This is a genomic window from Desulforegulaceae bacterium (assembly GCA_034006035.1).
GTDB lineage: Bacteria > Desulfobacterota > Desulfobacteria > Desulfobacterales > JACKCP01 > JACKCP01.
Genome location: JAVETN010000001.1, coordinates 1 through 230686 on the forward strand (window position 1 = coordinate 1; position 230686 = coordinate 230686).

General features: G+C 35.1%; 211 protein-coding genes, 8 tRNA genes and 1 CRISPR repeat array (1 of these 220 cut by a window edge). Of the genes, 133 read left to right on the forward strand and 86 right to left on the reverse strand.

The window, feature by feature from the left end; genetic code table 11:
- Window positions 1-182, forward strand: a 182-nt coding sequence (locus RBR53_00005) for a hypothetical protein (protein ID MDY0131030.1), incomplete at its 5' end; no start/stop codon positions are given.
- Between the two features lie 172 nt (window positions 183-354).
- Window positions 355-1173, forward strand: a complete 819-nt coding sequence (locus tag RBR53_00010; protein MDY0131031.1) for an arylamine N-acetyltransferase — start codon at window positions 355-357, stop codon at window positions 1171-1173.
- Between the two features lie 21 nt (window positions 1174-1194).
- Here RBR53_00010 and tesB read toward each other — a convergent pair whose 3' ends face one another.
- From tesB to RBR53_00035, 5 genes are all read right to left on the reverse strand, one after another.
- On the reverse strand, window positions 1195-2088 hold the full coding sequence (gene tesB / locus RBR53_00015; GenBank protein MDY0131032.1) for an acyl-CoA thioesterase II: 894 nt from the start codon (window positions 2086-2088) through the stop codon (window positions 1195-1197).
- Window positions 2089-2236: 148 nt separating this feature from the next.
- Window positions 2237-2830 (reverse strand): superoxide dismutase, encoded by a 594-nt coding sequence (locus tag RBR53_00020; protein MDY0131033.1) that lies wholly within the window; start codon window positions 2828-2830, stop codon window positions 2237-2239.
- A gap of 30 nt (window positions 2831-2860) precedes the next feature.
- A complete protein-coding gene (locus RBR53_00025; protein ID MDY0131034.1) occupies window positions 2861-3772 on the reverse strand; it encodes a radical SAM protein in 912 nt (303 codons plus the stop codon).
- A gap of 506 nt (window positions 3773-4278) precedes the next feature.
- A complete protein-coding gene (locus RBR53_00030; GenBank protein ID MDY0131035.1) occupies window positions 4279-5289 on the reverse strand; it encodes a metal-dependent hydrolase in 1011 nt (336 codons plus the stop codon).
- A gap of 162 nt (window positions 5290-5451) precedes the next feature.
- A complete protein-coding gene (locus tag RBR53_00035; GenBank protein ID MDY0131036.1) occupies window positions 5452-6588 on the reverse strand; it encodes a mechanosensitive ion channel family protein in 1137 nt (378 codons plus the stop codon).
- A gap of 303 nt (window positions 6589-6891) precedes the next feature.
- Here RBR53_00035 and RBR53_00040 point away from each other — a divergent pair, with 303 nt between their 5' ends.
- Entirely contained in the window at window positions 6892-8298 is a 1407-nt protein-coding gene (locus tag RBR53_00040) for an amidophosphoribosyltransferase (GenBank protein ID MDY0131037.1), read from the forward strand.
- Between the two features lie 65 nt (window positions 8299-8363).
- Here RBR53_00040 and RBR53_00045 read toward each other — a convergent pair whose 3' ends face one another.
- Together RBR53_00045 and RBR53_00050 are read right to left on the reverse strand one after the other, a co-directional pair.
- Window positions 8364-8813: a hypothetical protein gene (locus RBR53_00045; GenBank protein MDY0131038.1), complete on the reverse strand. Its 450-nt coding sequence runs from the start codon at window positions 8811-8813 to the stop codon at window positions 8364-8366.
- Window positions 8814-8816: 3 nt separating this feature from the next.
- The gene (locus RBR53_00050) at window positions 8817-8966 is read right to left on the reverse strand and encodes a hypothetical protein (GenBank protein ID MDY0131039.1); all 150 of its coding nucleotides are present in this window, start codon (window positions 8964-8966) and stop codon (window positions 8817-8819) included.
- Window positions 8967-9176: 210 nt separating this feature from the next.
- Here RBR53_00050 and RBR53_00055 point away from each other — a divergent pair, with 210 nt between their 5' ends.
- From RBR53_00055 to RBR53_00070, 4 genes are all read left to right on the forward strand, one after another.
- Window positions 9177-11555, forward strand: a complete 2379-nt coding sequence (locus tag RBR53_00055) for a TolC family protein (protein MDY0131040.1) — start codon at window positions 9177-9179, stop codon at window positions 11553-11555.
- A complete protein-coding gene (locus tag RBR53_00060) occupies window positions 11552-12658 on the forward strand; it encodes an efflux RND transporter periplasmic adaptor subunit (protein MDY0131041.1) in 1107 nt (368 codons plus the stop codon). The genes RBR53_00055 and RBR53_00060 overlap by 4 nt, the downstream gene beginning before the upstream one ends.
- Before the next feature lie 89 nt (window positions 12659-12747).
- Complete coding sequence (locus RBR53_00065) at window positions 12748-15930, forward strand: efflux RND transporter permease subunit (protein MDY0131042.1); 3183 nt, start codon at window positions 12748-12750, stop codon at window positions 15928-15930.
- Between the two features lie 245 nt (window positions 15931-16175).
- A complete protein-coding gene (locus tag RBR53_00070) occupies window positions 16176-18374 on the forward strand; it encodes an acetyl-CoA hydrolase/transferase C-terminal domain-containing protein (GenBank protein MDY0131043.1) in 2199 nt (732 codons plus the stop codon).
- Window positions 18375-18522: 148 nt separating this feature from the next.
- On the opposite strand, the gene lysA is transcribed toward RBR53_00070, so the two are convergent.
- The 3 genes from lysA to RBR53_00085 form a co-directional block, all read right to left on the reverse strand.
- A complete protein-coding gene (gene lysA, locus RBR53_00075) occupies window positions 18523-19782 on the reverse strand; it encodes a diaminopimelate decarboxylase (protein MDY0131044.1) in 1260 nt (419 codons plus the stop codon).
- Between the two features lie 82 nt (window positions 19783-19864).
- Window positions 19865-20863 carry an adenosine kinase gene (locus RBR53_00080; protein MDY0131045.1) on the reverse strand — a complete coding sequence of 333 codons (999 nt, stop codon included), beginning with the start codon at window positions 20861-20863 and terminating at the stop codon, window positions 19865-19867.
- A 200-nt stretch (window positions 20864-21063) separates the two neighbouring features.
- Window positions 21064-22473 (reverse strand): DEAD/DEAH box helicase, encoded by a 1410-nt coding sequence (locus RBR53_00085; protein MDY0131046.1) that lies wholly within the window; start codon window positions 22471-22473, stop codon window positions 21064-21066.
- 388 nt (window positions 22474-22861) lie between these two features.
- Here RBR53_00085 and RBR53_00090 point away from each other — a divergent pair, with 388 nt between their 5' ends.
- Both RBR53_00090 and RBR53_00095 read left to right on the forward strand, forming a co-directional pair.
- Window positions 22862-23860, forward strand: a complete 999-nt coding sequence (locus RBR53_00090) for a nitronate monooxygenase family protein (GenBank protein ID MDY0131047.1) — start codon at window positions 22862-22864, stop codon at window positions 23858-23860.
- Between the two features lie 171 nt (window positions 23861-24031).
- Window positions 24032-24910, forward strand: coding sequence for an EamA family transporter (locus tag RBR53_00095; protein MDY0131048.1), 879 nt, complete (start codon window positions 24032-24034; stop codon window positions 24908-24910).
- Window positions 24911-24930: 20 nt separating this feature from the next.
- On the opposite strand, the gene RBR53_00100 is transcribed toward RBR53_00095, so the two are convergent.
- The 21 genes from RBR53_00100 to RBR53_00200 all read right to left on the reverse strand — a co-directional run bounded on the left by RBR53_00100 (window position 24931) and on the right by RBR53_00200 (window position 46588).
- A complete protein-coding gene (locus RBR53_00100; protein MDY0131049.1) occupies window positions 24931-25590 on the reverse strand; it encodes a metal-dependent hydrolase in 660 nt (219 codons plus the stop codon).
- A gap of 4 nt (window positions 25591-25594) precedes the next feature.
- Complete coding sequence (locus RBR53_00105) at window positions 25595-26008, reverse strand: MerR family transcriptional regulator (protein ID MDY0131050.1); 414 nt, start codon at window positions 26006-26008, stop codon at window positions 25595-25597.
- A 183-nt stretch (window positions 26009-26191) separates the two neighbouring features.
- Window positions 26192-27517, reverse strand: coding sequence for an acetyl-CoA hydrolase/transferase C-terminal domain-containing protein (locus tag RBR53_00110; protein ID MDY0131051.1), 1326 nt, complete (start codon window positions 27515-27517; stop codon window positions 26192-26194).
- A 244-nt stretch (window positions 27518-27761) separates the two neighbouring features.
- Window positions 27762-28589 (reverse strand): MBL fold metallo-hydrolase, encoded by an 828-nt coding sequence (locus RBR53_00115; protein MDY0131052.1) that lies wholly within the window; start codon window positions 28587-28589, stop codon window positions 27762-27764.
- Complete coding sequence (gene dut / locus RBR53_00120; GenBank protein ID MDY0131053.1) at window positions 28537-28986, reverse strand: dUTP diphosphatase; 450 nt, start codon at window positions 28984-28986, stop codon at window positions 28537-28539. Before dut ends, RBR53_00115 begins: the two co-directional genes overlap by 53 nt.
- Before the next feature lie 13 nt (window positions 28987-28999).
- Window positions 29000-30337 (reverse strand): pitrilysin family protein, encoded by a 1338-nt coding sequence (locus RBR53_00125; GenBank protein ID MDY0131054.1) that lies wholly within the window; start codon window positions 30335-30337, stop codon window positions 29000-29002.
- A gap of 52 nt (window positions 30338-30389) precedes the next feature.
- Window positions 30390-32570, reverse strand: coding sequence for a polyribonucleotide nucleotidyltransferase (locus tag RBR53_00130; GenBank protein MDY0131055.1), 2181 nt, complete (start codon window positions 32568-32570; stop codon window positions 30390-30392).
- A 178-nt stretch (window positions 32571-32748) separates the two neighbouring features.
- Entirely contained in the window at window positions 32749-33018 is a 270-nt protein-coding gene (rpsO, locus tag RBR53_00135; GenBank protein ID MDY0131056.1) for a 30S ribosomal protein S15, read from the reverse strand.
- Between the two features lie 135 nt (window positions 33019-33153).
- Window positions 33154-34059, reverse strand: coding sequence for a tRNA pseudouridine(55) synthase TruB (truB, locus tag RBR53_00140; GenBank protein ID MDY0131057.1), 906 nt, complete (start codon window positions 34057-34059; stop codon window positions 33154-33156).
- Window positions 34060-34067: 8 nt separating this feature from the next.
- Complete coding sequence (locus RBR53_00145) at window positions 34068-35024, reverse strand: bifunctional oligoribonuclease/PAP phosphatase NrnA (GenBank protein MDY0131058.1); 957 nt, start codon at window positions 35022-35024, stop codon at window positions 34068-34070.
- Window positions 35005-35391: a 30S ribosome-binding factor RbfA gene (gene rbfA / locus RBR53_00150; GenBank protein ID MDY0131059.1), complete on the reverse strand. Its 387-nt coding sequence runs from the start codon at window positions 35389-35391 to the stop codon at window positions 35005-35007. The genes RBR53_00145 and rbfA overlap by 20 nt, the downstream gene beginning before the upstream one ends.
- A gap of 10 nt (window positions 35392-35401) precedes the next feature.
- Entirely contained in the window at window positions 35402-38176 is a 2775-nt protein-coding gene (infB, locus tag RBR53_00155; GenBank protein MDY0131060.1) for a translation initiation factor IF-2, read from the reverse strand.
- 319 nt (window positions 38177-38495) lie between these two features.
- Window positions 38496-40004 carry a transcription termination factor NusA gene (gene nusA, locus RBR53_00160; GenBank protein ID MDY0131061.1) on the reverse strand — a complete coding sequence of 503 codons (1509 nt, stop codon included), beginning with the start codon at window positions 40002-40004 and terminating at the stop codon, window positions 38496-38498.
- A 17-nt stretch (window positions 40005-40021) separates the two neighbouring features.
- Entirely contained in the window at window positions 40022-40510 is a 489-nt protein-coding gene (gene rimP / locus RBR53_00165; GenBank protein ID MDY0131062.1) for a ribosome maturation factor RimP, read from the reverse strand.
- 132 nt (window positions 40511-40642) lie between these two features.
- A complete protein-coding gene (gene pheT / locus RBR53_00170) occupies window positions 40643-43072 on the reverse strand; it encodes a phenylalanine--tRNA ligase subunit beta (protein MDY0131063.1) in 2430 nt (809 codons plus the stop codon).
- Window positions 43073-43074: 2 nt separating this feature from the next.
- Complete coding sequence (gene pheS / locus RBR53_00175) at window positions 43075-44085, reverse strand: phenylalanine--tRNA ligase subunit alpha (protein MDY0131064.1); 1011 nt, start codon at window positions 44083-44085, stop codon at window positions 43075-43077.
- A gap of 54 nt (window positions 44086-44139) precedes the next feature.
- Window positions 44140-44490, reverse strand: a complete 351-nt coding sequence (gene rplT, locus RBR53_00180) for a 50S ribosomal protein L20 (GenBank protein ID MDY0131065.1) — start codon at window positions 44488-44490, stop codon at window positions 44140-44142.
- A 28-nt stretch (window positions 44491-44518) separates the two neighbouring features.
- The gene (gene rpmI, locus RBR53_00185) at window positions 44519-44716 is read right to left on the reverse strand and encodes a 50S ribosomal protein L35 (GenBank protein ID MDY0131066.1); all 198 of its coding nucleotides are present in this window, start codon (window positions 44714-44716) and stop codon (window positions 44519-44521) included.
- 194 nt (window positions 44717-44910) lie between these two features.
- Window positions 44911-45450, reverse strand: coding sequence for a translation initiation factor IF-3 (infC, locus tag RBR53_00190; GenBank protein ID MDY0131067.1), 540 nt, complete (start codon window positions 45448-45450; stop codon window positions 44911-44913).
- Window positions 45451-45533: 83 nt separating this feature from the next.
- Window positions 45534-46031, reverse strand: a complete 498-nt coding sequence (locus tag RBR53_00195) for a nucleoside deaminase (protein ID MDY0131068.1) — start codon at window positions 46029-46031, stop codon at window positions 45534-45536.
- Between the two features lie 2 nt (window positions 46032-46033).
- Window positions 46034-46588 carry a type I restriction enzyme HsdR N-terminal domain-containing protein gene (locus RBR53_00200; GenBank protein ID MDY0131069.1) on the reverse strand — a complete coding sequence of 185 codons (555 nt, stop codon included), beginning with the start codon at window positions 46586-46588 and terminating at the stop codon, window positions 46034-46036.
- 146 nt (window positions 46589-46734) lie between these two features.
- Between RBR53_00200 and RBR53_00205 the strand changes: the two genes are divergently transcribed.
- The 3 genes from RBR53_00205 to RBR53_00215 are packed head-to-tail and all read left to right on the forward strand — an operon-like array spanning window position 46735 to window position 49187.
- Entirely contained in the window at window positions 46735-47787 is a 1053-nt protein-coding gene (locus RBR53_00205; GenBank protein ID MDY0131070.1) for a deoxyguanosinetriphosphate triphosphohydrolase, read from the forward strand.
- Between the two features lie 9 nt (window positions 47788-47796).
- On the forward strand, window positions 47797-48399 hold the full coding sequence (locus tag RBR53_00210; protein ID MDY0131071.1) for a hypothetical protein: 603 nt from the start codon (window positions 47797-47799) through the stop codon (window positions 48397-48399).
- 2 nt (window positions 48400-48401) lie between these two features.
- A complete protein-coding gene (locus RBR53_00215) occupies window positions 48402-49187 on the forward strand; it encodes a YkgJ family cysteine cluster protein (GenBank protein ID MDY0131072.1) in 786 nt (261 codons plus the stop codon).
- A gap of 33 nt (window positions 49188-49220) precedes the next feature.
- Here the strand turns inward: RBR53_00215 and RBR53_00220 are convergent, their stop codons facing one another.
- A complete protein-coding gene (locus RBR53_00220; GenBank protein ID MDY0131073.1) occupies window positions 49221-50057 on the reverse strand; it encodes an SDR family oxidoreductase in 837 nt (278 codons plus the stop codon).
- Complete coding sequence (locus RBR53_00225) at window positions 50027-50734, reverse strand: YkgJ family cysteine cluster protein (GenBank protein MDY0131074.1); 708 nt, start codon at window positions 50732-50734, stop codon at window positions 50027-50029. The genes RBR53_00220 and RBR53_00225 overlap by 31 nt, the downstream gene beginning before the upstream one ends.
- Before the next feature lie 479 nt (window positions 50735-51213).
- On the opposite strand from RBR53_00225, the gene aprB reads away from it, so the two are divergent.
- The 16 genes from aprB (at window position 51214) to RBR53_00305 (ending at window position 67826) form a co-directional block, all read left to right on the forward strand.
- Complete coding sequence (aprB, locus tag RBR53_00230) at window positions 51214-51657, forward strand: adenylyl-sulfate reductase subunit beta (GenBank protein ID MDY0131075.1); 444 nt, start codon at window positions 51214-51216, stop codon at window positions 51655-51657.
- Window positions 51658-51735: 78 nt separating this feature from the next.
- Window positions 51736-53712: an adenylyl-sulfate reductase subunit alpha gene (aprA, locus tag RBR53_00235; GenBank protein MDY0131076.1), complete on the forward strand. Its 1977-nt coding sequence runs from the start codon at window positions 51736-51738 to the stop codon at window positions 53710-53712.
- Window positions 53713-53922: 210 nt separating this feature from the next.
- Entirely contained in the window at window positions 53923-55197 is a 1275-nt protein-coding gene (locus RBR53_00240; GenBank protein MDY0131077.1) for a CoB--CoM heterodisulfide reductase iron-sulfur subunit A family protein, read from the forward strand.
- A 15-nt stretch (window positions 55198-55212) separates the two neighbouring features.
- A complete protein-coding gene (locus tag RBR53_00245; protein ID MDY0131078.1) occupies window positions 55213-57546 on the forward strand; it encodes an FAD-dependent oxidoreductase in 2334 nt (777 codons plus the stop codon).
- A gap of 48 nt (window positions 57547-57594) precedes the next feature.
- Window positions 57595-58779, forward strand: coding sequence for a quinone-interacting membrane-bound oxidoreductase complex subunit QmoC (gene qmoC / locus RBR53_00250; GenBank protein ID MDY0131079.1), 1185 nt, complete (start codon window positions 57595-57597; stop codon window positions 58777-58779).
- A 68-nt stretch (window positions 58780-58847) separates the two neighbouring features.
- Complete coding sequence (locus tag RBR53_00255; protein ID MDY0131080.1) at window positions 58848-59822, forward strand: SUMF1/EgtB/PvdO family nonheme iron enzyme; 975 nt, start codon at window positions 58848-58850, stop codon at window positions 59820-59822.
- A 6-nt stretch (window positions 59823-59828) separates the two neighbouring features.
- A complete protein-coding gene (locus RBR53_00260; protein ID MDY0131081.1) occupies window positions 59829-60578 on the forward strand; it encodes a hypothetical protein in 750 nt (249 codons plus the stop codon).
- Window positions 60579-60658: 80 nt separating this feature from the next.
- Window positions 60659-60970 (forward strand): 50S ribosomal protein L21, encoded by a 312-nt coding sequence (rplU, locus tag RBR53_00265; GenBank protein MDY0131082.1) that lies wholly within the window; start codon window positions 60659-60661, stop codon window positions 60968-60970.
- Window positions 60971-60995: 25 nt separating this feature from the next.
- Window positions 60996-61250: a 50S ribosomal protein L27 gene (gene rpmA, locus RBR53_00270; GenBank protein MDY0131083.1), complete on the forward strand. Its 255-nt coding sequence runs from the start codon at window positions 60996-60998 to the stop codon at window positions 61248-61250.
- A complete protein-coding gene (gene obgE / locus RBR53_00275) occupies window positions 61247-62248 on the forward strand; it encodes a GTPase ObgE (GenBank protein ID MDY0131084.1) in 1002 nt (333 codons plus the stop codon). The genes rpmA and obgE overlap by 4 nt, the downstream gene beginning before the upstream one ends.
- Window positions 62238-63371: a glutamate 5-kinase gene (proB, locus tag RBR53_00280; protein MDY0131085.1), complete on the forward strand. Its 1134-nt coding sequence runs from the start codon at window positions 62238-62240 to the stop codon at window positions 63369-63371. The genes obgE and proB overlap by 11 nt, the downstream gene beginning before the upstream one ends.
- Before the next feature lie 115 nt (window positions 63372-63486).
- Entirely contained in the window at window positions 63487-64737 is a 1251-nt protein-coding gene (locus tag RBR53_00285) for a glutamate-5-semialdehyde dehydrogenase (GenBank protein MDY0131086.1), read from the forward strand.
- On the forward strand, window positions 64718-65368 hold the full coding sequence (gene nadD, locus RBR53_00290) for a nicotinate-nucleotide adenylyltransferase (protein ID MDY0131087.1): 651 nt from the start codon (window positions 64718-64720) through the stop codon (window positions 65366-65368). Before RBR53_00285 ends, nadD begins: the two co-directional genes overlap by 20 nt.
- Complete coding sequence (gene rsfS / locus RBR53_00295) at window positions 65358-65798, forward strand: ribosome silencing factor (protein MDY0131088.1); 441 nt, start codon at window positions 65358-65360, stop codon at window positions 65796-65798. The genes nadD and rsfS overlap by 11 nt, the downstream gene beginning before the upstream one ends.
- Complete coding sequence (gene gpmI / locus RBR53_00300; protein MDY0131089.1) at window positions 65785-67314, forward strand: 2,3-bisphosphoglycerate-independent phosphoglycerate mutase; 1530 nt, start codon at window positions 65785-65787, stop codon at window positions 67312-67314. The genes rsfS and gpmI overlap by 14 nt, the downstream gene beginning before the upstream one ends.
- A 2-nt stretch (window positions 67315-67316) precedes the next feature.
- A complete protein-coding gene (locus RBR53_00305; GenBank protein ID MDY0131090.1) occupies window positions 67317-67826 on the forward strand; it encodes a type I restriction enzyme HsdR N-terminal domain-containing protein in 510 nt (169 codons plus the stop codon).
- 148 nt (window positions 67827-67974) lie between these two features.
- On the opposite strand, the gene RBR53_00310 is transcribed toward RBR53_00305, so the two are convergent.
- Window positions 67975-68643: a zinc ribbon domain-containing protein gene (locus RBR53_00310; protein ID MDY0131091.1), complete on the reverse strand. Its 669-nt coding sequence runs from the start codon at window positions 68641-68643 to the stop codon at window positions 67975-67977.
- 287 nt (window positions 68644-68930) lie between these two features.
- Here RBR53_00310 and RBR53_00315 point away from each other — a divergent pair, with 287 nt between their 5' ends.
- Complete coding sequence (locus tag RBR53_00315) at window positions 68931-69971, forward strand: GGDEF domain-containing protein (protein MDY0131092.1); 1041 nt, start codon at window positions 68931-68933, stop codon at window positions 69969-69971.
- A gap of 207 nt (window positions 69972-70178) precedes the next feature.
- Here RBR53_00315 and RBR53_00320 read toward each other — a convergent pair whose 3' ends face one another.
- Together RBR53_00320 and RBR53_00325 are read right to left on the reverse strand one after the other, a co-directional pair.
- Window positions 70179-70811, reverse strand: a complete 633-nt coding sequence (locus tag RBR53_00320) for a YkgJ family cysteine cluster protein (GenBank protein ID MDY0131093.1) — start codon at window positions 70809-70811, stop codon at window positions 70179-70181.
- Between the two features lie 240 nt (window positions 70812-71051).
- Window positions 71052-72101: a response regulator gene (locus RBR53_00325; GenBank protein ID MDY0131094.1), complete on the reverse strand. Its 1050-nt coding sequence runs from the start codon at window positions 72099-72101 to the stop codon at window positions 71052-71054.
- 433 nt (window positions 72102-72534) lie between these two features.
- Between RBR53_00325 and RBR53_00330 the strand changes: the two genes are divergently transcribed.
- On the forward strand, window positions 72535-74853 hold the full coding sequence (locus RBR53_00330) for an NAD-binding protein (protein MDY0131095.1): 2319 nt from the start codon (window positions 72535-72537) through the stop codon (window positions 74851-74853).
- A 76-nt stretch (window positions 74854-74929) separates the two neighbouring features.
- On the opposite strand, the gene ald is transcribed toward RBR53_00330, so the two are convergent.
- From ald to RBR53_00385, 11 genes are all read right to left on the reverse strand, one after another.
- Window positions 74930-76042, reverse strand: coding sequence for an alanine dehydrogenase (ald, locus tag RBR53_00335; protein ID MDY0131096.1), 1113 nt, complete (start codon window positions 76040-76042; stop codon window positions 74930-74932).
- A gap of 387 nt (window positions 76043-76429) precedes the next feature.
- A complete protein-coding gene (locus RBR53_00340) occupies window positions 76430-76708 on the reverse strand; it encodes a hypothetical protein (GenBank protein ID MDY0131097.1) in 279 nt (92 codons plus the stop codon).
- Window positions 76709-76859: 151 nt separating this feature from the next.
- Window positions 76860-77288 (reverse strand): hypothetical protein, encoded by a 429-nt coding sequence (locus tag RBR53_00345; GenBank protein MDY0131098.1) that lies wholly within the window; start codon window positions 77286-77288, stop codon window positions 76860-76862.
- Between the two features lie 74 nt (window positions 77289-77362).
- Entirely contained in the window at window positions 77363-79534 is a 2172-nt protein-coding gene (locus RBR53_00350) for an ATP-dependent RecD-like DNA helicase (protein ID MDY0131099.1), read from the reverse strand.
- On the reverse strand, window positions 79534-80097 hold the full coding sequence (gene gmhB / locus RBR53_00355) for a D-glycero-beta-D-manno-heptose 1,7-bisphosphate 7-phosphatase (GenBank protein ID MDY0131100.1): 564 nt from the start codon (window positions 80095-80097) through the stop codon (window positions 79534-79536). Before gmhB ends, RBR53_00350 begins: the two co-directional genes overlap by 1 nt.
- 15 nt (window positions 80098-80112) lie before the next feature.
- Entirely contained in the window at window positions 80113-80793 is a 681-nt protein-coding gene (locus RBR53_00360) for a septal ring lytic transglycosylase RlpA family protein (protein ID MDY0131101.1), read from the reverse strand.
- Window positions 80794-80863: 70 nt separating this feature from the next.
- A complete protein-coding gene (lon, locus tag RBR53_00365; GenBank protein ID MDY0131102.1) occupies window positions 80864-83212 on the reverse strand; it encodes an endopeptidase La in 2349 nt (782 codons plus the stop codon).
- Between the two features lie 68 nt (window positions 83213-83280).
- Window positions 83281-83715, reverse strand: coding sequence for an Hsp20/alpha crystallin family protein (locus RBR53_00370; protein MDY0131103.1), 435 nt, complete (start codon window positions 83713-83715; stop codon window positions 83281-83283).
- Window positions 83716-83857: 142 nt separating this feature from the next.
- On the reverse strand, window positions 83858-84586 hold the full coding sequence (gene pepE, locus RBR53_00375) for a dipeptidase PepE (GenBank protein MDY0131104.1): 729 nt from the start codon (window positions 84584-84586) through the stop codon (window positions 83858-83860).
- Window positions 84587-84597: 11 nt separating this feature from the next.
- Window positions 84598-86022 (reverse strand): DEAD/DEAH box helicase, encoded by a 1425-nt coding sequence (locus RBR53_00380; protein ID MDY0131105.1) that lies wholly within the window; start codon window positions 86020-86022, stop codon window positions 84598-84600.
- Between the two features lies 1 nt (window position 86023).
- The gene (locus RBR53_00385; protein MDY0131106.1) at window positions 86024-86575 is read right to left on the reverse strand and encodes an isochorismatase family protein; all 552 of its coding nucleotides are present in this window, start codon (window positions 86573-86575) and stop codon (window positions 86024-86026) included.
- A gap of 572 nt (window positions 86576-87147) precedes the next feature.
- Here RBR53_00385 and RBR53_00390 point away from each other — a divergent pair.
- The 21 genes from RBR53_00390 to RBR53_00490 all read left to right on the forward strand — a co-directional run bounded on the left by RBR53_00390 (window position 87148) and on the right by RBR53_00490 (window position 114545).
- A complete protein-coding gene (locus tag RBR53_00390; GenBank protein ID MDY0131107.1) occupies window positions 87148-87600 on the forward strand; it encodes an Hsp20/alpha crystallin family protein in 453 nt (150 codons plus the stop codon).
- A 158-nt stretch (window positions 87601-87758) separates the two neighbouring features.
- Window positions 87759-88799, forward strand: a complete 1041-nt coding sequence (locus RBR53_00395; protein ID MDY0131108.1) for a KamA family radical SAM protein — start codon at window positions 87759-87761, stop codon at window positions 88797-88799.
- A gap of 114 nt (window positions 88800-88913) precedes the next feature.
- Entirely contained in the window at window positions 88914-89789 is an 876-nt protein-coding gene (gene dapF / locus RBR53_00400) for a diaminopimelate epimerase (GenBank protein MDY0131109.1), read from the forward strand.
- Window positions 89779-90591 (forward strand): purine-nucleoside phosphorylase, encoded by an 813-nt coding sequence (locus RBR53_00405; GenBank protein MDY0131110.1) that lies wholly within the window; start codon window positions 89779-89781, stop codon window positions 90589-90591. Before dapF ends, RBR53_00405 begins: the two co-directional genes overlap by 11 nt.
- 3 nt (window positions 90592-90594) lie before the next feature.
- Window positions 90595-91896: an amidohydrolase gene (locus RBR53_00410; GenBank protein MDY0131111.1), complete on the forward strand. Its 1302-nt coding sequence runs from the start codon at window positions 90595-90597 to the stop codon at window positions 91894-91896.
- A 78-nt stretch (window positions 91897-91974) separates the two neighbouring features.
- Complete coding sequence (gene ade / locus RBR53_00415) at window positions 91975-93654, forward strand: adenine deaminase (GenBank protein ID MDY0131112.1); 1680 nt, start codon at window positions 91975-91977, stop codon at window positions 93652-93654.
- Window positions 93655-93666: 12 nt separating this feature from the next.
- A complete protein-coding gene (locus RBR53_00420) occupies window positions 93667-94410 on the forward strand; it encodes a glycerophosphodiester phosphodiesterase family protein (GenBank protein MDY0131113.1) in 744 nt (247 codons plus the stop codon).
- A gap of 190 nt (window positions 94411-94600) precedes the next feature.
- The gene (locus tag RBR53_00425; GenBank protein ID MDY0131114.1) at window positions 94601-95761 is read left to right on the forward strand and encodes a diguanylate cyclase; all 1161 of its coding nucleotides are present in this window, start codon (window positions 94601-94603) and stop codon (window positions 95759-95761) included.
- A 109-nt stretch (window positions 95762-95870) separates the two neighbouring features.
- Window positions 95871-96842, forward strand: a complete 972-nt coding sequence (locus RBR53_00430) for a WYL domain-containing protein (GenBank protein MDY0131115.1) — start codon at window positions 95871-95873, stop codon at window positions 96840-96842.
- Between the two features lie 8 nt (window positions 96843-96850).
- Window positions 96851-97903 (forward strand): CRISPR-associated endonuclease Cas1, encoded by a 1053-nt coding sequence (cas1, locus tag RBR53_00435; protein MDY0131116.1) that lies wholly within the window; start codon window positions 96851-96853, stop codon window positions 97901-97903.
- Between the two features lie 11 nt (window positions 97904-97914).
- Window positions 97915-98214: a CRISPR-associated endonuclease Cas2 gene (cas2, locus tag RBR53_00440; protein MDY0131117.1), complete on the forward strand. Its 300-nt coding sequence runs from the start codon at window positions 97915-97917 to the stop codon at window positions 98212-98214.
- Between the two features lie 18 nt (window positions 98215-98232).
- Window positions 98233-98895: a CRISPR-associated endonuclease Cas6 gene (locus tag RBR53_00445; GenBank protein MDY0131118.1), complete on the forward strand. Its 663-nt coding sequence runs from the start codon at window positions 98233-98235 to the stop codon at window positions 98893-98895.
- A 23-nt stretch (window positions 98896-98918) separates the two neighbouring features.
- Window positions 98919-100718, forward strand: coding sequence for a TIGR02556 family CRISPR-associated protein (locus tag RBR53_00450; protein MDY0131119.1), 1800 nt, complete (start codon window positions 98919-98921; stop codon window positions 100716-100718).
- 20 nt (window positions 100719-100738) lie between these two features.
- Entirely contained in the window at window positions 100739-101644 is a 906-nt protein-coding gene (cas7b, locus tag RBR53_00455; GenBank protein MDY0131120.1) for a type I-B CRISPR-associated protein Cas7/Csh2, read from the forward strand.
- A gap of 5 nt (window positions 101645-101649) precedes the next feature.
- Complete coding sequence (gene cas5b, locus RBR53_00460; GenBank protein MDY0131121.1) at window positions 101650-102360, forward strand: type I-B CRISPR-associated protein Cas5b; 711 nt, start codon at window positions 101650-101652, stop codon at window positions 102358-102360.
- Entirely contained in the window at window positions 102350-104686 is a 2337-nt protein-coding gene (cas3, locus tag RBR53_00465; protein MDY0131122.1) for a CRISPR-associated helicase Cas3', read from the forward strand. The genes cas5b and cas3 overlap by 11 nt, the downstream gene beginning before the upstream one ends.
- 14 nt (window positions 104687-104700) lie before the next feature.
- The gene (gene cas4, locus RBR53_00470; protein ID MDY0131123.1) at window positions 104701-105297 is read left to right on the forward strand and encodes a CRISPR-associated protein Cas4; all 597 of its coding nucleotides are present in this window, start codon (window positions 104701-104703) and stop codon (window positions 105295-105297) included.
- A gap of 152 nt (window positions 105298-105449) precedes the next feature.
- A CRISPR array of direct repeats spans window positions 105450-110418; the repeat unit is 37 nt; unit sequence CTTTTAGAATTACTTCCAAGACAACAAGGATTGAAAC.
- An 82-nt stretch (window positions 110419-110500) separates the two neighbouring features.
- The gene (locus RBR53_00475; GenBank protein ID MDY0131124.1) at window positions 110501-110863 is read left to right on the forward strand and encodes a hypothetical protein; all 363 of its coding nucleotides are present in this window, start codon (window positions 110501-110503) and stop codon (window positions 110861-110863) included.
- A 1369-nt stretch (window positions 110864-112232) separates the two neighbouring features.
- Window positions 112233-112637: a helix-turn-helix domain-containing protein gene (locus RBR53_00480; protein ID MDY0131125.1), complete on the forward strand. Its 405-nt coding sequence runs from the start codon at window positions 112233-112235 to the stop codon at window positions 112635-112637.
- A gap of 22 nt (window positions 112638-112659) precedes the next feature.
- The gene (locus RBR53_00485; GenBank protein ID MDY0131126.1) at window positions 112660-112956 is read left to right on the forward strand and encodes a transposase; all 297 of its coding nucleotides are present in this window, start codon (window positions 112660-112662) and stop codon (window positions 112954-112956) included.
- A 158-nt stretch (window positions 112957-113114) separates the two neighbouring features.
- Window positions 113115-114545, forward strand: a complete 1431-nt coding sequence (locus RBR53_00490; GenBank protein ID MDY0131127.1) for a hypothetical protein — start codon at window positions 113115-113117, stop codon at window positions 114543-114545.
- Window positions 114546-114721: 176 nt separating this feature from the next.
- Here RBR53_00490 and RBR53_00495 read toward each other — a convergent pair whose 3' ends face one another.
- Window positions 114722-115108, reverse strand: a complete 387-nt coding sequence (locus tag RBR53_00495) for a hypothetical protein (protein ID MDY0131128.1) — start codon at window positions 115106-115108, stop codon at window positions 114722-114724.
- A 360-nt stretch (window positions 115109-115468) separates the two neighbouring features.
- Between RBR53_00495 and RBR53_00500 the strand changes: the two genes are divergently transcribed.
- From RBR53_00500 to RBR53_00510, 3 genes are all read left to right on the forward strand, one after another.
- Window positions 115469-115642 carry a hypothetical protein gene (locus RBR53_00500; GenBank protein ID MDY0131129.1) on the forward strand — a complete coding sequence of 58 codons (174 nt, stop codon included), beginning with the start codon at window positions 115469-115471 and terminating at the stop codon, window positions 115640-115642.
- 229 nt (window positions 115643-115871) lie between these two features.
- On the forward strand, window positions 115872-116126 hold the full coding sequence (locus RBR53_00505) for a hypothetical protein (GenBank protein MDY0131130.1): 255 nt from the start codon (window positions 115872-115874) through the stop codon (window positions 116124-116126).
- Between the two features lie 10 nt (window positions 116127-116136).
- Window positions 116137-116325: a hypothetical protein gene (locus tag RBR53_00510; GenBank protein MDY0131131.1), complete on the forward strand. Its 189-nt coding sequence runs from the start codon at window positions 116137-116139 to the stop codon at window positions 116323-116325.
- A gap of 993 nt (window positions 116326-117318) precedes the next feature.
- Here RBR53_00510 and RBR53_00515 read toward each other — a convergent pair.
- Window positions 117319-117876 (reverse strand): NAD(P)H-dependent oxidoreductase, encoded by a 558-nt coding sequence (locus RBR53_00515; GenBank protein ID MDY0131132.1) that lies wholly within the window; start codon window positions 117874-117876, stop codon window positions 117319-117321.
- A 160-nt stretch (window positions 117877-118036) separates the two neighbouring features.
- Between RBR53_00515 and RBR53_00520 the strand changes: the two genes are divergently transcribed.
- Window positions 118037-118225, forward strand: a complete 189-nt coding sequence (locus tag RBR53_00520; protein ID MDY0131133.1) for a hypothetical protein — start codon at window positions 118037-118039, stop codon at window positions 118223-118225.
- Window positions 118226-118303: 78 nt separating this feature from the next.
- Here RBR53_00520 and RBR53_00525 read toward each other — a convergent pair whose 3' ends face one another.
- Both RBR53_00525 and RBR53_00530 read right to left on the reverse strand, forming a co-directional pair.
- Window positions 118304-120325: a methyl-accepting chemotaxis protein gene (locus RBR53_00525; protein MDY0131134.1), complete on the reverse strand. Its 2022-nt coding sequence runs from the start codon at window positions 120323-120325 to the stop codon at window positions 118304-118306.
- 295 nt (window positions 120326-120620) lie between these two features.
- On the reverse strand, window positions 120621-122789 hold the full coding sequence (locus RBR53_00530) for an FAD-dependent oxidoreductase (GenBank protein ID MDY0131135.1): 2169 nt from the start codon (window positions 122787-122789) through the stop codon (window positions 120621-120623).
- Window positions 122790-123160: 371 nt separating this feature from the next.
- Here RBR53_00530 and RBR53_00535 point away from each other — a divergent pair, with 371 nt between their 5' ends.
- The 3 genes from RBR53_00535 to RBR53_00545 all read left to right on the forward strand — a co-directional run bounded on the left by RBR53_00535 (window position 123161) and on the right by RBR53_00545 (window position 127221).
- Window positions 123161-124084: an ABC transporter substrate-binding protein gene (locus tag RBR53_00535; protein MDY0131136.1), complete on the forward strand. Its 924-nt coding sequence runs from the start codon at window positions 123161-123163 to the stop codon at window positions 124082-124084.
- 405 nt (window positions 124085-124489) lie between these two features.
- Window positions 124490-125893, forward strand: a complete 1404-nt coding sequence (gene der, locus RBR53_00540; GenBank protein ID MDY0131137.1) for a ribosome biogenesis GTPase Der — start codon at window positions 124490-124492, stop codon at window positions 125891-125893.
- A 2-nt stretch (window positions 125894-125895) separates the two neighbouring features.
- A complete protein-coding gene (locus RBR53_00545; GenBank protein ID MDY0131138.1) occupies window positions 125896-127221 on the forward strand; it encodes a replication-associated recombination protein A in 1326 nt (441 codons plus the stop codon).
- Between the two features lie 20 nt (window positions 127222-127241).
- On the opposite strand, the gene RBR53_00550 is transcribed toward RBR53_00545, so the two are convergent.
- Window positions 127242-127997, reverse strand: coding sequence for an NRDE family protein (locus RBR53_00550; GenBank protein MDY0131139.1), 756 nt, complete (start codon window positions 127995-127997; stop codon window positions 127242-127244).
- A gap of 160 nt (window positions 127998-128157) precedes the next feature.
- Between RBR53_00550 and RBR53_00555 the strand changes: the two genes are divergently transcribed.
- The 8 genes from RBR53_00555 to RBR53_00590 all read left to right on the forward strand — a co-directional run bounded on the left by RBR53_00555 (window position 128158) and on the right by RBR53_00590 (window position 137822).
- Complete coding sequence (locus RBR53_00555) at window positions 128158-129444, forward strand: acetyl-CoA C-acetyltransferase (GenBank protein MDY0131140.1); 1287 nt, start codon at window positions 128158-128160, stop codon at window positions 129442-129444.
- 248 nt (window positions 129445-129692) lie between these two features.
- Window positions 129693-130739: an AI-2E family transporter gene (locus tag RBR53_00560; protein ID MDY0131141.1), complete on the forward strand. Its 1047-nt coding sequence runs from the start codon at window positions 129693-129695 to the stop codon at window positions 130737-130739.
- 91 nt (window positions 130740-130830) lie between these two features.
- Window positions 130831-133479, forward strand: a complete 2649-nt coding sequence (gene gyrA, locus RBR53_00565) for a DNA gyrase subunit A (GenBank protein ID MDY0131142.1) — start codon at window positions 130831-130833, stop codon at window positions 133477-133479.
- 157 nt (window positions 133480-133636) lie between these two features.
- Window positions 133637-134680 (forward strand): NAD(P)H-dependent glycerol-3-phosphate dehydrogenase, encoded by a 1044-nt coding sequence (locus RBR53_00570; protein ID MDY0131143.1) that lies wholly within the window; start codon window positions 133637-133639, stop codon window positions 134678-134680.
- A gap of 11 nt (window positions 134681-134691) precedes the next feature.
- On the forward strand, window positions 134692-135435 hold the full coding sequence (gene radC, locus RBR53_00575; GenBank protein ID MDY0131144.1) for a DNA repair protein RadC: 744 nt from the start codon (window positions 134692-134694) through the stop codon (window positions 135433-135435).
- Complete coding sequence (locus RBR53_00580) at window positions 135428-135718, forward strand: hypothetical protein (GenBank protein ID MDY0131145.1); 291 nt, start codon at window positions 135428-135430, stop codon at window positions 135716-135718. Before radC ends, RBR53_00580 begins: the two co-directional genes overlap by 8 nt.
- Before the next feature lie 105 nt (window positions 135719-135823).
- Window positions 135824-136519, forward strand: a complete 696-nt coding sequence (locus RBR53_00585) for a VTT domain-containing protein (GenBank protein ID MDY0131146.1) — start codon at window positions 135824-135826, stop codon at window positions 136517-136519.
- A 274-nt stretch (window positions 136520-136793) separates the two neighbouring features.
- The gene (locus tag RBR53_00590) at window positions 136794-137822 is read left to right on the forward strand and encodes a hypothetical protein (protein ID MDY0131147.1); all 1029 of its coding nucleotides are present in this window, start codon (window positions 136794-136796) and stop codon (window positions 137820-137822) included.
- Here RBR53_00590 and RBR53_00595 read toward each other — a convergent pair.
- The 10 genes from RBR53_00595 to RBR53_00640 form a co-directional block, all read right to left on the reverse strand.
- Entirely contained in the window at window positions 137803-138300 is a 498-nt protein-coding gene (locus RBR53_00595; GenBank protein MDY0131148.1) for an N-acetyltransferase, read from the reverse strand. The genes RBR53_00590 and RBR53_00595 overlap by 20 nt on opposite strands.
- A 92-nt stretch (window positions 138301-138392) precedes the next feature.
- Window positions 138393-140330, reverse strand: coding sequence for a PBP1A family penicillin-binding protein (locus RBR53_00600; GenBank protein ID MDY0131149.1), 1938 nt, complete (start codon window positions 140328-140330; stop codon window positions 138393-138395).
- Window positions 140330-141985, reverse strand: coding sequence for a HEAT repeat domain-containing protein (locus tag RBR53_00605; protein ID MDY0131150.1), 1656 nt, complete (start codon window positions 141983-141985; stop codon window positions 140330-140332). Before RBR53_00605 ends, RBR53_00600 begins: the two co-directional genes overlap by 1 nt.
- Before the next feature lie 104 nt (window positions 141986-142089).
- The gene (locus tag RBR53_00610; protein MDY0131151.1) at window positions 142090-142935 is read right to left on the reverse strand and encodes a protein-glutamate O-methyltransferase CheR; all 846 of its coding nucleotides are present in this window, start codon (window positions 142933-142935) and stop codon (window positions 142090-142092) included.
- A 6-nt stretch (window positions 142936-142941) separates the two neighbouring features.
- Window positions 142942-144060, reverse strand: coding sequence for a chemotaxis response regulator protein-glutamate methylesterase (locus RBR53_00615; protein ID MDY0131152.1), 1119 nt, complete (start codon window positions 144058-144060; stop codon window positions 142942-142944).
- Window positions 144061-144073: 13 nt separating this feature from the next.
- Window positions 144074-144520 (reverse strand): chemotaxis protein CheW, encoded by a 447-nt coding sequence (locus RBR53_00620; protein MDY0131153.1) that lies wholly within the window; start codon window positions 144518-144520, stop codon window positions 144074-144076.
- Between the two features lie 12 nt (window positions 144521-144532).
- Complete coding sequence (locus RBR53_00625) at window positions 144533-147754, reverse strand: chemotaxis protein CheW (protein ID MDY0131154.1); 3222 nt, start codon at window positions 147752-147754, stop codon at window positions 144533-144535.
- A 224-nt stretch (window positions 147755-147978) separates the two neighbouring features.
- Window positions 147979-149190 (reverse strand): peptidase U32 family protein, encoded by a 1212-nt coding sequence (locus tag RBR53_00630; protein ID MDY0131155.1) that lies wholly within the window; start codon window positions 149188-149190, stop codon window positions 147979-147981.
- A gap of 111 nt (window positions 149191-149301) precedes the next feature.
- Window positions 149302-149376, reverse strand: a tRNA-Arg gene (locus RBR53_00635).
- An 89-nt stretch (window positions 149377-149465) separates the two neighbouring features.
- Window positions 149466-151214, reverse strand: a complete 1749-nt coding sequence (locus tag RBR53_00640) for a LysM peptidoglycan-binding domain-containing protein (GenBank protein MDY0131156.1) — start codon at window positions 151212-151214, stop codon at window positions 149466-149468.
- Window positions 151215-151618: 404 nt separating this feature from the next.
- Here RBR53_00640 and RBR53_00645 point away from each other — a divergent pair.
- The 51 genes from RBR53_00645 to RBR53_00895 all read left to right on the forward strand — a co-directional run bounded on the left by RBR53_00645 (window position 151619) and on the right by RBR53_00895 (window position 183951).
- Window positions 151619-151694, forward strand: a tRNA-Thr gene (locus RBR53_00645).
- Between the two features lie 17 nt (window positions 151695-151711).
- Window positions 151712-151787: transfer RNA gene (locus tag RBR53_00650), tRNA-Gly, on the forward strand.
- 18 nt (window positions 151788-151805) lie between these two features.
- Window positions 151806-151882: transfer RNA gene (locus tag RBR53_00655), tRNA-Thr, on the forward strand.
- A gap of 51 nt (window positions 151883-151933) precedes the next feature.
- A complete protein-coding gene (gene tuf, locus RBR53_00660; protein ID MDY0131157.1) occupies window positions 151934-153127 on the forward strand; it encodes an elongation factor Tu in 1194 nt (397 codons plus the stop codon).
- Window positions 153128-153146: 19 nt separating this feature from the next.
- Entirely contained in the window at window positions 153147-153296 is a 150-nt protein-coding gene (rpmG, locus tag RBR53_00665) for a 50S ribosomal protein L33 (protein ID MDY0131158.1), read from the forward strand.
- 34 nt (window positions 153297-153330) lie between these two features.
- Window positions 153331-153406, forward strand: a tRNA-Trp gene (locus RBR53_00670).
- 32 nt (window positions 153407-153438) lie between these two features.
- A complete protein-coding gene (secE, locus tag RBR53_00675; protein ID MDY0131159.1) occupies window positions 153439-153777 on the forward strand; it encodes a preprotein translocase subunit SecE in 339 nt (112 codons plus the stop codon).
- Between the two features lie 18 nt (window positions 153778-153795).
- Window positions 153796-154329: a transcription termination/antitermination protein NusG gene (gene nusG / locus RBR53_00680; GenBank protein ID MDY0131160.1), complete on the forward strand. Its 534-nt coding sequence runs from the start codon at window positions 153796-153798 to the stop codon at window positions 154327-154329.
- 28 nt (window positions 154330-154357) lie between these two features.
- Complete coding sequence (rplK, locus tag RBR53_00685; GenBank protein ID MDY0131161.1) at window positions 154358-154783, forward strand: 50S ribosomal protein L11; 426 nt, start codon at window positions 154358-154360, stop codon at window positions 154781-154783.
- Between the two features lie 18 nt (window positions 154784-154801).
- Window positions 154802-155509 (forward strand): 50S ribosomal protein L1, encoded by a 708-nt coding sequence (rplA, locus tag RBR53_00690; GenBank protein MDY0131162.1) that lies wholly within the window; start codon window positions 154802-154804, stop codon window positions 155507-155509.
- Between the two features lie 133 nt (window positions 155510-155642).
- A complete protein-coding gene (gene rplJ / locus RBR53_00695; protein MDY0131163.1) occupies window positions 155643-156164 on the forward strand; it encodes a 50S ribosomal protein L10 in 522 nt (173 codons plus the stop codon).
- A gap of 40 nt (window positions 156165-156204) precedes the next feature.
- Complete coding sequence (rplL, locus tag RBR53_00700) at window positions 156205-156588, forward strand: 50S ribosomal protein L7/L12 (protein ID MDY0131164.1); 384 nt, start codon at window positions 156205-156207, stop codon at window positions 156586-156588.
- A 272-nt stretch (window positions 156589-156860) separates the two neighbouring features.
- Window positions 156861-160961, forward strand: coding sequence for a DNA-directed RNA polymerase subunit beta (rpoB, locus tag RBR53_00705; GenBank protein MDY0131165.1), 4101 nt, complete (start codon window positions 156861-156863; stop codon window positions 160959-160961).
- 12 nt (window positions 160962-160973) lie between these two features.
- Entirely contained in the window at window positions 160974-165353 is a 4380-nt protein-coding gene (rpoC, locus tag RBR53_00710) for a DNA-directed RNA polymerase subunit beta' (protein MDY0131166.1), read from the forward strand.
- Between the two features lie 177 nt (window positions 165354-165530).
- A complete protein-coding gene (rpsL, locus tag RBR53_00715) occupies window positions 165531-165902 on the forward strand; it encodes a 30S ribosomal protein S12 (protein ID MDY0131167.1) in 372 nt (123 codons plus the stop codon).
- A 38-nt stretch (window positions 165903-165940) separates the two neighbouring features.
- Window positions 165941-166411, forward strand: coding sequence for a 30S ribosomal protein S7 (gene rpsG, locus RBR53_00720; protein ID MDY0131168.1), 471 nt, complete (start codon window positions 165941-165943; stop codon window positions 166409-166411).
- A 52-nt stretch (window positions 166412-166463) separates the two neighbouring features.
- Window positions 166464-166772 (forward strand): 30S ribosomal protein S10, encoded by a 309-nt coding sequence (rpsJ, locus tag RBR53_00725; protein ID MDY0131169.1) that lies wholly within the window; start codon window positions 166464-166466, stop codon window positions 166770-166772.
- A gap of 16 nt (window positions 166773-166788) precedes the next feature.
- The gene (gene rplC, locus RBR53_00730) at window positions 166789-167412 is read left to right on the forward strand and encodes a 50S ribosomal protein L3 (GenBank protein ID MDY0131170.1); all 624 of its coding nucleotides are present in this window, start codon (window positions 166789-166791) and stop codon (window positions 167410-167412) included.
- A gap of 38 nt (window positions 167413-167450) precedes the next feature.
- Window positions 167451-168071: a 50S ribosomal protein L4 gene (gene rplD, locus RBR53_00735; protein ID MDY0131171.1), complete on the forward strand. Its 621-nt coding sequence runs from the start codon at window positions 167451-167453 to the stop codon at window positions 168069-168071.
- Window positions 168071-168361, forward strand: a complete 291-nt coding sequence (rplW, locus tag RBR53_00740; protein MDY0131172.1) for a 50S ribosomal protein L23 — start codon at window positions 168071-168073, stop codon at window positions 168359-168361. The genes rplD and rplW overlap by 1 nt, the downstream gene beginning before the upstream one ends.
- Window positions 168362-168370: 9 nt before the next feature.
- Entirely contained in the window at window positions 168371-169198 is an 828-nt protein-coding gene (rplB, locus tag RBR53_00745) for a 50S ribosomal protein L2 (protein MDY0131173.1), read from the forward strand.
- Between the two features lie 13 nt (window positions 169199-169211).
- Window positions 169212-169490: a 30S ribosomal protein S19 gene (rpsS, locus tag RBR53_00750; protein MDY0131174.1), complete on the forward strand. Its 279-nt coding sequence runs from the start codon at window positions 169212-169214 to the stop codon at window positions 169488-169490.
- 20 nt (window positions 169491-169510) lie between these two features.
- Entirely contained in the window at window positions 169511-169846 is a 336-nt protein-coding gene (rplV, locus tag RBR53_00755; GenBank protein ID MDY0131175.1) for a 50S ribosomal protein L22, read from the forward strand.
- Window positions 169847-169858: 12 nt separating this feature from the next.
- Entirely contained in the window at window positions 169859-170521 is a 663-nt protein-coding gene (gene rpsC, locus RBR53_00760) for a 30S ribosomal protein S3 (protein MDY0131176.1), read from the forward strand.
- A gap of 15 nt (window positions 170522-170536) precedes the next feature.
- Complete coding sequence (gene rplP / locus RBR53_00765; protein ID MDY0131177.1) at window positions 170537-170950, forward strand: 50S ribosomal protein L16; 414 nt, start codon at window positions 170537-170539, stop codon at window positions 170948-170950.
- Between the two features lie 2 nt (window positions 170951-170952).
- The gene (gene rpmC, locus RBR53_00770) at window positions 170953-171144 is read left to right on the forward strand and encodes a 50S ribosomal protein L29 (protein ID MDY0131178.1); all 192 of its coding nucleotides are present in this window, start codon (window positions 170953-170955) and stop codon (window positions 171142-171144) included.
- Between the two features lie 11 nt (window positions 171145-171155).
- Window positions 171156-171413 (forward strand): 30S ribosomal protein S17, encoded by a 258-nt coding sequence (gene rpsQ, locus RBR53_00775; GenBank protein MDY0131179.1) that lies wholly within the window; start codon window positions 171156-171158, stop codon window positions 171411-171413.
- Between the two features lie 28 nt (window positions 171414-171441).
- Complete coding sequence (gene rplN / locus RBR53_00780) at window positions 171442-171810, forward strand: 50S ribosomal protein L14 (GenBank protein ID MDY0131180.1); 369 nt, start codon at window positions 171442-171444, stop codon at window positions 171808-171810.
- A gap of 19 nt (window positions 171811-171829) precedes the next feature.
- Entirely contained in the window at window positions 171830-172153 is a 324-nt protein-coding gene (gene rplX, locus RBR53_00785) for a 50S ribosomal protein L24 (protein ID MDY0131181.1), read from the forward strand.
- Window positions 172154-172185: 32 nt separating this feature from the next.
- A complete protein-coding gene (gene rplE, locus RBR53_00790; GenBank protein MDY0131182.1) occupies window positions 172186-172725 on the forward strand; it encodes a 50S ribosomal protein L5 in 540 nt (179 codons plus the stop codon).
- Between the two features lie 16 nt (window positions 172726-172741).
- Entirely contained in the window at window positions 172742-172927 is a 186-nt protein-coding gene (locus RBR53_00795) for a type Z 30S ribosomal protein S14 (GenBank protein MDY0131183.1), read from the forward strand.
- Between the two features lie 29 nt (window positions 172928-172956).
- Window positions 172957-173358 (forward strand): 30S ribosomal protein S8, encoded by a 402-nt coding sequence (gene rpsH, locus RBR53_00800; protein MDY0131184.1) that lies wholly within the window; start codon window positions 172957-172959, stop codon window positions 173356-173358.
- 14 nt (window positions 173359-173372) lie between these two features.
- Window positions 173373-173909 (forward strand): 50S ribosomal protein L6, encoded by a 537-nt coding sequence (gene rplF / locus RBR53_00805; GenBank protein ID MDY0131185.1) that lies wholly within the window; start codon window positions 173373-173375, stop codon window positions 173907-173909.
- Window positions 173910-173927: 18 nt separating this feature from the next.
- Window positions 173928-174296: a 50S ribosomal protein L18 gene (gene rplR, locus RBR53_00810; protein MDY0131186.1), complete on the forward strand. Its 369-nt coding sequence runs from the start codon at window positions 173928-173930 to the stop codon at window positions 174294-174296.
- Window positions 174297-174314: 18 nt separating this feature from the next.
- Complete coding sequence (rpsE, locus tag RBR53_00815; GenBank protein MDY0131187.1) at window positions 174315-174812, forward strand: 30S ribosomal protein S5; 498 nt, start codon at window positions 174315-174317, stop codon at window positions 174810-174812.
- 57 nt (window positions 174813-174869) lie between these two features.
- Entirely contained in the window at window positions 174870-175052 is a 183-nt protein-coding gene (gene rpmD / locus RBR53_00820) for a 50S ribosomal protein L30 (GenBank protein MDY0131188.1), read from the forward strand.
- Between the two features lie 3 nt (window positions 175053-175055).
- Complete coding sequence (rplO, locus tag RBR53_00825; protein MDY0131189.1) at window positions 175056-175502, forward strand: 50S ribosomal protein L15; 447 nt, start codon at window positions 175056-175058, stop codon at window positions 175500-175502.
- Window positions 175499-176836, forward strand: a complete 1338-nt coding sequence (gene secY, locus RBR53_00830) for a preprotein translocase subunit SecY (protein MDY0131190.1) — start codon at window positions 175499-175501, stop codon at window positions 176834-176836. The genes rplO and secY overlap by 4 nt, the downstream gene beginning before the upstream one ends.
- Before the next feature lie 55 nt (window positions 176837-176891).
- Window positions 176892-177113: a translation initiation factor IF-1 gene (gene infA / locus RBR53_00835; GenBank protein ID MDY0131191.1), complete on the forward strand. Its 222-nt coding sequence runs from the start codon at window positions 176892-176894 to the stop codon at window positions 177111-177113.
- A gap of 19 nt (window positions 177114-177132) precedes the next feature.
- Window positions 177133-177246: a 50S ribosomal protein L36 gene (gene rpmJ, locus RBR53_00840; GenBank protein MDY0131192.1), complete on the forward strand. Its 114-nt coding sequence runs from the start codon at window positions 177133-177135 to the stop codon at window positions 177244-177246.
- Between the two features lie 11 nt (window positions 177247-177257).
- A complete protein-coding gene (gene rpsM, locus RBR53_00845; GenBank protein ID MDY0131193.1) occupies window positions 177258-177626 on the forward strand; it encodes a 30S ribosomal protein S13 in 369 nt (122 codons plus the stop codon).
- A 21-nt stretch (window positions 177627-177647) separates the two neighbouring features.
- Window positions 177648-178037, forward strand: a complete 390-nt coding sequence (rpsK, locus tag RBR53_00850; GenBank protein MDY0131194.1) for a 30S ribosomal protein S11 — start codon at window positions 177648-177650, stop codon at window positions 178035-178037.
- Window positions 178038-178083: 46 nt separating this feature from the next.
- A complete protein-coding gene (gene rpsD / locus RBR53_00855; GenBank protein ID MDY0131195.1) occupies window positions 178084-178710 on the forward strand; it encodes a 30S ribosomal protein S4 in 627 nt (208 codons plus the stop codon).
- 71 nt (window positions 178711-178781) lie between these two features.
- Window positions 178782-179816, forward strand: coding sequence for a DNA-directed RNA polymerase subunit alpha (locus RBR53_00860; protein MDY0131196.1), 1035 nt, complete (start codon window positions 178782-178784; stop codon window positions 179814-179816).
- Window positions 179817-179825: 9 nt separating this feature from the next.
- A complete protein-coding gene (gene rplQ, locus RBR53_00865) occupies window positions 179826-180203 on the forward strand; it encodes a 50S ribosomal protein L17 (protein MDY0131197.1) in 378 nt (125 codons plus the stop codon).
- 576 nt (window positions 180204-180779) lie between these two features.
- Window positions 180780-181379 carry a hypothetical protein gene (locus RBR53_00870; GenBank protein ID MDY0131198.1) on the forward strand — a complete coding sequence of 200 codons (600 nt, stop codon included), beginning with the start codon at window positions 180780-180782 and terminating at the stop codon, window positions 181377-181379.
- A 5-nt stretch (window positions 181380-181384) separates the two neighbouring features.
- Window positions 181385-182365: a biotin synthase BioB gene (gene bioB / locus RBR53_00875; protein ID MDY0131199.1), complete on the forward strand. Its 981-nt coding sequence runs from the start codon at window positions 181385-181387 to the stop codon at window positions 182363-182365.
- Window positions 182366-182539: 174 nt separating this feature from the next.
- Window positions 182540-182803 (forward strand): hypothetical protein, encoded by a 264-nt coding sequence (locus tag RBR53_00880; GenBank protein MDY0131200.1) that lies wholly within the window; start codon window positions 182540-182542, stop codon window positions 182801-182803.
- A gap of 89 nt (window positions 182804-182892) precedes the next feature.
- Window positions 182893-183099 (forward strand): DUF2892 domain-containing protein, encoded by a 207-nt coding sequence (locus tag RBR53_00885; protein MDY0131201.1) that lies wholly within the window; start codon window positions 182893-182895, stop codon window positions 183097-183099.
- Window positions 183100-183344: 245 nt separating this feature from the next.
- Entirely contained in the window at window positions 183345-183494 is a 150-nt protein-coding gene (locus RBR53_00890; GenBank protein ID MDY0131202.1) for a hypothetical protein, read from the forward strand.
- Between the two features lie 55 nt (window positions 183495-183549).
- Window positions 183550-183951: a hypothetical protein gene (locus RBR53_00895; GenBank protein MDY0131203.1), complete on the forward strand. Its 402-nt coding sequence runs from the start codon at window positions 183550-183552 to the stop codon at window positions 183949-183951.
- Window positions 183952-184121: 170 nt separating this feature from the next.
- Here the strand turns inward: RBR53_00895 and cobA are convergent, their stop codons facing one another.
- The 5 genes from cobA to RBR53_00920 are packed head-to-tail and all read right to left on the reverse strand — an operon-like array spanning window position 184122 to window position 190009.
- Window positions 184122-185654, reverse strand: a complete 1533-nt coding sequence (gene cobA, locus RBR53_00900) for a uroporphyrinogen-III C-methyltransferase (protein MDY0131204.1) — start codon at window positions 185652-185654, stop codon at window positions 184122-184124.
- A gap of 33 nt (window positions 185655-185687) precedes the next feature.
- Entirely contained in the window at window positions 185688-185930 is a 243-nt protein-coding gene (locus tag RBR53_00905; GenBank protein ID MDY0131205.1) for a zinc ribbon domain-containing protein, read from the reverse strand.
- A 19-nt stretch (window positions 185931-185949) separates the two neighbouring features.
- The gene (locus tag RBR53_00910) at window positions 185950-187188 is read right to left on the reverse strand and encodes a tetratricopeptide repeat protein (protein MDY0131206.1); all 1239 of its coding nucleotides are present in this window, start codon (window positions 187186-187188) and stop codon (window positions 185950-185952) included.
- Between the two features lie 2 nt (window positions 187189-187190).
- On the reverse strand, window positions 187191-188612 hold the full coding sequence (gene selA / locus RBR53_00915; protein ID MDY0131207.1) for an L-seryl-tRNA(Sec) selenium transferase: 1422 nt from the start codon (window positions 188610-188612) through the stop codon (window positions 187191-187193).
- Window positions 188603-190009, reverse strand: coding sequence for an HDOD domain-containing protein (locus RBR53_00920; protein MDY0131208.1), 1407 nt, complete (start codon window positions 190007-190009; stop codon window positions 188603-188605). The genes selA and RBR53_00920 overlap by 10 nt, the downstream gene beginning before the upstream one ends.
- A 266-nt stretch (window positions 190010-190275) precedes the next feature.
- Between RBR53_00920 and RBR53_00925 the strand changes: the two genes are divergently transcribed.
- Both RBR53_00925 and RBR53_00930 read left to right on the forward strand, forming a co-directional pair.
- Window positions 190276-190947 carry an amino acid ABC transporter permease gene (locus RBR53_00925; protein MDY0131209.1) on the forward strand — a complete coding sequence of 224 codons (672 nt, stop codon included), beginning with the start codon at window positions 190276-190278 and terminating at the stop codon, window positions 190945-190947.
- A 16-nt stretch (window positions 190948-190963) separates the two neighbouring features.
- Entirely contained in the window at window positions 190964-191686 is a 723-nt protein-coding gene (locus tag RBR53_00930) for an amino acid ABC transporter ATP-binding protein (GenBank protein ID MDY0131210.1), read from the forward strand.
- A gap of 6 nt (window positions 191687-191692) precedes the next feature.
- Here RBR53_00930 and RBR53_00935 read toward each other — a convergent pair whose 3' ends face one another.
- Window positions 191693-192727: a lipid A deacylase LpxR family protein gene (locus tag RBR53_00935; protein MDY0131211.1), complete on the reverse strand. Its 1035-nt coding sequence runs from the start codon at window positions 192725-192727 to the stop codon at window positions 191693-191695.
- 98 nt (window positions 192728-192825) lie between these two features.
- On the opposite strand from RBR53_00935, the gene RBR53_00940 reads away from it, so the two are divergent.
- Window positions 192826-194070, forward strand: coding sequence for a hemolysin family protein (locus RBR53_00940; protein MDY0131212.1), 1245 nt, complete (start codon window positions 192826-192828; stop codon window positions 194068-194070).
- Between the two features lie 30 nt (window positions 194071-194100).
- Here the strand turns inward: RBR53_00940 and RBR53_00945 are convergent, their stop codons facing one another.
- Complete coding sequence (locus tag RBR53_00945) at window positions 194101-195300, reverse strand: hypothetical protein (GenBank protein ID MDY0131213.1); 1200 nt, start codon at window positions 195298-195300, stop codon at window positions 194101-194103.
- 386 nt (window positions 195301-195686) lie between these two features.
- Between RBR53_00945 and RBR53_00950 the strand changes: the two genes are divergently transcribed.
- The 5 genes from RBR53_00950 to RBR53_00970 all read left to right on the forward strand — a co-directional run bounded on the left by RBR53_00950 (window position 195687) and on the right by RBR53_00970 (window position 202521).
- Entirely contained in the window at window positions 195687-196175 is a 489-nt protein-coding gene (locus RBR53_00950; protein MDY0131214.1) for a single-stranded DNA-binding protein, read from the forward strand.
- 127 nt (window positions 196176-196302) lie between these two features.
- Window positions 196303-196713 carry a hypothetical protein gene (locus RBR53_00955; protein ID MDY0131215.1) on the forward strand — a complete coding sequence of 137 codons (411 nt, stop codon included), beginning with the start codon at window positions 196303-196305 and terminating at the stop codon, window positions 196711-196713.
- A 222-nt stretch (window positions 196714-196935) separates the two neighbouring features.
- Complete coding sequence (locus RBR53_00960; protein ID MDY0131216.1) at window positions 196936-199347, forward strand: 3-hydroxyacyl-CoA dehydrogenase NAD-binding domain-containing protein; 2412 nt, start codon at window positions 196936-196938, stop codon at window positions 199345-199347.
- Window positions 199348-199400: 53 nt separating this feature from the next.
- Complete coding sequence (locus tag RBR53_00965; protein MDY0131217.1) at window positions 199401-200582, forward strand: thiolase family protein; 1182 nt, start codon at window positions 199401-199403, stop codon at window positions 200580-200582.
- A 682-nt stretch (window positions 200583-201264) separates the two neighbouring features.
- Window positions 201265-202521 carry an OFA family MFS transporter gene (locus RBR53_00970; protein MDY0131218.1) on the forward strand — a complete coding sequence of 419 codons (1257 nt, stop codon included), beginning with the start codon at window positions 201265-201267 and terminating at the stop codon, window positions 202519-202521.
- 706 nt (window positions 202522-203227) lie between these two features.
- On the opposite strand, the gene hisA is transcribed toward RBR53_00970, so the two are convergent.
- The 6 genes from hisA to lnt form a co-directional block, all read right to left on the reverse strand.
- Window positions 203228-203986, reverse strand: coding sequence for a phosphoribosylformimino-5-aminoimidazole carboxamide ribotide isomerase (gene hisA / locus RBR53_00975; GenBank protein ID MDY0131219.1), 759 nt, complete (start codon window positions 203984-203986; stop codon window positions 203228-203230).
- A gap of 40 nt (window positions 203987-204026) precedes the next feature.
- Window positions 204027-205184 (reverse strand): CNNM domain-containing protein, encoded by a 1158-nt coding sequence (locus RBR53_00980; protein ID MDY0131220.1) that lies wholly within the window; start codon window positions 205182-205184, stop codon window positions 204027-204029.
- A gap of 337 nt (window positions 205185-205521) precedes the next feature.
- Window positions 205522-207114 carry a thiamine-phosphate kinase gene (gene thiL / locus RBR53_00985; protein ID MDY0131221.1) on the reverse strand — a complete coding sequence of 531 codons (1593 nt, stop codon included), beginning with the start codon at window positions 207112-207114 and terminating at the stop codon, window positions 205522-205524.
- Window positions 207107-207649 carry an HD domain-containing protein gene (locus RBR53_00990; protein MDY0131222.1) on the reverse strand — a complete coding sequence of 181 codons (543 nt, stop codon included), beginning with the start codon at window positions 207647-207649 and terminating at the stop codon, window positions 207107-207109. Before RBR53_00990 ends, thiL begins: the two co-directional genes overlap by 8 nt.
- A gap of 18 nt (window positions 207650-207667) precedes the next feature.
- Window positions 207668-208763, reverse strand: a protein-coding gene (gene prfB / locus RBR53_00995) for a peptide chain release factor 2 (protein ID MDY0131223.1) whose coding sequence is annotated in 2 segments (ribosomal slippage) — window positions 207668-208693 and window positions 208695-208763 — 1095 coding nt in all. Because the reading frame shifts where the segments join, the coding sequence is not laid out codon by codon here.
- Between the two features lies 1 nt (window position 208764).
- Window positions 208765-210291, reverse strand: coding sequence for an apolipoprotein N-acyltransferase (lnt, locus tag RBR53_01000; GenBank protein MDY0131224.1), 1527 nt, complete (start codon window positions 210289-210291; stop codon window positions 208765-208767).
- A gap of 148 nt (window positions 210292-210439) precedes the next feature.
- On the opposite strand from lnt, the gene RBR53_01005 reads away from it, so the two are divergent.
- Entirely contained in the window at window positions 210440-210745 is a 306-nt protein-coding gene (locus tag RBR53_01005) for an STAS domain-containing protein (protein ID MDY0131225.1), read from the forward strand.
- 60 nt (window positions 210746-210805) lie between these two features.
- Here RBR53_01005 and RBR53_01010 read toward each other — a convergent pair.
- Both RBR53_01010 and RBR53_01015 read right to left on the reverse strand, forming a co-directional pair.
- Window positions 210806-210882, reverse strand: a tRNA-Pro gene (locus RBR53_01010).
- A gap of 158 nt (window positions 210883-211040) precedes the next feature.
- Complete coding sequence (locus RBR53_01015) at window positions 211041-211718, reverse strand: N-acetylmuramoyl-L-alanine amidase (protein ID MDY0131226.1); 678 nt, start codon at window positions 211716-211718, stop codon at window positions 211041-211043.
- A gap of 233 nt (window positions 211719-211951) precedes the next feature.
- Between RBR53_01015 and tig the strand changes: the two genes are divergently transcribed.
- From tig to RBR53_01045, 6 genes are all read left to right on the forward strand, one after another.
- Entirely contained in the window at window positions 211952-213304 is a 1353-nt protein-coding gene (gene tig / locus RBR53_01020; GenBank protein MDY0131227.1) for a trigger factor, read from the forward strand.
- 20 nt (window positions 213305-213324) lie between these two features.
- Window positions 213325-213939, forward strand: a complete 615-nt coding sequence (clpP, locus tag RBR53_01025) for an ATP-dependent Clp endopeptidase proteolytic subunit ClpP (protein ID MDY0131228.1) — start codon at window positions 213325-213327, stop codon at window positions 213937-213939.
- Window positions 213940-213941: 2 nt separating this feature from the next.
- Window positions 213942-215198, forward strand: coding sequence for an ATP-dependent Clp protease ATP-binding subunit ClpX (clpX, locus tag RBR53_01030; protein MDY0131229.1), 1257 nt, complete (start codon window positions 213942-213944; stop codon window positions 215196-215198).
- 121 nt (window positions 215199-215319) lie between these two features.
- A complete protein-coding gene (gene lon, locus RBR53_01035; protein MDY0131230.1) occupies window positions 215320-217683 on the forward strand; it encodes an endopeptidase La in 2364 nt (787 codons plus the stop codon).
- A 139-nt stretch (window positions 217684-217822) separates the two neighbouring features.
- Window positions 217823-217898, forward strand: a tRNA-Val gene (locus RBR53_01040).
- Between the two features lie 22 nt (window positions 217899-217920).
- Window positions 217921-217997: transfer RNA gene (locus tag RBR53_01045), tRNA-Asp, on the forward strand.
- 258 nt (window positions 217998-218255) lie between these two features.
- On the opposite strand, the gene RBR53_01050 is transcribed toward RBR53_01045, so the two are convergent.
- The 6 genes from RBR53_01050 to RBR53_01075 all read right to left on the reverse strand — a co-directional run bounded on the left by RBR53_01050 (window position 218256) and on the right by RBR53_01075 (window position 225182).
- Window positions 218256-219761, reverse strand: coding sequence for an amidohydrolase family protein (locus RBR53_01050; protein ID MDY0131231.1), 1506 nt, complete (start codon window positions 219759-219761; stop codon window positions 218256-218258).
- Window positions 219762-219763: 2 nt separating this feature from the next.
- On the reverse strand, window positions 219764-220486 hold the full coding sequence (locus RBR53_01055; protein ID MDY0131232.1) for an enoyl-CoA hydratase/isomerase family protein: 723 nt from the start codon (window positions 220484-220486) through the stop codon (window positions 219764-219766).
- A 17-nt stretch (window positions 220487-220503) separates the two neighbouring features.
- A complete protein-coding gene (locus RBR53_01060) occupies window positions 220504-221190 on the reverse strand; it encodes a hypothetical protein (GenBank protein ID MDY0131233.1) in 687 nt (228 codons plus the stop codon).
- A gap of 2 nt (window positions 221191-221192) precedes the next feature.
- Window positions 221193-222581 carry a hypothetical protein gene (locus tag RBR53_01065; GenBank protein ID MDY0131234.1) on the reverse strand — a complete coding sequence of 463 codons (1389 nt, stop codon included), beginning with the start codon at window positions 222579-222581 and terminating at the stop codon, window positions 221193-221195.
- Between the two features lie 3 nt (window positions 222582-222584).
- Window positions 222585-223748 (reverse strand): hypothetical protein, encoded by a 1164-nt coding sequence (locus RBR53_01070; protein MDY0131235.1) that lies wholly within the window; start codon window positions 223746-223748, stop codon window positions 222585-222587.
- 210 nt (window positions 223749-223958) lie between these two features.
- Window positions 223959-225182, reverse strand: a complete 1224-nt coding sequence (locus tag RBR53_01075) for an LL-diaminopimelate aminotransferase (GenBank protein ID MDY0131236.1) — start codon at window positions 225180-225182, stop codon at window positions 223959-223961.
- A 464-nt stretch (window positions 225183-225646) separates the two neighbouring features.
- On the opposite strand from RBR53_01075, the gene RBR53_01080 reads away from it, so the two are divergent.
- The gene (locus RBR53_01080) at window positions 225647-226957 is read left to right on the forward strand and encodes a heterodisulfide reductase-related iron-sulfur binding cluster (protein MDY0131237.1); all 1311 of its coding nucleotides are present in this window, start codon (window positions 225647-225649) and stop codon (window positions 226955-226957) included.
- A gap of 106 nt (window positions 226958-227063) precedes the next feature.
- Here the strand turns inward: RBR53_01080 and RBR53_01085 are convergent, their stop codons facing one another.
- The 3 genes from RBR53_01085 to RBR53_01095 form a co-directional block, all read right to left on the reverse strand.
- Complete coding sequence (locus tag RBR53_01085; GenBank protein ID MDY0131238.1) at window positions 227064-227684, reverse strand: TetR/AcrR family transcriptional regulator; 621 nt, start codon at window positions 227682-227684, stop codon at window positions 227064-227066.
- 199 nt (window positions 227685-227883) lie between these two features.
- Window positions 227884-228495: a TetR/AcrR family transcriptional regulator gene (locus tag RBR53_01090; GenBank protein ID MDY0131239.1), complete on the reverse strand. Its 612-nt coding sequence runs from the start codon at window positions 228493-228495 to the stop codon at window positions 227884-227886.
- 16 nt (window positions 228496-228511) lie between these two features.
- A protein-coding gene (locus RBR53_01095) for a hypothetical protein (protein MDY0131240.1) crosses the window boundary here: on the reverse strand, window positions 228512-230686 show its 3' portion. The gene runs 81 nt beyond the window's last position; only the last 2175 of its 2256 coding nucleotides appear in the window; the start codon falls outside the window, past its right edge — the gene reads right to left on this strand; it ends in the stop codon at window positions 228512-228514.

Genomic DNA, 230686 nt, shown 5'->3' on the forward strand with positions numbered 1-230686 from the left:
GCTGTCCATCCCTTGTAACAGAATCAATGAAAACTTTAATTGAAGAAAAAACTTCTATTCCTGTTGTTACAATTACTTATGATGGAACAGGTGGAGTTAAAAACCAAAGCATTGTTCCCTATCTTAAATTTTCAAGGCCTAATCCTTGTTTTAGTGGAAATGAAAAAATTAAGGTGAGCTGATTTTTTAATTAATATGGTATTTAACAGCTTTATTTTTTATGATGGAGCTGTTAAATGCCTTTAGGTAGTGGCTGAAGAAAAACTGTTTTTTTGTCTATTTTGGCATTTTATTCAAATTTTAATTCAGTTGGCAAAGATTTAAAACAGTCTTGATTTTTTATGGAGAGTATCAATGCATCGAACCGAAATGGTTAACAAATATTTAAAAATCCTCAACCTTGATAATCGGGAGTTGGACTTTGATTTTCTTTGTCAGCTGGTGAGCCGTCATTTGGCAACTTTTGCTTTTAGCAGTGTAGGGTGCCTTCTTGGCCATGATCTGCCATTGGACTTTGATTCTTTGTTCAGCCGAATTTTAGTTAACCGTCGTGGTGGATATTGTTTTGAGCACAATGGTTTTTTTTATGAGATCCTTGAAGAGCTGGGTTTTTCGCCAGAACTTTATCTGGCACGGGTGATTTATGGTCAGGACACTCACCCGGGTTTAACTCACCGATTGTCAATAGTTAAGTGTCAAGGGCAATCCTATGTTTTGGATGTAGGATTTGGCCCCTATTGTCCCAGGGTACCGGTTCCCATGTCAGGGGCTGAAACAAATGACGGTCATAAAGTTTTTCGTATTCATGAAAAACGTCAGGGCGAGTATCATATTCAGGTTTTAAAGGATAATGATTTTTTTTCATTGTACAGGTTTGAGCTTGCACGCTATGGTCAATCCGATTGCGAGATAGGGCATTTTTATTCCCATCGTCATCCTGACGCGCCCTTGGTTAACCTGCTTGTTGCCTCCCGAGTTCTGGGTAATGAAACTCGATTATTAAATAATCTTGAGTATTCCGTAAGCCGGGGAAATAAAAAAGAAACCATTCAAGTTTCCAGCTCTCAGCAGCTTATCCAAATACTTACTAAAGAGCTTGATATTCAAATAACAGATGAAGAAGGTCGTCAATTGTATCAAGGGTTGTCAGCTAAGAAAACCAAACTTTTTTAAACTTTGAAAGGGGTAGGTAAACTAATCTTTTTTACTTTTGCTTCCCTTGTATCTGATTAACCCCTCCTGGGCAGTTGAGGCAACAAGAACTCCGTCTTTATTAAAAATCTGCCCTCTGTTAAATCCCCTTGAGCCTGATGCACTTGGGCTTTCCATGGAATAAAGAAGCCATTGGTCCATTTTGAATTTTCTATGAAACCAGATTGAATGATCAAGGCTTGCCACAGCCATTTCAGGCCCCCAAAAAGTTTGTCCATGGGGATATAATGAAGTGGGCAGAAATCCAAAATCAGAAGCATAGGCAAGGATGAGTTTATGAATTAGAGGATCTTTAGGAAGAATACCTGAAGCTTTAAGCCAGGCATATTTAAAAGGTTCTTTTTTTTCAGGTTTAAAAGGATCAACAGGATTTACCTGTCTTATTTCAACGGGTTTGTCCCGGATAAGTTTCTTTCTTATAGGTTCAGGTAATTTATCTTTTATTTTTCTTAGATATTCAAGATCCGAGACTAAATTTTCAGGGACTGGAAGATCAGGCATGGAAGATTGATGTTCAAATCCGTTTTCTTCTATATGAAACGAAGCTGTCATGGAAAAAATTATTTTTCCTTTTTGAATTGCTTTTACCTGTCTTGTGCTGAAGCTGCGTCCGTCTCTTAGGTTTTTAACTTTGTAAATAACAGGAAGTTCAGGGTTGCCGGGCCTGAGAAAATATCCGTGAACACTGTGGGCCTGTTTTTCTTTACCAATGGTTTTTGCGGCAGCAGATAAAGACTGCCCAAACACCTGTCCTCCGAAAATACTTCCAAAACCTAAATCCTCACTTTTGCCCCTGAAAATGTTTTCTTCAATTTTTTCAAGTTTTAAAAGCAAAATAAGTTTTTCTAAAGCACTGTTTTTTGAATCTTTATCCATATTCTTTCCTGGTTTTTATAAATATTAAAGATGACATAAGTCTTTTGAGAAAAGTTAAACAATTAGCATCTTAATTGTTTTAATTCAAAAAACAAAAAGCATTAAATAAACTCAAAGCTAATTAATAGCCTTTTTGCTGTTTTTTTAGTTAAACAAGGTTGGAGTTGGCAAACTCCCAATTAACAAGATTAGCTAAAAAGTTATCAAGGTATTCACCTCGTTTGTTTTGATAATCAAGGTAATATGCATGCTCCCATACATCTATTGTGAGTAAAGGTTTCAAGCCATGAGCTATGGGTGTATCAGCATTTGAAGTTTTCATAATCTCTAACTTATTGTTTTTGATGATCAACCATACCCAGCCGCTGCCGAATTGAGTAAGTCCGGCATTTTTCAATTGCTCAACAAAGTTATTGTATTCTCCAAAATCGGCTTTGATTTTCTCTGCAATTTCGCCTGTGGGTAATCCCCCTCCATTAGGTTTCATTGAGTGCCAGTAAAATGTGTGATTCCAAACTTGCGCCCCATTGTTGAATATTCCAACTTTGTCAGTATCATTTACTGTTTTTTTGATAATATCTTCTAATTTTTCATTGGCCAGGTCTGTTCCTTTGATTAGCTTATTCAGGTTAGTAACATAAGCGTTATGGTGTTTCCCATGATGAAAGTCCAATGTCTTTGCACTGATATGAGGTTCCAGCCTATCTTTTTCGTAAGGAAGATCTTGTAAAATAATAGTCATTTTTTTCTCCTTTTTAGGTGTTTTTTGTTTCTAACTGTTGTTAAGACGAGTCAATCCATACTTTTTTGCTTTTTGTATGGCCTGCTGATACTCTTCAGCATAAATTACGGCATTAAGTTCAGGAAATTGGCGAGCTGTGCCTGCCACCCTGTATTGATCCATGATATTTACAAAGCAGTTAACTGAAATTTCTTTAGCAAGGAATTTCAAAATAGCATCAGTTTCTTCAGCACCCCCAGGCATTAGGAGATGGCGGACTATTAGTCCTTGCTTGGCTTCTCCTTTTTTATTTATCTTGAGATCTCCCACTTGTCGATGCATTTCTTTCAGGGCCTTTTGAGCTGTTTCCGGATAATTTTTGGCATTGGCATATCGCTTGGCTGAATGGGCAGACCAGAACTTAAAATCGGGCATATAGATATCAATTATGCCGTCCAGAAGTTTCAGAGTGGATACCTTATCATATCCACTGCTATTATAAACAATTGGCACTTTAAGACCATTTTTCACTGCATGGGGAAGTGCCCCAAGGATTTGCGGTACCAGATGACCTGGCGTAACCAGATTGATATTATTGCATCCCTGCTCCTGCAAACTTACCATCAGCCTTGCAAGTTGCAGCTCATCCATGGGAAGACAGCTTGAGTTTTTAGCATGGCTGATATCATAATTTTGGCAAAAAACGCAGAGCAGACTGCAGCCACAAAAAAAGATAGTCCCCGAACCCCGCTTTCCAACCAGCACAGCCTCTTCTCCGAAATGGGCACCATAGCTGGAAACCTTTGCAACAGCTCCAGTATTGCAGAGACCAGATTCGCCAGCCAGACGATCCACATTGCAATTGCGTGGGCATAAATTACAGTTTTTCAATAATTGCTGACTCTGGCTAATCCTTTGAGCCAAAAGACCTGATTTTGCAGCTGTCAGATAAGAACTTACCATTATACCTTCCATGAGTTTTTTACTATTATACTCGGGTTTAGCTATTTTATCTGGGAACTTTTAGGTCCTAATTTTTAACAAAACTTTTTTATAAATTATGACTTGTTTAAGTTGATTTATTTTACCCTGTTTTTTTGATAATTTCCAGCTTAACTGGCTTAAATCTTTTTTGGATTTTTATGCAAAACTATTATTATTAATTGCAATTTTTTCTAGCCAGTAAGTTTTTTTTATTGGAAAACACTAATATATATCCTCAAAGGGAAGCAAGATTAAAATGTTTTTACACAAGAATCTTTAGTCTGTTTATTGATTTTCCCATGTGTATTGGCCCAAAAAACCAAGTATACTCTGACTGCCAATGAAAGCTCAAGTATTAGCCCTCCTTTAAAGCCAAAAGGATTTGTTTTAAAGTGTGGCTGGAAAAATTATCTGGAATATCCAGGTAAAAACCTGTATTGGTTTTGATTTAATTGCTGACAATGTGTTGTTATTAGTTTTTTGTATCAACCCCTAAGCCTCTCCCACAAAACCCCCAAGGCAGTTTTATAGCTTATTTCTCTATCTCTTTTATGTTTTAACCCGTTTGGATTTTTTCCCATTTTCCAGGTAAATAAATATTCCCATTCATCTGGAGAAGAGTTTTTAAAAGGTCTTAATTCCCCGAATCTTAAGTCTGAAACAGTTAAAACATCGTCTTTTAATTCTGCAACCCAAAAACCCTTTGAAAACCATTTTATGGCTTTTATATTTGGCTGATTTTCAAATGGTTTTATAAGTTCTTCATTTCTTTTTATCAGGTCAAATTTTATTTCATCTTTTGAGTTTTTTGAAATCAGGGAGAAATATCCAACAAGAATTCCTTTGTCTGTCAGTGAAAGATGTCTCCATAAAAGAGTGTTCATTGGAGTGGCAGAGGTTATAGATTTAGAAGGTTTTATATTTTTTGAGGCAAGCTGTTTTTTAAATAAATGATCTGCATAAAAATGGGAGCCAAGAGAAAATAAAAGATAGACACTGCTTATAAGAATACCTGTCAGGCTTGCCTTGAACCGAGCTTTTTCATTAATCAACAAGGCTGTAAGCATTCCTAAAAGCAGGGGAATTGTATACATTGGATCAATTATAAAAAGGTTTCCCCTGGCAAATCCGTATCTGCTTACAGGTGATAAAATCTGGGTTCCGTAAACAGTGAAATAATCAATGGCAATATGGGTAAAAAATATGAAAAAAAGTCCTGCAAAAAGTCTTTTTTCGGATAAATTATAAGTTGCTGATTTTTTAGCAAAAATTTTTGTTATTAAAAAACTTGCCAGAAAAATAAAAAAAATAGAGTGGAATTCTCCCCTGTGCCAATAAAGTTTTTGGGTCTGGTTAAGAAATGGATAAAAAATTATATCAAGATCTGGAAGTGTTCCAAGAATAGCCCCAAAAGCAAAAGATTTTCTGCCTAAACTTTTGTGCCAAAAAAGATGAGCTACTGATCCGCCTAGCACTACGTGAGTTAATGAATCCATATTATTTACTTTTCGTCTTTTTTATATTTTTTATCAGTTTTGTGTTTTTCAATGAATGATTTTTATAGAAAGGTCTTTCAATTGAAATAAAAAAATAAATCAAATTGTATCAGGTGATTTTTGTTTTGATACAATTTGATTATATAAACATTTGCAGTTAATTTAAGCTTCAAAACCGATGTCTGATTCAGATGGTTGTTCCACATAAATAGACTGGGATGGGAAAGCAAAATCAGTTCCAGATTCTGCTACTATCTTTTTTATTTCAAGAGCAAAAGCCTCTTTTATTTCCAGCCATTCTCTCCAAACTGTTGTTTTTGTAAAACAATAAATCATAAAATCAATTGAACAATCATTGAATTTGTCAATTCTTACAAATAAAGATCCTTGTGGAGGATGGACAAAGTCTTCTGAATTTAAAAGGTATTCTTCAATTTTATCTCTTACTGTTCTGAGCTGATCAATTGTGCTGTCATACCTTAAGCCTATTGTCCATGAAATTCTTCTGAATGTCATCTGGCTGAAATTTATAACTGTGTTGTCGGATAATTTTACATTGGGAACAAATACAGGTGATGCGTCAAACCTTCTTATTTTGGTAGATCTAAAGCCTATATGTTCAACTGTTCCTTCCACCTCTCCTTCAACCTTGATCCAGTCTCCTATGGAAAAACGGTTTTCAGCAAGAATAAGAATTCCTGAAATCAGGTTTTTAAATAAATCCTGAGCTCCAAGTGCAACAGCAACACCAAAAAGACCAAGACCGGCAATTATTGGGCCTATTCTTATTCCCCAGATTTCAAGGATGGTTGCACAGCCGATGAAAACAAAAGTTCCTTTTACAATTTTTTTCAGCCAGTCAATCAATGGCTTTTCAAAAATTCTTTCAAGCTTTTCAAGAACCCAGGTAAATGATTCAACAAGATTGAAAAGTACCCAGAACAAAATAAATACTATAGATGATTGAACCAGTTTTTTTGCAACTATTCCTGTTGTGCTTTCCAGGGCCAGATATTCTATGGCAACATAAAAACCAAAAATAACAGGAACATAACTTATGGGCTTTTGAAGAGCATCTACTAAGTTGTCATCTATTTTATTAGTGGTTTTTGCTGCAAAGTTTTCAACTCTTTTAAGGAAAAAGTTTACAAAAAGTTTTCTAAAAAGGACAAAGAAAACAACGATTCCTATTGCAACTAAAATAGAGCCTATATCTATTCCTAATACGCCTTCATTCCAGATTTCTTTTACTGCTTGTGCAAAGCCTTTAAAGTTTTTAAAAAAATCATAGTTTTCCATATTAAATATCCATAAAATGTTTTAGGTGTAAATTAAACAATCAACTTGGTTTTTTACTATAACCGCAGCTAAAAATGAGGTCAAGATAACTTGTTATAATAGCATAGAGGGTTTGTAATGCAAATTTAAGCTTGACGTAGTTTTAGAAAATGCAATAACTCCCCTGAGAAACCAACAGCAGCATAGATTTACTTTGTAATTATAAAAGCTTTTAGGAATTTTTATCTGACTTTAGATTTATCACAAATAAAATCGGTTCTATTTAATATAGAAATCCAGGTTGTTTTTCAAGAAGGAGAGTAAATGGGCGGTATATTCGGGTGTGCTTTAAAACATGATTGCATAATAGATCTTTTTTATGGAACTGATTATCTTTCCCATCTTGGAACAAGAAAAGGCGGGCTTGCTGTAAAAGGAGCAAAAGGATTTAGAAGGAAAATTCATTCTTTGGAAAGTTCTTACTTTAGAACCAAATTTGAGTCAGGTCTTCATGAGTTTGAAGGAAATACAGGGATTGGAGTTATAAGCGATTATGAAAATCAGCCTATAATGCTTAGCTCCAGTTTAGGGGTTTTTGCTATTGTTTCTGTATCCAGAATTAAAAATATTGATGAGCTTGCCAAAAGAGCCTACCAAAAAAACAGATCTTTTTCTGAAATAAGTTCAATAGGGATCAATCCTTCAGAAATTATTGCAATGATGATTTCTGAAAAAGGTTCATTTGAAGAGGGAATCGCCCATGCCCTAGAATCTGTTGAAGGCTCTTCAACTATTATTGTTCTTACAGATAATTGCCTTTATGCAGCAAGGGACAGGCTTGGGAGAACTCCTTTGATAATTGGGAAAAAAGATAATGGATTGGCAGTTTCTTCTGAAACCTCTGCTTTTCCAAACCTTGATTATAAAGTTGAAAAAGAACTTGGGCCAGGAGAAATTGTTAAGATAACTTCTGAAGGTTATGAGCAAGTGAAGCCTCCCGGTGATAAAATGCAGATTTGTTCGTTTTTATGGGTTTATTATGGTTATCCTGCTTCATCCTATGAAGGGATTAATGTTGAGTCTGTCCGTTATGAATGTGGAAAAGCACTTGCAAGAAGAGAAACCACTGATATTGACTGTGTATCAGGGATTCCTGACTCGGGAATAGGACATGGTCTTGGATATGCCAATGAAAAAGGAATCAGCTATATTAGATCTTTTGTTAAATACACCCCAACCTGGCCAAGAAGTTTTATTCCTCAAAATCAAAATTTAAGGGAGCTTGTTGCCAAAATGAAGCTTATCCCTGTAAAAGAGCTTATAAATGGGAAAAGACTTTTGTTTTGTGAAGATTCAGTTGTAAGGGGAACCCAGCTTAAAGGCAATGTCCAGATGCTTTATGATTATGGTGCTTTAGAAGTTCATATGAGGGTTGCCTGCCCAACTATTATTTATCCCTGTGAATTTTTAAATTTTTCCCAGTCAAGATCAACCCTTGATCTTGCAGGAAGAAAAGCAATTCAGGCAATTGAAGGAAAAGAGGATGCAAATCTTGAGCAATATTCAGTTTCAGGATCTGAAAAAAACCTTGCCATGATAGAGGTCATAAGGCAAAAACTTGGGCTTACAACCTTAAAATATCAATCTTTAGATGATTTGGTAAGCTCAATAGGTCTTCCCAAAGAAAAATTGTGCACCCATTGTTTTGATGGAACTGGTTGTTTTAGGTAAGCTTTTTTTATTAATTTAAAAAAAGATTATGGGCAGTCTTTGAGTTTTTAAATTAAACTGTTCAGCTAAAACCACCAGGTTATTTCAATTCCACCTTCTGTGGAGTTTTCATCGGTCTTTCCAAGTCGTTCATCCAGTTCGTTTTGGACGGAACTATTATACAATCCAACATTGTCATTAATGCTTTCCACCATTTCTTTAAAATATGAAACAGAAGCTTTTGCTTTGATATAAACATCTTTAAAAAGCTGATAACCAGAGGGTTTGTTTTTGGGTAAGTATTTAAATTCTCTTATCTGGCTTTTTTTTAGATTTATTTCACTGGAACAATAAAAATTAATTTTTTTTCCTTGATAGGGTGGAAGAGATTCAAGGGTTTTTTTATCAAACCCTCTTGGCTCTGTCTTTTCTATCAATACTTTTGATTTGTTTTTTTCAGAATAGGCCTCTGATTTATATGGAGCCTGAAAAAAAAGAATAAAAGCAAATAACAATAAATAAAAAGAATATTTCATTTTTCACCGTAAATCAGATAAATTAGGGCTTAAAAGTCTTAAAGCATCCTTATCTTTGCTTTTTATTTTTTCAGCCTTTACTTTAATTTCAGGCTTATACCCATAAAGAAAATCATTGAAGGTATCAGCATTGTTTTTGTGAAATAAAATCAATGTCTTCCTTTTTATCGTTGTTAAATTTGTAAAATTGTTGTTTGTTTTCATTTGTAATTTTGTCTTTAAAGAATTTGAAAGTTTGATATTTTACAACTTAAAATAATTTTATAACAGATGATTGCAAAGTCAATTAAACAGGGTTATTCTAAGAAAATTTTTGTTTATAAAATTTTTTTAATTATCCAGCCATTTTTTTGGAGATATTCAATGAGAAAAGTGTTTTTTCTTTTGTTTGTACTTGCCTTTGTATTTTACCTTCCATGTTTAGCTTACTCCAAAACAACTAAAGGTCAAATTGTTTTTGCTGTGGTTTTAGACGGAAAAGATTCAAGATTTGATTTTGATCTTAATGGAGTCAAAAAAAAGATAAAAGAAGCTGCAGGATTTAGTAGAGAGATCGTTTTTCCTGATAAATATATTATAAATTCTGAGTTTGATTTAAAAAAAACTGAAGCTTGTGCAAAAGATCTTCTTCAAAATAAAGATATTGATATAATTCTTGCTTTAGGGCCCTATGGCTCATCAGTTTTTAAAAAAATTTCAAATTTACAAAAACCTGTAATTGCAGTTTATTTTATAGGACCGGAAAATTTTTCTCCTGATTTTAAAGGAAATTTGCCACAAAAACCCAATCTTTATTATATAAAACCATATCCTTTTGTTTTTTCAGCCGCAGAAACTTTTCATGAGCTAGTGGAATTTTCAAAAATAGAAGTGATTTTAGATCCTTGGGTTTTTGATTTGTCCGGGAAGAAAAATAAAATTTTGTCCTCAGATTTAAGCTATACTCTTTCATTGCTTAAGGCTGAAAACAGTCCTCTTGAAACCATTGAAAAAATTGATGAAAAAACTGACTCAGTGCTTATTGCCCCTCTTTTTTCATATTCCCTGGAAGAGTTTGAAGTTCTTGTAAAAGAGCTTAATAAAAGAAAAATTTACACTTTTTCCCTTAGTGGAAATGAAGAGGTGAAAAAAGGCTGCCTTTCAGGAATACAAAACAATTTTTTTGATGATTCAATAAAAAGAAAGATTGGTATTCTGGCTGAAAAAATAATTTCAGGGAAAAATATAGAAAATTCTTCCAAAGTTTTTTTAAAAAAACCAGAGCTTGAAATCAATATGGATACAGCAGACATTCTTGGGGTTTCTCCAAACTTCAATATTTTCCTTGAGGCGTTTTTGTATTATGGAGATTCAAAAGAAGGAAAAGAGCTGATAAACCTTGTGGATATAATTGATTTTTCCATTGAAAATAATTCCCTTATGCGTGCTTTTAAACAGGATACAATAAAGGCCAACTTAGATAAAAAAATAGCAAAAAGTTATATTTTACCCCAGGCTGGAGTAATGGCTGAAGGAATTGTAAGGGATGAAGATTCAGCATATTCAAGTTTAGGACAATATCCTGAAAATGAAATAAACCTTAAATTTTATATAAGACAAACTCTTTTTGATGATGAGGTTTTTACAAGTCTTGATCAGTCAAAAAAACTTTTTCTTGCCGCAATGGAAAAAGAAAAGGCAAAAAAGCTTGAAACTGCAGCAAAAACAGCTTCTGGATATTTCAAATATTTAAGTGCGGTAAAGCTTAAAGAAATAAGAAGAAATGATCTTGAACTTTCCAAAACAAATCTTTTAAAGGCTCAGACAAACTATGAAATCGGTACAAAAGGGCCAGGGGATGTTTTTAGATGGGAAAGCATGACTGCTGATGCAAAAAAAGAACTTTTAAGGGCTGTAAAAGCAGAAAATCAGGCACTTATCAAACTTGAAAAAATCACAGGAAGAAAGTTTGATAAAAAAAGTTTGTTTGTTTTTCCCAGGCTTGACTCCAAAATTTTCTGGGTTGATGAAAAAACATTTGAAAAACTATCAAAAAACAGGGCTTCTATTGAGCAAACTAAGAAAATTCTTGGTAAATTCGCCATTGAAAACTCACCTGAATTAAGTGCCTACACAAAACTTGTTCAAGCTCAAGAAGCAAACTATAAATATTTGAAAAGAAAACATTTTGTTCCAAAGGTTTATTTAAAGGGAGAATATCTTCAAAGGGTTGGCAGATCAGGAGCAGGTTCAGATGGGGTTTCCTTTGATCTTCCTCCTCCAATGCCTGCTTTTGTTATTGATGAGCCTAAAGATAATTCCTGGCAAATAGGGTTGGAAGCTGTTCTTCCTATTTTTACAGGGTTAAGAGATAAAAACCTGGCATTAAAATCCGATGAAGAATTAACAAGACTTCAAGTAATAAGAAAAGATATTTTGGAAAACATTGAAGAAGATATAAGTCTTCTTGTTGAGGAGGCAGCCTCTTCATATCTTGGGATTTACTTTGCCAAAGAATCTAAAAATTCTGCTACAAAAAATTTGAAGCTTGTATCAGATGCCTATGAGCTTGGGCTTGCAGATTCTGTTGATTTAATTGATGCTCAACATTCATATACAGGAGCAGATGTAATGCTTTCAGCTTCCCTCTACGATTTTATGGAAAAAATTTATCTTATTCAGGCAAGGCTTGGATTTGAAGATTTTTCAGATATCCCCGACAAAAAAGAAAAACTCATTGAGCTTATCAGGAGAAAGCCATGAAAAAAAATATTTTAATTTTTGCCTTGGTATGTTTTTTTTCAGTGTTTTATTCATGCGGTGAAAAAAAAGAAGCTGAAAACAAAGATGAAACAAAAAGATTAAGACCTGTAAGAGCGGTAAAAGCAGAAATCCCTCAAAACGGAAAAGTAAAGATATTTTCCGGGGTAATTAGTTCTTCTCTTAGCTCAAAGCTAAGTTTCAAGGTCCCTGGCACAATTTGTAAAATCAATGTGGATAAAGGGGACAATGTTAAAAAAGGAGAAGTTATTGCAAGCCTTGATTCCATAGATTATGAGCTAAAGGTTCAGGAAGTTTTAGGATCCCTTGCAAGAGCAAAAGCCCAATGGAAAAATGCAGAAGCAGTCTATTCAAGAGTGACATCTCTTTATGAAAGAGGAAATGCATCCATTAGTGAAGTTGATCAGACAAGAGCTGCTTTTGATTCTGCCCGGGCAGTTGTTGAATCTGTTGAAAAGCAGGTCGAACTTGTAAAAAGAAATCTTGAATATACTAAGCTTTTTGCACCTATGGATTGCAATATTGCTTCAGTTCACTCAGAAGAAAATGAAAATATCCAGCCGGGTCAGCCCATTGCAGTAGTAAATTGCGGAAATTCAATGGAAGTAAACATTCAGGTCCCATCGTCTTTTTTAAGCGAGGTCAAAAAAGGAAAGCCTGCTTTGGTAAAAATTGATCCGTTTAAAGACAAAAAATTTAAGGGAATAATCAAGGAAGTCGGCACTTCACCCAATGCTTTAAATACTTCCTATCCTGTTACAATTTCCCTTGGAAAAAATTTGGAAGGAATAAGGCCTGGGATGTCTGCAATTGTGGAAATAGAACCAAAGTCTTTGGAATCAAACTCCTATCCTGTTTTACCTCCTGTATGCGTGGGAGAGGATTCAAGAGGAAATTTTGTCTGGAAACTGGATTTTGAAAACAAAACAATAGGGATAATTCAAAAGGTATATGTTGAACTTGGTGATTTTTCCGGCTCAAAAATAATAGTCACTAAAGGAATTGAACCCGGTGAATTTTTTGTTTCAGCAGGAGTAAGTCAGGTACGCCAGGGTTTAAAGGTAAGGGTTGAAACTCAAAATTGAAATTTCCAGTAAATCGGCAATTTGTTTTTTTAATTTAAAAATATGAAAATCTTAATTCAGGTTTAAATTATAATTATTGGAGTCAGGCTTTGTATTTAACAAGAAAAGCAATTTCAAAAAGCAGGGTAACTTTTATTTTTCTTTTAATAATTATTGCCGGAGGAATTTATTCCTATTTCAGTCTTCCAAGAAGTTATGATCCTGGTTTTATTTTAAGAGTTGCAAGGGTGGTTACTTATTTTCCGGGAGCTTCTCCTGAAAGAGTTGAACAGCTGGTAACAGATCAGCTTGAAAAAGTTATAATGGAAATGCCTGAACTAAACTATGTGGAAAGCAGCTCAATGGCAGGTGTTTCTCTTATTAATGTATGGGTGAAAGGCGAATACACAGATCTCAGGCCCATCTGGGACAAGCTTAGAAGAAAGGTTGAAAAGGCTGAAAGAAACCTTCCAGATGAGGCAGCAGCTCCAATTGTAAACGATGAATACGGTGATATTTTTGGAGTAACCATTGCTGTTATAGGAGATGATTTTTCCTTTAAAGAACTTAAGGATGCAGGTGAAAAGTTAAGGGACGAGCTCCTTGACATGGAAAATGTTGCAAAAGTTGAGCTTTATGGAGATCAGGATGAAAAAATTTATATAAACTATTCCAACTCAAGACTTTCCCAGTTGGGCATTACCCCCTATTATTTGATGAATCTTCTTGGAACAAGAAATATTCTTATTCCAGGGGGATCGATTAATGTGGGAACTGAGCGGGTGGTTCTTGAGCCCAGTGGAAATTTTATTCAAATAGAAGACCTTAAAAAAACTGTAATTCCCATTCCAAAATCAGGGGAAACAATTTTTCTTGAAGACATTGCTGAAATCAAAAGAGGCTATATTGATCCCCCCATGAATCTGATGAGGGCAAATGGTAAAAGAGCTGTTGGGGTTTCCCTGTCAATGAAAGAGGGGGGAAATATAATTCAGCTTGGGGAAAGTGTGAAAAATCTTTTAAAAGAAGTGGAATCTGAATTTCCCTATGGAATTTCCTTTGAACTTGTAAATTTTTCTCCCAAGGAAGTTCAGGACAAAGTCCTTCTTTTTCAGGAAAATCTTCTTCAGTCTGTTTTGATTGTTCTTTGTGCAACCCTTGTTATGCTTGGTTTTAAAACAGGATTTGTGGTTGCTTCTCTTATTCCTTCAGCAATACTTATGACTTTTTTTGGGATGAAGTTTTTCAATATAGGAATAGATCAAATGTCCCTTGCCTCCCTTGTTATTGCCCTGGGGATTCTTGTGGATAATGCAATTGTTGTTACAGAATCGGTGCAAGTGGATATTTATAAGGGTAAACGGCCTATTCAGGCAGCAGTAAATTCTGCAAAGGAATTGTCAGTTCCGCTTTTAACTTCTTCTGCAACAACAGCAGCAGCTTTTCTTCCCATTTATTTAGCAGAGTCGGAAACAGGGGAATACACAGCCCCTCTTTTTAAGGTTGTGAGTATTGCACTTTTTTCTTCATGGATATTGTCTCTTACAATGATTCCTCTTTTATGTATAATTTTCATAAAAAAAGGGAAAAGCAAAAAAAACTCAAAGTTTAAATCCCTGGTAATTATTTTCAGGGTTTTGTACAGAAAAATGCTTTTTATATCTTTAAGATATAGGTATGTTTTTATAGTTATTGTCTTTGTTATGTTTTTTTTATCAATGAAACTTTTTTCAAGGCTTCCTGTTCTTTTTTTTCCTCCTTCGGACAGACTTATTTTCAAGGTTGAAATGAGGCTTGCTCCTGGTACTTCAATTTCTACTACAGAAAATATGGTTAAGTTGGTTGAAGGTTATATTTTAGAAAATCTTATGTATGAAAATAAAAAAGATAGAGAAATAATTTCTGAAAAGCTTGAAAGCCCTGCTGATTCTTCTGTTTTTGGAGAAAAAAAATTCAAGGGAATTATAAATTTTGTAACTCATTTAGGCAATGGAGGACCAAGATTTCTTATAACGCATAAAACAGAGGTGGGTCAGCCCCATTATTCTCTAATGGTCATCAATGTTGCACAATTATCAGATATTTCTCTTATTTCAGAAAAACTTGAAGAATTTATTTTGTCAAACTTTCCTGATGTTGATCTTAAAATAAAAAGAATCCAAAATGGCCCTCCAATTTCAGATCCTGTTCAAATAAGGCTTTCAGGTAAAGACAGCGAGCGTTTGTTTGAAATGGTGAATTCTGTAAAGAAAAAGCTTGGTGAAATTAAAGCTGTGAGAAATATTACTGACGACTGGGGGGAAAGAACAAAAAAAATTATTGTAGAAGTTGATTATCTCAAGGCAAGGCGTGCAGGGGTATCCAGCAAAGATGTGGCTGTTTCCCTTTATACTGCTGTAAGCGGTTTTCAGATGACTGATTTTAGAGAAGATGACAAAATAATTCCTATTCTTCTCAAATCAGATGAAAACAAAGAAAAACTCATAGACAGGCTGGAATCCCTTGCAGTCTATTCAAGTGCTACAGGCCAAAATGTTTTGCTTGGGCAGGTCTGCGATCTTAGATATGCCTGGGAAGCCTCTGAGATAAAACGAAGAGATAGAAAAAAAACTGTTACAGTAAGTTCTGGTCTTGAAAAGGGATATACAGCAAATGAAGTAATGAAGTTAATGGAACCCTGGCTTCAATTAAAAGATATTGAATGGGGACTTGGTTATAAGTATGTTTTTGGAGGAGAAGTTGAGGAGTCTATTGATGCAAACAAGTCAATTATGGATAAGCTTCCTGTCTGTGGTTTTATAATTTTAATGATTTTAATTATCCAGTTCAACTCGGTGAGGAAAACAATTATAATTTTAAGTACAATTCCAATGGCCACCATGGGGGTTGCAGCAGGTCTTTATATAATGAACTCTTACTTTGGATTCATGACTCTTCTTGGAATAGTGGCTCTTGCAGGTATAGTAATAAATAATGCAATTGTTCTGCTTGAAAGAATCAAGGTTGAAATTGACAATGGTCATTCTTCTCAATTAGCTGTAATTTATGCTTGTGAGCGAAGAATGAGGCCAATCCTTCTTACCACCATAACAACAATAATGGGGGTTTTACCTCTTTATTTTGGTGGAGGGGCAATTTGGGAGCCAATGGTTGTTTCAATTATTGCAGGACTTGGTTTTTCCACAATATTAACCCTTGGAGTTGTTCCTATGCTTTACTGTGCTTTGTTTCGTGTCAGGTTCAGGGGAGATGAACTTGAGCAAATGAAAGATCTTGAACAAGAATTTGATTAGGTGAAAAACTTAAGCTTTCAGGGGAAAATGCTTTTTTGATTTAAGAATTTTTGTTTAGGTTTTGCCTGGGATTAATATACTATTCTTGACTTTTAGCCTTATGCACCATATAAATATTTTTGATTCTTTAAGTAAATCTTGTTTTTCTAATAATACAGGCTGTTTATTCTGGCTTGAAAAAATAAAATGAAGACAAAAAAACTATAATTGGTAGCAAACCTTTAAATCTGGGGGAGATCTAATTTATGAGTAATAAAGATCCTGTTGTTTTTAACGATCCTGATAAAATTGCTGATTTTATCATTGAAAAAGTAGGAAAGAATGTGACATTGGCTATGCAGCTGGGGCTGGGTAAACCTAACAACATAGCAAATGCATTATACCGAAAAGCAAAAAGTGATCCTAGTGTCAAACTTAAAATTGTTACTGCTTTATCACTTGAACCCCCTGTATGGTCAAGTGATCTTGAAAGAAGATTTTTAGAACCCCTTTCCAAAAGACTTTGGGGCGGCTATGTTGAGTTTGATTACGCTAGAGATGTCAGGCTTAAAAAACTTCCACCAAACATTGAAGTTGGTGAGTTTTTCTATAAAGCCGGTGCTTTTATGAACAACAACCATATGCAGCAAAACTATATAAGCACAAACTATACCCATGCAGCAAGAGACGTTGTTGCCGCAGGGATGAACGTTGCTGGAGCACTTCTTTCCGCAAGAGAAATAGACGGCAAGATGCAGTATTCTGTTTCATGTAATGGAGATACTGCAATGGATGCTCTTAAAAACATGAGAGAAAAAGAAAAAAAGGATCCTTCTTACAAAGGTCTTGCAGTTGGTGAAATAAACAAACACCTTCCTTTTATGTATGGAGATGCAGTTACTGATCCTTCTAATTTTGATGCAGTTCTTGTTGGTCCTCAATCTGATTTTACTCTTTTTGGAGTGCCTAAAGAGGCAATTAACGCAGCAGATTATACCATAGGTATCCTCTCAAGTACTCTTATTCCTGATGGAGGAACCCTTCAGATTGGAATTGGATCTCTTGGAGATGCCATAGCTTATGGACTTATTACCAGACACAAAGAAAATGATAAATATAAGAATTTTCTTGAAAATTCTGGAATACTTGAAAAGTACGGAGATTTGATTGAACAAGTGGGAGGTTTTCACTCCTTTGATAAAGGTCTTTACGGAAGTACTGAAATGATGGTTGATTCCTTTGTTGACCTTTATAAAAATGATGTGATGAGAAGAAGATGTTATGATGATGAGTATATCCAGGAGCTGGTCAGTGAGGAAGTTTTTAAGGACTATAAACCTAGTTCTGAGGGTTTGGTAAGGCTTGTAAAAGATGGTGCAGTTCAGCCTAAGCTAAATGAAGCTGATCTTGAATATTTAAAATATTTTGGAGTTTTTAAAGAAGATGTTGTTCTTGAAGGTGATACTCTTAAGTGTGGCGGTAAAGAATTTTCATCGGATTTAAGAGATTCTGCAAATCTTAAAGAGGTGGTGGAAAACTGCCTTGGTACTGATCTTAAAAACGGATACTGGATTCATGCAGGTTTTTTCCTTGGGCCAACCAGTCTTTACAATACACTTAATGAAATGAGTGAAGAAGAGCGTGCTCTTATAAACATGACAAGTGTTTTAAATGTCAACCAGCTTTATGCAAACAATAGATATGGTTCTGAAAAACTCAAAATTCTTCAAAGACCTAAAGGCAGATTCATTAATGCAGGTCTTATGGTTTCTCTTAATGGAGCCATTTGTTCAGACGGACTTGATAATGGTAAGGTTGTAAGCGGTATTGGCGGGCAGTACAACTTTGTAGCTCTTGCACATGCACTAGAGGATGCAAGGGGTGCAATAATGATAAGAAGCACAAGAACTTCAGGCGGGCAAGTTAATTCAAACATTGTTTATAATTACGGGTATTGCAGTGTCCCAAGACATTTAAGGGATATTGTAGTTACTGAGTATGGAATTGCGGACTTAAGAAGCAAGTCTGACAAAGAAGTAATGAAAAAATTGCTGAATGTCGCTGATTCAAGATTCCAGGGCGGCCTGCTAGAACAGGCACAAAAATATGGGAAAATTGAAGCTGACTATCAAATTCCTCTACAATACACTCAAAACTATCCTGAAAAAATTGAAAAAATTATTGCTGATCACAGGGCAGATGGATTGTTCCCTATGTTTCCTTTTGGAACCGATTTCACTGACGATGAAGTGCAAATTGGTAAAGCTTTGAAGATGTTTAAAGCAAAAGCTGACAAGAGCAAGCTTTCTATTGTTCCAGGTATTTTTAAGGCGTTTACTTCTGCTATCCCAGAAGGAGCAAAGCCTTATCTTGAAAGACTTGATCTGATGAATCCATCGGATTTTAAAGAAAAACTACTTCAAAAAATTGTTATCTCAGCTTTAAAAGACAGTGGAGCAGCGTAGTTTAACTTCTTTTAAGTGCAAGCTGTATAAAAAATAAAAGGCGGAAATCTTTTAAGATTCCGCCTGTTTTATTTCTCAAGTCTTTTTTTTATTTTTTAAATCTTTAATTTATCCGGCATTAAAATATTGTTTCAGCCAATTAATACTTTTATAGAGATATATTTTTTTCGCTGAATTCAAGTGTTGCAAAATAATCTTTTTCAGTTTCTTTTCTTCTTATCAGCTTTACGTTTTGATCAATTCCCAAAAGAAGTTCTTTAGGCCTTAATCTTCCATTGTAGGTAAAACCCATTGAATGGCCATGGGCTCCTGTATCTTCTATTACAACAAGATCGTTTTCGTAGAGAACAGGAAGCTCTCTTTGAATTGCAAACTTGTCGTTGTTTTCACATAAAGAACCTGTAATATCTACTATTTCAGTATTAGTTGAATTTTCTTTTCCCGGTATTTCAATGTGATGGTATGCTCCGTAAATTCCTGGCCGCATAAGAGCAGACATTGAAGCATCAACTCCAATATATTCCCTGTAAATAGATTTCCTGTTAATTACCTTTGCAACAAGAACTCCGTGGGGACCGGTCATATATCTTCCGCTTTCCATATTAAGGGCAGGCTCATATCCGTTTTTAAGAGCAAAGCCTTTAAAAAGCTCAGTAATTTCCTTTCCCATTTTATAAATATCTACTGGTTTTTCATCGGGCTTATAAGGTATACCGATTCCACCTCCGATATTTATAAATTCAAACTCAATTCCAAGCTCTTTTCCTGTTTTTTGGGCAAGGTTTAAAAGCATTCTTGCAGTTTCAACTATATAGTCTTCATTGAGTTCGTTTGAAGCAACCATGGCATGAAGACCGAATCTTTTAATTCCAAGTTTTACAGCTTTTTTATAGGCAGGAAGAATCTGTTCTGTTGTAAGTCCATATTTTGCCTCAGAGGGATTTCCAATAATTGCATTACCTGTTCTTTCAGGTCCTGGATTATATCTAAAGGAAATTATTTCTGGAATTTCAGGCATTTTTTCAATTAGTGAAATGTCATCAAGATTTATAATAGAACCGCAGCCATTAAAAGCAACCTCAAATTCTTTTTGAGAGGTGTTGTTTGAGCTAAACATTATATCCATTGGGTCATTTGTTTGTTGTCTTGCAAGAATTAACTCTGGAATGGAGCTGCAGTCAAATCCAAAACCTTCTTCTTTCATAATTTTAAGTATTTCAGGATTTGGAAGTGCTTTTATGGCAAAAAACTCTTTGAAGGTTTTGATCCCTGAAAAAGCTTTTTTAAGATCTTTACATGTTTTTCTTATACCTTTTTCATCATAAATATGAAAAGGAGTTTTAAAATGAGCCGTGATTTTTTCAAGGTTTGGAAATAGTCTTTCCTTGAAATCCCGTGAAACAGGCATGGTTTTTCCTCTTTAATGAAATTTGTTTAAAAAAGCTGCTTATAAAAGCCACACTTTGTCTAATGGTTTTTCAGTTCAATTATTAGAAAAGAGTTGAAGAAAACTCAAATATTTTTTCCCATTGTTCGTCTTTAAGTTCTGCTCCAAGAATAGAAACTGCTTCTCTTCCCATAAATGAGCCAAGTTGTCCGCATTTTTCCAGAGGAAGTCCTTTTATATAACCGTAAAGGAACCCTGCTGCCCAGTAATCTCCTGCTCCTGTGGTGTCAATTATTTTATCTGGCATTGCAGGGTTTATTTCAATAATGGTATCACCGGATTTGATTTTTGAACCATCTCCTCCAATTTTCAATCCAAATATTTTGCAGTAGCCCGATAAAATATCCATGCATTCATCAAGATCTTCAGTTCCGCAAAAAGCTCTGGCTTCGTCTTCATTTGCAAAAATTATGTCCACATATTCTTCAAGGAGCTGAGGAAGAAAATCTTTTGAAGCATTTACAACTTCAAAGGAAGATAAATCAAGGCTGATTATACAGCCGGCATCTCTTGCTGATTTCAAAATTTTGGTGATAAGTTCCCTGTTGAAAATCAAGTATCCTTCAGTGTGAAGAAGGGGGTATCCGCTGAAATTTGCAGTTGATATGTCTTCAGGGGAAAAATGCATTGCAGCTCCAAGGTTGGTTCTCATTGTCCGCGCTGCATCTGGAGTAACCATACATAAGGAAATGGCTGTTGGAGCATCGGGAAGGACAATAAGATTTTCACTGCTTCCTCCTGCCTCGGTAAGTGATTGAGTGTAAAATGAAGAGTTTTCATCATCTCCGATTTTACCGATAAGAGAACCTTCTGCTCCAAGCTTGCACATTGCAAATATTGTATTTCCTGCTGAACCTCCACAGGCCTTTTTTGATATTTCAAGGAGAGAAAGAATTCTATTAAGCTCTTCTTCACTTACAAGCTCCATTCCACCTTTTTCGCCTGAAATATTCTGTTTTAGAAATTCGTCGTCAACGTAAGCAAGTACGTCCACAATAGGTGAACCTGCACCTATAACTTTTATTTTATTTTCTTCAACCATATTCTCCCCTGGAATTTATTTTTATTTAAACTTGAAACTTGAATATATTGTAAAATTATATAAATTCAAGAAAATAAACAACAATATCAAAGGTTAATTCTAGCTTAAACTTAAACTCTTATTCATAGCCTAAATAACCTGCTTTGTATATATGCTAATTTTGGAAAGCCGTTAATCAGGGCAAAAAACAGTTTTGGGGATTAAAATTCATTTAAAAAATCTGGAAGACTTTTAATCCCATAGACAGAAGCTCTTGAAATTGCAGACTTTTTAAGAACATGAACGTTTTTGTCCACATAGTCATAAACTACTGCTTTTGTTTTTCCAGGTGCTGTACGTAAGACTCTTCCAAGATACTGGGTAAGTCTTCCGCTGAAATTTACTGGTGTTGTAAGGAAAAGAGTGGAAAGTGACTTTAAATCAAATCCTTCTCCTATTAACTGGCCTGTAGCAATTATTATGCTGTTTTCCTGTGAAGTCAGTTTTTCAAGAAGAAGAATTCTTTCTTTTTCACTAAGATCTCCTGTAAAGACGATAGAGTCTATTTTATGTCTGAACTTTAAAATCTGACTTAGGTTTTGGCAGTGTTTTTTTCTGTCTGAAAGAACAATTAAATGTCCGCCTGACTTGGTGAAGGCCTTTGCAATGTCAGATGCAATAAGCCTGTTTCTTTCGTCGTCAGAGGTAAGTTCTGTCATCATTTTTGAATATTCTGTAACAGGATTATGAAAAGGGATAAATTCTGTGGGTCTTAAAATTATTTCAGCCTCTGTTATATATCCTTTTATCTCAAGGTTTTGTTTTTCAATTTTATGTTTTAAATTTCCAAGATACCAAAAAATCAGTTTGGAAAGATTATCTCTTCTATAAGGGGTGGCACTAAGACCGAGAAGGTATTTTGAAGGAAATGAACTTACAACATCTGTAAAAGTTCTTGAGGGGGTTCTATGGCATTCATCAACAATAAGGTGGCCGATTTTATCTTTAAGATTCCCCTGATATTTAGTAAGACTTTGAACAAGGCCTATGGTAAGTTTTTTACCTTCTTTTTTTTTGCCGGCTCCTATAAGCCCGATTTCTTTTTTATCTATGTTTAGAAAATGTGATGCCTGGTTTATCCATTGTCTTGCAAGATCTTTTGTATGAACAATAACAAGGGAGGGTTGTTTCCTTAGGTAAATCAGGTAAAGGGCCATCACTGTTTTTCCAGAACCTGTGGGTGCATTCAAGACTCCGAAATCAGTTGAAAAAATATCATACACAGCTCTTTTTTGAAAAGATTTAAGCTCTCCACTAAAAGAAAAATCTATACTTTCAGCTTCTTTTCTTTTATCTGAAATTTTATACTCTATTTGGTTGTTTAAGCAAAATTTTATGAATTCCCTTGAAAGACCTCTTGGGATTACAAGGTTTTTTTTATTGTCAAAAAAATAAAATTTAAGGGTTTTTGATGTCTTCCCGTTCCATCTGCCCATTCTTTCATTTTCTGACCACTTCGGATTTATAATTTCAAGTTCGTTTTTTGCTTTTTTAATAATAAGAGGGTGGGGATTTATTATTGTGAGCTGGTTTTTTACTTCAAATACTGTTGGTTTTAAATTTAATTCCATAAAATTATCTGGTTTGTCCTGATTAAAAATTTATTACTAAAGTTTTGTTTTTCAATTTTAATATTAAAATTTTATTAATGATTAGTATTATATGATTTTATGTAAAGAAGTAATATATATATTTTATTTTTGCAAAAGTTATTTAAGGGCAAGACTTTGAAATACAAAGCATTTTGCTATTAGTGGTTTATTTTAGTGTTTACTTTATAAATAAGTCAGAATTTTTTAAGAATATTGACTTTTAAATTGCTTATAATGACTTAATTGACAAATTCCATCAAAAAGGATAGGGCTTTGTCAGAAATAAATTTGAAAATTTTTGATTTAAGAGTTTTTTCTAGAGCATTGATTTTTTTGATTAATTTTTTAATTTATGCAAAGGTTTTTTATGAAAACAAGAATGACAGAACTATTTGGTATAAAATATCCAATCCAATGTGGAGGAATGTTGTGGATTGCCAAGCCCGAGCTTGCCGCTGCAATAAGTAATTCCGGTGCAATGGGAAATTTGACTTCAGGAAATTACAATTCATCTGATGAATTTAGGCAGGCGGTTGATAAAACTTTAGAGCTTACAGATAAGCCTTTTATAGTAAATATCACCACCATGCCGTCTATAAGGCTGCCTGTTGAGCTGCTCCAGGATTTTTTCATAATTTCCTGTGAAAAAAAGGTAAAGGCCATTGAGATTGCAGGTGCTCCTGCAGATACCTTTCTTGGTCCAGAGTTTATTCCCATGGCAAAAGAGGCAGGTGTAAAGGTGGTTCACAAGGTGGGAACTGTAAAGCACGCTGTTCATGCTCAGAAGGTGGGTTATGACGCTGTAACCGTTGCAGGATTTGAAGAAGGGGGCTTTCCCCATAGCGACAATGTTTCCACCATGGTCTTGGTTCCCCGTGTTGTTGAAGAAGTTGATATTCCGGTTATTGCAGCAGGCGGAATGGCAGATGGGAAAAGTCTTTCAGCAGCACTTTGTCTTGGAGCCGACGGAATGATGATGGCAACAAGATTTCTTGCCACAAAAGAAAGCGGTGTTCATGAAAATATATATTCAGTTCTTCTGGAAAAAAATGAAAATGATACTTCCCTTAATCTTCAGAGTCTTTTAGGCGGGTTTGGTCTTCAGGTCAGAGCTTTAAAAAACAAGATAATGAAACAAATTGAAGAAGTGGAACGCAAGGGCGGAGAGCTTGACGCACTTCTTCCCTTAATTTCCGGTGAAAGAGCCAAAAAAGTCTGGAAAGAAGGAAATGCGGAAGAAGCAATGCTTACAATAGGTCAGTCTGTGGGAAGAATCAAGGACATCCCTTCAGTAGATGAGCTTATTCAGCGTATTGTCAAAGAAGCTGGAGAAAGCCTTAGAAACAGCCTTAAAACCTTTGAATGATATTTTATTTAAATTGAGCGGTTTTCATTGATGTTTTATTTGTAAAATATGAAAATCGCTTATTTTTTTAATTGATTTTATCAGACCTTCGGATTTTATATTCCAGCCAGATGGTTACTTTCCAGATTTATAAAAATTTAAAAATATCAATTGAAACCTGGTAATTATAAAATGAATAATAATAAACATTTGAATGATGTTGTAAAAGGACGGCTGTTAATTGTTGCGGCTTCAGTTTTATGGGGAACATCAGGAGTTGTTCAGTCTTATGCACCAATAGATGCATCGCCTGCTGTAATCGGTGCTTTCAGAATTTTTATAGCAGGACTTTTTATCACATCATTTTCTTTTTTTACAGAGCAGTCAAAAAGTTTTAAGGATTTTTTTACTCCTGCTTTAATTTTTACCGGGCTTTGCCAGGCTTTTTTTCAATTCGGGTATTTTTCTGCAATAAAGATTACAGGAGTAGCTGTGGGAGTGATGGTTGCAATGGGAAGCTCCCCTGTATTTGCCGGTATTCTTGGAGTATTGTTTGAGAGGGAAAAACTTGGAGCCAGATGGTTTGTTTCAACTTTGCTTGCAGTTTCAGGACTTTTTCTTTTGATGAAAACTACCAATGGATCTGTTCAGATAGAAACCTTTGGAATTTTAATGGCTCTTCTTGCTGGGTTTTCATATTCAGTTTTTACCCTTGTTGTTAAAAGACTGATAAAAACAAGAAACCAAGACAGGGTGACTGGAATGTCGTGCCTTATTGGCAGTGTTTTTTTGATGATTTTCTTTTTTGTCTACCCCATTGGCTGGATTTTTAGTTTTCAAGGGATTGGAGTTATTTTATATCTTGGAGTTATTTCTGCTGGGGTTGCTTATCTTTTTTATGGAAGAGGGCTTAAATTTGTAAAGGTTTCTGCTGTTGGAACCCTTACTCTGGCAGAACCTCTTACAGCAGCCTTTTTAGGTGTTTTTTTTTTTGGGAGAACCCTTGACCATTACTTCGGGTACGGGGATGTTTTTAATTTTTTTATCCCAGATGGCTGTTATTTTAAATAAATAAACCCGGTTTTTTATTTTTAAAAAAAATCTTTGAAAAAAAAGACTGCCTTGGAAAGCTTATTAAAGTTTATATAAATAAGAGCAAAAACTGAAATATAGACAAAACTTGTTGTATATTTGTTCATTCCTTTCAAGGAAAAAGCTGTTCCAAGGGATCTTTTTATAGCAAATTTTTTTTGGTCATAGTCATAAAGAGAAAACATCTCATCAAGAATAAGGTGAAGGAGATACCCAAATAAAAAAGATACTCCAATGGCAAATCCAAAAATTTCGCCGAATTTTAAAGAAGAAAAATGAAAAATAAGAAGAGATAGTAAAGCGGCCATTGGAATTGAATGGTAAATTCCTCTGTGTCTGGAATAATATTTGAAGATTTTGGAAAAAATAAATTTAATAAATATATAAACTGAAGGGGGAACAAGAAAAGCGTATTTTAATTTTGAGTCAAGCATTAAAATAATGGCCATAAAACCGCCAAGAACAGACAATATATTGAAAACTATATTTATTGTCCTGCTGTTGTCACTGTCAATATCCGGGAAAATAGAGCCGGCATATGTACTTAAGAAAATAATTCCTGACAAGGAAATTGATTTGTCAAGAAAATACAGACTTAATGCTCCTGAGCTGTATCCTGCAACAACTCCTAGATCTGAATGTGCTTTAAAATTGGGCATTTTTTTATTTATTTTTTTCTTTTAAAAGTTTTTCCAGTCTGTCTTTTGCCTTTTCATGAAAACTTATAATATCCTCTTCAAGCAGCTTTAACTCGCTTATTCTTTCACTTATTTCAACAAGACGTTTTTTGCCGTATTCCAATGTTTTTTTTATCTGGTCAATTTCATCAAGATCAATATCAGCCAGGCCAATTATTTCTGAAATTTCATCTATTGAATAGCCAAATTTTCTCCCTTTTAAAATAAGAATTAATCTTGCCCTGTCTTTTCTTGTATAAACTCTTTGATTGCCTTCTGTTCTTCCCGGGCAGATCAGACCTTTTTCCTCATAAAATCTTATGGTTCTTGTGCTTATTTCAAATTCTTCAGCAAGATTGGAAATGGAAAATGTTTGGTGGGGGTTTTCTTTTTTTTTCATATATCACCGTTTTTACTTAAAGTAGGATAGAGATTTTTCAGTCAATTACAATTTAAACATTCATTCTTTTATCCAAAAAATTTAATTTGGGTAAGTAAATTTGTATAAAGATTTTGTTTATCATAAAACTTAAAAACATATTGCCCGTACAATAAGTGCACAGGCAATAAAAAAACTGATAAATCAGATCCAATTATTTTTTTCTGCTTTTTTAACTAGTTCTTCCCTGAATTGGGGGTGGGCTATGCTGATAAGGGCTTTTACCCGAGTTGCCGTGCTCTTGTATCTAAGGTTAGCCACTCCATATTCAGTGACTATATATTCAACTTCTGTTCTTGGGGTTGTAACTATTGTTCCCGGCGGAAAATAAGGGACAATCTTAGATTTTAATTCACCATTTTTATCTGTAAATGTTGAGTTTAAGGAGATAATGCTTTTTCCTCCTTTGGAAAGTTTTGCCCCATGGATGAAATTAAGTTGGCCGCCTGTTCCGCTGTATTGATATGTCCCAATTGACTCAGATGCGGCCTGACCTGTAAGATCAATCATAAGAGCATTATTAATTGAAACAAGGTTGTCGTTTTTAGCAATTATAAGGGGATTGTTTATATAGCTTATATCTTTAAACACAAAATCATCGTTTTCATGGATAAAATCGTAAAATTCCTTTGTTCCCACACAAAAGGCAGCAGTTACTTTTCCTGGCATAAATGTTTTTTGAGAGCCGTTAATTACTCCTGATTTTACAAGTTCCATAACTGAGGGAGTTACAACTTCTGAATGCATTCCCAGGTTTTTTTTGTTTTTTAAGTTATGTCCGATTGCATTCCCAAGACCTCCAAACCCCAGTTGAATAGTTGAGCCGTCATCAATTAGCTCCGAAATATAGCTGGCAATCTTTTTTTCTGTCTCAGTAATTACAATTTCAGGAACTTCAAAAATATCGGCGTCATTTTCAATTATATGATCCACTTCAGACACATGAATCATGAAATCTTCACTGTTTATTTTTGGAAGTTTTTTGTTTACTTCTACAATTACTGTATCAGCTTTTGCAATATCCTTTTTGTGAAGGAATGAACCGAAAAGAGACCTGCACATATAGCCGTTTTCATCGGGAGGGGTAACTACTGATGAAACTATGTTGTATCCTCTTGATTCAACATAACTAGGGCAGTCACCAAGGTGAAGAGGAACATAATTGGAAACCCCTTGCTGCATACAGATTCGTTCCACAGGGCCGACAAACATGGTTTCGATCTCAAAGCTCTCTTTGTTTTTCGGGTCCATAAAATCATAGAAATCCATCGCAAATCCAAGGCCTAACAATATATTTTTCAATTCATTGGCTCGAGCACTCAATGCTCTGCAAAAAGCCGGAGGAATGCAAGTTCCTCCGCTTAATCCGACTTTATCATTGGAGACTATAATTTTTGCGGCTTCTTCAGCACTGCACAGCTTTTGATTGTATAAATCTTTCCATTGTGTTTTTGAGACTGACTGATTCATCTTGAATAATTCCTCCCGGGGTGATGGTTTTTAATAAACTTTACGTTAACGTTAAGTTTCTTGTCAAGATAAATGTTTCTTTAGAGAATAAAAAAATAAATTTTATAATTAATCTGTAAAAGCAGGCTGTTAGCTTCATTAAAAACTGACGTTATGACAGTTGTGAGGGATTGGGTTTAAGAGTTTATACTTTAAAAATATAAAATATTGATAAAGGAGAGCTTTTAGGGTTATTTGAGAAGATTTATATTTTGAACAAAGCTGTTGGTTTTTCTTCAGAAGCATTGAAAATTTCTGATTTCAAATTTTTAATTGCCTGGGATACTATGGAAAGTGCTTTATTAGGGCAATTGTTTTCTTTGCTTAAATGACCAAGGATAATTTTTTTTAAGTTTTTATCTGCAATTTCACCGAGAAGATTTCTAGCATCTTCATTGGAAAGATGACCATTGCGTCCTTTTATTCTTTGTTTCAAAAACCAGGGGTATGGACCTGATTCAAGAAGAGTAGGGTCGTGGTTTGCTTCAATCACAATCCCTGTGCAGTTTTTAAGTCTGGTTTTTACAAGAGCGGTTGCAAAACCTAGATCAGTTGCAACCCCAAGTTTTGAGTTTCCCGCTTTGATTGTAAACCCGCAAGGGTCTACAGCATCATGTGAAATTGAAAATGGATTTATTTTCATTTGTCCTATGAAAAAAGGGACTCCAGATTCAAAAAAAACTGTTTGGAAAGTTTTTTTTATACAGGTTTCTGAGGCCGCAATGGTTTTTTTATTCCCATAAACTGGAATATTGTATCTTCTCGATAGGACCCCAGCACCTCTAATATGGTCTGAATGTTCATGGGATATTATTATGGCTTTGAGTCCTTTTGGATCTTCTCCTATAAGTTCCAGTCTTTTTTCAATCTGCTTTCCTGAAAGACCTGAGTCTATAAGAATTTTTACATCTTTGTTTTTTATAAAAACACTGTTTCCGCTGCTTCCGCTGGCAAGAACAGAAAAATAAAGATTTGAATTGTCAATGAGTTCCGGTGTGACCGAACCCACCTGAATCTCTGGAAGTATTTTCAAGATTATCCGCCTGTATAAGTTTTACTTGTTCTACTTTTGATATTACCATCTGGGCTATTCTTTGGCCTTTTTCAACAATGTATTCCCCGGAAGAAAGATTTACAAGGGCGATTTTAATTTCCCCTCTATAATCTGAATCTATTGTTCCAGGTGAATTTATAATTGTAATTCCTTTTTTTACTGCAAGTCCTGATCTTGGCCTTATCTGAGCTTCAAACCCGGGTGGAATTGCCATTGCAAATCCTGTGGGAATTAGCTTGATTTCCATTGGCTTTAAAACCAAAGGTTTAGGTAGGAATGCTCTTATATCCATTCCTGAGGCACCTTGTGTCATGTATCTGGGAAGCTCTATGTCAAAAATTTCAGGTTCAAGAATTTTTATTTTTATATTTGTCATTTTTATATCTTCTTTATATCTTCAAAATATTTTCAAATTGCTGTTTTTGAGAAGTGTCAGGGCCTACAACAGATGCAGTAACTGTGCTTCTGTCAAAAATTCTGTCTGCCATGTCCCTTATATCATTCCAGGTGATTTTTTCTATTTCAGAAATTGTTTCTTCAAAAGGAATATATCTTTTATATAAAATTTCATTCTGAGCGAGTTTTACCATGAGATTTTCTGTGCTTTCCATAGATAAGAGGAGATTTCCCTTGGTAAAGGAAATTGCACTTTCAAGCTCTCCGTCAGAAGTTTTTTTATTTTTTAAATTTTTTATTTCTTTTAAAATAAGCTTTAGCGAGGGAATAAGATTTTCTTTAGAGACTGCTTCATAAACTCCTATCATCCCTGTATCAGAGAATTGATTTAAAAAGGAATAAATCGAGTAGGCAAGGCCTCGTTTTTCTCTTATTTCCTGAAAAAGCCTGGAACTCATATTTCCGCCTAAAATTGTGGTAAAAAGTGATGCTTTAAACCTGTTTCTGTCTTTTTTGGAAAAACCGTCTGTGCCCAGGCAAAGATGATATTGTTCAGTTGGCCTTTTTAAAAAAACAATTCCTTTTTCAGGTGTTGGTTTTTGCCTTTTGGCGGTTTCATATTTGGAAGTTTTTATTTTACCAAAGGATTTGCCAAGAATATTGACAGCCTCATCATGCTCAATATTTCCTGCCAGAGCTATGGTCATTTTTTCAGGTGTATAATGTTTTTCAAAAAAATGCTTAATTTTTTTTGAATTAATTGCTGCTATGGTTTGCCTGGTGCCAAGAATATTTTTTCCAAGAGAATGATTTTTCCATCTATTCTCGTCTAGAAGAGACATTACAAGATCCTCAGGATTTTCCTCAAACATTTCAATTTCTTGAAAAATGACTTGCTTTTCATGTTCAATTTCATTGGGGTCAAATTCTGAATTAAGAAAAATATCTGAAAGTATTTCAGCCATTTGAGGAAAATGTTCGTCCATTACCTGAGCAAAAAGGCAGGTTGCTTCAACAGAAGTAAAAGCGTTTGAATTTCCTCCTATTGCGTCAAATTCTTTAGCAAGATCAAAGGCGGATCTTTTTTGGGTTCCCTTAAAAAGCATATGTTCGATAAAGTGTGCTTTTCCGTGCTCGTGGGCTTCCTCATCCCTTGAACCTGCATCTATCCAAACACCCATGGTTATTGAACGAATATATGGAATTTTATGAGTGATAATTTTTATTTTATTTGGAAGAGTGGTTTTTTGTATCTTTTGTCCAGGATTAATAAAATTACTTTTTGTTTTGGGACTTAGGTAAATTGTTTTGCTCTGACTTGCTGATTTCATGAATTATTTTTTTCTGGTGCCGGTGTTTTTAGCCGGCACCTTTGTTTAGAGGTTATTTTTTGTTGTCAGAGTTTCTGTCTTTTCTGAAACCACCTCTTTTATTGTCATTCTTTTTTTTATCTTTGTCATCGCTTTTGCCGGCTTGTTCAGGATCTGCTTCCTTAAGACTTAGCTGAATCTTACCATCTCTTGTAACATCAAGAACCTTAACGTTTATAACGTCTCCTGGCTTTACTACATCTGTTACTTTCGCAACTCTGTAATTGGCAAGTTCTGAAATGTGAAGAAGTCCTGTTGTATTTGGGCTTAGATCTACAAAAGCACCAAAATCAGTAGTTCTTGCAACTTTTCCAGAATAAATTTTCCCAATTTCAGGATCAAGACAGATCTCATTTACTCTTGCAACAGCAGCATCTGAAGCCTCTTTTGAATTTGCAGAAATTTTAACTGTACCATCATCTGTAACCTCAAGGGTTGTATTTGTAGATGACTGAATTTCCCTGATTACCTTTCCTGCAGGGCCGATCAATGCTGCAATTTTATCCTGCTTGATTTTCATGGTGATAATTTTTGGTGCATATTGGGAAATATCTGTCCTTGGTACAGAAATGGCTGAAAGCATTTCGTCAAGAATATGAATTCGACCTTCTTTTGCCTGATGAAGGGCTTTTTCAAGTATATTTTTTGGAAGCTCTTTGATTTTTATATCCATCTGGATTGAGGTAATTCCTTCTCTTGTTCCAGCAACCTTAAAGTCCATGTCTCCTGTATGATCTTCATCACCAAGAATATCTGAAAGAATAGCAACTTCATCTCCTTCACTTACAAGACCCATTGCAATTCCTGAAACAGGAGCTTTTATGGGAACTCCTCCGTCCATAAGTGCAAGTGTTGCCGCACAAACAGTTCCCATTGAAGAAGAACCATTTGACTCCATTACTTCTGAAACAATTCTTATTGTATATTCAAAATCCTCTTTGTTTGGCAGAACCTTTTCTAGTGCTCTGTATGCAAGTGCTCCATGACCAAATTCTCTTCTGCTTGGGCCACCAAGTCTTTTGACTTCTCCAACACAAAACGGAGGGAAGTTATAGTGGAGCATAAAATCATTTGACTCATTGCCACCGCTGAGGGTTTCAACTCTTTGGGCGTCCTGACCTGAGCCAAGGGTAAGAACTCCAAGTACCTGGGTTTCACCTCTTGTGAAAAGACCACTTCCATGTACTCTTGGAAGGATTTTTGTATCACAGGTAATTTGTCTTACTTTATCAAAAGCTCTTCCGTCTATTCTTTTTTTCTCAGTTAAAACTATCTCTCTGCTGGCCTGTCTTGCAACTTTTTCAAAGTAAGGTGAAATAAGATGTTCATCTTCTTCATATTTTTCTGAAAGAGCTTCTTTTATTTTTTCTCTTACTTTTTTTACAGCATTTTTTCTTCCGAATTTACCTTCAGTCTTAAGAGCGTTTTTTATATCTTCTTTACCAAGAGTTTCAATTTCATTTAAAAGTTCCTGGTTTATCTTTTTTTCAGGAAGCTGCATTTTTTCTTTACCTGCAAGTTTTGCAAGCTCCTCCTGGATTTTGATTATTGGCTGCATTGCATCATGACCAGCAAAAATTGCATCTATTACATCTGCTTCGCTTACTATGTTTCCGCCACCTTCAACCATTGTTATTCCGGTTTTTGAGCCTGTAAGGACAATGTTTATGTCACATTCAGGTGAATTGACCTGGTCAATTGTCGGGTTAATTATGATTTCATTATTTATCCGTCCAACCCTGACTGCACCCATAGGTCCGTCAAAGGGAATTTCAGAAATTGTCAGTGCGGCTGAGGCTCCTATCAATGCAAGGATGTCGGGGTCATTTTCTTTATCCATAGAAAGCACTGTTGCAATAACTTGGGTTTCGTTTGAATAGTTATCGTGGAAAAGAGGGCGAATTGGCCTGTCAATCAGCCTGCATGTTAAAGTTGCTTTTTCGCTGGGTCTTCCCATTTCCCTTCTCATATAGTTTCCTGGAATTCTTCCCGCAGAATATACTTTTTCCATATATTCAACAGTAAGAGGGAGAAAATCTATATCGTCTCTTCCTTCGTTACTTGCCGCAGCAGTAACAAGGACCATTGATTCTCCATATTGAACTATTACCGAACCAGATGCTTGTTTTGCTATTTTACCAGTTGAGATCGAAAGTTCGCGACCGCTGATTTCTGTTTTTACTATTTGTTCCATTAATTACTCCGTTTTCTTTACGAAATTTCAACTTCCGTAAGACTTACGCAAAAACAGCTTTCCGGTTTTTAAATGATTAAAACCGAAAAATTATTTGCGCGGAAGTCTAATCAGGAATTTGTTGAAATTTCATGGATTGTTTTTGAAAAGGGCAGAGCTTTTTCTGCCCTTATTTTTTTTAACGCTTAAGATTCAGTTCTTCAAGTATTGATCTGTATCTTGTGATGTTTTTCTTTCTGAGATAGTTAAGAAGTCTTCTTCTCCTTCCAACAAGAGTCAGCAAACCTCTTCTGGAATGATGATCTTTGGTGTGAACCTTAACATGATCTGTCAGGTAGATAATTCTTTTAGTAAGAATCGCGATTTGAACTTCAGGAGAACCTGTGTCTTCTTCGTGTCTTTTAAAACCGTCAATTACTTCTTTTTTTTGCTCTTTTGCAAGTACCAACTTAAACTCCTTAATATTTTGGAATAAATTAATAAATTTGTCTGCGGTTATCGATCCGATATTCCATTCAGACCGCAGGAACTAGTCCTGAATTTTTGCAGAACAATTAACTAATACAACAACTTGATAATATTTTCAATTAAAGACCGCATCATATTTTAAATAATCGCAATTGTTTACTCTTCTTATCAAAGCTTTTAGCTGATTTTCCTGGTTAATAAGCCTGAAGGGAATGTTTTCCTCAATTGAAAAATTTATGAAAAGATCTTTTGGTAAAATTTTTTTACCATTGATTACAGCCTCTTCTATTGTTTTGTCAATTTTTATTGTGTGGATAAAATCTGTTGCCTTTTCAAGGCTTATCATACAACTTTCAAGGTCATTTTCAGATTTTTTCTGCCTGAGCTCTTCCAGGGTAAAAGAATTTGATAAATCAAAATATCCGTTTTTTGTTCTTTCAAGATCTGTAAGATGACCTAAGGTGCCAAGTTCTTTTGCAAGGTCTGATGCCAGAGTTCTTATATATGTTCCTTTTGAACATTTTACCCTGATTTTTAAAATATCATTTTCAAAAAACAAAGTTTCAAGCTCAAAGATATTTATTTCTCTAGCTTCTTTTTCAATCATTTCACCTTTTCTTGCATATTTGTACAAGGGAATTCCCTTATGCTTCAAAGCTGAAAAGGCAGGGGGGATTTGTTTGATTTTACCCCTGAACTTAGCCATTGCGTTTTCAATATCAAAAGAATTGATTTTTGGGACTTCTGCTTTTCCTGTAATTTCACCTGTTTTATCGAGGGTGTCTGTCTGGATTCCAAGCTTTATTGTGCCTATATATTCTTTGTCTTTTTCCATTAAATATCTTACAAGACGAGTTCCCCTGTTTATACATACAGGCAAAAGTCCTTGGGCAAAAGGATCAAGAGTTCCAGTGTGTCCAGCTTTTTTAGCTGAAAATATTTTTTTAACTAAATTGGAAGCTGTGTTTGAACTTAAATCTTCTGGCTTGTTTAAAAGGATGATTCCACTTGATTTATTCATTGCTATATTCAGATCCGATCGGCTATAGACATGATTTTATTTTTAAGTTCAGGAAAGGGAATTGTTGTTGAAAATCCTGCTGCTGTTTCATGACCTCCGCCTCCGTATGAAAATGCAATTTCAGAGACATCAATTGTTCCGTCTGATCTTAAGCTTACATCATAGCATTGCTTTTTGTTTTTCAGCTTTTCACCTTCTTTTATAAGGGCTGCAACTTTAACATCTTCTATATGCTCTGCGTAATTTATAAGTTCTGATATATCTTCTTTTTTTGTCTTTGTTTTTTTAAGCATGTCCTGGGTAAGAACCATAAGGGACATTTTTTTGTTTTCAGATATTTCAATTGAATCAAGAACAAGATTTATAAGCTTTATTCTTCCAAGTGAATAGCTTCCGTAAATCTGCTGGGCCACCTTGTGAGGAATTACTCCGTAATCAATCATTTCTCTGCAAATGGAAAAAGCTTCTGGATTTGTGTTTGAAAAACGAAAAGATCCTGTGTCTGTAAAAATCCCTGTGTATATTGAATAGGCTATTTCAGAGCAGATCTCTACGCCAAGGTCTTTTATAATTGTGTAAACTATTTCTGCTGTGGCACAGGCATTTGGGTCAATTATTTGAAAAGTTCCAAAATAACTATTTGTTCTATGATGGTCTATATTTATAATCTCAGGAATGTTTTTCAGAACTTCCTTGCACTTTCCGGTTCTTCCAGTTTCGCTACAGTCAAGAATAATAGCTGTGTCAAATTTTAAGCACTCAGGTATTTTTCTGTTAATTTTTTCAATCCCTGGTAGGAATGAAAAAATTTTGGGTATCAGACTTTCATTGTAAAGATAAATATTTTTCCCTTTTTTTTCAAGGGCTTTACCCATTGAAAGCATTGAACCAATAGCATCTCCATCAGGGTGAAGATGACTTGTTATTAGAACATTGGAGCTTTTATCAAGAATCGAATTCACCATTTTCAGACCGATTTTCTGTTTTCTTGAGAGATTTAAAAAGCTCCTCCATTTTTTGTCCATTGTCAAGGACTGTGTCATAGAAAAATTTTAGTTCTGGAATATATCTTAATTTTAATTCTGTACCAATTTTTTTCTTAAAAAAACCTTTTGCACTATGAAATCCTTTTTCTGCTTCCTTAGCCTTATTTTTATCTGCTCCTGTTACAGCAAAGTATACATAGGCAGATGAAAGATCTTTATTCATTTTAACGGCTGTTATACTTGCTCCTGAAAGTCTTGGATCTTTTATTTTTTTTATAAGCACTTCTGACACAATTACCTGAATCTGGGTTGCTATTCTTGCAGAACGCGGGTAATCTTTGGCCATTAAATCTCCTTTATCCCAACTTAGTAGGCTTTATTTCCTCGATCATATAACATTCTATAGTATCGCCTTCTTTTATGTCATTGAATCTATCTATCCCAATTCCACATTCATAACCTTCATTGACTTCTTTTGCGTCATCTTTATAACGTTTGAGTGAAGACATTTGGCCGTCAAAAATTATTATACCGTCTCTTAAAACTCTTGTGTTCTTGCCTCTTTTCATTTTTCCGTTTGTTACAAGGCATCCTGCAACTTTACCGATTTTGGGAACAGAAAAGACAGCTCTTACGTCTGCTGTGCCAAGAGTGACTTCTTTATATGTAGAATCCATCAGTCCTAACATGGCGTTTTCTATGTCCTTTATTGCATCATAGATAACATTGTAGAACTTCATGTCGATATTTTCTTCTTCAGCAAGTTCTCTTACTTTTGGAGCAGGGCGAACATTAAAGCCCAGGATAATTGCATCTGAAACAGTTGCAAGGCTTACGTCTGACTCACTTACCGTACCAGTTGCAGAGTGAACAACTTTAATTTTAACTTCATCAGTTGAAAGTTTTATAAGTGATTCTCTAAGAGCCTCAATTGAGCCCTGGACATCTGCTTTTATTATGAGATTAAGATCTTTTACTGCTCTATGTTCAATTTTTTCAAAAAGACCTTCAAGGCTCATTCTGGATGATTTGGCAAGCTCTTTGGCTCTTTGTTTTGCAGCCCTGTGCTCACCAACTTGTTTTGCGTCTTTTTCATCTTTGAGTGCAAGAAGTTCGTCTCCTGCTTCAGGAACTCCGCTGAGACCAAGAATTTCCACAGGAATACTTGGTCCTGCAGACTCAATTTTATCTCCTTGGTCATTGAACAAAGCTCTTATTTTTCCATAATGAGTTCCGCATACAACAGCATCGCCTTGCTTTAGAGTTCCCTCCTGCACAAGAACTGAAGCAGCAGGACCTCGCCCTGTATCAAGTCTTGCTTCAATTACATGTCCTTTTGCAAATTTGTCAGGGTCAGCCTTTAGATCTAAAATTTCAGCTTGAAGAAGAACCATTTCAAGAAGTTCTTCAATACCGATTTTTTGTTTAGCAGAAACATTTACAAAAATTGAATCTCCTCCCCAGTCTTCAGAAAGAATTCCATGTTCTGAAAGCTCTCTTTTAACAACATCTGGGTCTGCACTTGGTTTGTCTATTTTGTTTATTGCAACAACAATTGGGACATCAGCAGCTTTGGCATGGTTGATAGCCTCAATTGTTTGGGGCATCACTCCATCATCGGCTGCAACAACAAGGATTACTATATCTGTGACCTTTGCTCCTCTTGCTCTCATTGCTGTAAAGGCTTCATGACCAGGGGTGTCAAGGAAGGCAATTTCTCCATTATCAGTTGAAACAATATATGCACCTATGTGCTGAGTTATTCCACCTGCCTCGCCTTCTGCAACTCCTGTTTTTCTTATTACATCAAGAAGCGATGTTTTTCCGTGGTCAACGTGACCCATAACAGTTACAACTGGAGGGCGAGGGAGATTTTTATCTTTTTCCGAGGCATCATGATGGACATTTATAAGAGTTTCTTCCTCAAAAGATGCCTTTTCAACCTCAAATCCAAATTCTCCTGCAACCAACTCTGCTATTTCATAGTCAATTGTCTGGTTTACGGTAACCATTACATCAATGCTCATGAGCTTTGCAATCATCTCATTGGCTTTGATTCCCATTCGTTTAGCAAGTTCAGAAAGAACAATTGTTTCGTCAACTTTTACTCTTCTTTTAATTGCCTTTGGGACAGTGATCTGGGTTTTTTGGTGTACTGGTTTTTCTACTACTTGAACTCTCCGGCCTTTTTTGTTTTTCTTGTATTTTTTATTGAAAGCTGCTTCGTAGAGTTCATCACCTTCAACAACTTCTTTTTTCTTGGTTCTTCTTCTTTTTTTCTTGGGCTTTTTTGCTTCTTCACTGTTGTTTCTGCCTTTATTAAGCTTATCAGATCTTTCTTTTTCGTCGTCATCTCCAGAAATTATTTTAGGATCCAGTGCTTTAAATGCTTCTTCTGTATCCAGCACTATTTCAGTTTTTTTAGGCCTTTCTGATTTTTTTGAAGAAGATTTTTGTTTCTCAATCTGACTTTTACTTTTGTCTTCCTGATCTTTAACCTCTTGTGAAGGTTTTTCCAGAATAGGTTCGGGAACTTTCTCCGGTTCTTTTTTTACCGGTGGAGGGTCAGGTCTAAAAATAATTTTTGCCCCACCTTTATTTTTTTTCTTTTTACGTTGTGTTTTTGTGCCAGCTTGAGGTTCTTTTTTCTCTGGAGAAGGCACGTCTTTTTCTTTTGGTTTTTCAGCAGCTGATTTTTCAGGCATGGCTTTCTTTTCTATTTTATCATCGTCTTTTGCAACTGAATCATCCTCTGAAACGGGTTTTTCAGCGGGTTCTGTTTTTTCTTTGCTCAACTCAGCTGCATCGGAGTCAGGTACTTCTTTTTTTACTAATTCATCTGACTTATCAGCATTTTCTGCTTTTGCTTCATTTGAATCGTCCTGAATACTGTCAGCTTGGGTTGTTGTTTTATTTGCTCTTCGTCTTCTTATAACAGTGGGCTTAACTCGTTTTTCTTCAGATTCATTGGGCTTTCCGAGGATTCTGATTTTTATTTTTTCAATAGATTCGGAATCAAGGGAACTCATGTGGCTTTTGATTTCTATGTCACCCATCTTTCGTATTTTGTCAACAAGGGCCTTATTGGTCATATTCAATTCTTTTGCAAGTTCATATACTCTGATTCTCATCCATTCCCCCTTTTTACGCCCTGTATATCTGTTTCTCTAGAAAAACTAATAAAATATTTCTTAAAAAATATAAACAACTAAATATTAAAAAAATATTTGTACGGGCACTTATAAAACTAATCTTTTAAGCGGCTGCTGAACTTAAATTTTTTTAAATTTTAAACCAGATCAGAGTTTCAATCTTTTTGAAGATTTAATTTGTGTTTAAAATTAACTAAAAAAATTTAGTTTACGAACAACTACTATTATCATTATATGTTTAAAACTTAAGTTCTTAATTTCTAATTAAATTCTTAATATCAAAACCGTATTAATAAAACTAACTTTCTTCTATATCTTTTTCCGGTTTGTTTTCTTCCAGATCAATTTCTGCATCATCAATTTCTGCATCATCAATTTCTGCATCATCAGTTTTTACGTCATCAGTTTCTACGTCATCAGTTTCTACGTCGTCATTTTCTACGTCGTCATTTTCTACGTCGTCATTTTCTACGTCGTTAGTTTCTACGTCATCAGTTTCTACGTCATCAGTTTCTACGTCATCAGTTTCTGCATCATCAGTTTCGTCAACAAAATCTTCTGAAGTTGAGTCAGAATGCATTTTTGAGGCTGAATTTATTATTTTTTGAGCTTCTGTTTCATCTATTCCTTCAATCTGGGATAGTTCTGCAGCACTTATATCCTTAATTTCCTCTGGAGAACTATATCCTCCTGAATAAAGCTTTTCTGCAAGTTCAAGTCCTATCCCAGGAACTGCCATAAGAGAGTCGTAGCCTTGTTTCATTGCAAGAGAATAAGCAGCTTCACTTTTCACATCAAGGTGCCAGCCCGTGAGCCTTGCAGCCAACCTTACGTTTTGACCGCTTTTTCCAATAGCTATGGAAAGAAATTCGTCGGGAACTATAACTTCCATTGATTTATTGTCTTCGTCTATAATAACTCTTGCTATTTCTGCAGGTGCAAGAGCGTTGCAGACAAACCTTGCTGCATCAGGGCTCCATAGAACTATATCTATTTTTTCTCCACGAAGCTCCTGGACAACTGTCTGAACTCTGCTGCCTTTGACACCAACGCATGAACCTACTGGATCAACATTGGATTCTGAGGATAGCACTGCTATTTTGGCCCTTACTCCGGGCTCTCTTGCTGCACAATCAATTTTTACAACTCCCTCGCTGATTTCAGGAACCTCGGTTTTGAAAAGGTTTATAAGGAAATCCGGATGGGTTCTTGTAAGAATAATCTGGGGACCTCTGCTTTCATGAAGAACCTTCATTATATTGGCTCTTATCCTGTCGCCCCTTCTATATGTTTCGTTTTTTATCTGCTCCCTTGCAGGAAGAACAGCTTCTGCCTGGCCAAGGTTGACAATTATATCATCTCTGTCAAATCTTTGAACAATCCCGTTTATTATTTCGCCTTCCCGATCTATGAAGCTGTCATAAACTGCATTTCTTTCAGCGTCTCTAAGCTTTTGGATTATCACTTGTTTTGCAGACTGGGCAGCTATCCTGCCAAAGCTTGTTGTATCAAGTTTTATTCCAAGACTATCACCTATTTCACATTCAGGATCGAGTTTACGGCCTTCTTTAAGTGATATCTCAAGTTCGGGATTTTCAATTTCACCGGCAACAATATCTTTAAATTGAAAAACTTCTGTGTCCCCTGTTCTTTCATTATAAGCAACTTCTATATCAACATCAGGACCCAGTGTTTTTTTTGCGGCTGAAATAAGCGCCTCTTCAAGCGCATTGATAAGAACTCCCTGGGGAATATTCTTGTCTCTTCCAATTTGTTCAATTACTCTTTTTATATCACTGAAGACCATTCGTATATTCTCCAAAATTATATTTCAGGGTTAAGCCTGGCTGATTTGATTTTGTCAAAGGGGATTGAGACTTCTTCATTTTCAAGCTCAATTTTTGTAAAGTTTTCATCAGAATCTTTAAGGATACCTTTAAAGTTTTTTCTGTTAGAATCAGAGCTTAGAGGCTCGAAAAGTTTGATGTTTACTTTTTTACCCTTGAATCTTAAAAAGTCCTCTGGTTTTACAAGAGGTCTGTCCAGGCCAGGTGATGAAACCTCAAGGCTATATTTACCAGGAATGTCAAGTTTTACGTCAAACAAATTACTTAGCTCACGGCTTATTTTTGCACAATCATCAATTGTAACGCCGCCATCTTTATCTATGTACAGCCTTAAAATTTTCATTCCGGAAATTACGGCAAATTCTGAATGAACAAATTCTATTCCTTCTGATTCGCAAACAGGAATGGCCAGCTCAGAAATTGTTTTTATGAGGTTTGGTCTTTCTTTTGATGAGGTTATGCCCATCTTTAACTCCAATAACTTGTTGTTCCATAAAAAAATAAAACGGGTTTAAGACCCGTTTTATGAAGGAGGCATCATTAAAACTACTACAATTAAACTGTCCTTATATTCTTTTTCACCTATAAAGTCAAGAGATTAATCCTGTCCGGGAAATCTGATTTCAAAATTATTCAAAAGAGCTGAAGTAACTTTGTCATGTACTTTATTAACCCGCTTATCTTTTAGGGTTTCTTTCAATGATCTATAGGTAATTCTAAAGGACAGGCTTTTTTCATTTTCATTTACAGCTTTGCCCTGATAAACGTCAAAAAGAGTTATGTTTTCAATTATTTCTTCATTGAGTTCTTTTATAAGATTTATTATATTTCCTGCTTCAGTTGCCTTTGGAATTATAATTGTAATATCTCTTGTCATAGCAGGAAATTTTGGAACTTCTCTGAAAAGGGCTGAATCTTTTTTATTTTTCAATACAGAATCAAGGGTAGTGTAAAAAATAAAAGTTTTTTGGTCTATGCCAAAGTTTTTAAGAGTCTTTGGTGAAACTTCAAAAATTCTTCCTGAGATTTTTTCGTTTATAACTATATCTGCACAGCCCCCTTTTTTAGCGTAAGGAGGTAGAGATTTTGATTTCTGAAAGTCTGGTTCAATTTTAAATTCTCCATAAAAGGCTTCAGCAACTCCTTTTATGTCAAAAAAATCAGCTTCAGGGCTTTTATCATCCCAAAGAAAGTTTCTCCTGTTTCCTGTGATTGCAGCTATTATATATTCTTTTTGAACTGATTGATTTATCTGCTCAAGATCAGGGAAGAAAGTATTTCCGGTTTCAAAAATTTTAAGATTTAATATCTGCCTTGACAGGTTGGAAGATATAGTTTCAAGAATTCCTGGAACAAGATCTGTTCTCATCAAAGACTGATCTTCTGAAAGCGGGTTTAAAATTTTTACAGGATCTTTATAAAATTCACCTGTGAGCCCTGATTTTTCAAGAAGATTATTCCCTATGAAACTGTAGTTTATTATTTCATTAAACCCCAACCCCTTCATTATTTCCTTGATTTCCAGCCTGGGCCCATAATCACTTTTGTCCTCTTTTTCAAAGAAAGGATTCTTTGGAAAGGTTGTGGGGATGTTATTATATCCATATCTTCTTGCAACTTCTTCACTTAAATCTTCAGGTCTTTCAATATCAACTCTGTAAGAAGGGATATTTACAATGAAAATTTCTGGGTTCTCAGTTTTTTCAAGTGTAAATCCCACAGATTCAAGATGGGAAGCTGATTCTTCAGGCGAAAGTTTTATACCAAGTCTTTGGTTGCAGTTTGGTGTTGAGAACTTAATCTGCTTTTTATCAAAAGGTTTTATCTGGGTATCAATATAACCATTAATTGTTTTTCCATTTCCAAGCTCTTCTATAAGCTCGGCAGCTCTGTTTAAAGCTTTTTCAACCTGGTCTGGGTCAACACCTCTTTCAAATCTATGGCTGGAGTCAGTTGATAGCCCAAGTTTTTTTGCTGATTTTCTTACTGAAGGGGGAAAAAAATATGCACTTTCAAGTAAAATCCTGGAAGTTTTTTCTGATACTTCTGAATTTTCTCCTCCCATAATTCCTGCTGCGGCAATTTTTTTGTCATTGTCGCAAATCATTAGGATTTCTGAGTCAAGGGTTCTTTCTTTTCCATCTAGTGTTGTAAATTTTTCATTTTCATTTCCACGCTGAACTATGATTTTAGAACCTTTAATTTCATCATAATCAAAAGCATGGAGCGGTTGTCCTGTTTCAAGCATAATATAATTTGTAATATCAACAATATTATTTATTGGCCTTATTCCTGAATATAAAAGAATGGTTTGAAGCCAGAAAGGGGAGGGGGATATTTTGACATCTTCAATATATCTTGCACAGTATTTTGGGCAAAGTTCATGATCTTTTACCTCCACTAAGACTTTTTCTAAAATCTCGCCTTTGTTTCTTTCATCTTTATATTTGTTTGCCAAAGGAATTGAAAGTTTTGTTCCTTCTATTGCCGCAACTTCCCTTGCTATACCAATGAGGCTTAAGCAATCTGCCCTGTTTGGAGTAAGATCAACTTCAAAAACAGCTCCGTCAAGTTCCATTGCTTCAATGAATGAGGTTCCAGGGATTAAGTCTGATGGAAGGTCCATTATCCCTGAACTGTCTTCTGTTAATTCAAGTTCTTTTGCACTGCAAAGCATTCCCATTGAGACTTCGCCCCTGATCTTGCTTTTTTTGAGCTTAATTCCTCCGGGAAGCTCTGTGCCGGGAAGGGCAACAGGACCAATCATGTTTTCATAGATATTTGGAGCCCCGCAGACAATTTGGAGGTTTTCATCTCCTCCTGTATTTACCATACAGACTCTTAGTTTGTCAGCATTAGGGTGAGCAATTATTTTTTCAATTTTTCCTATAATTATATCTTTAAGATAGCCATAGGGATAATCTATTGATTCAACTTCAAGACCTGTCATTGTAAGAGCTTCTGCAAGTTCTTCAGGTGAAGATTTGAAGTTTGTAAATTTTTTGAGCCATTTTAAACTTATTTTCATTTCTAGAACTGCTCCAGAAAACGGTAGTCATTTTCATAAAATTTTCTTAAATCATTAATTCCGTATTTCAGCATGGCAAGTCTTTCAACTCCCATTCCGAATGCAAACCCGGAATATGCCTCAGTGTCATATCCAACGTTTTCAAATACTGCGGGATGAACCATTCCTGAACCTAAAACTTCAAGCCAGCCTGTGTTTGAGCATACTCTGCATCCCTTGCCTCTGCACATTACACATTTGATATCAACTTCTGCACTGGGTTCAGTGAAAGGGAAAAAGCTGGGCCTGAAACGAAGGGAAGTTTCCTTGTCAAAAAGATTGTGGATAAAAGATTCTAAAATACCTTTTAAGTCTCCGAAGCTGATATTTTTATCAACGAGAAGCCCTTCAATCTGATGAAACATTGGAGTGTGAGTCAGATCCGAATCGCATCTATAAACCTTTCCAGGAGCAATTATGCTTATGGGAGGTTCGTTTTTTTCCATATATCGTACTTGAATTGGAGAGGTATGGGTTCTGAGCACCACATTGTTGGAAATATAGAAGGTGTCCTGCATATCCCTTGCCGGATGATGCTTTGGTAAATTTAGAGCTTCAAAATTATACCAGTCTGCTTCAATTTCCGGACCTTCGGCAATTTGAAAACCTAGTTTGAAAAAAATCGAACAGATTTCCTTTTGAATTTTTGTTATGGGATGAAGGGTTCCGGTTTTTGGTTTTCTTCCCGGAAGAGTCACGTCTATATCAGCTGATTGTTCTGATAATTTTTCTTCAATCATTTCCAGTTTGGAGTTGATTTCTTTTTCAAGTTTGTTTTTTAGAAGGTTTGTTTTTTTTCCGGCTACAGGTCTTTCCTCTGGGGAAAGTGAGGAAATGTTTCTTAAAAACAGAGTTACCTTGCCTTTTCGGCCTAAATACTCAGTTTTTATGCCCTGAAGCTGTTCTTCAGTTTCAGCTTTTTTAATGGCTTTTAATGCCTGTTCTTCAATTTCGTCAATACTTTCAGGTGCCAATTTATCGCCTCGATTGTTAAAAAAAAATCCCGGCATGATGCCGGGATAATCATCCTATAGACTTGCTGAAGCCTTCTCGGCAACAGCAGTGAAAGCCTTTGGGTCCGAAATAGCAAGATCAGCCAGTATTTTTCTGTCTAGTTCTATATCAGACTTTTTTAATCCGCAGATAAGCTTACTGTAGTTAAGACCGTTAAGTCTTGCAGCTGCATTAATTCTAACATTCCACAGTCGCCTGAAAGTTCTTTTTTTCTGGCGTCTGTCTCTGTAAGCATAGGTCAGAGCTTTGTCTACAGCATTTTTGGCAGTACGAAACAGATTACCCCTGCCACCTCTGAAGCCTTTTGCAAGCTTAAGAACCTTATTTCTTCTTCTTCTTGCCTTAAAACCTCTTTTAATCCTCATTTTAAAATCTCCTTTTACCCAGCTGACATTAACTATAAGGAAGAAGTTGTCTTAACTGTTTTTCGTTTGTTTTGTCCGCAATTTTACCCGCACGAAGTTGTCTTTTACGCTTTGTAGATTTTTTGGTAAGTATATGGCTTTTGTTAGCTCTACGCATCTTGAACTTACCACTGGCTGTAACCTTAAAGCGTTTTGCTGCGCCGCGGTTTGTTTTCATTTTAGGCATTTGAGTATCTCCTTGCACTAAACCTGCTTAAAATCATAAGTTAAAAAATAAAATAATAATATTTGAATAAAAGCAAATAAAAATATTAGATTTTTATGGATCATATATATTTAATAAATATCAAAAACAAATAAATATAGCAGAAATTGAGAAAAGACAATTTCCAGCTAATTTTAAATTTAGTTATAAAATAACTATTCTTTTTTTGGAGCCAAAATCATTATCATGGTTCTGCCTTCAAATTTAGGCATGGTTTCGACTGTTGCAATATCGTCTATTTCCTCAGCTATTCTTGTAAGAATATCTTTTCCCATTCCAGGTAATGTTATTTCACGACCTCTAAACCTCACAGTAACTTTTACTTTGTTGCTTTTGGATAAAAAGTTTCTTATCTGTCTTAGTTTTGTATTAAGATCATGATCTTCAGTCTTTGGCCTTACTTTGATTTCTTTTACCTGAACAACAGTTTGTTTTTTCTTGGCTTCCTGCTTTTTTTTGGTCAACTGATATTTAAATCTTCCAAAATCCATAATCCTGCAGACCGGAGGACTGGCTCCAGGGGAAACTTCAACAAGATCTAATCCCGCCTCTTCGGCAACATTAATCGCATCTTTAATGCTAAGCACACCAAGCTGATTTCCTTCGGAGTCTATAACCCTGACTTCCTTTTCGCTAATCTGATGATTGACCCTTGTTTGTTCAGTCTTTTTAACAGCTATCTCTATTCTCCTTATTTTATATTATCTGAATAAATACCAAATAGACGGTATTTTTAGCTCATAATCTTGGTAATTTCAAGTGTTTTTTTATAATGCATTTACAAAGAAAGAGTATACCTTGAAAGAGGACTGTCTTTCCAGTACTTGTTTTTGGGCGACTCAAAGAATTTTTTAAAAAGTGAAAGGCTTTCTTTTCTTAAAACTCTTGGGGTGACTTCTGGGAATCTTTCCTGGTAAAAAACAGGAAATTGAGTTTTGTTTATTCCACATCCGCCGCCCATTACATCTTCGTAAGCATATACAATTCTTTTAAATCCTGAAAGGGTGATTGCTGAAAAACACATGAGGCAGGGTTCCATTGTGGAATAAATTGTCATTTTGTTTTTCTGAACCAAGGGAAAGTTTTTTTCAAGTTCCCTTATTGCATTTATTTCAGCGTGATCAATTTCTGATGGAACTTTGGAAATAGTTTTTTTTCTGCTGCCCTTTGCAATAACCTTATTGTCATTTACTATAACACATCCAACTGGAAATTCATTAAGTTTAAATGCTTCTGAAGCTTCTATAAGGGCTTTTTTCATAAAAAATTCATCCATTTTTAATCCTTAAAACTTTTTGAGCAGATTGAATTGTCACAAGGACATCTTCCGTCAACATCAAATGCAAAAAGGATTTTTTCTGCCTTTTGCCTGATGTCATCGGTAATTTTTCTTTTTACTATAATTTTAGCCAACTCCTGTTTTGATAAAATCCCATCTAGCCCTGTTGATATGGTTTTGCCTGAGGCAGTATCAATGGTTTCTGCGTCTTCGCCATTTGTGGCAACAGACACTGGAATTTCATATTCTCCCATAAGCCTTGCAGATGAAATTGCACTCATATGTCTGGAAACAATTGAGCCTGGACCGTATTTTACGATCATCATGGGTATATCATCTATATATACAGTGTAGTCAATGGAGATTTTGAATCTGTTTTTTCCTTTTTCAAGAAAAATAAAATTATTTTTAATGATATTGTTTTTATTGTACCCTTTTTTATACACTAACAATCTGGCGATTTTTTGTCTGTACCTTTCGTCATGGTTGTCTTCAATTGTTTCTCCGGTTATAAAATCCTTAAGCTCGCCAAGTATTAGGTGGTGGCTATTCATTTTTTATTTTGCCTTTACATTCTTTTTTTCATGTGAAAAGATGAATTTTTATTTATATATTTTATCAATTGTTAGGAATTTTCCCCTTTTTTGATATAATTGTGTTTTTGAGTGTAATCTGTCAACAACTTTTTATGGTAATAGCTATGACCCCCAGGGAAATTAATGAAGAAAAAGAAGAAAAAAATCTTGCAGATTATGCGTGCAAAAATTTTCAGTCTCGTGGAAGGGTTGTTCAGGAAGAACCTTGTCCTATTAGAACACAATTTCAGCAGGACAGAGACAGGATAGTTTTTTCAAATTCATTTCGCCGTCTTAAGCATAAAACCCAGGTTTTTTTATCTCCTTTGGGAGACCATTATAGAACAAGACTTACCCATACGCTTGAAGTTTCTGAGGTTGCAAGGACAATCGCAAGAGCTCTCAGTCTTAATGAAGATCTTACAGAGGCAATTGCACTTGGCCATGATCTTGGGCACACTCCGTTTGGTCACGGTGGTGAAACTGTTTTAAAGGAAATTTATTCCAAATATTTTTCCCATTCCGCCCAGAGCTTAAGAGTTGTTTCTAAGCTTGAAAGAGGAGGGGAAGGACTTAATCTTTCTTATGAAGTAAAGGATGGTATCTTAAAACATTCCAAGGGTTTTGGTGATATTATTCCAAGGGATCCTGGAGAAGCTGCAAGAACTGTTGAAGGAAGGCTGGTGAGGATTGCAGATATAATAGCCTATCTCAATCATGATCTTGATGATTCTATAAGAAGCGGGGTTATAACAAGGGGAGATGTTCCAAAGGAGTTTGTCAGGGTGCTTGGTAAGAATCATTCGGAAAGAGCCAAGACAATGATCAAGGATGTTATTTTTTCCAGTTATGACTCAAAAGATGGTTTCTGCCTTAGAATAGGAGATGAGGTATATAACACAATGGTTGATCTAAGAGCTTTTCTTTATGAAAATGTTTACAGGTCACCCCAGGTTCACAAGGAGTTTGTAAAAGCTAAAAAGATTTTATCCGAGCTTTATAGTTATTTTAATGCCCATGAAGACAAGCTCCAAGAGGAACTTGTAAAGCTTGAACTCCCTCCATATAAAGGGGAACAAAAAATAGAAAGAGTTGTGTGTGATCTTGTAGCTTCAATGACAGATAGGTATGCCATTAATCTCTACAATAAAATTTTTATGCCTTCACCCCTTGTTTAAGGAGGAGCTTTGAGCTTTTTAGATATTTATATTTCAGATGAAGATAAAAAAGTCTTTTTTGAAAGGCTTGAGCAGATTTATCAGGAGATGCAGAAAAGATATACAATTGTAGCTGATGCTCTTGATTTTAGTTGTAGAGGTTGTTCGGATAATTGTTGTTATACCCATTTTAAACATTATACTTTAATAGAATACTTATATTTGGTTGAGGGGATGAATTCCCTTGATAAGACTTTGCGTTCTGAGGTTGTTGAAACGGCCGGTGAAGTTGTTGTAAAAACTTCTGCAGCAGAGGCGAAAGGTGAAAAAATAAGAATTTTATGTCCTCTCAATAAAGACGGACTTTGTATTTTTTATAAGCATAGGCTGATGATTTGCAGGCTCCACGGAACTGCTCATTATTTTGACACCCCAAAGGGTAGAATTGAAGGGCCTGGATGTTTTAGGTTTGAAGAGCTTTCAAAAGGAAAGAGAAAAATACCTATGATTGACAGGACAGACATATACAAAGACCTTGCTTTCCTTGAAAGGGACTTAAGAAAAAAAACAGGGTATCAGCTTAAGTTCAAACATTCCATTGCAGAAATGATATCAGGAACTTTTGGGAATTAGAAATGAAAATTTTTGAAAAATCCGATCAATTGTCAAGTCGAGGCGTGGTGCTTGAAAAAGGCGATGTTTTTGTTTTTGATTGTAACCCCAATGTTTCTTGCTTTAATAAATGCTGCAGAAATCTTAATCTTTTTTTATACCCCCACGACATAATTATGCTAAGGAAAAAGCTTGGGATAAGTTCCGGGGAATTTATTGAAAATTATACCGACGTTATTCTTCCTCAAGATCGATGTTTTCCTGAGCTACTCCTCAAGATGTCAGATAATAAGGAACAAACCTGCCCTTTTCTTTCTGAAAAGGGTTGTTCAGTTTATACTCACAGGCCAGATTCATGCAGAAATTTTCCCATGGAACATGGTGTCCAATATAACGATAAAGGTGAGGTTGAAAATCAGGTTCATCTTTTCAGGCCTCCGGATTTTTGTCAGGGACATCTTGAGCAAAAAGAACATAATCTTTTGTCCTGGGCCAAAGATCAGGATGCTGAGCTTACTAATGAAATGACTCTTTTGTGGAGTGAAACTGCTAAATATTTTTATTCCAATCTATGGGGAAGCCAGGGCCCGTATGGTAAAAAAGCTAAAATGGTTTTTATGGCCGCTTATAATATAGATAGTTTCCGGGAGTTTGTTTTTGATAGCAGTTTTTTAAAACGTTATAAGGTTAAAAAAAACATTCAGATGAGAATAAGGGTTGATGATGAGGCCATGCTTAAGTTTGCCTTTCAATGGATAGGTCTTTTTGCTCTTGGGCTTAAAACAGATTTGATTAAATTGAAAAAATAAAAATCAAAACTTTAAAAAAACATCTCTGTTTTTTTATTCAACTCCCTCGGGCATTGGAGGTACTTTTTCAGCTCCAAGAACATAGCCGCCGTCAAGCCTTAATGTTGCTCCTGTCATAAAAGGGGCTTGATGAATTATAAAATTAACAGCTTTTGTTATATCTGATATTTTCCCTGTTCTTTTTGAAAGAGTGTGGTTTATTATTGATTCTTTTTCTTTTTCAGATAAAAGTCCCCATCCCCTTGTTTTTGGGCCGTGCCTTGTTTCCATGAATCCAAACATGATTTCATTTACTCTTGTCTTGGGAGCAAGAAGTTTTGCCCATGTTTCAGTAAAAACAGAAACGGCTCTGCTGGCAGCACAATACCCGTCATTGAAAATAAGCCCGGCAGGTCCGGTTCTTCCTGTGATGGCTGCTATGGATGAAAAGTTTATTATACATCCATTTTCAATTTCTTTTATATAAGGATACAAAGATTCAAAAACAAAGTGTTTGGCCCTTAAGGTAGTTTCCTGTTCCAGGTCCCATTGAAAGGGATTGTATTTGCCGTGGACAATCGGCATTCCTCCCCTTTCAATATTGTTTATAAATATATCTATTTTTTTATGAAACTTAATTACATCCTCAATCAGGGGAGGTATTTCTTTTGTATCCCTCAGGTTTATACTATGCAGAGAATATCTGTCTCCTGTATTTCTCAAGTCTTTTTTGAGGGTGTCAAGCTCTTCAAGCCAATCAAAATATGTTACAGCAACGGAGCATCCCTGATTCAACAAATCAAGGGCTATTGCTTTTCCGATTCCTTTGATTCCTCCGAGAATGAGGGCTGATTTTCCGCTTAGTTTTTTATTAATTGTTCTCTTGTCCATTTTATACCTGTTTTAAAAAGCTTAAGAGGATTATTTTCAAGTTCATCTGCGTTTACCGGCTCAGAGTAGCTAATTTTACCGGTTTTTAAATCTTCAAGGAAAAGATCGGAATTGTAGCAGCCTTTTATAAAGATTTCTCTTTGATTTTTGTCGAGTTTAAGGTCTTTGGGCATATAATCAAGAACAAAATCCATAAAAAAATCATTTGCTTCAATGTAGTCGTTGGTGTTTTGATCTTTTAGCCATTCAGAAATTGACATGGTTTTGCCTTTGCCAAAACCTGTGCATTGATCTTCATTTATTATGGCAAAGTGCTCCTTTATTTTCCCGGTTTTTTTGTCTTTGCTTATACCTCTTGCCACTGGATAAAGTCTGCATGAAATTGGTCGTGCATCATATACAGTACAGGAGTCTTCAAGGAAAATACAGGCATTGTTTTTGTCTGGCTGCTCAAAAAGAGAAACAACCGGTATATGGGTTTGTTTTCCTGTGTAGGTAAAAGTGTATCGTTTTAAAAAAGAGTCTGTAGATATTTTTTTAAACCTTGAGAGCATGAGGATATCATAGCCGGTCAGGCTTTGATTTATTTCGCAGCAGCAAAGATTTCCGCAATTGGAGTCAGGAGCACATCCAAAAAAAATATCATCTGTTTTGCTTATTGGGTCTATTGAGGGCATAGTTGAACCTTATTGTTAGTTGATAATTAAGATAGTTTTAGTCCAGTAAGTTTAAATCTTGACCACTATAATTTAGGCAAGATTTAAAATTATTTGTGTTTTTTATAATAAAAAGATAAATACTTCAAATGAATTAAATTTATTAATTTCTGGCTTTTATCCTGATTTTTTTTGTTTCAACTTAAAAAACAGTGTTTAGTAAAGTTCTATAAGCCGTTGGCCCAATTTGCATCTAATTAGTTTTAGATTTTGAGAATTGACGTTTTAAAAAGTCTTGACAACTTTTATGGCCGGTGCTAACTTCGCAAATTATCTCTAGAAAGGTATCCGGCAAGCATTAGAATCTCGTTTTTATCTGTCTAGTTGTAAATCTTGCCTTGTTATTTGTGAGATGAATATTATTAAATTTGCAATGCATTAAGCATTGTTGATATAAGGTGAATGTTAGTATTAAACGTTAATGAATGGAGGTATTGTAAATGCCAAGTTTTGTAATTGCAGAAAAATGCGATGGGTGCAAAGGCGGCGAGAAGACAGCTTGTATGTATATCTGCCCCAATGACCTGATGGTTCTTGACCCTAATGAAATGAAAGCTTACAACCAGGAGCCTGATGCATGCTGGGAATGTTTCTCATGCATCAAAATCTGCCCAACCCAGGCTATTGGTGTTCGCGGTTATTCTGACTTTGTTCCAATGGGTTCAGACCTTGTTCCAATGATGGGTACAGAAGACATCATGTGGACATGTAAATTCCGTAACGGTAACATTAAGCGTTTTAAGTTTCCTATCAGAACTACTCCTGAAGGAAGTGCTAATGCTTACGAAGATCTTAAGGGCGACGATCTTGAATCAGAGCTACTTTCTACTCAGGCAGGCTGGACTTTGCCTGTTCCAATTGACACGCCAGAATGGCAGAAGTAGTTTCTTTGGTTTGTTTGTTTTTATTTGGCAAAGTTTTAGTAAGTTAGAAAATATCCTTTACATCTAAGGAGGAAATAGATGGCATTACCTAATAAAGCAGTGGGTGAACTTAAGTGTGTTGAAACCCCTGAAATTAAAGAGCATGAAGTAGATATTCTTATCGTTGGCGGTGGAATGGCTGCCTGCGGTACTGCTTTTGAAATTAAAAAGTGGGCCGATGACGATATGAAAATTCTTTTGGTTGATAAAGCTGCAATGGAAAGATCTGGTGCTGTTGCTCAGGGCCTTTCAGCTATCAACACTTATATTGGTGAAAATACAATCGACGACTATGTTCGTATGGTACGTAACGACCTTATGGGTATAGTTCGTGAAGACCTTATTTTTAACCTTGGCCGTCATGTTGACGATTCTGTGCATCTTTTTGAAGAGTGGGGACTTCCAATCTGGAAAAAAGATGAAGAAAACAAGAACGTAGACGGTAAGCGCGGGCTTAAGTTTGGTTACCTTAAAGATGGTGCCAAGCCTGTTCGTACAGGTAAGTGGCAGATAATGATCAATGGTGAGTCTTACAAGAGAATCGTTGCTGAAGCAGCTAAAAAAGCACTTGGCGAAGATAATATCATGGAAAGAATTTTCATTGTTGAACTTCTAACCGACAAAAATGAAGAAAATCGTATTTCCGGTGCAGTTGGTATTTCAATCCGTGAAAACGAAGTTCATTATTTCAAGACTAACGCAATGATGGTTGCCTGTGGTGGTGCTGTTAATATTTACCAGCCACGTTCAGTTGGTGAAGGTAAAGGCCGTGCATGGTATCCAGTATGGAACGCAGGTTCTACATATACAATGGCTCTTAGAGCAGGTGCTGAGCTTTCCATGATGGAAAACCGTTTCACCCCAGCTCGTTTTAAAGATGGTTATGGTCCTGTTGGTGCATGGTTCCTTCTTTTCAAAGCTCATCTTGAGAACTCTCTTGGTGAAAACTATGCAGCTTCTCAGAATGCAAAAGATGAACTTGCAAGTTACGCACCTTATGGAACAGCCCCAATTACACCTACCTGTCTTCGTAACCACCTTATGCTTTTTGAAATGAAAGCAGGACGTGGACCAATTACAATGACTACCCCTGCAGCTCTTGCAAAACTTGGCGAGACCATGAGTAAAAAAGAGCTTAAGCAGCTTGAAGCTGAAGCATGGGAAGATTTCCTCGATATGACATGCGGCCAGGCTAACCTATGGCTAGCAACAAACACAGAGCCTGAGAAAAAAGAATCTGAAATTATGCCTACCGAGCCGTACCTGCTTGGTTCTCACTCAGGATGCTGCGGTATCTGGGTTTCAGGTCCAGACGAAGACTGGGTCCCTGAAGATTATAAGTGGGGCGATGGCGGAAAAATTTATTCTCAGATGACCACAGTAAAAGGCCTTTTTACTGCTGCTGACGGTATTGGTTGCTCAGGTCATAAATTTTCTTCAGGTTCACATGCTGAAGGTAGAATTGCTGCTAAGCAGATGGTTCGCTGGGTAAAAGATCATCCTGATTTTAAACCAGAGCCAGAGATGACAGCTCAGGAAGCAGCTGATATGGTTTGGCAGCCTGTTAAGACTTGGTTTGCACATAAAGATTATTCAACAATGGCAGACGTTAACCCAAAATACTGCAAGCCTGCTGGTATGACATTGCGTCTTATGAAAGCTACCAACGAGTACGGTGGTGGAATTGCAACTCATTATACAACCAACCAGAAAGCTCTTGAGCATCTAATGGAACTATTCCAGATGATGAAAGAAGACTGTGAATTGCTTGCTGCTGGTGACCTTCACGAACTAATGAGATGCTGGGAGATTATCCACAGAATTTATACTGTTGAAGCTCATACACGTCATATAATGTTCCGTAAAGAAACTAGATATCCAGGGTTTTACTATAGAACAGACCATAATTACCAGGATGATGAAAACTGGTTCTGTTTTGTAAACTCTTCATTCGATAAGAAGACCAACGAATGGACAATGAGAAAAGCTCCATACCACAGAATCGTCCCAATGTGATTTAAGGGAAAATTGATTTCAGTGGAAAGATAGCTGTATAAAATAACTACCTCCAGATCCTCATAGGATCTGGAGGTTTTTATTGATTTTAGCTGTGCCCATATTTAAAAGTGCATAAAAATATATTCTTTTAAATATGAGCATAGTGCGAAGAGCATAGGTGCAAAGATTGAACAAAAAGGTTTAAAACATTAATCCAGGAGGAGTAGAATGAGTGTTGAAACTACAGCCCCTGCCGGTGGCAGCATTCTAGTAGTAGGTGGTGGAATCAGTGGTCTTACCACCGCACTTGAAGCAGCCGAAGTCGGTTATGAGGTTTATATTGTCGAGAAATCCCCCTCTCTTGGAGGAAGGGTAGCTCAACTGAACCAGTATTTCCCCAAGCTTTGTCCGCCAACCTGCGGACTTGAAATCAACTATCGTAGAATTAAGGACAACCCGAAATTAAAAACTTTTACCATGGCTGAAGTGGAAAAAGTAACTGGCTCTGCGGGTAACTATGATGTAACCATCAAAGTCAGTCCAAGGTATGTGACTTCAGAATGTACCTGTTGCGGTGAATGTGCACAGGTTTGTGAAACTGAAATTGACAATGAATACAATTTTGGGATGAACAAATCCAAGGCAGCATATCTTCCCCATGAAATGGCATATCCCCAGAGGTATGTAATTGATCCTTCCATTATAGGTACAGAAGAGGCTCAAAAGTGCAAAGAAGCCTGTAAGTACAAGGCTGTTGATCTTGAGATGAAAGCTAAGACTTTCACCCTTAAGGTGGGTTCGGTTGTTTGGGCAACAGGATGGGAGCCTTATGATGCAACTAAGATAGACAATCTTGGTTTTGGAAGATATCCAAACATCATTACAAACATGATGGTGGAAAGAATGGCATCAGGAAATGGGCCTACTCAAGGAAAAATTTTAAGACCTTCAGACGACAAAGCTCCTGAAAGTGTTGTTTTTGTTCAGTGTGCTGGTTCTAGAGATGAAAATCACCTTCCTTATTGCTCCTATATTTGCTGTATGGCTTCTTTGAAGCAGGCAACTTATATAAGAGCACAATATCCAGATGCAAAAATTTATATTTACTATATAGATATGCGTACCCCTGGATATCGTTATGAAAAGTTTTACAAGATGCTTAAAGAAGATGAAAATATTTTCTTCATCAAAGGTAAGGTTGCAGAAGTTACTGAAGATGATGATGGTAATATCACTGTAGTGGCTGAAGATGCAGTGTCAGGCGAAAAAAATCGTCAGAAAGCAGATCTTGTTGTTCTTGCAACAGGAATGCAGCCCACTGCTGCTAAAGAAAAGCCGAATGCTGATCTCAAAATTTCTGAATACGGTTTTATTCAAAATGATTTTGACAAGGGCGGAATGTTTGCTGCTGGATGTGCAAATAAGCCACTGGATGTTGTTTCCAGCAACCAGAATGCAACAGGTATGGCTCTCAAAGCTATTCAAACCGTTAAGAGATCTTAAAAGGGAGCAGGTAAAATGGAAAAAAAGTATTGCACATATATTTGTACAGGGTGCGGAATTGGCGAAGCCCTGAACATTGAAAAATTGGAGGAGGCTGCAAAGGAAAAAGGCTATGATAGTAAGGTTCATCCTTGTCTTTGCAGTGAGGAAGGCGTTGAGTTACTTAAAAAAGATGTTGCAGATGGAGTTAATGCTCTTTCAATAGCAGCATGTTCACGAAGAGTTAACTTTGACATTTTCCGTTTTGATGGATGTGTTGTTGATAGAGTAAGTTTAAGAGAAGGTGTTGTCTGGTCTCATTCAAGGGAAGATTTTCCGGCACCCACAGAAGAGCAGCTTGATGATGAAACCTTTGTTGATAATATTCAGCATCTGGCAGATGACTATATAAGAATGGGAATTGCAAGGCTTGAAAAAATTACAGTTCCTGAGCCTTATAAACTTGAAAATTTCAACCGCAATATTCTTGTAATAGGCGGGGGTGTTACAGGTCTTACAGCAGCAGTTGAAGCTGCAGATGCAGGATACAATGTTACCGTTGTTGAAAAGACTGAAGCACTTGGCGGCTATTCTGCAAAAATGAGAAAACAAATCCCAATGGGTGACTACTCACAGGGACTTGTTGACCCCATTGTTGGCAAGCTTATTGAAAAAGCTGAAGCCAGTTCAAATATAACAATTAAAACAAATACTTTAGTTGCACGTATTGCTGGTCAACCAGGTGAGTTTGTTGTTACTTTTAAGAAGCCTGGTGAAAAAACTGAGTTTGACGTTCCAATGGCGGTTCCTGAAGAGCGGCGTTATGATGAAAAAGGGAATCCTCTTGACGTTGATCAAGTAAGAGAGATTTATGAAGAAATAAATGTAGGCCGTGCAGACGTTCTTACATTTGACCCTAATGGCGAACCATTTGCAGGTGTTGTTGTTGCTGCTGGATGGAGACCTGCTGAAGTTGATCCGGAAAAATATGCCCATCTTGGAGTTGGAAACAAAGATGTAATTACAAACCATGAGTTTGAGCAGCTTGCAGCTAAAGGAAAAGTAGTAAGACCATCAGACGGCAAGCCGGCCAAAAATGTAGTATTTATTCAAAGCCCTGGAATGGATGAGGGTGACTCTGATTTTGAATATACAGGTTCTGTGACAAGCATGGTTGCATTGAAACAGGCTAAATATGTTAGAGACGATTATTCAGACGGAAAAGCATATGTTATTTATCAGCATATGAAAACCCCGGGTCTTATGGAGGATTTCTATAAAGAAATTCAGCAGGACAGAGGAATTTTTCTTACAAAAGGTGAAGTTACTGAAGTAGTTGAAAATGGCGATGTCCTTGCAGTTTCAGCTGAGGGTACTCTTCTTGGAAATGATGTAACAATCAAAGCTGATCTTGTTGTTCTTGCAACAGGAATGGTTCCTGCCACTAAAGATGATCCTGTTGTAAACCTGGCATACAGACAAGGTCCTGGATTTAGAGATATAGATATTTTTGACGGATATGCAGATTCAAACTTTATTTGTTTTCCATACGAAACTCAAAGAACAGGGGTTTATACAGCTGGTGCAGTAAGAAGAAGTATGACAATTGAAGAGTCAACTGAAGATGCACGTGGTGCAGCTCTTAAGGCAATTCAGGCAATTGAATCAGCCAACAGAGGTACATCAGTTCATCCAAGATCAGGTGATATGACTTTCCCTGATTTTTTCTTCCAGCGTTGTACTCAGTGCAAACGTTGTACAGAAGAATGTCCTTTTGGAGCACTTGATGATGATGAAAAAGGTACACCAAAGCCAAATCCGACACGTTGCCGTAGATGCGGTACTTGTATGGGTGCTTGTCCTGAAAGAATTATCGGATTTGCAGATTATAATATTGACAGTATAGGCTCTATGATTAAGTCTGTCTGGGTTCCTTCAGACTGGGACTATGATCCAGTTCCACTTAGAATTCTTGGTTTAGTATGTGAAAATGATGCACTTCCAGCCCTTGACATGGCGGCTCTTCACAGAAAAAACATAAATCCCAATGTACGTATTGTTCCGGTTAGGTGCCTTGGTTCAATTAACGTTATATGGATTAAAGATGCCCTGTCTCAGGGTATGGACGGTGTGTTCATGCTTGGATGTAAGCATGGAGACGATTATCAGTGTCACTTTGTTAAAGGAAGTGAGCTAATGGATATCCGTACATCAAAAATGGGTGAAACTCTAGAAAGTCTTGCCCTTGAAAATGAAAGAATTGCACAGTTTGAAGTGGCTATAGACGATTATGACAAGGTTTCCGATATAATAAACGGATTTGTTGAAAAAGTTGAATCTCTTGGTCCCAACCCATTCAAGGGCTTCTAAATTTGAAGTTTTGTGATGTTGTAATTAATTTTCTAAGGAGGTTGGAAAATGTCTGAAAAATATATGGTGGAGCCTGATCTGGAATTCATAGATGATGTGATGGGGCTTGGCGGTGAAAGCTTAAAAAAATGCTTTCAGTGTGCAACATGTTCGGTGGCATGTCCTATAGCACCAGAAAATAAACCTTTCCCAAGGAAAGAAATGATAGCTGCGTCCTGGGGATTAAAAGACAAACTTGTTGGAAACGGTGATATTTGGCTTTGCCACAATTGTGGCGACTGCTCCACTCTTTGCCCAAGGGGTGCAAAACCAGGTGATGTTCTTTCAGCTCTTCGCTCATACGCAATTACAGAATATGCAAAGCCAAAAGTACTTGGAAAAATGGTAAATGATCCGAAAAAATTCTGGACACTAACCGCAGTTCCAGCAGTAATTTTTGCTGTATTTGCTATATTTACAATATTTGGCGGAGAGTTTATGGCCGGTATTTTCGGCGGTAAGCTCTGGTATCATACACCAGACGGTAATCCTTATCCTGGAGTAGCAGCTTCAAATTTTGTTTCAAGCTGGTTTGTTGACGTTGTTTTTATACCTCTTGCAATTTTTGTAGTCACAGTTTTTGCACTGGGTCTTAAAGATTTTATTGCTGATATGCATAAAAATGCAATTCTTGAAGGTAAAACAGCTAAAGAAAAAATTAATCTAAAAGAATTTCTTTTGACTTTTAAGGTCTCTATCCCTAAAATTTTAAAACATAGACAATTTACTGAGTGCGGTGAGAATAGAGAGCGTTCAACAGCTCATATGATGGTTCTTTTTTCATTCATAGGTCTTTTTATTACAACCGCAACAGTATTTGTGGGAGTTTATTTGCTTGGCTACGGCACTCCCTACAGCCAGCTTAATCCGATTAAATGGCTTGGTAACGTTTCAGGTGTTGCTCTTTTAATCGGTGGTGCTCTAATGGTTAAACAAAGACTTGATAAAAAAGAAGACCAGGTATCTTCATATAAAGACTGGTATCTTCTTGGTCTTATTCTTACAGTGGGCGGTACAGGTATGCTTACTCAAATGTCAAGATTAGCAGGTTCAGGTTTTTTCTGCTATACTTTTTACTATGTGCATTTGATTTCAATCTTTCATCTTTTTGCATATCTTCCATACTCAAAATTGGCACATCTTGTTTACAGAACAGTTGCCATGAATTATTCAGAGTATGCTGAAAGAAAATAGTACTTAAAGCTCAAGTTTAAAATTTAAAGGTCGGAATTTTTCCGGCCTTTACTTTTTTTGAGAGTAAAATGAAAAATAATAAGTTTAATAAAAAATCCATCTTGTATATACTGATAATTCTTATTTTTATAGTATATTCCAGGGTGTTTTTTGTTGTTTTTTCAGATAAAGAAGTTTCTGGAAATACTTGCTTGAAAAAACAAACAAAGCTAAATAAAGTTTTTGTAGAAAAGACCACAGGGCTAAAGTTTGTCAGAATGGACAGTGGTGAGTTTTACATGGGAAGCCCTGAGAGCGAAGATGGAAGAAAATCAGATGAAGGTCCTTTAACAAGAGTTTGCATTAATGAGTTCATGATTTCAGAAAGTGAGACAAGGGTTAAGGATTTTTCATTGTTTGTCTCTCAAACAAATTATATAACCACAGCAGAAAAAGAAGGCTTTTCCTATATTTATTCTCCTTTAACGGGTAGATGGGAAAAAAAAACAGGGGTTTCATGGAAGAAGCCGGGCTTTGAACAAACTGAAGATCATCCGGTGGTTCATCTTTCTTTTTTTGATGCAATGGAGTTTGCTAACTGGCTGGATCAAAAATATAAGCAAATAAAAATAGGGCTTCCAAGTGAACATCAATGGGAATATGCTGCAAAAAAAGGCTATATTGAATTAAAAAACAAAGAAGAAATCTGTTTGTATTCAAATTCAGCTGATTTAAGTGCAAAGGGAAATTTTCCAGGGTGGAAGATTTCAAGCTGTGAAGACGGTTTTGTGTTTACTGCTCCTGTTAAGAGTTTTAATCCAGATACCAATGGACTCTACGATATGGCAGGTAATGTTTGGGAGTGGTGTGATTCAGAATATAAGCCTTATATCAGTAGCCAGAACTTAAGTGTTTATGGGAAAAAAAAGAGTGTTGTGATAAAAGGTGGAAGTTTTTACAGTAAACCGGAGTTTTTGAGGTTTTCTGCAAGGGAGCATTTAAACTCAGGGAAAAAAAGAGCTTATGATCTTGGGTTTAGATTAGTGATAACAGGCAATGATTGATTGAATATGAGCGAAAAACAAACAAATATAAAAGAAAATGAAAAATTTAAAGGGCTTTTTTCCCTGTTTTCAGGAAGAGAGCTGAAAACATTTTTTAAAAAATACATTGTTTTTATTGTTGTAATTGAAATCTTGATATTCATGATTTGTTGGCTCTATCAGATTGGTGCAATAGGTTATGACAGGTTTGGTCCTGTTGAGAGCAGCTTTCCCTGGAAGGTATATTTTATAACTGCCTTTATGGTTCCAGTTGGAATTACTTTTATGTTTGGAGTTTTTATTGTAACTTTTGAGCACTTATTTTTTCACGGAAGAAAGATCAATGAAAAAAATAAAAAGAGAGAAGAAAAAACAATAAGGCTCAGGCAGTTTTTAACTTTTGTTTTTCATTCACCTTTTCTTGCTTTTGTTTTAGTTTTAGGTGTTATTTTGCTCTTATTCCTTGATTTTGATAGATTGAGCTTTTTTTTAGAAAGTAGTAGTAAAAATTTTTTTGAAGGTGTAAAGATTTTGCTTATAGGGCTGAGTGCAGGGTTGACTTTAGTTGCACTTGGGTGGCTTTTGTTTAGATACAAGCTTAAAAGAAAAGAAATGGATTATTTGTATAGATTGAAATTGGCCGAAAAAACTGGTGTGGTATGGATAGAAAAAGATAAGGTAATAGAAAAAGACGGTAAAATTATTATTTTGGGAAAAAAAGGTGATGAAAGTGATGATTTATATCTGCCTGGAATAAAACCAAATGATGATAATTAACTTGACAATTTAAGATTAGAATGTAAAAAATGTGATTTTGTAAAGATTATGGAATTTTTTGTATAATAAGGAGAAAGACCATGTATGCAGTCGTGGCAACCGGTGGTAAACAATACAGAGTTGAAGAGGGCGAAGTCCTCAAGGTAGAAAAACTTCCCGGAGAAGTGGGTTCGGAAGTTGTTTTAGATGATGTACTTCTTTATTCTGATGGAGAAAATGTCAGTATAGGTCAGCCAAAGCTTGAAGGTGCTTCTGTGAAAGCAGAAATTGTAGAGCAGGGCAGACTTAAAAAAGTGATTGTTTTCAAGTTCAAGAGAAGAAAACGTTATAGAAGAAAACAGGGGCATAAGCAGCATTTTACTGCGATTAAGATTAAGCAGATTGAAGCATAATTTTTTATAATCCAAGAGGTGGATAATGGCTCATAAAAAAGCAGGCGGGAGTACCAGGAACGGCCGTGACAGTGCTGGTCAACGCCGAGGTGTAAAAATATTCAGCGGACAAAGAGTTCTTGCAGGCAATGTGCTTGTAAAACAATTGGGTACTAAAATTTATCCTGGAGAAAATGTCGGGATGGGACGTGATTTTACCTTATTTGCAACATCTGACGGTGTTGTAAAGTATGAAAGAATGGGTAAAACTCGTAAAAAAGTAAGTGTTGTTGCCGCGTGAAATTTGTAGATGAAGCCTGGATCAAGATAGAGTCAGGAAAAGGCGGCCCGGGCTGTGTCAGTTTCCGTAGGGAGAAGTTTATCGAAAAAGGTGGCCCCAACGGAGGAGATGGCGGAAAAGGCGGGGATGTAATAATTCAGGCTTCAGAAAACCGCAGAACTCTTTACAGATTCAGATACACTACCGTAGTAAAAGCAGAAAACGGAAGGCCCGGGGAAGGAAGCTTAAGGAGCGGACGAAAAGGCAAGGATGTCACTCTTGAAGTTCCCCCTGGGACACTTGTTTTTCATTCAGATACAAAAGAACTTATTCACGATTTTTCTGCTGAGAATGAATCTATCATAGTTGCTAAAGGCGGAAGAGGCGGAAAAGGGAATAAATTCTTTACCACATCAACCAACAGGGCTCCAAGATTTGCTCAGCCTGGTGAAGAAGGTGAAGAGCTAAACCTTTTTCTTGAGCTCAAACTTTTGGCAGACATTGGTATTATTGGTTTTCCCAATGCAGGAAAGTCATCTCTTATAAGCAGAATTTCAGCAGCCAGGCCTAAAGTAGCAGATTATCCTTTTACAACTCTTATTCCTAATATAGGAGTTGTTGATCCAGGTTTTGGTGAGCCTTTTGTTGCAGCTGATATTCCCGGAATAATTGAAGGGGCTCATAAAGGAGTTGGGCTTGGGCACAGGTTTTTAAAGCATGTTGAAAGAACAAAGCTTATTGTCCATCTTATAGATGCTTCATCTATTGATGAAACAGACCCTCTTTATCAATTCAATTCATTAAATAATGAATTAAGACTTTTTAATCCTCAAATTCTTAAAAAGAAACAAATAATTGTTTTAAATAAAATCGATTTAACAGAGTCCGTTGAAAAAGTTGATATATTCAAAAAGCAATTCCAGGGTAAAAGAGTTTTTGAAATTTCTGCTGCCACAGGCAAAGGAGTTGAGCAGCTTGTCAAATTTTTAGGGCAGGTTTTAAAAAGAGATGATAAATAACAAAGAGCATATAGAAACTGCAAGAAGAATAGTAATTAAGCTTGGGAGTAATGTTCTTACAGGAAAAAATGATCTTAATATTTCAGTAATAGCTTCTTTGTCCAAACAGGTTAATTCCTTAATTCAATCAAATAAACAGGTTATAATCGTATCTTCAGGGGCAATGGCTGCTGGGCTTAAAAAAATGGGGCTTAAAAAAAGACCGGTTCTTTTGCCTGAACGTCAGGCTGTTGCCGCAGTTGGTCAGACCAGGCTTATCATGGAATATGACCGTGCTTTTTCTGTTTATGGGATAATTGTCAGTCAGCTTCTTCTGACCTCGGAAGATCTTGGTGAAAGAAAACGGTATTTGAATGCCCGTAATACCTTAAACACTCTTTTGTCTAAAAATATAATTCCAATTATAAATGAAAATGATACAGTTTCAATTGATGAAATTGCTTTTGGGGACAATGATAACCTTTCTGCAATGGTTGCAATGCTCATGGACGCGGATCTGCTTATCAACCTTACAGATATTGATGGAGTATATACAAAAGATCCAAGAAGATTTGAAGATGCTGAGCATATAAGTCTTATAGATTCAATTACTGAAGATATTGAAAAAATGGCTGGAGATATTCCAGGTGCTCTTGGTACCGGAGGGATGAAATCTAAGATCAAAGCCGCAAAAAAAGTTATGATGCACGGAATTCCAATGATAATTGCAAACGGACTTCATTCTCATACCATAGATGATATATTTTCTTTTAAGGCAAATGGAACTTTTTTTGTTCCTTTAAGGGAAAAAATTAAGAGCAGAAAGTCCTGGATAGCTTTTAATCTTAAGCCTAAAGGATCAATAGTTATTGATGAGGGTGCAAAAAAAGCCCTTGTTAAAAATGGAAAAAGTCTTCTTCCCGGAGGAATTATAGTTGTAAATGAAGATTTTCATATGGGAGAACCAGTTAAGATTCTAGATAAAAAAGGTGAAGAAATAGGCTCAGGACTTGTGAATTATTCCTCTGCTGATATAAGAAAAATTGCGGGAAGAAAAACCGATGAAATTAAAAAAGTTCTTGGCCTTAAGCCCTATGATGAAATTATACACAGGGATAATCTTGTTATAATACTTACAAAATAATTTTTTGCTGGTGCGATTTAATTGGGTTTAATCTTCTTCCCCTATTTGTTTCCAATTATTGATTAATATTTCAGACCAAAGATTTAATATTGAAAACTTGAAATCGGGGTGAAAAATGGAAAAATTAATAACCGAAATTGCTCAGAGTGCAAAAAATGCCTCAAGAAAAACAGCCATCCTTTCAACAGATCAAAAAAACAAGGCTTTGAAAGAAATAAAGTTAAGCCTTGAAAAAAACTACAAAAAAATTCAGGAAGAAAATTTAAAAGATATTGAAAAAGCAAGGGAAGAAGGACTTTCATCTGCAATGATAGATCGACTGACTTTGAGTGATAACGTAATGAACTCAATGATTTCAGGAATAGATGAAGTTATTCTTCTTGACGATCCTGTTGGGAGAATAGGTTCCATAAAAAAAAGACCAAACGGCCTTGAAGTAGGGAGGATGAACATTCCAATCGGAGTGATAGGAATGATTTATGAATCAAGGCCAAATGTTACAATAGATGCCGGTGTTTTATGTCTTAAAGCAGGTAATGCCGTTATTCTAAGAGGGGGAACAGAAGCTTTTCACTCAAACCAGATTCTTGGTTCAGCAATTTCGGAAGGCCTTGAAAATGCTGGTCTTGATAAAAAAGCTATCCAGATAATTCCTGTAAAGGAAAGGGAGGCTGTTGATTTCCTTCTTAACCAAGAAGGTCTTATTGACTTGATGATCCCAAGGGGTGGAGAAGGGCTTATAAGATTTGTAACTGAAAATTCAAGTATTCCTGTTCTCAAACATTATAAAGGGGTTTGTCATGTCTATATTGATAAATTTGCAGAACTTGAAATGGCCATTGAAATAGCTTTTAATTCAAAAGTTCAAAGACCTGGAGTGTGCAATGCAATGGAAACACTTTTGGTTCACAAAGATATTGCAGACAAATTTCTTCCTCATATTGGTAAACTATACAATAATTCAGGGGTTGAAATTAAAGGCTGTCCTAAAACCTGCGAAATAATAAAAGAAGCAGCTTTAGCAAGCCAAGATGATTTTGGGGTAGAGTTTTTAGATCTTAAAGCATCAATAAAAGTTGTAGACAGTTTTAATCATGCCCTGGATCATATTTCAGTTCATAATTCAGGACATACTGAATCAATAGTTACCAAAGATTATTCAAGGGCAAGACGGTTTTTAAGAGAAGTTGATTCTTCTGTTGTTCTTGTAAATGCTTCAACAAGGTTTAATGACGGCAATCAGCTTGGACTTGGAGCTGAAATAGGAATAAGCACAGACAAGCTCCATGCATATGGGCCCATGGGAATTGAAGAACTTACAGCAAGAAAATTTATAGTGTTTGGCGATGGACAGATCAGAAACTGAGCAAAGAACAGGGATTTTCGGCGGTACTTTCAATCCTTTTCATAAAGGCCATTTAAATGCGGCTGAAGCTGCTTTTAAAGGCCTTAACCTTAAAGAGCTTATTTTTATTCCAGTTTACCTTCCTCCTCACAAAGGTTATTCAACTCTGGCATCTTCTGAGGATAGGATAGAAATAATTAAAAAATCCATTGAAGGTAAAAAAAATTTTTTTATTTCTGATCTTGAAATAAAAAGAAAAGGCCTTTCTTATACTATAGATACACTTAAAGAGATAAAATCTGGCAAAAAAGGAGAGTTTTTTTTTATAATGGGATCAGATTCTTTTTTAAGTTTCAATAAATGGCATAGGTATAAAGATATTTTAAAAATTTCAGGCCTTGCAGTGGCAAGTCGACCAGGATTTGACCCTGAAATTGAAACTCTGGGTATTAAAGGATATTATTTAAAAAATAAGGGGCATTATTCCCATAAAGAGTATAAAGATATTTGTTTTTTTAAGATCAATGAAAAAAACATCTCTTCAACAGGTATTAGAAAATTGATAAAACAAGGACAAAGTTTAAAAGATTATCTTGATGAAAAAGCAGCTGATTACATAGAAGAAAAAGGGCTTTATAAAGATGAAAAATGAAATAGAAGAATTTGCACTTCCTTTTGTTGCTGCGGTTTTGGATAAAAAAACAGAAGGGGTTATAGCACTGGATGTGTCAAAGCTTACTTCGGTTGCAGATGTTTTCATTATAGGCAGCGGGAGATCTGTAAGACAGGTCAAGGCCATAGCCGGGCATGTGAGAAGAAAGTTAAGAGAAAAAGGCAAAAAATCTTTAAACATTGATGGCGAAAATGAAGGAAATTGGGTTTTATTAGATTATGGTGATGTGGTAATTCACCTTTTCCTTGAATCAACAAGAAGATTTTACGATCTTGAAGGATTGTGGATGGATGCTCCAAAAATTTTAAAGGATTTTATAGATAAGAAAATTTCTGAGACAGTTTATGACGACGATGAGGAAGATGATGACTTCTGGAGTAGTGAAGAAAATGAGTATGAAGAATATTAGGCCTTGCCTTCTTATGATTTTAGATGGCTGGGGCAAAGGTGAAAACTACCCGGGTAATGCTGTAAAAGCGGCCAACACTCCTAATCTTGATTTTTATTCGGCAAATCACCCCATGGCTGAGTTAAAGTGCTCAGGTGAAGCTGTTGGGCTTCCTTCCGGTGTTATGGGTAACTCTGAAGTAGGACATCTTAACATTGGTGCAGGAAGAGTTGTTTATCAAGACCTTTTAAGAATTGACAAAGCCATTGAAGATAAAAGTTTTTTTTTAAACAAAGCTTTTAATGATCTTTTTGATAAAACTAAAAAAAATAATGGCAAAGTTCATTTTTTGGGTCTTTTGTCAAATGGAAGAGTTCACAGCAGCCTTGATCACCTTTATGCCCTTATTGAAATGGCAGTTAAAAAAAATATCAAGGCAGTGGTTCATCCTATAATGGATGGAAGGGATACTTCTCCAGACAGCGGAATAAAATTTTTAAATGAGCTTAGAAAAAAAATTGCTCCCTTTAAAAATATAACCATAGGCACAGTCTGCGGAAGATTTTATGCCATGGACAGGGACAAAAGATGGGAAAGAGTGGAAAAAGCCTATAATCTTTACACAAAAGCAGAAGGTGAGGTTTTTGGCTCAGCAGAAGATTCAATACTTTTTTATTATGAAAATAAAATAACAGATGAATTTATAAAACCTTCAATAATAGATAAGGAAAGCATTGTAAAAGATAATGACGGAGTTATTTTTTTTAACTTCAGAGCTGATAGGGCAAGGGAAATTACCAGTGCTTTTACATCTGAAGAGTTTGGTGAGTTTGAAAGAAAAAACAGGCCAAATCTTTCGGGTTATGTGTGCATGACTTCCTATGATAAGGATTTTGATCTTGAGGCGGCATTTCTTCCCATGGAAGTAAAAAACAATTTAGGCGAATTTATTTCAAATCAGGGATTAACTCAGCTTAGAATAGCAGAAACTGAAAAATATGCCCATGTAACATATTTTTTTAACGGGGGAAATGAAGAGCCATACCCAAAGGAAGATCGAATCCTTGTTCCATCTCCAAGGGAGGTGGAAACCTATGATAAAAAGCCTGAAATGAGCGCAGAAGAAGTTTGTAATTCATTTGTAAAGGCATTTAAGGAAAATGATTATTCTCTTTGTGTTTTAAACTATGCCAATATGGACATGGTTGGGCACACAGGAGACTTTGACTCAGCAGTAAAAGCCTGTGAAATAGTGGATAAATTTGTAAAACCGGCTGCTGATTCAGTTCTTGCAAAGGGGGGATTTGTAATTATTACTGCAGATCATGGAAATCTTGAAAAAATGTGCGATGAAAACAGCTGTGCATATACGGCCCACACCACAAATCCTGTTAATTTTATTCTTGTGGATAATGAAAAAAAAAACTTGCTTAAAACCCGGGGAAAACTTGGAGATATTGCTCCGACAATTCTTGAGGTTATGGGTTTGGAGCTTCCCTTGGAAATGACAGGAAAAAGCCTTGTAAGGAGAGATTGATAATGGATTGTATAAAAGACTATTTAACAGGAAAAGAAATTAATTTAACTGGAGCAGAAGAAAACCGCCAAAAAGTTATGAAATTTCTTGTAGAAGAAAAAGGTTTTTTAAAGTCAGATATAAAAGCCAGGGTAGAGTTTGAGATTTTAATTTCAGGGGAACCTTACAAAACAGAAATAGATCTTTTAATTTTAATAAACAAAATGATTGTTGCTGTTTTTAAAACTCCTGCAGGTTCCCTTTCTTCCTGGGATAGAGAAATTATTTCCGGAGCAAGAATTCTTCTGCCTGATTATCAAATACCTTTTGCAATAGTTTCTGACGGAGAAAACGCAGAGATTTTCGATACTGTCAAAGGTGAAAAGATTGGAAGAGGGATTGAAAATATTCCTTCAAAAGAAGAGATTCAAAACTATCTTGATAAGAATCCTTTGACAGAGTTTCCAAAGGAAAAAACTGAAAGACAAAAGCTGGTATTTAAAACTTATGATGAATTAAATATAAATAGATAAAATAAAATCAATCAAGTTTTGCTTTTCTCGCTTTAACTTAAAAAATCTGTTTTTGTCTGATTTTTAAATAAAAAACTAAAAGTTTTCGTCTGACTTTGTAAACCAGTCAGCGAAAACTTTTTTTACTTATGAACTGAAAAATTTAAGTTCAATTTAGTTCTTTTCCGCAGTGTTTGCAGACTTTTGCCCTTCTTTTGATTATTTCAGCACAAAAAGGACATTCTCTTGTAAAGCATCTTCCATGGATTTTACCAACAGCAAGCTCTATTGCGTCTGCTACCTTTGTAGTGGGTGGTTTTATATTTCTCAAAGGTTCAATTGCTTCTATTATATCAGCACAGTCGCCAAGCATTTCAATTGATTTCAGCCTAACTCTAATAGGTTCCAAGTTATCTTGAGCCATGGAAATTATCTTGATGAAGTCTTTATTTACATAGCAGTCTGCCAGGATTGAAAATCCAGTTTTAATTCTTTCTTCGATTTCTTCTTGTTCATTAATTAATTCTTCTGAAACTATCTGCCCTTCTCCTCCAGCCTTTCCAAATACAGACATAAGCTCAAAAGTATTTGTAAAAGGATAGTTAATACATCTAAACGATGCCCTGTGTCCGTAGGTTTCTTCAATATCATCCCATCCGCTTACAAAAGGGGGACAATCATCATTGAAACATACAAAAAGAAAGGGTTCTCCCCAACCAAGACCGTCACTAAAGGTTATAGGAGGAACTTCCCATATATTCATTTCTTTGCCACAATGGGGGCAATTCGGTTTTTTTATTTCTAAAAGTTTTTGAAGGTACTCATCCCTTGTTTGCATATAAAATCTCCTTTTAACATAAATATAGATATTGAAGATAACAATGAGTTATGGGATTGGCAAGTCTGTGTCATAAATTTGTCGCATTCTTTTATTCCGGCATTTTATTGCCGGTGTTTTTTTCCTGATTTTTTCCCGGTTTATAGCTCATCCCCTATATTTTATTTAGCATGAGTTGGCCTTAAATAAACAAGCTCAAGGAGTTAGTTCATGACAAGAATTGATTTTTATTAGTGTTGGTATGAGTTTTGTATAATAGTCTTTAAATGCAAAACTCAGGAGCTTTTATGAACAAAAAATATTTAAGAACCAATTCAGAGTTTTTTTTACCTAGTTTTTTAAATTTTACAAGAATAAAAGATTTAAAAAGGCTTAACAGATACCTTATAAATATACATCAAGCAGTAAATTTTGAAGAGATTACTTTAGAGCTTTCAAAATGCATTTCTGATATTTTTGTTCATGAATTTTTTGGACTTGCTGTTCAAGATAAAGATAAGTTAATGGTCTGGATTGAACCTTCAGTTTTCAAGGCTAGAATTGAAAGCATTGTAAGAAAAGATTTTTCTTTTGATGGAGACCTGGAAATTCATTCTATTAATTCATCAAAAACAGGTTTTCTTGAAGAAAACAGTCTTGAAAAATCATTGCTTGGAAAAGAGTTTTATGGAACCAATTTTAAAGCAAAGCTTTATATTTTACCTGGTAAAAAAATAATTGGGAAATACCATGGTGAAATTATATCTGATATGGTGACAGGTCTTGAAAATGCGGTTTCTTCTTTTATAAAAATGAAATCATTGGAAGATGCAGCTTCCATTGATTTTCTTACAGGATGCTATAATAGAAGAGAGTTTAATCTAAAGCTTGAAGGGCAGTTTTCTTTTTGCAGGAGGTATGAAAAAGATTTCAGTCTTGTTATGTTTGATATAGATTATTTCAAAAAAATTAATGACACTTACGGACATGATTCAGGAGATCAGATTTTAAAGGAGATCTCAGGAAGAATAAAAAAAATGATTAGAACAGAAGACAGTTTATTCAGGTATGGAGGAGAGGAGTTTGCAGTTATTCTTCCTGGAACTGAAGAGTCAAAAGCAGCAGTCCTTGCAGATAGATTAAGAGAAGAAATAGCAGCTCAGCCTTTTATTATAGATAATCACCCTGTTTTTGTTACTTCAAGTTTCGGGGTTTCTTCTTTTGCCAGGGCAAAAACATCAGAGGAGCTGGTTAAAAATACTGATAAGCTTTTGTATAGAGCAAAAAACAGTGGTAGAAACAAAGTAATGCCCAAGGTTCTAAGACTTTATAAACAAGTGGCAAAATAAGCTGGTTGTAAAAAGTCAAACCTGATTAAAATTTATCTGAAACAGTAAATTAATAAGGGAATTTGGGTTTTTGGAAAATATTTAAGATTTCCGGGGTCAAATTCCCTTTAATTATTTCGTATATCTGAAAAATGCCTTATTATCAGATTTTAAGACTTATACTATAAGCTGCTGAAGTCTTTTTAAATTAAAACCTTGTTCCTTTGCTCAATTGTTTTTGATTATTGAATTAAGCTCCATTACAAGTTTTTTCAATTCGTTTTGATATTCAGGGGGAACCATAACTGCTCCTGGTGTCTGGTTTTCAACAAACTTTGAGGTGAAAAGAGGGTTGGAACCGTGAACAATCAGATCTATCAAATTTCCGCTTAACCCATCGTAATCTAAAAGCTCTACAAATTGCTGAACTAGATTGTTTATTGACATTGTTTTTTCATCGATTTCAGAAACACCTGATTTGGAGCAATCTTCGAATGAAAGCTGGACTCTGCATGCCAGTGGTCTTATATCATAAATAATACATTGATTTTCATACAAAAAAGGGCATTTGATATTTGTTTCAGGGATGTATTCTTCGGGAAGATCCTGGTCAGTCATGGAAATGTTTGCAATGGCATTTATTGTTGTTTTAGGCATAAATCTTTCATAGTCAAGATAGTCTTCAAGCTTTTTTTTAAGACTGGAGCTGATTTTGCCCATTATAAGCTCTGCTTCAAGAGATGTTGCAGCTATGTTTATTGTGCAGCATTTATCACAGCCTTTGCTGCAAAAAAAATTATTGTTTTTTATCCATTTTTCATGGACTGAATACATTTGTTGAAGTTTTTCAATTCTGTTCATCTGACTTTCCTTTTATCAATTCACTGGTAAACTCAAAACTTATAGGATGATAGAGAAAGAATAAAGAGTTTAGTTAAGCTCAATTTGAATCTTGAGATATTAGAATGACATACAGCAAAGACAAAGTTATTTCAAACTTTGAGAAAAATTTTGTAAAAAAATAAAGTCTTTTGTTTAGGTATTCAAAGAAATTAAAACCTGGAAAGATGACAAGGTTTTAATGCTCGATAAAAATTGTGACTATAATAAATTCAAAAACTTTTTCACTTTTAAAAAGGCAGCGTCCAAATCATTGTTTTCTGTGAAAAATTTTATTTCTTTTAAAACTTTGAGATGATTTTCATTTAACTTTGATCTGGTTAATTCATATATTATTGTTTCAGCATCATTTGTCTTTTTTTGTTTCAGGTAGGTGGCAAGCCTTAACAAATTGTTTTTAATAGCCATGGGATCTGCCTGTTTAAATATTTCAGGGCTTTCCTCAATTTGTCTTTTGGGTTCAGGCTGAAATATTTTTTCAATGACCTCCATGGTTTTTATAAAATGTTTTTCAAGGGAGGCTATTGATTCAAGGGAAATTAGGTCTGGATTTTTATTGATCAAGTTTTCAAACTCTATTGTTTCTTTGTTAAGCTTAATTGCACAGATCTGGGCTGAAACACCTTTAAGTTTGTGAAGAGTAAATTCTAAATCCTTATATTTTTTATTTTCAATAAGAACTTTCATTTTATCAACATAGCCTGTGTAGTTTTTATAAAATTTAATTAAAAGCTTTTTAAAGATATTAAAATTGTCCCCTAAATAAGTAATTCCTTTTTTAATATCTATTTCATCTTGCTCATAAACATCAAAAACAGATTTGTCAGATGAATTTTCAAAGTTTTGTTTTTTAATTTCTTTATTAAAACCAGAAGAGTTTCCCAGGCTGTTTTCAATTATTTCTATCAAGGCTGCAGGCTTTGCAGGTTTTGCTATATAATTGTTTATTCCTGAGTTGATAATGGAGTTTATTTCATTTTCTTCCTGGTAGCCTGTCATGGCTATGATAGGTATGTTTTTTATTAATGGATTTTTAGAGCTTCTTATTTGTTTTGCTGTTTCAATCCCATTTAATTCAGGCATGTTTATGTCTAGAATTATAAGTTCAAATCTGGGGTTTGTTTTTAATATTTCAACTACCTGTTTTCCATTTTCTGCTGTTGTTACTTCAAATTCAAATTTGGTTAAAACTATTTGAAGCATTTCTCTTATCATGGGATCATCGTCAGCTAGAAGAATTTTTGTTCTCATAAAACGGTTTCCATCAATACTTTATTAGATAATATATTGAAATTGTTTTTATAAGTATTCAGTATTTTGATTTTTTGTAAAGGAATATTCTTTAAAGAGAATAGAAAACAAGGGCATTGGCTTTATAAAAGTTGATTCCAGGGGTAACATTTTAGAAAAAAAGAAGCTTTTAAATTGAAATAATAGTTTTTAAACTGGGCTACTAAAAAACGGGGTTCAGAGCTTTGTTTTTTTGCTTATAAGTTTAAAAACTCTTATAAGTAACAGGAGATTATAAAGATTTTCTATGGTTTTACTGATCTTAGAATCGAATAGCTGTTTAAACTTAACTTGAGGTAAAAAATTTAGATAAAAATATTGATTTAAAAATTATAATTTATGGTAGACTTTTTGTTTGAAATTTAAGTTAAACTTTTTTAAAGGATTTTAAGCTGTGAGATCAGTAAAAATAACCGCGGAAATTTTTATTCTTATATGTATAATTTTATCTTGCCTAATTATTCCCATAGATTATATTTTTCCGTCTTATGGAAGCGTATGGATAAAAATTGAAATATTTTTTGCTGTTCTTTTTTCAATTGAGTACTTAATTAGATGGTCATTTTCAGAAAATAAATTAAAGTACCCATTTTCTTTTTATGCAGTAATAGATCTTCTGGCAATTCTCCCCTCACTTTTGTTGCTGAGCACAAACTTCATGATGTTCAGGCTTTTTAGAATGGCAAGATTTTTAAGGCTTTTAAGACTTGTAAGATATAATGCATATCTTTACGATTACCTTAACAATCTGCAAAATAAATTTTCTGTTTTAAGAGACGAATATCAGCTTGATAACCTTTATCATCTCCTCATTATTTCTGCCTTAGCTCTTGTTCTAGGGGCAAACATTTTGTATTTTATAGAGTTTGAGTTCTCAGGAGTTGAAGGGCCTTTCAGTGACTATTGGGACTCTTATTGGCATATGGTTATTGTGCTCCTCTCAGGGATTGAGGAAAAGGAACCTATCTCTCTTGTTGGGCGAGTCGTGATAACATTTTTTATGATTGCAGGTGTCTGTGTAGTAGGTATGCTGACAGCTGAAATAGTGTCTATTCTTGTAAGAAAACTCAACAGGAAGGGCAAAGTAAGGCTAAAGCCTGTTAATTCAATTATGGAAAATCATATTGTTATTTTAGGACATAACACTCATTTTGATTATTTGATCCGCCAGCTCTACAGTGCTTTTGGGGGCAGATATTATATTCTTGCTGTTTGTGATCTTGCCGATCAAATACCGATATCAATACCTTTTGTTTATAAACATGTTGTTGCTCTTAAAGGAGATCCTCTTAACCCTGAAGTTTTAAAAAAGTCAGATATAGATTTAGCAAAAAGAGTAATTGTGCTTTCAGAAAATAAAGAATCAGCAAATAGTGTTTCATCAGATCACAATTGTCTTATGAAGGCCATTGCTGTTAACTCAATTAATAAAATGGTTCCAATCACTGTTCAGCTAAACTTTCTCAGCAGTATGAAGTTTGCAAAAGTAATGGATAACACAGATTTTATTGTAAGCTCGGTTTATTCTGAAAAACTTATAAGCCAAGGAGTTTTAAACCCAGGAGTAACGGAAATTTATCGCTCTTTAATGACTTTTTCGTTTGATTCATGTGAATTTTACAGGGTAAAGCTTCCAGAGTTTTTTGGAACAACAAGTTTTAATAAAGTTCAGAAATTCTTTTTAAATGAAAAAAAGAAAAGTATTCCTGTTGGAGTATATAAGTACAATAAAAACATAGGCCTTTATGATTTAAAAATCAATCCTTGCTTAGACCATTCTAAACCCAATGAATATTTTGACCTTGAAATTGAGTCATCTGATTACCTTATTGTTTTGGCTTATGAAGAACCAAACTTTGAGCCAGAGCGACGAAAGGTTAAGAAAAAGAAAAAACAAAAGCTTAAATATTTTACAAGTAATGCTTTTAGTTGCATTGATGACCGCTGTATAAACTCTTCTTTTAAAAGCCTTGAAAATAACAATGTTATTATCTGTAATGTAAATTCAAATTTGAAAAGTATCGCTGATGAGCTTTTGTACGGAAGCAGGGAAAGATATTTTAAGCTTACAATAATAATTCAAGATGAAAATATAATAAAAAATCATCCGGAATGGTGTCCTTCTGAAGGTGAGAATTTAAGGTTTATCTACGGCAGCCCGGTAAAAAAAGAAATTCTTGAACAGGCCGGGGTAAGAGATTGCGGAGCCGCAATTATTTTGTCGGATCCAAATTATGGAGATTATGCTGATGCACCTTCTGCACTTACAGCCATGGCAATTGAAACTATAAATCCCGCAGTTCACACTGTAATGGAGCTTCTTAATTCATCAAACAGGGAGTTTATTGATTTTAATATTATAAATGAAGCTGTGTGCCTTGGGGACATGACCGAAAAGCTTCTTGCCCAAAACTCCTTTAATCCGGGGGTGATAGAAATTTTTGACAATCTTCTTACTTCTGGAAAGGGAACTCCGGAGATTTTTTTGGTAAAAGTTCCTGAAGAATTAAAAGATAAAAGTTTTTATGAAATTTACGAAATCAATTTGGATTTAAAGCTGCCTTTTATAATTATTGGGTTTATCCAGAACAACGAGTATTTTATAAATCCTGACTTTGATAAGTTTGTTTTTAGGAAAATGTCAGGCAGGGATTCTAGATTTATTGTGATAGGCCATGATTATGAAGCAATAAATTTTAATGGGTTTTGTTAAAGGCTTTTTAGTTATAAATCCAAAGACCGGAGATTTTTCCGGCCTTTGGATGCTCAAATTTATTGAAAGTCTTATATTAAAGAAAGTTTTCAATGGGTGTATAATCAAGATTAAAAGCCTGGGCAACTCCTTTGAAAGTTATTTTTCCGTCAACCATATTTATTCCGGGCTTGATTGAATCATTTTCTATTGCCGCCTGTTTCCAGCCTTTATTTGCAATTTCAACTGCATAGGGAAGGGTTGCGTTGGTAAGTGCCATTGTGGATGTTCTTGGTACAGCACCAGGCATATTAGGGACACAATAATGAACTATTCCTTCAACTTCATAAGTAGGATTGCCGTGGGTTGTAGGCCTTGATGTGGTAAAACATCCGCCCTGGTCAATTGCAACGTCAACAATAACAGCACCTTTTTTCATTGTTCTAAGTATTTCTTCATCAATGAGCTTTGGAGCTTTTTCACCTGGAAGAAGAACTGCTCCGATTATTGCGTCTGCCTTTTTTGCAAGATCTCTTATTGTTGCAGGTGAACTCATCAGGGGAAAACAATTTTTGGGCATAAATTCAGAAAGTTTTCTCAGTCTTTGAAGGTTCATGTCAAGAATATAGACTTGTGCTCCAAGTCCGCAGGCCATAAGAGCTGCGTTTGTACCAACTATTCCTCCGCCTATTACAAGCACTGTTGCAGGAGTTACCCCTGCAATTCCTCCCATTAAAACCCCTCTTCCGCCCTGGGCACTTTCAAGGTATTTGGCTGCTTCCTGGGTTGACATTTTACCGGCAACTTCACTCATTGGAGTAAGAAGGGGAAGACTTCCGTCAGGATTTTCAATTGTTTCATAAGCTATTGCAACAGGGCGTCTTTTTTGCATTTCCCTGGTAAGAGACTCGTTTCCTGCAAAATGAAAATATGCAAAAAATATCTGATCTTTTCTTATCATCTCATATTCTGAAACTTGAGGTTCTTTAACATGCATTATCATTTCGGAAGCTTCATAAATTGTTTTTGGGCTGTCAACTATTTCTGCTCCGGCTCTTTTATAGTCTTCATCTGAAAATCCGCTTCCAATTCCGGCATTTTTTTCCACCAGTACTTTGTGCCCGTTGTTTTTCATTATTTCAACACCGGCAGGAGTCATTGCGACTCTGTTTTCTTCAGCCATTATTTCCTTTAGAATTCCAACTATCATAGACATTCCCCTTGTTTAAGCTGTGTTTTAACTAAATTTTATTCACTTACTGTATTAATTTGTGTTCGCGATAAACTTGAAAAGATTTTTAATTAGCTGTGGATTGATTTATGTCCATTTTAACCCTGGCAACTAAAAACTAACCCTTAAAAAAAACCTGAATTTCTGAAATTAATTTTTTATCAATTCTTTTAAATGAAAGAAAAACATAATTTCATACCGATTGTTGGTCAGGTTTTATTTTTGCAAAAAATAGACTAAAAAGCTTGGAGTGTCAAAAAAATAATTAATTTGAAGATAAAAGGTTTTGTTTTTTATCTGGAATTTAATTAAAATCAGTGTGTTTTTTTAATCTTCCTATCGGGGATGAATTTTTGACTGATATTTCTAGTTCTTTCTAAAAATTCCATTGAAAATAAAAACTATTCCTCCGGCTATCAATAAAAGTATATAAATTTGAAGATTGAAAATTTTATCAAGGCCGTTTGTTACAATTTCAGATGGAAGATTTGCTATCCACAAAGTTTTTTCTTTTCCAAGAAGTTCATAAAGATTTATGGTGTGAAGGTTTGATTCTTGTTGCATAAGTTCAGCCAACATCCCAAATAAATACATGATTCCGGCTCCAAGGCATAAACATCCAGCTAAAAGATTTGTTTTGTTCATAATTATCAGCCTCAATAGGAGGTTATAGTTCAATCTAATTGAATAAAAATTTTGATTTTCAATTAAGTGTCAATCTAGTATTTTTTGTTTTAAAAAGAAATGCTTAATTATAAATTAACTCAAATTTACAATTGATTTTTTAAGTTTCAACCTAAGATATTTTTACCACAGCTTCAGGCTCAAAATCAGGGAAATAATAGATTACAATTCCTGATTCAGTTACCTGAAGGTTGCAAATTCCATTTTTATACATTTTGTCAAGCTTAACTTTTGAATCTTCAGGGCTTATTCCGCTTTCCAGGGAAAACTCTTTTGAAGTAATTTGTCCGCTGTATTTTGAAAGTATTTTGGACATATCTATATTTTCTTTTTCACTCTTATTTTTTTTGTAGCCAATAATAGAAAAGATTAAAAAAAAGGTTCCTCCAATTCCAAGAATTAATGCAAAAGGAAAATAAAAAAAGTGGCTAAAGATTTTATTTGAAAGAAAAGTTTCTGTTTTTTTAAGAGAAAATAAAATTATACAACCAGCCAGGCTTGTTAATCCTGTTATCTGAAGCAGCCAGATAGTTTTGTTCATTTGATAATTCCTTGTACATCAACAGAATTTAAATAATTTTAGTTTTAGTTTTAGTTGCCTATTATCAGATTATATCAGTTTAAAACAGAGCAGAGTCTATGTTTTAAGTGTGAATATCTTTTGGATGCTCTATTTTCATTTACTGCAATTTCCATAGCCCTTGAGCTTCCCACAATAATAAGCAGGGCTTTTCCCCTTGTCATTCCAGTATATAAAAGGTTTCTTTGTAAAAGTGGAAAGTGCTGGGTCATCAGGGGAAGTATAACTGCTGGATATTCCGAACCTTGGGACTTGTGAACTGAAATTGCATAGGCAAGGGAAAGTTCTTCAAGTTCATCAAAGCTGTATTCAACAATTTTGTGCTCAGAATAATCAGGGTAGGCAACTTCAACAATTTCATCTTTAATTTTTACAGATTTTATTCTTCCAATATCACCGTTAAAAACTTCTTTTGTATAGTTGTTTACAAGATGCATTACCTTGTCACCTTTTTTAAAAATATTTGATCCTGATTTTATATTTTCTTTTGATTTGTTGAGTTTTTCCTGGAGAATTTTGTTGAGATTAAAAGTTCCTGTTTCTCCTTTATGCATGGGAGTTATTACCTGGATTTCTTCCATTGGATCAAGGCCAAACCTTTTAGGAATTCTTTTTGTTAAAAGCTCCACTATTGTTTCAACTGCTTTTTTAGGACTTTCATTTCTTATGAAATAAAATTCTGACAATTCATTGTCGTTTGAGTCCTTAATAGGAAGTTTTCCTGAATTTACCCTATGGGCATTCATTATTATGGGGCTTTGTTTTGCCTGTCTAAAAATTGTTGTAAGGGTAAAAGAAGGAATTTTTGAAGATCCTATAATATCAGACAAAAAATTACCCGGGCCCACAGAAGGCAGCTGGAAAATATCACCTACAAAAATTATTCTGGTATTAATTGTTACTGCTTTTAAAAGATGGTAGCATAAAATTATATCTATCATTGATGATTCATCAATGATTATAACATCTGCATCAATTGGCTCTGATTCATTTTTGTCAAACTCTTCAGTTGTGGCATTGAATTTTAAAAGCTTGTGAATGGTTTCGGCTTTTTGCCCTGTTAATTCACTCAGCCTTCTTGCCGCCCTTCCTGTTGGAGCTGCAATTGCGGTTTTTTTTTTAAGATGATGAAAAATTTTGCAAAGTGCTTTTATAAGAGTTGTTTTACCAGTACCGGGGCCTCCTGTTATTATCCCTGCTTTTTGTTCAATAATTCCTTTGATTGCATCAAATTGTTCATTGGAGGGAATTACTCCAAGATAACTTGCTGTGATTTCTTTTATTTCATCATCAGTTATTGGAAGTTTTTCAGGAGGGATTTCAAAAAGTGCATTAAGTTTATCAGCAGTTCCTTTTTCAGCCCTGTAAAGGTGGAAAGGATAAATAACTTCTTTTGAATCTATAATTTCTTTAATTATTATAGACTCATTTAGTAAGCTTTCAACTGAATTTTCAATTGATTCGTTATTTGAACCTGTAAGTCTTTTTGTTTTAAGTTTTAGCTCTTCAACTTCAAGAAAACAATGACCGTTGTTTGAAGCCTTTTCAAGAACACAGACTACTCCAGCAGAAATTCTTGATTTGTCAAAAGGCTCAATCATGGCTTTTTGGCCCAGCCTGTCAATTATTTCAAAATTAAAATATGGATTTTCTTTTACAATTCTGTATGGATCTTTTTTTACTACATCAAGAGAAAAGGAACCGTATCTTAAAATTATCTGGGGAGTGTATTCAGAGGGAAGTCCGGCTTCATGGAGATATTGGCGAAGCTGTCTTGCATAGCTGTGATTTTTCCAGGCGGCTGCAATTGATTCAGCTTTTTTTATTCCTACTCCGGGAACATCTGCTAAAGACTCAGGGCTTGATTCAATGATTGAAATTGCTGAAGTTCCAAAGAAATCCACTATTTTTGAAGCAGTTGATTCGCCTATTCCTTTGATAATTCCAGAAGTTAAATACTTAATTATCTCTTCTTCAGTATCTGGAAGAATTGATTCATATGAATGAACCCTGAATTGTTCCCCAAATTTTTCATGTTCTTCCCATTTACCTGTAACTTCAAGCTTTTCACCAGGGAAAATTTCATCCATGATTCCAACCATGTTGGTTGTGGATGAAAATTCAGCCTGCTTTAATTTGGCAACAGTGTATCCATTGGAAGGATTATGAAAAGTAACATTTAAAACTGTTCCGGAGATAGTTATCATTAAGAGCCTGTGTTTTTAATTATCCAATTATGGGCATCAAAAAGATTGTCTGCAATATAATCTGGAATTATTTGTTTTTCTTCAAGTTCTTTTTGAGATTTTTTCCCGTTTCCTGTTAAAACCAGAATTTTAAATTTTATATTTGCATTTTCAGCTGCAATGATATCTTTTGAACTGTCGCCTATCATTACTGAATTTGAAAGGTCAAGATTGTATTTATCTTTTGCCTGGAAAAAAAGGCCGGGTTTTGGTTTCCTGCATTGGCAATTGTCACTGGGAATGTGAGGGCAAAAAAATATTTCTTTAATTTCTCCTTGGTTTTCTTTTACTGAATCAAGCATTTTATCAAATATTTGCCTTAACCCATCCATGGTAACCATTTTTCTTCCAATTACAGACTGATTTGTAATTGTAAAAATTTCATATCCCAGTTTACTCAGGTTTGCTATTGCTTCAATACTTCCGGGAATAAAAAACAATTCTTCACAAGATTTTATATAATCAGGAGAGTCAAAATTGATTACCCCATCTCTATCAATAAAAATTACAGGTTTTTTTTTCATAATAATATAACCTTTTTAGTCAAGGGCCATTGCAAAAGCATTTGAATGGCCTTGTTTTCTTAATTTGGTCTCGTTTATTTTTGCTTCTTCAAGAGTGTTGAACTTTCCGGCTCTGACTCTGTAAAATGTTTGTCCGTTTATTTTTGTCTGGAGAATAAACACATGGTTAAAGTCTTTTAAAAGAGTTTTTTTAAAATTGACCGCATTGTCATAATTGGCAAATGAAGCTGTTTGAATAGTGAATTCACCATGATTAAAATCTGCCTTTTTTACTGATTTTATTCTTACCGGGGCAGTTCCGGAAATGTCTATCCCAAGTTCTTTGGCAGCTTTATATGAAAGATCTATAATCCTGCCTTTTACAAAAGGTCCTCTGTCATTTACTCTTAGGATGATTTTTTTTCCGTTTACAAGATTTTCAACTTCAAGCTTTGTATTAAAGGGAAGGGTTTTGTGGGCACAGGTCATTGAGTGCATATTGTAGGTTTCTCCATTGGCTGTTTTTCTGCCATGAAACTTTTTACCATACCACGAGGCTATGCCTGACTGATTAAATCCTTTTGCACTTTTTATTGTAGTATATTTTTTCCCAAAAACATAATAGGAAGTGCCTTTATTGTTTTTTTCATGTTTAGAAGCACAAGAAGTAAAAATAAAAAGAGCTATCATACAAGTTAGAAAGATTTTTGTTTTCATAATAAAAAATCCGCATCCTTAAAATTAGAGATAAGCTTCTTAAGGATGCGGCAGTTTGTTTGATTTGATATTATTGCTCTATTGCCAATTTAACCACATCCATCATTTTTCTGACAAAATGAAATTTTATTTCTTTTTTTACTTTCTTTGGTATTTCATCTAAATCTTTTTCATTATCCTTGGGAAGAATAAGGGTTTTTATCCCTATTCTATGGGCAGCAAGAACTTTTTCTTTTATACCCCCAACAGGGAGCACTTCCCCTCTTAATGTTATTTCTCCTGTCATTGCAAGGTCTTTTATTGTTTTTTTGCCAAGAGCAAGGGAAGTAATAGCTGAAAGCATAGTAACTCCGGCTGAGGGCCCATCTTTTGGGATTGCTCCTGCCGGCACATGAATATGAAGCTCATGCTCTTCAAAAAAATTATCAGGAATCTCAAGTTTTTCCTTGTTTGCTCTTATGAAACTTAAAGCAGCACTTACAGACTCTTTCATTACATCACCCATTTGTCCTGTAAGTATCAGTCCCTTTTTGCCTTCCATGGCAGCAGCTTCAACAAATAAAACATCCCCTCCTGCAGGAGTCCATGCAAGACCAAGGGCTACTCCCGGAGAATCAATTTTTGGTTTTGATTCAGGAGATATTTTTGCAGGGCCCAGATATTTTGAGAGATTGTTTACTTTTATTGTTACTTCTTTTACTTCTTCCTGGGCAACTTGAGTTGCAACCCCTCTTATTGCAGATGCTATTTCTCTTTCCAGGTTTCTAAGTCCTGCTTCCCTTGTATAATCGCTTATTATATGTTTGACAGCACCCTGGGTAAAAGAAACCTGTTTTGAGTTAAGTCCATGGGCCTCTCTTTGTCTGGGAATTAAATATTTGTTGGCAATATTTAATTTTTCATCTTCAGTATATCCTGAAAGCTCAATTATTTCCATTCTGTCTTTTAGAGCCGGAGGAATGGTGTGAACCACATTTGCAGTTGTGATAAACATAACCTTTGAAAGATCAAAGGGAACATCAAGGTAGTGATCTACAAAAGCATTGTTTTGTTCAGGATCAAGCACTTCTAAAAGTGCAGAAGAAGGATCCCCTCTGAAATCATTGCCAAGCTTGTCAACTTCATCAAGAATAAACACAGGGTTGTTTGTTCCGGCCCTTCTTATTCCCTGAATTATTCTTCCTGGCAAAGCTCCTACGTAAGTTCTTCTGTGGCCTCGTATTTCAGCTTCGTCCCTTACTCCTCCAAGGGCAATTCTTACAAAATCCCTTCCAAGAGCATTGGCAATAGACATTCCAAGAGAGGTTTTTCCTGTGCCCGGAGGTCCTGAGAAGCAGATTATTGGACCTCTTGAATCAGGTTTTAGTTTCCTTACAGCAAGATATTCAATGATTCTTTTTTTTGGCTTATCAAGGCCGAAGTGATCTTCATCAAGAATTTTTCTGGCTGCTTTTATATCAAGATTATCCTTTGAGGATTCATCCCATGGAATTGCAGTTATCCAGTCAAGATAGGTTGATGCAACAGTATATTCAGAAGACGAAGGATGCATTCTTGAAAGCCTTTTAAGCTCTCTTTCGGCTTCCTTATTTGCCTCCTCAGGCATATTGGCCTTTTCTATTTTTTCTCTGTATTCTTCAATTTCAAGATTTAAATCATCTGTATCCCCAAGTTCCTGCTGGATTGCTTTTAATTGCTGACGCAGGTAATATTCTTTTTGTTTCTGGTTCATGTCTTCTCTTATCTGAGACTGAATTTTTGAACCTATCTGCAAAATTTCAAGTTGATAATTTACAAGTTTGGTAACTTCTTTTAGACGTTTTTTAAGGTCTATTATTGAAAGAACTCCCTGTTTTTCCTTAGGTGTTGCATTAATAGTTGAAGCAATCATATCAGCAAGTACAGCTGGTTCTTCAATGGTTTTTGCAAGCTGGATCATTTCCCGGGGAAGTCCGGGAGACAATTCTATTATTTTTTGGTAAAGTTCCAAAAGGTTGTTGCTTATAGCCTGGACTTCCTTGTCATTGTTAGTGGGCTCTTCAATTTGTTCAATATCAGCAGTTATATAAGGGTCATGATTTGTAATTTCTTTAAGGCGGAATCTTTTAACTCCCTGGACAAGAAGTTGAATTTTTCCGTCTTCTGATTTTGCCATTTTAAGTATGATTGCTCCACAGCCTATTTCATAAAGATCGTCAGCAGTGGGGCTTTCTACCTCTTTTCCTTGTTTTGAAACAATAAAGCCCACAAGCCTGTTTGAAGCCATGGCATCGTCTATTAGCTTTTTTCCCTGTTCGTGTTTTACAATCAGGGGAAGTACCATTTTTGGGAATAATGTAACATCAATCAGTGGCATTATGGGTATATTAGCAGGAAGATCCTGCTTAGTTAATTCTATAGATGGCTTTTGTTCCTGCATATTTTTACCTCCAGGGTTAATTTTTTCCAGTTCAGACAGAAATACAGGCATATGTCTAAGCTAATAACTTATTTCTCTTCTTCAATCTTTATGGAGTGAAATGTTTTTGTTGAAACTTTTCCCATTGTTAAATGTAAAAAACCGTTTTGATAGGAAGCTGATACTTTTTCTGTGTCTATTTGAGAAGGAAGAAAAATAACCCTTTCAAATTTACCGTATTGAATTTCAGCCAGTCTGTATCTGGCATCTTTTGTTGGCATTATCGGCCTTCTTATTCCGCTTATTCTTGCGGCTTTCTTATCAATTTCAATTTCAAGCTCTTCTTTTTTTACTCCTGAGATTTCAGCGGTGAGAATGATTTCTTCTTCTGTTTCATAAATATCCATTTGGGGTTTCCATTTGTCTTCAAAGGAAAACATTGGATTTATTGTCTGAAACGTTTGATAGCTGCTACTTTTAGTGCAGTTGACTGGGTTACCAAAGATGATTTTTATGTAACTCATTTACAAGGCTCCTTTTGTTTGAGCTTTTGTTTCTAGGATGGATCTTTCCTGCAAGGCTTATTTTAATATTTAATGTTTAAAATATAAATTACAATTATAGTTTTTCAAGAGGCTGGTGTTTTTTATCCATAATTTCAGGAAATTAATTGGTGTTTTTATGGTTTGTGGTTATGAAATTTTCCTGATCTTTTATTTGTTTATGGATTTTACCGTTGAAAAAAATCTTTCCAGGTTTTTTTCCAAAATACATTGAATTCTTTTTGTTTTTTTCCACAAAAACTCCGCTGCCTTCAGGGATGGCAACACAAAAATCTCCGGGATTAAGGATGGAAAATTCAGTCAGTCTTTCATCCCTTGTTTCTCCTCCGTGATTTTCAAATAAAAGATCTGTGTAATGGGGATTGATTTGAAAGTTTGCAGTGCCAAGGCCTTGAAAGTCAAGGGGTTGAACTATGGGCATATCGTTTGTTGTTTTAATGGAAATCCCGCCAAGATTTGCTCCAGCACTCCAGCCTGAATATAAAAAATCAGGCTCTGAAATTTTTGACTTGAGCTTGCTAAATATATTTTCATCTTCAAGTCTTTTTTTAAGCACAAAAGTGTTTCCGCCGCCTATAACCACAGAATCACAATCTTTGATGGCTTTGATTTTTTCTGCAAACCCATGAATTGATTTAAACCTTTTTTTATCCATGGAAAGAGCTTTTAAAACCATATCTTCATATTGATCAAAGGAAAATCTTACAGCAGCATAGGGAATAAATATGATATTTTTTCTTGATTTTAAAAAATCATTTAAAATTTCTTTGCACCATTGAAGATATGGGGCTTTTGGCATTGAAGAATTGCTTAATAAAAGAGATTTGTACATAAAAGGCCTTTTTATTGTTCAATCCTAACCATTTTACCGTTTTTATAAACTGTCTTGGCCATTTTTTTCTTAACAACAGGCTTTGGAGATCCAGCTCTGGTATTCACAGGCTGAGTTTTTTTATTTACAGGTCTGGGTCTGGAAGTGTTGTCTGATATCCGGCTTTTTTTAAAAGGCTTGATTGTTTTTTTCGGCTTTATCTCCATTGTTTGCTTCAGAGCTTTTTTAAGAGGCGGAGGAGCAGGGGGAAGAATAAGCCATTCTTCAGGGGGATATTCACAATCGAACTTTGTTTCTGTAAACTCTTCTATTGCGGGTATATAAAACGAATCTTCCTGGCAGGCAAAACTTATTGATTTGCCTTTTTTTCCAGCTCTTCCTGTACGTCCGATTCTGTGAACATAATTTTCAGCTTTGTTGGGCATATTATAGTTTATTACATGGGACACATTGTCTATGTGAAGCCCTCTTGCTGCAACATCGGTTGCAATAAGAATATGGGATCTTTCTTTTTGGAAATCTTCCAGGGCTTTAAGTCTTTTGTTCTGTGGAATATCACCTGTTAAAAGACGACAATTTACCCCGTATCTTCTTAGTTTGTCATAAATTTCTTTTGCAACGTATTTTTGGTTTGTAAAAACAATTGTGTTTTTTGCTTTTTTCTTTTTTACAAAATTTAGAAGAAGGGGAAACTTTTCTTCACTTGTTGCAAGATAAGTTTTTTGTTCAATATTTTGGGATGTTATATTTTCCGGGTCAATTCGGATTTCTTTTGGATTAACAGTCCAGTTCAAAGCAATTCTTGTAATTTTTTCAGGAAGGGTTGCACTGAAAAACAAGGTTTGTCTTTTTCCCTTTGGAGGGATTTTTGATTCTATTCTTCTCACATCAGGCATAAAGCCCATGTCAAGCATTCTATCTGCTTCATCAATTACAAAAACTTCAACTTTTGAAAGATTAATTATTCTTTCTTCCATAAATCCCAGCAGTCTTCCTGGAGTTGCAATTATAACTTCTGGATTTTCCTTAAGAAGCTGTCTTTGTTTGTTCATATCGTCGCCACCGTAGATGCATACGGATTTTAAATCTGTATATATCCCGATTTTAACGGATTCATTATAAATTTGAACAACAAGCTCTCTTGTAGGGGCAAGGATAAGAGACCTTGGCTGGCCATGGGTTGGTTTTGATTTTAAAAGTCTGGAAAAAAGGATGGTAAGATAGGCAACTGTTTTCCCTGTTCCTGTTTGTGCCTGACCTATAATATCCCTTTGCTGAACTCCTTTTGGGAGTGATTTTTTCTGGATTGGGGTAAGACCTTTAAAATTAAGGTCATAAAGGGCTTTTTTAAGCTGGGGTTGAATTTCCAGTTTTCCCACAGGGTCTTTAAAAAAAAGATAGAAGTTTTTCTTTAAGCTTTTTAAAAATAATTTCATTTTATTTTACCAATTCTAAGATCTGTTTAAATTCTTTTGCTTCGCATGTTTCAAGCATTTCAAATAAGGCTGATTCACAGCCGGTGATAATTGCTTTTTCCTGAATCATTCTTTTTATGCCAATATCCAAGTCTGATTTTTTTCTTGATGATACGCAGTCAGCAACAAGATGAACATTAAATCCTTTTTGAATAAGATCTCTTGTGGACTGCATCACACAAACATGAGCTTCTATTCCGCAGATAAAAATGTTTTTTATATTGATTGATTCAAGATAAGTGAAAAGTTTTTCATGTCCTTTGAGGCCAAAGGTCATTTTGTCAAATTTTTTTGGCATGAATCCAAGGTCTTTGATTTCACTTATTGTGCTTCCAAGACCTTTTGGGTTTTGCTCAAGAAATAATCCAGGGATTTTTAAAATTTCAAATCCTTTGATGAGTTTTATCAGGTTTTTTTTTAGCTGTTCTTTTTCAAAGATTGAGTTAAATAAATTTCCCTGAACATCTACTACAAGAAGGGCCGTGTTTGTTTTTAATTTATTTTCATTTTTCATAGTCTTAGATTATACTAAACTCCTTTATAAGTCCAACTGGAAGATTCCATCTTTTGCTTGTTGAAATTTTTTTATGTGTTTGTTTTCAGTGTGAAAATTCATACAGTCTCAGATTTATCTACAAAACAAAAGACAGTTTTTACCTAAATCAGCATTTATAGGATTGGTGGTTCTTTGTTAATATTAAAAATAAAGTTCCAAGCTCAATTGAGCATGGAGTTTAAGTTTAATATAATTGATTGTTTTCTTATAATAAAATTATTTTTTATTCAATTAAACAATATCCCTTAGGAAATGTGTTGACAAGGTTCAAGAGCTGATTATTTTTATTTCATAATCAATCTGTTTTATATAAAAGTTTTAACTATCTATTATTTGACTTGTTGAGTTAATGCATTATTTTAATCCAAGTACCTGTTATTTATCTGATAAGTTGTAAAAAGCAGTACTTGACATTTTTGGGATGATGATTACTTTAAGTTGGAATTAAATTTTTATAACTAGCTGTAGTTTAAGCTTATAAAGTTTATAAATTTTATTATAACAAAACAAGTAATTAAGGAGGTATTGAAATGGCAATTGTAAGATGGGAACCTATAAGAAACGTTGTAAGTCTTCAGGATAGGATCAATAGAATGTTTGACGATGCTTTTTCAAGAATGGAACCTTCAGAAATGGAAGAGGGTTCAATGGGAGCATGGAGACCTTCAACAGATATTTATGAAACAGAAAACTCAATAATTATTGAGGCTGAGCTTGCCGGTCTTAAAAAGGAAGATGTGGATGTTGAAGTAAATGACAATGTCCTGTCAATCAAAGGTGAAAAAAAGACTGAAACAGAAGAAAACAACGAAAACTACTATAGAAGAGAAAGGGTTTCAGGAAAATTTCATAGGGCGTTTACTCTTCCAATGGATGTGGATGTGGAAAAAATATCTGCAAAATTCAAAGATGGTGTTCTTGTTTTGGATATTCCAAAGCCTGAAGAAAAAAAGCCAAAGAAAATTAATGTTGCTCTAGACTAATAAAAAAACTGCAAAACCAAAACAAGATTTTATACCATAAGTAATTATTATAGATGGCGGCTGATCTAAGGCCGCCATTATATTTTTGTTTAAATCCAGACTTTACAAATTAAATACTTAGTTGGATAATGCTTTCTTTTTAAGTAGGCAGGTAGATTTTGGAAACAAAAAATCAATGGACAAAAAGTTTGTCAGATCTTGTGGGAATTGATGAAATTTGCAGTAAATTTAATATAAATTCAGATATTTTCCGGGTTCATCAAACTTATCCCTTTAAAATTAACAGGTATTTTTTCTCTCTTATAAAAGAAATTAATGACCCTATTTGGGTTCAGTCAATTCCAGATAAAAAAGAACTTTTGGATGGTTTGGGAACTGATGACCCTTTTTTAGAAGAAAATATTTTATCCCCGGTTAAAAACCTCATTCACAGGTATGACAACAGGGTGATTCTTCTTGTTTCAAACAAATGTGCGGTTTATTGCAGGCATTGTATGAGAAAAAGAAGGGTGGGGCTTTGTGAAGAAAGTTTTTTTGATAAATTTGATGATATTTTAGCCTATCTTTCTTCCCATAAAGAAATTGACGATATTATTCTTTCAGGAGGAGATCCTCTCCTTCTTTCCGATGATAAAATAGACTTTATTCTTTCAAGTTTAAGGAAAATTAAAAAAGATTCTATTTTAAGGATTCATTCCAGAGTTTTTTCAACCCTTCCCCAAAGAATTACTGAAAATTTATGTAAAATCATAAAAAAATACGAACCTGTTTATATAAACACCCATTTTAATCATTCAATGGAAATAACAACTCAGGCAAAAAAAGCAGCATTTACAGCAGCTGATTTTGGAATTCCCCTGGGATGCCAAAGTGTTTTTTTAAAAGGGGTTAATGATGATTGGAAAACTCTTTCAGAACTTTTTGCCAATCTTTTAAAAATAAAAATAAAGCCTTATTATCTTCATCATCCTGATCCCATAAAAGGAATATCTCACCTTCGTCCAAAGATTGAAAAAGGTATAATCATAATGAAAAAATTAAGGGGTCGGATAAGCGGAATGGCTGTTCCATACTATGTGATAGATCTTCCTGAAGGCGGGGGAAAAATTCCTCTTCTTCCTGAATATATAAAAAATATTGAAAAAGATTTCCTTGAGGTTGAAAACTTTAAAGGAAAATTATACAAATATCCATTATAATTAATGATCTAGATTTGGAGTTTCATTTTTTAAAGGGACTTTAAAATTGTAAGCCATTTACAAGGCAAAGTTGAAAACTTTTTAATCAAGTGCAAAAGTCTGCGGAGAAAATTTATGCGGATCCATCTTTCTAAAATGCAGGGAATCGGGAATGATTTTATTCTTGTTGATGACAGAAGCTCATTTATTCTTAAAGAAATTGACTATAGCAGTCTTGCCAAAAAACTTTGTAATCGAAGATTCAGTCTTGGAGCAGATGGACTTATTTTTGCTGTAAGATCAAATACCCATGATATTGGTTTTAAAATATTTAATCCCGACGGCAGTGAAGCTGAAATGTGCGGTAATGGAATGAGATGTTTTGCAAAATATGTTTATGAAAAAGCCATATTTATGCAAAAGATTATAAATGTTGAAACCAAAGCAGGATCTATAGTTCCCCTTCTTGATATAAATTTTGACGGGATAGTTGATTCTGTAAAAGTTGATATGGGTGAGCCCATTCTTGAATCTGGGCTTATTCCATCCACTATAGATAAAGAAAAAATTATATCTGAAAAAATTAATGTTTGCGGTAAAGAACTGGAAATAACAGCAGTTTCCATGGGAAATCCCCATTCTGTTATTTTTATTGATGATGAAATTGAAGATTCTCTTTTTTTTAAACTTGGGCCTGCCATTGAAAATCATGAATTTTTTCCGGCTAAAACCAATGTTGAATTTGCAAGGGTGATTTCTGAAAATGAAATCTTTGTAAGAGTTTGGGAAAGAGGAGCAGGAGAAACCCTGGGGTGTGGAACCGGAGCTTGTGCTTGTGTTGTTGCAGGAGTTTTAAATCATAAAACTTCAGATAAGGTAAAGGTAAGACTTAAAGGCGGTTCTCTTGATATAAAGTGGAACAAAGCCAACAACCACATTTTTAAGACAGGCCCTGCAAAACTTGTTTATGAAACTTCAATTGACTTGGAAAGGATAAAAAATGATTTATAACAGAGCTTTAAAAGCAGCTGAATTTGTGGAAGATGTTTTTGCTGAGGCTGAAACAGGGATTTTTCTTGGGACAGGGCTTGGGGGCTCTGTTGATTTTATGAAGGTGATTGAGAGCGTTCCCTATTCTGAAATTCCACATTTTCCAATTTCAACTGTAGAAAGTCATGCAGGGGAAATGATTTTAGGTGAAATTTCAGGTAAAAAAGTAATTGCAATGAAAGGCAGATTTCATCTTTATGAAGGCTATACAGCAGCTCAGGTTTCCTTCCCTGTAAGATTGATGCAGGTTCTTGGAATAAAAAATCTTGTAGTTACAAATTCTTCAGGAGGCCTCAACCTAAGCTTTAAACCCGGAGATTTGATGATTATTGAAGATCATATAAATCTTACAGGAGAAAATCCCCTTGTTGGAATAAATGATGAAAATCTGGGTCCAAGATTTCCTGATATGAGCTGTGCCTATGATTTGGAATTAAGAGAGTTTGCTTTTGAAGCAGGTGAAGAACTTGATATTTATATTCAAAAAGGTGTTTATGCTGGTCTTAAAGGTCCTTCACTTGAAACTCCTGCTGAAAACAGGTTTTTAAGAACAATAGGAGCAGATGCAGTAGGTCTTTCAACTGTGTGCGAAGTTATTGCAGGCAATCATGCAGGGATGAGGGTTCTTGGAATGTCCATTATAACAAATATAAATAACCCAGATGAGCCTGAAGAAGCAAAGCTTGAAGATATAATAGATGTAGCCGAAGACTCAGCTGACAAACTTGAAAAGGTTTTGAAAATTATAATAAGAAAGATTTGATAAATGACAGACAAAGCAGATCTTTTGCTTACCAACGGTACAATAGTTACAGTAGATGAAAATAATACAATAATTGAAAATGGAGATTTAGCATTAAAAAACGGAAAGATCTCCGCCATAGGAAAAAATCTTGATATCAGGGCTGATAAAACCCAGTCTCTTGAAGGGGCAATAATCTTGCCTGGACTTATAAATACTCACACCCATGCTGCAATGACTCTTTTAAGAGGTTATTCAGACGATCTTCCCTTGATGGAATGGCTTGGTGATATTCAATCTGTAGAAGGTTTGCTTGAAGCCGGGGACGTATATGCAGGGACATTTCTTGGATGTCTTGAAATGCTTAAAGCAGGAACTACATGTTTTACAGATATGTATTTTTTTGAAGATCAGGTTGCAAAAGCTGCTATTGATTCAGGAATTAAAGTTTTTGCTGGGGAAGGGATTTTAAATTTTCCAACAGTCAGTGCCAAATCCCCTGAAGAAGCTCTTCAAATTACTGAAAATCTTTATTTTAAATACAAAAACCATCCTTTAGTAAAAGTATGTGTTGCACCTCATTCGGTTTATCTTTTAGATGAAAAATATCTTTGTAAAGCCAGCGAACTTTCCACGAAGAATAATCTCCCTTTAATTATTCATCTTTCTGAGACAGCTTCAGAAGTTTCAGAAGTTATTAGGAAAACAGGTAAAACTCCAGTAAGATACTTAAATGATCTTGGGCTTTTAAACAAAAATGTTCTTGCAGTTCATTGTGTTGTTGTTGATGATGAGGAAATTGATATTTTAAAAAATCATAATGTAAAAGTTTCCCATAATCCTGAAAGCAATATGAAGCTTGCATCAGGAATAGCTCCTGTGCCTGAAATGCTTGAAAAAGGTATTTGTGTGGGGCTTGGTACAGACGGAGCTGCCAGCAATAATGACTTATGTCTTTTAAGTGAAATGGATACAGCAGCAAAGCTTCACAAGGTAAACAAACTTGACCCCACTGTTGTTTCAGCAAGACAGGCTCTTAGAATGTCAACTATAGATGCGGCAAGATGTCTTGGAATAGAAAATGAAACAGGTTCAATTGAAGTTGGAAAAGCCGGGGATCTTCTTGTTTTAAATCATCAGCTTCCAGGGTTGAATCCAATGTATTCTCCTGAATCTCATATAGTTTATTCAGCCTCAAGAAGAGAGGTTAAAGATGTTTATGTAAATGGGAAAAAAGTTGTTTCAAATGGAGAAGCAATTTTTGCAGATACTGCCCAGGCCATAAAAAATGTAAATAAAATCATAAAAAAATTTAAAAAAAGATAAATTTAAGCAAATTTGAAAACTTTGTAATATCTGGTCTAAATAAAAATCTCGTCTAAATAAAAACAAGGTCTAAACAAAATGAAAAACCAGGCAGATCTTTTACTTAAAAATTTGAAAGTGGTTAATGTTTATACAGATGAAATTGAAAAAAAAGACATTGCTATAAAAAATGGGATGATCATAGGTTTTGGTGATTATTTTGCAAAAGAAGAAATAGACTGCAAAGGTTTTTTTGCAGCTCCAGGCCTTGTGGATTCCCATGTACATATTGAAAGCTCAATGGTTTCTGTTCCTGAATTTGCCAAGGCTGTATTAAAAAGCGGGACAACAACTGTGGTGGCAGATCCCCATGAAATTGCCAATGTTCTTGGAACAAAGGGAATTGATTATATGATTTCTGAATCAAAAGATCTTCCCGTTGATATATTTTTTATGATTCCTTCCTGTGTTCCTTCAACCGATATGGAAACTTCAGGAGCAGTTCTTGAAGCAGAAGATATAAAGCCTTATTTGAAAAATCCAAGGGTTGCAGGTCTTGGGGAGGTAATGAATTATCCCGGAGTTATTTCTGGAGATCCAAAAATTATTGCAAAAATAGACGCCTGTCTTGAAACTGGAAAAGTTGTTGATGGACACGCTCCCTTTGTTACAGGAAAAGATCTTTGTGCTTATGTTAATGCCGGAGTTGCAAGTGATCATGAGTGTGTTTCCCATGAGGAAGCTCTTGAAAAACTTTCTCTTGGAATGAGAATAATGGTAAGGGAAGGTACTTGTGCTAGAAACTTGAATGACCTTTTTCCTGCAATTAATGAAAAAACATCTGAAAGAATGATGTGGTGCACAGATGACAGACATCCCCATGATTTAATTTCAGGTCATGTAAGTGAAATAATTTCAGATGCAATATCTTTTGGTCTTGATCCAAGCACAGCAATCAGAATGGGAACCTTGTCTCCATGCGAATATTTTAAATTTTTTGACAGGGGGGCAATTGCTCCGGGAAAAATAGCAGATATTATCCTTTTTAAAGATTTGGCTGATTTCAAACCCAGCATTGTTTATAAGTCAGGAAAAAAAGTTTTTGAAAATGGAAGCTACTCAGAATCAGTGAAATTTAAACATTCTGAAAAAAGCCCTTCTTTGATGAACCTTGATCCTGAAATCCTTGATTTTTCCATTCCATCTGAAGAAGGAAAAAGGATAAATATAATTGGTGTGGTAGAAGATCAAGTTGTAACAAAAAGGTTTTGTGAGTTTCCAAAAAATGAAAACGGATTTGCAGTTTCAGATATAAAAAGAGATATATTAAAGCTTTGTGTAGTGGAGCGTTATTCAGGAAAAGGCAAAACTGGAAAAGGTTTTGTAAAAGGCTTTGGAATACAAAAAGGGGCTTTTGCTTCAAGTGTGGGCCATGATTCCCACAATATAATAGCCTGCGGAGTCAACGATGAAGACATGAAAACTGCAGCAGCAAAAGTAATTGAAATGAAAGGCGGATTTGCAGTTGCTGATAATGGAGTGGTTATTGCTTCGCTTGCTCTTCCCATTGCAGGGCTGATGTCAGAAAAATCTCTTGAAGAGGTAATTCTTGAGCTTGATGAAGTTTTAAAAGCTGTTTCCAATCTTGGTGCAAATCAAAAAGATCCTTTTATAAGCTTGGGCTTTTTATCCCTTCCAGTTATACCCGAGCTTAAACTTACTGACTTTGGACTGATTGATGTGGAAAAATTTCAGCCAATTCCTTTATTTACAGATTAGTTTGGATTTTAAATGAAACTTTCTGATTTAAAAGAACCAGTTATTGCAGCCCATAGAGGATTGTCTTCTCTTTTTCCCGAGAATACAATGCCAGCTTTTATTGCAGCTCTTAATTTGGGTTGTGTTATGATTGAGCTTGATGTGGGAACAACAAAAGATGGAGAGGCTGTTGTTATCCATGACGCTACATTGGAAAGAACAACATCAGGCCTTGGGAGGGTGTCTGAAAAATTTTTTTCAGATATTTTTTTTAAAGCAGATGCTGGCATCCGTTTAAGCTCAGGTAAAATTTCTACAAAAGTTCCAAGGCTTGAAGAAGTTTTAAATCTTGTAAAAAAAAGAGCTGTTTTAAATATTGAAATAAAATCTGAAGTTTATATCAAAGGCGATGATAGAAAATCATCTGAAGCAATGATTCTTGAGCTTGTAAAACAAAAGGGAATGATGGAACAAGTGGTTTTTTCATCTTTTAATCATAAAATTCTTTTAAGATTAAGAAATCTTTCCCAAGCTGCAAACCTTGGGATTTTAACCTCTGGAGAGCCAAGGCCTCCCATTGGTTTGACAAGAAATCTCAATGCCTATTCCTGGCATCCTGATCAGAGAAATCTTTCAGCAAAACATATAAAAGACTATAAGAAACACACAAACAAAAAAGTAATTCCATATACAGTAAACAAGTCAAAAAGAGCTTCACGACTTATCAAAGCCGGAGTAAGTGGATTTTTTACGGATTATCCTCAAAAATTTATTTAAAATTTATTCTATTTCTAAGCTTTATAGCGGATGAGTTTTTTAACTTACTTCCTGATTTTTAAGATTAAATCAGGTTAAATTTGTTTTTTGTATATTTCTATCTATAATTAGTAAGATATTATTTGTATTCCTGGAACTTATAAATTGTCCAGCTGACAAAAACGAATAAAACAACAAGGTGTTGATCTAAATGACTTTCAATTTAGCAGTGGTAGAAAACAACATCATAGGCTTGATAATATGCCTGATAATTTATTTCAATATCAGCCCTGATAAAAAAAAGGTAAAAGCTGATGAAAAGCTGTTTTTACTCCTTATATTTTCAATCTCATTAATTTTGGTTTTTGAAATATTAAGGACTTTTGTTCAAGGCACGCCTGAATTAATGCCTAGAAAAATACATATAAGTTTGGTATTAATTTACTTTATTCTTACACCTGTGCCGCCTTTAGTCTGGTTTCTATATACTTATTTATATATTCATAAAAGTGTAAGACGACTTAGGAAAATAATTCCTTTTGCTGTTATTCCAGCAGTTGTAACTATTGGTTTATCTTTTCTCAGTGTTTATAATAAAGCTGTGTTTTTTGTAGATGAAAACAATTTATACAATCGTGGGAATTTATATTGGATAAATGCTGTATTATATTATTCTTATGTTGTTGCTACTTATGTCCTTATAATAGGGAACAGAAAAAATCTGGATAAAAAAAACTTTTATACACTTCTTATGTTTGGAATTCTGGCTGCAGTGGGTGGGGGATTACAAATAGTTAATGTTAATGCATCGTGTCTTTGGCTTAGTGCATCTTTATCTTCCCTGATAGTATATCTGAACATACAAAATGTTGAAATTTATGAAGACTATTTAACAGGGCTTTATAATAGGCGGCATTTAGATATGTATTTAAAAAAGTGTATAAGAGAAGAAGAACAAAACTTATCAATACTATTAATAATGCTGGATATTGATTTTTTTAAACAAATAAATGACACCTACGGGCATTTGGAAGGAGATGAAGCTTTAAAACAAACTGCAAATTTGTTAACAGAAAGTTTTAGAGCAGATGATTTTATTTCAAGATATGCCGGAGATGAATTTGTAGTTATTGCAAAATTAAAAGACAAAAGTCGTAAGAAAGAAATAGTACAAAGACTTAAGAAAAAATTTGAAGATTTTAATAACTCAAATATTCTTCCCTACAATATAAGTATTAGTTTGGGTTATGATATTTATGAGGCTGAGTCAAAAATGGACGCTGATGGTTTTATCAGGCATGTTGATAAGCTTATGTATAAAGATAAGCTTGCTCATAGAAGTAGCCAGGGCATATTTAAAAATCAGGAATAGAAATAAGTTTGGCATTACAAATAGGATTATTATTTTTTCAAATTTGACTTGATTAACAATTAATGAATAATATTGGTAAATAAAAAATAAAAAACACCGGTATTATTAAATGAACAAATCAGAACGGATATTTAGGTTTCACAGGCTTGTTAAATCAGGCAGACGACCTTCCTTAAAAAAAATTGCTTATGAACTTGAATGTTCTGAGTCTACAGTTAACAGAATCAAGCAAACCCTTATTTATTATTTTTCAGCACCTTTAAAATATGATCCATCGGCAAATGGATATTATTATGATGAGTCTGTTGAAAAATTTGATCTTCCCGGATTTTGGCTGAGTCCTGATGAAATTTATGCATTGTTTGTTTGTGTTCAGGTTATTGAAAAGAATCAGGAAGTTGGAATTTCATCAATTATAAATCCTTTGAGTTCAAAGATTGAAGAAATAATCAAGGGGCTTGGCCATTCACCCCAGGATTTGAAATCCTTGATCAAAGTCATGCCTTTGTATTCAAGAGTTTTAAGGAAAAAAGATTTTTCAAAAGTTTGTTCATCACTTGTCAACCGTGAAATAATAGAAGTTCAATACTACAAAAGAACTTGCGGCAGCAAAAGCCTTAGAAAACTCCACCCCCAGCGAATATTACATTATAAAGACAATTGGTATCTTTGTGCTTATTGTGAAAAACACAAAGAATTCAGGGTTTTTTCTGTTGAAAATATAAAAATTATAAATATTGAACCAGGTGCAAAAATTTTTTCCAAAGAAAAAATAGATTTATTTATGGAAGACGGGTTTGGGGTTTTTTCAGGAAAAGCAGAGCATACTGCAAAATTAAGGTTTTTTGAGCCGAATTTAAACTGGGTCAAAGACGAAATCTGGCATAAAAATCAAAACCAATATTATGATGGAAAAGATCTTATTTTAGAAATTCCTTTTAGCAATCCAACCGAGCTTGTGATGGAGGTTTTACGCCATGGCGAAGGCGTTGTTGTTGAGTCTCCAAAGTTTTTAAAAGACCTTGTAGTTGAAAAACTTAAAAAAAATTTAAAAAAATATTTGGGGTCTGTCAGTCTGTGACAGAGCTTGTGTGGTATGGTTGGTTAAAAACAAAACCCAGGAGGCTTAAAATTCAGCTTATTATTAATTCACCAGGGACGATTATTAAGCAGAAAGATGAGTGCTTTAGAATACAGAATGAAACAGACAGAATGGACATTGCCGCACCAAGGGTTGAGTCCATAATTTTGTCAAATAAAGTTATGATAACAACTCAGTCCATTGTCCTGGCTTTAGAAAATAATATTGATGTGATTTTTCTTGATAATTACGGTGATCCGCTTGGCAGAGTCTGGTTTTCTAAAATGGGTTCAACTGCTTTAATTAGAAGAAAACAGCTTGAAGCTACTGAAAATGAAAAAGGGATTAATATTGTTTTAGAGCTTATTCAGAAAAAATTAGAAAATCAAATTGAGTTTTTGAAAAAGCTTAAATATTCAAGGCCGGGTAAAGAAAGTGTTTTTAATACTCCTATAAGAACAATAAGTAACTCTTTGGATTTTTTGGTTTCAATAAAGAGCAATATTAGCGAAGCAAGGAGCCAGATTTTAGGAATAGAAGGCACAGCTGGTAGAGCTTATTTTCAAACTGTTTCAAAAATAATGCCTGAAAAGTATAGGTTTAGCGGAAGATCCAGAAGGCCTGCAAAAGACCCTTTTAATGCAGTTTTAAATTATTGTTATGGAGTCTTATATTCTATGGTTGAGAAAGCATGTATAATCGCTGGTCTTGACCCGTTTGTGGGTTTTATGCACACTGATAATTATAATAAGAAGTCACTTGTTTTTGATTTTATAGAACCTTTTAGAATCTATGCTGAAACTGTATCTGTTTATCTTTTTACAGGGAAAAAAGTAAAAGAGAGTTATTTTGATGTCTCCTCAAAAAGTACAAGCCTTAATCAACAAGGAAAGCCTTTTGTCATAGATAGTCTTCTCAAGCATCTGGATGAAAAAATTCGTTATAAAAAAAGAAATGTAAAAAGAAAATATATTATAAACCATGAGGCACACAGACTTGCAAACTTTCTTTTAAATGACGAAAAAGAAATAACTAAATGGCTTAATATAAAAGAATTTTAAGGATAAATATTATGCTCAGAACTCTTGTGTGGATAATATATGATATTACAGATGATAAAATAAGAGGAAAGATTGCAAAGGAATGTAAAAAATCCGGTCTTACTCGGGTTCAAAAAAGTGTTTTTCTTGGCAGGATTGACTGGAACAGATTTGACGAGCTTGCTGAAAGATTTGATGAATTAATCATTAAAAAAACAGACAGTGTTTATATTTTTCCATTTTGTCAGGAAGATTTTAAGAAAATCAGAGTGCTTGGCCAGGGTTTTGATAAAAAATATGTAAATGATGAAATTCTTGCAAAGTTTTTTTGAATTATAAGGAAGATTAATATGAAAAAGGCAACTCTTACATTAAATGATATTAATTTAAAACCAAATGAGATTCATAAATTCAGAGGTTATGTGGGCAGGCTTTTTGAAAAATATGATCTGGTTCATAATCACAATACTCATGATGGTAAAAATATTTACAGATATCCGTTAATACAATTTAAAATAATTAATAACAAGCCAGCCATTATAGCTTTAAGCGAAAAAGCGGTTGAAGTATTTACAGATATTTTTATGAATCTTGAAGAAATAAAAATTGAAGATACTATAATCCCTGTATTTGAAAAAGACTTAAAAGTTGAAGAAACTGGTTTTGGTTATTCTCAGGAACATTTTTTATATAAGTTTAAAACCCCGTGGATTGCATTGAATCAGAAAAATTATAAGAAATACAGAGGTTCTCGTATGTCTGAAAAAAAAGAATTATTAAAACAAATTCTTACAGGAAATGTTTTATCTATGTGCAAATATCTTGGAATTATTTTGAATGAAAACGAGAGAATTAATTCATTGGTAGATGTTGAGCCGATTGATACAAATTTGAAAGGTAACAAGGTGTTGGGTTTTAAAGGGGTTTTTAAGATAAATTTTGAAATTCCTGATTTTGTGGGAATTGGTAAATCTGTTTCAAGAGGTTTTGGAATGGTGGAAAAAATTTTGTAAATTCAAATTAAAAAGGAATTTTCATGATACATAAAATGTATAAGCTCCATGAGTATATAGATGATGAATTTTTTGAAGAAAATCCATACGGTCTCGTTATAGATGAAAGGGAAGAAGAAGTAATTATTTTAGAATTTAAATCAGGGGAAAATGAAAACTCATTTGATTATAAAGGAATTTATTTAGAAAAATTTAATGTTGAAAAAAACAAGCAAAAAATTTTTTTTAAAAAAGTTGCGGCAAGAGGGACTTCTGAATTTCCATCAGTGTTTGTCACATTTAAAGATATAAATGAAAATGAAGACTATTTTTCAGAGAAAAAGAAAAAAGGAAAAATAATAACCATTCTTCAAAAATATAATGAAGATGAAAAAATTTCTTCCTTGTATGATTCTTTTTTACAGAATTCTGAACAGATTAAAGAGTCAATTAAAGAATCCATGCAGGGGCGTAAATCTGATAAGGATCTTTATATTTTGAGTCTTAAAATTGATAATAAATATATAGGTGACTCAGATATTTTTAAAGATATTAGACAAAAAACAAAGGAAAATTTATTAGCACCTTATTTCACGCTTGATAATAAAGTTTTTAAAGAAGTAAATAAATTTTGTTCTGTATGTTTGAGTGAGAATAAAGAAGTGTGGGGGTATGTAAGTACATTCAATTTTTATACTGCCAAAACTGAGTTTGCTCCCATTGCAGGAGGGCTGGATAAAACAAAAGCATGGAAAAATTATCCTGTATGTCCCGAATGTGCAGTTAAATTAAAAGATGTTAAGCCAATAATAGAAGATTACATGAATTACTATTTTTGTGGATTTAGCTATTATTTAATTCCAGAATTTTTAATTTCCCACCCTGATAATGCTGAGATTATGGATTTCTTTCTAGATAAGGAAACTGCTTTGGGAAAATTCAGCATGTCAGAACAAACAAGAAATTCGATAACTAATTCAAAGACTGATATTTTAGATATTATAAAAGATACAGATAATCGAGTTAATTACTCAATGCTGTTTTATAAGAAAAACAATAATGAATTTAAAATTTTAATGAATATTGAGGATGTTTATCCTTCTCAGTTTAAGCAAATTTTTGATGCTAAGAATAAAGCAGAGGAAAATCATATTTTTAAAAATTTAAAAAGCTCAAAAAATGTTTATGATTTAAAGTTTAAATTTGAGTTTATTAAAGATTTTATGGGCGAGTTGGAAAAAAGTTTTTTAGAGGTAGTAAGGTCTGTTTTTTTACAAAAAAAAATTGATTACTCTTTTCTTATGATAAAAATTGTTGACTCTATCAGGACAAAGTTTGCAAACAATGAAAATATAAGTCTTTCTGTTTTGAAAAGTTTTATGACTTTAAAATTTTTGAATAATTTAAACATAATAAATCTGTCTTTAAATAAAAAGGAGGATAAATTGGAATCAGAATATAATGATTTTTTTAATGAACACAAAGATTTCTTTAATAATCCGGCTAAAAAAGCTGTTTTTCTTGAAGGTGTTTTATGTCAAAAATTATTGAATATTCAGTATAGTAAAAGAGAAGCATCTCCATTTAGAAATAAATTGAATGGTCTGAAATTAAGTCCCAAATTAATAAAAAAATTATTCCCCGAGATTATTTCAAAATTAGAACAATATGACTCAAATTATTATAAAAAACTGGAAGAAACCATTTCAAAATTATTTCTGGAATCCAATTTTGATGACATGTCAAATGATGAAATCAGTTTTTATTTTGCCGTAGGAATGACCCTTCATAAAGAAATAATAAATAATCAATCTGATAAAAATAACAATTCAAAAACAGAGTAGTTTTAATAAGGAGATAAATAATGACTATTAAAAACCGCAGAGAACTTCTTTTTATTTATGATGTAAAAAATGCAAATCCAAATGGAGACCCTGCCGATGAAAATAAACCAAGAATTGATGAAGAAACCGGCTTAAATATTGTTACTGATGTAAGACTTAAAAGGACTGTAAGAGATCAGTTTTTTAATTTTATGGGTTATAACGGTAAAGAGGATAAAGATATTTTTGTCAGAACAACAGATTCTGAAAAAGGCGGTATAAAAGACGGAAAAGCAAGAGCTAGAGATTTTGGCTCTTTAAAAAAAGATATGATGGAAGATATACTAAAAAAATGTATAGATATCAGGCTTTTTGGCGGTGTCATTCCAATGGATAAAGATTCTATAATTTTTACGGGGCCAGTTCAGTTTAAAATGGGAAAATCTCTTCATAAAGTACAGGTTAAATATATAAAAGGAACTGGTGCTTTTGCAGGGAAAGAAGGTGCTAATCAGCAGACTTTCAGAGAAGAATATATTTTGCCGTATTCGCTCATTTGTTTTCACGGAATAATAAACGAAAATGCCGCTAAAGAAACCAGGCTTACAGATGAAGATATTGAAGAATTGAAAAAAGCAATGTGGGAAGGGACTAAAAACCTTATTTCCCGTTCAAAATTTGAACATAGTCCTCAAATGCTTATCGAAGTAAAATATAAGGAAGAAAACTTTTTTATTGGCGAACTTGATAAATATATATCCTTTGATTCAGACCTCCCAGACGAAAAAATAAGGGATATTTCTGATGGTATTTTAAATCTTAATGAGCTTAAAAAGATTGTTGAGTTTAATAAGGATAAAATTGAATCTGTTGAATTAAAACAAAACAACAGGGTTAAATTTGAAGGGTTTGAACTTTCAGAAGGGCTGAATTACAGAAAGGTCTGATAAATATGACTTTTATACCGGAAAAAATATTAGTATTTGATATTTTTGGTGATTATGCTCAGTTCAGAAAATTTTTTACCAATATGTCGCCTTTAACTTTTTCCATACCTCCAAGAACTGTTCTTGCAGGTATTATGGGGGCTATTGCAGGTATTAAAAAAGAAGAAAACCCAGAGTCTTTTTTAAAAGCAAATTCTTTTATATCTTTAAAAATTAACAATCCTGTAAAAAAGGTAAAAATACCTTTGAATTATATAAAAACGGAGAGCAGAACCAAAATATACAGATATGAGGCTCATAAACCTACAAACGTTGAATTTTTAAAAGATCCGTCCTTCAGGGTTTATTTCTCGCACAAAGATTTTGAACTGTATTCAAAAATTAAAGAAAATTTAAAATTCCATAAGTCTGTTTATACTTTAAATCTTGGAATAAGCTGTTGTATTTGTGATTTTAAGTTTCTTGGTGAATTTAACCTTGAAGAAAAACAAGGCAAAGCTTCTATGTCTTCAGTAGTTCCTAAATCTAAAATTAAGACCATTGAATTTGGTGATTCATTGATACAGCAGTGTACTCTTCCAAATATTTATCTAAACAGCCGTGAAGTTCAGGAATATAAGGAATTTTTGTATGAAATTAAGGGCGGTCTGATTAAAGGAGAGATGGAACATTATTATAAAATAGATGAAATGGAGGAAAATATAATTGAAATGTAAGCTGATGTCTCATCCTGGGAAACTATTAAAAACACATCTTGAAGGTACGCTGCAAAATGGAATGGATATTTTTAAAAGAAACGGGATTTATAAAAAACATGAAAATTTTATTAATCCTGTTTTACTGCTCCATGATCTGGGTAAGGCATCTTCATATTTTCAGGATTACATCAGCGGTAGTAAACAAGTAAAAGATACTTTAAAGCGGCACGCTGAAATATCTGCATTATGGTTTTACTTTTATTCAAAAGAAATTTTAAATTTAAGTGAAAAATTTTGTGTATTTGGATACATTTTGATTAAGTATCATCATGCTGATTTTATAAATTTTGATAAGATGTGTGCCGCTTCATTAAATAAAGAAGAAATTTTTCAAATCAATAATGAAATTGATTATGATGAATTGAAATTTATTTATAAAGATAAGCTTGATTCAGAATTTTTTAATAAAAAAAACTTTGAAAACAAATATGAAAATTACACAAATAGTGGCGGAATTAAAAGGGTTTTTAAAATAAGAAAAACTCTTGAAATAAAAGATTATTTGCTTTTAAATTATTTTTTTTCAATTTTACTTACAGCAGATAAAAGTGATGCAATTTTAAATGACAGAATTATTCCTGTAACTCCAAAATGGCCTGAAAATGCTGTAGATGAGTATAAGAAACAATTTTTAGAAGATGATAATATTCTTACCATTGTAAGAAATAAAGCTTATTTGGAAGCTGAGTCCAATTTAAATACGAATTCAAGATTTTTTTCCCTTAATCTTCCAACCGGTGCAGGAAAAACACTTAATGTTTTAAATACAGCTTTGAAATTAAAGAAAAATAAAAATTTAAATAAAATAATTTATTGTCTTCCATTTACATCGGTAATAGACCAGAATGCAAAAGTTTTTGAAGATGTTTTAAATTATAACAATATCCAACCTTCATCTGATTTAATCCTCAAGCACCATCATTTAACAGAACTTAGTTATATCAGGCAATTTGAGGACGAAAATAAAATTTATTCTTCAAAAGATTCTGAGTTTTATATTGAAGGCTGGGAAAGTGAACTGGTTGTTACAACTTTTTTTCAGTTACTTCATACTTTTTTTTCTAATAAAAATAAGTCCCTAAGAAAATTTCACAATTTATCTAACTCTATTGTTATTTTAGATGAAGTTCAGTCTATCCCTTTAAAATATTGGGAGCTTATTAACCTGATTTTTAAATATTGTGCAGAAGAGTTTAATATTTATTTTATTTTGGTTACGGCAACAATGCCTTTGATATTTTCCGAAGAAAAAAAGGAAATTGAAGAACTGGCCAAATCTAAAAAGAGCTATTTTGATTCTATGAGCAGAATAAAACTTAATACTGATAATCTTAAAGAAAAAATTCATATAAATGACTTTAAAAAAACTGTGCTGCATGATGTTCAGCAAAATCCAGACATAAGCAGACTTTTTATAATGAATACCGTGAAATCATCCCTTGATTTATTCAATTATTTAAAAGAGCATATTCCTGAAGACAATCTGGTTTATCTTTCATCAAATATAATTCCAAAGGAAAGAATAAATAAAATTTCAGATATCAAAAAGAATCCGCAAAGCAGGATAATTGTATCAACCCAGCTTGTTGAAGCAGGTGTTGATATTGATATTGATGTTGTTTACAGAGATATAGCTCCTTTGGATTCAATTTTTCAGGCTTGCGGAAGATGCAATAGGAATAATAAATCGTCTGATCTTTCAGAAGTAAAGTTGTTTTTGATAACAGATGATAAAAAACTTTATTCATCATATATTTATGATCAAGTTTTTATAGACAGTACTTTGGAAGTTTTAAAATCAAAAAAAGAGTTTCATGAAAAAGAATTTCTTAATTTATCGGAGTTGTATTTTCAAAAAATTAAAGAACGTTATGAAGTTTCAGATTCAAAGAATATTTTAAAAAATATTGAGTCTTTATTTTATTTTAATGCTTTTAATAAATCGGCAAAGCCTGAGCATAAAATTTTCGAGCTTATTGAGCCGTTTTCAACAGTTTCGGCTTTTATAGAAATTGATGATGAAGCTTCAAATATATATTGTTCGTATCAGGAATTGCTATTGTCTGAAATTGAAGACCCTTTTGAAAAAAGACTTTTGTTTAAGGATGCATACAAAAAAATGTCACCTTATATAATAAATATACCTGAGCCAAGGGCAAAAAACTGCGGATATGATGAAACTTTGGGTAAAATATGGTTTATAACAAGACCTATGGTTGAAGAACTTTATAATACTGAAACAGGCTTTAATAGAGACAGAGAAGTTGTTGATTTTATTTTTTAATATTTAGGTTTCTTATGGTAAATAGTGGTTTTTCTATAACAGCAAGCCTTATGCTTGAATTTTTGTATTGTCCAAGGTTTACATATTTTGAGTATGTTCTTGGAATTCCTCAAAATGAGGGGAAAAGATTTAAGGTAGAAAAGGGTAGGAACGTTCATGAAAAAGTTAGGACTGTAAATCCTGATTATTTGAGAAAAAAAATTGGGGTTAAATCCAAAGAAGCTGATGTTTATTTATCTTCAAAGTCAGGGATTCGGGGTATTGTTGATGAAATATTGTTTCTTGAAGATGGAACTGCCGCACCTTTAGATTATAAATATGCAAAATACGAAGAGAAAATATTTAACACTTACAAATTTCAGCTTGTTTTTTATGCAAAACTTATTGAGGAAAATTATAATATTAATGTTAAAAAAGGTTTTTTGATTTATTCAAGAAGCCAGAATAAGCTTGTTGAAGTTGAAATTGGTAAGAAGGATTATTCTGAATTAAACAATCTTTTACAGGATATAAATTCAGTTATTTCGGACTGCAAATATCCTGAAGCTACAAAAGTTGTCAGAAGATGTCCTGACTGCTGCTACAGAAATATTTGTGAAAAACAGATTTAAGTGAAATTCTTATGTATAATCGGTGTGTTATTTTACTATGGTTAAGAATGTTGAGATAAAAACATTGAAATTTTTTTCATATTTAGTTAAATTTCGGTCTTTGACAATTTTATTTTACTTATTGATTTTATTTTGAATTTTTATAATTTGCTCTTTTAGAATTACTTCCAAGACAACAAGGATTGAAACGAAGAGGCAGAAGAAAGGTTTGAAAGATTGAGTATTCCTTTTAGAATTACTTCCAAGACAACAAGGATTGAAACATAATCCGCTTCAGCTGCTCCCACATTAGCTCTAGCTTTTAGAATTACTTCCAAGACAACAAGGATTGAAACTTTCCTCTGACGCTCCAAGCTCTTCCAGTGTTTCAGCTTTTAGAATTACTTCCAAGACAACAAGGATTGAAACTTTGCTGTAAAGTACTATTTAAAGATTTTCCTTGTCTTTTAGAATTACTTCCAAGACAACAAGGATTGAAACAAAATCAGCCTTATGATTATTGCCCTCAAGAAGTTTCTTTTAGAATTACTTCCAAGACAACAAGGATTGAAACGAATTTGAAATATTGGGTGATGTTTCTAGCATTGACTTTTAGAATTACTTCCAAGACAACAAGGATTGAAACTTTCTTATTGGCTCTCTCCTAACACCCATAAATTTTCTTTTAGAATTACTTCCAAGACAACAAGGATTGAAACGACTTGGTTGAGTGTGCTTAATGAATGCTATTCCACTTTTAGAATTACTTCCAAGACAACAAGGATTGAAACCAATCTCTTGAAAAAGCTATCAAAGAAAATACAACTTTTAGAATTACTTCCAAGACAACAAGGATTGAAACAAGATTTTCCTTGTGTATTAAAACTTTCAGAACCTCTTTTAGAATTACTTCCAAGACAACAAGGATTGAAACATAAATAGGTATAAAGTACTGATATTATAATAAAACTTTTAGAATTACTTCCAAGACAACAAGGATTGAAACTGCACTGATCTTTGAGTAGGACAGTGTAACAGCACACTTTTAGAATTACTTCCAAGACAACAAGGATTGAAACAGAGGTGTTGCAAAATATTCACCCTCGGCCATATCTTCTTTTAGAATTACTTCCAAGACAACAAGGATTGAAACCTTAAGCTTGCAACGGCAGACAAGCAGGGCTCTAAATCTTTTAGAATTACTTCCAAGACAACAAGGATTGAAACTTTTTTCGTTTTTAGTTTTGGTTCTTACATACTCTTTTAGAATTACTTCCAAGACAACAAGGATTGAAACCCTGAAGATGCTCAGAATAAATACTTTTCTGAGCCTTTTAGAATTACTTCCAAGACAACAAGGATTGAAACACCAGGTGCCTGCTTTTGTGGCTGAAAACTGGATTCTTTTAGAATTACTTCCAAGACAACAAGGATTGAAACATTGGTGCACCTATGGCAGCACCAAGAGCCAGAGTCTTTTAGAATTACTTCCAAGACAACAAGGATTGAAACAAAGACCGGTTACCCTGCCGACAAATCCGGCCTCACCACTTTTAGAATTACTTCCAAGACAACAAGGATTGAAACAGCAGGGCTGGGTTGATATTAAGGACCGGGTAAAAACTTTTAGAATTACTTCCAAGACAACAAGGATTGAAACTCCGCTTGAAATCCTGTGATTTACATCTTCAATAAACTTTTAGAATTACTTCCAAGACAACAAGGATTGAAACTTGGTCATAATGTTGCTGACAGGCAGCTTATAGAACTTTTAGAATTACTTCCAAGACAACAAGGATTGAAACGGTATCAGTATCGGTGCTTCCATGTCTTCTGGTGTCTTTTAGAATTACTTCCAAGACAACAAGGATTGAAACATATCTGGCTGAACGGGCTTGCATCGAGGGAGATTATTCTTTTAGAATTACTTCCAAGACAACAAGGATTGAAACTCCGGACGGAATTGCAACGGGGCATGACTTAATCTTTTAGAATTACTTCCAAGACAACAAGGATTGAAACAACGTCAGGTGTGCAGCAGCTTCCCCTTTGGTCATCTTTTAGAATTACTTCCAAGACAACAAGGATTGAAACAGCCAAATGACTGGACTTCAAGTCCTGCTCCTGCACCTTTTAGAATTACTTCCAAGACAACAAGGATTGAAACGCTGCTGCAAATAAACGTTACCATGGACTCTATATCGCTTTTAGAATTACTTCCAAGACAACAAGGATTGAAACTTGTTCGTGGCTTGACTGGCGAAGAGTTTGCAAGGCTTTTAGAATTACTTCCAAGACAACAAGGATTGAAACCTTGGTGAATGGAGAGATGAAAAATCAGGGAAGGAACTTTTAGAATTACTTCCAAGACAACAAGGATTGAAACCTGCAAAAGAAGCTGCACAAGGCCTTGAATTTTCTTTTAGAATTACTTCCAAGACAACAAGGATTGAAACAAATCAGGAAACACTCATGAAGGGTAGCCCGGCACTTTTAGAATTACTTCCAAGACAACAAGGATTGAAACACCCTCAGAATGTTATTAATAATCTGCAATCAGAACTTTTAGAATTACTTCCAAGACAACAAGGATTGAAACAAAACAATAGGAGCTTACATGAATAAAAAAACTGCTTTTAGAATTACTTCCAAGACAACAAGGATTGAAACGACTCTGCGTCTTCTTCTTCCTGTATCCCCCAGTCTTCTTTTAGAATTACTTCCAAGACAACAAGGATTGAAACAGTTCTGCTCGGACTTCTTCTTTTGCTTCAAATCTCTTTTAGAATTACTTCCAAGACAACAAGGATTGAAACCTTAAGCTTGCAACGGCAGACAAGCAGGGCTCTAAATCTTTTAGAATTACTTCCAAGACAACAAGGATTGAAACATATAGAAAGCATCTGAGTCCTCCTCTAATCCGAACACTTTTAGAATTACTTCCAAGACAACAAGGATTGAAACTGTGTTTCATTGTCTTCATATTCCTTATTCTGAAGCTTTTAGAATTACTTCCAAGACAACAAGGATTGAAACAATATTCTGGGAAGGGAAAAAAATAATGGAAAATTCTTTTAGAATTACTTCCAAGACAACAAGGATTGAAACATAAGTATTATTGCAGGGGGGCTTCTTGTTCGTCCGCTTTCAGAATTACTTCCAAGACAACAAGGATTGAAACATTGCTCTTGGTGCTGCCGGGCTTGCATATTCAACTTTCAGAATTACTTCCAAGACAACAAGGATTGAAACCTGAAATAATAGGCGAACTTGAAACAGGATTGAATACTTTCAGAATTACTTCCAAGACAACAAGGATTGAAACAAAACTGGGTAATGAGCGAGATTGCAGGTTTTGTTCTTTTAGAATTACTTCCAAGACAACAAGGATTGAAACCTTGAACTTCAAAAGTACAACTTTCACGAATATCTTCTTTTAGAATTACTTCCAAGACAACAAGGATTGAAACATATCTACCATTCCACAAAACAAACCACTTGGGTCCTCTTTTAGAATTACTTCCAAGACAACAAGGATTGAAACCTGGGAAGAACACGATCTGCAAAAGAAGAAGACTCTTTTAGAATTACTTCCAAGACAACAAGGATTGAAACTTAAGTTTTTGTCCTGTATCTGAAAAACCCTTATTAACTTTTAGAATTACTTCCAAGACAACAAGGATTGAAACAATAATTTTGTCTAATAAAAATAAATTCTTCTTTTGCTTTTAGAATTACTTCCAAGACAACAAGGATTGAAACCATTGCCCATGAAGGCCTTGAACTATTACTCTGTCTTTTAGAATTACTTCCAAGACAACAAGGATTGAAACAATTCTTTATTGCCAGAAAGTTAAAAATTAATAAACTTTTAGAATTACTTCCAAGACAACAAGGATTGAAACTAAAACTTTCCGTCAATAGTCTTTATTTGGTCCTCTGCTTTTAGAATTACTTCCAAGACAACAAGGATTGAAACAATCGCTCCTGCGGCATTCTAGGCGCTATGGCGAGCTTTTAGAATTACTTCCAAGACAACAAGGATTGAAACAAGCTGAACGCATTGCTTGATATGCAGGCGGACATCTTTTAGAATTACTTCCAAGACAACAAGGATTGAAACAGGGGAGCACCTCGGGGGCGAGCCGGTGAACCCCTTCTTTTAGAATTACTTCCAAGACAACAAGGATTGAAACAGAATTCTTTCTTTTCCTAAATATTTTTTTCTTTTTCTTTTAGAATTACTTCCAAGACAACAAGGATTGAAACTATAATTGAAGAATGCCATAAATATTTTGATTCTACTTTCAGAATTACTTCCAAGACAACAAGGATTGAAACAAAGACCATAGAACTTGTACTTGCGGAAAATTTCATCTTTCAGAATTACTTCCAAGACAACAAGGATTGAAACGTCTTTTTGTGGTGGTGAAAAAATGATTCCAGTAACTTTCAGAATTACTTCCAAGACAACAAGGATTGAAACGCCTCTGAAGCAGGGTTAACAAATAAACCATTAAACTTTCAGAATTACTTCCAAGACAACAAGGATTGAAACAGCCATGCAGAATTGTTCTGTGTGGCTTTTTTTGTCTTTCAGAATTACTTCCAAGACAACAAGGATTGAAACACCGCAAGAACATCTGCCAGAGCTAAATTATAAACCTCTTTCAGAATTACTTCCAAGACAACAAGGATTGAAACAATCTGTCCAGCATGCCTTTTCGTTCAAGCTGTTTTGCTTTCAGAATTACTTCCAAGACAACAAGGATTGAAACCAAACAGTAATACAAGTCTGGAACAGCTTGGAGCTGCTTTCAGAATTACTTCCAAGACAACAAGGATTGAAACTAGACAGTTCTCATCATGGAATTTCTGAAAATGGCACTTTCAGAATTACTTCCAAGACAACAAGGATTGAAACGATATTTTCTTGCGGGGAATGATACATGGAAAAAACTTTCAGAATTACTTCCAAGACAACAAGGATTGAAACTTCTCTGGCCGACTATGGCAGATAACATGACGGTTTCTTTCAGAATTACTTCCAAGACAACAAGGATTGAAACGGCTTTCCAACTTCCATGGTTCGTGCAGGAAGAAAACTTTCAGAATTACTTCCAAGACAACAAGGATTGAAACAGCATTTGGACTCAAAGAGCAGACCAAATGCTGAAAAATATTTCAAAAGTAAAGTCTTAAAAAATACAAAAGAGGTGATAAAATGGGAAAAAGAAAGCTATTTATCGGGATTGATAAAGGGTATAAGTGGCAGATTTATGATGAAAAATACTCAGGTTTAGATGATATCCCTGATCTTCCGGGTGGTTATTCCCATGCTGAAGAGCTGGAGGGTATCTTTATAAGACTTCTGGTTAACAGAGGAAAAATGATAGAGGCTTTATCCCAGGATCTGGAAGATCTTAAAAAGATGGAGCCTTATTTTGATAAGTATGATTTTTTTAAGGAAGAGGTTGATTTTAAGGTTGGTTATTTTGAGGATGAATACAAACCTGTAGAAGAATTTAGCGGTACTGTGGCAGGCGGGTTCAGGTTTATAATGGAAAAGCTTGAAGGTTATGAATAAGAAGAGCAATATAGCCGCAAATGGCCTGAGTTTTTTGCGACCGTTTAATCTTTTTGCTAGGTTTTGGCACTAGTTTTATGGAAGTTCCATTTTTAATAAATGTCCACATTTTCACATTTCAATGCTCTAATTCTGGGGGAAAAGAGGGTAGCTAAGCTTGATTTAGTTCTGGTAGCCTAAAATTGACCCACCCAAAGCAAACTTCTGATAATCTAAAAATATACAAAGACCAGATATCAGGAGAGGAGATGATAAACGTGGATCAATATGAAATAGGCACAGCTTATAGAAGCTATGATAAAAAATCAGAGAAATTGTAAAAGAAACCGGACATTCAAGAAATACAATAAGAAAAGTCCTAAGAAAAGAACATAGGGTACTCAGAAAGACAAAGCCAGCCTTATCCTGTATTGGGCTCTTATATAAAAACAATAGACAACTAGCCTGACACAGGGGAATATTAAACTTTCCATTATAAGTCCTTTTTTTATTCAATCCGGAATAAAGCTGATTCGATTTGGCCATTTTTACAATTAGGGCATTTTCCCGGCTTTTTGAATTTCTTTCTTTAAAAACAAAGCCACAGGAAAGGCAGCGAAAGGGTTCTACTAGTAGTTTTTTATTCTGGCGTTTTAATGATTTTTCAGCAGAAATCAAATGTTCAAATACTTCTTTTTCCATGATACTGACGGATTGAGAGATATCTCGTATTGTTGCCGGCCCTTTGGACAGCAATTTTATAATTTCTTGTCTGATTGTATGTTTTCTTTCTTTTAGCATCGAATAAATTTTGCCTGACGGTAATATTTTTTTACTTTTAAAATAACTAACCCTCTTTTACGGTTAAACAGCCAATTTTGCAATCAAAATGGGCTGTTTAAAAAATAAGGTTAAATCAAATCTCTTTCGGCCGGCTTTTAAAAAGCCGGATAAATGGATAGTCCACAGCAACTATACCCTGAATCAAAAGCCTTTATCCCCGCTGCCAGAAAAAAAAGGTTCATCCGGAAATCGCGTACTTCTAAGAAGAAAGACATTAAAAAAATAATTTGAGAAAAAGAAAAGGACATGCTCAATTTTAATTTTTTGCACGCAAATACAAAAATAGAAAGAGAGACATGTCCACAAGTTTTATATACCATGCTTTATCATTAAGAGACCAGAATTATAAAAGAACTTTTTTTCAAAATGGAAAAGTCCTTTTTGAAGTTGAGCCAAAACCTAAATCCATAAAATGCCCTCAATGCAATAACAGGAATGTTGTGAAAAGAGGGAAAATTATTCGGGAATTAAAATCATTGGCTCTCGGCACAAAAATACATGGATTAAAGCCAATATTCAAAGAGTCTGGTGTTGTAAATGCAATACTGTGCGACAAATTGAACTTAGTTTTGCAGATAATAAAAAAAGTTATACGAAAGCGTTTGCAAGGTATGTCCTTGAACTATCATCAAAAATGACAATTAAAGATATTGCCAGCCACCTCAACACAAGCTGGGATTTAATAAAAAGTATCCAGAAAGAGGATTTTAAGAGGAAATATAAAAACATTAAATTCGGCAAATTAAAAAGAATAGGTATTGATGAAATTTCAATAGCTAAAGGCCATAAAGATATGACAATTGTTATGGATCTGGACTCAGGAAAAATAGTTTATGCAAATAAAGGAAAAGGGTCTGATTCTTTGACTGAATTTTTTAAAAAACTAAAAGCATCCAAAGCAAAAATAAAAGCTGTTTCAATGGCTTTTATTAAAAAAACCGAAAAATATTAAAAAAGAAATAGAAAAAAACCGATTGAAGTCAGCCTTAAGAATTAATGAACCTCTTGCCAAAGCGTATTATATGAAGGAAGAACTTAGGCAAATATGGTCTCAGTCAGATAAAGATAAAACTTCTGAAATCATAGATGACTGGCTAAGACTTGCAAGAGAATCAAAATATAAAATTATTATTGAGTTTGGTAATAAGCTTAAGATCTATAAAACAGGAATATTGAATTTTTATGACCATTCAATATCAAGCGGTCCGCTTGAAGGTCTTAACAATAAAATAAAAACTATCCTTATTGAATTGGCTTTTTTACCCCTTTAAATCATCTACTTTTCCAGGCTTGAAAGGCATATTTTTTTATGTAATACTCCTTTCATTTCAAATATCAGTCGTTTAAATCCTGGAGCAAAATTAATTGTCCATGGGAATAGGGCAAAGTCAGGATTTTAATTTTATATAACTATGCATAGGAGAAAAATATGAAATTGTCTCGTTTGTTTATGAGCTTTCTTGTTTTAAGTTTTCTTGTCACTTCGGTAGAAGCAGCTCCAAAAGCCTCTCGTTCGTCTAATACGATCAGGGTAGTGGAACCACTTACGGAAGAAACTCTAAAAATTGTCAAGACTGAAGCTGTTAAAATAGATCCTAAGCGTTTAGAGTTTAACCTGAATAAAGTTTCAAATTCAGATATTGTCAAAATTTGTTCAATGTATCCAAAGATGAATTCACTTGTGGTTTCAAGAAGCAAAGATGTTACTGATATTTCTCCAATTGCTCAGCTCAAGTCTTTGAAAAGCCTGAATCTCTCACTGGATAATGTCAAAGATTTTACTCCCCTTTCTCAGCTTGTTCAGGTTGAGCGTCTCACTGTTGGGGGTGACAAAATTGGACCTGATCTTAAGTGGATGTCTGGTTTGGTAAACTTAAGTTATCTTCATATCAATGGTGGTTCACAACTTATTTCTCTGGAGGGGCTTCCTTCCCTGCCTGGATTGACAAGGGCAACTATAGGCAAGGTTAACGGTGCCAACCTTACTCCCATTACCATATCTTTGCCTTCCTTGACCAAGCTGGAACTTACCGGTTCTACCATTAATGATCTTACCCCTTTGACCAAACTGGCAGATTTGAAAGAGCTGAGCCTTTATGGTGCAAATGTAAAGGATTTTACGCCGCTTAAAAATTGTTCCAAATTAAAGACTTTGAACTATTATGCAACAAAAAATGCTGATTATTCATCCCTTGGACAACTAAAGCAGGTAACCTATCTAAAGGGCGGTCTTACTTCTTTGAGTGATATTTCTTTTGTGGCTGAATTACCTAATTTAAAAAGATTAGATGTGTTTGCCGAATACATTACAGACTATTCTCCTTTGGCCAAGACCAATATAGAAAGGCTTCAAATCTGGAATATGCGTAAGCCTGTGGGTGATCTTGCTTCAGTAGGACAGATGCCCAAACTTACCCGTCTAAAACTTTGGTCAGTTGATTATGCCACAAACACCAAGGCTCTTGCCGGGCTTTCTGAGCTTAAAGAATTTACCATTACTTCCGATTTCAATAATAAGAGCAAGGATCCTTTTGATATGGATGCCGCAAAGGGGTGGGATAAAGTTGAAAAAATCGATATCACAAAGGCCATGCTCATTAATGGGGGAAATCTTTCCAATCTAAAAGAGCTTAAAGACCTGAAACTTAACAAAATAAATGAATCAGGTGAACCTTTCAGCCTTGCAGGTTTCAGCAATCTGCCCAAGTTGAGCTATGTCTCAATCAGCTCTTCCAATGTTAAGGATATTGGTGTTCTAAAATCTTTGCCAAACCTTAAAAGACTGACCATTAATAAAGTATCTGTTCCTGAAGCAGATCTCCAGGGCTTTGCTCCCAATGTTAAGGTAACTATTAAGTAATAATTCTCTTGGCAAGGTAAGGGGTGAAGTCTTTGCTACACGATTTAACTCTTTCTGGGTCTGTCAGTTTCTGGCAGACCTTGTGTGTTATAGTGATTAAAAATTAAAATAAATAATAGCGCGGGAGTCGCGGGGTCGGACCAAAACAAAGTACTGAAATAACAGAATAAACAAAATCAAATTACCCAGTTTTTAGCCCTAGAAGGCTCTTCACAAATTTTATTCTTAAGTTTTTTGAGTCTGTTTTTTATACTTTTTTCATTAGTTGTTACAGGGAAGATTTTAATTAATTCCAAATCATCATCAATAATATTCAAACTGTTCACATAACCTAAAATTTGAGGGAAATGTTTTTCTATTTGTTGAATATTTATGGATTTTTCTTTAATTTTATTTTCAATAAAGAAATCAAATAATCCTTTAATTCTGCCATCTGGTACTGATTGAGAATTTGGATTTTTTATCTGATTATCGTATTTTATAAGTTCTAATGTAGAATCTTCCATTATGATTTGTAAAATATTTGTAACTGTATTTGAATTAAGTTTTTCAAATACAGCCAATATTGTAGATTTTACTTGATTCTCAGTTGTGCTATACGTTGAAAAAATTGAACTTGATATAAAACTTCTTTTCTACTTATTACAATAATATTTGGAAGTAAAAAATTTTACTTCAAGAAACCTCATAATTTTCTATTATTTTTTTTAAATCAGAAATTATCTCTTCTACCATTTTTTGGGGTTTTAAAACTTTAGCATCAGATTCATAGGATAAAACCCATTTTTCATAAAATTGTGCTGTTTACTTGATATTAAAGAAGATGAATATAAACCAGAAATAGATAATGTATTAAATAAACTTTTGCTTATTGAAAAAATATTTTAAATTCGGATTTTTGTACAATTTAAACTGGAGAAAAAATGAATCTGGAATTATTTCAATCTATTATAAAATTAAAAGATAATCCTGTAATTGTTATGGAAGGCAAAAGAGATATACCAGAATTTTACAGTAAAAAAGCATTTGAGCTTGGATATCATCTGGCTTTAAATTTCGTTCCGGAAATGCAAAAGGTTCAGATGAGGCTTTTATAAAAGGAAGTGAGCTGGTTCAGTAGACATAATACCTGGCTATCCTTATATTTTTTTAAAGTCTAGCTTTCAGTTTTTACTTTTAAACCTTGATTTGCAGATTTAAACTTTCCTGAATTAATAACATCAGTTTGGGAAAGCCTTAGTTTTGTATCGATTAAAATAATTAAAAAAAAAATCACAAAGAAAGTATTAAAATTTTAAATTTGGTTTTTTTAAAAAGGAGAGCAATTTGGTTGAATTTGATTTTAGCAAAAATGAAAAGTTTCATCTTTGTATTAATAATTATCAATACCCGGATCCAGGGATTGATTCCATAGGTTATGACAGAAACTGGTTAAGTGTTTATATCAAGGTAGAAACCAGCAAAGACTCGTGGGAAAGCCAAAGTCCATCTTTATTGACATGGGAATTGGAAATGATGATAAATGAATTTAAAAACCTCAAAAAAGAGCCTCTTATCCAGGAAAACAATTTCCTTTATTGAACCAAATCTAATGTTTAAACTTTTTCCATTTGAAAGCGATGCTATTAGAATGCGTGTTTATTTTGACGCTGAAAGTAAACCCCAGTCATTTTCAAAAGATGAAGACTGCTTTATTGAAGGCTGGTTTTCATTGGAAAATTTGTTAGTGGTTGCTGATTCTCTTCAGGATGAATTAAATAAATATCCTTCAAGAAAATGAAAATTGTATTTTCAATAAACCCTTGTGTCAGGGTAGTTGTCTTGTTTTTTGATTAAAAAATATTTTTTAATTTAAGTCCCTCCTCTTTCCTGTGCAATTGTATAGGAAAGAGGAGGGACACGTTGTATTAAAGTAAGCCTTAATAACCCCTTCGGCCGCCACCAGGACAAGCCCAGCCACGATCTCCAAACTCTTGTCGGCACCAGGTCAGATATTGGTCGTATTTTCGATTCAACTTGGAGCGTAACTCCGCTATTTGGTCTGATAACGCTTTTACCTTTTTAGTATCTGGGTTTTTTTGGTCCCAAGCCACCTCAAGTTCCATTTGTTTGGCACTCAACTCTTGCCGTAGCGGCAATGTATCCTGCATAAACTGGGAGCGAGCCTGTCTCCACTGTTCACGTTGCTCAGGGGACATGCCTTGCCACCCTTGTGAGTCAGGGGCTATCCCATGCATCCCGCGGCCCATGTGGTAACCATCACCCATCATTCCAGGCCCCCGTCCGTGGTAACCTGACCCTGGTCCCATCATTCCCGGTCCCATACCTCCTCCAGCTCTATATTCTAAACCTGAAGAGGATCGATTTTGTGTATGCATTGGTTGGTTGCCAGCCGCCCACAGGGAGGTAGCCAGCAAAAGCGATATTGCCAAACAACTAATGATTGTGTTTCTCATGGTCACACTCCTTTTGTTTAAAAAATGTTATTATTAACTTCCTGCCTTTTCCTAAACTGGTCGTTTTGCTGTAATAAAAAGTCGTGGTTGTTGTTTTATGCGTTGTCCCCAACCGTGAAAAAAATTAAGCGTAAAAATGGTAACCTCAGCCCATTGGCAGAACCACTCCTCATTCTTATTTAACCCTGTACCGACTTCATTATGATTCGGACATGTCTGTATAAGTTAGATGCTGCTTTTTCCATGGGCAGAAGTGGTTCACTAGGGGTGAAATTACAAAGAACTGTATGCATAAAACATAAAGAACAATTTTCTCGCTATTGTTGCACATTTGTAGCAACCCATTTTTCAAAGGCTGCCATAAAGCTATCCAGGAAGGTTTTGGTAGAGTCGTTTGTAAGCTTTCCCTTATCGTCAAAAAGTGCTGCAGCTCCTCCAATGTAAGCTTCAGGCTGTGCCATGGTGAGCACATTAACAAAAACCAGCGATTGACGTAAATGATGATTGGCACCAAAGCCACTAATGTTTCCAATAGAAACACTGATAATAGCTCCAGGTTTACCGTCCCAGCAATTTTTACCATAAGGACGGGAGCCTACATCAATGGCATTTTTTAAAACACCGGGTACCGAGCGGTTATATTCAGGTGTCAAAAAGAGAAGACCATCAGCAGCGATGATTTGCTCCCGGAATTTTACCCATTCCTTTGGTGGAGTAGCTTCCAGGTCTTCATTAAACATCGGAAGGTCAGCTATGTTTAATATTTCAAGAGATAATGTTTCTGGTGCATTCGCTATCAATGCTTTGGCTGTTTTCAGGTTAAAGGATTCTTTACGAAGGCTTCCTACGATAACTGCAATTTTGTAATTTTTCATAGTTTTGCACCTTTTCCCATTAGGTATTATTAAATTAAAGATCTACCATTTTCCAGCTTTCCTTCAAAAATACATAATAAAAACTTTATACTTTTTTGCCTTTTGTCAAGAAACAGCTAAAAAGATTCAAGATTTCCACCATTTTAAAAAGGAGAGCAATTTGATTGAATTTGATTTTAGCAAAAATGAAAAGATTTGTCTTTGTATTAATAATTATCAATACCCGGATCCAGGGATTGATTCCATAGATTATGACAGAAACTGGTTGGGTGTTTATATCAAGGTAGAAAACAGCAAAGACTTGTGGGAAAGTCAAAGTTTGTTTTTATTAAGATGGGAATTGGTATAGATTGTTTTTATACTCCAGATACTATGGTTGAACTTCTAGTAAAATTATCCCCACCCGGGTGGGGATAATTTGAACTTGTTAAACTTTAAATTTTTTCATCTGATCTTGAATTTTTTCAGTTATTGATGATTGTTTTTCAACTGTTTCCAAAGTTTCATAGCTTCCGTTTTTAATTTGTTCCACAGCACCACTTACCGAGTTGATTGCACTTGCAATTTCTCCAGATAATGCACTCATAGACTGGCTTTGAGAGTTTGAATCTTCAACATACTCTGAAGATTGTGAAAGATTTGATGATACTTCATTTACAGCAGAAGACTGTTCTTCAATTGCAGCAGCTATGGCACTTACTATTTCGTTGACATTGTAAATAGACTTTACAATTACTTCCATATCTGTTTCTGCTCTTTGTGAAGCTTCCTGGATGCCTGAAATTTGAGTGCTTATGTTCCTTGTTGCACTTGAGGTTTGGTTGGCAAGTTCTTTTATTTCATTTGCAACAACAGCAAATCCTCTTCCTGCTTCACCAGCTCTTGCCGCTTCAATGGTTGCATTTAAGGCTAGAAGGTTTGTTTGCTCTGAAATATCATTTATTGTTTCTGTAACTTCGCCGATTTGAGTGGCTGCAAGTCCAAGTTCTTCCATTATTTCAGAAAATCCCTTTGCTTTTTCAGCTGCATCTTCTGACTGGGCATTTGCTTCTGCTGTGTTTGAAGCAATTTCTGAAATAGTTGCTGACATTTCCTCCATTGCAGAAGCAACTGAATTCAAGTTGTTGGCTGCTCTTTCCATACTGTCAGACATTGTTATTGCCGAATCATTCATTTCTTTTGCAGCCATGGCAACATTTTGGGAACTTGAGCTTGACTCATCTGCTCCCTTGGCTGTTTCAGCTGCTATTGAAGAAAGCTGAGTTGTTGAATCTGAAAGGATTTGGCTGCTTTCTGCTATTTCAGCAATCATTTTTCTCATATTTTCAGCAAACTCATTAAAAGTTTTTGCAAGCTCTGCAAGCTCATCTGAGCCTTTTACAGGCAGCCTTTTTGTAAGATCTCCTTCGCCTCTGGCAATTTCATCCATGGATTTTTTTATATTATTAATGTTTCTTACAATATTGATAATTACAAAAAAGATAATTAACGAGGTTATTATCAATGTTAAACCTGTGACAACAAACGCCCTTATTATTTCAACTTTCATTTGTTTGATTGCTGTGTCAATTCTAAGATCTATATCGTCAAGGCTTTTTTGAACAATTTTTCCAATATCATCTATTTTTTTGGATACAGGTCTCCAGAATGTGTCAGGGGAAATCCTGAAGTTGCCTGTACCGGCTTTAAGAAGAACTTCATTGAAAATCCTGGTTGTTTCTGCCCATTCACGGCTTGTTTTATTGGTTTCTAATTCTTTTTCTATTTCAGGAGAAAGTGCAAGTGCAGGAGAGTCAAGGTTTGTGTTTGTTGCAGCATTAAGTGTTATAATATGTGAAAATTTATCTTCTGGAATAGCTGTGTTTTTTGCAAGAATACTGCTTACATTTGCACGTAGAAGCCCGGCATTTTCTTTGGCTATTTCAAGAACTAAAAGGCTTGTCATTATTTTTCCAAAGCCTCCTGTAGTTTTTGCATTGGCTGCTTCTGACTGCATTTCCAAAAGGTTGTTTATAACCTGGGTGTATTCTTCAATTTGATTTGGCTGCAAATCAAGGTTTTGAGTATTGTATTTGTTTCTGATTTGATTGAGTTTGGTCTGAAGGCTGGCTGTTTCATGAAATGCTTTGCTTCTTTCTATTTTACAATTGCTTCTTGCTGTTTCCCAGCTTTCAAAAACTGAGTCTGTTTCTTTTCTTAATTTTTGTACTGAATCAATTTTTGCTCCCCCATTTAGAAAAACAGCAGTACGTCCCCTTTCTTTTTGCAAATGACCAATAAGCTGTGAGCTTACATGTTGCATTTGAATATTGTCTTTCATATTGTTTAAAATTTTCATTTCTTTAAGTTTTAAATTGATATTAAAACTCTGGCTAAAAAAAAGAATGACAAGGGGGATAATTCCGATAACAGCAATTTTTTTTCCTATACTTAAGTTTTCAAGGTTCATTGTTAATTCCTCTATATATAAAATTGTTTTTTTACTAACTATTATTGATAATTGTTATTTATAAATATTAAACTCATTGAAGATAGTCAATTTGATTTTTTTATTTATGGAAATTTGATTCTTAAAAGAAACCATAGTTTATGAAAAGAGCTTTGGAATAAACTGAGGCATAAAAGTTTTGATATAAAAGGAATTGACCTGAAAAAAGCTTGCCACTTGTGAGTTTAATCTGTTTGAAAATTAACAAGTGACAAAGAAGCTGAGATTTATTAAAAAACCAGCTGATTTTCAGGTTTTAAATAAAACGTCCAACATCATTTCCAGAAGTAATTGCCTGCCATCCGCTTTCAGGTTGTCTTGAGTCTCCTATGGAAAAAAGATCTCCTTTAAAATCAGACTCTGATATTTCAGTGTAAAAAGAGTTTTCAGACAAGGCTCCTGTTGCAAAGATTATAAAATCTGTTTCAACTTTAATTTCTTCTGTGTTTTCAGGATTAAGTTTTTTGTCAAAAGGATTATGAATATTTTCAGGAATAAGAGTGTGCCAGGGAGTAAAAGGATCTTTTCTTTTTTTGTTTGCTTTAACAATAATTGAATTTTCTTTTATTTCCAAAACCTTTGAAGATGTAAATGCCTTAACAGGATTTTTTATCAATGGATCTTTTGAATTGTCTGTTGAACCAAGCCCCATCATAAGCCATAAAAGCATGGAACGGTTTGCATGGATAACACCTTTCATAAGGTCTTTTTCCAATTCAATTATTGTTATTTCAATATCTTTGTATTTTGCACCCAATTCACAGGCAAGTTCACAACCAACAATACCTCCGCCTATAATTGTGATTTTTTTAAATTTTTCATTAAGTAAAAGATCGTTTTCAAGAAATGTTCTTGAATCTGTGTGTTCTATATTTTCAAGTCCTTTAATATCTAAAATCAAAGGCTTTACTCCGGTAGCACAAATTATTGAATCAAAAGATGAAATTAAGTCTTTTTTTGAAGGAATTGTATTTAACTTTATTTCAAGGCCTTTATCTTCCAAAGATTTAAGCCGGTTTTTAAGATTATTTAAATATAATTTAACATCGTGTTTTATCTGCATTTTTGAGGCAAGAAAAAATTGTCCCCCAATATTTTGACTTTTTTCAAAAAGAGTAACTTTGTGTCCTCTTTTTACTGCTGTAATTGCAGCCTCGCATCCGCCCGGGCCAGCTCCAACTATTGCCACATTTTTTATTTTTGTTGCAGGAGTTAAAATTTTAACATCCTCAAAACCAGCATAGGGATTTACACTGCAGCATGGATGTCCTCCAAGAATAAAAGACTGAATACAAGCATCCTGATCTCCTATGCAATGGACAATTTCATTTGATTTTCCGGTTCTTACTTTTTCCGGCCAATAAGGGTCTGCTAAAAGCGGTCTTCCAAGCATTATCATATCTGCTGTATTTGTTTTTATAACTTCCAGGGCAGATTCAGGCCTTCCAAGTTTTCCAACAGCAATTACAGGAGCTTTTATATTTTCTTTTTCAAAAAACTTTTTTAAACTTCCCGCCATTTCTTCAACATAGGGTTTGTCCTTAAAATAAGCCGGAGGGTGGGGGAAAAACCAGTTGTCATAACAGCCTTTATCAACATCAAAGGCATCAACTCCTGATTTATATAGTTCTTTGCAAAATTCAAGACCTTCTTCTATGGTTCTCTCCATTCCCATGAATCTTTTTTTGAAAATTTCTTTTCCATAACTAAATTCAAGCCCCTGGGTAAGATCAACTCTGTAAATTACAGGAAAGTCCTTTCCGCAGATATTTTTAATTTCTTTTACAATATCTATGGCAAACTGAAATCTGTTTTTGTATCTTCCAAATTTTCTTCTATTCCATGGAAGGGAAGTAAGCTGATCCATTAAATAGCCTTCATGGCCGTGAAGATGAATTCCGTCTGCTCCGCAAACTTTTGCATTTATTGCACTTTGGCCAAAGCTTTTTATTATTTTTTTTATTGCCATATCTGTAAGGGGAAAATGGGGAATAGCAGGAAGATAAAAGTTTTTGTTAAAAGATGCTGATTTAGGGATTTTTAATTTTAATGCACATTCAGGGGAACCAACCCTTCCAAGTCCTGCTGAGAGCTGAATGAAAAATTTTGAATCATAGGAATGAAGAGTGGAAATAAGATCTCTCCAGCCTGACATTCTAGTTCTTGATGAGCCGTCAATTCTTGGGAAATATGTTGTGTTGTTTTCTTCTGAAATTGTTGGATCAATTCCAAAAGATACAGGAACAAGACCGCTTATAATAAGTCCTGTTCCTCCTTTTGCCCTTTCCTCAAAATATGAAATCATTTTTTGAAGGGGTCTTCCGATTGGATCTGCCATGTTTATATTTCCCATGGGAGCCATTACTATTTTATTTTTTATATTGGTTTTGCCAATTTTTATGGGAGAAAATAGTTCTTTGTGCATGATTTTGCTCCAAATAATAATATTTTTATTGTAGTGCTGAAAATAAAATCCGTTAATTTGTTTTTCTGAAAAATTTTAAGTTAACTGTTTTTATATAATCCTGATTAAATAGTTATTTTCGCATCAGGATTATAACCATATAAAGAATAAAAAGGTCAAATTTTTACGGGTTTTTTCATAAATTTTTAATGCTTCAAATTTATTTTCTGCTGCTTCCACATTGTATCTAAAGGTTTCCAGAAGTCCCGATAAAGTAAGTCTCAAAACTTAATCCCTCAAACTCAAATATTCTAGCCCAATTTGCAAAATATTGATTTTAATTGTATTGTATAAAAATCTACCTATACATTAATCAAATTCAGGAGAGGTTTATGAGGAAGATTGTCTTATTGGTTATTTTAATTTTAGTCATACCAGCACTTTTATGTGCAGATACAATTCGGTTTGGGGTTCCTCCATGGCCGGGCGTTACAGTAAAGACAGAAATTGTTTGTCAGATAACTAATGCAATGGGTTATGAAACAGAGCAAAAAGAAGTTGGTCCTCCAATAATCTACAAAACCATGACAATAGATCAGATGGAAGTGTTCCTTGGTGCATGGACTCCTCACCAGAATGCTATGATTAGCCCTCTTGTTAAAAAGGGCGAGGTCGAAAAAGTTGGATTAAATATTGATGATTGTAAAATAGGCCTGTGTGTACCAACTTATGTTTGGGATGCGGGTGTAAAAGATATGGGTGACCTTGATCCAAACAAAGAAAAATTTAAAAAAACAATATATAATATTGAACCTGGTTCGGGTATGCATAATTCAATGGAAGATATAATAAAAAATAATGCAGCAGGTCTTGGAAGCTGGGAGCAGGTTGGAAGCACAACGCCTGCCATGTTGAGTCAGGTAAAGTCAAAAATGAAAGACAAAGAGTGGGTTGCCTTTGGATGTTGGAGCCCCCATTGGATGACCATAGAAGTTGATATGAAATTTCTTGGCTCAGTTCCTGGTACTGAAACATTTATCAGTAGCAGCAAGGTTTACACAATTGTAAATAAAAATTTTCATGCCCGATATCCTGAATTATATAAATTTATGAAACAGCTTAAAGTTTCTACCCAAGTTCAGAGTAAATGGATTTATGAATATGGTTATAAAGAAAAAGAGCCTGCCCAGATTGCTAAATCCTGGATATCGAAAAACCACAATATTGTCTCAGGCTGGCTTAAAGGAGTTAAGGCAAAAGACGGTAAACCTGCCATGGAAATAATAAAAAAAGCATTTCCTGCCTCCCAGTCTTAATTGGAGCGATGAGTACAAAAAATTAGTAGCCAATTAGTTTAAAAAAGGGTTATTAAAATAAGTTTAAACCCGGTATATTTTTATGTATGCCGGGTTTTTTTGATTGGCACTGGCATAAATTTTAAATTAACCATACTGTTATCTTCACCCGATTTATGTACATTCGTTAAATATTTTGATATTTTTATTTTTAAAGTCCTACTCTGTAAACTAAATCGCTGATTTTAATTATTATAGATTCTTGTGTTTTTAATAGTTTGATCTGCAAAAAAATGTTGTAGTAAAATTTTTGTTTCTAAGACTGATATTTAGTTTAAAGATTAGATTTTACTAAATTTATTGCATATTTTTTAAAAATGTGTCAAATAATTCAGTTTTCTTAATATAAATTAAGGTAGAAGTATAATGAAAAAGACAGTAGCTCTCTTTGGAAGACCCAATGTTGGGAAATCAACGATTTTCAACAGGCTTACAAAATCAAGGGATGCCATAGTTGACAATATGCCCGGGGTTACAAGAGACAGGAACTACGGTGATGTGGTTTATGATGATAAATCTTTTCTTCTTGTTGATACGGGCGGTTTTTTATCCAATGATACAGACTCTTTTGCCCAGGAAATAAAAAACCAGCTTCAAATGGGAATTGAAGAATGTGATATAATTGTTCTTGTTTTTGACGGTAAATCCGGGATTTCTTCCTATGATCAAGATCTTTTAAAGCTTGTAAGAGATGTGGACAAGCCCAAATTTTTTCTTGTAAACAAGATAGATTCCCTTGAAAAAGAAGATTTGATTTACGATTTTTATCAAACAGGAGTAGAGCATCTTTTTCCTGTTTCAGGTGAACATGGTTATGGAATAAATGATTTTCTTGATGCCTTGTCTGAGTTTATTCCTTCAGAAGGTGATAAGGATCCAGATAGTGAGCTGATTAAGATTGCAATTGTAGGCAAGCCTAATTCAGGAAAATCATCACTTACAAATAAAATTCTTGGAGAAGAAAGAATGGTTGTAAGTGATGTCCCGGGTACAACCAGAGATTCCATAGATTCCAGACTGAGTTTTAACGGAAAAAACTATCTTATTGTTGATACTGCTGGGATAAGAAGAAAAAGCAAAGTAAATGAAAAGATTGAAAAATTTTCAGTTATAAAAGCTTTAAGAAGTCTTGATAAATGCGATATTGCCTTAATTCTTATAGATGCTTCCGAAGGAATTACAGAGCAGGATGTTAAAATTGCAGGCTATGCAGAGGAAAGAGGCTGCGGTGCAATTTTTGTAATAAACAAATGGGATCTTGTGGAAAGGGATCCAAAGGCACAAAAGCGGTTTGTTGATGATGTGAGATATCATGCCTCTTTTCTTTCCTATGCTCCTATAATTACAATCTCAGCAAAAACTGGAAAAAGAGTTCAAAAGATTTTTGGGTTGGTAAATAAAGTTTATCAGCAATACTCCACAAGAATTTCAACCTCAAAAGTAAATGAGATAATAAATACTGCTGTTGAAAGAAACACCCCGCCTTACCATAAAAGCAGAAGGCTTAAGTTTTATTATTCAACCCAGGTTACGGCCTGTCCTCCAACTTTTATTTCATTTGTGAATTATCCTGATGCAGTTCATTTTTCCTATAAAAGATTTTTAATAAATCAAATACGGACAAAAACCGGACTTGAGGAGACTCCTCTTGTGTTTTTTATGAAACAAAGGAAGGGAAAAGAAGGTTTTATGGACAAGCTTCCAACAAGGCCTTCAATTAAAAAGGCCAGCAAAAGGGGTAAAAATAAAAGACTTAGAAAAAGGCGTTAAATTTGGATTTGTTTGAGCAGAATACAGATAAATTTCTTTATCAGCCTTTAGCAGAGAGGATGAGGCCTGCTTCTTTGTCTGAAGTTATAGGGCAAAAACATATTACAGGTGAAAAATCCCTTTTAATAACTTCCTTAAAAGAAAAAAGAATTTTTTCCTTTCTTTTGTGGGGGCCTCCCGGATGCGGGAAAACTTCCATTGCAAGAGCTTTGTCCAATGAAAGCGGATATAGTTTTGTTTCACTTTCTGCTGTTTTATCAGGGGTTGCAGACTTAAGAAAAGTCCTTGAAGAGGCAAAAGAGCGGCTTTTCAAATTTAAAAAAAAGACTGTTCTTTTTGTTGATGAAATTCACAGGTTCAGTAAATCCCAGCAAGATGCTTTTTTAAAGCATGTTGAAGAAGGACTTATTACTTTAGTTGGAGCAACAACAGAAAATCCTTCATTTGAAATAATTTCTCCTCTTCTTTCAAGGCTTAAGGTTTTTAAACTTAATCCTCTTAGAGAAAATGATATTGTAAGCATTCTTAAAAAAGCCCTGGAAGATGAAGAAAAAGGGCTTAAAGCTTTTGGTGTTGAAGCTGATGAAGAAATTTTAGCCATGATTGCATCGGCAGGCGAAGGGGATTTAAGGCTTTGCTTAAATAATCTTGAAAGCCTTGTTTTGTTTTGTCTTGATTCGTCAAAAAACAAAATAGAAAAAAATGATTTAAAATCAGTGTTTGGAGAAAAAATTTTACGATATGATAAATCAGGCGATAATCACTTTGATCTTATTTCCGCTTTTCATAAAAGTCTTAGGGGGAGTGATCCAGATGCAGCTCTTTACTGGATGGAAAGAATGCTTTCATCTGGAGAAGATCCTTTATATATTTTAAGAAGAATGGTTGCAGTTGCCTCAGAAGATATTGGGAATGCTGATCCAAATGCACTTACAATTGCTGTTTCAGCTGTGGAAGCCTTTAAATTCATGGGATTTCCTGAAGGAAAACTTGCCATGGTCCAGGCAGCTGTTTATCTTGCAACAGCTCCAAAAAGCAACAAATCTTATCTTGCCTTAAAAAAAGCAGAGAAAGCAGTCAGGGAAAACAAAGCTTTTGAAGTTCCTCTTCATTTAAGAAATGCTCCCACAAAGCTTATGAAAGACCTTGGATACAAAAAAAACTATCAATATCCCCATGATTTTGAGTTTGCTTTTGCAGATCAAGAATATTTGCCAAAAGAATTAAAAGGGATAAAGTTTTATGAACCTTCAGATTTTGGTCATGAGTCTTTGATAAGGAAAAGACTTGCCTTTTGGGAATCCAAAAAAACAAATCATAAAAAATAAAATATTTAAAAATTTTTTATTCAGGAAATAAAAAATTCAGTGTCCTTTAAAAGCCCTTTTTCAAGGAATGCTCTTTCTTTAAATCTAATATTTTGATTTTTATCAACCAGAATAACGGAAGAAGACCTCGTTCCATAAGTTTCACTTTTAACAAAAATAGGAGACAGCAGTCTTTCAAATTCAATCCCCATTCCTGTTTCAGGAAGTTCACTGTCTTTGTAAAGCTTGTCATCTTTTAGCATCTCAAGGCTTGATTCAACTATATCTTCAGATTCAAATGATTTTTGAGAGATTTTTTTGGCCCTTATTACTTTTGGCCAGGGAGTGTTTAAGAGATGATTGCATACAGCGTGAAGACCCGGAGTTATTTGGGTTATTTGATCATTTATGTTTGAATAATGATAAAGGCTTTCAGTACTTCCCAAAATAAAATTAAATCCATTGTAAATATCTTTTTCTTTTTTTAGTCTTTCAAGAAAGCTTAAGGGTTCTTCGTCCTTTTTTAAAAAAGAGCTTACAATTATTCCCCTTGATTTTGCATCATCCATTATTTTAGAGGGGTCCCTATAGTTTGTCACTGCTGCAAATTTTTTGGTTTTTCTGTTTATCCCCATCCAGGTTCCTCCTGATTCAAGGTCTTTACCTGAAATTACAAGGGGATTCTCTTCTATTAGATCAAGAGTTTTTGTTTTTCTTTTGTAGAATTCATCGCGGTTTGCAGCAATGATCAGCGGATAATCTTTATTTTGACGGTACGAAAAGACAATTAGACACATTTTATATGCACACAGTGTTTACTATAGGGTTGATCTGTTTAACGAGATTATTGACATTCGCTTCTAATACGGATAATCTGCATCTATAATTAAAGTTTAGTGAGTGTCAACTGTAAAGTTTTAAATATTATTTTTTTAAATCAATTAAAGGAGGAAGTCCATGAGAGATGTTGTGATAGTCAGCGGTTCAAGAACAGCTGTTGGAAGTTTCGGAGGAACTTTGAAAAATGCTCCTGTTGTTGATCTTGGTAGAACAGTGATGAAGGAAACTCTTAAAAAAGCAGGTTTAAGACCAATCCCTTCTGATGAGATGAAGTCAATTTATCCAGATAAACTTAAAGATCAGGGTCGGATAGAACTTGAAGAGCCAGGTTATGATTATGACGATTCCTTGACTCCTGTGGTAGTTGACGAGGTAATAATGGGCTGTGTTCTTACAGCAGGACTTGGCCAAAACCCCACAAGGCAGTCAATGATTGCAGCCGGTTTCCCAAAAGAAACTCCGGCATTTACTGTAAGCAAGGTCTGTGGATCCGGACTTAAGGCTATTTCTCTTGCAGCTCAGGCAATAATGACAGGAGAATCAGATGTAATTCTTGCTGGCGGTATGGAAAGCATGAGTAATGCTCCAATGGCCCTTTTAGATGCAAGATGGGGACATAGAATGGAGCTTACAGGAGTTGGCAAGGTTCATGACCTCATGGTTTATGATGGCCTTTATGAAATTTTTTATGGGTATCACATGGGTATTACTGCTGAAAATATTGTTGCAAAATATGATATTTCAAGAAAAGCCCAGGATGAACTTGCGGTTCTAAGCCATAACAGAGCTTTAAATGCTGTTAAAACAGGTCTTTTTAAGGAAGAGATCGTTCCTGTTGTTATGAAATCCAGAAGAGGCGACATTGTTGTAGACACTGATGAGCGTCCAATGGAAACAGACATGGAAAAAATGAGCAAAATGAGACCTGCATTTAAAAAAGACGGTTCAGTTACAGCAGGTAATGCTTCAGGTATAAATGACGGTGCAGCTTCAGTTCTTCTTATGTCAGCTGAAAAGGCAAAAGAACTTGGTTTGGAGCCCATGGCTGTAATCAAGGGATTTTCTTCAGGTGCAATGGACCCTGCATACATGGGTCTTGGTCCTGTTCCTGCAATAAGAAAGCTGATGAACAGAACTGGAATGGATATAAATTCCATTGATATGATCGAGCTTAACGAAGCCTTTGCAGCTCAGGCACTTGGATGCATGATTGAACTGGGTCTTGATTCAGAAAAACCAAATCCCTTTGGAAGTGGTATTTCCATAGGCCATCCAGTGGGATGTACAGGTGCAAGACAAATGGTTACCCTTATTCATGGTATGAAAAGAAATAATTACAATACAGGTCTTGTTTCAATGTGTATTGGCGGTGGTATGGGTATGGCAATGGTTGTTGATAAATAACAGATGAGCTGAAACTGGAATTGTTTTCAGTTCAAGAGGGAAACTCAAGCTTAAAATAAGATAAAAAAAGTTTCCTTTTAATGGGAAAATAAATAAAAAAACATTTTACTGCCTTTAAAGAAATTTAAAGGCAGTTTTTATTCAAATCTGTGATAAAAAATGTTAATTGAAGGGTAAAATTTTTAGTTGTTATTTTTGCAGGATTATTCAGTTTTATTTTTGATTATAAAAAGGAGTTTTTGAAAAAATTGAAGTCTTCAATACTTAAATATTTTCTTGTGCTTTTTGTTATTTCTTTAGCCTTGCTGACAAGACTTTTATGGCCTTTTGCATCAATCCTTTGCCTTGCTGCTGTTTTTGCTGCCTTTCTTTATCCTTGCCATGTTAAATTATCTTCAAAGATAAGGGCAGTTCCCTCGGCATTGGTGTTGTGTTTTATTGTATTTATAATTACTGGTTTTATTGTTACTGTTTTTGCAGGCATTCTTTCAAAAGAAGCTTATTCTCTTTATCTTGTTGCCAGGAGTGCTGTTTTAAGGGATGAGATTTTTTCTATTGTATCAAGCGATCAGGTTGATAAACTAAACCTTATCCTTTCAAAGTTTGATCTTGAAGTAACAAGAGATGATTTTATTGCCCCTTTTGCCGAACTTGGAAAATTTTTAGGTAAAACTCTTTTTGATCAGGCAAGCATGGTAGCCTCAAATATATTTAAGTTTGCCATAAGTTTTTTTATGCTTTTAATCGTTCTTTTTTTTCTTCTTATGGACGGTAAAAAAGTTGTTGACTACTTTATTTATCTTTCTCCTCTTCCAACAGATGAAGATGAAACAATAATAATAAAATTTAGGGAAATGGCAGGGGCTATTCTAATTGTCAACGGAATGGCTGGTGTTATTCAGGGGATTGCAGGAGGAATTTATTTAAAGCTTATTGGGATATCCTCTCCGTTTTTATGGGGAGTTGTAATGGGGGTTCTTGCCTTTCTTCCAATAGTAGGTATAGGTTTTGTAATGTTTCCTGTTGCTGTGTTTCTTTTTTTGAAAGGGCAGATTTTTCTTGGGATAGTTACAGTTGTCTTTTACTCAACAGCTTCTCTTTTTACAGAGTATTATTTTAAACCTAAGTTTGTAGGAGATAGAGTTAAAATTCATCCTCTTCTTGTTTTCCTTGCTATTATCGGAGGGTTGCAGCTTTTTGGAGTTCTTGGAATAATTTATGGGCCTCTTATTGTTACATTCTTTTTAACTTTATCTGATATGTATCATAGAAAATACCAGATAATGGTTGAATAAAACATGAAATGAAATGTATATTAATAAGGATATGCCTTATTTAACTGTTTTTAAGGCTTTTATTTCAAAATTTATAATTTAAGGTAGTGATATGTCTGAAGAACCAAAAAGTTCTGAAATCAGTATAGAAAAGGAAATGCAACAGTCATACCTGGATTACGCCATGAGCGTTATCATAGGAAGGGCTCTTCCAGATGTTAGGGACGGATTAAAGCCTGTTCATAGACGAATCCTTTTTGGTATGCATGAACAAAGAAACGATTATAACAAAGCTTATAAAAAATCAGCAAGAATTGTAGGTGAGGTTATTGGTAAGTTCCATCCCCACGGTGATTCTGCTGTATATGATGCAATAGTTAGAATGGCTCAGAATTTTGCCATGAGATATCCTCTTGTGGACGGGCAGGGAAACTTTGGTTCCATTGACGGAGATTCTCCTGCTGCAATGCGTTATACAGAAGTAAGAATGAAAAAGATTTCCCATGAAATTCTTGCTGACCTTGAAAAAGAAACTGTAGATTTTATTCCAAACTATGACGAGTCTATTTATGAGCCTACTGTAATGCCTTCAAGATTGCCTGCTCTTCTTGTGAACGGCTCATCTGGTATTGCAGTTGGAATGGCGACAAATATTCCTCCACATAGTTTAAACGAAGTTTCTGATGCACTTATTGAGTTGATAGATAATCCTGAAATTACAATTGATGAAATTCTTGAAATCATTCCTGGTCCGGATTTTCCCACAGGCGGAATAATTTACGGAATAAACGGAATCAGAGACGCCTATCATACAGGCAGGGGAATTATCAAGATCCGTTCAGAAATTTTTGAAGAAAATGACGGTTCAGGAACTGTACTTATATCAAATGAAATTCCCTACCAGGTTAACAAGTCTAGGCTGATTGAAAAAATCGCCGAGCTTCAAAGAGATAAGGTTATTGAGGGAATAAGATATGTAAGAGACGAGTCAGACAAGGACGGAATCAGAGTTGCTGTAGCTTTGAAAAGAGACGCTATTCCTGAAATTGTTAAAAATCAGCTTTATAAGCATACTCAGTTTGAAGTAAGTTTTGGTATAAACTTTCTTGCTGTGGTGGACAGAAGACCTGAACAAATGAACATTAAGGAAATTTTGTCCCATTTTATCAGGCATAGAAGAGAAGTTGTTATAAGAAGAACCAAGTTTGATCTTAAAAAAGCTGAAGCAAGAGCTCATATTTTAGAAGGTCTTAAAATTGCCCTTGATAATATAGACGAAGTTGTTGCTCTTATCCGTGCAGCCAATTCTCCTGAAGAAGCCAAAACAGGGCTTATTGAAAGATTTTCTCTTTCTGAAAAACAGGCTCAGGCAATTTTAGATATGAGACTTCAAAGGCTTACCGGGCTTGAAAGAGGTAAAATTGAAGAAGAATTCCAGGCTCTTTTAAAAGATATTGCCTGGTATAGAAGAATTCTTACAGAAGAACCTTTAGTATATCAGATTATTAAAGATGAAATTTCCCAGATTAAAACTGAATTTGGAGATGAAAGAAGAACAAGAATTGTAACCTCTACCGCAGATATAGATATTGAAGATCTTATTGCTAGAGAAGAGATGGTTGTTACAGTTACAAGAACTGGTTATATCAAGCGTACTCCTCTTTCAACATATCAGAGTCAAAGAAGAGGCGGTAAAGGAAAAATAGCAATGTCTGTAAGGGAGGAAGATTTTATTGCCCATCTTTTTGTGGCTTCCACCCATGATATGTTTTTATTCTTTACAAACTTTGGTAAAGTGTATTGGTCAAAGGTTTATGAACTTCCTGAAGCTCAACGTTCAGGTAGAGGCAAGGCTATTGTTAATTTGCTTGACCTTGAGCAAGGAGAGTCTCTTGCTACAATTTTAAATGTTTCTTCTTTTGAAGAAGGCCATTATCTTCTTATGGCAACTAAAAATGGCTATGTCAAAAAAACCGATCTTATGGCCTACTCAAGACCAAGAGCTGGAGGAATAATTGCCCTTACTCTTGGCGATGATGATGAACTCATTGCTGTGAGAATGACAAACGGAGACAAAAACGTTTTTCTTGGTTCAGAAAAAGGGAAAATGATTCGTTTCAATGAAAGCGATGTAAGACCAACAGGAAGACCTTCTCGCGGTGTTATAGGACTTCGGATGGCAGAAGGAGATTCAATTGTTGGTGTAGAAGTTTCTGAAAGCGATGAAAAGACAGTTTTTGCTGCAACAGAGCTTGGGTATGGAAAAAGAACCTTGTCTGAGGCTTATCCCTTAAGACGAAGAGGCGGAAAAGGTGTGATAAACATCAAGACTTCGGGCAGAAACGGTGATGTTGTAGGCATGCTTCTTCTTGATGAAAATGATGAAATTATGCTTATATCTGATAAGGGTAAACTTATAAGAATGCATGCGTATGATATTTCAACTGTTGGAAGAAACACTCTTGGTGTAAGGCTTATAACTCTCTCGGATGATGAAAAGCTTATTGGGGTAGCAAGAATTGAAGAAAAGGAAGAAGATGATTCAGATTTAGAAGATGATTCAGATTTAGAAGATGATTCAGATTTAGAAGATGATTCAGATTTAGAAGATGATTCAGATTTAGAAGATGATTCAGATTTAGAAGATGATTCAGATTTAGAAGATGAGTCAGATTTAGAAGATGAGTCAGATTTAGAAGATGAGTCAGATTTAGAAGATGATGATGAGAACTTTGAGAAAAGCGACAATGAAGACGAATAATTTAGACAATTAAATACGGTTTTTGCTTGACCTTAAAGTTAAAAGCTGCACTTTAAAATTCTAGTGTTATTTTAGATTTAACTTTGGAAAGACTATGAAACAAGTCAAAATAAGCTTATTTTGACTTTGATTTATAAAAAGCAAAAAATGAAAGAATATGATGAGTATAAATGAAGAATTCAAAGAGACCAAAATATCTGTAATTGGAGCAGGAAGCTGGGGTACCTCACTTGCAAATCTTCTTGGAGTGAAAGGTTTTAAGGTAAAACTCTGGTGTTATGAAAAAGAAATTCTTGATTCAATAAATACAACCAGGGAAAACAAAGTTTATCTTCCCGAAATAACACTTTCAAGAAACATTATTCCTGATACCAGTTTAGAAAGGGTATTGGCTGGAACCAATCTTGTTGTACTTGTTGTTCCTTCTCATGTGATGAGAGAAACCCTTGAAAAAATCAAACCTTTTTTAACAAAAGAAATGATTTTTATTTCTGCATCCAAGGGAATAGAAAATCACACCTATAAAACAATGACCCAGGTAATTGAGGAGGTTCTTGAAATAGAGCCTTCCAATTGCGGAGTTTTATCAGGCCCAAGTTTTGCCAGAGAACTTGGAGAGTTAAAACCTACGGTGGTTACCATTGCTTCAAAAGATCCTGATACTGCAACTTATGTCCAAAAGGTCTTTGCATCCACATATTTCAGGGTTTATACAAGTGAAGATACAATTGGGGTTGAAGTTGGAGGAGCTGTTAAAAACGTAATAGCCATAGCATCAGGGGTGGCCGATGGAATGAGGCTTGGACTTAATGCAAGGGCGGCTCTTATTACCAGAGGCCTTGTTGAAATAAGAAGAATCGGTCTTGCAATGGGAGCAAATCCCCATACATTTTCCGGACTTTCAGGAGTAGGGGACTTAATTTTAACATGTACAGGCAGTCTCAGTAGAAACCATACAGTTGGCTTTAAACTTGGTGAAGGCAAAAAATTAGATGATATCTTAAAAGAAATGAGAATGGTTGCTGAGGGGATAAAAACAGCTAAATCTGTTTATAATCTAAGTAAAAAACTTAAAATTGAACTTCCAATCTGTGAGGAAATATATAACATATTGTACAATGAGGCTAAGCCTTCCAGGTCTGTTGAAAGACTGATGACAAGAAGACTTAAAAACGAAATTGATTTTAATTTTGATGTTTAGTCTGGTTGACAATGCAGGAAAGTAAAAAAAAGAAAAATACAAATTTAGGCCATAGACAAAGACTTAGGGAAAAATTTTTTGAAACAGGTATTTCTGGTTTTCATGATTATGAAATAATTGAAATACTCTTGACTCTTGGGACTCCCATAAAAGATTGCAAGCCTATGGCAAAAGAACTTTTGGAAAAATTCAAAACTTTACCCAGGGTTCTTGAAGCTCCCCTTAAAGAACTCAAATCTGTAAAAGGAATTGGGGAAAACAATGTTTTCCCCCTTGTTTTTGTAAAATCAGCTGCAGAAATTTACTTAAAGAGAAAAGTTGAGAACAAAGATATTTTGTCCTGTTCTGAAGATGTTTTTAATTATCTTTATTTTTCCATGAGAGAAAAGGATAAGGAAATCTTTAAAGTAATTTTTTTAAACTCCAAGAATCAGATTATAGGGATAGAAGATATGCATGAGGGCAGTATTGCATCCAGTGCTGTTTATCCCAGGGAAATTATTAAATCTTCTCTTGAAAAAAGTGCATCAGCTCTTATTTTTGCCCATAATCATCCTTCAGGCTCTGTAGATCCTTCAAAGTCTGATGTTTTAATAACAAGAAGACTTGTTCATGCCTGCCTTAATATGGATATAAGAGTGCATGAGCATCTTATAATAGGAAATAACAAATATTTCAGCTTTGCAGATGATGGCTATATAAGGAAATTTACCGAAGAGTTTATAAGGTTTGAAAAAGAGAATTTAAATGGATGATAAAACTCCCGGTTGCTTTGGAGATCTTGATATTGTATTTCCTATGACTGAAGAAGGATATAGAAAAACTCCTGACAATTGTCTTAATAATTGCTCCCATAAAAAGGAATGTATAATTTCTGCCCTTGAATCAGAAAAAGGTATTGCTAAAAAGCAGGAAATGATTGATGCCTCCTACCAATCAGGCAATATAAATTTTTTTTCCAGATGGGCCAGAAAAAAAACTATTGAAAATTATAAGACAAAAAAAAAGAGAAAAAAACTTTTCTTTTTTAAAAACTAAGAAATTGGAATTGTCTTTAAGTTTTCTTATAGAAGCCAATAGTTTGCTTTCCTTTTATTTTTTGAGTTTTAGGGTTTTTAATTAAATTTTATTTTTAAGGTCATAATGGGGACTAAATTTTCAAAAAAAATCTATATTAAGCTTGGAATTATTCTAAGCTTTCTGGTTTTAGTTAGTCTTTTGTATATTTACAGGGACAATATTTTTTTTATTGAAATTTTTTCAAAAAGGGAAAAATTTATAAAAAAGATTGAATCCTATGGTTTTATGGCTCCATTTGTTTTTATTTTCATCCAATCAATCCAGGTTATTATTGCTCCAATTCCAGGTCAAATTTCAGGGCTTGTTGGCGGGTATTTGTTTGGGGCATTCAAAGGGTTTATGATTTCAAGTTTTGCTCTTACACTTGGCTCTGTTTTTAATTTTCTAATTGCAAGATACACAGGGCGAGATATTATAAAATTAATTCTTCCTGAAAGATATTTTCAAAAATTCGAGAATTTTTTTGAAGAAGAAGGGAAAATTTTTGTTTTTGCTCTTTTTCTGTTTCCAGGTTTTCCTAAAGATTATTTCTGTTTTTTCCTTGGAGTAACAAATATAAGGTTTTTAGTTTTTTTTCTTTTTACTTTTATTGGAAGAATGCCCGGAACTTTGCTTTTAAGTATTCAGGGAGAAATGCTTTATCACGGGAGCTATTTTACAACAGGTATTATTGCAGTTATCATGGGTACAATTTCCTTTCTTCTTATTTTTTTCAGAAAAAAAATTCACCAAAAATTCAAAAAAGACTATAAACTTTAAAAAAAGTCAAAATATCTGGTTTTCTTTGGTTTCACTCGTTGACCAAAGACAAGGTTTAGTGTTAAATAATCTTATCATATATCGAGTTGGCTAGAATCAGTCAGAAGAGCTTATGAGCAACTGAATTGTCTTAGTTTCTGTCCATAAAAGTCCTCAGAATAAACAAATTTCAGTTTTGGTTTTTACTGGCTTTCATTCACTTTTAATTAACTTTATAGTAAGGGCTGAAAGATAAGTGACAGGAAGATTATGGTATAAAAGAGAAGATCTCAGTTTGGCAAGTAGACTCAGAAGAACTTATTATGAGCTGATGAGAGATGATCTTGATCAGTTTATTCTTCAATATGGTCTTGTTGATTCCTACTTTAATTTTCAGGAAAGAAAAGAACCTTATCCCTTTGTTGAAAGAAGAGAGCTCAAGCCCAAAGCAAGAATTCCTACCCTTGAATACGGTTCCCACAACGCTTTTCTTGTAATTTTTATTGAAGACACTATTCCTGTGTCCCATAAAAAATATATTCGTTTTTTTGACGACAATAAAGTTACAAAAAAGAACTTCATCAAGGCTGAATCTATTTCTTTGAAACAGGAGTTTGAAAGAACTCAGAAGTATCTTGACTCAAAATATGTCTGGGATCTTTTAAGAGATATTCTTCCGGTTGATTATGCTCTTTTAATTCAAAGAGATCCTTCAACCAAGCTTTATGACAAATATTGCCTTACCCATTTTCATGTGAGGATAGACTGGCCCATAGCAGAGGCTGCTGAAGAACTGGCCATTGCCCTTAGGTATACTTCAAAAAATCTTTATGAAAAAGGGGATAAATACGCAGAAGATCTTCAGAAAAAATTTTTTGAATATTATGGACAGCCTGTGATGTCGGGAGGAAGAAGAACAGCTGCTATTGTTGCTTCTCAGTATTTTAGACGACTTTCCTGTCTTTCCACTGTTTATGCTGGAAGCAGTGAAAGTCGTGCTATGATAAGAATATCTGAAAAAGGCCCTTCAAAAACTGTTCTCATGAAGCTTTCAGAAAAAGAAGTCAGGGAGATCTCTTCCCAGAGTTCCATGACAAATGCAGCTTTTAAAGAAAACTATGTTATTGCCAGGGAGGGCAGATCAAGCGTGGTTCTTTTCCATGTAACCTATGAATATACTGTCCATGCAAAAGAACCTGATGATGGCAAACTCAGAGAATTGAATCCAGATCTTTATTGGCTCACTGTTGGTTCGGAGCAGATACTTCCAAAGCCTTTTACCTGGAAATTTCCTCCACTCAATGTCAACAGAATTTATACCTAGGATCTGTATCAACTGGAATAGTGTTCATCATTGCTGTTTCATCGCAGTCAGGAAATTTTACACAATGAATGCAGTCAGCCCATATTTTAAGCGGGAGTTCTGATTTATCAATTATTTTAAAATCAAACTTTTTAAAAAAACCAGGCTGGTATGTAAGCGTAAATACATGGGTCATTCCATACTGGTTTGCCTCTTCCATTACTTTTGAAACAAGAGCCCTGCCTATTCCTTTTTTATGGTAGTCTGAGTTTACAGCCAGAGATCTTATTTCAGCAAGACTTTCCCAACAAAACTGAAGGGCACAACATCCAATTATCTCTTTTGTATCATGATCTTCAAACACCCAGAAGTCTCTCAAATGATCGTAGAGCTGGCTTAAGGGCCTTCCAATCATTTGTCCTTTTGCTGCAAAAGAATTTATAAGTTTATGAATTTTTTTAACATCTTTAAGGGTTGCGTGTCTTAAAATCGGAGTCATTTAATTGTGCTTTTCTTCTAAATTGTTTAAAATAGTGATCAACATAAAAACTTTTGTAGCTCAAGAAAATAAAGTTCAATTTTTAAGCTAGATTATTCAGGGATAAAGATTCCTATCACCCCTTTTTTGTCTTTTGAATCAATTATCTCACCTGAATCCGGATCAAATTTTTTGTATTCTATATTATCAGGAATTGGAAAATATTCAGGGTATTTTCTGCTGTCTGCAATATATTTCATTACATCCTTCCATATAGGCAAAGCAGTTCTTGCCCCTGTTTCCAAATGGCCAAGTGAGCTGTTATCATCGCAGCCTACCCAGACCCCAAGTGCAATAGACGGGGAAAATCCAATAAAAAGAGCGTCTTTGTAATTGTCAGTTGTTCCTGTTTTTCCTCCAAGAGGATATCCTTTAATTTGGGCTCGTCTTCCTGTTCCTTCTTCAATCACTGCCTGAAGAAGGTTTACCATTACAGCAGCTTCTCTTTCAGAGCAAACTCTTTTTGCAATTTCTTGATTTTTGGAATATAGAATTTCTTCTCCTTTGGCTATTGAATCAATATACCAAGGCTTTTTATAGTATCCTCTGGCTGGAAAAACTGAATAAGCAGAGGTAAGTTCAACAAGGGTTGTTTCATAACTTCCAAGAGCCAGGGAAAGGGTCGGGCTAAGTTTTGTTGTAAATCCAAATTCTTTTGCAAAAGATACAAAGTTTTCAGGCTTTAAAGTATCAAGAAGCCTGACAACCGGTATGTTTTTTGAAAGAGTAAGTGCCTTTCTAATGGTTGTTTCTCCGGAAAAAGTTTTGGAGAAATTGTTTGGTTTCCAGTCCTTATTTCCATAAAGATTAAACACAGTGGGAACATCTCTTAGGCTAGTGTTTTGTTGGTAGCCTTCTTTAATTGCCTGAGCATAAATAAAGGGTTTGAAGGCTGAACCGGGTTGTCGTTTTGCATAGAGGGCCCGGTTGAATTTTGAGGTTGAATAGTCTTTGCCCCCTGAAAGAGCAAGGATTTTTCCTGTACTTATATCTATGGCAATTACTGCACATTCAGGTTGTGAATTTATGTTTTTTGCCTTCATTCTTTTTTCAATCAAAGGCATGTTTTTTTCAATGGACTTTTGAACTGCATTTTGAATTTTTGAATTAAGTGAAGTGTGAATTTCAAGCCCTGATTTGTAAAGCAGTTCGTATCCCAGCTCTTCTTCAAGCTTGCTTCTTACAACAGAAGTAAACCAGGCATATTGTTTAGTTGAAATGCTTTTTGTTTCAAGCACAATTTCTGAGACAATGGATTCATCATATTCCTGGCGGGAAATTTTATTTTCAGCCAGCATATTTTTCAACACCTGATTTCTTCTTTTTAATGTTTCATCAGGATTTACTAAAGGAGAAAGATAACTTGGGGCCTTGGGCAGTCCTGCAATAAGAGCAGCTTCAGCAATATTTAAATCATTGGCTGATTTATTAAAATATGTCAGTGCAGCAGATTCTGCTCCGTAAGCACCGCTGCCGAAATAAACCTGATTTAAATAAAGAGCAAGAATTTCATTTTTTGTATATTTTCTTTCAATTTGATAAGAAAGAATGATTTCTATAAGTTTTCTTTTTATTTTTTTTTCAGGAGACAAAAATAATGTTTTGGCAAGCTGCTGGGTTAAAGTGCTGGCACCCTGGGTAAAAGATCTTGTTGTAATGTTTTTTACAAAAGCTCTTGCTATCCCTTTTGGTGAAATCCCGGAATGATGGAAAAATCTTCTGTCTTCAGTAGCAAGAAGGGCATCTATAAGGTAAGGAGAAAAATTCTCCAGATTAAGATGGATTCTTCTTTCAGTATACAATTGGCTTATAAGCTGGTTGTCAGCCGAGTAGATTTTTGTAATAAGAGGCGGGGTGTATGTTTCAAGCCTTTTAACTTCATTTAAGTCAGGAAGTTTAAACATATAAAGACCTATGCTGCCCCCAAGAGTTATGCCGGCACAAATAAACAAAACACTAGGAAGAATCTTTTTTAAAAACTTAAAAGCCATTATTTTTTAAGCAGCTTGTCCAAAGCATCTTTTAAATCTTCATCTCTGAAGGGTTTGTTTATCACTATATTTATTCCTGATTCTTTTATCTTTTTGGAATCCAGTCTGTTTTTAGTTGTTTGACCAATAAAATCACTTTGGGTAGTTACCATAATAATTGGAAGCTCTTCAGGGCGATAAAATTCTCTTGCTTTTTTGGTAAGTTCAAGCCCGTTTATTTCAGGCATGTTAAGGTCTGTGATCAAAAGATCGGGCTTTTCATTTTCCATGGCTTCAATTGCTTTTGAAGGAAATTCGAAAAGAACAGGGAGAAGTCCCATTTGATGGAGCTTTTGTTTGTAGATACGAAGCATCATTTTTGAGTCATCAACAGCAAAAACAGTAAGAAGTTTTTTGGTGTCTTTGAAATCAGTTGATGCCATTATTTTTTCAACAACTTCATCTTGATCAAGAGCTGCAAGAAGGTTTGTAAAGTGTTCTCTTGTATCAGGATGGGCATTTTTTGACAGATGAATTATTGAAAGATTGGCAAAGTTTTTTTCTTTTATAAGCTGCTCAAAAATTCTATCGGCACCTGAGTCAATTATGGTTGCAACTATTTCTTTTGATTCAGCATCCATAGAGGAAACCATGTTTTTTATTCCTGCAACAAGAATTGGTGAAAGGTTTTTATCTATTGCTCTTGCCGCTGACATTCTCACTTGCTTTTCAAGATCTTGAAGTCCTTTAGCAAGACTTATGGCAGCTTTGTCTGAAGGAAGTTTTTCCAGGGCTTCATAGGCTGCAAATCTTATATTAGGATTTTCAGGATGTTTGAAAAGGAGTTTTGAAATTGCCTGAATTGCACTTTTGTCGCCAATGCTTCCAAGCACATTAAGGGTTAAGATTGTTGAATCATCATCTTCGCATTTTAGATTTTCAATTACCATGGGAACAGCTTTTTCTCCAATGTTCACAAGATTATCAATAGCTCTGTTTCTTATTGAGGTTGAATGGGAGTTTAAAAGCTGAATAAGCTTTGATAGAGCATAATGATCCTGAACTTCTGCCAGCTTGTCTACAATGAGAAGATCTGCCTCGGTTTCACCAGTTATAGCTTCTCCAAGAAGATTGATGGCCGAAGGTCCGCCAAGCTTGGATAGAGCATTTACTGCTTCTGTCTTAAGACCAGTGTGTCCGAAATAAAGAAAGTCAGCAATTTTACGTATGGTTGAAGTTGAGCCAATAGATGCAAGTGCTCTTATAGCTGCAGTTAGAGTTGGTACATTTGTTTCGTTTACCAGGATATCATTTAAAGCTGGGACAGCATCTGAAATTTGGAGTTCACCGGCAATCCTGATTAAAATTATTTTGTTATCAACTTTTGGATCTTTTAGGTATTTTACAATGAGTTCACCATGGTTGAAGAATTTATCAATCAAAAGTGAGTAGAGCCTTTTTTTTATTGAAGGCTCTTTAATTTCAAATTTGATTATATGAACAAGGCAGGGATATGAAATTTCATCTGGAGCCCTGCTGATTTCTAAAAGAGTCTTTGTTTGGTTTTTTTCATCAAGTCCTGGAAAAAACTGAATAAGGGCTTTTGCCTTTACCAGGTCATTTTCTTTTATGCAAAATTTAAGTTCATCAATAAATTCTTCGGGTTTAACTGACATTTTATCTCTCTGTCTTTATGTTTTTAAGGCTTAAGAAACTAAATTGACTGGTTAGCCCAGCCATGGTTAAGTTGAAAATCGGTAAAAAGAATAAACCTTTGGCCCTAGTCATCCTTAAATTGGTAAAAAGTTGAATTTAAATATCTTTGAGGTTTAAACATCTGGGTGTCGTTGTTTAAAGATTCTGTAGAACCTATAAGCAGGTAGCCGTCCTTTTCAAGTGAATTCCCAATAGTATGATAAAGCTTTGCCCTGTCAGGCGGATTAAAATAAATAGCAACATTTCTGCAAAAAACAATATCAAATTTTCCAGTGATGTTAAGAGGTTTTAAAAGATTAACTTTCTGAAAAGAAACCATGGATCTTATTTCGTCTCTTATTTTCCAGTTATCCCCTTTTTTTGTAAAAAACTTTCTCAGCCTTTCAGGTGTCAATCCTCTTGCAATTTCAAACTTATTGTATAAACCATAGCTGGCTTTTGCTATAGCAGCATTTGATATATCTGTTCCTAGAAGGCGGATATTATATTGTTTTGAATTTGCAATGCCCAGCTCATGCATTATCATTGCAACACTGTATATCTCCTGACCTGTGGAGCTTGCAGCACTCCAGATTCTAATGTTTACAGGCCTTCCGATTTTTCCCGCAGATCTTTTATCTATAAGGTCTGGAAGAACTTTAAATTTTAAAAGTTCAAAAGGATTTTTGTCCCTGAAAAAATATGTTTCATTAGTTGATATTGCATCAATAATTTCTTTTTCTAATTTTTTCCCGGGGTCACTTAAAGCTGAATCGTAGAGTTCTTTAAAAGAGTTTAGGCTGTGTTTTTTTAAAATTGGCCTTAGCCTGGTTTCAATGAGATATTCTTTTCCTGGGTCAAGTGAAATTCCCGAAATTGAGAGAATGTATTTTGCAAAAAGAGAAAACTCAACCGGAGTTATTTTTACCATAATTTATCACCGCAGCCTTGATGGACTTTTGACAGTTTTAACTATTTCATCTGCAATGTCTTCAAGGGAGCAGATAGTGTCAACTATCCCTTCTTCTATAGGAGCTTTTGGCATTCCATAAACAGTGCAACTTTCTTCATCCTGGGCAATTATGGTTGCATTTTTTTTGTGCATTTCCAGAAGCCCTTTGAAGCCGTCAGAACCCATCCCGGTCATAATTACACCGGTAGCCCTTCCAACATAATAATCAGCCACTGATCTGAAAAGGTAATCAGCTGAAGGTTTGCAGCTGTTTTCAGGAGGATCATCTGTAATTTTTATAAGCCTTCTCATCCCGTCGTTTGAGGCAGCGACTTTCATCTGCATGCCTCCGGGAGCAATATAAACCTTATTAGGTTCAATTGTCTGCCCGTTGACTGCTTCCATAACTGAAAGTTTTGATTTTGAATCAAGGCTTTTTGCAAGAGATGCTGTAAAAACCGGCGGCATATGCTGGACAATAAGTATTGGAACTCCGATGTTTTCCGGAAGCATGGGGATCATTTTTGAGAGTGCATTTGGTCCCCCGGTTGATATGGCTATTGTAATAATTTCTGATTTTGATTTTAATGAGAAGGGTTTTGTTAATGTTTTTTTTGTCTGGGATTTATAATCAGGTTTTGTGATTTGGGGTAAAGGTTTTTTTGTGCTTTTAAATCTGGACTTAAGTTCCCTTCTTTTTAAAAAAGCTTGAATAATAGGAACAAGGCTTGTTTTTACTTTTTCCATATTTTCTTTCATTGAACTGCCATCAGAAGAAGGCTTTTCAATAAAATCAAAAGCTCCCAGTTCAAGTGCTTTGATGGTGATATGGCTCCCTTTTCCTGTAAGGGTGCTTACCATCAGAACTCCTATATCTAAATTTTTTTTATTGAGCTCTTCTAAAACTTCAAGTCCGTTCATCCCGGGCATTTCGACATCAAGAGTAATCATATCAGGTTTAAGAGAGTCAACCTTACTTAGGGCAACTTTCCCTGTATTGGCGGAACCCACAACTTCAACCTGAGGAATTTCTTTAAGGATGTCGCTGAGGATTTTTCTGTAAAATATTGTATCATCAACAACTAAAATTCTAACTTTATTCAATTTAATATCCTGACTAATCAGTTGATAAAACTTTTTCTATATCTAAAATTCCTATGAGAGTTTTTTCAGTCTTTACAATGTTTTCAAAATAACTGCCCTCAATTCCTCCAAGGTTTGCCGGAGGGCTGTCAAGCTGTTCTGCCCTCGCAACTATCACGTCGCTTATTTCATCCACAAGAAGTCCTATTTGCTCGTCGTAAAAATTGACTATTATATTTCTATTTCCTTTGCTTTTTTTCACAGGAGAAAGTCCAAGCTTTTTTCCAAGGTCAAGGATAGTTACAATTCTTCCTCTTAAATTCAAGATTCCTTTTACAAAATCTTCAGCCTGGGGCACAGTTGTTACTTCAAACTGCTTGTTTATCTCCTGAATATTTAAAATATCTATTCCGCAAAGAGCCTCTCCAACATAAAAGGTGGCAAGTTCAAGGTTTTTGGCTGATTTTTGTTGTATGGTCATTTTCAGTCCTTTTTAGTTGAGATAATTTTTTATTGTTTCGAGAAGTTTTTCTCTGTCAAGTTTGATTTGGTAGTCATCAATTCCAACAGCTCTTCCCTTTGCCATATCTCCTTCTCCTGCCAGGGAGGTAAGTGCTATAACAGGAAGATTAGAAAATCTTTCATCCTTTTTAATTCTGGATGTAAGTTCAAATCCGTCCATGTTGGGCATTTCAAGGTCAGTAAGCACCAGGTTATAATTGTATTCTTCAGCGGAAATAATATTCCAGGCAATTTCTCCGTCTTCAGCTATTGTTACATCATAGCCGTCTTCCGCAAGGAAACCACTAACCTGATTTCTGAAAAAAGACGAATCTTCTGCAAAAAGAATTTTAATTGAGCCAGGATCCAGGGAATTGCTTTTGTTTATATCTGAATAAGTTTCAGATTCATTGTACCATTCCGGATGCAAAATTTTGAAAAAGGAATAAACATCAACCATCAGGGTTGTCATCTCATTTATTATAAGAGAGCCCATTATTCCCGGTTGCATCAATGTTTGTGTGTCAATGTTGAGGACTACATCAACTGCATCTACAGGCGGCTGCACCATTAACCCAACTTCTTTTCCCTTAAGCTTAAACACTATGACTTCGACTTGTTCGGAATCAGGAAGCGGCTGAACATTGGCAACTTCTCCAAGCTCGTGAAGAGGAAGCGAAGCTCCGCGATATTGAACAACTCTCTGACCGCCCACAAGTTCCACACTTTTTGACTTTATTCTTTCTATTCTTTCAACAAGATTTAAGGGAACTGCAAATTGTTCCTCCTGGGTGTTTTTAAAAAGAAGAAGGGAAGCATGTTCTTTGAGCTTGTTTGATGAACTTTCCAATTTGTTTTTTTCTTCTACAAGTTTTTTAGAGGATGAAAAATTTGATAATTGACTCATTTCTGCAATAGAAGCAACATCAAGTATAAGAGCAACTCTTCCGTCTCCCATAATTGTGGCTCCTGCATATCCTTTGCAGTTTTTAAGATGTTTCCCCAGGGGTTTTACAACAATTTCTTCAGAATCCATTAGTTCGTCTACAATAAGGCCGTATCTATGTGTTCCTGCTGAAACCACAGCAATATTGATAGCACTTTTTGAGTGATATCTTCTGTCATAGTCTTTTCGTATTTGAATTTCTTCTTCAGAAAGCTGCTTATCATCTCTAGTTTCGTCAAAGAAATCTTTGGAGCGTCTGTCAGCTATACTAAACCTTCTCTCGGGTTTTTCTTCCCCTGTTTCAGGGTCAATAAAAGTTCTTGGAATCTGAAGAACATCAGCCAGTCTTATAAGGGGAAGCAAAGTACCTCTCAGCCTTATAACTGAAGCATTTCCTACTTTTTCAATTTTTTCTTTTATTTGCCCTGCAGGGACTCTTAAAAGTTCATCCAAATTTACCTGGGGAATTGCATATTTTTCATGTCCTGTGGAAGTTATCTGGCTTGGTATAATTGCAAGTGTAAGAGGAAGCTTGATTTTGATTACGGTTCCTCTGCCTTTTTTGGAATCAACGTCTATAATTCCGCCTAGTTTTTCCAGATTGCTTTTTACAACATCCATTCCTACTCCCCGGCCCGAAACTTCAGTAACCTCTTCAGCTGTTGAAAAGCCTGGAGCAAAAATAAGGTTCATTTTGTCTTTGACGGAAAGAAGGTTAATCTCTTGTTCTGTTATCACACCTTTTTTTAATGCAATGGAAGCAATCTTTTCAGGGTCAATTCCACCACCATCATCCTCAATTTCAATATTCACCTGTCCTGCTTCGTGGTAAGCCTTGAGACTTATGGTTCCGTTTGGAAGTTTTCCTGCCATTTCTCTTACATCAGGCATTTCAATACCATGGTCAACAGAGTTTCTGACAAGATGAGTAAGAGGGTCGTTGATTGCTTCTATTATTGTTTTATCAAGTTCAACATCCTTACCTTCCAATATAAGGTCAATTCTTTTTCCCAGATTTTTTGAAAGATCCCTTACAACTCTGGTGAATTTGTTGAAGACATTGGATATGGGCTGCATCCTTGTTTGCATAATAGCTTCTTGAAGTTCTGAAGTTATCATGTCAATTCTCTGGCTTGCAGAGTCTATATTATGCTGGTTTGATGAACTTAGTCCTTGGACGAGCTGGTTTCTACTTAGAACCAGTTCTCCGGCAAGGGTCATAAGGCTGTCAAGCAGATTTATATTAACCCTGAGTGATGACAGTGTTTTCTTTGAAAGGTCATCATTTGGGCTTGGTAAAGGTTTCTTTTGTCCGTTATTTATTTCTGAAGGCACTGGGTTTTGTGGGGATTTGTTTTTTTCCATTTCCTTTGGCTTTTCTTTTAGTGGTTTTTCTTCTTTTGATTCTTTAAAAACAAGAGGTTCAGTTTCCTTGACTGGTTCTTCAGCTTTTTTAATCAGAGGACCTTTTGCTTCTTGGATATCCTCTTCTGGAAGAGACATTTTATCATCTATTATATTGTGGACATATTCTTCGTCAAGTTCCACAAGTATTGGTGCCATATCAGGTTCTATTATTGAGCCGAAAAGAATGAACAGTGGAATTTTTGTTGGAATTTCATCTTCTAGGGTTCCTATTGAAGAAACGTCAATCTTGCAGTCAAGGATTACTCCGCTTTTTGAAAGGGAGGTTATTACTTCAAGCGGATTTTTGTTTTTTTTATGAATATCTTTAATAAGGTCGTATTCAAGAATATAAATAAATTTTCCCTGTTTTTTGGCCTGTTCAATATCATATCTATTTGGTCGAAGAATGATTTTACTTTCAGGGTGCTGTATTTGGCAGATTTCTTCTATTGCAATCTGTTCGTCTTCAGGAAGATTTGTTTCAGTTATGCTTTTCAAATCTTTGACAAATTGACTTATTTCTTGATCATTACTTGTTTCAATGTTTGAGATTAGTTCTTTCAGCTTGTCAAAGCTTCTCAGAAGAATGCTGATTATATCAGAGCTGATAACAATCTCTCTGTCCCTTATAAGGCCAAGAATGTTTTCCAGATAATGAGAAAGCTCTTTTACAACGTCAAGCCCCATGAAACCAGCACCTCCCTTGACAGAGTGAGCGGCTCTAAAAACACTGTTCACCAGCTCATCGTCAAGTTCCTCTCCTTGTTCTTCAAGGGTGAGTAAGTCTGTTTCTATATCACCAAGATGCTCCAGGGATTCTTCGACATACATTTGCAAGGTTTCATCATCATCAAAAAACATGGGGGAGTCCTCCTGATTAAGTTGTTTTTTCTGAAAACTTTGGGGAAATAATAGTATAATCCTTTGATTATTAACAAAATTTTAAATTTCAAGAAACCAAATTATAAAATCATAAGAAATATTATCATAAACTTTGATATAGTATGGTCATAAATATAAACTTTCAACAATTTTATATGTTTTACTCTCTGATTTCAAGTAATTAATATTCTGGCTGAAAAGTCTTATTCTTTAAAAAGAATATCACCCTTGCTGAAGTTAGAATTGTCTATTTGAATCAAAAATGTTTCATTTGGCTTTGTTTTTTCAACAGAATTGAGATTTTGGTCTGTAATTTTTATTACAGTATAAGGTTTTGGGGCTTTATCAGGGGAAAGTATTTTTACTTGCTCTCCGGGTAAAATTCTGTTTTTTGCATCTACAATAAGCATTTTATCCTTTATTCCCGTTATTGTGCCCAGAAAGTTGTGAACATTGTCAGGTTTAATGTTTTCAATGTTTGCTGAGATTGAATCAGGGTCATCCAGGAAAAAACCTGTACAGTATTTTCTATTTGCTACGCTTGACAAAAGCTCTGTCCATGATGGCTTGACTGAGTATGTTTTTTTATGAAAATATAAATCAATTGCTTCTCTGTATGCTTTTACAACGGAACCCAGATAAAATGTCCCCTTCATTCTGCCTTCAATTTTAAGAGAGTCAGCTCCTGATTCAATTACTTTGTCAATATGTTCTATCATACAGAGATCTTTTGAATTAAATATATAAGAACCCCTATCATCTTCTAAAACAGGGTAATATTCCCCTGGTCTTAGTTCCTCTTTTAAATGATATTTCCATCTGCATGGGTGGGAACATCTGCCTTTATTTGCGGATCTTCCTGACATAAAACTGCTTAACAGACATCTGCCCGAATATGAAATACACATTGCACCGTGAACAAAGACTTCTGTTTCTATTTTGGTGTTTTGGTTAATAGTTTTTATTTGTTCAAGTGTAAGCTCTCTTGCCAGATTAACCCTTGAGACTCCGATTTTTTCCCAGAAATTTACTGACATATAGTTTGTTGTGTTTGCCTGGGTGCTTAAATGTATAGGTATTTCAGGTGAATACTCAATTGCCAGCTGGACAACTCCAGGGTCTGCAATTATTATGGCGTCAGGTTGTAGTTTTGAAAGAAAAATCAGATAGTTTGAAATAGCTTCAAGCTCGTTGTTTTCAGGGAAAGCATTACATGTTATATATGTTTTAACTTTGTGTTTCCTCGCAAATTTTATCCCTTCTTCCATTTCCTGATCTGTAAAGTTTCCTGCAAAGTTTCTCAGGGAAAAATTTTTTCCGCCCAGATAAACTGCATCTGCTCCAAAATGAATTGCTGTCTTAAGTTTTTCAAGGCTTCCTGCAGGGGCGAGTAGTTCTGGTTTTTTTATTTTCAATTTTTTATTCCCAGTTTTTAAACCATCAAGGAACTTATCCAAAGATTTTTTAAAAATTGTCAAAATTTAAAACTTAGATCTTGGGATGTTTTTTAGGCTTAATGGTAAGTTTGGTGCCCCCGGCAAGAATCGAACTTGCGCACAAGGATTAGGAATCCTATGCTCTATCCACTGAGCTACGGGGGCATTTAGATTAAAGGGTGATATTAGAAAACAATTCCTAAGTCAATATTAAATTTAGTCCCTAAATCGGCTTTTATATTTAAGTCTTTAATTTATTCCACATAAACTTCTTGACCAGGGAAAATAGTTGTGGAGCTGCTCATGTCATTGATATTTAAAAATCTTTTAAGAGACATATTGTGTTTAGAGGCTATTCTGAAAGGACTGTCACCGGACTTAACCTGATATTTTGTCAGTGATTTTATGTCTGTTTTTACTCTTAGCTTTTGTCCTATGGAAAGAAGGTTTGAGTTCAGGTTGTTGCTTTGTTTGATCGTATTTGCAGAAGTGTTGAATTTCCTTGCTATTGACCAAAGAGAGTCGCCTTTTTTAACAGTGTAATAGGTTGTCCCTGTTTTTGTTTTTAGGTTCTGTGGTTTTACATCAGTAGCAGAAAGATATGTTTTGCTTGGTATTTTAAGTAATTGTCCTGGAAGGATGTAATTGTTTTTTGAAAGCCGGTTTGTTAGCATTATTGATTTTACTGAAGTTTTATAAGTGTTGGCTATTTGTGAAAGAGTTTCTCCACGTCTTACTTTGTGCATGGCATATGATTTTTCAATCTTTTTTTCTGGTAGATCTTTAATGCTGGCTATGAGCATTTCTTTTTTCCCTGAAGGAATATTTACATTTGAGCCTTCGGGAGGAACTATGTCATATCTCAGTGCTGGATTAAGCTCTTGGAGTGTTTCAAAACTTTCACCTATGGCTTTTGAAATGTCTTTGAGATGAACTGATTTGTTAACAAATATTTTTTCTGTTTCATAGCTTTTATAGGGCTGAATATCATTGAAGCCGTATTTCTCAAGGTTTTTTACAATATGAAGTGTGGCAATAAATCTTGGAACATACCTTGCTGTTTCATATGGGAGCTGAAGGTAGAGATCCCAAAAATTATCAAGGTACATTAGGTTTTGTTTTTTTATTGTTCTCAAAACCCTTCCTTCACCGCAATTGTAGGCTGCAAGCACTGTTGACCAGTCTCCAAAAATTGAATGAAGCTCTTTAAGGTAGGCGATTGCCGCATCAGTTGATGATTCTGGATCAAGCCTTTCATCTATGTAAAGATTCCTTTTAAGTCCAAACTTATATCCTGTTGAAGGAATAAACTGCCAAAGGCCAAGTGCCCTTGCATGGGAGAGAGCTTTTTCTTTAAATCCGCTTTCAATAAGCGGGAGCCATGCAAGTTCTTCTGGAAGATCAGCCTCTTTAAGTTTTTCGAGGATCATGGGCATATATTTACCGGATCTTTTATAGGAATATATAAAGAACCTTCTTTCTTTGCCTGTAAATCTTTCAATCTCTTTTTCTATATGTGGGTTCATGGTTAGAGGTATTTCCTCAGCCATGCCTTTAGTGCCTTCAATTCTTGTGGAATATATTTCCATTATTCTTTTTGCAATAGTATATCTTAAGTCATCAAGTTGTTGGGTAATGTTTTCTTCTGAAGGTATTTCAGACAAAATTCTGTATGCCTGGTCAAGTGCTTTAAGTGCATTTTCCTGGTCATTTTTTTCTCTAAACTTTTGAGAAGCATCACAAAAATCAAGGGCTTCTTCAATGGATCGAGAATAAAAGTCGGAATCTTGCTCTAATGGAAGAGTTTCAGCAACAACCGGTTCTGTATTGATTGTATCAGCATCCTGATTTGTGAGGCTATCATTAGTATTATAATACTGGGATTGACTTTCGATTTCATTATAATTGATTGGAGGTTGAACTGGAGTAGGGTTGGAGTTTTGATTTATAGAGCATGAACTGATAATTAAGGCCGTAGATATTAGAATAATAATTTTTTTCATAATTAGGTCATCTTATAATTTAATTGTTAACTTGTGTCTAAATTGATTGTTTTATTGACAAAACTTATATTGCTAAGAACAAAGAGACGTTTTGTTTGATTTTCTAGTTTAGTGCTTTTGTTTGTAATTTTATCTAAACAGCAAAAAGAATGACTTGATAAAAATTCTTTTTTTGCCATTGGATTTAATGTAAAAGCTCTGATCTTAAGTAGCAGTGAAAAATCAAAAAAAGAATCTTTACTTTTTAAGTAAATAAAGATAATTATTCTCTGAGTCAAGTTTTATTGATAAAAACCTTTAAATTCAATGCTTTTTTGTGCATCTAAAAGGTTTTTAAAAAAAAATAAAAAAAGCTTGCTTTTCAGATGTGGATAGTGTTAAAAGGAGAAGTTATTTTTATGAAGGCCAACGTAGCTCAGCTGGCAGAGCTGCTGATTTGTAATCAGCCGGTCGGGGGTTCGAGTCCCTTCGTTGGCTCCATATTTTAAAGTTAATGAGCGGGAGTAGCTCAGTTGGCAGAGCGTCAGCCTTCCAAGCTGAATGTCGCGAGTTCGAACCTCGTCTCCCGCTCCATTGTTATTTGGTTGATAGGCCCATGTAGCTCAGTTGGTAGAGCGCTTCCTTGGTAAGGAAGAGGTTCACCGGTTCGACTCCGGTCATGGGCTCCATAATTAAATTTGAAAGAAAGTAAACAATAAGGTTTAGGAGGGTTAAAATAGATGGCTAAGGAAAAATTCGCACGTACTAAGCCTCATGTAAACGTTGGAACAATCGGTCATATTGACCATGGCAAAACAACTCTTACAGCAGCTATTACAAAGAATTGTGGACTAAAGGGTTGGGCTGATCCAATAGATTATGATAATATTGATAAGGCTCCTGAGGAAAGAGAAAGAGGGATTACAATTGCTACATCCCATGTTGAGTATGAATCTGAAAACCGTCATTATGCACATGTTGACTGCCCAGGTCATGCTGACTATATCAAAAACATGATCACAGGTGCTGCCCAGATGGACGGTGCTGTTCTTGTTGTAAGTGCTAACGACGGACCAATGCCCCAGACACGTGAGCATATTCTTCTTGCACGTCAGGTTGGTGTTCCCAGAATGGTTGTTTTCCTTAATAAGTGTGATATGGTTGATGATGAAGAACTAATTGAGCTGGTTGAAATGGAAATCCAGGAACTCCTCGAAGCATATGATTTCTCAGCAGATGATACTCCTATAATCAGAGGAAGTGCTCTAAATGCTCTTTCATCTGAAGATCCAGATGCTCCTGAGTCACAATGTATATGGGAGCTTTTAAAAGCACTTGATGAAACAATTCCAGAGCCAGAGCGTTTGGTTGATCTTCCTTTTCTTATGCCTGTTGAAGACGTTTTTTCAATTTCAGGTCGAGGTACTGTTGTGACCGGAAGAGTTGAAAGAGGTGTTGTTAAGCCGGGTGAAGAGATTGAAATTGTTGGTATCAAGCCTACTATAAAGACTATTTGTACCGGTGTTGAGATGTTTAGAAAAATTCTTGATGAAGGACTTGCTGGTGATAACGTTGGTCTTCTTCTTCGCGGAACAAAAAGAGAAGATGTTGAGCGTGGGCAGGTTTGTGCCAAGCCTGGTTCTATTACGCCCCATACAAAATTCAAGGCAGAAGTTTATATCCTTACAAAAGAAGAAGGTGGAAGACATACTCCTTTCTTTACAGGTTACAGACCTCAGTTTTTCTTCAGAACAACTGATGTGACAGGTATCCTTAACCTTCCTGAAGGTGTGGAAATGGTAATGCCTGGCGATAACGTAACTATAGACGCAGAACTTATTGCTCCGATAGCTATGGAAAAAGAGCTTAGATTCGCTGTTAGAGAAGGCGGTAGAACAGTTGGTGCAGGTGTTGTTGCGGATATAATCGAGTAGTCCTTGAAGGGGGAGTCCGATGAGAGTTATTATTACATTGGCATGTGATGAGTGCAAACAGAGAAACTATACCAATACAAAAAATAAGCGGACAACTCCAGATAAACTAGAGTTTCGCAAGTTCTGCAAGTTTTGCGGAAAGCATACATTGCATAAAGAAACTAAATAGAAGTTAAAGCTGTCTTTTTTGGCAGCTTTTATGCAGGCCAGTAGCTCTAACGGCAGAGCAACGGACTCCAAATCCGAAGGTTGGGGGTTCGAATCCCTCCTGGCCTGCCATTTTTTTGTTTATATGGAGCAGGTGTATATATATGGGGCGGTTGCATCAAAAAAAAAGCGATCAGGAAAAAAGAGAAAAACGAAAAAAACTTCAGGATGAGCAGGTTATCACTAAAAGTTCAAAAAAAGCTCAAGTTCCTGCAAAGACATCAAAGCAAGTAAGAGAAACTAAGAAAGACTCTTTTTTCCGTAAATCAATAGAGTTTGTAAAAGAGGCCAGAGGCGAGCTTAAGAGAGTTGTATGGCCAGGACGCAAACAAACAATAGCGTCAACAATAATGGTAATAGTTTTTGTTGCTATTGTATCTTCATTTCTTGGGCTGGCAGATTTTATTCTGTCCGGTCTTATGGCTCTTGTACTCCGGTCATAGATTTTAGGAGTTTATATTTTGACGGATTTTAAGTGGTATATCGTACATGTTTACTCGGGTTTTGAAAATCGTGTAAAACTTACTTTGGAAGAAAAAATTTCCATTTCTCCTTTGAAGGATAAATTTGGAGAAATTGTTGTTCCAACAGAAACAGTGGTTGAGCTTGTTCAGGGAAAAAAGAAAGAGTCCTCCAGAAAGTTTTATCCTGGTTATATCCTGATAAACATGCATCTTACCGATCCTACCTGGCATCTTGTAAACAGTGTGTCCAAGGTTACCGGCTTTCTAGGAAGCAGGAATAAACCAACACCTGTGAGTGATCGGGAAGTTGAGCAAATTTTAAAGCGAATGGAAGAGGGAAAAGAAAAGCCGCTTCCAAAATACTATTTTGAGTCTGGAGATGAAGTCAGAGTTATTGATGGTCCATTTACCAATTTTAACGGAACTGTTGAAGAAGTTAATCCCGAAAAGGGAAAAATTAAAGTTCTAGTTAGTATTTTCGGCCGTTCTACACCAGTTGAGCTTGATTTTGTTCAAGTTAAAAAATTATGATATTTTATAAATATTCGGGAGTTTAGTGATGGCGAAGAAAGTTATGGCGCAAATAAAGTTGCAGGTTCAGGCGGGGAAAGCTAATCCTTCTCCACCTATTGGCCCTGCACTTGGCCAGCATGGCGTAAATATAATGGATTTTTGCAAGGCATTCAATGCTAGAACTCAAGACGACGTCGGGATGATTATACCTGTTGTTATTACTGTGTACCAGGATAGAACTTTTACATTTATTACAAAGACTCCTCCTGCTGCTGTTCTTTTAAGAAAAAGCCTTAAGCTTGAAAAAGGTTCTTCTGAGCCGAACAAGACCAAAGTTGGTAAAATTAAGCGCTCACAGCTTGAAGAAATAGCTCAGGTTAAAATGAAGGATTTGAATGCACATGATCTTGAAGCTGCTGTGAAGATAATCGCAGGAACTGCAAGAAGCATGGGTGTTGAAGTTGTAAAATAAAATTTGAGGGATGGTAAAATGCCTAAGCGCGGAAAAAAATATTTGGAATCAATTAAAAAAGTTGATCCTGAAAAAATATATTCATTTGAGGAAGGGCTCAAGCTGGCCTTGGATTCAAGGTATGCAGGTTTTGACGAAACAGTTGATGTTGCATTGAGACTTGGTGTTGATCCAAGACACGCTGATCAGATGGTAAGAGGGTCAGTGGTTCTTCCAAATGGTACAGGAAAAGAAGTTAGAGTGCTTGTTTTTGCCAAGGGAGAAAAGGCAAAAGAAGCAGAAGAAGCCGGTGCCGATTATGTAGGAGCTGAAGATTTCGGTGAAAAAATTCAGGGCGGCTGGCTAGAATTTGATACAGCAATTGCAACTCCTGATATGATGGCAGTTGTTGGTAAGCTGGGTAAAGTACTTGGTCCAAGAGGTCTTATGCCCAACCCTAAAAGTGGAACTGTAACTATGGATGTTGCAAAGGCAGTTAGTGAAGCTAAAGCCGGTAAAATCGACTTTAGAGTAGAAAAAGCTGGAATTGTCCATACGATTGTTGGCAAGTCATCTTTTGGGTCTGAAAAACTTATGGAAAATCTTAAATCTTTGCTTGATACTGTTCAGAAACTTAAGCCTTCTTCAAGTAAAGGAGTTTATTTTAAAAGCATTGCTTTATCTACGACAATGGGTCCTGGTGTAAAGTTGGATCCTGCAGAAATAAAAGATTTGTTAAAAATATAATTAATTACTGTCAAAGACAGTAGGTACACTTTAATGTGTATAACGGCTTTGCCGGCCTACCGAGGCGGTTATCAAGTTTTGGCCTGGCTGGCACCTCTGTTGTTATTTTATTGAAAGGAGGTGTGAATACAAGATGAAAAGATCACAAAAAGAAATTGTTGCTAATGAGCTTCATGAATGTCTGAAAAAATCAGAAATATCAATTCTTGCTGATTATAAAGGAGTTGATGTAGAAGGTCTGAATTCTCTTAGAAGACAGCTTAGAGAAGCTAATTCAAGAATTCAGGTTGTTAAGAATACTTTGCTGAGAAGAGCAGCGGAAGGTACTCAAACAGCTGAACTCAAAGATTTTTTTACAGGTCCGAACTCTATCACCACTACGGAAAATGATCCAGTTTCCCCAGCAAAAATTCTTATCAAATTTGCAGAAGATAATAAAAAGTTTGAGCTTAAAGCTGCGGTTTTAGATGGAAAGCTTTTAGATCCTGAGCAGATTAAAACTTTGTCAAAACTTCCGTCAAAAGAAGTTCTTTTGTCACAGTTCTTGTCTGTGTTGAATGCTGTACCTACAGGACTAGTTACTGTTTTAACCGGTGTTCAAAGGAATTTTCTTAATGTTGTAACTGCAATTAAAGAAAAAAAAGAAAACGAATAATTTAATTAAAATATAATCAATTATTTAGGAGTTTATAGAAATGGCTGAAATTACAAAAGAAGATGTAATTGAATATCTTTCAAATTTAACAGTACTTGAACTATCTGAGCTAGTTAAGGATTTAGAAGAAAAATTTGGTGTATCTGCTGCAGCTCCAGTCGCAGCAATGCCTATGGGCGTTGTTGCTGATGCTGGTGCTGCTGTTGAAGAGCAAACTGAGTTTGACGTTATTCTTAAGGCTGCCGGTGATAAGAAAATCAACGTTATCAAAGAAGTTAGAAAAATCACAGGTCTTGGTCTTAAAGAAGCAAAAGCGCTTGTTGATGAAGCACCAAAACCGGTTAAAGAAGGGATTGCTAAAGAAGACGCTCAGAAAATCAAAGAAGAGCTTGAAGCAGTCGGAGCCGAAATCGAGCTTAAATAGCTTTGTTAGATATTGTATTTTATTGACGGAACTGGCTTTTGCAGGTCAGTTCCGTATTTTGTTATTGGAAATTGTAAATAACAAAATACCTTTCCAAGAATAAATTTAGTATTTGAGTTACAACCGTTTTCGAGTTTGTTAGAAATGTTTATTCATTATCAGGCTCTTATTTCTATTTCTTATTTTTAATATAAAAAACTTATAAAACGGTTTTGTTCAGCCATTAATAAAAGTCTGTATTTTATTAAATACCAAATCCATATGGAGTAGCCATGTCCGGAAATCCTGTATCAATTAAGCGTTTTAGAAAAACATTCGGAAGGAAGGAAAATGTGTATGATATTCCGGATCTTATTGGAATGCAAAGGGAATCATACGAACGTTTTCTTCAGATGAATCTTCCCCCAGAAAAAAGAGAAGAAAAAGGTATCCAGTCTGTTTTCAAGTCTGTTTTTCCTATTAGAGACTTTACAGGTACCGCTTCCCTTGAATTTGTTTCTTATGATTTTGGAGAAGTAAAGCATAGTGAGCAGGAATGTCTTCAGCGGGGGATGACTTACGAAATTTCTTTAAGAATTCGTGTCCGCCTGGTAGTTTACGATGTAGACAAGGAAAACGATACTTCAAGTATAAGGGATATAAAGGAACAGGAAATATATTTCGGTACTATTCCGCTGATGACAAAGAGGGGAACTTTTATTGTCAATGGAACAGAAAGAGCTGTTGTAAGCCAGCTTCACAGATCTTCAGGTGTGTTTTTTGATCATGATAAAGGTAAAACTCATTCAAGCGGAAAGATAATATATACAGCAAGAGTTATCCCTGTTCGCGGTTCATGGATTGATATGGAAATTGATCCAAAAGATATTCTTAACATAAGAATAGACAGGAGAAGAAAATTTCCTATTTCTGTTCTTTTCAAAGCTTTTGGTTATTCAGCAGAAGATTTGCTTTCTTATTTTTATAAAAATGAAAAAATTAGATTTAGAGACGGTGTATATATAAGGGATTTTGACGAAGCCAAGCTAAAAGGCAAGAGAGCTGGTTTTGACATAATTGATCCGGAAACTGGTGAGGTAGCTGTTAAGAAAGGTCGCCTTTTTACAAAGCGGGCATTAAGGCAGCTTTCGAAAAGTGGAATAAAAGAGCTTCCTACAGGCACTGAAGAAATTGTTCAAAAAGGACTGGCCAAATCTGTTGTAGATCCTAAAACAGAAGAGGTAATTGCAAATGCAGGTGATTTAATTGATGAAGAACTTTTGGAAAAATTTCAGGAAGCCGGGGTTGATTCTTTTGACTTGCTTTATGTTGATGCAGCATATAGTGCCGATTCCATAAGAAAAACAATTTCTGTTGATAAAGTTGAAACAAGAGATGAAGCTCTTGTGGAAATATATAGAATTCTTCGTCCTGGAAATCCTCCAACTCCTGAGGTTGCCCAGGATTTTATAGATCACCTTTTTTTTAGCGGTTCATATTATGATCTTTCCGGTGTCGGAAGAATGAAGCTAAATCACAGACTTAGAATAAACACAGACATCGGCCTTAGGACTTTGAGAAAAGAAGATATTCTTCTTACTGCAAAGACTCTTGTTGAATTAAGAGATACCCAGGGGCCGGTAGACGACATTGATCATTTAGGTAATAGAAGGGTCAGGGCGGTTGGTGAACTTCTTGAAAATCAGTACAGAATCGGTCTTGTAAGAATGGAGAGGGCAATCAAGGAAAGAATGAGCATGCAGGAAATCGATGCTCTTATGCCCCATGATCTAATAAATTCAAAACCTGTTTCAGCTGTTGTAAGGGAGTTTTTTGGAACAAGTCAGCTTTCACAATTTATGGATCAGACAAACCCGCTTTCTGAAACTACTCACAAAAGAAGGCTTTCAGCTCTAGGACCAGGCGGTCTTACAAGAGAAAGGGCAGGCTTTGAAGTTAGGGACGTTCATCCGTCCCATTATGGAAGAATTTGTCCCATTGAAACTCCTGAAGGGCCAAACATTGGACTAATTGTTTCTCTTTGTACTTTTGCCAAAGTAAATGACTTTGGTTTTATTGAAACTCCTTTTCGAATTGTAAAAGATACAAAAGTAACAAAAGAAATTAAGCATTTGAGTGCTTTTGAAGAAAAAGAAATCCCAATAGCTCAGGCTAACGCACGAATAGGAGAAGACGGTCATTTCATAGATCCTATAATAAATTCAAGGGTAGCCGGTGATGTTGAGCAGGTACCAAAAGAAGAAGTTGAGCTCATGGATATTTCACCAAACCAGATAGTAAGTGTATCTGCATCTCTTATCCCTTTTCTTGAAAGTGATGACGCAAACCGTGCTCTTATGGGTTCAAATATGCAGCGTCAGGCTGTACCGCTTATAAAAAGCGAAGCTCCTCTTGTGGGAACCGGTGTTGAGGGTGTTGTAGCAAGGGACTCCGGGGTCACTGTTGTAGCAGAACATGATGGGGAGGTTGTTGATGTAGATTCTTCAAGAATTGTAGTTAAGCACGATTTTGATGAAACAGGAAAAGTACCGGGCTGTACTATTTATAGTTTGTCCAAATTTAATCGTACAAACCAGAATACCTGCTTTAACCACAAGGTTATAGTTCAAAAGAATGAAAAAGTTAAAAAAGGCCAGATAATTGCTGATGGTCCTTCAACTGAAAGAGGGGAACTTGGCCTAGGAAAGAATGTTACCATAGCTTTTATGCCATGGGGAGGGTATAATTTTGAGGACTCAATCCTTGTAAGTGAAAGTCTTGTAAAAGACGGGACATTTACCTCAGTTCATATTGAAGAATTTGAAGTTGTTGCAAGGGATACTAAGCTTGGCAAGGAAGAAATTACAAGGGACATTCCAAACGTAGGGGAAGAAGCCCTCAAAAATCTTGATGAAAGTGGAATTATAAAGCTTGGTTCTCCAGTTGTTTCAGGTGATATTCTTGTTGGAAAGGTAACTCCAAAAGGTGAAACCCAGCTTTCACCGGAAGAAAAGCTTTTAAGGGCAATTTTTGGAGAAAAAGCCGGAGATGTAAAAGATACTTCACTTAAGATTCCTCCTGGGGTTGAAGGGGTTGTTATTGATGCCAAGGTTTTTTCAAGAAGAGGAGTTGACAAGGATCAGCGCACAAGGAAAATTGAAGATAAAGAAATAGCAGTTCTTGAGAAAAACAGGGATGATAAAATAAGTGTAATCGAGGTTGCAGCCAAGGAAAGGCTGATAGAGATTACCCAAAACCTTGAGGCAGGTGCCAACCTTGTCAAGAATAAAAATACCTTAATAAAAAAGGGTGAGCCAGTCTCTTCTGACTTTATTAATAAATTCAGCCTTGAAGAACTTGAAGGGATAATTGTTTCAGACGATGAAGCAACCGAAAGAATTGATTCTTTAATTGAGCTTGCAAAAAACGAAATTGTTTTAGCAAAAAAAGAGTTTGATGATCAGGTAAGTCATTTTGAAAAAGGAGACGATCTTCCTCCTGGTGTGATAAAAATGATCAAGGTTTATGTTGCCATGAAAAGAGTCTTATCAGTTGGTGACAAAATGGCTGGTCGACATGGGAACAAAGGTGTTGTTTCAAGGATTTTGCCCATTGAGGATCTTCCTTTTTTCAAAGATGGAACTCCTGTAGACATGGTTTTAAACCCCCTTGGTGTTCCTTCCCGAATGAACGTAGGGCAGATTTTGGAAATTCATCTTGGCCGTGCGGCAAGGGCCCTTGGTTATCAAATTGAAGAAATGCTTGAAATGAAAAGAGCTGATCTTTTAAGGGAAAAACTTGAAAGAATTTTTAGTGATAACCCAATAGAATTGGAAAAAATCAACCAAGCTGACGAGGAAGATATTTTTGATTTCGGCAAGGAGTTTAAAAATGGTGTCCATGTTGCGACTCCGGTTTTTGATGGTGCCTTGGAGCCGGAAATCAACTCCCTTCTCAAAGAAGGCGGTGCTTCTCCTCTTGGACAGGAGATCTTGTATGACGGAAGGACAGGGCTTCCCTTTGAAGGAGCTGTAACTGTCGGGACCATGTATATGCTTAAACTTCACCATCTGGTAGATGACAAGCTCCATGCAAGGTCAATCGGGCCTTATTCACTTGTTACTCAGCAGCCTCTTGGGGGTAAAGCTCAATTCGGGGGGCAAAGACTTGGAGAGATGGAAGTATGGGCAATGGAAGCATATGGAGCTGCCTATGCACTTCAGGAGTTTCTTACAGTCAAGTCAGACGACATGGCCGGTAGAACAAGAATGTATGAAAAAATAGTAAAAGGCCAGAATATGCTTGAACCCGGGCTTCCTGAATCTTTCAAGGTTCTGATTAAAGAACTTCAAAGCCTTGGACTTGATATGAGCCTGATTGAAAGTGACAACTAAGGAGGGTTAATAGTGGACTCAATATATGATTTTTTTGCCAAACCCACTGATCCAAAGCGTTATGAAGGTGTAAAGATTGCACTTGCATCTCCAGAAACAATAAGAGAATGGTCTAACGGCGAAATAACAAAACCTGAAACAATAAACTACAGAACATTCAAACCTGAAAGGGACGGCCTTTTTTGTGCCAAGATTTTTGGTCCTACAAAGGACTATGAATGTAACTGTGGAAAATATAAGAGAATGAAACACCGCGGAGTTGTTTGCGAAAAATGTGGTGTCGAGGTGATTCAGTCCAAGGTAAGAAGAGACAGAATGGCTCATATTGAGCTGGTAACTTCGGTTTCTCACATATGGTTTCTTAAAAGTTTACCCAGTAAAATAGGGAACCTTCTTGATATTACTTTGAAAAATCTTGAAAAAGTATTGTATTTTGACTGTTTTGTTGTCTTGGATCCTAAGGATACAGGAATGAAAAAGATGCAGCTTCTTTCAGATGAAAAATATCAGGAAGCCCTTGATCTTTATGGAGACAATTCTTTTGAGGCTGGAATTGGTGCAGAATCAGTAAAGAAATTGCTTGAAGAAATCAATCTTGAAGAAATTTATTCTGATTTAAAAGAAGAGGTTAAGCTGACCAAATCAGTTGCAAAAAAACAAAAGATTGCAAAAAGAATGAAGATTGTTGATGCTTTCAGAAGCTCAGGAGTGAATCCAGCCTGGATGATAATGGATGTTGTTCCTGTTCTTCCTCCTGATTTAAGACCTCTTGTTCCTCTTGAAGGCGGACGTTTTGCAACCTCAGATTTAAATGATCTCTACAGAAGAGTGATTAACAGAAACAACAGGCTTAAGCGTCTTGTGGAGCTTAATGCTCCTGATATTATAGTTAGAAATGAAAAAAGAATGCTTCAGGAAGCTGTTGATGTTCTTTTTGACAATGGAAGACACGGAAGGGTGGTAACCGGTTCAAATAAAAGACCTTTAAAGTCTCTTTCGGATACCTTAAAAGGAAAGCAGGGTCGGTTTCGTCAAAACCTTCTTGGAAAGCGTGTTGATTATTCAGGGCGTACAGTTATTGTTGTGGGACCTCAGCTCAGACTTCATCAATGCGGGCTTCCCAAAAAAATGGCCCTGGAACTTTTCAAACCTTTTATTTACCACCACCTTGAGCAAAAAGGCATAGTTTCAACTGTTAAGAGTGCTAAAAAAATGGTTGAAAAGGAAACTCCGGAAGTATGGGATACCCTTGAAGAGGTGGTTAATGAATACCCTGTAATGCTTAACAGAGCTCCAACTCTTCATAGACTTGGTATTCAGGCTTTTGAGCCGGTTCTTATCGAAGGAAAAGCCATAAGGCTGCATCCTCTTGTTTGTACAGCATTTAACGCAGACTTTGACGGCGATCAAATGGCAGTTCATCTTCCGCTTTCTATAGAGTCTCATATTGAAGCAAGGGTGTTGATGCTTTCCAGTAACAATATTTTGTCTCCGGCAAACGGTTCTCCTATAATTGTTCCAACCCAGGACATTGTTCTTGGTCTTTATTATCTTACTCAAAGCATTCCTGGTGATAAAGGTGAAGGCACCTTGTTTTCATCTCCTGATGAAGTAAGAATTGCTTTTGATTCAGGAAAGGTTGGAATGCATGCTTCAATAAAAGTAAGAATGAGGAATGGTGAAAAATACGATACAACTGTGGGAAGAATTCTTTTGTGGGAAGTGATTCCTGACAATAGCGTATTTTCATTTAATCACATCCAAACTGCTTCTGAAGATAAAGCTTTGCAGGCTGTGGAAAAAATTAAGAATGGTGAAATATCTTTTCTTGAATCAGCAGATAAGATTTCAGAAGGCCCCTTAAAAAAGGAAGGCCACTTTCTAGGAAAATTTTCATTAAAGGATTTTGAAAATCAATTTTCTTTTAAAGGTTCGGAAGCCATAGAAATTTTTATAAAAGATGCAGGGCAGATAGCAGGACCTTATTTTGACGGTGATAATTATCATCTTTTTGAAGTAAAAGATCGGGAAGACGGAGTTCCTTTTGAATTAGTCAATACCCAAATGAATAAAAAAACAATAAGGGAGTTAATTGACTATACCTATAGATACACCGGAACCAAAAACACTGTAATTCTGGCCGACCGACTTAAAGATCTTGGGTACGAAATGGGCACAATTGGAGGCCTTTCAATTTCAATTAATGATATGATTATCCCTGAAAGTAAATGGGATATTATAAAATCTTCTGAAGACAAAGTAGGCGAAATAAACAGGCAGTATACAGAAGGTCTTATTACCCAGGGTGAAAAGTACAACAAGGTAGTAGATATCTGGGCAAAAACAACAGATGATATTGCTGAAGCAATGATGAAATATATGGATAAACCTCCTGTAATAGATCCAGATTCTGATGATCCTGATTCAGGAAGGATGAATGCTATTTTCATGATGGCCGATTCCGGAGCAAGAGGCAGTAAAGATCAGATGAGGCAGCTTGCAGGAATGAGAGGGCTTATGGCCAAACCTTCGGGTGAAATTATTGAAACTCCTATTACAGCAAACTTTAGGGAAGGCCTTTCAGTTCTTCAGTATTTTACTTCCACCCATGGTGCAAGAAAAGGTCTTGCAGATACAGCTCTTAAAACTGCCAACTCAGGTTACCTTACAAGAAGGCTTGCTGATGTAGCCCAGGATTGCATGGTCACAGAAGATGACTGTAAGACAATGCTTGGTATTGAAGTTGAGCCGCTTACTGAGGGTGGTGAAGTGATTCAGGAGCTTGGAGAAAGAATTCTTGGAAGAGTTACCTCAGAAGATGTTCTGGATCCTTTTACTGATGAAGTTATTGTACCTGCTGGTATTGAGCTAAATGAGCTTGATGTTAAAGAAATTGATAAAGCAGGAGTTAAGAAAATAAAAATTCGCTCTGTACTTACATGCCAGGCAGATGACGGAGTTTGTGCTTCGTGTTACGGAAGGGATCTTGCACTTGGAAAAACGATTGAAGTGGGTGAAGCTGTTGGTATTCTGGCTGCTCAGTCAATTGGTGAACCTGGAACCCAGCTTACAATGAGAACCTTCCATATAGGTGGTACAGCAAGCCAAAGAATAGAACAGGCTGATATTAAAGCGAAAACTGAAGGTGTGATTAAATTCGAAGGTATCAGTGTTGTAGAAAATGCTGAAAACGAATATGTGGTAATGAACAGAAGGGGTGGTGAGTTCGCCATCATGGGAGAGAGCGGACGAGAGCTTGAAAGATGCAGGGTAATTTACGGAGCTCTTCTTTTGATAAAAGACGGGCAGAAAGTTATGCCTGGTGATGTAATGGCTGTCTGGGATCCTTTTACCACTCCAATTATTACTGAGGTTTCCGGTACAATAAAGTATGAAGATATTATCCCCGGTAAAACAGTTACAGAGCAGATTGACCCTGTTACAGGTAAGGCAAGCCGAACTATTTCTGAGCATAAAACAACCGAATTTCGCCCAAGGATAACCTTGAAAGATTCCAGCGGAAAAGGAGTAAGGCTTCCCGATGGAAATGATTATGCAAGATATGCTTTACCGGTCGGTGCGGTTTTATTGACAGAAGAAAACGATGAAGTCCGTTCAGGGGATGTTATTGCAAAGCTTCCAAGGGCAACGACAAAAACAAAGGACATCACTGGCGGTCTTCCAAGGGTTGCTGAACTTTTTGAAATCAGAAAGCCAAAGGATGTTGCAGTTCTGTCAGAAATTGACGGATATGTTACAATTTCAAGGGGAACCAAGGGTAAGCATAAAATTATAGTAACTCCTGTAGATGTGGGTGATAAAAAAGAATATCTTGTTACAAGAAGCAAGCAGCTTAATGTTTATGAGGGTGATTATATAAGAGCAGGAGAGCCTCTTTGCGGAGGAGATGTAAATCCCCAGGATATATTAAACATCAAGGGTGAAATAGAACTTGCAAAATATTTGTTAAATGAAGTTCAGGAAGTCTATAGACTCCAGGGTGTTAAAATTAACGACAAACACATAGAAGTAATTGTGCGTCAGATGATGAGAATGATAAAAGTAGTTGATCCTGGTGATACAGACTTTATTTTAGATGAGCAGGTTGAAAGAAAGGCTTTTGAAAAAGCTAACTCAATGGCTGTTGCAAGAGGTGAAATGCCTGCCCAGGGCGACCCCCTTATTCTTGGAATAACCAAAGCATCGCTTTCCACAGAAAGTTTTATTTCTGCGGCATCATTTCAGGAAACCACAAGAGTTCTTACTGAAGCAAGCATTGCAGGAAAAGTTGACTCTTTGAAAGGGCTGAAGGAAAACGTAATCATGGGTAGACTTATTCCTGCGGGTACCGGAAGGAAAGAATACTGGGGTATTAACGTTAAAGCTGTATAAACTTGTTGAAAATTAAATCATCTTTCCAATAAGTTTTAAATATAGTATGTAAACACGTTTTTAAGGGGCGGTTTGTTTTTAGATTTGTTTAATAATACAAATAAAACTTGACCCCTTAGAGCTGTTAATTTATATATAAATGATTTTGTCATGATTTTTAAAGGAGGATAGTGCTAAATGCCAACTATTAACCAATTAGTCAGAAAGGGTAGGAGTCGTTCAGCTAATAAAAATAGCTCTCCGGCTTTGAAAGGCGGGCCTCAGAAAAGAGGAGTTTGTACCCGTGTTTTTACATCTACCCCGAAAAAGCCCAACTCTGCTCTAAGAAAAGTAGCAAGAGTAAGGCTAACAACAGGAATAGAAGTTGCAGCCTATATCCCTGGTATAGGACACAATCTTCAGGAGCATTCCGTTGTGCTTGTAAGAGGAGGTCGTATTAAGGACCTTCCCGGTGTACGTTATCATATTGTCCGAGGTGCTCTTGATACTTTAGGGGTCGAGGATCGTAAGCAGGGAAGATCCAAGTATGGTGCAAAAAGACCTAAATAAATTTTTAAGGTTAAATTATTAAGGAAAAGAGATTTAGAATGCCGAGAAGAAGAGAAATTCCTAAACGCAAAATTAAACCAGATTCAAAATATGGCAATGAGCTAATTTCCCGGTTTATTAACAAGATTATGTATGACGGGAAAAAAAGTGTTGCAGAAAAAGTAGTTTATTCGGCGTTGGATCTTGTTGGAGAAAAATCAGGAGAACCAGCAGTTGAGGTTTTTAAGAAGGCAATGGACAATGTAAGGCCCATGGTTGAAGTTAAAGCACGTAGGGTCGGTGGTTCAACCTATCAGGTTCCTTCTGAGATAAGGTCTGTCAGACAGACAGCCCTTGCCATTAATTGGCTTATTAAATATTCGAGATCAAGATCTGAAAAAAGTATGCCAAAAAAACTGGCAGCTGAGTTTTTAGATGCAGCCAATAATAGAGGTGCGTCTGTAAAGAAAAAAGAAGATACCCACAAGATGGCTGAAGCTAATAAGGCTTTTGCACATTATCGTTGGTAGGATAATGAGATTTGTTAATGCCGGTAAGCTAATCGGAAAAGCGAGAGATTAAATTATGGAAACCAAGATTAGAATAAGATTGCGGGCTTATGATCACAAACTGTTGGATCAGTCGGCACTGGATATTGTAGACACGGCCAGAAAAACAGGGGCCCAGGTTGTCGGACCGATTCCGTTGCCAACAAAAATTAATAAGTTTTGTGTTTTAAGATCTCCCCACGTAAATAAGAAGTCAAGGGAGCAGTTTGAAATCAGAACCCACAAGAGGCTTTTGGATATTCTGGAGCCAACACAGCAGACAGTAGATGCTCTTATGAAGCTTGATTTGTCTCCTGGCGTAGATGTGGAAATTAAACTTTAGTTCGGGGATTTTAGGTATGTGTAAAGGATTGATAGGTAAAAAGCTTGGGATGATAAGTATTTATACCCCCGAGGGAGTTCAGGTGCCTGTTACAGTTGTACAAGCCGGCCCTTGTGTGGTCACTCAGGTTAAGACAAATGAGACGGACAATTACAATGCACTACAGCTTGGTTTTAATGAAAAAACTAAGAATGTGACCAAGCCTTTGAAAGGTCACTTTGAAAAAAGTGGCGGGAAATGTTTTTATAAGATTAATGAATTTCCAGTGGAAAATCCTGGAGAATATGAAGCTGGTCAGGAAGTTCGCCTTGATATTTTTGAAGTTGGCGAAAAAGTATCTGTATCTGGCATATCTAAGGGACGTGGTTTTGGAGGCACAGTAAAGAGGCATGGTTTTTCAAGAGGTCCTGTTACTCATGGCTCAAGAAACGTTAGAAAGCCAGGTTCTGCTGGTACCAGTGCTACTCCAGGAAGAGTAGTCAAGGGTAAGAAAATGCCAGGTCAGCACGGTAACAAGAGAGTTTCTGTCCAAAAAATACAGATAGTAGATATTCTTCCTGAAGAAAACATTGTCTTTTTGAAGGGTTCGGTTCCGGGCTGTACAAATGGGTACTTGGAAATTAAAAAGGCGCAATATTAAGCTGTAGGCCGTATTGTAAATGATGAAATGAGGAAAAAATGGCAGCTTTTGAAGTTTTAAACCAAAAGGGCGAAAAAGTATCTGATGTCACTCTTTCAGATGAGATTTTTGATCTCGAAGTAAGAGGCGATATTCTTAATACAGTCGTTCGTATGCAGCTTGCTGCAAAAAGAGCAGGGACTGCCTCGGCCAAAGGCAGATCAGAAGTAAGAGGAAGTACAGCTAAGCTGTACAGGCAGAAAGGAACAGGCCGGGCAAGAAGAGGTGATATAAAGTCTCCATTGCTTAGAGGTGGTGGTGTGGCTTTTGGACCAAAGCCTAAGTCTTATGAATTCAGTGTTCCTAAAAAAGTTAAAAAAACCGCTAAGAAAATGGCCTTAAGTGCTAAAAGTCAGAGTAATAATCTGAAAATATTAAACACAATAGAGCTTGAAGACATTAAAACAAAGAAATTTATAGAAATACTAGAAGCCCTTAAGGTGAAAAGTGCACTTATAATAGTTAGTGATATGGATGACAAAGTGATCCTTTCAGCAAGAAATATTCCGTCAGTGAAGATTCTTCATGTTGATGGTCTTAATGTTTATGATGTTTTAAAATATAAGGATCTTATTTTGCTTGAGTCATCAGTTAAGGAAATTGAAGGGAGGCTATTGTAATGAAAACCTCTTATGACATTATTCTTGGACCGGTAAATACTGAAAAATCAAATCTTCAAAACGAATTGCTTAATCAGGTTACATTTGAAGTTGACCCCCGTGCCAACAGAATTGAAATAAAAAAGGCTGTGGAAGACATTTTCAAAGTTAAGGTCGAAGGCGTTAGAACAGCGATTGTAAAAGGCAAAAAAAAGCGTCGTGGTCTCATTGTTGGCCAGAGAAGAAATTGGAAGAAAGCTATGGTTCAATTGAGACACGGGGATAAAATTGAATTTTTTGAAGGCGTGTAGAGGGTATAAATGGCTATAAAAAGAGTAAAACCAACGTCTGCAGGACGAAGAGGGCAGGTATCCAGTACTTTTGAAGAAATTACCAAAACAAAGCCTGAAAGAAGTCTTGTTACATCCCTTAACAGAAGCGGAGGAAGAAATTCCTACGGTAGAACAACTGTGAGGCACAGAGGCGGCGGTCATAAAAGACTTTATAGAAAAATAGATTTTAAAAGAGACAAGGTAGATGTACCTGCAAAGGTTGCATCGATTGAGTATGACCCCAATAGAACATCCAGAATAGCACTTCTTCATTATGTTGACGGAGAAAAAAGATATATTATAGCTCCCCAGGATCTAAAAGTTGGAGATATTGTTGAATCTGGAGATAATGTTGATATTAAACCGGGTAATACTCTTCCACTAAAAAACATTCCCCTTGGTACCCATCTGCATAATGTAGAATTAAGACAGGGTCAGGGAGGTCAGTTGGTAAGAAGTGCGGGTGTTTTTGCCCAACTTTTGGCAAAAGAAGATAAATATGCCCTGGTAAAAATGCCTTCTGGTGAAGTTAGAATGATACTGCAGGAGTGCAGGGCGACAGTCGGTCAGATTGGAAATAAGGAACATGCCAACATCGTCATAGGTAAAGCTGGAAGAAACAGATGGAAAGGTCATCGTCCCAGTGTAAGGGGTGTTGCAATGAACCCTATTGATCATCCTATGGGTGGTGGTGAAGGGCGTTCTTCCGGTGGTAGGCATCCATGTACTCCATGGGGTAAGCCGACCAAGGGATATAGGACAAGAAATAATAAATCCAGTGATCGTTATATTGTTAAGAGAAGAACAAGAAATTAAGGGGTAGACAGTTATGCCACGCTCATTGAAGAAAGGTCCCTTTGTAGACAACAGTCTTTTTAAAAAAATACTGACTGCACAGGAGACTCAGAATAAAAAAGTTATTAAGACCTGGTCAAGAAGGTCTACCATACTTCCGGAAATGGTTGGATTGACCCTTGCTGTTCATAATGGCAAAAAGTTCATCCCAGTTTTTATTACTGAAAACATGGTTGGCCATAAGTTAGGCGAATTTTCGCCTACCCGGACATATTATGGTCATGCGGCAGATAGGAAGTCAAAGGCTAAGTAATAGGAAAAAGGGTGGCGAAAATGGAAGTTAAAGCAATCGCAAGATATAAAAGAATTTCACCTCAAAAGGTGCGTCTTGTTTTAGGCCGAGTTAAGGGAAAGCCTATTGATTTCGGTTTGAATAGTTTAAGTTTTATGCCGCAGAAAGCTGCGGGGATATTGGAGAAGCTGGTTCGTTCTGCTGCTGCAAATGCAGAGCAGAAAGGATTGGATATAGATGAGCTCTATATTAAGAATATTTACGTTGATCAGGGCCCCGCTCTCAAAAGGTTCCGTCCAAGAGCTAGAGGTCGTGCAACCAGGATTCTGAAAAAAACCAGTCACATAACTGTCGTTTTGGCAGAAAAGGCTGTATAAGGAGGAGGAGTTTTGGGTCAGAAAGTTAATCCGATAAGCCTACGACTTGGAATTACCCAAACATGGGACTCCAGGTGGTTTGCTACTAAAAAAGAGTATGGACAGCGACTTCAGGAAGATTTTAAGGTTAGGAAATATCTTAAAAAAAGGTTGTTCCATGCGGGGATCTCAAAGATTGAAATTGAAAGATCTTCAAAAAGGATCAAGATAAGAATTTTTACTTCCCGCCCCGGTATTGTTATAGGGAAGAAAGGTTCTGAAATAGCACTTATTAAGAAAGAAGTTACTAAGCTTATATCCAAGCAAGAGATTGTGATTGATATTCAGGAGATAAGAAAGCCAGAGCTTGATGCACAGCTTATTTCAGAGAATGTAGCATCTCAGCTGGAAAAAAGAGTGGCCTTTAGAAGAGCTATGAAAAGAAGTGTTACCAGTGCCATGAGACTTGGTGCAGGTGGAGTTAAGATAATCTGTTCAGGTCGACTGGGTGGTGCTGAAATGGCAAGAACTGAGTGGTACAAGGAAGGAAGGGTTCCTCTTCACACTCTAAGAGCAGATATTGATTACGGTGTTACCAGGGCTCAGACAACCTATGGTGCAATCGGAATCAAAGTATTCCTTTTCAAGGGTGAAGTTCTTAAAAAGGATAAAAACCTAGTTGAAGTGGAAAAATAGGAGTTATTTTTAACCATGCTTAGTCCAAAGAGATTTAAATTCAGAAAGCAGCACAGAGGTCGTACAACTGGGCAGTCCACCAGAGGTTCTTCCCTGAATTTTGGTGAGTTCGGACTTCAGGCTGCTGAACCCGGTTATATTTCAGCCAGGCAGATTGAAGCTGCCAGGATTGCAATAAACCGTTATATAAAAAGAGGCGGAAAGATGTGGATCAGGATTTTCCCTGATATTCCCATAACAAAAAAGCCTGCAGAGGTCAGGATGGGTAAGGGTAAAGGTCCTACCGAAGCCTGGGTAGCAAGAATTAAACCCGGCAGAATCATGTATGAGCTTGAAGGAGTAGATAAAGAGCAGGCTATGGAAGCATTCAGACTTGCATCTAATAAGCTTTCTCTTAAAACCAAGTTTGTAGAAAGAGGCGATTGGTAATGATTAAAGCTGCGGAATTAAGAGAAAAAAGTGTTGAAGAACTCGTTAAGCAGGCAAAGGAACTCAAGCAGGAATTTTTTAATCTAAGATTTCAGCATCGTACAGGACGTTTAGAAAATACGGCTGCAATCCCAAAGGTTAAGAAAAACATTGCAAGAGTATTTACTGTGCTCAATGAACTAAAAAATAAGTAGAGTGAAAAAACATGAGTGAAAGAGGAATGAAAAGACAATTATCAGGTTATGTCGTCTCTGATAAAATGGATAAGTCGGTAACTGTAAAAGTTCAAAGAGTTGTAAGGCATCCATTATATAAAAAGTATATTAGACGCCATAAAAAGTATATGGCACATGACGAGAATAATGAATGTCAGGTCGGAGACCGTGTTCTAATTCTCGAGTCACGCCCTTTAAGTAAAAATAAAAGATGGCGTGTAAGCAGAATTATGGAAAAAGCTGTTTAATTTTTGTCAATCATAAAAGGTATTTAAAATGATTCAGCAAGAAACACGACTGGTAGTCGCAGATAACTCAGGTGCTAAAGAAGTGTTGTGCATTAAAGTTTTAGGCGGTTCCAGGAAAAGATACGCCAGAGTAGGCGATATAATTAAAGTTACGGTAAAGGTTGCAATACCGGGCAGCAAACTTAAGAAAGGTGATGTTGTCGAAGCGGTTGTTGTAAGAACTAAAAAACAGCTTCAGCGTCCCGACGGTTCAAGTGTTCGTTTTGACGATAATGCTGCTGTTTTAATTAACCCCAACAAAGAGCCGATGGGGACAAGGATTTTTGGTCCTATAGCAAGAGAACTCAGGGCCAAACGATTTATGAAAATAATTTCGCTTGCACCTGAAGTGCTTTAAGAGGAAAAAGGAAGATCCCATGCAAGTTAAAACAGGTCTTAAAAAAGATGATAAGGTAAAAGTAGTTGCCGGTAAGGATAAGGGCAAAATTGGGAAAATATTAAAGGTTGACCGTAAGGAAAACCGGGTAATAGTGGAGAATATTAATAAGGTGAAACGCCACGTCAAACCAAATATGCAAAACAGACAAGGCGGGATCATCGAAAAAGAAGCTCTGATCCATTCCTCAAATGTTATGATCCTTTGTTCTCAGTGCATGAAGCCGTCACGTATAGGTTTTAAAGTTTTAGAAGACGGTAAGAAAGTTCGCATCTGCAGCAAATGTAAGGAAGTAATGAGTTAGGATAAGGAAAAGGGGCATCCCGGAGGATTTTAATGGTGGATATGAGAAGTTTTTACAAATCGGAAGTTGTTCCACAGCTTATTGAGGTTTTTGGTTACAAGAACTTAATGGAAGTACCAAAAGTTGAAAAAGTTGTCCTTAACATGGGTGTGGGTGAAGCAGTTTCCAATAATAAGTTAATTGATTCAGCCGTAGAAGAGCTTACATTAATATCCGGCCAAAAACCGGTTGTTACAAAAGCTAAAAAGTCTATCGCGGCTTTTAAGTTGAGACAGGGAATGCCTATAGGATGCATGGTGACTTTAAGAAAAGAAAGAATGTATGATTTTCTTACCCGTCTGGTTAATATTGCTCTGCCTCGTGTAAAAGATTTTAAAGGTGTTTCGGGCAGGTCCTTTGACGGTGCAGGGAACTATACATTAGGCATCAGGGAGCAAATTATTTTTCCTGAAATAGTATATGATAAGATAGATAAGATAAAAGGTCTTAATATCTCTATAGTAACTACGGCTAAAACCGACAATGAAGCTAAAGAACTTTTAAAACAGCTCGGTATGCCGTTCAGAAATTAATTAAGGAGGAGAGGTTTTGGCAAGAAAAGCTTTAATAGAAAAGGCAAATAAAAAGCCAAAATATAATGTTCGTGCATATAACAGATGTCCTCTATGTGGTCGTTCGAGAGCTTTTATAAGATATTTTGGAGTGTGCAGAATTTGTTTTAGAGATCTTGCAGCAAACGGCAAGTTGCCGGGTGTTACTAAGTCAAGTTGGTAATATAAAATTAAAAGTACGGAGAAATAATTATGAGTGCAATCACAGATTCGATTGCAGATTTGCTAACAAGAATAAGAAACGCAGGAAATGCAAAGCTGGAAAGCGTTGATATCCCTAATTCAAAACTTAAGACTGAAATGGTGTCTATTCTAAAAGACCAGGGTTATATTCGCGATTATAAAGTTGTTGAAGACGACAAGCAGGGAATATTGCGTGTTTACCTTAAATTTATGGAAGGCAGAAAACACGTAATTTTCGGTATCGAAAGAGTTAGTAGGCCAAGCAGAAGGGTTTACTCGAATGCATCAGAAATTCCAAGGGTGAGAAATGGACTTGGAATATCAATTTTGTCTACATCAAAAGGCCTTTTGATTGATAAGGAAGCAAGAAATCAAAATGTAGGCGGAGAAATACTCTGTAATGTTTGGTAAGAATAGGAGATGAGATGTCACGTATAGGAAACAAGCCTGTTAAATTCTCTGGAAGTGTTAAGGCAGAGTATAAAGACAATATTATTTTTATAGAAGGAGCCAAGGGTAAACTTGAGCAGGAAGTTCATCCTGACGTTGAGCTTGAAGTATCCGATGGAGTTATCAATGTGAAAGCAAAGTCCCAGGCAAAGGAAGTAAGAGCCTTTCAAGGGATGATAAGATCGTTGGTGGCTAACATGGTTACTGGCGTAAGCGAGGGGTTTAAAAAAGTCCTTGAGGTTAACGGTGTGGGTTATAGAGCCGAATTAAAGGGAAGTGAACTTGTATTGAGCCTTGGTTATTCTAACCCTGTGGTTTACAAAGTGCCCCAGGGTATTGAAGTAGCAGTTGAGGGTAATAAAATTACCGTTTCAGGTATAGACAAACAAAAGGTTGGCCATGTAGCGGCTGAAATAAGAGAAAAAAGACCGCCTGAGCCTTACAAAGGCAAAGGTGTTAAATATGCTGATGAGCATATTATCAGAAAAGCCGGTAAAGCAGCCAAAGCTTAATTAATAAGAGGTGTTAAAATGGGTTTTAAAAAAGAACCTAAAGTCGTTTCCAGACGTAAAAGGAAGATAAGAATCAGAAAGAAGTTTTCTGGCAGTGCTGAATGTCCAAGGCTTTCGGTATTCAGAAGTTCAAGGCACATTTCTGCTCAGATAGTTGATGATTCAAAGGGACAGACTCTTGCTTCTGCATCCACTCTAGAAAAAGAACTCAGGGCTGGGGAATTTAAAAACAAAACTGAGGCAGCTGTTCAAATTGGAAAGCTTGTAGCTGAAAGAGCAAAAGATAAAGGTGTTCAAAAGGTTGTTTTTGACAGAAATGGCTATCTTTATCATGGAAGGGTTAAAGCTTTATCTGAGGGTGCCAGAGAAGCCGGTCTGAATTTTTAATTAGCTTAGGAGGCTGTTTTGTTTAAAAGAGAGACAGATGATAAACAACTTATAGATAAAGTTGTTCACATAAAAAGAGTCGCCAAGGTTGTTAAGGGCGGTCGTAAATTCAGCTTTGGAGCCTTGGTTGTAGTCGGAGATGGTCAAGGTAGAGTTGGATATGGTAGCGGCAAGGCAGGGGAAGTGCCTGAAGCGATAAGAAAAGCGGTTGAACAGGCAAAAAGAAACATGACTACAGTTTATTTAAGAAATGGAACTATCCCATATACTACCCATGGAAAATTTGGAGCAGGGGATGTATTGCTCAAGCCGGCAGCGCCTGGAACAGGTGTTATTGCTGGTGGTGCTGTTCGTTCTGTTCTTGAGGCTGCGGGAGTAACAGATATTTTGACCAAGTGTCTTGGGACTAATAATCCAAACAACGTAGTCAGGGCAACTATAAATGGTCTTGTCAATATTGAAAGTCCCGAGCAGGTTGCTCAAAGAAGAGGGATTGAAGTAAGCGATCTTTTCTAAGGCAACGCCTGCTTGAAATCATTTTATCGGGATTTGAAAGGTTTAAAAAGGTTTAAAATGGCAGAAAAACTTAAAATAACCATGATTAAAAGTATGATCAGCCGGCCTGAAAAACATAAAAAGACACTCAGGGCAATGGGGCTGACTAAAATTGGCAAACAGGTCGAAATGCAGGATATTCCATCAGTTAGAGGAATGATCCGTAAAGTTGAGCATTTGGTGAAGGTTGAGGAGATTTAGTTTATGAGACTTCATGAGCTTTCACCGGCTGAAAACAGCCGGAAAAAGAGAAAAAGAAAAGGTCGCGGACCTGGCTCAGGCAACGGAACAACAGCTGGTCGCGGAACAAAGGGACTTAAATCACGCTCTGGCGGAAAAGTTAAAAGAGGCTTTGAAGGCGGGCAGATGCCCCTTCATAGAAGACTTCCTAAAAGAGGTTTTACAAATATTTTTAAAAAAGATTATAGTGTTATAAATCTTGAGGCATTAGCATCTTTTGACGCTAATTCAGAAATAGATGAAAAAATTCTTTTGGCTTCAAGAAAAGTAAGCAGAATTGGCGATGGTGTTAAGGTTCTCGGGGGAGGAGAAATTAATATTCCTCTTAACATTAAAGTTACAAGTGCAAGTAAATCTGCGATAGAAAAAATTGAAGCGGCAGGCGGCCGAGTTGAGGTAAATATAAAATGATAACTGGCAGCGGATATCAGAACATATTCAAACAGGCTGAACTGAAGAAAAGACTACTTGTAACAGCACTTCTTTTAATAGTTTATAGAGTAGGTGTTCATGTTCCGACTCCCGGAATTGACAGACAGGCTCTTGTATCTTTGTTTGCATCGGCTAAAGGCACATTGTTTTCAATGTTTGACATGTTCGCCGGGGGTGCGTTAAGTCAGCTTTCAGTGTTTGCCCTTGGTATTATGCCTTATATCAGTGCTGCAATTATTTTTGAATTGCTCCAGGTTTCCATTCCCCATTTACAGCAGTTGAAAAAAGAAGGTGAGCAGGGAAGGCGCAGGCTTACTCAATATACAAGATATGCTACTGTGGGAATAAGTCTTATCCAGGGTATCGGAATCAGTATAGGGCTTGAAAATATGACTTCACCCGGAGGAGCTCCTATAGTTATCGAGCCGGGATGGAGTTTTAGAATTATGACAATGATTACCCTTACCGCAGGTACTGTTTTTATAATGTGGTTAGGTGAGCAGATTACAGAAAGGGGAATAGGCAATGGAATTTCCCTGATTATTTTTGCAGGTATAGTTGCTAGAATGCCTGTGGCAATAACAAATACATTCAGGCTTGTTTCCCAAGATGAGATGGGTGTTTTCGGACTTATTCTTCTCCTTGTTTTAATGGTTGGAGTTATAGCCTTTATTAATTTTATGGAGCAGGCTCAAAGAAGAATACCTGTGCATTATGCAAAAAGGGTAGTTGGAAGAAAAATGTTCGGTGGTCAAAATTCACATCTTCCATTAAAGATTAACAGTGCAGGAGTAATTCCACCGATTTTTGCATCTTCAATAATGATGTTTCCGGCAACTCTTGCAAATATAATTGATATACCGGCAATGGAAGCTTTTTCTAGGGTAATGTCCCCTCAAACAATTACTTACAATTTAATTTATGTAGCTTTTATTGTATTTTTTTGTTTCTTTTATACGGCCATTCAGTTTAATCCCGAAGATCTTGCAGAAAATCTTAAAAAAGGCGGAGGTTATGTTCCTGGAATAAGACCTGGAAAAAAGACAACTGAGTACATTGATAAGGTAATTACACGATTGACTTTGATTGGCTCAATTTATATTTCTGCTGTCTGTATTCTTCCGACTTTATTAATTGCAAAATACAATGTACCGTTTTATTTTGGCGGTACAGCTCTTTTGATTGTTGTTGGTGTTGCAATAGATTTTGTTGGTCAGGTTGAATCTCATCTAATTAACAGGAATTATCAGGGATTTTTAACAAATGATAATTCAGGTAACAAAAAGAAAAAAGCTGGACTTAGTATAAGGTAGGTGTTATTTTACAAAGTTTGCTTTTTTCCTGTTCTGTAAATTGAAAGGAGTAGAAATGGCAAAGGAAGAAGCCATTAAGGTTGAAGGCACGGTAACAGAAACCCTGCCTAATGCAATGTTTCATGTTGAACTAGAAAATGGACATGAAATACTTGCGCATATTTCGGGAAAAATGCGAATGCATTTTATAAAAATTTTACCTGGAGACCAGGTTACTGTTGAACTTTCTCCATACGATTTGACAAGGGGAAGAATAGTATACAGAGCTAAAAAATAGAATCTAACAGAGGTTAATTATGAAAGTCAGACCTTCAGTAAAAAAGATGTGCAGAAATTGTCGCATCATAAAGAGAAAAGGTGTGGTTAGGGTTATTTGTACAAACAAGCGTCATAAACAGAGGCAGGGTTAAAGGGGGGTATTTTGGCTAGGATAGCAGGTGTAGATTTACCCAAAAATAAAAGAGCGGATATAGCTCTGACATATATTTACGGTGTTGGTAAAACAACAGCTTCTAATATATTGAAGAGTTTGGATATTGACAACTCAGTGAAAATAATGGATCTCACTGACGATGAAGTCAATAAAATCAGACGCAAAATTGACGGCGAATATAAAGTTGAAGGCGAGCTGAGAAGTGAAAGAGCCATGAACATTAAACGCCTAATGGATTTAGGGTCTTACAGGGGGCTTAGACATAGAAGAGGTCTTCCTGTGAACGGGCAAAGGACAAAAACCAATGCCAGGACAAGAAAAGGTCCTAGACGAATAGCTGTTACAAAGAAAAAATAAAATTTTGGAGTATTTTTTAAAATGGCAAAAGTAAAAGTCAAGAAGAAAAAAAAGGTCAGAAAGAATATATCTACTGGAGTTGCCCATATACTTTCAACATTTAATAACTCAATTGTAAGTATAACAGATACTTCCGGTAATGTAATCTGCTGGTCGACTTCAGGTGCTATGAGTTTTAAAGGTTCCAGGAAAAGCACACCTTTTGCTGCTCAGATGGCAGCTGAGGATGCAGCAAAAAAAGCAGTAGAAAATGGAATGAAAACTGTTGAAGTATATGTTAAGGGTCCAGGGGCAGGAAGAGAGTCTGCAATAAGAGCTCTTCAGTCAACAGGTCTTAACGTTACATCTATTAAGGATGTCACGCCTGTTCCGCATAACGGATGCCGTCCGCCCAAACGCAGAAGAGTTTAATTATATTTTGATATAGAAAAGTAATTTTTTAATTAAGGAGGAGGCCTTGTCTCGATACAGGGGAGCGGTGTGCAGACATTGCAGACGTGAAAATATAAAATTATTTCTAAAAGGCGATAGGTGCTTTACAGATAAATGTGCATTTGAAAGACGTTCTTATGCTCCTGGTCAGCATGGACAGAGAAGAACAAAGCTTACTGAATATGGAATTCAGCTTAGAGAAAAACAAAAAGTAAGAAGGCTTTACGGGCTTTCTGAAAAGCAGTTTAAGCTGACTTTCCAGAAGTCATCAAGACTCCAGGGTGTAACAGGAGAAAATTTTCTGGCTTCACTTGAACGCAGGCTTGACAATGTGATTTATCGCCTTGGATTTGCACCTTCAAGAAACCAGGCAAGACAGCTTGTAAGGCATAATCATTTTAAAGTTAATGGTAAAAAAGTTAATATACCTTCAATATTGGTAAAGTCCGGCGATGTTGTTGAACTTGTTGAAAAGAGCAGGAACAATCAGAGTATAAATGACTCTCTTGCTGCTGTAGAAAGACGTGGAATTGCTCAGTGGCTTGAGCTTGAAAAAGATAATTTTAAAGGTTTTGTGAAGAATATGCCTGTAAGGGAAGACATTGCACTGCCTATCCAGGAGAATCTTATTGTTGAGTTTTACTCCAGGTAGCGATTAATTTTAAAGTTCAGGGATTTTCATGTTTAACAATAAAAACCTTCCTGGCGTAAGGGAGTAAATTAATGTCATCAAATTCACAATTAGATGAAATTGTATATATTAACTGGCGAGAGATGATCAAGCCTGAAAAAGTTCAGGTAGAAACAACTGATACCTATGGAAAGTTTGTTTTTGAACCTCTTGAAAAAGGGTATTCTACAACTATCGGTAATTCCCTGAGACGTATAATTCTTTCTTCAATTTACGGAGCAGGGATAGTCAGGGTATGGGTTGAGGGCGTTACCCACGAATACTCAACAGTGCCAAATGTAATAGAAGATGTGTCAGATATTATTCTGAATCTTAAAGAGGTAAGGCTCAAGGCTTTTGATCTTGAACCGCGTATTATTGAGCTTAAAACAGATACACCTGGGAAGGTTTATGCTTCTCAGATAGTATCAGCGGACGGTTCCATAGAAGTTCTTAACCCTGACCAATATATTGCTACGGTTTCTCAGGGGGGAAATCTTAATATAAAAATGGAAGTCAGAATAGGTAAGGGATATACTTTATCAACTCAGAATAATGACGAGCCTATCTTAGAGGATTCTATTGCAGTTGATACTATATTTTCACCTGTAAAAAAAGTAAGTTACCATGTGGGAAATGCACGTGTGGGGCAAAAAACAGATTATGATAAGCTTACAATTGAGATCAGAACTGACGGATGTGTAACGCCTGAAGATTGTTTGGCTTACGCAGCAAAAATTTTAAAAGAACAGATGAATCCTTTTATTACTTTTGATGAGCACCTTGAACCTGAACCTGAGCCAGAAAAGACTGAAGAGGATAAGCCGAAATTCAATGAAAATTTATATAGAAGTGTTGATGAACTTGAGCTTTCAGTAAGAAGCTCAAATTGTCTTAAAAATGCAAAAATAAGGGCAATTTACCAGCTCGTTCAGAAAACTGAAAGTGAAATGCTTAAAACAAAGAATTTTGGCCGAAAATCATTGAATGAAATTAAGGAAGTCCTTGGGGAGATGGGTTTATCACTTGGAACCAAGTTAGAAGGTTTTGTGCCTCCTGAGGAAGATGATGAGGAAGACAAAGAATAGGAGCAGGATATGAGACACAAAGTATCAGGAGTTAAACTGGGCAGAACTTCAAGTCATCGCAACGCTATGTTTAGAAACATGGTTACCTCGCTTTTGAAGCATGGTCAGATCAAGACAACAGTTGTGAAGGCAAAAGAGCTTAGAAAATGGGCTGATAAAATGGTAACTCTTGCAAAAAGAGGAGATCTTCATGCCAGAAGGCAGGCTCTTGCGGTTATAAGGGAAAAAGAAGTTGCTCATAAAGTTTTTGAAGAAGCAGATGAAAGATTCGGCTCAAGAAATGGTGGATATACACGTATAGTAAGACTTGGAAATCGCAAAAGCGATGGTGCTCCAATGTGCGTTATTTCTATGTGTGAACCCCTAGATGAAAATAAAGCAGAATAATTTAAGCTTGAATTAAAATAAGATTGAAATTTTTATATATTTGAGCTGTAAAAGCCTGTAATTTTAATTACAGGCTTTTCTTATTTAAAGTCCATAAAATAAAGTCAAATTTTGTTTTATTCTTTTATATCTGCAAGTCCCGTATGGGTAGTTTTTTCAAGGTCAAGCTGGAAAATCTTAAAAAACCATTTTTCCTCCGCTTATAGAATAGGGTCAAATTTTTTTTGCTGAGCAATCAATAACAGTTTTAAGTTTTTTTACCCAGGCAACAAGGCTTATCCTTCCAAGAGTGTATTTGTTATAATATAGGAACTGATAATTTGTTATTACTTAATTTAAAAGTTTTCTAATTAAATTTTTTTTGGCTTTTTTGTTTAATTGGTAAAAGATTTTAATTGAAATTAACCATGATAAAGATAAATTTAAAATATTTTTGAGGATAATTTTTTAAAAATAGATTAACAATAAACAAAGCTAATATAAGTTTTTCTAATAGCCAAAATTTGATAAGTTTCAGAAGTAGAAGGTTTGAAAATTTTAAAATGACGAGCATAAGGTCAATCTTGGAGTATAAAATTGGATATTGAATTTCTTAAAAGCAAATTCAGACACAAGGCGGAAGCTGATATAAAAGACATTAGGATTGCAATTAAAGCTACGCCTTTTCTTGTTAAGGAAGTGATCCGGCTTGAAGAAGAGCTGGAGCTTAAAAACAATATGATTGAAAAACTTAAGAAAAAAATAAAGCATCAGCCTCCCCTTGTCCAGAAAGGGAAAAAGGACAAATTCAGCTGGATTGTAAAGGTTAATGAAGAAACCAATACAATTTTATTTCAGTTTTATGGTACTCCTGATAAGAGCGGAGCCAAAATATGTTCTAATGTGATTATAAATATGACAGAAAATCTTGAACCTGGGTTTTCTGTTATAAGTGATTTAAGAAAATTAAACATTGAATTCATGAGTAAGAGGCTTGGGTTTTATCTTAGAAAAGTTCACTACATTTTTTCAGGAATGGATATTAAATATCTTATAAGGGTAGTTGAAGATTCTAAAGATCTAGAAGTGATTATGGAGCATTGCAACGATAATGTAAATTTTAAAATGTTTAGTGTAACTTCCATTGAAGAGGCAAAAAATGTAATAAGAAATTTTGGAAAATATTTGAAGGAGTAAATTTAATGCTCAAAACAAAGCCTGAAGAGCTTATACAAAAAATTATTGATAAAAAACATTTTAAGCCAAAAGAGCTGCTAACTATATTAAGAATAAAAAAAAAAGATTTTACTAAACTAATCTATATAACTGATAAAGTGAGACATTATTTTTTTAAAGATAAAATAGGGCTTTGCAAAATCATGAATGCAAAGTCAGGAAATTGCAGTGAAGATTGTATTTTTTGCACCCAGTCGAGTATTTCATCTGCCAAGATTGAAAAATATAATTTTAAAAGTTCTGAAGAAATTATCAATGCGTCACAAAACCTGTCATTAACTCAGATAAGCAGGTTTGGAATTGTAACAAGCGGAAAAAGGCCTTTAAAAAAAGATGTTGATGAGTTTAAAAAAGCTCTTTTAATTCAAAAAGGCAAAAATCCAACTCTTTGTGCTTCTTTTGGAATTGCAGATTACCAGACTTTGAAGGAGCTTAAAAAAAGCGGACTTGAAAGATATCATCACAATCTTGAAACCTCTGAATCTTTTTTCACTAATGTTTGTACTACCCATAGTTTTAGTAAAAGAGTTGAAACTGTAAAAAATGCGAAAAAAGCAGGTTTAAAAGTTTGTTGTGGAGGACTTTTAGGTCTTGGAGAAACTGATGAGCAAATAGTAGAATTTGCACTTAGCCTTAAAGAACTTGATCCAGATTCAGTGCCTGTAAATTTTCTTGCTCCGACTAAAGGAACCAAAGTGTTTGGCTTTAATCACCTAACACCTTTTAAAAGCCTTTTAATAGTTGCTTTGCTCAGATTAGTGCTTCCTGACAAGGAAATAATAATTTGCGGAGGGAGAAAAGAGAATCTTAAATCACTTTTCCCTTTTGTTTTCCATGCCGGAGCCTCCAATTTAATGACAGGCGATTATCTTACAACCGCAGGTGAAGAAATGGAAAATGACCTTGAACTTTTAAGGGAGCTTGGGTTTAATCCACTTGACTCTTGATTTGTTAAAAAACAGTCAAATCAGCTGAAAATTAATTGGAAGACTATTGGCTGAAATTTATTAAGTTTGTTTTTTTAAGAATTAAATGTTTGTAAAATATTATTAAATCTGCAAAATAGTTTAGTTTTTATTATCTAAATTTATTAACTTAATTAAAAGGTCGAGAATAAAAAAATGAAACCTATAAGAGTTATTCTTACAGAAAAAGAAAAAAATCTTATACTTGAAAACACTTTTGCTCCTGATTACTTAGTCTTTCGTTTAAAAGAAGCAGAAGTAAAAGGCAAATACTTTAAAGTTGATTATAGTTATGATGAACTTGACGAGCTTGCAGGATTTATTGCCGCAGAGTTCAATCATACAATAGATGAAAAAATACGCAGAGATCTTGATAAGTTATCCGACAAAATCAATCTAATTATTGAGGACGAATACTAGGGGATTAAAATTTTTTTATACTTAGCGATTGGCCAAAAGTTAAGATTGATTAGAATTAAATTTAAAACACAAGTTTTAAGGAGGCTTTAATGAACGTTGAAAGAGGGGTAATGGCAATTGCAGGGTTATTTGTTTTTTTAAGTGTTCTTCTTGGCTGGCTTCATTCTCCTTATTGGTTTATTTTTACAGGATTTGTAGGTGTGAATCTTTTTCAGGCATCATTTACAAAGTTTTGTCCCATGGCTGTTCTTTTAAAAAAATTTGGTCTTAAAAACGGAGTTGTGTTTGATAAGTAAATTTTATTGAGCAGTGATAAATTTTTCGATGATTCGATTCTAGCTTGGGTGAAAACAATTAGAGTTAGTCTCAAAAAAAGATTTGCTTTATTTTGTTTTCCATATTTAATGGGGATTCAAGTTTGAAATCTAATCTTCAAAAGCAATTAAAAGTTGATTTAGCTTCATTCTATTATGGCTTTAAAATTTTTTTCAGGAGGTCTAAGATTCCAACTGAAATGAAGTTTTTAAAATAATTCATAGATTTGAAATTTGGTAAATACAAAGTAAGGGCTGAAGTAAATGGACGTTTTGGCAATCTTAATATTTCAAGGATAGAAGTTTTAATTGAAGATTTTTTAGAAGCTGAGAAAGATAAAGATTTGTCAACTTGTTTTATTTCAGCTCTTTTGTAGCTAAGGGCCTGGTGTTTTATTGAAAATGTTTGGGTTGAGCAAAAGGGTTTTGCAAATGAAAAGGCTTGTAAAAAAACTGTTTAATTCAAGGCAGGTTGTTTTTGATAAAGGTAGATTTGATAATTGGTGTGTTTATGTTGAGGAAGCTTCAGGATTTAAAAAAGCTCCTTTTGATTCAATGTATTTTTCAGATCTTCAAAAACTTTCTAAATTTTACCCAGACAAAAAAGTATACAATGATTTTGTCAGAATTTACAATGATACAAGTGAGAAAATCGATAAAAATGTATTGAACCTGATTGATGAAATTGTATCAACCTATGATAAAAAGCACCAGATAATAGTAGAGCAGTGGTTCACAGTTATTTACGCAGGTATGATAGCCGAAGAAAATAAAAAAAGGGCTATTTTAAAAAAAAGAGTTAAAAGACTTGGAATTTATCAAGTTCTAATTTAGGGAATGGCCCCTGAAGCTGCTGCAAAATTTAGTTATGGTAAAAAATGGTATGAGCTTGATAAAGTGATGAAAAATTCGGGCTTTTAATAACCGATATAAACTTAACCTGTGATGAATTGGCTGATTTTCAACCTTGCCGGATTTTCCGGCAAGATAGAAAAACAATAAATTTATTTTTTATAAAGTTTTAAAATTGAATCAACAAGCCCGTCTATTGTATATTCCTCTGCTGTAATTTCAGGGTTAATACCAAGTTTAATTGCTGTATCTGTTGTTATTGGGCCTATGGAAACCGACTGGAATTTATTTGTTGCAGATTTAAATTCATCTTCAGTAAAAAGAGCCTTGAAATTTTTTACAGTTGATGAACTTGTAAATGTAACTATGTCTATTTTACCGTTTAATATATCAGAAAGTATTTCATCTTTTTTATCTGATTGGGGAATTGTTTTGTAAGCTGTTACCTCATCAACAAGAGCTCCCATTTTTCTAAGCTCATCTGGAAGAACAGATCTTGCTTCCAAGGCTTTTGGAATAAGAATTTTCTTGTTTTTTACATTAATATTTTCAAAGGCTTCAATAATAGATTCTGCCCTATAACTTTTTGGAAAAACATCTGAATTTATTCCATATTTTTTAAGTTCATCTCTTGTTGCAGGGCCAATTACAGCAGTATTTAAGTTTCCTAAAATCCTTAGATCAAGATTTTTTTCAAACAAAGCATCAAAAAAATGTTTTACTCCGTTGACACTTGTGAAAATTAGCCAGGAATAATCTTTTATTTTTTCAATTGAATTGAAAAGGTCTGATTTATTGTCTGGTTCAATTATTTTTATTGTAGGATATTCAATGCAGTCAGCACCAAGAGCCAAAAGTTTTTCAACAAGTGAACTTGCCTGAGCCCTTGCTCTTGTGATCATTATTTTCTTTCCAAGAAGAGGGCGTTTTTCTTCAAACCATTTGAGTTTGTCCCTGTAGTTTACAACTTCTCCAACAACTATAATTGCCGGGGCTTTAAAGTTGCTTTTTTTTACTTTTTCAGCAATATTTTCAAGAGTTCCCCTAATAGTCTCTTGGGATGGGGTGGTTCCCCATCTTATAAGTCCAACAGGAGTTTGTGGATCTTTTCCGTTTTCAATCAGTTTTTTTGAAATATTTGGAAGGTTTTTTACTCCCATTAAAAAAACTATGGTTCCCATTCCTTTTGCAAGGCTCTCCCAATTTATGGAAGAAGTTTTTTTTGTTGGATTTTCATGGCCTGTCACAATTGCAAGTGTAGAGTTTGCACTTCTGTGGGTAAGGGGAATTCCTGCATAGGCAGGGGCTGAGATTGCAGATGTTACTCCAGGTACAATTTCAAATTCAATATTATTATCTTTCAAAACTTCAGCTTCTTCTCCCCCACGCCCGAAAATAAAAGGATCCCCTCCTTTGAGTCTGCATACAGTTTTTCCTTCAATTGCAAGTTTAACAAGTAGATTGTTGATTCCATCCTGGGAAAGGGTGTGATCCCCGCCTTTTTTTCCTACATAAATTTTTTCGGTATTTTCTTTTGCATGTCTTAAAAGGGTTTTGGACGCAAGATAGTCGTAAACAAGAACATCTGAATCTTCAATGCATTTTTTCCCTTTGATGGTAAGAAGCTCAGGGTCGCCAGGACCTGCTCCAACCAGATATACAAATCCTTTAAGATTGTTTCCCATTATAAAGAAAAGCCTTTCATATTTTTAAAATCATTACATTCCGCAGGAGGAACAATTGGTTGCTGGACATGTATTGCATGGGTTTGAGCCGGCAGAAGATTTGGTAGTTGGAGCCTCGCCTCCAAAAGACGCCCCCTTGCTGACAAATCCGCAGGCTGACATAAGCCTTGTAACCTCGGTAGTGCCGCATTTTGGGCATTCAGGAGTTTCTCCTGACATCACAAGAGCCTCAAAGTCTGTGTCGCATTTTTTGCAATGGTATTCATAGATTGGCATTTTATTACTCCTTGAAAATTTAGTTTTTAAATAATTTATGAGCTCTGTTTGTTTCATCTATGCTTTTTTCTTTTGAAACAAGCTCAAGTCTTTTTTTGAACAAAGGATTGTCTGGTTCCATTTTAAGACTTTCCTTTATAAAAGTTTTTGAAATTTCTCTATTTTCACCTTTTAGATAATAAATATAGCCAAGAGCTGAAAGTGCATAAGGGTTATCTGGATGAGATTTGAGAGATTTTTTATAAGCAAGAAAAGAGTTTTCCAAATCATTATCCAAAAGGTAGGTTTCCCCTAGATAATTTAAAACAACAGCACTTCCAGGCCTTATTGATTCAGCTTTTAAAAGATATTTAAGAGCCTTTGTATAGTTTTTTTTATCAAATTCAATTTTACCCAGATAAAATGGTATTTCATAAAAAGTCTCCGAAAGGCTTATTGCGTCCAAAAAAAATTTTTCAGCTGTTTTAAGCTTACCTTGAAGGTAATGAATCAAACCCTGATTGTAAAGAGGCATTATAAAATTATTACCTGAAGCGGAATATGCTTTTTCAAAGTATAAAAGAGATTTTTCAAAGTCTTTCTTTGCAGCAAAGCAGACCCCAAGGCTGTTTAGAATATTGTAATCTTTTTTATTCAGAAGAAGCCCTTTTTCAAGTTCTTTTATTGAGTTATCAATCTCTTTTTTCTGAAAAAAATCATCTGAGCTTATATTAAGACTCACAGAGTCAAATACAGCAGTTTTTTCTTCAAGCATTGAAGCATGAACAAGTGCTTTAAGGCAGTTTTCAGATAGATGTTTCTGTCTATAATTTATACATGGATGATAACTGATTCCTGCTATGGCTTCCATTTCTGTTTCTTTTTTAAAGCTTGATTTTATTTCAGAAGCAGTTTTTTTGAGAAAGACAATAGAGTTTGTGTTTATAAGGATTCCAGGAACTTTATTGTTCATGAAAACACATGGGTTTTTAGTTTTTTTACCAAATTTTTCGATAATAGTGCAAAGACTATCAAAAAGTTCGAGTGTATTTAAATCTTTTTCAAAAGGGGCAAGTGCAAATAAAATAAGTCCAAGGCTTTCATCGGAAGCAAAATGTGCAATTTCAGTGATATTGTTTGTATGGAAAAATGCAGAAAATCTTTTTTTAAGAATTTCTGCAATTATCTGATCTGAATAAATTATTTTGTGATTTTTTTCTCCTTCCTTGGCTGGATAGAGAAAATCGGGAATTTTATCAGGATTGAAATGTTTTTCCATTTTTAGCTTAGCTCATTTTTAAGATTTTTAAATGCCTTGGCAATTATTTCGGTTTCATTTTCTGATACTGTCCTGAGATCAAGAAGATATTTGTTGTTTTCAATTCTTCCCATTACCGGAGGGGTGTTTTTTCTCATCAGTTTTTCAAGTTGAGATGCGGACAATTTTGTTTCAATTCCAAGACAAATTGTTGGAATATTTGTTTCAGGAAGAGAGCCCCCTCCAGCCCTGGAGCTTGATTTAACAAAATTTGTTTTAAGATTTTTAATCTTAAGATTGTCTATAAGCTCTTTTAGTTCGTGTGCTTTTTGTTCAATTTCATTTAAAGTTTGGGAAATCATTTTAAGAGTTGGAATCTTTTTAACTGCTTGTTTTGGATCTCTATAAAGCCTCAAGGTGATTTCAAGAGCTGCCAGAGTCATTTTATCAATTCTTAAAGCTCTTGTAAGAGGGTTTTTTCTTATTTCTTCAATAAGCCCTTTTTTGCCTGCAATTATTCCAGCCTGGGGACCTCCCAAAAGTTTGTCTCCGCTAAAAGTTACAAGATCTGTTCCTGCCTTTACAGATTCTGTTACTGTAGGTTCCTTTGGAAGACCGAAATTTGAAAAATCAATAAATGTTCCACTTCCTAGATCTTCCATGAAGATTATATTTTTTTTCATGGAGAGTTTTGAAAGTTCTTCAAGAGATACTTTTGAAGTAAAGCCTATTATATCAAAATTGCTTGTATGAACCTTTAAAAACATTGCTGTTTTTGTTTCCTCATAAGCATTTTCATAATCTTTTAAATGAGTTCTATTGGTTGTTCCAACCTCTTTTAAAATAGCTCCGCTTTTTTCCATTACTTCAGGGATTCTGAAAGACCCTCCGATTTCTACAAGCTCTCCTCTTGAAACCACAACTTCTTTTCCCTTTGCAAAAGTATCCAGGCATAAAAGAACAGCAGCAGCATTGTTATTTACAACCATTGCAGCTTCACACCCTGAAATTTCGCATACAAGATCTTCTACAAGAGAGTATCTTAAGCCTCTTTTTCCTGTTTTAAGGTCAAGTTCAAGATTGGAAAAACCTGTTGCCCTTTCAAACACAAATTCAGCTGCTTCCTTTGCAAGAAGGGAACGGCCAAGATTGGTATGAACAACCACTCCTGTTGCATTTATTACCCTTTTAAAATTGGGTTCATGGGCTTTTAATATTTTTTTGTATACTTTTTCTGCTATTTCATCAGAATTTACTTGTTCTTTACAATTGTATTTTTCTGAGACAATGTCTTGTCTTAAATCATCGACAACTTCTTTTGTTTTTCTTGAAATAAGAGATTTGGGAATACTTTTCACTGAGTATTTGTTGTTTATTTTTAAAATCAGTTTGTCTATTCCTGGAATTTCCTTTAACCTATTTTTTTTTTCATCGTTTAATGGCATAAAACTCCCCCAGCAACTTTTATACAATCTTTTTTACCTGAAATTTCATTCAACTTCAATGGGAAGAGTGCTGAAAACTCTTTTAAAGGGAGTTGGTGGGTGAATTCAAGTATTTTTTTTGGAGAAAGGGAGACTTTTTCAAGAAGATCAAGTGTAATATCCATTCTTGATGTTTCAGGAAGAACTCCTGTCATATACCATGAGCTTAAAATATCAGCTATATGAGTCAGTATGATTATATTTTTATTTCTCTTGGCTTCTTTTGGGCGGTGATGAAGACTTATTATATCCTGAATAACTTCAGGTAGATTCCATTTTTTTGCAAGAAGAATCCCTGCCTCAGCATGGTCAAGCCCGAAAAGCTCTTTTTCCACATCAATAATATTTTTTGTTTTGTTGAGAAGTTCCCTGTAAAATAAGGGTTTGGATTTTGATACATATTGATCAAGAATTATTTTACCAATATCGTGGAGAAGTCCTGCTGTATATCCAGCTTGAGGAGGCTCTATCCTAGTATACTTACACAGCTTTTCGTTTATTAGTGCTGTTGAGAGACTGTGATGGAAAAGTCCTCCTTTACATAGGGAATAGCCTCTGTCTGAGGATGAAAACAATTCTTTAATATAATGATTTAAAATATGTTTTGCTAAGTTTTCTTCCCCGATTTGTAAAATAGCTTCATCGATTGTGTCTATAGGATAAGTTCTGTCAAAGAATGCAGAGTTTGACAGCTGAAGAACTTTTGCTGAAATTACTTGATCTTTTTTTATTTCTTTTCCAATATCCTTGAGCCCTGCTGATTTGGAATTTATCATTGAAATAATTTTGATGACAATTTGGGGAATAGGTTTTATTTGGTCTACTTTTTTTTCTATCTGTTTTTTTTCAGGTTTTTTAAACACATAATCTTTGGTTGAAATGCTGCATTCGTCTATCATAGGTAGAATGGATACTTCAAAGTTATTAAGATTTAAGCTCAGACAGGAAGAAAAAAAACCGCCTGTTTCCCATTGGCGGATATTTAATTTATAAAATTTTAGTATATTGGAAACTTTTTCAGCTGTTTTACCCCCTACATTTATGTAGAAATCCAAGTCAGTTGATTTTCCTTGAAAAGCCCCTCCTGCAACACTTACTTCCAGACAGCTTATCTCTGCTCCTTCTTTTATAAGCTCGTCAATGAATTTTGGAAGTCCTGTTGATGCATATTTTTCTTCAATATCGACAAAATTTGAATATGGCTCAGGTAAAAGGGTGTGGAGAATCCCCCCAACTTTATTTACTCTGTCAACAATTGCTATTCCTATACATGAGCCAAGACTTGCTTTAAGCTTTTTTTTCTGCTGCTTTGAAATGCACGATGTTCCGCTTTGGACTATTATATTTGGATAAAGCATTTTATTCCTGTTTTTTAATTTAAATTATTTTAATTTTGTTGAGAACCCTTTTTATTAACACCATATCAGTTTTGAATTCAACATAAATTTGATTGGTATTTGTTTTATCTGTTGCTGTTGTTTCTTTGATTTTGGAAATTGTTTTAAAGTCTGTACAAAAAAGATGAAAGTTTTCAAAATTGATTGGTTTAATAAATTTATCCTTTCCATATCTTTAATCTTAAATTATAAGTTTTGTAAAATTTCTATTCAGGAGATAAAAAAAAATGATAGACTTAAGTCTTTTATGGAAGCATAAGATTTTTATGTTGTCTGGAGCCGTGGTAACTTTAAAATTGACTCTGGGGGCAGTTTTAATAGGGCTTGTGCTGGGGATTCTTCTTGGAATGGGAAGAGTGTCAAGAATAATTCTTTTAAAGTGGTTCAGCGGATTTTATGTTCAGATTTTCAGAGGAACTCCAATGCTTTTGCAGATTTTTTTCATTTATTTTGGTGTTCCCCAGCTGTTTAATATAATTACTGGTCAGTCAATGTCTCCGGATCCTCTTATGGTTGGCATAGTAGCTCTTGGGCTTAACAGCGGTGCCTATGTTGCAGAAATTGTCAGGGCAGGTATCCAGGCTGTGGGTCAGGGGCAGATGGAAGCAGGAAGATCAATAGGGCTTTCATATAATCAGACAATGCGTCATATAATTCTTCCCCAGGCAATGAAAAAAATTATTCCCCCCCTTGGCAATGAAGCAATTGTTCTTTTAAAGGACTCTTCTCTTGTGTCTGTTATAGGAACTCAGGAGCTTATGTATTCTGCAAAAGTAATGGGAGCAAGGTATTATGATTATGTTCAGTTTCTTGTAGGAGCGGGAATTGTTTATCTTTTTTTCACCTTTGTAATAGCAAGGCTTCTTGCCAAGGTTGAAAAAAAACTTGATTACTCATAAACCATTGGATTTCAAAATGATAAAAATTGAAAATGTATTCAAGTCTTTTGGAGAGAATGAAGTTTTAAAAGGGATTAATCTTCAGATCAGCCCGGGTGAAGTTGTTGTGATAATCGGGCCCAGCGGATCTGGTAAATCAACTCTTTTAAGGTGTATGAACAGACTTGAAGAAGTTAGTTCAGGAAAAGTTGTTGTTGACGGTTTTGACCTTTGTTCAAAAGATGTAAATATTAATTTTATAAGAACTGAAATAGGAATGGTTTTTCAACAGTTCAACCTTTTTCCCCATAAGACTGTAATGCAAAATATTTGCCTTGGTCCAGTTGAAGTAAGAAAGGTCAGTAAAAAAGAGGCTGAAAAAATTGCATTTATTCTTTTGGAAAAGGTAGGGCTCAAAGAAAAGGCCTATGCTTATCCCGATCAATTAAGCGGAGGGCAGCAGCAAAGAATTGCCATTGCAAGATCCCTTTCTCTTAATCCAAAAGCTTTGCTTTTTGATGAACCTACTAGTTCTCTTGATCCAGAACTTGTCGGAGATGTTCTTGACGTAATGAAACAGCTTGCAAAAGAAGGGATGACCATGGTGGTTGTTACTCATGAAATGGGGTTTGCAAGAGAAATGGCCGATCGGGTGGTTTTTATGGATGAGGGAAAACTTGTGGAAGAGGCTTCCCCTGAAAAAATGTTTACTTCTCCTGAAAATGAAAGAACCAGAAGTTTTCTTGATAAGGTTTTGTAGGTTGATTTACCAGGAATAGGAAATACTTATTGTTCCGTAGCGTTGTTTGTCCTTTTGATCCTTGTAGAGTTTTGAATCAAATACATGGCCGTAAACAATGTTGAATCTGTGGACTATTATCCCAAGACCCAGTATTGTTGTTCCTGTGACAGGGTACCTTTTAACGCTGTGGCTGCTTTTAAATGTGTTTCCGTCCAGGAGAATATTTCTTGGTACAAACTTGGCGTCCATATTGCAAAAAAAATAAATTCCAAATCTTTCAAATTTAGGATAAAATCTTGGGTCTGCTTCATCAAGGGGAAAGTTTGTGTCTGTTGCAGGTCTTATTCTTGGGGTTCCGAAATCATTTGGGATATTATACCCCACCCTTAAGCCTATCCCTGACTGAAGGTAGATAAAAGCATTCCCAAAGGTTGCACTCATTTCCGGAATTATATCAAATCCAAATCCTTGATTGCTTTTTTGTTTTATCTTCCATCGCTTGGAATATACAAGTCCTAAAAATGGTTCGTTGGAAAGCTGATTGTCCCATCCCATAACTTCTTTCCAGTTGAAAGCATTATGGAGAGTTGTCTGGGTTTTTTCTGCTAAAGACAAGGGGCCTACTATCCCAGCTGAAAGTTCAATGGTTTGCATTTGTGTACTTGTTGTTGAAATTATTCCTGCACTTATATATGTCAGTCCTGCATAAGGTCTTTCGGTTTTGACAATTTCAGTTGCTTCGGTGTTTTCAGGGGTATAGATGTTTTGTCCCATGCTGAGAGAAAACGCTTGTTTTTTGCTTTTTTCTGAAAATTGAGTTAATTTTCCTATATTTTCTAGCAAATTTTGTACAGATAAATACCTGGGAGGAAGGTTGGCGTATGTCATGGAAAGCCTGATTCCATTGGTGTACTCTTTATCTGTATCAAAAAAAGTGTCATTTTCAAAAAAAAATGAAAAGGTTTTTGATGGAAGTGGACTTTTCTTATAGTTTAAGTCTTCAGCCCAAGAAGCAGTTGAAAATAAGATAAGGAAAATTAAAAAAAAGTTTTTTTTCATTGAACTTAAACTTAGATTGAATTAATTTATGGCAAAAATAAAATAAATACAGAAAAACCTAACAAACAACAAGTACATTTTTTTCAAGAAGATAATAAATGGAAATCAAATTAGTAAGTCTTTTTTTTCTTGTTTTTTTGTCTGCCTTTTTTTCATCAGCTGAAATAGCCCTTTTTTCACTGAACGAAGCAAAAACAAGACATATCTCAAAAAACCAGGATAGATTCAGTCAGCTAATCAGGAGGATGAAGGAAAATCCCCACAGGCTTCTGACAACAATTCTTATTGGCAACAACCTTGTAAATATTGCAGCATCATCACTTGCAACAGCTGCGGCCATTGAGCTTTACGGTAACACTGGAGTTGGAATAGCTACTGGTGGAATGACCCTTCTTATTCTTGTGTTTGGTGAGATTCTACCCAAATCAATAGCAACTCGCAACAACCTTATCATAGCTAAGATTGTTATTTACCCTTTATTTTGGCTTTACTGGTTTTTTTATCCTTTTATAAAAGTCATGGATTTTATTCCCCTGCTTTTAGGCGGAATTGAAAAGCTTCCCACAGTAACTGAAGAAGAACTTTTAACTTATGTGGAAGTAGGTGAAGAAGAAGGTGAAATAAGGCGGGAGGAAAGGGAGCTGATAAGAAATATTTTTGAATTTGATGATATTTCAGCTTCTGAAATAATGAGGCCAAGAAGGGATATGTTTGTAATAAATATTGATAATGTTCCAGAAATGAGGGAACTTTTGGATGCAGGTTTTTCAAGGTTTCCAGTTAAAGAAGGGAATATAGATAATATTATAGGAACTGTTCATATAAAAGATATTTTCAGATATTATTCTGAACATAATTCATGGCCAAGTATAAGAGAAGTGATGAGGGAACCTTATTTTATTCCTGAGCACAAAAGAATCAATACTCTTCTTCATCAGTTTAAGTATAGAAAAAATCATATGGCTATTGTGGTTGATGAGCATGGCGGAGTATCAGGTCTTATCACTCTTGAAGATGTACTTGAAGAAATTGTTGGTGAGATAAGCGATGAAACTGATTATGTTGAACCCCATATAGTAAAGATAAAAACCAATGAATGGATAATTCTTGGTAAGGCTGAAATTGAAGATGTTAATAGAAAGCTGAAGCAAAATCTTCCTGAATCTCCCAATTACGATACCTTTTCAGGTTATATCTTAGAGTACATAGGAAGAATCCCTGAGGAAAAGGAAGTTCTAGAGCTTGGCAACCTTTCTGTAACAGTTAAGGAAATGGAGAAAAACAGAATAGGAGAACTTATTGTAAGGCTTGGAAAGAAACCTTACAATAAACCCCAGGTATGATCAGATTGTTTTTTTTGATTTATTAAACTTTTATTCAATTTTACCAATAACAAGGTTCATTTCTATCCCTCCGTGAACAAAAGGAATACAATCAAAGTTTTTGCCTGTAAAATATTGATCTTGAAAAGATTTTGGTATTGTAAGCACAAGGGTGAATTTGTAAAAATCTTTTCTTAGTTTTAGTCTTAGTTTTTTTAAAAAGTTTTTTTCTTTTTCAACTCTTATTCCATAGGGCGGGTTGATTGCAATTGTTCCCGGGCTTGTCTGTTTTTTTAAATCAAAAAAATTTGAACAGAAAAATCTGATGTTTTTTCCAGGCTCTGTGTTTGTAAAGTTTTTTTTGGCAATCAGGACATTATTATAATTAATGTCCGAAGCAAAGATTGTTTCTTTTTTTCTGATAATTTTTCTTTTTTCTTCAGAAATTATCTTTTTATAGAGTTCTATGTCAAATAAGGGCCAGTTTTCAAAAGCAAAATTTCTAAATATTCCAGGAGGAGTATTTGAGGAAATTATTGATGCTTCCCCTGAAAAAGTTCCGCTACCGCACATGGGATCGAAAAACATAGAACTTCCATTATAGCCGCTGTTGAACAGTCCTGCAAAAGCCAGGTTTTCTCTTATGGGAGCATGGCAGGAAAGAGTTTTTAAGCCTCTTTTGTAAAGATGTTCCCCTGAAGAATCCATTGAAATAACAGCGTTATCTCTTGAGATTCGTATCTGAATTTTTATTTCAGTTGGATTGGGAGACTCAAGGGGCTGGTTAATTTCAAGCCTTTGTTTTATACCTTTAACCATTGCTTCTTCAATTGCTTTAGTATGAATAAGTTTTGATTTTCTGGAGGAGGCAGAAATTTTGATTTTTGAATTTTTAAACAAAAAGATTTCAAAAGGTATTTTTTTAACTTGATTTTCCAGGGTATTGAAATTAAAGACTCTGAATTTGGCAAGTCTTAATAGAATTTTGGAAGGTATTCCAAGCAAGACATTTGCTTTTATTATATCTTCAAAATTTGAATTAAATGATACCCCTCCTTTTGTGATATGAAGATTTTCTAAAGATGGGATTTTAAGTTTTGCTTCCTTGAATGCGGAGTGTGAAAAACCAGGGGCAACTGAGGCAAAAACAGGGAATTTTTTGTTTTTTGTTTTTTTTATTTTTTTACCAAGAGGTGTTCGTCTAATTGATAAAATCTGTGTCGTAATTTGATTTTTAAAGTTAATTGACAATTTTTAAACCTTTTTTGAGGTGATAAGTTTTTTGTTTTTACGAGTTTATCGTTCAATTAAAGAACTTTTAATCTTGTCAAACAAATATATTATGTTGTAATTGAGCTTATTGATAAAGACTTTGAATTGAAATATTAAGTCTTTAGTCTAGAGTTATCAAATGAAAAATTGTTTTATTGAAAAATAAATTTGGTATGATAGAATTTGATTCTACAAGTTTTTATTCAGGCCTTCCTTGGCTGAGTTTTACTCAAATGTTTTAATAGTCAAATATGTTAATTATGTCTTTGCTCTGTTTCAAATATTGTGGTAGGTAAATTAATTAATCTTTCTTTTAGAGTCTTTATAATCTTTTTAATCCAAAAACCGAAAGGGCTTTATATTATATGAGCGGAGTTAACAAGGCTATACTTTTGGGAAATTTGGGACAAGATCCCGAAATGAGGTATACCCAGGATGGTAATCCTGTGTGCAACTTTTCAATAGCTACAAACGAGGCCTGGAAAGACAGAAACACCGGCGAAAAAAGAGAAAAGACAGAATGGCATAGAATAGTAGTTTTTAGAGGCCTTGCAGAGGTTTGTGCCAGATATCTCAAGAAAGGCAGTAAAGTTTATATTGAAGGTAAGATTCAGACAAGAACCTATGAAAAAAATGGTGCTACCCATTATATTACAGAAATTGTAGGTAATGAGCTTAGGATGCTTGATTCTGCTCCAAGAAGAGAGGGAGAGGTCTCTTCACAACCAGTAGGATACAATCCACCTCATCCTGGCGGCAACTACGGCCAATCTCAGGCAGTTCAAGATAATAATGAATTTAACAGTTTCCCCGGCGGAAAATCCAGTGAAGAAGACGATGACATACCTTTTTAGAAATCATATAAATTTTGAATTTTAATGATTGCGGTTAAATTTTCTTTGCCCGTAGTACTTGATTTTTCTTGGGATTTGTTTGTTTTATGTAAAATTGTTTTTTGTTATTTTGGAGGAAAGAAAGGTTATGAATGAAGTTATTGCAGATGCTGATAAAAATCGATTAGTCATAGAATATGGCGAAATAACAATTGATGGCTATATCAGTTTTGCTGGGGATATTCTTAAGGAGGCAGGAAAACTTAAAAAAGGTTTTACAGTTTTTTCTGATTTGAGAAACTTTAAAATGAAAAATAGTGAAGAGATTGTTTCAGCCAATGTTTCTGAAATAATAAAAATTCAAAAAGAGCTCTATGAAATGGGAGCGAGTGAGGTTGTCAGAGTTGTTGATCCTCAGGTCTGGCTTCTTGCAGCTATGCAGGAAGCTGAAAAAGAAGTAGGTTATAATGCTATTATTTTCGATGATATTGATGAGGCAAATGCAGCTCTTAACGATATAGAATTGGAAATATCGGAAATGATAGAAGAAAACAGATAATAGATTTTTAAAAATAAATGTTTAGAAGAAGGTATTTAGAGTAGGAAATTTTGATATAAGTCATTGAAAGTAAGAGACTTTTCTTTTATTTTAGTCAAGACTAAAATTAATTGAATTTAGCTTGACACTTAAATAATCTCTTTGTTAATGACAATAAAGATTTAATTTTATATCTAGTTTCCCGTTGTTTAACATTCATATATTTTTTAGGAGGTAAAAATTATGACCAGGAAAATCCGGAAGGCCGCTGTAATCGGTTCTGGTATCATGGGTGGCGGAATTGCTGCTTTGCTAGCAAGTGCAGGAGTTCCTACATTGCTTCTTGATATCGTTCCTTTCGACCTTAAAGATGAAGAAAAAAATGATCCTGCAGCAAGAAACAGGATTGTTGAAGCAGGGCTGCAGGCTACTTTAGCTAACAAGCCTTCTCTTATCATGACTAAGAAAGATGCGGCACTTATTTCTACCGGTAACCTTGAAGATGATTTTGACAAGCTTGCAGACTGTGACTGGATTTGTGAAGTTGTTGTTGAAAATCTTGAGATTAAAAAACAGCTTTTTGAAAGAATCGACGGTATAAGAAAAGCAGACTCAATCATTTCTTCAAACACTTCAGGTATTCCTCTTGCGAAAATCAGCGAAGGAAGAAGCCAGGGTTTTAAAGAGCATTTCCTTGGAACTCATTTCTTCAACCCTGTACGTTATATGCATCTTCTTGAGCTTATTCCCGATGCATCTACAAAGCAGGAAGTTCTTGATTATGTAGCATGGTTTGGTGAAGTAGTTCTTGGTAAAGGTATTGTTTGGGCAAAAGATACACCTAACTTTATCGGTAACCGTATTGGTATCCAGGGTATTGGTAAGGTTTTTCAGGCAATTGCAGATGGTAAAATTTCTGTATCCCAGGCTGACGCTCTTTTCGGACCAGCAATGGGTCGTCCTAGAACAGCGATTTTTGGTACTGCAGACCTTGTTGGTCTTGACACTGTGGTTCATGTTGCAAATAACTCTTATGACCTATGCCCTGATGATGAAATGAGGGACATAGTTAAGGTGCCTGCTTACGTTGAAAAACTTGTTGCTGATGGTAAACTTGGAAATAAAACCAAGCAAGGTTTTTACAAAAGAGGCAAAGACGAAAGTGGAAAAAGATTCAAGCATCAGCTTAATGTTGTTACAGGTGAATATGAAGCTTTTGAAAAAGCTTCTTTTCCATGCCTTGAAGAAGCAAAGAAAAAAGAGACCCTTGAAGAAAAAGTTAAAGCAATTATTTGGGGTGATGATGAAGGTGCAAAGTTTGCATGGGATTGTACTGCAAACGCTTTTACATACTCAGCAAACAGAATCCCTGAAATAGCAGACAGCCTTGTTGAAATTGATAACGCCATGAAATGGGGTTATGGCTGGGAAGTTGGACCTTTTGAGTGCTGGGACGCAATAGGTGTTAAAGAATCTGTTGAAAGAATGGAAAAAGAAGGTCTTCCTGTATCAGAAAACGTTAAGAAAATGCTTGCAGCCGGAAATGATACTTTCTACAAGATGGTAGACGGAAAACGTCAGTATTATGATTTTGCATCAGGTTCATATAAAGACGTACCTGGAAATAAAAACGCTATATCTCTTCCAGCAGCTAAAGCAGATAATAAAGTTGTTAAAACCTGTGCTTCTGCTTCTCTTATTGACCTTGGCGATGACATCTTTTGTGTTGAATTCCATACAAAAATGAACGCTCTTAACCGTGAAATTATTGAGTTCATGAATGGTTGCCAAGAGTACCTTGATGCAAACGCAAGAGGTGTTGTAATTGGAAACCAGGCTGGCGGTATGCCAGGTGCTTTTTCAGCTGGTGCCGACCTTGCTTATGTATCAGGTCTTATCCATGATAAAAAGTGGACTGAAATTGAAGATTTCCTTAAGCTTGCCCATGACACAACTCTTGCTTCAAAATATTCATCAGTTCCAGTAGTTGCTGCTCCTTTTGGATTGGCTCTAGGTGGCGGATGTGAAACATGTCTTGGTGCAAACAAAATAGTTTCTCACTCAGAACTTTACATGGGTCTTGTTGAAATAGGTGTAGGTCTTCTTCCTGCAGGTGGCGGATGTACTAACCTTTATAGAAAAATGGTTGAAGCTCTTCCAGCTGGAACAGCTAAAACTCTTGACCTTACAAAAATTTATATTGATACCTTCATGGCTATTGGGATGGCAAAAGTTTCAATGTCAGCTGCTCAGGCTGTAGGTATTGGTTTTCTTCACCCATGGAAAGACAGAATAGTGTTTAACCGTGATCTTCTTATTGGTGAAGCAAAGAAAGAAGCTCTTGCAATGGCAGAAGCAGGTTGGACACCACCAATGAAGACAGACCTTCCTGTTGTTGGTAATTCAGGTTCAGGTATGGTTACTGCTGAACTTTACAATATGGCTAATGGTCTGTTCCTGAGCGAATACGATGCATTCCTTGCAACACGTATTGCTTATGTTATTGCTGGCGGTGACGTTAATTACGGAACAAAGGTTTCTGAAGAGCACGTGCTTAGGCTTGAGCGTGAGGCATTTGTTGACTTCTGTAAAGAAGAAAAGACTCTTGCACGTATTGATCACATGCTTAAGACAAACAAGCCTCTACGTAACTAATACTGGCTTAATAATTAAAGAAAGAATATTAAACGTTTTTTAGGAGGATATAAATGAGAGACGCATATATAGTATCATCCGTTAGAACCCCTGGTTGCAAGAACCGCAGGGGTGCTTTCAGGGAAACAAGACCTGAAGATCTTCTTTCCCACATCATGAAGGCATGTGTTGATAAGGTGAAAGTTGATCCAAAAGAGATCGACGACTGCATGATCGGCTGTGCTTTTCCTGAAGGTGAGCAGGGACTTAATATTGGACGTATTGCAGCAATGAAGGCTGGTTTTCCAATTGAAGTATCTGGTGCCACAGTTAACCGTTTCTGCTCTTCTGGTCTTGAAGCTATTGCTCTTGCATCGCTAAGAGTTCAGGCTGGTTGGTCAGAAATGACAATGGGCGGTGGTCTTGAGTCTATGACTTTTGTTCCAATGGGTGGAAACAGCCCACGTCCTCATCCAGAACTTGCAAAAACAATGCCAGAGATGTACGTTTCAATGGGTGTTACTGCTGAAAACGTTGCTGAGTGGTACAAGGTTGACCGCAGAACAATGGATGAATTTGCTGCAGCTTCAAATGCAAAAGCTGCTGAGGCTCAGAAAAACGGATATTTTACTGAAATAGTTCCTACTCCTGCAACATATTATATTAAGGACGGGGATTCCTATAAAGTAGAAACCAAGATGATTGATGCTGACGACGGTGTTCGTCCAGGTACAACTGCTGATGGAATTGCAAGGCTTGGCTCCCCTTTTAAGGCAGGTGGTCAGGTTACAGCTGCTAACTCTTCTCAGACAACTGACGGTGCTGCTGCAACTCTTATTGCTTCAAAAGAAGCATGTGATCGTCTTGGCCTTAAGCCAATTGCAAAATTAGTAAGCTATGCAGTTGCAGGTTGTAGATCAGAAGAAATGGGCGTTGGTCCTAAATATGCTATTCCAAAAGTTCTTAAGCAAGCTGGTATGAAGATTGAAGATATAGATCTTTTTGAAATCAACGAAGCTTTTGCTTCCCAGGCAATTCACTGCTGCCAGGAACTTGGTCTTTGGGGAACCCCAATGATGGATAAAGTAAACATATGTGGTGGAGCTATTGCTCTTGGCCATCCACTTGGATGTACTGGTGCAAAACTTACTGCTACCCTTCTTGCACAGCTTGAGCGTACCGGTGGAAAATACGGTATAGTTTCAATGTGTATTGGTGGTGGTATGGGTGCTGCTGCAATATTTGAAATGGTTTAATCTTTAAAGGATTACTGTTTAAATAAAATTAGTATTTAAGGCCGCAATCAAATAATGGTTGCGGTCTTTTTTTTTATGTAGGGTTCGTTTTGCCATTAATAAAAGAGTTTAATTTAAAAAAACAATTGACATCTTGCTGAATAGTTGATTTAAAAACTGAAATTATTTTTTATACTGACTTTTCAGGCTTGCAAAATTTGTAAATAATTGCCTACATTCAAGATCTTTTGTGTAAAATCAGGGTTTGCTGAACGTTGTTTCTTAACAATGAAGCCTATCTTGAAGGATGTTTTTTTTAAATTAGAGGGAAAAAAAGAAAGTTAAACGCTTTATAATTGAATGTGGCGAAATAAGTGATATTGATCCATCGGGTTGACTAGCTCTTATTGTTATTGGTTTATATTGAATTTTTCAGAGTTCAACCCAATAAAAGCGCTTAACATGAAAGTAAGTTCTAATTTTAGAGAAAGTTTAAAAAGGAAAATTTGAATGGAAGGTTTTTATAGTTTAAATAAGTTTAGTCCTCCTGCAATTGAGAATCAAATAAAGCTGACGACAAGCCCTTGTTTTTTAGGGTTTTACCAGATGCAAAAATTAAATTAATACGCAAAAAACCGACAGAAATAATTTTCTGCCGGTTTTTTGCGTATTAATAAGGAATAAATGTGAAAAAGGAGTTAATATGGTTGGGCAAAAAGTTATGAATAGATGGCTGGTGGTTTTTGGGGCTGTGCTTGTCCAGATGTGTTTAGGGGCAATTTATGCATGGTCTGTTTTCACACCTGAATTGATTACAGCAGGCTGGACAACTACCCAGACAATGGCTGCTTTTTCTGCAGGCCTTGTAGGGTATGCTGTTGTTATGGTGCTGTCAGGTTTTCAGCTTGAGAGATTTGGGCCACGGTTTCTTGCAATCTTGGGAGGTCTAGTTCTTGGAACCGGATATGTAATTGCCGGTCTATTTGGTGGAACAAATTTTTGGATGATTTTTTTATTTATTGGGGTAATGGGTGGTTCAGGCATAGGTATAGCCTATGTTGTTCCCATTTCGGTAGGGATGAAATGGTTTCCTGATAAAAAAGGAATGATAACAGGTCTTGCTGTAGCAGGCTTTGGTTTTGGTGCTACAATATGGGTGAAGCTAGCAGGCTCTGTTGGTAAGCTTATCCAAACTTTTGGCTTATCAACTACTTTTATAATTTTTGGGATAGCCTTTGCTGTGCTTGTAACTTTAGGAGGTCTTACCATGGTTGATCCTCCTGAGGGCTGGTGCCCTGAGGGCTGCGAGCTTGAAGAAGATGAGAGTGCTTGCTGTGATCCTGGTCCAGAGAATATAGATATTAGTGGAAAAGCACTTCTTTTAAAACCTCAGTATTATTTAATGTTTGTTACCTTTATCTTTGGTGCTGGTGCTGGTCTTATGACAATTGGGCTTATTAAGCCGTTTGGAATTCAGACCCTAAGTGGTGTAGGAATGACAGCTGTAAATGCCAGTGCTGTTGCGGGTACAGCTCTTGCGGTTTTAAGTGTTGCCAATGGTCTTGGAAGAATTATCTGGGGTATTATTTCAGACAAAACAGGAGCAAAGCCTGCTATCCTTGTAATGATAAGTGTTCAAGCGGCTATGCTTTTTCTTTTTAACTTTATGGCAAGTTCTGAGGTTCTTTTTTATATAGCAGCAGCTTTCATAGGGTTTAATTTTGGCGGTAATTTAGCCCTTTTCCCAACACTTACAGCTGAGATGTTTGGAGAAGCTAATGTTGGAAAGAATTACCCAATGGTTTTTCTTGCATACGGCATAGGCGGAATTTTATGTCCTATAGCAGGAGGAAAGCTTGGAGACATGGGTTTATTTCCAGTTGCCTTTACCTCCAGTGCCGTACTTTGTATTGTTGGCTTTGTTCTTATTTGGTTAATAAAAAAACCTAAAGTGCAGTAAAAAGAATGGTTTTTGCCGGCAGGGAAGGTGATTTTCCTGTCGGTTTTAATTTCACCCGATTACAAATTTGATTATTTTTTATAAATTGGTTTTTGTGAGTTTTTTTCGGGCTGGCTTTAAAACAAATTTTGATCCATAATGTATCTTTAGTCCTGATGATATTCTTTTTCTAATCTAAAACTTTATGGGGAGTAGATATGTCCTGTCTTTCAGATCTTAAAGTAGTAGGTATTTTAGGTGATAAAACAGAAGATGCGATTAGTCAGAATCTATCAGAAAAAAAATATTCTTTTTTAAAGAGAACCAGAAAAAAAATTTCAAAGAATATTAAAAATAGAATTTTTAAACTAGTCTTTGGCAATTTAATTTAGATCCTTTTATCTTGTTTCAGACAAATTGTTCCAGGAATTAGTGTACCTGTTATAACAAGATTTTACGCTTCATCTGCTGCTCAAGCTTTTTGTTTCTTCCCCATCAGATAATTTCAAAGCATTTCTTTTAAAGTTTTTATTTGTTTTATCAAATGTCTCCGTTAGAGTTTTTTATCTAGGGCAATGTTTTTAAAAAACCTCTGATTGGTTTATCTTTCCTAGAAATTTAGAGTCTGATTCAAATTTATCTATAGTTTAAAAAACTGTTAAAGACTTAGTTTTTAAATTTTATTTTCTAAACTTTAATCTTCCAATTAAAGAGTTTTTAGTGTTGTTTACCCGTACTTTTCAACAAGTTCTTTGTATTTTAGCTTAGTTCCTCCAAAAATATCAAGAGCACTTCCCACAGTAAAATCAATTGAGCCTTTTCCCATAATTTTAATTTTTTCAATATCTTCTTTTGAGCTTATTCCACCTGCGTAAGTAACAGGAATATTTGATGATTTTGCAAGAATCTTTATAAGTTCTGTTTCAATTCCGCTACATTTGCCTTCAAGATCAACAGCATGGACAAGGTATTCAAAGCAGTATTTTGAAAGATAATCAAGAAGATTTCTTGTTACTTTTTCTTTTGTAAAATTCTGCCATCTGTTTGTAACCACATAATAGTCGTTGCCTTTTTTTCTGCAGCTTAAATCAAGAACAAGGCGATTTTTTCCAGCTAGTTTTGAAATTTTTTTAAGCCTTTGTTCATCAATTACTCCGTCATGGAAAACATAGGAGGTAACAATAAGAGCCTGGGCTCCGTTTTCAAGCCAGTAAAGAGCATTGTCGCAATTTATTCCCCCTCCAACCTGAATTCCTCCAGGCCATTCCTGAAGAGCTCTTTTTGCAGCATCTTCGTTTCCTTTTCCAAGTTGGATTAGATGGCCACCTTTGAGATTGTCCTTTTTGTATAAATTTGCAAACCATTCAGAAGGTTTTTTTGAAACAAAATTGGTTTCAATTTTTTTATCTGGGTTATCCGAAAGAGATGAACCCACAATTTGTTTTACAACTCCGTCGTGGAGATCAATACAAGGTCTGAATTTCATAGTTTTGTCCTGTATGTATGAAATTAATTTAGTTTTTGGTTTAATCTTTGTTTTTATCTTCCTGAAACTCTATCCCCATGTTTTTGGCACGTTTTAACCATTCTTTTTTTGCAAGAACTCTCATATCAACAACTCTGTCAGTCTCATCAACTATTTCCATTCCCATGAGAGTTTCAATTATATCTTCAAGGGTTGCAATTCCCTGGGTGCTTCCATGTTCATTTACAACAACTGCAATATGGTGTCTTTCTTTTAAAAATTTTTCAAATAGTTCAGTAAGCGAGACTGTTTCAGGAACTGCTGTTATTTTTCTTTTTAAAATAGAAAGATTTTCTTTGCCTCTGTTTTCTGATGCTAAAACAAGAATATCATCTTTTAAAACAAATCCTGTAATATCATCAATACCTGAGTTGAAAAGGGGAATTCTTGAAAAAGACTGTTTTGATACTTTTGAAGCTGCTTCTGAAATTTTTATATTTTCATTTAAAACAAAGAGCACTGTCCTTGGAGTCATTATGTAAGAAACTTTTATGGAGTCAAAGCAAAAGAGGTTTTTAATTATCCTGGATTTTTTTTTGTCAAGTTCTCCCGAGTATTCCGCAGCAGCGGCCATTGCAATAAATTCTTCTCTGTTGAAAATGTTTTTCTTTTTCCCCCCGGAAATAATCTTTGTAATTTTTTCACACATCCAGACAAGAGGGTATAAAATTGTGGTAAGGATTTTGATAAAAATGGAACTAGGCCAGATAAGTATTTTCCAATGTATAGCTCCTATGGTTTTTGGGATGATTTCAGAGACAAAAAGAAAGATAAAAGTGACTACAGCGGAAAAAACACCAAACCAAGTACTTCCAAAAACAGCTGTTGATTTTGCCCCTGCACCTAATGCACCTATAGTGTGAGCTATTGTTTTAAGGGTTAAAATTGAAGCAAGAGAGTTGTCAATCTTATCCAGTTTGATTTTTTTTAAAAGGAGAAACAGTTTTTTATTTGTTTCTTTTTTACCTTCAACATAAGAAGGGGGAATACTTAAAAGAACTGCTTCTGAAATAGAACAGAGAAAAGAAACTACAAGTGCAAGAAGTACATAGAATCCAAGCATTAAAATTTCTGTTTGAGAGTTTAGATTTGAGTCTAATTGTGATGCCTGGAGGAATTGAGGAGTGAAAACAGCAATCAGAAACAAATAGATTTTCATTGACTTCATATCACAGCTTTCGTTTTTTATATAATTTTGTTTAAAAAATTGTAAATGATTTTGGTCAGCCGAATCCCGTTTTTGCAAATTTTTCAGTTAGTAAGGAATAATCAGCTATAAAGATTTTTTAAGACAGTTTAGTAAATTTAAAATCAAGCTTTGTTATTCTTGATATAATTAAATTTACCTTTTCTTTTTTATAACATCAAGGCTTGAATTTTTATATAATTATAAGCCTTTTTTCAGCCGGTTATTTTAGTGGGTCAATTAAGTTGTGGCTTGAACACCAAATCACAGGCTAGAGGTAAGTTTAATTTTTTTCTTTTAGGTTTGGATTTTAAAAGTTTTTATGTCCATGGTCAAAGGAATTTCCTATGATTTTAGATTTTATATATTTATCTTTAAGTTTTGCTGTTTTCCCGACAATAAAGGCATTGTTAATTTCTTTTTTTATGCTTTCAAAGCTTTTTTCTGGGCAGGTGAAAAGAAGTTCATAATCTTCTCCTCCAGAAACAATATATTCAAGAGGATTTTTATTGAAATCCTGGCAGTATTTTTCAAGTTCAGGATGGACTAAAAGATCTTTTTCATAAATAATACTGCTGAGTTTTGAAGTTTTTGTTAGGTGAATTAAATCTCCGTAAAGCCCGTCACTAATGTCTATAACACAATTTACTTTGAATTTTTCAAGGATTTTAGATTCAAAAAATTTAGGAGTTGGTCTTTTAAATGCGTTTACTAGAAACTCATAGCCTTTTATGTTTTTTTCAACTATTTCAAGCCCTGCTTTGGAAAGCCCCAAAAAACCTGTTGAACAGATCAGCTCACCTTCTTTTGCGCCTGATCTTTTAGGAAAAATTTCGCTTCCTTCACCAATTGCAAAAAGGTCAATACAAAATTTTTCAGCTGCCGATACATTACCACCGCCTATTGAGCAATTGTGTAAGGAAAGATTTTCATCAATTCCTTTGTAAAGCTCAATAATATCCTGGTCTGAAACATAATCTGGCAGGCCTAGATTTATAAAAACAGACAAAGGCCTAGCATATGATGCAGCAAGATCACTTAAACATACAGAAACAGTTTTAAATCCAATTTCATAAAAGTTTTGCCATGAAAGTTTGAAATGAATGTCTTCCCTTTGGGTGTCAGTTGAAATCACAGGCTTTTTAATGCAGTATAAAAGAGCTGAATCATCCCCTGCACTTATTTTTATGTTTCTTTTAAATGACTTGAACTTGGTAAGTTTTTCTATAAGTTCAAATTCATTTCCCCACTTTTGGCTGATTTTTTCAGGATTGATGTTTAAGAGATTTGATAATAAAGTTGAAGCTTTATAAATGTTTTTTTCTTTTGTAAGAGCACTTATAACACAAATTCCAACAGCACCTGAATCAAGAACTGAACTTGCGTTTTCAAGATTTATTCCACCTATTCCAACTATAGGCAGGTTTGATTTGGCTGAAATTTGGGAAACAAAATCAAGTCCGCAGGCTTTTTTTGCATCTTTTTTTGTATCAGTTGGAAATACAGGGCCAAGGCCGATATAGTCACAAAAAGAAAAATCTGTATTTTTAAACTCATTTAAATCAGAAACAGAAATTCCAATTATTTTGTTTTTTCCAAGAACATTTCTGGCTTCAGAAGGTGAGAAGTCATTTTGTCCAAGATGGATTCCATCAGCATCCACTGCTTTGGCAAGTAAAATATTGTCATTTATTATAAAAGGAATTTTATTAAGTTTTAAAAAGTTTTTTATTTCATAGACTTCATTAATATGCTTGGGTAAGAATGTTTTGTTTCTATACTGAACAATTGTTGCTCCGCCCAAAACAGCCTCTTTTACCTGATAGAGCATAGAAAAATTTATATTTTGAGAGTCTGTGATAAAATAAAATTTTAAATATTTTTTTAAGTTTTTTTTATACATTGAATTTTAGATGCCAATTCCTGAATTTTTTAAGATGATTCCCTCCGTATCCCGAAAGTGTTTTTTCAATTTCTTCCAGAGTTTTTTCTTTTTCAAGGTTTTTGAGACCCTTTGAAAAAAATTTGTCTGCATAGCAGATTATTTGTTCCTCAAGAGAAACAGGAACCATATCTTTTAAGGGAAGGGGGAGGTTTTTTTTAATTATTTCTTCTTTGGTAATTCCTGTTCCTGTATGCCTTTCACAAATCAGTGCATGTTTTACAAGGCCTTCTTTTTCAAGTATTTGTCTTCCTAATATTCCATGGCAGATATATGGATGCTTTCCATTGCATCCAATCTCTGGAGCATTGGTGAAAATCATTCCTATATCATGAAGAATTGAGCCCTCGTACACTAGTTTCTTGTCTATGGGCTCTTTAAGATTCTCCGCTATTTTCAGGGCTTTTTTGGCAACAAGTTCACTATGGGTTAAAAGCACTTTTTTTGCTTTTTCATTGGTTTTGTAATATTTATCTATAATTTTAAATACATCCATTACTTATCCTGTCAACTGTCAAGATGAAGAAAAAAGAGCAGCTTCAATAAAATTATCCAGATCTCCATCAAGGACTGCCTGGGTGTTTCCGGTTTCACTTCCTGTTCTATGGTCTTTTATCATCTGATAAGGGTGGAGAATATAAGAACGAATCTGGCTGCCCCATCCAATATCGTCTTTTCCGTCGTGGAGCTCCTGAATCTTTTCATCCTGCTTTTCTTTTTCAAGCTGATACAGCCTTGATCTTATAACTCTCATACAGATTTCTTTATTTCTGTGCTGGGATTTTTCTTGCTGGCATTGGGCAACTATTCCTGTGGGTAAGTGGGTAATCCTTACAGCAGAACTTGTTTTGTTAACATGCTGTCCCCCTGCACCGCTTGCTCTGAACACGTCGATTCTTAAGTCTTTTTCTTCAATTTCTATATTGATTTCCCTTTCAATTTCAGGGTAGACAAAAACTGAAGCAAAAGATGTTTGTCTTTTTCCATTGGCATTAAATGGTGAAATTCTTACAAGCCTGTGAACCCCATTTTCAGTTTTGAGATACCCAAATGCATAATCACCTTTCACAGAAAAGGTAACACTTTTTATTCCAGCCTCATCTCCGGGCTGAAGATCAATTATTTCTGTTTTATATCCCCTTGACTCGCACCATCTTAGATACATTCTGAAAATCATCTCGGACCAGTCCTGGGCTTCTGTTCCTCCTGCACCGGCATTAATGGATAAAATTGCATTGTAGGAGTCGTCCTCTCCATTAAGCATTATTTGAATTGAAAATTTGTAAACTTTCTTTTCAAGGCCTAACAATTCTTTTTCAATATCTTTTATAACAGCATCATCATTTTCTTCTGAAGCAAGATCAAGAAGGTCGTCGTTTTCAAGGAGAGTGTTTTCAAGGTTGTCAAAATGGTTGATTTTATCTGTAAGTACAGTTCTTTCTTTTAACACAGGAGCTGCAGAATCAGGATTGTCCCAAAAGTCAGGTCTTGAAATCTGGGCTTCTATTTCTTCAAGTCGAAATTTAATGGAAGCAGGGTCAAAGGCACTCCTTGATCTGGTTTAGTCTTTTTTTGCAATCAGCAATAATTTGTTTAAGTTCTCCACTCATCTTAATTCTCCTTTTTACGTTTAAAGTAAAATAAAAAACCATAAAATAATAGCACAAAGGTGCAAGTATATGCAAAAAAATCTCCATATTTTGTGTACATAGTTTTTTCTTCAATCAGGGGAAGATTTTCTACAATGGATTTTGTTTCAAAAAGTAAGGTTCTAGAAATTATTTCGCCTGTGGGAAGTATGTGTGCAGAAATCCCTGTATTTGCACACCTTGCAATGGCTCTTTTGTTTTCAACAGCTCTTATTGCTGAGATTGCAAGATGCTGATGAGGACCAGCGGTTTTTCCAAACCAGGCGTCATTTGTAAGGTTTATAATTATATTAGCCCCGTTTTTTACCTGCTTTCTTACAAGATTTGGAAAAATTATTTCAAAACAGATTTTAATCCCTGCTTTTATTTCGCCCATAACAAGGGGTAGGTTTTTTTCACCAGCTTTAAATTCCCCGCTGGGAACTATAAATTTTGATAAAAAGGGGAAATGTTTTTTTAAAGGAATATACTCTCCAAAAGGAACCAGGTGAATCTTGTCATAAAATTGAAGTTCTTTTTTGTAAGGGAAAAGGGCGGCTCTGTTTTTTAGCAGGTATTCAGAGTTGTTTTTTTTCAGATCTAAAAATCCAACTAAAAAATTACCTTTTTTTTCAGTAAATTTATTTATTGATGAAAGAATCTTTTTATCAAGAACAATAGGGTAGGGAAGGGCGGTTTCAGGCCATACTCCCAGGTCAAATTCTTCTTTAATTAAATTTGAAGTTTCAATATGTTTTTCAAGTGTGGTTTTAATATCTTTTCCCTTTTTGGTTTCAGGGGGAATGTTGGGTTGAACAATTGCTATTTTTTTATTTAAAGATTTATCCATTATAGCTTTTGTTTTATCTAAATTATAACTTCCGAAAATTCCTGCAGCCGATGTAGCTCCTGCAAGCAAAACGCAAAGAGTAATATTGGCAGGAGTATAAAAGTTTCTTCTTCTAAAAATTGATTTAAATAAAATAAACATTCCTGTGTTTATAAAAACTATATAAAAAGTGATTCCGTAAACTCCAAATATAGATGAAATTTGAATAAGGTAGGAGTTTTTGTATTGGGAATATCCTGCAAATACCCAGGGAAACCCGGAAAAAAGAAAAGATGAAATAAAATCAAGCCCTGTCCATAAGGCAGGTATTAAAAAAACTGAAATAAGAGGTTTTTTTGTTATATCAGGGAATAAAAAGGCAAAAATTCCTGTATAAATTCCAAGATAAAATCCAAGAAGAACTATTGCTGCAAAAGATGAAATAAAGGGAAGTCCACCATAGTTTGAAATTGTGGGAACCAGCCAGACAAGAGAGGAGGTGTAAATTATGGTTCCAGCACAAAGTCCGGTTGTAAATTTCTTTTCAGAAGCCGTTATTATTGTAAATAAAGGTATAAGTGAAAACCAGATTAGGAAATCATAGCCGTATCCGGGAAATGAAAGTGTGAAAAGAAGGGCCGAAAAAACACAATAAAATAAAGTTTTTATAGTTATATTCATTAGAACTCAAACCTTTGTTGGGGGCAATTAATCTTGAAATTTAAAGATTGATTGTGATATATATAAAAAGATAATTTAGCACAATAAAATTTATTTTGCATTGAATTGAATTTCCTTTTTTCAGATATTAATAGATATGGAGAAAACCATGAGTGAGATAATAAAAAATGATGACCATATTCTTGTCAGGCCAAACAAAGATATTGTTGAATCAATGGCCGGTAACTTTAGAAGTGAATTGCAAAAAGTAATTGCAGACGAGAAAAAGGACATTATCATAGATATGGATGGTATTGAAATGGTTGATTCCATAGGAATAACAAGTATCATTGCAACTTTTAACACCCTTGAAAAAATTGAGAAAAAACTCAAAGTGATAAATATAATGAAAGATGTCTACATTCTTTTTACTGCAATGAAGTTAGACAGGTGTTTTGTTGTAGAAAGTAAATAAGTTTAAAATCCTGAAAACAAAAAAAGCAGACTTTTAAAAGTCTGCTTTTTTTTGGTCTTTTGGTCGGGGCGGCAGGATTCGAACCTGCGACTCCTTGGTCCCAAACCAAGTGCGCTGCCAGACTGCGCCACGCCCCGTTTCAAAACAACGTCAATCTATTAACACTCTTTTTTTTTTATTACAAGAGAAAAGTTGCAAAATATATAAAAAATATCAGGGAACTTGTTTTTGGCGAAAATAAAATCAAAAGATCTTATCATTTAAGTCTTTTAAGACTTTGATTTTTTGTTCTTTTTTATAAAGGTTCAGCCGCCTGTGCAATTTGCTCGCTGAAAAAAGTTATTATTGTTTCAGCTATTGTCTCGGCTGTTTTATCAATAAAGTCAGGACTTTTCATCTCTATTGATTCAGAAGGTGAATTTAGATTTCCTAACTCAATATGGATAAAAGGCATTGTCAGTCGCATCCCTTTGTTAAAAGGAGCTTGTATCACAAAGACTTTTGAGCGGTTTTTTTTAAAAGCCTCTCCAAGGTCTGCTGCAAGAGTTTTTGGATCTATAAAAGAAGCTGATTCTTTTGGTAAATAACCTATGAAAACATTTTTCATTCCCTGCTGGGTAAAAAGAGAGCCGGCATGAATTGAAATAAATAAAGCAGTGTTTTTGGAGTTGGCAATGTCTGCCCTCTGGGTATCTGTCATTGAATAATCAGAGGCTCTTGTAAGGGTGATATGAAAGTGATTCTCCAGTTTATTTTTTAAGGCAAAAGCTAAATAAAGTGAAAAGTCTTTTTCCATAAGTTTTGAAACTGAATGGGCTCCAAGATCATTGCCCCCGTGGCCGGGATCAAGTACTATCTGTGTTTTTAAATCAAGAAAACTGGTTTCAAGGGAGTAAGAGTGGAAAGGCGTTAGGAGTAAAAAAATAAAAAAAACTAGCAATTTCGGTATATTCAACGATTTATTTAAATTCATTTTTCTTGACACCAAGTAGTTTAGGTATTAATTTCACCTAATTTTGTAGTATTGATAAAGATTATGTATAATTTGTATAAAATGTTCATTTATGATATTTTTTTTTTATAGTCAAACAATATTGACTTTTTTGGCTTTATGGTTTTAATTTAATGGTTTGCCCAGGCATAAGGCTTTGGGCTTTTTAATTTAGATTATAATTTTTTAAGTAAAATTTTTAAGGAAGGAAGAATATGCAGGTAACAGTGGAAGACCACAGCTCGGTAAAAAAGACCCTCCACATTGAAATATCGGAAGATGAAGTCAAAAAGGAGATGGACAGTGCTTATGGGGATTTGCGCAAAAATGTCAAATTAAACGGGTTCAGATCGGGCAAGGCTCCCCGCTCTGTTCTTGAAGCTAAGTTTGGCAATGATGTCAAGGAAGACGTTATTTCAACTCTTGTGCAAAGAGGTTTTCTTGAAGCAGCTCAAAATAATGATTTTGCAATAATAGGTCAGCCTGAGTTTAAAGATATTGAAAGTTTTGACGGAAAAAGTGCGTATAAATTTGATATAGTTATAGATGTTAAGCCCGAAATTAAGGATATTGATTATAAAGGGCTTGAACTTAAGAAACCCAAATATGAATTTAGCGAAGAAGAAGTTGATCTTCAGCTTGAAATGCTTCGTAAAAATCTTTCTAAAAAAATTCCGGTTGAAGAGGCAAGGGAATCAGTAGAAGGAGATCTTATAGAAGTAAATGTTCACGGAACAATTGACGGTGAAGCTGTTCCTCCTTTTGACGGAATAAAAGGAAGAAGGTACAGACTTGGAAACAAGCTTTTCTCAGAAGGCTTTGACAAGGAAGTTTTAGGAATGAAAGCAGGAGAAACAAAAACTTTTGACCTTGAATTTCCTGAAGATTATCATACAGATTCTGTTAAAGGTAAAACTCTTTCAATGACAGTTGAGCTTGGGGTTATACTTGAAGAGCAACTGCCTGAACTAGACGATGAATTTGCAAAGGATCTTGGTAATTTTGAAACCCTTGAAGATGCAAAAAAAGAAATTAGGTCAAACCTGAAGCAGGGATATGATAAACGAAGCGAGCAGGAATTAAATGAGCAGATTTTTGAGCAGCTGATCAAAAGAGCTGATTTTGAGCTTCCTGAAAACCTTGTGAATATGGAGCTTGATCAGATAATTAATGAAGCAGAAAGATCCTTTGAAGCAAATGGAACAAGCCTTGAAATGATAGGTAAAACCAGAGAGAGTCTGAAAGAAGATTACAAGGGTATTGCTGAAGATCAGGTGAGAAGACATCTTCTTCTAGACGCTGTTGTTAATCAGGAAAAACTTGAAATTTCAGATCAGGAGCTTGAAGAAGGATTTGAGGAGCTGGCATTAAATTTTAATCAGCAGGCAGAGTTTATCAGAGGATTTTACAATGAAAATCCTGACAAGCTAGATCTTTTTAAACATACCCTCCTTGAAAAAAAGGCTCTTAAGCTTATAATTGATAGTAATGATGTTTCCGAGTATATTCCATCGGAAGTAGAAGAAAGTAAAGAATCAGAAGAAAAGACAGACGATTCTGAAGAATAATTAAACTTAAGGAGGCTTTTATTGTGCTGATACCTATGGTGGTTGAGCAGGGCAGCAGAGGAGAGCGAGCGTATGATATTTATTCTCGCCTTTTAAAGGATAGGATAATATTTTTGGGTTCTGCAATAAATGAAGAAGTAGCTAATCTTGTGGTGGCTCAGCTTCTTTTTCTTGAGTCTGAAGATCCTGAAAAAGACATAAATATTTATATCAATTCACCAGGAGGAATGGTTACTGCAGGTATGGCAATTTATGATACAATGCAGTATATTAAATCTGATGTGGTGACTGTGTGTGTAGGTCAGGCGGCCAGCATGGGGGCTTTGATCCTTTCAGCAGGTGCAGCAGAGAAAAGATATGCCCTGCCTAATTCAAGAATTATGATTCACCAGCCTCTTGGAGGAGCCCAAGGGCAGGCCTCTGATATAAGAATTCAGGCAGAGGAAATTATAAGAATAAAACAAAATCTCAATGAAATTCTGGCTTATCACACGGGCCAGGAAATAGGTCAGGTCGAAATTGACACTGACCGTGATAAATTCATGGGAGCAAAGGAAGCAAAGGCATACGGTCTGATAGATCATGTGGTGGCAACAAGAGATGATATTTCCGCCATAGCCGAAGCAAAGGAGTAAGAATGACAGACCTAAGCGACAATAATGAAAGGCTTTTTTGTTCATTTTGCGGGAAAAGTCAAAAAGAGGTAAAAAAACTCATTGCAGGCCCTTCAGTATATATTTGTGATGAATGCATTCAGCTATGCAGTGAAATAATTGAAGAGGACGGGGTAAAAGAGGAGGAAGATGATTCTTCTGACAGTTATCTACTTACTCCCAAAGAAATTAATGAGAAATTTAATGAATATGTTATTGAACAGGATAATGCCAAAAAGGTTCTTTCTGTTGCAGTGAGAAATCATTATAAAAGAATTCTAGCTGCAGAGCAGTCAGAAGACGATGTTGAAATCCAGAAAAGCAATATTCTTCTTATAGGGCCTACTGGTAGCGGGAAGACTCTTTTAGCTCAAACACTTGCAAGGTTTTTGGACGTTCCTTTTACAATAGCCGATGCAACAACTCTTACAGAGGCAGGTTATGTTGGCGAAGATGTGGAAAATATTATCTTGTCCCTTCTTCAAAATGCTGACTATGACGTGGAAAGAGCTGAAAAGGGTATAGTTTATATTGATGAAATAGATAAAATTACCCAAAAGTCAGATAATCCATCAATAACAAGGGACGTATCTGGAGAAGGCGTTCAGCAGGCCTTACTTAAAATTATTGAAGGAACAATTGCAAGTGTTCCTCCAAAAGGGGGGCGTAAACATCCTCAGCAGGATTTTGTTAAAGTTGATACCTCAAATATTCTTGTTATTTGCGGTGGTACTTTTAATGGTCTTGAAAAAGTAATCCAACAAAGAATTTCCAGTAAATCTATTGGATTTGGAGCTTCTGTTGAACGTCTTGATAAAAAAGAGAAAAATGAGCTGCTTAAGATGGTAGAGGCAGAGGATTTGGTTAAGTTTGGTTTGATTCCTGAGTTTCTTGGAAGACTTCCTGTGGTTACTACGCTTGAAGAACTTTCTGAAGAATCTCTTGTCAAAATTTTAACTGAGCCTAAAAATGCTCTTATAAAGCAGTTTCAAAAGCTTTTTGTCTATGAAGGCGTTACCTTGAGATTTACCGATTCAGCACTTAAGGCAATTGCAAAAGAAGCTGTAAGAAGAAAGTCTGGGGCTAGAGGCTTACGAGCCATACTCGAAGGCATTATGCTTGATATCATGTATGAAATACCCTCGCTTGATAATGTCAAGGAGTGTATTATAGGCGAAGAAGTTGTTGTTAATAATGAAGAGCCTATCCTGATTTATGAACCTTCAAAAAAACAGGCATAGTTTGATTTAATTAAAAACAAGGGTTTTGGTATTTGATTTTGCCAGGCCCTTTTTTTATGGTTGGAAAGCAAGTTTGTAAATTTAATTTATTTTAAACTAAAACACGGATTTTTCAGATAAAATGATAAGTTTTTCAAAGCTGTTTAAATCAGGAGTAAATAATAGCGGCAGGCTTGTTCTTCCTGTTCTGCCCTTAAGAGATACTGTAGTATTTCCCGGGATGGTGGCGCCTTTATTTGTGGGGAGAAAAAAATCAATAGAAGCTTTGTCAAAGGCAATGGAAACTTCAAGAAGTATTTTTCTTGCATTACAGGAAAATCCTAGGGCGGATGAACCTGAAATTGATGAGTTTTATGAAACAGGGGTGGTGGGTAAAGTTCTTCAGCTTTTAAAACTTCCGGACAATAGTGTGAAAGTTCTTGTTGAGGGGCAGATAAGGGCTAAAGTTTATAATTATATTGAAGAAGAAAATTGTTTAAACGCAGAACTTGGACAAGTTTTTGAAGAAAGTCCTGCAGAAGCAGAGTTTGAAGCAGTAAAAAGGCAGTTGCTTTTAAAACTTGACAGTTATTTGTTGTACAATAAAAAAATTTCAAAGGAAATTTTAGAAAATATTTCAAAAGTTGAAGATCCTTTTAGTTTTTCAGATGTCCTTGCTTCAAAACTTCCTTTAAAACTTCAAAGTAAGCATCTTCTTTTAGAAGAAAGAGATTCAGGTAAAAGGCTTTATTTTCTTCTTGACTATCTTGCAAAGGAACTTGAAGTTGCAAAAGTTGAGGAAAAAATAAAGGGAAGGGTTAAAAAGCAGATAGATAAAACCCAGAAAAACTATTATTTGAATGAACAAATCCGTGCCATCAAAAAGGAAATGGGTGCAGGAGACGAGGGTAATGATGAAATAGAGGAGCTTAAAAAAAAGATTGGCGAGAAAAGTCTTCCAGAAGAAGTTGAAGCTAAGGTTGAAAAGGAATTGAAAAAGTTTGCCCTTATGTCTCCAATGTCTGCTGAAGCCAATGTAGTAAGAACATATATTGATTGGATTATTGAACTTCCTTGGTCAAAAAAGTCAGAAGTAAACAATGATTTGAAAAAAGCAGAGTCAATTTTAGAAGAAGATCATTATGGGCTTGATAAGCCTAAAGAACGGATTTTAGAGTATCTTGCTGTTCAAGGTCTTTCTAAAAGCACCAAAGGTCCAATCCTTTGTTTTGTTGGGCCTCCTGGAGTTGGAAAAACTTCCCTTGCAAAATCCATTGCACGGGCAACAGGACGTGAATATGTAAGAATTTCCCTTGGTGGAGTAAGAGATGAAGCTGAAATAAGAGGGCATAGAAGAACCTATGTGGGTGCAATGCCGGGAAAAATTATTCAGGCAATTAAAAAGTCAGGGAAAGTTAACCCTTTAATCTGTCTTGATGAAGTAGATAAAATGAGTATGGATTTCAGGGGAGATCCTTCATCCGCTCTTCTTGAAGTTCTTGATCCTGAGCAAAATTTTTCTTTTAATGATCATTATCTTGATCTTGATTATGATCTGTCCCAGGTTTTTTTTCTGACAACAGCAAATTTTTTAAATGATATTCCAGTGCCTCTTCAGGACAGGATGGAAATAATTCAGATCTCAGGATACACTGAGCTTGAAAAACTTGAAATTGCTAAAAACCACCTTTTTGCCAAGCAGTTGGAAGCCAATGGTTTCTCTGAAGAAGATATTACTTTGAGCGACAATTCTCTTCTCATGCTCATAAGAAATTATACAAGAGAAGCAGGGGTGAGAAATCTGGAAAGAAAAATAGCCGGTGTTTTAAGGAAAACAGCCAAAATAATGCTTCTTGAGGATAAAGTTCCTCCTTTCAATATAACTAAAAATACAATAAAAAAATATTTTGGGTCAGAAAAATTCACCTATTCTCTTGCAGAGAAAAAAGATCTTGTAGGAGTTGCAACAGGGCTTGCCTGGACCCAGACAGGCGGAGATATTTTATCCATTGAAACAGCTGTAATGCCTGGAAAAGGGAATGTTACTGTAACAGGGAAGCTTGGGGAAGTTATGCAGGAATCTGCAAAAGCAGCAATGAGCTATGCAAGATCTAAAAGCTCTGTGCTTGGTATAAATTCAGAGTTTTATTCTGATAATGACATCCATATTCATGTTCCTGAAGGAGCTACTCCAAAGGATGGCCCCTCAGCTGGAATAACAATTTGTACATCAATTGTTTCAGCAATTACAGGAAAGCCTGTAAAAAGAGATTTGGGAATGACAGGGGAAATTACTTTAAGGGGAAGGGTTTTGTCCATTGGCGGGTTAAGGGAAAAATCCATAGCAGCCCATAGAAGCGGAATAAAAACAATTCTATTCCCAAAGGAAAACGAAAAAGATCTTAAAGATATTCCTAAAAGTGTTTTAAGCGGGATAAAGTTTTTTCCTGTTTCCCATATGGATGAAGTTTTGAGTCATTCTCTTTTGGAAATAGAAAAAGATTAACCTACAGGATTATTTAGTTTGCCCAGCTAAAAAGTAAACTGGGTAAAATTCAGTTCAGATATTGGCAAACTTGGAAAAAAGCTAATATTTGTATTGACTTATTAGTTAAACAAGAGTAAATATATCTTCGTTTGTTTGAGGGCGAATAGCTCAGTTGGGAGAGCATCGGCCTTACAAGCCGAGGGTCACAGGTTCAAGCCCTGTTTCGCCCACCATCAAACAAGCCCTTTTTTAAGCGGGGGCGTAGTTCAGTTGGTTAGAACGCCGGCCTGTCACGCCGGAGGTCGCGAGTTCGAGTCTCGTCGCTCCCGCCAAATAAGTAGTCAAGCCTCCAAGATCAAATCCTGGGGGTTTTTTTATTTTAATATGCTTTTTTCGCCTTTTCCCTTAAAAGAATCTTAGTTTAATCAATAGAATAACTCAGTAGATAATAATGAAAAAATATTTTCATAGTAATGGTATTTCCAGGTTTTTTTAAGATCCAGATTATTAGATCATATAGTTTTTTATGGATTTAAAATAAATAGGAGAAGATTTTCTGGGTTAAGCTTGCTTAAAATTTATTTAAAAGTTTAAATTACTTGTTTTCCCTGAACATAAAGTTTTTCAACTTTAATATTTTTTATTTTATCCTGATCACATTGAAAAATATCATCAGATAAAATAACAAAATCAGCATCAAGTCCTTTTTTTATCATCCCTCTTTTGTTTTCTTCAAAACCACTTTTAGCAGCATTTGCTGTGTACATTTTCAAGGCTTCAAACACACTTATTCTTTGAGATTTTTCAGGATGATTCACACTTGCCCAGATTCCGTAAATCGGGTCTGGTATAGTGCAAGGAGCATCGGATCCTCCTGTAAGAAGAATACCTGATTGAATAAGAGAGCGAAGAGGGATAAGGTTTTTTGAACGCTCACCTAAAATTTTATTTATATAAGACATTGGTTCTTCATTCCAGTATAGAAAAGAGGGTTGAACAGCAAAAATTAGGTTTAGGTTTGCAGCTTTTTCCATAGTTTCATCACTTACAAGATCTCCATGGATTAAAATATTTCTTCTGTCCGGTGCTGGATATTTTCCATCTGCCTTAAAAAAAGAATTGACACATTGGTCAACTGCCCTGTCTCCAATGGCATGGATAGCAGTCTGAAGGTTTTTTTTATGGGTTTTATACAAAAATTCTTCAATTTCTTTGTCTTTATAAAATAAAATTCCTTTGTTTGAGCTGTTATTTGAATAGGGTTTATTTAATGCGGCATCAAGTGAACCAAAGCATCCGTCTAAAGCTGTGTCAAAACATCCTCCGATTTGTTTTAATCTTCTAAATTTTACTTTGTTTAAATTCATGGTTTGGAAAAAAACTTTAAAATCTTGAATTAAAAATTTTGAGGCAATCCTTACAAGATCAACATCAAGATCAAAGGGATAGCCAACGCCTTCAGCTGAATGAACAAAGGAAATTCCATATTTGGCAAGCTTTGTTGAAGCCTTTGACATCCTTTTAATCATTTCAAAAATTGAAACAGATTTTGCTGTAAAGTCAGCTGCAGGAAAAAAGGAATCATTGAAAAACCAGCCCAAATCTTTATCAAAACCCCTGAGACTAAGTATTTTTTTAGGAAGTTTATTTATAAAAGCAGAGTTGCCCACTCCGGCATGGCCGTCGTATTTTATTATAAATACTGGTTTTTTACTTTCTGCCTTGTCAAGAGTTTGCCTTGTGAGAAGAGGGGCGTCTTTAAAAAAATATTTGGAATATCCAAATCCCGTAATTAAAGAGTTCTTTTTCCGGGATTTGGAAAAATCTATTAATCCGGAAACAGCATTGTCAAGGTTGGAAAAATTCCTAAAATCAAATCCCCCCAAAAAATAGGCATATGATGTAAAATGCATATGGGTATCACCAAAAGAAGGAACAATGGTTTTTCCATTTAAATCATTAAACTTGATTTTTTTGTACTTTCTAGGAATGAAGTCTTCAGTAAAAACAATTTTTCCTTTATCAACTCCAATATATTTAAAAAAACTATTGGAGCTGTCTGCACTATAAATCTTGCCGTTTCCAAATATTTTCAAAATTAATCCTGAATAAAAAGTTTTAAAGATTCAATCACTGGAGGATCTTCTTTATCAATTGTATTTATTATTTCTTTGTGAAGTCTTTTTTTATGCTCTGCAAAAATTCCTCTTTTTTTGTCAAAGGTTTTCGCAAACTCAATGGCTTCTTTCAAAAGTTCTTCTGGGTTTTCGCAAGCCTTTTCAAGAACATGGGATTCTTCAAGCTCTACTGCACCAGCTCTTCTTCCTGTGAGTTTCATTTCATTAAATTTATAATGAGGAAAAGCTTTTTTTACAAAAGCAATCATTCCCGGAAGAAAAGGGATTCCAAGATCAACTTCAGGAAAACAAAAATATCCCCTGTCTTTTCTCATCATTCTAAAATCGCAGGCACAGGACAAAATTGCACCGTTTCCAAAGGCATGGCCGTTTATAGCAGCAATTACAGGAACAGGAAGTAAAAGAAGCTTTTTGAAGACTTCATTCATTTGATACATAAAATCTTTAATTGCTTGAAAGTCTTTTTCACCAAATTTTCCTAAAATCCATTCAACATCAATTCCAAGGCTCCATGATTTTGAATCTGATGAAGTTAAAACAATAGATTTCACCTCTTTGTCATCTACTACCTCGTCAAGAACCTTGAGCATTTCTCTTGCAAAAACATCATTGTGCCTGTTTTCTCCTTTGCTCATTGTAACAATGGCCACATTTCCATTTTTTTCCCATTTTACTGCTGTCATAATTTATTCTCTCCTTATTAATTATTTGATTTTATATGATCATCAAACAAGTTTAACTCCCACTTGCCTTTCATTCTGTTTTTTGAAGTTTGAAGCCCGGGAGCAGTTTTTATATTTAAAAATATTTTTTTAAGCTTTTTTTTCCATATTTTATCCATGATTGCTTTTTCCCTGAAAAGACTACCTTTTTCCACATAATTTTCAAGGATTTTCCATCCTCTTTCATAATCAAAACTTTCCCACTTTTGGCCGCTTAAAAAAATATATTTAAGGTTTTTTGTCATTAAAATTGCTTCAATTCCCTTGTCAAAGTCAAATTGAATCCAATGAGAGCCTGCATAAAAAATAAATTCAGGATTTTGTAGCTCTATTAATGCATCAAGGCCTTTTTGAAAATCAAACCTTTTCCAATTGGCTCCTGAATAATAAATAAGTCTTGGATCTTTACTTTTAATAAGAAAATTAAGAGCTTTTTCATAGTTGTTTTTCATCCAGGTTCTTCCGCTTTTATAAACTCTTTGGGCATCGTTTAGGCTTATTAAAGCATCAAGACCTTTTTCATGGTCAAATTTTTTCCAGTAAATTCCAGCCCTGTAAATAAGTTCATTTTCCTTTTGTTCAATTAAAAAAGAAAGCCCTCCTAGATGATCAAATTTAGGGTCATTTTTTCCTTTTTTATAAATTGTCTGTGAAAGCATATTCATATTTACTCGTTTTCAATAAAAAAAGTTTTTCCAAAAGGTGGAAGAAACTTCTGGTTTCCTCCTTTTCCTATTAACCAGATGGTGTTTTTATAGGGTTTTAATTTACCGATATCATGGATAAATCCATCTGTAATTACAATTAGAGTTTCATTTCTTTTTTTTAAATATTTATTAAAAAGAGGGGAGAAAAAAGTAGTACCTCCAGATCCTGATTTGATTTTTTTCCAGTCGCCGGGTTTATAAAAGAATTTTTTGTTTAAATTGGTTTCTTTTTTTAAAATACCATTTTCCTCTTTTGGGAAAAAAAGGGTTTCGTCCATTAAAACAAGTTCTGTTTTATATTTTTTTACCAGGTTTTCAATAACTCCGAATGCTTTTTCAAGCTCTCCTGGATTTGAAGTAACAGAAGCTGAAACATCAACTGCAGTAATTATTCTTTCCTTGTCTTTCATTATTTTACCGGGAGCATAAATTCCTTTGGAAAAATATCTTCTATTGAATTTTTTATAGGTAAATTCTGTTTTATCTGAAGGTGAATTTAAATCCACCAGGCTTTTAACCTTTTTTTCCCAGGAAGAAATCTTTGTTTTTTGGGGGCCACTCATTATTTTTGTCATTAATGCGAAAAATCTGTCCTGGTTTGCCCCTGGATCATTGGAAGCCATTGCAGTAATTTTTTTTGCATTTGTATTCATTCTGTTTGATACAGAAGTTTCTTTGAATATATGGGATCCTGTTTTTAGGGGTTTTCCTTTGGAATCTGTAAAAATAAACCCAAGGGATTTGTTGTCTTTTTTTGAGTTTTTATTTTGAAAAAGAGGATCATTAACAGGACTTTGGCCTTTTTGTTTTTTTGAGGTATCTGGCATAAGTGATTTGAACATTTTGTCCACTTCATCAATAAATTCAGATAGCTTGGTTTTGCCGCCTTTTAAAAGCCAATCATATACATCTTCCCATTTGGGATCTTTTATCCCTGTTTCCCTGTGAAAATAAGTTGGAATAAGGGGAAGATCTTCAGGAAGTTCAAGGATTGGTTCTCCATGATTTTCACCTGAAAAAAAAGTTTTAATATTTTCCTTTATAAAACTGTTTACCACCATATCCTGAGCCATATTTTGAAGATAGGGGTTTTTCATTGAAAAAGCTCTGTGATCGTGACGGAAAATTACATGGAGCATTTCATGGACTAAAAGAGCTGTAATATTTTTAACCTCAAGATTTTCAATAAATTCTTCATTATAATACAAAGCAGGTCTCATTTCAGACTCATCCATGGCAATTGTAGGGATTTCATCTGACTTGATAAAAGTGCAGAGCTGATAAAAATAAGAGGTGAACCTGCTTTTTTTCCATAGGGTTTTTAAACTTGATTCAAGTTTTTTATTCATTGATTATTCACCGTTAAAAATATCTGAAAATTTTTCAATTATTGATTGTTTTTCTTCTTCAGATTCTGCAAATTCAAGAGCTTCAGGTATTTTTGTGAGAAGTCCGCATTCTCTTAAAAGAATTTGGAAAAAGGCAATTCTGCTGTCAGCCCTTGAAAGGGAAATAAAACTTAAAACATTGTAAAGTTTTTTTAAAGAGTCTTTGGTGAGGTTTCCCCTTGTTGCTGAGGCATCAGATTTGAGGTTGGTTATTGAGCTTGTAATTGCCCATAAAATATCTTCTGAGGAGATTTTGTTGTTCTTAAACTCCTCCTTTTTGCTTTTGTTTCCCAAAAGAATGTCTTCGGTTGAAATTTGTCTTGGGCTTAAGATTTCCTTTACAAAATCATCTGCTGCAGACTGCCCTGAAAGTGAAGCAATGATTTTTTCTATAATTATTTTTTGTTCACTTTTCAAGGTGTTTTCAAGATCTTTTTTTGTTTCAAGCCCGTAGGCAAATTTTAATGCATTTGAAACCTGATGCCATCCCCTTGGATTTGGGTTTATTTCTGTTTCATTCCAGAGTCTTTCAGGAAAAAGGGTGATATATTCAACTATTGTTGGATGAATTTCATTTTGTATTGCCCAGGAAAGCCAGTTTGAAGCGTTGGGCTTAAGGTGAAACAGAGCAAGTCTTCCGTCAAGAGCTGAATCCTCAAAGTCAGTGATAGTTGTCATATCGTCTTCGCCAAGGTTGCCTGCAAGAATTATTGTTGTTTTTTCAGGAAGGGAATGTTCTCCGCATCTTGATTCAGTAATTATTTGGAAAAGGGTTTGAATTACTGTGGGATGTGCTCTGTTTGCCTCATCAAGAAACCAGACTATTCCATTATATCCCTTTGGAATCGTTTCAGGAGGAATGAAGTTTGGCCTGAAATAAATCATTTTTTTTTCATTGTGATCAGGAACCGGATATCCTCCAAGGTCTATATTTTCTTTGAAGGCAAGCCTTGTATCAATAAAGTAAAAGTTTTTTCTCTCTGCTGTTTGCTTTACAATTGATGATTTTCCTATTCCGGGATGGCCTACAATTTTGATTGCATAATTTAATTTCTTTTTTGAATCCAGATGGGCTCCAATTATATCTTCAAGCTCTTTTGCTGTTGTTTCTACGGGTATTTTTTGCATTTTAACTCCTGTTTATTAAAACTTTGTATACAAACAATTTGGTCACAATATAAATACAAAATTTCTATATTTCAAACTAAAATTAATTAAAACTGGCGATTTTTCAGCTTTTTTATTTGAAAGGATTTAGATTTGTTTGTAAATTTAAAAAAAAAGAGGTTAAAAATTGTAAAATTTTCAACCTCTTTGTCAGTTTATGTATTTGGGGATTTACGAAAACACCTTTTCAATTCTTTCCATGGCTTCAATTACGTTTTCATGGCTGTTAAAAGCACTGATTCTTATATAACCTTCACCGCAGGTTCCAAAACCTGAGCCTGGAGTGCAGACAACTCCGGCTTTTTCAAGGAGAAGATCGAAAAACTCAAAAGATTTTTGTTTTGATTCTACCCAGATATAAGGGGAGTTGTCTCCTCCTGTGCATTCAAATCCAAGCTCAGTCATTTTTTTTCTTATAATCGATGCGTTTTTCATATAATAGTCAATAAGTTCTTTTACCTGTTTTTGACCTTCTTCTGAATATACTGCCTCTGCAGCTTTTTGAATGGGGTAGGAAACTCCATTGAATTTTGTTGAGTGTCTTCTATTCCACATTGGATGGATTAAAACTTTTTCTCCCTGGGAGTCAAAAGCCCTGCATTCTTTTGGTACAATGGTAAAAGCACATCTTGTTCCTGTAAATCCTGCATTTTTAGAAAAGCTTCTAAATTCTACAGCAACGTCTTTTGCACCTTCAATTTCATAAATTGACTTTGGAATTGAATCATCTCTTATAAAAGATTCATAAGCAGCATCAAAAAGGATAAGAGCCTTGTTTTCTTTTGCATAGTCAACCCATTTTTTAAGTTCTTCTCTTGAAGCTGTACTTCCTGTTGGATTATTTGGAAAGCATAGATAGATAAGATCTGGAGTTTCTCCTGGAAGTTCAGGAACAAATCCGTTTTCTTTTAAAGCATCAAGATAAATTATTTTTTCATATCTTCCGTTTTTATTTTCTCCGGTTCTTCCTGCCATTACATTGGTGTCAAGATAAACAGGATAGACAGGGTCAGGAATAGCAACTTTTATATCTTTAGAAAAAAGTTCCTGAAAGTTTCCTGTATCGCATTTTGCTCCATCACTTATGAAAATTTCATCTGGTGAAATATCTGCTCCCCTTGACTGGAAATCATTTTTTGCAATTGCTTCTCTTAAAAACAAATATCCCTGTTCAGGGCCGTATCCTCTGAAAGTTGAGTCATTTGCCATTTCATCAACAGCTTTATGCATTGCTTCAATACATGCTTTTGGAAGAGCCTTTGTAACATCTCCTATCCCAAGTCTGATTATTTGTTTTTCAGAATTTTCAGCCTGAAAAGCAGTCACTCTTTTTGCAATTTCAGAAAAAAGATAAGAGGTTTTAAGTTTTTTATAGTTTTCATTTATCGTTATCATTAAACAATCTCCAAATTTAAATTTATTTTTTAATTTTTGTACTCAATAAACCAAAATAAAAGGCGTTTTTCAACCTTATTTAATTTAGGATTGAAAATTTGAGCTAATTTAATTGAATTTGATTAATCCATATTAATATATAAATTATAAATAAATTGACCAGCTGAGTAAAAATTTTCCTTTTCCTGAGTTTTTGGGTCAGATTGAAAAATTTAATCCTTAAAAATATCCTTGGGGTTAATTTTTTTTATTCTTAGAATTGAAGTGAAAATTCTAGCTTTGGGCCAATGATTATTGAATTTTTGAATTGATTTAAGGTTTGCTATTGACAGTTTTGTCTTAATGGGACAAAAAGAATAGTATCTGTTTAAATTAGGCTTTTATTATTAATCTAGATTAAAAGAGTTCGTATAAATTTTTATTTATGCGGTTTTATAAAAGAAGATACGGAGGAACTTTAGGTTATGACGGAAGAAGCAGTAAAGATAAGCAAAAAGAAGGAGAGCTTCTTCATAGACAAAGTGAAGGAGTTGCTTCCAGAAGGCGGCAATCTTAACGCATGCCTTACCTGCGGTCTTTGTTCTTCCGGGTGTCCCGCTACCGGCTTGAGAGATATGGATCCAAGAAAATTCTTGAGAATGGCGGCACTTGGAATGGATGAAGAGATCAAGGAGCATCCATGGGTATGGATGTGCAGCATGTGCCAACGCTGCGTTTATGTTTGTCCAATGGTGATAAATATTCCCCAGCTGATTTTTTATGCACGTCAGCTTACTCCAAGAGAAGAAAGGCCAAGAGGTATTCTTGGTTCTTGTGATATGGCTCTTAGAGTTGATACCTGCAGTGCCATGGGAGCTGGACAGGAAGACTTTGAGTTTGTTGTGGAAGATATTCTTGAAGAAGTTAGAGAAGAACAACCTCTTTGGGCAGAGAGAGATCTTCAGGCACCAATAGATAAAAAAGGTGCTAAGTTTTTCCTTAACCAAAACTCAAGAGAGCCTGTAACAGAACCTGAAGAAATGGTTCCGTTATGGAAAATTCTTAATATGGTAGGTGCTGACTGGACTTACGGAAGTAAGGGCTGGGCTGCTGAAAATTATTGTATGTTTCTTTCTGATGATGAAGGTTGGGAGCATATTACAAGAACATCTGTTGAAAAGGCAGATGAGTTGGGGTGTGAAGTTTTTCTCAACACCGAATGAGGACACATTACATATGCAGTCCTGGCAGGACTGAAAAAATATAATATTCCTCATAACGTTAAAGTGGAAACCATCTATAATTATTATGCAAAATGGATACGCGAAGGACTTCTTCCTGTTAATTCTGACTGGAATAAGGAACTTGGAATTAAGTTTACTCTCCAGGATCCATGTCAGATAGTCAGAAAAACTTTTGGAGACGAGGCAGCTGACAATGCTCGCTACGTTATCAAAGCCTGTGTCGGAGAAGAAAACTTTGTTGATATGTATCCTAATAAGTCAAACAACTTCTGCTGCGGAGGCGGAGGCGGTTATCTTCAGTCAGGATACAAAGATGAAAGACTGGAGTACGGAAGAATTAAAGATGTGCAGATCAAGGCTACTGGAGCAGATTATGTTATCACAGGATGTCATAACTGCCACGCTCAGATTCATGAGTTAAGTGAGCATTACGGAAGTAATTATCCTGTTCTTCACATGTGGACTCTTATTTGTCTTGCAATGGGAGTTCTTGGTGAAAATGAAAGGACTTACCTTGGCGAAGATCTTGCCGAAGTAAATATGCCTGAGTAATTTACGCCTGACAAATTAAGATATTCAAAGGGGAAATTTAATTTCCCCTTTTTTTTAAGTGATAAAAAAATTCATTAATGAAACAAAGCTAGCTTGAGTTGTGATTTTATTTTTTTGTAAAAGAAAGCCCTTCCTGGGTGAAAAGGCCGGCACCAAAGATTGAAGTTATTTCGTCAGCTGCTTGTTTAATATTAATGGGTTTTTTTCTTTTATAAGGGCCGAAATAATAGGAGGATGTTCTAAGAATTGCCCCTGCTATAAGGGTGGAGATAAATTCAGTGTCAATCTCTTTTTTTATAAAGCCTGATTTTATTCCCTTTTCAAGTTCATCAATAATTACAGCTAAAATACTTTCTTCAAAATGTTTTACAGGTTTGTCAATGTCTTTTGGTATTCCTATTCCCACTCTTAAAACAATATTGCTGATATATCTGTCCCCAGCAAAATATTTAAGTGTTTTTCTTACCTGATATGAAAAGTATTCTGCCGGGGTAAGCTTTGAAACATCTATTTCATTTTGCTTCATCATTTCTTTCCACTTTGTAAGCTGCTCTGAAAGAAGGGTCATATAGATTTCATCTTTATTGTTGAAATACTGATAAACTGTTGCTCTTGAAATATTTGCAGCTTTTGCAATGTCAGCTATCTGGGTTTTATAGAACCCGTTTTTGGAAAATTCTTTTTTAGAACATTCAAGTATTTTTTTCTTTCTTAAACTTGCTTTCATTTCATCTTTCGCTGATTGTTTTTTTATTGGGTTTGGTAATATAATTAGTTGGAAAACAGTTGTTTTTGTTAATTAAGAGGTCGGGTTTAAAGTTTATGACCAATGAAAGGGCATTTTTGCAAAAAATAAGATCAAACTCAAGTTAAATTTGGAAATTGATAAAAGCCAATTTCCAGCTTAAGTTTTACAATCAAAATACTTATTTGTTTTTAAATGTTTTTACTTTTAAATTTGCCAGACTATAAATAATTTTGTGGGCGTTTTTTTTATCGAAATTTGGATAGTTTTTGTAAACCAACATTCCCCCGGCTATTGTTCCAAGAAGTGAGTGAACAAGCATAAGGGGATCCTCTTCAATTTCAAGGCTTTTAAAACCATCTTCAATTATTGGAAGAAATTTAGAAATAGTTTTTTTTGTTTTTTTCAAAACTTCAATGGAAACATTATCCTTGACCAGGAAATAAGTGATAATTTTAAAACCTCCCTGGTTTTTAATAAAATAATTGACCAAATGTTTTGTAATTGCTTCAAGGGAGTTTTCGTTTTCAGCCTTCATTTTTTTGTCAATATATTTAACAATACCAAGGATTTCCTGGTTAAATATTCCCATAAACAAGTCATCTCTACTTTCAAAGTATTGATAAATGGTTGGCACTGAAATACCTAGTTCCTCTGCAATATCTTTTAAATGGATTTCCTCCGCTGTTTTTTTTCCGAAAATAGAAATTGCTGCATCTATTATAAGATTTTTTTTCTTTTGTTTTTCTTCCTCCTTTAATTGCTGAAGAATATTTTTTTTTGACTTTACCATGTTTTTCTCCGAAAACTTAAAATAAAGAGTTGATAAAACAGCTTGAACTTCCGCTTGATGATTTCATAGGTTTTGGATCTGGGACATTGTAATATTCACTTGTGATGGCTATTCCTCCTTCTGATTCAGCAGAAAAAAGAAGGGAATCGCTTAAGGTGACTTTCAAAACTTTTCCTCTTGAAGGTAATTCTTTTTTTAGAGTTCTATTAAAACTATAGATATTTATTCCTTTATCGGTTCCCGCATAAATAAAATCTTTACTTGCTGAAATTGTATTTACCTTTGTTTTGGCATCAATTCTATTTGTTTGTATAAGGTCTGTGCTGTTTAATGTATAAATAAGCTTTCCTGCTGCTACAAAAAGAGTTGAATTTTTACAATAAATATCTGTAATTTCATTTTCGGGATTAAATTCTTCTGCTTTGAAAAGAAGGTAAGGGGCTTCAGAATTATCAAGACTTAAACTTTTAAGAGTTTTATCAGAGCCTGTAAAAAGAGTTTTTGAATTTTTATCAATAAATAATGACTGAAATTTTTGGTCCTTTTTAAAAGTTTCTCCAACCGACAAAATTTCAGAATTTTCATATTTATAAATTTCAATTCCTTTTTCAGTCCCAAGATAAATGTATGGTTCATTAACTGCCAATGAAAGAGGCGTTGAGGTAATATCAAATGATTTTTCAATTTTAGGGTCTGATTCAATATTTCCAAAAAGTAAAATTTTGTTTTCACTTACACCAACAAAACTTTCTGAGAATTTTTTAATGAAAAGAGGGTTATCTTTTTTAATCAATTTAATCAGTTTTAATTGTGTGTCATCAGATAAATCAAAAAATAAAAACCCTGAGTTGCCAGATTTAGAGCTGATTGCGGATAAAATGTTTTTGTTTTTTTCGATTTGGGAAAATGAGTAAAAAGGATTTGTTGATTTTACTGTGCTGGGCTCTGAATTGACTGGGACATTAATTTTTGAAATACCCTTTGAAATATCAGAGATAAAAACTGAGGCGTTTTCATGTGTTAATGAATCATATTTTAATGAATAAGAATAGCTGAACCCGTTTTTATATTCTGTAGTTTTATAAATATTTACCCCTTCACCATCTTTGTCTGAAGTTGTGTTTGATATCACTGAGTAGTCGACAATTTGCAAGCCTTTTTCACCATCTGCAATAAAAGCCAATGAGCCGGATTCATTTAGATCTAAAGAGTTCCCTGCTAAAATATCCTGGCTTCTTCCTAGATTCTCAGGCCTTTTTTCCCCTTGATTTTCAAGTAAATTCCCTTTATCATCAAACACTTTAAACTTAAACAAAGCTGTTTTTTGATTATTCTGGTAGTCATAGGGACTTGTAATAAAAATAAAAATATTCGACTCAATTTCTTTAGCTTTTATATCTTTAGCAAGACTTATTGTGTTAAAATTAACTATTCTTAGATCCCTTTTAGATACTGGTTCAGGTTGGTCTTGAATTTTTTTTAATTCTTCAATTTTTTCAGGAGAATCAGGAAGAGGAGTGTTAATCGGCAACTGAGTATTTATAAGAGCTGTTTTTTTCTTATCCGATTGTTTGTAGTCTTTTGTTAGATCAAAAATTTTTAATCCATAATTACGATCAAGAATTGCTAAATAATCTTTTCCACCAAAGGAGAAAAAATCAATGTCAAAATATCCCCCTGTTGTTAATTCTTTTTCTGATAAGCCGTTTTGCCTATAACCGCCTAAATATTCGAATTCCAGGTTGTTAGCTCCTTTATCTACTTTAACTATTCTGAAACCATAGTTATAATCTGCAATATAAAGATAGTCTCCGTTAAGAGCAAGGCCATGAGCGTCTATTTCAGCTAAGCCCTCCAAGGTCTTTCTTGGTTTACCTTTGAGGAAGCCTGGATCAACACCAATGCTTTTAATGTTTTTTATTTCATCTTCGTTAATGTTTTTAATATCTTTGTCGTTGTAATCATAAACAAAAACCCCTGATTTACCCGCAGCTAAATATAAGATTTTATTTGTATTATCAGTAATAACAGCGGTAATGGAATTGGAAGGACTTATATCAAAAGAACTTTTGAGGTTTAATTCTTTGTCATAAATTTTCAATATGGTTCCAAGGCCATGGAAAACATAATTGTCATCTATTGCCACAGCGTCATCTGAAAAATGAGGCCAACTATTAGTGTTTAATAGTTC

Coding starts and splice junctions, on each gene's coding strand:
- rplL (MDY0131164.1), top strand. CDS start 156,205: ATGGCTGAAATTACAAAAGAAGATGTAATTGAATATCTTTCAAATTTA.
- RBR53_00340 (MDY0131097.1), bottom strand. CDS start 76,708: ATGAACAAAACAAATCTTTTAGCTGGATGTTTATGCCTTGGAGCCGGA.
- RBR53_01075 (MDY0131236.1), bottom strand. CDS start 225,182: ATGATAACGATAAATGAAAACTATAAAAAACTTAAAACCTCTTATCTT.
- tig (MDY0131227.1), top strand. CDS start 211,952: ATGCAGGTAACAGTGGAAGACCACAGCTCGGTAAAAAAGACCCTCCAC.
- RBR53_00345 (MDY0131098.1), bottom strand. CDS start 77,288: ATGAACAAAACTATCTGGCTGCTTCAGATAACAGGATTAACAAGCCTG.
- RBR53_00965 (MDY0131217.1), top strand. CDS start 199,401: ATGAGAGACGCATATATAGTATCATCCGTTAGAACCCCTGGTTGCAAG.
- rimP (MDY0131062.1), bottom strand. CDS start 40,510: ATGGGCATAACCTCATCAAAAGAAAGACCAAACCTCATAAAAACAATT.
- RBR53_00225 (MDY0131074.1), bottom strand. CDS start 50,734: ATGCCCTCAATAGACCCAATAAGCAAAACAGATGATATTTTTTTTGGA.
- RBR53_01085 (MDY0131238.1), bottom strand. CDS start 227,684: ATGAAAGCAAGTTTAAGAAAGAAAAAAATACTTGAATGTTCTAAAAAA.
- RBR53_00405 (MDY0131110.1), top strand. CDS start 89,779: ATGATTTATAACAGAGCTTTAAAAGCAGCTGAATTTGTGGAAGATGTT.
- der (MDY0131137.1), top strand. CDS start 124,490: ATGAAAAAGACAGTAGCTCTCTTTGGAAGACCCAATGTTGGGAAATCA.
- RBR53_00885 (MDY0131201.1), top strand. CDS start 182,893: ATGAACGTTGAAAGAGGGGTAATGGCAATTGCAGGGTTATTTGTTTTT.
- RBR53_00370 (MDY0131103.1), bottom strand. CDS start 83,715: ATGAGTTACATAAAAATCATCTTTGGTAACCCAGTCAACTGCACTAAA.
- cas5b (MDY0131121.1), top strand. CDS start 101,650: ATGACTTTTATACCGGAAAAAATATTAGTATTTGATATTTTTGGTGAT.
- RBR53_00980 (MDY0131220.1), bottom strand. CDS start 205,184: ATGAAAATCTATTTGTTTCTGATTGCTGTTTTCACTCCTCAATTCCTC.
- RBR53_00555 (MDY0131140.1), top strand. CDS start 128,158: ATGAGAGATGTTGTGATAGTCAGCGGTTCAAGAACAGCTGTTGGAAGT.
- RBR53_00595 (MDY0131148.1), bottom strand. CDS start 138,300: ATGACTCCGATTTTAAGACACGCAACCCTTAAAGATGTTAAAAAAATT.
- gpmI (MDY0131089.1), top strand. CDS start 65,785: ATGAAGAATATTAGGCCTTGCCTTCTTATGATTTTAGATGGCTGGGGC.
- RBR53_00315 (MDY0131092.1), top strand. CDS start 68,931: ATGAACAAAAAATATTTAAGAACCAATTCAGAGTTTTTTTTACCTAGT.
- RBR53_01005 (MDY0131225.1), top strand. CDS start 210,440: ATGAGTGAGATAATAAAAAATGATGACCATATTCTTGTCAGGCCAAAC.
- rpmG (MDY0131158.1), top strand. CDS start 153,147: ATGAGAGTTATTATTACATTGGCATGTGATGAGTGCAAACAGAGAAAC.
- RBR53_00930 (MDY0131210.1), top strand. CDS start 190,964: ATGATAAAAATTGAAAATGTATTCAAGTCTTTTGGAGAGAATGAAGTT.
- truB (MDY0131057.1), bottom strand. CDS start 34,059: ATGAATAAATCAAGTGGAATCATCCTTTTAAACAAGCCAGAAGATTTA.
- gmhB (MDY0131100.1), bottom strand. CDS start 80,097: ATGAAAAAAAAACCTGTAATTTTTATTGATAGAGATGGGGTAATCAAT.
- rplA (MDY0131162.1), top strand. CDS start 154,802: ATGCCTAAGCGCGGAAAAAAATATTTGGAATCAATTAAAAAAGTTGAT.
- rpsS (MDY0131174.1), top strand. CDS start 169,212: ATGCCACGCTCATTGAAGAAAGGTCCCTTTGTAGACAACAGTCTTTTT.
- RBR53_00105 (MDY0131050.1), bottom strand. CDS start 26,008: ATGAAAAAAAAAGAAAACCCCCACCAAACATTTTCCATTTCCAATCTT.
- RBR53_00255 (MDY0131080.1), top strand. CDS start 58,848: ATGAAAAATAATAAGTTTAATAAAAAATCCATCTTGTATATACTGATA.
- rplV (MDY0131175.1), top strand. CDS start 169,511: ATGGAAGTTAAAGCAATCGCAAGATATAAAAGAATTTCACCTCAAAAG.
- rsfS (MDY0131088.1), top strand. CDS start 65,358: ATGAAAAATGAAATAGAAGAATTTGCACTTCCTTTTGTTGCTGCGGTT.
- tesB (MDY0131032.1), bottom strand. CDS start 2,088: ATGGATAAAGATTCAAAAAACAGTGCTTTAGAAAAACTTATTTTGCTT.
- RBR53_00880 (MDY0131200.1), top strand. CDS start 182,540: ATGAAACCTATAAGAGTTATTCTTACAGAAAAAGAAAAAAATCTTATA.
- RBR53_00245 (MDY0131078.1), top strand. CDS start 55,213: ATGGAAAAAAAGTATTGCACATATATTTGTACAGGGTGCGGAATTGGC.
- RBR53_00420 (MDY0131113.1), top strand. CDS start 93,667: ATGAAACTTTCTGATTTAAAAGAACCAGTTATTGCAGCCCATAGAGGA.
- RBR53_00305 (MDY0131090.1), top strand. CDS start 67,317: ATGGATTGTATAAAAGACTATTTAACAGGAAAAGAAATTAATTTAACT.
- RBR53_00510 (MDY0131131.1), top strand. CDS start 116,137: ATGTTTAAACTTTTTCCATTTGAAAGCGATGCTATTAGAATGCGTGTT.
- gyrA (MDY0131142.1), top strand. CDS start 130,831: ATGTCTGAAGAACCAAAAAGTTCTGAAATCAGTATAGAAAAGGAAATG.
- RBR53_00525 (MDY0131134.1), bottom strand. CDS start 120,325: ATGAACCTTGAAAACTTAAGTATAGGAAAAAAAATTGCTGTTATCGGA.
- RBR53_00500 (MDY0131129.1), top strand. CDS start 115,469: ATGAATCTGGAATTATTTCAATCTATTATAAAATTAAAAGATAATCCT.
- RBR53_00240 (MDY0131077.1), top strand. CDS start 53,923: ATGAGTGTTGAAACTACAGCCCCTGCCGGTGGCAGCATTCTAGTAGTA.
- pheT (MDY0131063.1), bottom strand. CDS start 43,072: ATGAAAATAAGTTTAAAATGGCTCAAAAAATTTACAAACTTCAAATCT.
- RBR53_01070 (MDY0131235.1), bottom strand. CDS start 223,748: ATGCAAAAAATACCCGTAGAAACAACAGCAAAAGAGCTTGAAGATATA.
- proB (MDY0131085.1), top strand. CDS start 62,238: ATGATAAATAACAAAGAGCATATAGAAACTGCAAGAAGAATAGTAATT.
- hisA (MDY0131219.1), bottom strand. CDS start 203,986: ATGAAATTCAGACCTTGTATTGATCTCCACGACGGAGTTGTAAAACAA.
- RBR53_00320 (MDY0131093.1), bottom strand. CDS start 70,811: ATGAACAGAATTGAAAAACTTCAACAAATGTATTCAGTCCATGAAAAA.
- RBR53_00390 (MDY0131107.1), top strand. CDS start 87,148: ATGGCAATTGTAAGATGGGAACCTATAAGAAACGTTGTAAGTCTTCAG.
- RBR53_00960 (MDY0131216.1), top strand. CDS start 196,936: ATGACCAGGAAAATCCGGAAGGCCGCTGTAATCGGTTCTGGTATCATG.
- RBR53_00100 (MDY0131049.1), bottom strand. CDS start 25,590: ATGCCCAATTTTAAAGCACATTCAGATCTAGGAGTTGTTGCAGGATAC.
- RBR53_01055 (MDY0131232.1), bottom strand. CDS start 220,486: ATGACAGCAGTAAAATGGGAAAAAAATGGAAATGTGGCCATTGTTACA.
- RBR53_01060 (MDY0131233.1), bottom strand. CDS start 221,190: ATGAATATGCTTTCACAGACAATTTATAAAAAAGGAAAAAATGACCCT.
- dapF (MDY0131109.1), top strand. CDS start 88,914: ATGCGGATCCATCTTTCTAAAATGCAGGGAATCGGGAATGATTTTATT.
- RBR53_00535 (MDY0131136.1), top strand. CDS start 123,161: ATGAGGAAGATTGTCTTATTGGTTATTTTAATTTTAGTCATACCAGCA.
- rpsK (MDY0131194.1), top strand. CDS start 177,648: ATGGCAAAAGTAAAAGTCAAGAAGAAAAAAAAGGTCAGAAAGAATATA.
- infA (MDY0131191.1), top strand. CDS start 176,892: ATGGCAAAGGAAGAAGCCATTAAGGTTGAAGGCACGGTAACAGAAACC.
- RBR53_00515 (MDY0131132.1), bottom strand. CDS start 117,876: ATGAAAAATTACAAAATTGCAGTTATCGTAGGAAGCCTTCGTAAAGAA.
- RBR53_00025 (MDY0131034.1), bottom strand. CDS start 3,772: ATGGTAAGTTCTTATCTGACAGCTGCAAAATCAGGTCTTTTGGCTCAA.
- rpsL (MDY0131167.1), top strand. CDS start 165,531: ATGCCAACTATTAACCAATTAGTCAGAAAGGGTAGGAGTCGTTCAGCT.
- rplP (MDY0131177.1), top strand. CDS start 170,537: ATGCTTAGTCCAAAGAGATTTAAATTCAGAAAGCAGCACAGAGGTCGT.
- rplJ (MDY0131163.1), top strand. CDS start 155,643: ATGAAAAGATCACAAAAAGAAATTGTTGCTAATGAGCTTCATGAATGT.
- RBR53_00530 (MDY0131135.1), bottom strand. CDS start 122,789: ATGCACAAAGAACTATTTTCTCCCATAAAAATTGGCAAAACCAATATA.
- RBR53_00475 (MDY0131124.1), top strand. CDS start 110,501: ATGGGAAAAAGAAAGCTATTTATCGGGATTGATAAAGGGTATAAGTGG.
- RBR53_00080 (MDY0131045.1), bottom strand. CDS start 20,863: ATGGTTGAAGAAAATAAAATAAAAGTTATAGGTGCAGGTTCACCTATT.
- RBR53_00215 (MDY0131072.1), top strand. CDS start 48,402: ATGAAAATTTTTGAAAAATCCGATCAATTGTCAAGTCGAGGCGTGGTG.
- RBR53_00910 (MDY0131206.1), bottom strand. CDS start 187,188: ATGGAAAAACATTTCAATCCTGATAAAATTCCCGATTTTCTCTATCCA.
- RBR53_00600 (MDY0131149.1), bottom strand. CDS start 140,330: ATGGCTTTTAAGTTTTTAAAAAAGATTCTTCCTAGTGTTTTGTTTATT.
- rbfA (MDY0131059.1), bottom strand. CDS start 35,391: ATGGCCAAAGATTACCCGCGTTCTGCAAGAATAGCAACCCAGATTCAG.
- RBR53_00940 (MDY0131212.1), top strand. CDS start 192,826: ATGGAAATCAAATTAGTAAGTCTTTTTTTTCTTGTTTTTTTGTCTGCC.
- tuf (MDY0131157.1), top strand. CDS start 151,934: ATGGCTAAGGAAAAATTCGCACGTACTAAGCCTCATGTAAACGTTGGA.
- RBR53_00070 (MDY0131043.1), top strand. CDS start 16,176: ATGAGTAATAAAGATCCTGTTGTTTTTAACGATCCTGATAAAATTGCT.
- RBR53_00205 (MDY0131070.1), top strand. CDS start 46,735: ATGACCCCCAGGGAAATTAATGAAGAAAAAGAAGAAAAAAATCTTGCA.
- ade (MDY0131112.1), top strand. CDS start 91,975: ATGAAAAACCAGGCAGATCTTTTACTTAAAAATTTGAAAGTGGTTAAT.
- rpmD (MDY0131188.1), top strand. CDS start 174,870: ATGGCAGAAAAACTTAAAATAACCATGATTAAAAGTATGATCAGCCGG.
- RBR53_00045 (MDY0131038.1), bottom strand. CDS start 8,813: ATGAAATATTCTTTTTATTTATTGTTATTTGCTTTTATTCTTTTTTTT.
- rpsG (MDY0131168.1), top strand. CDS start 165,941: ATGCCGAGAAGAAGAGAAATTCCTAAACGCAAAATTAAACCAGATTCA.
- rplX (MDY0131181.1), top strand. CDS start 171,830: ATGCAAGTTAAAACAGGTCTTAAAAAAGATGATAAGGTAAAAGTAGTT.
- RBR53_00055 (MDY0131040.1), top strand. CDS start 9,177: ATGAGAAAAGTGTTTTTTCTTTTGTTTGTACTTGCCTTTGTATTTTAC.
- rplQ (MDY0131197.1), top strand. CDS start 179,826: ATGAGACACAAAGTATCAGGAGTTAAACTGGGCAGAACTTCAAGTCAT.
- aprB (MDY0131075.1), top strand. CDS start 51,214: ATGCCAAGTTTTGTAATTGCAGAAAAATGCGATGGGTGCAAAGGCGGC.
- secE (MDY0131159.1), top strand. CDS start 153,439: ATGGGGCGGTTGCATCAAAAAAAAAGCGATCAGGAAAAAAGAGAAAAA.
- RBR53_01065 (MDY0131234.1), bottom strand. CDS start 222,581: ATGAATAAAAAACTTGAATCAAGTTTAAAAACCCTATGGAAAAAAAGC.
- rplO (MDY0131189.1), top strand. CDS start 175,056: ATGAGACTTCATGAGCTTTCACCGGCTGAAAACAGCCGGAAAAAGAGA.
- RBR53_00095 (MDY0131048.1), top strand. CDS start 24,032: ATGAATAATAATAAACATTTGAATGATGTTGTAAAAGGACGGCTGTTA.
- cobA (MDY0131204.1), bottom strand. CDS start 185,654: ATGGGAAACAATCTTAAAGGATTTGTATATCTGGTTGGAGCAGGTCCT.
- cas7b (MDY0131120.1), top strand. CDS start 100,739: ATGACTATTAAAAACCGCAGAGAACTTCTTTTTATTTATGATGTAAAA.
- RBR53_00550 (MDY0131139.1), bottom strand. CDS start 127,997: ATGTGTCTAATTGTCTTTTCGTACCGTCAAAATAAAGATTATCCGCTG.
- rpmJ (MDY0131192.1), top strand. CDS start 177,133: ATGAAAGTCAGACCTTCAGTAAAAAAGATGTGCAGAAATTGTCGCATC.
- lon (MDY0131230.1), top strand. CDS start 215,320: ATGATAAGTTTTTCAAAGCTGTTTAAATCAGGAGTAAATAATAGCGGC.
- nusA (MDY0131061.1), bottom strand. CDS start 40,004: ATGGTCTTCAGTGATATAAAAAGAGTAATTGAACAAATTGGAAGAGAC.
- lon (MDY0131102.1), bottom strand. CDS start 83,212: ATGCAGGAACAAAAGCCATCTATAGAATTAACTAAGCAGGATCTTCCT.
- RBR53_00905 (MDY0131205.1), bottom strand. CDS start 185,930: ATGCCAATCTATGAATACCATTGCAAAAAATGCGACACAGACTTTGAG.
- rplE (MDY0131182.1), top strand. CDS start 172,186: ATGGTGGATATGAGAAGTTTTTACAAATCGGAAGTTGTTCCACAGCTT.
- aprA (MDY0131076.1), top strand. CDS start 51,736: ATGGCATTACCTAATAAAGCAGTGGGTGAACTTAAGTGTGTTGAAACC.
- RBR53_00260 (MDY0131081.1), top strand. CDS start 59,829: ATGAGCGAAAAACAAACAAATATAAAAGAAAATGAAAAATTTAAAGGG.
- RBR53_00610 (MDY0131151.1), bottom strand. CDS start 142,935: ATGGTAAAAATAACTCCGGTTGAGTTTTCTCTTTTTGCAAAATACATT.
- clpX (MDY0131229.1), top strand. CDS start 213,942: ATGACAGACCTAAGCGACAATAATGAAAGGCTTTTTTGTTCATTTTGC.
- RBR53_00925 (MDY0131209.1), top strand. CDS start 190,276: ATGATAGACTTAAGTCTTTTATGGAAGCATAAGATTTTTATGTTGTCT.
- RBR53_00580 (MDY0131145.1), top strand. CDS start 135,428: ATGGATGATAAAACTCCCGGTTGCTTTGGAGATCTTGATATTGTATTT.
- RBR53_01090 (MDY0131239.1), bottom strand. CDS start 228,495: ATGGTAAAGTCAAAAAAAAATATTCTTCAGCAATTAAAGGAGGAAGAA.
- RBR53_00935 (MDY0131211.1), bottom strand. CDS start 192,727: ATGAAAAAAAACTTTTTTTTAATTTTCCTTATCTTATTTTCAACTGCT.
- RBR53_00430 (MDY0131115.1), top strand. CDS start 95,871: ATGAACAAATCAGAACGGATATTTAGGTTTCACAGGCTTGTTAAATCA.
- RBR53_00020 (MDY0131033.1), bottom strand. CDS start 2,830: ATGACTATTATTTTACAAGATCTTCCTTACGAAAAAGATAGGCTGGAA.
- rplD (MDY0131171.1), top strand. CDS start 167,451: ATGGCAGCTTTTGAAGTTTTAAACCAAAAGGGCGAAAAAGTATCTGAT.
- RBR53_00220 (MDY0131073.1), bottom strand. CDS start 50,057: ATGGACAAGAGAACAATTAATAAAAAACTAAGCGGAAAATCAGCCCTC.
- rplN (MDY0131180.1), top strand. CDS start 171,442: ATGATTCAGCAAGAAACACGACTGGTAGTCGCAGATAACTCAGGTGCT.
- RBR53_00425 (MDY0131114.1), top strand. CDS start 94,601: ATGACTTTCAATTTAGCAGTGGTAGAAAACAACATCATAGGCTTGATA.
- RBR53_00130 (MDY0131055.1), bottom strand. CDS start 32,570: ATGGAACAAATAGTAAAAACAGAAATCAGCGGTCGCGAACTTTCGATC.
- lnt (MDY0131224.1), bottom strand. CDS start 210,291: ATGAATATAACTATAAAAACTTTATTTTATTGTGTTTTTTCGGCCCTT.
- RBR53_00970 (MDY0131218.1), top strand. CDS start 201,265: ATGGTTGGGCAAAAAGTTATGAATAGATGGCTGGTGGTTTTTGGGGCT.
- rpsH (MDY0131184.1), top strand. CDS start 172,957: ATGAGTGCAATCACAGATTCGATTGCAGATTTGCTAACAAGAATAAGA.
- RBR53_00030 (MDY0131035.1), bottom strand. CDS start 5,289: ATGGATTCATTAACTCACGTAGTGCTAGGCGGATCAGTAGCTCATCTT.
- cas2 (MDY0131117.1), top strand. CDS start 97,915: ATGCTCAGAACTCTTGTGTGGATAATATATGATATTACAGATGATAAA.
- rplB (MDY0131173.1), top strand. CDS start 168,371: ATGGCTATAAAAAGAGTAAAACCAACGTCTGCAGGACGAAGAGGGCAG.
- bioB (MDY0131199.1), top strand. CDS start 181,385: ATGCTCAAAACAAAGCCTGAAGAGCTTATACAAAAAATTATTGATAAA.
- RBR53_00035 (MDY0131036.1), bottom strand. CDS start 6,588: ATGGAAAACTATGATTTTTTTAAAAACTTTAAAGGCTTTGCACAAGCA.
- RBR53_00380 (MDY0131105.1), bottom strand. CDS start 86,022: ATGAAATTATTTTTAAAAAGCTTAAAGAAAAACTTCTATCTTTTTTTT.
- RBR53_00090 (MDY0131047.1), top strand. CDS start 22,862: ATGAAAACAAGAATGACAGAACTATTTGGTATAAAATATCCAATCCAA.
- RBR53_00325 (MDY0131094.1), bottom strand. CDS start 72,101: ATGAGAACAAAAATTCTTCTAGCTGACGATGATCCCATGATAAGAGAA.
- RBR53_00125 (MDY0131054.1), bottom strand. CDS start 30,337: ATGAAATCAGCAAGTCAGAGCAAAACAATTTACCTAAGTCCCAAAACA.
- nadD (MDY0131087.1), top strand. CDS start 64,718: ATGGACAGATCAGAAACTGAGCAAAGAACAGGGATTTTCGGCGGTACT.
- RBR53_00585 (MDY0131146.1), top strand. CDS start 135,824: ATGGGGACTAAATTTTCAAAAAAAATCTATATTAAGCTTGGAATTATT.
- rplT (MDY0131065.1), bottom strand. CDS start 44,490: ATGAGGATTAAAAGAGGTTTTAAGGCAAGAAGAAGAAGAAATAAGGTT.
- rplF (MDY0131185.1), top strand. CDS start 173,373: ATGTCACGTATAGGAAACAAGCCTGTTAAATTCTCTGGAAGTGTTAAG.
- RBR53_00895 (MDY0131203.1), top strand. CDS start 183,550: ATGAAAAGGCTTGTAAAAAAACTGTTTAATTCAAGGCAGGTTGTTTTT.
- RBR53_00200 (MDY0131069.1), bottom strand. CDS start 46,588: ATGAATAGCCACCACCTAATACTTGGCGAGCTTAAGGATTTTATAACC.
- RBR53_00490 (MDY0131127.1), top strand. CDS start 113,115: ATGAAATTGTCTCGTTTGTTTATGAGCTTTCTTGTTTTAAGTTTTCTT.
- radC (MDY0131144.1), top strand. CDS start 134,692: ATGCAGGAAAGTAAAAAAAAGAAAAATACAAATTTAGGCCATAGACAA.
- RBR53_00085 (MDY0131046.1), bottom strand. CDS start 22,473: ATGGAATTAAATTTAAAACCAACAGTATTTGAAGTAAAAAACCAGCTC.
- RBR53_00605 (MDY0131150.1), bottom strand. CDS start 141,985: ATGTCAGTTAAACCCGAAGAATTTATTGATGAACTTAAATTTTGCATA.
- RBR53_00640 (MDY0131156.1), bottom strand. CDS start 151,214: ATGAAAAAAATTATTATTCTAATATCTACGGCCTTAATTATCAGTTCA.
- pepE (MDY0131104.1), bottom strand. CDS start 84,586: ATGTACAAATCTCTTTTATTAAGCAATTCTTCAATGCCAAAAGCCCCA.
- thiL (MDY0131221.1), bottom strand. CDS start 207,114: ATGTATAAAAAAAACTTAAAAAAATATTTAAAATTTTATTTTATCACA.
- RBR53_01015 (MDY0131226.1), bottom strand. CDS start 211,718: ATGAATTTAAATAAATCGTTGAATATACCGAAATTGCTAGTTTTTTTT.
- RBR53_00950 (MDY0131214.1), top strand. CDS start 195,687: ATGAGCGGAGTTAACAAGGCTATACTTTTGGGAAATTTGGGACAAGAT.
- RBR53_00955 (MDY0131215.1), top strand. CDS start 196,303: ATGAATGAAGTTATTGCAGATGCTGATAAAAATCGATTAGTCATAGAA.
- RBR53_00010 (MDY0131031.1), top strand. CDS start 355: ATGCATCGAACCGAAATGGTTAACAAATATTTAAAAATCCTCAACCTT.
- cas4 (MDY0131123.1), top strand. CDS start 104,701: ATGGTAAATAGTGGTTTTTCTATAACAGCAAGCCTTATGCTTGAATTT.
- qmoC (MDY0131079.1), top strand. CDS start 57,595: ATGTCTGAAAAATATATGGTGGAGCCTGATCTGGAATTCATAGATGAT.
- RBR53_00620 (MDY0131153.1), bottom strand. CDS start 144,520: ATGACCATACAACAAAAATCAGCCAAAAACCTTGAACTTGCCACCTTT.
- lysA (MDY0131044.1), bottom strand. CDS start 19,782: ATGCCTGTTTCACGGGATTTCAAGGAAAGACTATTTCCAAACCTTGAA.
- RBR53_00385 (MDY0131106.1), bottom strand. CDS start 86,575: ATGAAAAATGAAAATAAATTAAAAACAAACACGGCCCTTCTTGTAGTA.
- ald (MDY0131096.1), bottom strand. CDS start 76,042: ATGATAGTTGGAATTCTAAAGGAAATAATGGCTGAAGAAAACAGAGTC.
- RBR53_00990 (MDY0131222.1), bottom strand. CDS start 207,649: ATGGATGTATTTAAAATTATAGATAAATATTACAAAACCAATGAAAAA.
- RBR53_00625 (MDY0131154.1), bottom strand. CDS start 147,754: ATGTTTTTTGATGATGATGAAACCTTGCAAATGTATGTCGAAGAATCC.
- RBR53_00570 (MDY0131143.1), top strand. CDS start 133,637: ATGATGAGTATAAATGAAGAATTCAAAGAGACCAAAATATCTGTAATT.
- RBR53_00360 (MDY0131101.1), bottom strand. CDS start 80,793: ATGAAAACAAAAATCTTTCTAACTTGTATGATAGCTCTTTTTATTTTT.
- RBR53_00450 (MDY0131119.1), top strand. CDS start 98,919: ATGATACATAAAATGTATAAGCTCCATGAGTATATAGATGATGAATTT.
- rpoB (MDY0131165.1), top strand. CDS start 156,861: ATGTCCGGAAATCCTGTATCAATTAAGCGTTTTAGAAAAACATTCGGA.
- RBR53_00410 (MDY0131111.1), top strand. CDS start 90,595: ATGACAGACAAAGCAGATCTTTTGCTTACCAACGGTACAATAGTTACA.
- RBR53_00040 (MDY0131037.1), top strand. CDS start 6,892: ATGGGCGGTATATTCGGGTGTGCTTTAAAACATGATTGCATAATAGAT.
- RBR53_00445 (MDY0131118.1), top strand. CDS start 98,233: ATGAAAAAGGCAACTCTTACATTAAATGATATTAATTTAAAACCAAAT.
- secY (MDY0131190.1), top strand. CDS start 175,499: ATGATAACTGGCAGCGGATATCAGAACATATTCAAACAGGCTGAACTG.
- RBR53_00195 (MDY0131068.1), bottom strand. CDS start 46,031: ATGGATGAATTTTTTATGAAAAAAGCCCTTATAGAAGCTTCAGAAGCA.
- RBR53_00060 (MDY0131041.1), top strand. CDS start 11,552: ATGAAAAAAAATATTTTAATTTTTGCCTTGGTATGTTTTTTTTCAGTG.
- RBR53_00920 (MDY0131208.1), bottom strand. CDS start 190,009: ATGCTTTATCCAAATATAATAGTCCAAAGCGGAACATCGTGCATTTCA.
- selA (MDY0131207.1), bottom strand. CDS start 188,612: ATGCCATTAAACGATGAAAAAAAAAATAGGTTAAAGGAAATTCCAGGA.
- rplR (MDY0131186.1), top strand. CDS start 173,928: ATGGGTTTTAAAAAAGAACCTAAAGTCGTTTCCAGACGTAAAAGGAAG.
- RBR53_00310 (MDY0131091.1), bottom strand. CDS start 68,643: ATGCAAACAAGGGATGAGTACCTTCAAAAACTTTTAGAAATAAAAAAA.
- infB (MDY0131060.1), bottom strand. CDS start 38,176: ATGAGAATCAGAGTATATGAACTTGCAAAAGAATTGAATATGACCAAT.
- rpmA (MDY0131083.1), top strand. CDS start 60,996: ATGGCTCATAAAAAAGCAGGCGGGAGTACCAGGAACGGCCGTGACAGT.
- RBR53_00285 (MDY0131086.1), top strand. CDS start 63,487: ATGGAAAAATTAATAACCGAAATTGCTCAGAGTGCAAAAAATGCCTCA.
- rplW (MDY0131172.1), top strand. CDS start 168,071: ATGAAAACCTCTTATGACATTATTCTTGGACCGGTAAATACTGAAAAA.
- rpsQ (MDY0131179.1), top strand. CDS start 171,156: ATGAGTGAAAGAGGAATGAAAAGACAATTATCAGGTTATGTCGTCTCT.
- dut (MDY0131053.1), bottom strand. CDS start 28,986: ATGACAAATATAAAAATAAAAATTCTTGAACCTGAAATTTTTGACATA.
- rplC (MDY0131170.1), top strand. CDS start 166,789: ATGTGTAAAGGATTGATAGGTAAAAAGCTTGGGATGATAAGTATTTAT.
- rplU (MDY0131082.1), top strand. CDS start 60,659: ATGTATGCAGTCGTGGCAACCGGTGGTAAACAATACAGAGTTGAAGAG.
- rplK (MDY0131161.1), top strand. CDS start 154,358: ATGGCGAAGAAAGTTATGGCGCAAATAAAGTTGCAGGTTCAGGCGGGG.
- RBR53_00145 (MDY0131058.1), bottom strand. CDS start 35,024: ATGGTGAATTCGATTCTTGATAAAAGCTCCAATGTTCTAATAACAAGT.
- RBR53_00860 (MDY0131196.1), top strand. CDS start 178,782: ATGTCATCAAATTCACAATTAGATGAAATTGTATATATTAACTGGCGA.
- rpmI (MDY0131066.1), bottom strand. CDS start 44,716: ATGCCTAAAATGAAAACAAACCGCGGCGCAGCAAAACGCTTTAAGGTT.
- RBR53_00110 (MDY0131051.1), bottom strand. CDS start 27,517: ATGAATCAGTCAGTCTCAAAAACACAATGGAAAGATTTATACAATCAA.
- RBR53_00350 (MDY0131099.1), bottom strand. CDS start 79,534: ATGATAACTATCTCCGGAACAGTTTTAAATGTTACTTTTCATAATCCT.